We start from the raw sequence: 230686 nt of genomic DNA, 5'->3' as shown, positions 1-230686 counted from the left end.
CAAATTTATTGTTCGATGCCCAGCCACCGATCATGATACCATAAACGCCAAGAGAAACAATACCAAAAACCCACAAAATACCGATGTTTACATCTATACCTTGTAAATCAAAAGTAGCTCCACCAATGGTTACTGTATCTCCAAAAGGTACTACTGCTGAGGTCATTAAAGCGGTTAACATGGACAAACATGGTCCGGCGATAAACAACCATTTATTCGAATTAGCCGGGATAAAATCTTCTTTCATGAACATTTTAACCGCATCTGCCAAAGGCTGTAAAATACCAAATGGACCAGCACGGTCTGGACCAATTCGGTCCTGCATGAACGCAGCAATCTTCCGTTCAAAATAAGTTGAATAAGCAGCAACCCCTAGAGTAATCGCGAATACGATTCCTACGATGATGGCTTTTGCGATAAAAACGGTATTAATTAATTCCATGATTATTTCTTTTCTGAACTAGGAAGACTCTTTTTAGCAGGTAAAAAACTACGATCTCGATCATCGTCAATTGGCTTATAAGCCAAGGCCGCTTGTTTGATTGGGAAGGATGGTTTAATCAAATTAGCTCCGTATTTATTCGCTGAAATTACTGAATGCCGAGCTATTTTGGTTGGCCCCTCAATTACCCAATCCGAAGTTTTCTTACGTTCAAAACGACAAGTATTACAAATAAATTCTTTCACCTCACCCCACTCATTCTTACGTCCTGTCACACGAATAACTTCATCTCCACGATACCATAAGGTCACATTGCCCGAGCATTTGTCGCAATCACAATGTGCATCTTCAGGCTTAGAGAACCAAACACGACTTTTGAAACGGTATGTTTTATCGGTTAATGCTCCAACAGGACACACGTCAATCACGTTTCCAGAAAAATCATTGTCAATGGCCTTTTCTATGTAGGTACTAATCTCCGCATGATCACCACGGTGCATCACTCCATGAACACGACCCTCAGTCAGCTGATCTGCGGCATATACGCAACGGTAACATAGAATACAACGATTCATGTTAAGCTTGATGTAAGGACCTAAATCAACAGGCTCAAACGTATTTCTTTCCTCAACCGTACGAGTAGAAGAAACTCCATGCTCAAAGGAGAAGTCTTGTAAATGACATTCTCCAGCTTGATCACAAACAGGGCAATCTAAAGGATGGTTTAACAACAAAAACTCTACAATACCTTTTCTTGTTTCTAATACCTGCTCATTGATGGTATTTTCTACAATCATACCATCTTGTACCGTAGTGATGCAAGAGGGTACCAATTTTGGCATAGGACGAGGATCTTTTTCTGAACCGGCAGTAACTTTAACCAAGCAACCCCGACATTTACCTCCCGTACCTTTCAAAGGTTCATAGTAACACATAGCAGGAGGCGCAATCTCTGGACCAATCATCCTTGCCGCCTGCATGATGGTAGTACCTGGTTCTACCTCTAATGTGATGTTATCAATTGTTACTTTCATTTTCTATTTTTAAGGGTTTAAGCCCTTGATCAATGTTCAATTAAAGATCTTTTTCTAATGCAGCCCATCGTTCCATAAACGCTTTCACGGTATATTGGGTGGATCTAGCTTTTAATTCTTCACCTAAAAGTACTTTTTCAGAATTGGGAGCCTCTAACCAACGAATAATTAAATTCGTCATTTGCCCTTCATCCATATAATCTACTAATAATCCCTCTATCCCCTGGGTGAAATCAGCAATTCCGCCACTTTCCTTAAACCCGACCAATGGCTTGGCTTGATAGCCTGCTTCTAGCATTACCAGTGGAAAAGGGTCCTCTCTAGACGACAAGAAAAACAGGTCCATGGCCTCAAAATAGGCTTTAGTATCTGCTCTGGCAGGGATTAAATGCACTTGTGCGCCTACATCCCATTTTTCTTTCTCTTCTATGAGCTCCGCAGAATAGAGGTTATCACCCATGCCTAACCAAACGAAATGAACTTCCGGTTTTAATCGAATCACCTGTCTAGCTACGCGAATAAAAACATCTGTTCCTTTCCTCCATTCAGCTAATCCACAACCCAAGACCAATGGACTTGTTGCTGGGATATTCAATTGTTCTCTTACTTGCTCAGACGTTCCAGATTTGGTTTTAGCCAACTCGGCAACGGGTGGAAGTAAAGCCAATTTTTCTTGGGGAATACCATATTTCTCCTTCAATAATATTCTCACTTGTTCTGAAACCGCAAAAACATGCTTTACTTTTTGTGCTAAAAACTGCATGTCCTTTTCCGAAGCATAAGTCTCGCAAGAAAACTTCAATTCATGCACATAAGCACCAAAAGCAATTTTCAAGGAAGTCAACTGCTGCATCAAGGATAAAGATGCTACCGTATTTCCTAGAATTAAATCAAATTTTTGTTGACGAAATTCGCCCAACATCTTTTGAATTTCTGCTTTATTAGGTTCCCGATCTGGTGAACTTTCCTCTCTTTTGAGAAAAGGTATTTTTTTAAATATATTTCTGGCCTTGTTATGCTCTCTCCTCCAAATCCAAACTTCCGCATATTTACGGTAAGTGGCTAATAAATCTCCGCCTTTCTCTAATAACAAATATCCTTTTTGACCCTTTGCCGCATTTTCTTTCAACCAATGCAATAATACAAGTTGTGCTCCTGCACGGTTAGCATCATGCCCTACAAAAAGAATTTTGGCTCCCATCATTAATTAGACCAGCTGGCACCCGGACGCATGTAAACCGCACCAGGTTGAGTCGCTAATTCAGGATGTTCAATATGCCATTCAAATTCATCTCTAAAATGACGAATTGCCGCAGCTACAGGCCATGCGGCTGCATCACCTAATGGACAAATCGTATTTCCTTCGATTTTCTTAGCCACATCCACTAACAAATCAATATCTTCTTTTCGGCCATGGCCTAATTCAATACGCTTGATAACCTTATCCATCCAGCCAGTACCTTCTCGACATGGAGAACACTGACCGCAAGATTCATGGTGATAAAAACGAGCAAAAGTTAAGGTATTATGTACGATACATGTTGTCTCATCCATCACAATAAATCCTCCTGAACCTAACATCGTACCTGTAGCAAAACCTCCGTCAGACAAAGACTCATAAGTCATCAATCTTTTCTCACCTGATGCCGTCGTTAAGATCATTTCTGCAGGTAAAATAGGTACAGATGAACCACCAGCTACTACAGCCTTTAATTTATGCCCTTCCCGTATACCTCCACACCATTCATCTGAGTAGATAAAATCCTCTACCGTTATCCCCAATGGAATTTCGTACACACCTGGCTTACGTATATGCCCTGATGCAGAAATTAATTTAGTACCTGTACTTCTTCCTATTCCAATCTGCGCATACGCATCACCACCATTATTCACAATCCATGAAGTAGCAGCGATAGACTCCACATTATTGACTACCGTTGGACATTGCCAAAGACCTTTTACGGCTGGGAATGGTGGCTTATTACGTGGGTTACCACGTTTACCTTCCAAAGATTCCAACAAAGCTGTTTCTTCTCCGCAGATATAAGCACCGCCGCCCGACTGAACATATAAGTCCAAATCATAGCCAGAACCTAGTATATTTTTACCCAACAAACCCTTATCATAGGCTTCTTGGATGGCTTTTTCTAAAATATGAATCACATACATCAACTCTCCACGAACGTAGATATAAGATGTATTGGCGCCTAAGGCAAAACTGGAAACAATCATACCCTCAATTAAGGTATGAGGAGATTTCCACATCAAATAGTGGTCTTTGAAAGTACCAGGCTCAGACTCATCTGCATTACAAACTAAATAACGGGGTACTCCTTCTGGTTTTGCCAAAAATGACCACTTCATCCCAACTGGGAATCCTGCACCACCACGACCACGCAACCCTGATTTCTTCACCTCTTCGGTTACTTCATCAGGAGTCATTTTTTTTAACGCTTTTTCTACCGCTTGGTACCCACCATGCTTACGATATACGTCAATCGTCTCAATTCCAGGTACCTCAATATGTTCGGTTAATATCTTCATCCTCGCTTATTTTCCTAATTCATCAATGATTTGATCTACCTTCTCCTTCGTCAAGTGCATGTAAAACTTCTCACGAATCTGAAATACAGGTCCCCATCCACATGCAGCTAAACATTCTACTTCTTTGACGGTGAATTTACCATCTGCTGACGTTCCTCCAGTCTCAACTCCTAAGCGCTTTTTCAAATGGTCATACACCTCAACTCCTCCCATCAAGCAACAAGGACCGGTTCGACAGTACTCAATGACATGTTCTCCCACCGGTTCCAAATGGAACATGGTATAAAAACTAGCCACTTCATACACCTCCACCGCCTTAATAGACAATAAAGAAGCTACATAATCCATCACCTCTGGACTGCACCATTTCCATTCGGCTTGAGCCAAATGTAAAATGGGCAAAAGTGCCGACTTCTGTTTCCCCTGAGGGTAACGAGCAATGATTTTCTTCACTAATTCCAGCGTTTCTGCTGGGAAAACGATGTTATTCTTACCTTCCATGTATTATGTATCTAACTCACCTGCAATCACATTCATCGATGACATTGTTACAATGGCATCCGATAAAGTCGAACCTTTGATCATTTCTGGGAATGCTTGATAATATATATATCCTGGTCTACGGAATTTCAAACGATAAGGTGTACGTCCACCATCCGAAACCAAATAAAATCCTAACTCTCCATTACCCCCTTCTACCGAATGATATACTTCACCCACTGGAGCGTCTATTTCTCCCATTACAATTTTGAAATGGTAAATTAAGGCCTCCATGTTTCGGTAAACCTCTTGCTTAGGAGGTAAATAATAATGTGGGGCATCTGCATGGTATGGTCCTTCTGGCAAGTTATCCATGGCTTGTTGAATGATGCGTAAACTCTGCCACATTTCCTCTTCACGTACCAAGAAACGGTCATAGGTATCTCCTTTGGTACCTACTGGAATTTCAAAATCAAAATCTTCATACGATGAGTATGGATTCAAGGAACGCACATCATAATCTACTCCAGCAGCACGTAAATTAGGACCAGTAAAACCGTAGTTTAAAGCACGCTCAGCCGAAATGGCGCCCACATTCTGTGTACGATCCATGAAAATTCGGTTACGTACCACCATGCTTTCAAATTCCTTCAAAGCAGCCGGTAACTCGGCCAATAATTTCTTAATTTTCTCTATGGCAACCGGGCTTAAATCCCTTTCCATGCCACCAAAACGACCCATGTTGGTCGTTAAACGAGCTCCGCAAAGCTCCTCGTAAATTTCATAGATAAACTCCCTCCATTGGTAAACATACAGGAAGCCGGTAAGGGCTCCGGTATCAACCGCCAAAATGGAGTTACAAATAATATGATCTGCCAAACGAGCCAATTCCATCATGATAACTCGGATATATTGTGCACGTTTTGGAACTTCTATTCCCAATAATTTTTCTACCGTCATGTGCCAACCCATATTATTAATAGGAGCTGAACAATAATTCATGCGGTCAGTTAATGTGGTAATTTGATAGAATGGACGACGCTCCGCAATTTTTTCAAATGCACGGTGGATATATCCCACGGTTTGCTCTGCATCCACAATCGTTTCTCCATCCATGGTCAAGATATTTTGAAAAATACCATGGGTGGCTGGGTGGGTAGGACCTAAATTTAGGGTAGTCAACTCGTTCACATAAGGGCCGCTTTTCGGCGTCTTATCTAGACCTACGTTGGGGTTATTTACTAATGCTACTTCAGACATGTTTCGCTCGTTGAAGGTAGTTTATCTACCAAATAATTCATCTATTTTATCGTGACGGGTGGCGTCCTCTAAAGGATATTCCTTACGCATTGGATGGTAATCCATGTCCTCAACGTTCAAAATACGAATCAAATTCGGGTGACCTTCAAAAATGATACCGTAAAAATCGAAAGCTTCACGCTCCATCCAGTTGGCGGTGGCAAACAAACCAGTCACCGTAGGAACCTCAGGCTTTTCAATCGGTACATAAATTTTGATCCACAATCGCACATTATTTTCTAAACTGTGCAAATGGTATATAACCCCCAACTCTTGCCCTTTAGCCTCAGGAAAATGTATCCCTGCTAAATCAGTTAAAAATTGAAATTTCAATACCGGATGTTGGTACAGAAAATGAAGCATCGGAACGATGTGTTCTACTTCAGTGGTTACTTGTAAGATCCCATGGGATTCAGCGATTCCATAAATAGCCTCTTCGCCGAATTGCCCTTGTAAGGCATCTATAATTTGTTGATTACTCACGTTTTCCATGCTCGATTTACTTATTCAATACCATAAGATTCCAACAAAGCCTTATACTCGGGTTGGTTTCTACGACGAATAGATTCATTTTTTGCTAGTTCTTGGATTTGCATAAAGCCATCCAAAATCTGCTCTGGACGAGGAGGGCAACCTGGCACGTATACATCCACTGGGATAACACGATCAATACCCTGCAATACAGAATAAGTATCAAAAATACCTCCAGAACAAGCGCATGCACCTACGGATAAAACCCAACGAGGTTCAGCCATCTGCAAATACACTTGCTTAACAACCGGTGCCATTTTCTTGGCTATCGTCCCCATTACCATCAACACGTCGGCTTGGCGAGCAGAAAAACTCAAACGCTCTGCACCAAATCGGCCAATGTCATAATGAGAGGCCATAGTAGACATGAACTCAATACCGCAGCAAGATGTAGCAAAAGGCAATGGCCAGAGCGAATTTGCCCTAGCCATCCCTACTAATGAATCTAAACTGGTAGCAAAAAATCCTTGACCCTCTAAACCTGCCGGCGCTTCTACGATATTAATTTTTGCATCACTCATATATAATCTTCTTTTCTATTAAAAATAAACCCAGCAAAAAGCTAATTGTTTATTTTTCCCAGGTTAAAATACCTTTTTTAATTACGTAGATAAATCCAGCTAATAACAAGCCCATGAATACGATCATTTCATAAAAACCGTTCCATGCCAATTGCTTAAAATTAACCGCCCAAGGGTACATAAATACAATCTCCAAATCAAACAAAACGAATAATATCGCTACCAAGAAATACTTCACCGAAATCGGTGTACGAGCATCTCCAATAGATTCAATTCCACACTCAAAAGAATCGTCTTTTTTCTGCGAATGACGTTTAGGGCCTAGGGCATGGGTTAACACCATGACCAGAACGATAAATGCCAAGGCCGCCCCTAATTGAACGAAAATGGGTAAAAAATCTTGAGGTTGATAGTTCATCTTGTACTTCGCTAAATTTGAAGCGGCAATTTACTCACTAAAATCTAATTTTGAAGATTATTTTATTAAAAATACTTGGTTTTTCCTGGCACTGCTACTGGGTACAATCCATTCGCATCTGGCTTCAATGGCATATCTGCATCCCAAGCAAATCGACTTGGTGCTATATTGATCCCTGAATTAATCGCTTTTTCCCATTCAATGATCTGTCCTGAATAGGTAGCCATTCTTCCTAAGATGGATGTCATGGTAGAATATGCCCCATTTTCTGCATCAGCAAATTTGTACTCTCCCGCTGCTACACTGGCCCATAACTCATCATGCTCGGTTTGATATGGATTATTCTCTTTTGTCTTTTTATCAAAAGCATAACTCACATTTCCTTTCAAATCCAACATTTTGGCTGAATCAAATAACACCTTTCCTTTAGTACCAATTAAATGCTCATCTACCTTTGTCCAGGTTCCAGGAATATGCCGACATTGACTATTTAGGATAGTACCATCTGCATATTCAAATTCTACAATATGGTGATCAAAAATTTCACCGTAATCCTTCCCTTTTCTTACTTCTCTTCCTCCTGTACCTCTAGCTCTAACTGGATATCCGTTTTTCGCCCAGTTGATCACGTCAATATTATGAATGTGTTGTTCTGTAATATGATCCCCGCAAATCCAGTTGAAATAATACCAGTTTCTCATTTGGTATTCCATTTCCGATTGCCCCTCCTTGCGTGGTTTTACCCATACGCCATCGTTATTCCACCAACAAGATGCCGATACAATATCACCAATCTGGCCATCTTGCACACGCTTCATCAAATCACGGTAAGAATTTTGGTAGTGACGCTGCAATCCCACCACCACATTCAATTTCTTTTCTTTGGCTATTTTAGCCGCTGCCAAAACACGTTGTATACCCGCTGGATCAGTTGCCACCGGTTTTTCCATGAAAATTTGCTTTCCTAAACGTACCGCCTCTTCAAAATGATAGGGACGAAATCCTGGAGGAGTTGTCAAAATCACCACATCAGCCAAAGCCATAGCTTGCTTATAAGCATCAAAACCTACGAATTTATGGTCCTCAGGAACATTGACTTTCTGATTCACTGGTACTGCTTGAGCCGATTTATCTTTAGCACGAGAATTCATGACGCTCTTGTAGCAATCATCCAATCGATCTTTAAAGGCATCAGCCATAGCCACCAATTGAATATTTTCTTTCGTACTTAAAGCCTGAATGATGGCTCCTGTTCCTCTACCACCGCAACCAATCAAGGCTACTTTCAAGGTATCTCCCACCAAACTTTGGCTAAAACTTACTCCTGGACTGGCCTGTGTGACTAGTGGAGCTGCTAGCAGTGCTCCGGCTCCCAGGCTCGACTGCACGATGAATTCTCTACGTGAATTTTTCATGTTATTTAGGTATCTATTTTGAAGGTTAAAAATCTTTTAAATATTGATCAAAAAATGCCCGAACTTCCTCCGGACTTGGTTGTTTGGCAGGGCGCATGATACGAAATCCTACAAAAGGAGCATCTGCATTCCACCATTTACTTTTAGGCTCCTGCGGATCTCTTCGGTTCCAAACTGGATCAGCGGCTAATCGGCTGGCACTTCGAGCCATGTTGGCCTCATCCCGGAAACTACCTCCACGGACAATGGCATCCGCATATTTATCTTTAAAAATCGCTTGATGTGCCTTTTTATTAGCTGAGTAAGTTGGCTCATAATGATCCAATACCCATTCATGTACATTTCCTAACATATCATATAATCCCCAAGCATTGGGCTTTTTCTGACCAACCAAATGGTATTTATCCCCTGAATTACTAGCTATCCAAGCGTAATCTTCTAATTTCTCATTGGCTGATAAGGAAGAATAAGCTCCTTTACCACCAGCCCGACACGCATATTCCCATTCGGCCTCGGTAGGTAATCGGTAAAATATCTGGGTTTTGGCATATAACCACTTACAATACATCAGCGCAGCAAAATGCTGCATGGAATTGGCTGGGTAGCCCCCTACTTTTCCCATTCCAAGGGTAAAATCAATGTAGGGTGGACTAGGACGAGAAATAGCATCGGGTCCTTCTTTAGCTGGTTTGGGAGCAGGATCACGATCTTCTTCAAAAAACAATTGATACTCGTCATAGGTCACTTCGGTTTTCCCCATCCAAAATGCCTCCATGGTCAATTTTTGTTGAGGACCCTCATCTGCATTTCTCCCCGCCTCAGTATTCGGACTTCCCAATAACAAATTACCCGCAGGAATGGCCTGCATATCAAATGCTACCGTAGAATTAGGAATGGTTTGTCGGTATGATTTTAATTGCTGCCCCATTCCAAGCTGACTTATCCCTACACTCAAGGCCAGTACTAATACACGTAATTTTCTATTCATTCTTTAATTAATTCTAATCGACTTTCAAGATACCATGATTCAATAATATTTCCAATTCCCCATTTTGGTATTCCCATACAAGCACCTGTACCTTGGGAATGCTTTTTAGTAATTCTTTGATCTTGTCCAATTCCATCATCGTAGCAGCTGTGGCTATCCAATCTGCCCTTGCTCCATCAGGTGCTATGGCAGTAGCCGATCGAGCATGCTCCAATCCTAGGCCTGTCTTGGGATTAATGACATGAGAATAATTTTTTCCAGCAATTTCAACTTGCTGATAGGTTTTACCTGAACTTGCTATCGATTGGTTTTTAATTTCAATAAAATCAACTGCTACTTTTTTTGAATTGGGCAATTCTAGACCGACTTTCCATGCATCTCCGTTGGGATTTACTTGGCTGGCGCAAATTTTCCCTCCTGCATCTACTAAGGCATAAGGATACCCTGATTTCCTTAAAAAATCCAAAACTCGTTGGGCTACAAAACCTTTCCCAATAGAACCCAAGTCTATTTGACAAGCTGAATTAGTTAATCGAATAGCACTACTATCCGCATTAAATTCTAAACAAGCTATTTCCGTGGCCTTTAGTCCAAATTGTAATACATCTTCCGCTGGTAAAACATGCGTCTTTCTTGCTATTCTCCACGCAGCAACTAATTTCCCAATAAAAATATTCAGGTTTCCGCCACTCTGCTCATATGCCAACATCGATTCCTTCAAGATAGCTTTAAATGGTTCCTTAATTGGGAAAAATTGCTCGGTTCCAGCTTTTTGGTTCACCTGACTAACATCAGAATTAAGCTGATAATCACTTAATTGCGATTCCAAATTCGCTGCTAAGGCTTGGGCATTTTTAATGGTTTGAGACAATCCTGTCGAATCTTGAGTAGAGACAATGATTCGAAATGGAGAGCCCATTCTGGCTGTTTCAAATCGATATTTGGTCCATTGAGCTTGCGTCAAAAAGCCGCTCAACATCAGTAAGGCAGCGACTAGCAGGGATTTTTTATTCATCTGTCAAATATTACAAAAAAAATTGTAACTTTGTCTCGCAAATAAGGGTATGGTTCGCCTTCATCCGATTAATCCAATTCCCGTTCAAACTATTTGCCATGCTTGATTCATCCAAATTTCTTTTTGAAGCTCTCACCTACGACGACGTACTGTTGCTTCCTGCCTATTCCGAAGTCTTACCACGTGATGTAAAGACTCAAACTCGACTGACCAAAAATATCAGTTTGAATATCCCTATTGTTTCTGCAGCTATGGATACGGTGACTGAGGCTGACTTGGCCATTGCTTTAGCGCAAGAGGGAGGCATTGGAATCATTCATAAAAATATGACGATTGCTCAGCAAGCGGCACAAGTTCGCAAAGTAAAGCGTTCAGAATCCGGTATGATCATCGATCCCATTACCTTACATGATACGCAAACTTTGGGAGATGCTCAGCGCATCATGAAGGAATTTAAAATTGGGGGTATTCCTGTCATTGATACCCAAGGAATTTTGGTTGGTATTCTAACAAACCGTGATTTACGTTTCCAAAAGGAAACGGCTAGACCTGTACATGAAATCATGACCAAGGTTAATTTAATCACAGCGAATGAAGGAATTAGCATGGAAGCGGCGGAGAGTATTTTGCAAGAGCATAAAATTGAGAAATTACCCATCATCGACAAGAATGGTCGATTGATTGGATTAATTACCTACAAAGATATTTTAAAGCGTAAAAGCCACCCTTTAGCTTCGAAAGATTCGTTGGGTCGTTTACGAGTGGGAGCTGCTGTTGGAGTTACCCCCGACTTATTGGATCGTGTACAAGCATTGGTCCAAGTAGGTGTAGACGTAATTAGTATAGATACAGCACATGGCCATTCCAAAGGTGTCATAGATGCTTTGAAATCCGTTAAAACGTCCTACCCAAGTTTGGATGTGATTGTGGGCAATATCGCTACGGGAGAAGCGGCCAAAGCATTAGCTGAAGCAGGAGCAGATGCCGTAAAAGTGGGGGTGGGTCCAGGCAGTATTTGTACTACCCGTATCATTGCGGGAGTGGGAATGCCCCAGTTAACTGCGGTATATGAGGCTGCTAAGGCCCTAGAACCTTATAATATTCCATTAATTGCTGATGGAGGTATTCGTTTTTCAGGGGATATTGCCAAAGCCATCGCAGGAGGTGCAAGTACCGTTATGATTGGATCCCTTTTAGCAGGTACTGACGAAGCACCGGGTGAAATGATCATTCTAGAAGGTCGTAAATTTAAATCGTATCGTGGCATGGGCTCTTTAGAGGCCATGGAAGATGGATCTAAGGATCGATATTTTCAAGATGCGGAAGATGATATTAAAAAATTGGTTCCTGAGGGTATCGTAGGTCGTGTACCATTTAAGGGTTCAGTGACGGAAATTCTATACCAAATGGTAGGTGGATTAAAAGCTGGTATGGGTTATTGCGGAGCGGGTACTATTGCGGATATGCAACAGGCCAAATTTGTTAAAATCACTTCGGCAGGCGTGAAAGAAAGCCATCCGCATGATGTCAGCATTTCCAAAGAAGCACCGAATTATAGTGCTAAATAAAAAACAGTTTTTTCCCTTAACGCTGTCAAGGTTTGAAACCTTGCCAGCGTTGCAAAAACGAATAAGTTTTTAAAGATATTGTCCAAGATATTGATAATCAAAAAAGCTCAGGGTTTAAACCCTGAGCTTTTTCATTTTTACCAACTATTCAATAAATTATACTGGATAATTATGAACGGTATCAACAAAACATTTCACCTTATCTGGGTGGATGTCAGGATAAACGCCGTGGCCTAAATTGGCTATATAGCGCTGGGTCCCAAATTGATCGATCATCTTTTTGGTTTCACTCTCTACCGTTTTAAAATCGCCATAAAGTGCACATGGATCTAAATTACCTTGAAGTGTTCTATTCGGACCTACCAGTTTTCTTGATTCCTGAATATCCATGTTCCAATCCAATCCAATGGTAGCGCAATTCAATTGAGCCATTTCTTCTCGAGCAAAAAACGCACCCTTTGCGAATAAGGTCACCGGAACCTCAGTTAAAGCATCGCAAATTTGCTTGAGGTAAGGAGTGGAAAAAATACTGTATTGGGCAGGAGACAAAATACCTGCCCAAGAATCAAATACTTGAATCAAGTTGGCACCTGCCGCCACTTGGGCTTTCAGGTAGGCAATAGTAGAATCCGTAATTTTTTGCAATAGCGCATGTGCTAAAGCGGGTTCAGCATAAAGCATTTTTTTTGCCTGAGAAAAAGTTTTAGACCCTTTCCCTTCCACCATATAACAAAATATAGTAAATGGTGCTCCTGCAAAACCTATTAAAGGTATTTTACCCGACAAATCCCGCTTAACAATTTTTATGGCATCCAACACATAGGCCAAATCCTCTTCGGGAACGGCTGTTTTCAAGGCATTTAGATCCGCTTGGGAACGAATGACCTGAGGAAATACAGGGCCCTTTTGCTCCTCCATCACATAGGGCAAGCCCATGGCTTCGGGAACGACCAAAATATCTGAAAAAATAATAGCAGCATCTACATCAAATCGATCTACCGGCTGAATGGTTACTTCGGCTGCCCACTCCGGATGGGTGGCCAATCCTATAAAAGAACCAGCCTTGGCCCTAACTTCTCTATACTCTGGCAAGATTCTTCCAGCTTGACGCATCACCCAGACAGGTATTCTATCTACTGGCAACCCTTTCGCAGCCCTAATCAGGCGATCATTTTGTAGTACTTCCATATTGTAAATCAAGCCACAAAGGTAGTTAAGAAATGGCAAATGATTAGTTAATAGTGATTAGTTATTAGTGATTAGAGATACCTGCCATGCCGAAATCACTAAAAACTCATCCCTAATAACTAATAACTAAACCCTAATAAATAATATCCTTGTATCTTTACCATCTTAACCTGTTACCCCTATGCAAGTAATTAGTGCGCAATTCATCACCAGTAATACCGATTACTTAAAATGTCCGCCTGACAAATTCCCAGAATTTGCCTTCATCGGTCGTTCGAATGTGGGTAAATCTTCTTTAATCAACTCCATTACCTTTCATAAAAAATTAGCCAAAACATCTCAAACACCAGGTAAAACGCAATTAATCAATCACTTTTTGATTAACGACAACTGGTATTTAGTGGATTTACCTGGCTATGGTTATGCCCAAGTAAGCAAAGAAAAGAGAAAGGAATTTGAAAAGATGATTTTAGATTACTTGATCAATCGTAAAAGTTTAACCTGTTTGTTTTTATTGGTAGACCTACGTTTGAAGCCTCAACCCGTGGATATTGCTTTCATGGAAAGAATGGCGGAAGAACAAATTCCTTTTTACATTGTCTTCACCAAAGCGGATAAATTATCTCAAAAACAGGTGGATGACAATTTCAAACATTACCAAGAATACTTATTACAATCTTGGGAAGCTTTACCGAAAATGTTCATCACTTCCGCTGAAAAACATCAAGGAAGAGAAGAAATCTTAGCCAGTATTCAGGAATTAATTGACTCATCTCCCTATAAATCAAGGAAATCTTAATATTTTTGCGACCGAATTAAACATCACACATGGAATTATTAAATGAAATTGCCCACATCTCAGGCAAAAGCGGATTATTTAGAGTATTGAAACCCACTCGTACGGGGGTTATTGTAGAAACATTAGATGCTCTTAAGCAAAAGTCTGTTGTTAGCGGTCAAACACGTATTTCTGTATTAAAAGATATCTCCCTATACTTAGATGATCACCAAGATAGCACCTTGCCATTAGGTGATTTATTCCAAAAGATTCATACTGTATGTCAGGGAAGCTTACAAATCGAGCCAAAAAAGGCAAGTGATTCAGAGTTATTTGGCTTATTAGCCAGCATTGTTCCAAACTACGATTCGGATCGTGTATATGCCTCAGACATCAAAAAAATCCTTTCTTGGTATTTAATTTTAGTGAATAATACTCCTGATATGTTCCAAACTGCTCCTGCCGAGCCTAAGGTGGAAAAGGCGGCAAAAGCGCCAAAAGCAGCAAAGGAAGTAAAAGAAGTGACAGAAGAAAAAACGGAGAAAGCTCCTAAAAAAGCAAAAGCGACTAAATAAGCCGCTCCATACTAAATAAAAAAATCCCGATTTATTCGGGATTTTTTTTATGCTTATTTCAAAGAATTGATCCAAGAAGCAATTTTCATGGCATCCGCCTTTGGTACATTTTTCAATGCCATCATTGGTGGGTAACCTGGCCAGTTCTCTGGTTTTGGATTCGCAATTAATTCAACAATTTTCGCATTGCTATACTTTTTCTTAGCAACCTCGGTGTAGGCAGGTCCAACTAAACGAGCGTCTACCTTGTGACAAGCAAAGCAAGTATATTTTTGCATTAATGGCTTGATATCAGCAGGAAAATCTTCTGCATGGGCTTGAAATCCAAATGCAAAGGTTCCTAAGGTAACAGCCAAAATAAATTTTGATATTTTTTTCATTTTGATTGAATGTTTAATTGTTCACAAAATAAGGGATTTAAACGTTATTTTCTATATGCTTTTACGCATATTTCTCCCTTTTTATTAAATAGAGGCATGAAAAGCATCCACAGCAGCTCTAACACTTCCATGTTGATCCAATAATTCCGAAGCTTTATCTTCTGTCACACCCGTGGCCTCCTTAACCATACGAATGGCTCGTAAAACTAATTTGTGGTTACTTAAGGCCATATCCACCATTTTATTTCCTCGAACCCGACCTAATCGAATCATTACCGCAGTCGAAATCATATTCAAAACCAATTTCTGTGCTGTACCTGATTTCATGCGAGTACTACCCGTCACATACTCAGGCCCCACTACCACTTCGATCGGATATTGAGCCACCTGGGCAATCAAACTTCCCTCATTACAAACAATGCAAGCGGTTAAAACGCCGTGGGCATTGGCATCTCGTAGACCTCCAATAACATAAGGCGTCCTTCCTGAGGCGGCAATACCTATCACCACATCATGTTCATCAATGTCGTAAGCTTTCATATCGAGCCATGCCTGCTTTTCATCATCTTCGGCATTTTCCACAGCCCTTCGAATGGCGCCATCACCCCCTGCAATTAAACCTATAACCCAATCATGAGGGACTCCGTAAGTTGGAGGACATTCCGAAGCATCTACCACTCCTAATCTACCACTTGTACCAGCTCCTATATAAAATAATCTGCCACCCTTTTGCATTCTAGCAACTATCTGTAAGACCAATTTCTCAATTTGAGGTATCACCTTTTCTACCGAATAAGGCACTGTTTTATCTTCGGCATTGATTTGTCGTAAAATGGTATCTACCGACTGTTTATCCAAATCCAAATAATTAGAGTCAGACTCGGTGGCTAGCTTGCTTAAATTCTCGGTCATTATTTTGAAGAAAGTGTGTAAAAATGCTTAAAAAAATGAGGAATTGTTTCTATTCCTTTATAAAAATTAAACAAGCCAAAATGCTCATTAGGCGAATGAATGGCATCTGAATCCAATCCAAAACCCATTAAAACCGACTTAATTCCTAATTCTTTTTCAAAAACAGTAGGTACCGGTATACTTCCTCCGCCACGAGTAGGAACGGGCTCTTTTCCAAATGTCTCGGCTAAGGCCTTGGAAGCAGCTTGATAAGCAATGGAATCCGTTGGCATCACATAAGCCTCCCCACCATGATGGGGTGTGACAGTCACTTTCACTCCTTTAGGTGCTATGGACTTAAAATGATCTATAAACAACTGGGTGATTTTTTCTGAACTTTGATTTGGAACTAATCGCATGGAAATTTTAGCATGCGCTACCGAAGGGAGAACTGTTTTAGCCCCTTCACCAATGTATCCACCCCATATTCCGTTAACATCCAGTGTCGGACGGATGGACGCTCTTTCAAGGGTAGAATAGCCTTTTTCCCCATGTACGGAAGCAATACCTAAATCTTTTTGATAAGCATCCAAATCAAATGGTGTTTGAGCCATAGCCGCTCGGTCGGAAGCACTTAATTCTTGAACAGCATCATAAAAACCTGGAATGGTAATCCGATTAAATTCATCATGCATGGAGGCAATCATTTCACATAAAATATTGATCGGATTTGCTACCGCACCTCCATAAACCCCTGAATGTAAGTCGCGGTTTGGTCCCTGAACTTTTACTTCCAAATAGCTTAAACCTCGTAAACCTACATCAATGGATGGAATGTCATTGGCAATGATGGCAGTATCAGAAATCAAAATAACATCTGCCTTCAATAATTCTTTATGATTCGCCACAAAAATGGCTAAATTATTGGAGCCAATTTCCTCTTCCCCTTCAATCATAAACTTGATGTTACAAGGTAAATTATCCGTAGCTAACATCGCTTCAAAGGCTTTCACATGCATGAAAACCTGTCCTTTGTCGTCACAAGACCCACGGGCATAAATGATATCATCTTTGATAACTGGTTCAAAGGGCGGGCTCTCCCATAATTCCAAAGGGTCTGCAGGTTGAACATCATAATGTCCATATACCAAAACAGTAGGAGCTTGTGGATCAATGATTTTCTCACCATAAACCACTGGAAAGCCAGCAGTTTCTTCTAAACGAACGTGATCTGCACCAGATTGACGTAAATTTTGGGCAATATATTCTGCCGCTCTACGAACATCTCCAGCATAGGCAGGATCCGCCGAGATAGAGGGGATTCGTAATAAATCCAATAATTCATCTAAAAATCGTTGTTGATTTGCTTGAATATAAGCTTGCGTTTTTTTCATATCGAAAGGCGAATGGGATTACAACATCCACGCACAAAGATAAATAAAAACGACTTAGGATTGTTTCTTTCGAGGGATTAGATACATGCGATTCTCCTTTCCTTGAAGGATACGCGCAATATTTTTGCGGTGCATGAAAATGACCAAAGATGCCACGATAAATCCAAAATATATCAGAATCGGAAATTCCTCTCCAAAGACCTTGAAAACCATCAAAAAGGGAAATACCAAGGAGGCCACCATAGAACCTAAAGAGACGTAATTGGATACATAAAATACAAGTAAAAATACAGCTATGCTCACCAAAGCTGCTTCGGGATGCAAGGCCAAAACCATACCCATCAAGGTGGCCACTCCTTTTCCTCCTTTAAAATCACAAAATATGGGCAGCAAGTGACCTAATACTGCCAAAAATCCAAAGACAATTTTTAAGGATACGCAGGTCTGCCAATCAATCAAATGAAGGTAAAATAAAAAAGTAGACAAAGAAGTAGCTAAAAATCCTTTAAATGCATCCACAAACAAGACAATACTACCTGCTTTTTTTCCTAATACCCGAAAGGTATTGGTAGCTCCTGCATTCCCACTTCCCAAGGTACGGATATCTACTCCATGGTAGGCTTCACCATACCAAATAGCCGTAGGTATAGAGCCCAATATGTAGCTTAATAAACAAAGCCCAATGAGAATTAAAATCATTATAATATTAAATGTCACCATAATTTAATGAGGCGCAGAACCCAAATATAGGGTGGCTTAAACCTAAAATCAAGAACATTAAAAACATTCTTGAAATGTTTAAATTTTCGTCTTAATAATATACCAAAATTGCTTAGAATGAGAAATTAACCGATGCCATCAGGCGAAAAGCCTTAGGTGAACCGTGATCCATATACGACAAACGGTGGAAGGCCTGGATCCTAAATAATTTGAAAATATTATCGATTCCATAACCCACCTCAGCATAAGGTACATTTGGATTCAAGGAGTCAAAAGAATACATGTCGAGAAACTTCGATTTCAATGGATTATTGACATCTTTCATGATGTCTTTATTTGCCTTTCTTTGACTGCCCCACAATAAATTTCCGCTAGCAATAAATCGCCATTTCAATTTCTTGATCAAGGGAATACGATTGAATAATAAACCTTCGAAATTATGGTTGTATTGCAAAGAAACGAATTGATCACTCACAAATTCAAAATAATTCATGGTGGAGAAGGCACTACGTACAAAAAACAAAGTCTCATTTCCTAGATGAGGAAATAATAAGGGAGCTGGTAAGTTGGATGGGGTATAACCCATGGATAAGGTATAATCAGATCTACCTAAAGTGCCTAATCTAAATGTTTGATAAGCTTTTAGCGTAAATCGCTCGTAATCAAAATCACCTCCTAAAAAGCCTTTTAACCCCCTTTGATATCGAAAAGTCACCACGGGTATGCGCTTGGTAGCTAAAGTGATGCGTTCATTACCATTCATGATAAAGGTTTCCCCCTTGGCAAATCTAGCTTCTAGGGTAAAAAAGGACTCTTGGTAATAATCTTGTACAGGCGAAGCATTCCCTAACTCAGGTTTTAAACGGTATTGAAATCTAAACAGTGGATCAAATGAACGCGTATTCATTTGAGCTGTAAAACTCAAACCTTTAGTAAGCTCAGTACTAAAAAATGCCTCACTTTCCCTTCTAAAAAATGCTCCAGAAAAAGCTCCCCATCGGGTAAAAGCATAAAATAAGCGGTTATCACCAATTAATTCGGGAGTTAAACCAACCCGTTCGATGTCATAGGAATGTCGTAATCCAGCAATTGTCCACTTCGCTTTGGAGAAAAGATAATTGACTTCAATGGAATATTTGGGCACTAAATCTTTTGTACCAAATCCCACATTACCTCGCAAAATCCAATGTTTATCAAAATTAGAATTGGTTCTGAATCCCAATCTAAATCGTGCTCCCTCCAAGCGATTGACGGCGAAACTACTCAAATAAGGCCCCACCTCAATATCATTGAACTTCTTATAACCACTCAATGCTATTTCCGCTATTTCCACATAGGTACGCACAACGGGCAAATTCTTTACCGAATCAATCAAGGCAAAGGCCGTTAAATCTTGTCGACTTAAAGGTTCATACCGTGCATGTTTCCAAAACTCAGGGTCAGGTTCTTTGGCATCCTCGGCTACTTCTGAAGTCAAATCATAAAACTCTAATGGCTTAGGCTGGTTAACAATAAAACCTTTATTGGAGATATACATCTTTAATAACATCCCAGCTGAGCCTTTGGTCAGTTCTTCAATATCAATTAAAAAACGAGTGCGCGAGGGTAACCAAGCTCCATCAGCCACTTGCTCTAACTCTTGAGAGATTTTAATCTTATCAATGAAATTTAAATTGGCTTGCTTGTCGATTACCGCATCAATCTGCACTAAAGCAAAACTGGTAGTATCAATCCACATTTGACCCGTAAAGACTAGGTCTTGTGGATTTTTAGGATCAAAATCCAATTGATAGCAGATATGACCATCTACATTGACGGTATCGCCCAAGAAATATTTATAATTTCCTTTCCAGTTGTCTCCAATAGGGCTGGCAAAATCCTTTCCGAAGAAGGGCACATAATTTTGGTAAAAATTATAATTTGCTACCAGATTACCACCTACCAACTGGGAGATAAAACCTCCGTCTTGTACCCCGACACCTTTGATATTGGTCTTTAAGATTTTTTCCTTCTTTCTTTTGGGGGACTCACGGTAATAAAATTTACCTATTGACTCTGAGATGTAAGTTGGAATAACAGGCTTTCCATCTTCTCCTGCTTCTTTTTCAAACTTTTTAATGGAGGATTCAATCTCCCGCATGATTTTTGTATTCCTTAATTTCTCTGAAATGTTGTCTACATCCAGCTCCATTTTGGTATAAGAATCATACTCATAAGCCGTCAACTTATTGCGGTCATGGATGTCGCGCTGCTTTAATACTTGACGTAAAATTTTGAAGGCTGGATTTTCCCCAGAATACACCACGACTTCTTGCAAAGATCTCTGGGCTGGTTCCAATTGAAAATCAACTACTTGAGTCGTTTTCTTCTTATCAATGAATTTGACCTTTTTTTTGTACCCGACAAAAGATACAAATAAAGAATCCGTTAAGACTTTGGAATTAAACGTGTATTCCCCTTGAAAATTAGTTGTTGTACCTAGATTTATACCCACTAAACCCACCGAAGCAAAGGGCACAGGATCTCCATTGGAAGCATCCGTTACTCTTCCCTTGATCACATATTGAGCTTCAGCCCAATGCACACCTACCAAAAGAATTAGCAGAGCCAAAAAAACACGACTTCTCCAATTCATTTATCTACTGTTGAACAAAGTTAAAAGCTTAAAAGATACCTAAGCAAAAATACAGATTGATTGCAACAATCCCACTATATGTCGTGAGATTTTCGATTTTCGTCGACAAATCTTTTGAATTTCTGTAAAGCACGCGCTCGATGAGCCATTTGATTTTTTTCTTGAAGGCTCATTTCGGCAAAGGTCCGACTTTCACCCTCGGGCTGAAATACGGGATCGTATCCAAAACCAACTGAACCTTGGGCTTGTAAAGTAATATTTCCTAGTATTTCTCCTTCAAATTGAAAATACTCACCTTGAACATGGTAGGTTAAAACGGTCACGAATCTTGCTTGGCGTTGATTGATGTGTTCTAAATTTTTCAATAATAATTCAAGATTCTTACGATCGTTTTTGGGCTCCCCGGCATACCTAGCGGAATAAACACCAGGTGCTCCACCCAAGGCTTCCACTTCTAAACCTGAATCATCCGACAAACAAGTAACTTGATAGCGTTGAGCAATGAATTGTGCTTTCAACAAGGAATTTTCCTGCAAGGTTTTTCCAGTTTCTGGTATTTCTTCCTCCAGACCCAAGTCTTGGACGGTTCTAAGCTCAAACTGCCCTTGTAAAAGCGTTGCAAGCTCTTCTACCTTATGAGGATTTTGGGTCGCCAGATATAAGATGGGTAACATGGAATTATTGAACTGGAACCTCTATTTCAAAGCATAAAGGTGAGTTGGCTGGAATAGATCCTTGGTTATTGGCGCCATATCCAAGTTTGGATGGTATGATGACGATGGCTTTTTCTCCCATTTTCAACTTCATGATACCTTCATCAAAACCGGCAATAAGTTGACCTGCTCCTACCAACATAGATGCTCCATTACGAGAATCAAAAATTGGATCATAAACGACCTTTCCGGCAGCATCCAGTTTTAAATAACTAAAACCTAAACGTCCTGTATAGTTGACCAGATACGTTTGAGCTGGTATTAGGGCTTTACCATTGGGATTAGAAATGGTTTTTTGGAATATCAAACCACTACTTGTCACCTCAGGATTGTTGACATTGTAGGTCTTTTTCATCTCATCAATTACCTGAGTTTCTGATTGGATAGAAATCAACTCTATATCGATTTTAATGACAGAAAAAGCAGGAATAAGGCCATTTCCATAAGAGCTACCACCAAAGGCTAAACTAGCTGGTAGTATAAAGACGCCTTTGTCGCCTTCTTTCATGTATCGCAAAGGCAATGAGAAAATACTCTCAAAACTTCCCGTTACATAGGCCCTAGGCTGCTTAAGAATACGGGAGGTAGAATCTACTTTGGAACCGTTTAATAAAGTCATGACATAATGGAACTTCACTAAATCGGTGTAATTAGCTTGTTTACCCGAAGTCCCTGCAGATAAGATGGAATAATACATCCCTTCTGGAGATTTTTGGGCATTTAACTTGTTATCCTTAATGTATTTTTGAATATCACTTTCGTTGTTTTCAACCTGTTGATCGATGGCATTAAAATTACAACTAGCGAATGTGAAAAGCGTAAAAATTAGTGTAATAATTAGGTAAAGTGTACTTCTATTCATGATAACTACTCATTAATTTTGGCTAAATATACTTCAAACATCAAGGGGGTATAACCCGGAATACTTCCTGATCCTGCTTGACCGTACCCCAAGGTAGAAGGGAAAACCAAGATAGCCTTCTCCCCCAATCGCATTTTCTCGATACCTTTTTGAAAACCTTTTACGGTTTGTGATCCTCCAATGGTTACTGAAAGACTGTCTGTTTTCAACATATTACCGTCAAAAGCTACACCATTTAAAAAACGGCCTGTATATTTCACTTTGACGACTTTACCGCTGGCAGCTAATTCCCCAGTACCTTTAACTAATTGTATAAATCGTAAACCATCCTCGGTGGTTTCAGTGACATTATAACCACGAGCAGCTATAAATTCATTGATATTATCAGCTTGTGAACGTACTTTATAGGATTTAATCGTCACTCTCATAGGTGTGTAGGCAGGTAAACCCGGAAACTCCTGGGCCGTTCCTGGCAATGCCAATACCGCCTGTTCTCCTTCACGAAGAAATGCCATCAAGCGGCTAAATACTGGATTCGTAAATCCATAAAGATAGACAAATGGAGCATTGTTTTTACGATCAGTACTGTCTAGGACCTGACCTGTAACCAAGTTAGCAAATTCAAAGTGTACGGATAAGGTGTCCCCTTTAGTGGCTAATTCGCCGCTTGGATTTGTTTTAGTGAGCACATAATAGGCTCCGTTTTCCATGGCGGTTGGACTTTGGCCCAATTTAGTAAAATAGGCAGTAATCTGAGCTTGATTTTCTTTGGCTCTAATTTCATCCACTAATTCCACATTGCTTAAACAAGCCCCCAAACCCAAAGTCAAAGCCAAAAAAGCACTAATTCTAACAAACATTCGATTGACCATCATCATATAGATTCACTAATTCACTCAATTTTATTCCATTTTAAACGAATATGATATCCGATTCGTATGGAACAAAGAAGTAAGGGGACCGAAATCCCCTTAAAATTTATTTTTTGTTCAATAACTCTACTTCAAATACCAATACTGAATTGGCTGGAATAGGACCACGCTCTTGATCTCCATAACCTAAAGCTGAAGGAATAACGAAGATACCTTTTCCACCTTTTTTCAATAAAGTTAATGCCTCGTTGAAACCAGGAATCATTTGACCTAATGGCATTTCAGCAGCACTTCCTTTATCAAATTCTTTACCATCAACGAAAGATCCACGGTAGTTTACAGACCAAGTCTCTCCCATTTTAGCTGAAGCTCCAGCACCTGGATTAAGTATAGCATAATACAAACCGGAAGCTGATTTCTGGAAATTCTTACCTGATTTAGCCACATAGTCAGCTATCACCTTTGGCTCTTGAGCCAATTTTCCAGCCGCCGCTTGCTTGTTAGCAGCCGCTTCTTTTTCCATTTCTTTTTCAAACTCTGCACGTGATTGTACTTTTAATACCTTAACTGTGTATTTCAAATCTGAACCAGGCTTCAAGAATGGAGGAAGTGGCGCTTGAATGTTTTTAGTCAAACTATCGATCGGAACTAAGATAGTAGCACTATCTCCTAAGGCCAATAAACGTAATCCGTTTTCGAAAGTACCTTTGAATGAACCAGGAGCGTTATTCGGAGCTTGAATCATTCCTTTACCTGGCTTACCTTCTTTGTAAGTATCCTGTAAAACAGAATCTGTTGAATTTTTAATCACTAAACCAAAAGTAATGATGTCTCCATCCTTCAGTTTTTTGGCTTTGTCGTCATGACTGTGAAATTGAATTTTTACGCCATCGATAATCTCGACTTTGTTTTGATTACATGCAGACAAAAATACGACTGCGGATAAAAGACCAATGAGTTGTTTACGCATGATTGTTTTGTTGAGACCTGAGTCTGTTATAGATTGTTTTAGATTGTTTCGTTTATAAATTTTTAACTCGATTTATTTCAGAAAGATACAAAGGTAACACTTCTTGCAATTTTTCCTTCGCCCCTTCGATGGAGCTAGAAGAAAATCGACCACCTGAGGCATTTTTGTGACCACCTCCTTCAAAATATGTAGAGGCAAATTCATTGACAGCAAATGGTTCGATGGACCGAAAAGATAATTTAATACCATCAGGACGCTGTATTAATAAAATAGCCCAAATTGCCCCAGCTATTTGTAAGCCATAGTTTACGATACCTTCCGTATCTCCGGCTTGGGAATTAAATTGCTTTTGATCCTCCTCTGTGATCCAAAGTAAGGCCAAATGGTATTCAGGTAGATAATCCAAGCGGTTGGCTAACACATGGCCTAAAAATCGCAAGCGGTCCAAACTAGCCGAATCAAATATTTTTCGATGAACGGCATTGGTATTAACCCCTTTCTGAATCAATTGAGCTACCACCTCATGTACATGGGCTGTCGTGTTGGGATGGCGAAAAGAACCTGTATCCGTCATGATACCAGAATACAAGCAGGCACCCATGGATTCATTTATGTAGGCATCATGTCCCCATTCTTGAATCAAATCAAAAATTAATTCACATGTGGAAGCGGCGCTTGTCCGGTGATAATAATAATCACCAAAATCCTCTGGATTGAGGTGATGATCAATCACTACTTTTTTCCCACGAGCCGCTTTAATTAAATGACTCAGACCATGCAAACGTTGCATACCTGAAAAATCCAAACAAAAAACGAAAGCCGCTTCTTGAATGATTGCTTCAATTTGTACTCGATGTACCGTATCTTCAAAATTAAGTATGTCCTCCGATCCTGCCATCCACTTTAAGTTGGCAGAAACCGCTGAAGGAACGATAACACGGACATCAACACCCAGCTGAAGCAAATAATTTTGCCAAGCTAATGAAGAGCCAATGGCATCAGAATCAGGATTAAAGTGCGTCGTGATGACTGCCTTAGTACCAGGAAGTAATTGTGCTTGAAGCGCCGAAATGGAAGACATAAATTTGATAATGCGCCATAATAAATTTGGGCGTTCGCAAAGTTAAAGATAAATTTGATTAAAAATTTTACTATGCCTACAAATCGCACCTTTACTATGATCAAGCCTGATGCTGTGGCAGATGGCTTTACAGGACCCATCATTCAGCAAATTGAAGCAGCTGGTTTTAAAATCTTGGCTCTTAAAAAAGTACAATTAAATAGTGAAGAAGCTGGTAAATTTTATGCTGTTCATGCAGAAAGACCTTTCTACCAAAGCTTGTGTGATTATATGAGTTCAGGAGCCATTATCCCGATGATTCTTGAAAAAGAAAACGCCGTTGAGGATTTTCGCAAACTGATTGGCTCTACTAATCCAGCGCAAGCAGCCGAAGGAACTATTCGCAAACAGTTCGCCAGATCCCTGGAATCCAATGCCATTCATGGTTCTGATTCCAATGAAAACGCCGCCATAGAAGGTTCATTTTTCTTTTCTGAAAAAGAACTTATCTAATTATTTGTGCTTAAAGAATAAAAAACCATTCTCTTCTTTCATGAAGGTAAGATGTGGGTGATATCGCATGGCATCATCCACATCATTTTTCATGACAAAGTAAGTAGGTCTATCCACACGGTCATTCTTAATCAGTGTTTCTCCATCTGGAGAGCCTTCTGGCTTTTGGAAATACAGGAGGTGAGCGAATGACTTAAAACCAACGGTTTCTATGTACACCTTTTGACCTACTTTAGATTCATAAAAATCTATCACAGTAGCCTGCGTATATCCTTCAATTTTTGGAACCACTACCGCCATGTAAACCATGATGATGGCAATTCCCGATATCATTAAACCATAAATACGCTTAGGAATTAGGGCCCCTTTCTTGGTTATCCAATACAAAATAGCCAAGGCAAATGCCAATCCTATGCCTATTTCAAATCCCGACCAATAAACAGGAGCTTGTAAATTTCCTTGAACAAATTTATCCTCAATGTAAGGAATGAATTCAAAGGCATGAGATCCAATGTAGGGCACTAAGGATAAAATTAATGAAAACAACAAACCTATGACAAGCAGCCCGATGCTGTGAATTCTTTTCCAAGAACTGAAGCCCGATTCCCAATCGCATAAAACTCGGGCAGAAAAAAAGCTCAATGGAATCCAACACATGGAAGAATAATGAACAATTTTAGTCTTAACTAAACTAAATAGAATTAACACGACCCAAAATAATATTCGAAACCAAAGGCTCAAATCTCGCTCATGCTCCGTAGCTAAATTAATTTCAGATTTTCGGGAAATCAATGGACTTATCGCCCAAATGGAATTAGGAAAACAGCCTAATATTAATACGATGGCATGGTAATAAAAAGGCTGGCCATGTCCTGCATCGCCGGTAGTTAAAAGCCGAACTTGGTAAGCAAAAAAATCAGCAATAATGCCAGTTCCAAATTTTAAGGCAATGATTCCGTACCAAGAGATAAAGAAAATAATAGCAATGATACTAACCCAGGTTAGCGCTTTCAACCAAGCAAAAAGTCGGCTCCATTCTTTTCGATTCAAAACGAGATAAACCACAGCGGTTAATCCCCAAATCAACAAGGCAACCGGACCTTTAGTTAATAAAGCTAGACCGATAAAGCAGGCAGAAATAACTAATTCCTTTGTGGCAAAGTCTTTCCAAAAAGATTGAATTAAAAAATATACACCCAAGAAAATCAACAAATTAAATAATGGATCAATGATGCCGGAACTAGCATACACATGAGGAGTAATGGCCGCTAAATACGAAAATGCCCATAAATGACCCATTTTAGGTGAAAAATGCTTCACTCCTATTCGATATAAAGTCAATAAAGTGGCAATTCCAATCAATGCATTAGGAAAGCGGGCGGCAAACTCCATGCTAGTCCAAGCCTGGTCTGTAAATATCCCAAAGAATTGAAAACTTAAGGCTTGCAACCAGATAAACAAAGGTGGTTTTTCCCAAAATGGCTTAAAATTAATTTGAACACTGAGGTAGTCCCCCGTTTTAATCATTTCTCTGGCCGACTCCGCAAAATTGATTTCATCCCAATCAAATAAATGGCTCGCCCCAAGAAAAGGAATATACACCAAGGCCCCGATAAAGAACCAAAAAAGGTAAGGTCTACGCAGCAGGATTGGACTCATGAGGCATTTTTTTATAGATGGTCAAATAATATAGGATAGCTGAACTCATTACCCCAATGATGGCCCCAACCGCGGTATCTATGGGAAAGTGTTGAAAAAGATACACGCGCGACAAAGCGACACCTGCGGCCATGCAAGCCATGAGAATACCCCAGCGAGAAGATTTGATTATCAAGGCCATCCAAAAAAACATAAACCAGGCAGCTGCGGTATGTCCGGAAGGCATACTATTAAATTCATTGATAAATACCCCGGGTACGGTATACCATGTATAGCTTTCATCTCTAAAATAAGCGAATGGCCTTAAACTACCTTCAAAAACAAAATGCTTAAGTCCCTGAGTGATGAGCGTGGATAATAGATAAGATGCTAAATAGGGTAAAACCCATTTTCGCTGTTTAATGTATAGAAATATGGCAAAAAGCAAAGGCAGGAATACCTCTGCTAAACTGGTGAAAAACCGAAATACTAGGTCTAAAATGGGTTGATGCCACTCATTAATCCAGCGCACTTGATCAAATCGCTGAAAGGCTAAGGAATAAATCCAAACAATGACTTCGAAGAACAGCCAAGTCCGTATAAAAGATCGAATGGAGGCGGGTAGTTGATTCATGAATTCAAAGGTCGTAAGATTTTATCAAATTGTTCCAGCTTAACCTTGCTGTTTCCAAAAAAATGACTAATTTTGCAATCCTTTTTACCCGAGAGAACATGAAAGTATTGGATGCCTATCAGATACCCATCATTTCCTTAGAAGATAAATCGTACCGATATAGCTTTGAGGGCGGAGATGAATTTTTTAAGGCTTTTGAGCAGGAATGGGTACAAAAAGGCAAGTTTCAGGCAGAGATAGAGTTAAATAAATCTGCTACCATGATCCAGGTTTTGATGAAGATCAAAGGCCATTTGAATTTAATTTGTGATCGATCCAATGAGGAATTTGAGTTCCCCATGGATATTCAGGAAAAGTTAATTTACAAATACGGGGATCATTTTGAGGACTTGGGGGATAATCTGTTTTTAATTGACAGAAAAGAACCAAAACTTGATTTATCGCAGGATTTATATGATTTCATAGCCTTACAGGTGCCTATGAAAAAATTACATCCTAGGTTTGTTAAACCAGAAGATGAATCAGCTGAAAACGAATTTTTATATACCACAGCCAAGGAAACCGATATTCCTAAAACAGAGGAAGAAAGCATGGATCCACGCTGGGCAGCATTAAAAAAATTAACAGACAATAATTAGAAATTAATTCAATTTACATACAATGGCACATCCTAAAAGAAAGATTTCAACCACACGCCGTGACAAAAGACGTTCTCACGATTTTAGCACTCCAAGACAATTAGCTGTGGATAGCCAAACAGGAGAAACTCATTTATTCCACCGTGCCCACGTTCACGAAGGAAACTTATTCTATAAAGGAAAGATGATCGTAGAAGGTTATTCTTCTTAGTCTTATTTCTCTTTATCAAGGAAAACAACTTATTTTTGCCTCAAGCGAAAATATCCCGTTAAAATGCTATTTTTTGACTAAATTTAATACTATTTTTGCCTCAAGCTTTAGTAATTAAACATAATTAGATGAAAATAGCGGTCGACGTGATGGGTGGAGATTTTGCTCCGAAAGCAGTAATAGAGGGTATACTTTTAGCGCTTCCAAGTCTTTCCAATAATGAAATAATTCTAGCTGTAGGTCCTCGTGATACCATCCAAGCTATTTTGGATGAACATCAATATACTGGAACGCAAATCCAAATCATTCACGCAGATCAGGTGATTGAAATGGGTGAACACCCTACCCGAGCTTTATCCCAAAAACCCAATTCCTCTATCGGAATTGGGTTTGGTCTTTTAAAGGAGGCCAAAGCCGATGTCTTTGCTTCGGCAGGAAATACAGGAGCCATGATGGTGGGATCCTTATTCTCCGTAAAAACCATTGAGGGTATACAAAGGCCAGCCATTGCTGGTTTTGTTCCTCAGACCAATGGAAAATACGCCGTGATGCTGGACATTGGTGCCAACGCGGACTGTAAGCCAGAAATGCTTGAGCAGTTTGCCTTGTTAGGTTCCGTGTATTTTGAAGCTACTACTGGCATTAAATCCCCTCGCGTAGGCCTCATCAATATTGGTGAAGAAGAACAAAAAGGTTCTATTTTGGCCCAGGCGACTCATGCTTTATTAAAAGCGAATACAAACATTAATTTTATCGGTAATATTGAAGGAAAAGATTTCTTCAAGGGAAAAGCAGACGTTATTGTAACGGACGGCTTTACGGGAAACATCATGTTAAAAATGGGGGAATCCATTTATAACATCATGAAGGACCAAGGGATGACCAATGAATTTGTTGAAAATACCAATTACGAAAAATACGGAGGTAGTCCCATCATTGGAATCAATGGCAACGTGATCATCGCACATGGTGCATCGAGTCCGCTAGCTATTAAAAATATGATTGGACTATGTAAGTCCGTGGTGGAATCGAAAGTCTACGAGAAAATCAAGGGCATCATCGAGAACAAATAAAAAAGTTTAGGTTAAAGAAACATGACCCATAAAATAAACGCAGCCATTACCGGAGTAGCAGGATATGTACCGGACTATGTGTTGACCAACGAAGAATTAGAAAAGTTAGTCGAAACTAACGACGAATGGATTACCACTCGTACCGGAATCAAAGAACGTAGAATTCTCAAAGGCGAAGGCTTAGGAACTTCTTTCATGGGAGCCAAAGCTGTCACTGAATTATTGAAGAAAACGAATACGAAACCAGAAGAGGTTGATTTATTAATTTGTGCTACGGTTACCCCAGACTATTTTTTCCCGTCTTGTTCCAACTTGATTTGTAAATCAGTGGGTATTCGCGAAACGGCGTCTTTTGATTTAGCTGCTGCTTGCTCGGGCTTTTTAAATGCTTTAGGAACTGGTACTGCCTTCATCGAATCAGGCCGTTACAAAAAAGTTGTGATAGTGGGTGCAGATAAAATGTCGGCCATTGTAGACTACACAGACCGCACTACTTGCATTCTTTTTGGAGATGGAGCCGGTGCCGTGATGTTGGAACCTACAGAAGATGGTATGGGGGTTCAAGATTTTATTTTAAAATCAGACGGAGAAGGTTGTGAAAGTTTGATGCAAAAAGGAGGTGGAAGTGCTTATCCTCCAAGTCATGAAACCATCGACCAAAAACTACATTATATCCGCCAAGAAGGTCAATCTGTTTTCAAATTCGCGGTGACGCGCATGGCAGATATTTCTGCAGAAATCATGGAAAGAAATCAATTGACAGGAGATGATATTGCCTTTTTGGTACCTCATCAGGCCAATAAGCGCATTATTGATGCTACGGCGAACCGCATGAACATTGGGGAAGATAAAGTGATGTTGAATATCCATCGATATGGAAATACCACAGCAGCCACCATCCCATTATGTCTTTGGGATTATGAAAACCAATTGAAAAAAGGAGATAATTTAATTTTAGCAGCTTTCGGTGGAGGCTTTACCTGGGCGTCTGCTTATGTGAAGTGGGCTTATAATCCGAAATAATTTTACATTACATACATGGCAACTACAGCAGACATTAAAAATGGAATGGTTATCAAATACAATGATGACCTATTTTCCATCGTCGAATTTTTACACGTTAAACCAGGAAAAGGACCAGCTTTCGTTCGCACGAAATTGAGATCCTTAACTTCTGGTAAAGTGATTGATAATACTTTCAACTCAGGGGTAAACATTTATCCAGTTCGTGTGGAGAGAAGAAAATTCCAATTCATTTATAAAGATGAATATGGATATAACTTCATGGACAATGAATCATTTGAGCAAATCTTGTTAAATGACAACCTCGTGGTGATGGCAGATTTAATGAAAGAAGGTCAAGAAGTAGAAATCTTAATTAATACCGAGAATGATGAGGCTATTTCTTGCGAATTACCTCCATTCGTGGAATTAAAAGTAACTTACACAGAACCTGGTGTTCGTGGAGATACAGCTAACTCGCCCAAAAAACCCGCTACCGTAGAGACAGGTGCCACCATTACCGTACCTATCTTTATTGAACAAGACGAAGTTATCAAAGTAGATACGCGTACTTACGCCTATGCGGAAAGAGTAAAATAAACAGCTTATCTCATTTTTATTACATTTGTACCATAAGCACAAGCAGGTAAACCTAATACTATCAAGAATGGACACCAAAGAAATACAGCGATTACTAGATTATATCGCAAAATCACCTCTAGCAGAGGTTAGTATTGAAACTGAAGGATTAAAAGTTTCTGTTAAAAAACATGGAGAAGCTGCACCAAGTGTACAAGTAGTTCACAGCCCAGCTCCTGCAGCTACGCCTGCACCGGCAGTTGCCGCGGCTGCACCAGCCGCTCCAGTGGCAGCAGCACCGGCTCCAGTAGCAGACAATTTATATACAGTAAAATCACCTATGATTGGAACCATTTATTTAGCTCCAGGGCCAGATAAAGGTAATTATGTAGAAGTTGGATCGAGCATCGAACCTGGTAAAACGGTTTGTATGATTGAGGCAATGAAATTATTCAACGAGATCGATGCGGAAGTATCGGGTAAAATCGTGAAAATTTTAGTGGATAATGCCACACCTGTTGAATTTGACCAACCCCTTTTCCTAGTAGAAAAAGCATAATATAAGCTCCGCCTGCAAAAGGCTTTAGAGCGCCAAAAAAGAATTACTATGTTTAAAAAAATACTCATTGCGAATCGTGGGGAGATAGCCCTTCGAATCATTCGTACCTGCAAGGAAATGGGCATCAAAACGGTGGCTGTTTTTTCCACAGCAGATCGCGACAGTTTGCATGTTCGTTTTGCGGATGAGGCGGTTTGTATTGGCCCCCCTCCCAGTAAACAATCTTATTTAAGTATCCCTGCCATTATTTCAGCCGCTGAAGTTACCGGTGCTGATGCCATTCACCCAGGTTATGGCTTTTTATCTGAGAATGCAGAATTTTCTCGCATTTGTGAAGAACATGGAATCAAATTTATTGGAGCTTCGGCTGAGATGATTAATTCCATGGGAGATAAAGCCACGGCAAAAGATACCATGAAAAAAGCTGGGGTACCCGTGATTCCTGGTTCAGATGGTCTCTTAGATACCGTCGAGGAAGCCATAGAATTAGCCAAAAAAATTAAATACCCTGTTATCATCAAAGCCACTGCTGGTGGTGGTGGACGCGGTATGCGTATCATCCGTGAAGAGTCTGAATTTGCTAAACTTTGGGATGATGCTAAAATGGAAGCTGCTGCAGCCTTTGGAAACGATGGAATGTACATGGAGAAATTCGTGGAAGAACCTCGTCATATTGAGATTCAGGTAGTGGGCGATAAATTTGGTACTGTATGTCACTTATCAGAACGTGATTGCTCCATTCAAAGACGTCACCAAAAATTGTGTGAAGAGACACCATCTCCTGCCTTAACAGACGACCTGCGTACTCGTATGGGTGCAGCGGCAGTGGCGGGTGCTGCGGCTATCAAATATGAAGGAGCTGGAACCATTGAGTTTTTAGTAGACAAAAATGGAGACTTCTATTTCATGGAAATGAATACACGTATTCAGGTAGAGCATCCTATCACGGAAGAAGTAACCGATTTTGACTTAATAAAGGAGCAAATTAAAGTAGCAGCTGGTATTGCTATTTCAGGGCAGAATTACTTCCCTAAATTATATGCTTTAGAATGTCGTATAAACGCGGAAGATCCTTCCAATGGTTTCCGACCATCTCCTGGTAAAATCACCAACTTACATTTACCCGGTGGACATGGAGTACGTATTGACTCCCACGTTTACTCTGGCTATACCATCCCTCCTAATTATGATTCCATGATTGCGAAGGTGATTGTAAGCGGACAAAGCAGAGAGGAAGTTTTACTACGAATGAAACGAGCGCTTCAGGAATTTGTGATTGAGGGAATTAAAACGACCATTCCTTTCCACATTAAATTAATGGATGACCCAGGTTTTCAATCGGGTAAATTCACCACAGCCTTTATGGACAGCTTTGATTTAAGCAATTTATAGGCCCTGATGGAGACATTCAAAGAAGGAGGCGAAGGCCTCCTTTTTTGTTTTCAGGCATATATTTTTATTTTTTGATATCTCGCTTGGATATTAGTCTTTGAATTTCTAAATTTGCACTCCCATTTTTCGATTGAATGCCCGTTTAGTTGCAAAATAGGTCATAATCAAATCCTTAAGACAAATTCCGTGGTCTTTATGGTGCGATTCAACAGTTAAACAATACTATAGTGGATACTTTAAGTTACAAAACCATCTCCGCCAATAAGGCTACAGTACAGAAAGACTGGGTGGTGGTAGATGCTGAAAATCAAGTTTTAGGACGTTTATGTTCTGAAATCGCAAAAATTATTCGTGGCAAGCACAAGCCTTCATTCACTCCACACGTAGATTGTGGTGATAATGTCATTGTGATCAATGCGGAGAAAGTTCGCTTGACAGGAAAGAAAATGACTGACAAGGTGTACATCCGTCACACAGGATATCCAGGTGGACAGCGTTTTGCTACTCCACGTGAGGTGTTAGTTAAGAACCCACGCGGTGTGATAGAATCTGCGGTGAAAGGTATGTTACCAAAAAATCGTTTAGGACGTGAATTATTCACTAACCTATTTGTATATGCTGGTACTGAGCACCCTCATGCAGCTCAACAACCAAAAGAAATAAAGTTTTAACGGACAATATGACCCAAAAATAGGTCAATCCTCAATCAAATGGCAGAATTAACAAGCAAAATCGGTAGAAGAAAGACGGCAATTGCCCGTATTTCAATGACCCCTGGTAAAGGCCAGATTAAAATCAACGGCCGTACGATGACTGATTACTTCCCATCTGAAATTCTTCAGATTGTCGTTAATCAGCCTTTCGCATTAACCAACACATTAGGTTCTTTTGATGTAACCGCCAACGTAGATGGTGGTGGAATCAAAGGACAAGCTGAAGCTTTACGCTTAGCTATTTCTCGTGCATTGCAAACGCAAGACTCGGAATTACGTTCACCTTTGAAAAAAGAAGGTTTCCTAACGCGTGACCCACGCATGGTAGAACGTAAGAAACCAGGTAGAAGAAAGGCGCGTAAGAGATTCCAATTCTCTAAGCGTTAATCCCAAATTGCGTGGAAAGGGCTTGTCTGTTGCCGATGCCTTTTCCACATTTTTATTTTTCCTCATTCTTAAACTCAAAAAATGGCACAATTAAGCTACAATGAATTATTAGATGCAGGTGTACACTTTGGACACCTTACCCGTAAGTGGGACCCGAAAATGGCTCCTTACATCTTCATGGAGAAGAACGGGATTCACATCATCGATCTTAATAAAACTCTTTCTTGTTTAGACGAAGCTACTGCAGCTATGCGTGCTATCGTTCGTTCTGGTCGTAAGATCATGTTCGTTGCTACTAAAAAGCAAGCACAAGAAGTGGTATCTGCTGAAGCAGAAAAATTAAAGATGCCTTACGTAACCGATCGTTGGTTAGGTGGTATGTTGACTAACTTCGCGACTGTACGCAAGTCTATCAAGAAGATGTCAAGCATCGACAAAATGTTAAAAGACGAAGTAATCGTAAAAACTCTTGCTAAGCGTGAGCGTTTAATGATGACGCGTGAAGAAGAGAAATTGAAGCGTGTATTAGGTGGTATCACTGAATTAACTCGCCTTCCAGCAGCTCTTTTTGTGGTTGACGTTAAGCGTGAGCACATTGCAGTAGAAGAAGCTAAAAAATTAGGTATCCCAGTTTTTGCTATGTGCGATACTAACTCTAACCCAGATTTAGTTGATTTCCCTATCCCTGCAAATGATGATGCTTACAAATCAATTGCTGTTATTACAGCTGCTATTGGTAAAGCTATCGAAGAAGGTTTAGCTGAAAGAAAACAAGATAAAGACGATGCTCGTTTAGCTGAAGAAGAGGAATCAAAGCGTATTGCAGATGAGGAATCACAAGAAGCAGCTAAAGTAGCCGCTAAGTACGAAAAAGAAGCAGAACAAGAATAAACATATTCATAAAATGTCAATTACAGCCGCAGACGTTAATAAATTACGCCAAATGACTGGCGCCGGAATGATGGATTGCAAAAAAGCTTTGACGGAAGCCGATGGTGATTTCGAAGCAGCAATCGATATTCTTCGTAAAGCAGGTCAGAAGGTAGCAGCAAAACGTGCTGAAAACGCAACCAACGAGGGAGTAGTACTCGTAGCTCTTTCAGCCGATCATTCAAATGGTAAATTAATCGCTCTTGCTTGCGAAACTGAACCAGTTTCAAAAGTAGCCGATTTCAATAACTTAGCTCAAAGCATTCTAGAAGCTGCTGTGAAATCACACGCTCCTAGTGCTTCTGCTCTTTTAGCTGAACCACTTTCAGACGGTCGTTCAGTAGAAGGTCACATCATTGAATTAACAGGTAAAATTGGTGAGAAAATCACTTTAGCTGCCTACGAAAACATTGATGCAGAGAAAGTTGTATCTTATATCCACTCCAACAACAAAATCGGTGTTTTAGTAGCATTCGAAGGTGTTGAGGGAACAGATGTGACAGAAGTAGGTAAAGATATCGCGATGCAAATCACTGCGATGAAGCCAGTAGCTTTAGATAAAGATGGTGTTGATGCGGAAACGATTCAACGTGAAATCGAAATCGGAAAAGATCAAGCTCGTCAAGAAGGTAAGCCTGAAGCGATGTTAGAGAAAATTGCAGTTGGTAAATTAGAGAAGTTCTACAAAGAATCTACTTTATTGAACCAACAATTCGTGAAAGATTCATCGATCAATATTCGTCAGTTGTTAGAGCAAACTCAGAAAGGTTTGACGATCTCAACTTTCAAACGTGTGGCTTTGGCTTAATTTCCAATCCACCGAAAGTAAAAAAGACCAGCTGAAAAGTTGGTCTTTTTTTTGCCCATTAGATTTTTTAACTCTGTGTAAATGAACATCTTCAATTCCTCGAAGTGTGTAAACACGCTTTCGCATCATCCCAGTTTCAATTAAGCGAAAATATCGTTCATTAGCCGCATTGAATTTACGGAATGATTCTACCCGTTGCCTTTTGGCATCATGCTTTTCATTTAATATTTCAAATTGAAATACAATACTTCCTTCAAATCTCATAGCGGTTATATTGATTATCGGTTTGGACAAAAAAATGAAAATTATTTAACGGAATATAGTCTGTCAATAAATCATAATAATCGCGAATTAAATTTCTTAATTGAACGTCGAAAGCAAAATCTACCATTTTACCTAAAATTCCCTTCATTTGAAATCAACTTTAGCATTTCAGTACTTAATATCAACTACTTGATATTTGGTAATCTTATTTCCGAAAAAACATAATCTCTAATTTTTATAAAAGTGGTGATTTCTCATTTTCATTAGTCCAAGACATTTTCTAACTTGTATTAGTTTATATCTTTTGTTTTCCATTTTTTTAAGCAAATGTCAAAAATTGTAGTCCTAGGCGGGGGTGAAAGTGGCGTTGGGGCTGCCTTGTTGGCCAAACATCAAGGCTTCGAGGTCTTTTTATCCGATCAAGGACAATTAAAACCCGAATACCAACAAAACCTATTGGACGCGCAAATTCCTTTTGAACAAGGAAGCCATACCATGGAAAAAGTGCTGGAAGCTGATGAAATAATCATCAGCCCAGGAATACCCGAAAAAAGCCCTATCGTCAAAGAAATTAAGCAAAAAAACATTTCTCTTATTTCAGAAATAGAATTTGCATCACGGTATACACAGGCCAAAATCATTGCTATTACCGGTAGCAATGGAAAGACAACCACCACCCTATTAACCTACCATTTATTAAAAGAAGCAGGATATCGAGTAGGTCTGGCTGGTAATATCGGCCATAGTTTTGCTAAACAAGTCATGGAAAATCAACATGACTATTATGTATTAGAAATTTCTTCTTTTCAACTTGATCGCTGCTTCCATTTTGCTCCTGATGTAGCCGTATTATTAAACATCACCCCCGATCATTTAGATAGGTACGATTACCAATTCGAAAATTATATTCAATCGAAATTTCGCATTTTTCAAAATGCTACCTCCCATAATACGTGCATCTTTTGGTCAGGTGATCCCGTACTTTTGTCGCACGCTAGCTCTTTACCCCATCAAGCAAAGCTAAGAACCATTAGTTTTGATGATTCTAAGGCCGACATGCTGATCCAAAATAATCAATTGAAGGGTTCTTCCCAATTCCACTTAAACCTGGAGGATGCCCCTTTGAATGGCCCACATAATGCCATCAATATGTCAGCAGCAATTTTGGCAGCAGAAGCTGTTGGAATTAGTGCAGAGTCTATTCATAGGGCACTTAAAACCTTTGAAAACGCCCCGCACCGACTAGAACCCTGTGGTACTTGGAATGGAGTACAATTCATTAATGATTCCAAAGCCACGAATGTGGACGCCGTTTTTTATGCCTTAAATAGTTTCAAACAACCCATCATTCTACTCATTGGAGGTGTTGATAAAGGCAATGAATATGAAGTCTTGGATGATTTAGTTAAAGAGAAGGTAAAAGGTATTATCTGCCTAGGTACAGATAACAAAAAACTAGAATCCCATTTTGGGCCTATTTGTTCTTCCATCTTTTCAACAGACAATTTAGAGATAGCTGTCAAAAAAAGTATGGAGTGGGGACAAGCTGGAGATGTAGTATTGCTCTCTCCTGCCTGCGCTAGTTTTGACTTATTTAAAAACTACGAGGATCGTGGAAATCATTTTAAAGCCATGGTAAAAATGCTCAACGATGGAAAATAGAATCTCTGAATTCATCAAGTCTAAATTAGCTGGAGATTACCAAATATGGTTCATCGTATTTGTCCTAAATGCCTTTGGCTTGCTCATACAGTTTTCTGCCAAAGGCCGTATGGTGATGATGAATCCGATGGACCCTATCATGAGCTTTATTAAGTCTTTCGTGATCTTAATATTCTCATTCATCATGATGTCGTGGTTCTCTCGGCAAAACTATTTGAAATTTGCGCAATACAGTCATTTAGCACTTATCTTTTCCTGGATGCTCATCCTAGTTGCCTTTATTTTTGGAGAAAGTAAAGGAGGAGCAAGTCGCTGGTTGGAGATTGGACCTATTTCTTTTATGCCCTCAGACATGGCTAAATTATGTTTGATAGGTAGTTTAGCAAAAGACTTTTCAACCCGACAATCTAATCCTGAGGCATATAATTGGCAGTTTTTCCTTTGGTTATTAATTAAAATTGGAATCACCTGCTTCTTGATCATGTTATCAAACTTTTCAACAAGCATTTTGATATTCCTGACTAGTATCATCCTAATGATTTTTGGTCGGGTTCCATGGAAACAAATTGGTTACATCATTGCCTCCGTCGCTATTTTGGCTAGCTTGGTCGTTACCCTTGAAATAGGCCAAAGAGCAAAAACCGTAAAAGCAAGGATTACAAATTTTAGAAATCGAGTAGGAAAACAGGATAGTAAATCCATTGACAAAAAAGACGAAGATTACCAGCTATACCGAAGTTATTATGCCATTGCCACGGGAGCATTAAGCCCCAAAGGACCTGGTAGAAGTCAGCAACGTTACTTCCTTTCACAGGCAGAATCCGATTTTGTCTATGCCATTATAGTAGAGGAATATGGTATCGTCGTGGCCATTTTAATCCCAATCTTTTTCCTCTGGCTCATGTACCGAGGGGCGAATGCCGTCCGGCATAGTGGTAAACCATTTGGTGGATTACTATCGGCAGGACTCACTTTTTCCATCGTTTTTCAAGCCTTTATCAATATGCTGGTTGCTGTAGGTGCAGGTCCTGTAACAGGACAGCCTATGCCCATGGTGTCAGCAGGTGGTACTTCACTGATATTTACAGCCATTAGTATTGGTCTCATTCTTTCAGTAAGTAGAGATAAAGAGCAAGAAACCAAAGATCTTAAAACTATTATTTAGTGAAACCAAAAAGAATCATCATTTCAGGGGGTGGCACTGGTGGACATATCTATCCAGCCATAGCCATAGCTTCAGCCATCCAAGAAATGGCACCCAATAGTGAATTTCTATTTGTAGGTGCCGAGGGAAAAATGGAAATGGAGAAAGTGCCTAAAGCTGGTTTTAACATTGTTGGGCTTCCTATCGTTGGCATCAACCGTCAGCACATGATGAAAAACCTGCTTTTCCCCTTTAAATTAATCAAAAGTCTATCCAAAGCATTTTCTATATTAAATGAGTTCAAGCCTGATTTGGCTGTGGGAGTTGGTGGATACGCATCGGGCCCCATGTTACTAGCTGCTTGGGTTAAAGGTGTCCCATTTGTCATCCAAGAACAAAACTCTTTTGCAGGAATTACCAATAAATTTTTGAGTTCCAAAGCCCAACAAATCTTTGTGGCCTACCCCAATATGGAAAAATTCTTCCCCAAAGAGAAAATTCAATATTTAGGTAATCCTGTTCGAAAAGACTTGATCGATCAAGCCGGTAAAAAAGAAAAAGCCATCAAGCATTTTGGCCTAAACCCAAAAATGCCTTGCATTTTAATCATTGGAGGAAGCCAAGGAGCTAGAAGCATCAATTTAGCTATCCAAGCCGGATTAGAAAAATTAGCCCAATCTCAGGTGCAAATTATTTGGCAAACCGGTATACCTTTTGAAAAAGAAGCCATAGCCTCCGTAGAAAAGGAAAAAGACCTAAGCGCTTTTGTGTCGGCATTTATCTATGAAATGGATTTGGCTTATGCTGCTGCCGACTTAGTGATTTCCCGAGCAGGCGCTCTTTCCGTGTCAGAAATTTGCTTGGTAGGAAAAGCCAGTATCTTAGTTCCGTTACCGAGTGCCGCTGAAGATCATCAAACCCAAAATGCCCATAGCCTAGTATCCGAGGGTGCTGCCATATTAGTCAAAGATGGAGATGCCCAACAGACATTAATCGATGAGGCCATTAAAAGCTTACAAAACAAAGAGCTCATCGCTCAAATTGAAAAACAAAGTAAATCCATGGCTAAACCGATGGCCGCACAAGATATAGCTACGAACATTTTAGCCTTGCTTACCCTACATGAAAAGTAATATTCAACTGAAAGATTTAACTTATGTCTATTTCCTAGGTATAGGGGGTATCGGTATGTCGGCCATTGCCCGCTGGTTTTTACATAATGGATTTCCAGTGGCAGGATACGATAAAACAGAAAGCCCATTGACCAAAACCCTTAGTCAGGAAGGCATGAATATCCATTATACGGATGATGTTAACTGTATTCCCGCTGAAATTCTGGCGGATACAGCACATAGTCTTTTCATTTATACACCAGCAATTCCGGCTGATCATGTTGAAAAAAACTATTTGCTTAGCTTAGGCATTCCGCTATTTAAAAGATCTGAAATATTAGGCTGGATTACACAACAAATTCCAACCTTAGCTGTGGCAGGGACACATGGTAAAACCACGACTTCTTCCCTATTGACACATTTACTTATTCATGCCAATAAAAATGTGACCGCCTTTTTAGGTGGAATTACACAAAATTATGGGACGAACTTTATTCCCAATAAAGACAAAGAAAATATCATTTGTGTGGTAGAGGCCGATGAGTACGATCGTTCATTTTTAACCTTACACCCTTATGCGGCCGTAGTTACCTCCACCGATGCTGACCATTTGGATATTTATGGAGCCTCAGAACAAGTGGTAGAATCTTTTCAATTATTTGTTAGCCAAATTCAGGACCAAGGTTTTTTTATTCAAAAAGTAGGCTTAGGTTTAGTATCCCAACAAAAAAATGCCACTTTTGGAATAGATTCAGGTGATTTCCAGGCAATTAATATACGTATTCAAGCACATCGCATGGTGTTTGATATGCTATATCCTGGGGGTGAAATTAAAGATATTCCGATGCGTATTCCAGGTTTTCATAACATTGAAAATGCTTTAGCAGCGGCTGCCCTTGCCATGCAAGTGGGATTGACAGGGGAAGAAATTAAAGCAGGTATTGCTAGCTTCAAAGGTGTAAAAAGAAGGTTTGAATACCATGTTGAATCCGAGGATCATGTCATGATTGATGACTATGCACACCATCCAACTGAAATAGCCGCTTGCTTGAATTCCGTACGGGCTTTATATCCCAATGAGAAAATAGTGGCTGTTTTTCAACCACATTTATTTTCCAGAACTAGGGATTTTTTAGATGATTTTGCACAAAGTCTTTCCTTAGCAGATGAATTATATTTATTGGACATTTATCCAGCCAGAGAACTTCCCATTCCGGGAGTCACTTCTGAAAAATTATTGGAAATTGTCCAGTTAGAACATAAACAATGCATTAGCAAAGAAGCTTTAAAACAAGTCATTAAAGTCAAAAAGCCCCGACTATTAGTCACCATGGGTGCAGGAGATATTGATTTACTTTTGGCCGATTTAAAAGACTCATTACAATAAAATTAAAAAAAAACTCATTACATGGCTCTATTAAACACAAGTAAGTGGGCACTAATCAAACGATTAATCAGCTTAATCATCTTGTTGAGCATGGGCGTAGCAGCCGTTATCTATTCTGATTTATCTTACAACGATATCAAATGCACGGGCATCGTGGTTAAGTTAGATTCTGAAAATGAAAGACCGCTTCTAGCTAAAAAAGATATCAATAATGTTGTCACTGAGCAAGGTACTAGGTACTATGTAGGCAAGTATCTTCAAAATATTTCCTTACATCAAATGGAAGAGCGAGTCAAACGCATTCCTTTGGTAAAATCCTGTGAAGCGCACTATGACTTTTCGGGCAAAATCATCATTTCTGTCAAAGAATATAGCCCCATTGCACGTATCCTAAGAAGCACCGTCAGTGAATCTGAATTGAGCGACCAATATGTCACCCAAGATGGTAAATTCATTGGTACTAGTCCACTTTTCACCCCCCGAATCCTCGTCGTTTCAGGTCCTTTTTTCAAAAAGAATCGAAAAAACCTAAGTGACGCGAAAGGAAAACATTTGGTAGCACTATTTGAATTCATCAATAACAATGAATTTTGGAGAGCCCAAATTTCACAATTGGAAGTTGCGGAAGATGGTGGTGTTGTGATGATTCCTACCTTAGGTATCACGCGGGTCGACTTTGGTTTGCCTATCAATGTGGAGACAAAATTCAAAAAACTAGCCCTGTTTTATAAGAAGATAATTCCAAACAAAGGCTGGAATACTTATCGCTGGGTACGCTTAAAATATAAGAATCAGGTTATTTGCGATTATTAGTCAAAATAGCTATTTTTAAACCTTTATGGCTTCCTGTTAAGCTAGAGTAATCTTCAATAACAAATTATGCGGAACGATTTAATCATCGGATTAGACATTGGTAGCTCCTTCGTAAGAGCTGTAGCTGGCAGACAAAATGCCACTGGTAAATTAGAGATCATTGCATCAGGTAAAGCCAGTACGGTTGGAAACATTTTACGAGGAGAGATTGTCAATATTCATAAAACTACTGCAGCTATTGCAGAGGCGCTTAAAAAAATCTCTGGTGCCTTGGAAGGCAAGAATACCGATTATTATTTTGCATCGAATTTGTCAGGAAGTCATATTGGTGTTCAGCCCTATTCTAGCACGAAAATCCGGAAGAATCCGCGCGAGGCTGTATCACTTCAGGAGGTTTATGCCTTGATTGAAGAGGCTAAAAAACCCATCACAGAGAAAAATCCTTGTATTTTACATACGCTACCCATCGGTTTTAAAGTAGATAATTTACCTACTACCCTAGACCCTGTTGGACAAATTGGTCAGAAAATCCAAGCCGACTTCATGGTAGTTACGGCGAATCCTGATAAATATGGTTTATTGGTACAATGCTTAGAAGCAGCTGAATCTGACCACCTCAAAAAGGGAAATGTTTATTTTAGTCCAATAGCTGCATCGACAGCCGTATTAAGTCCAGAAGAAAAAGAAGAAGGAGTTATCTTGGTAGATATCGGAAGTGGCACCACTGAAATCAGTGTATACCAAAACAAAAGATTGGTACAAGCCAGCATTCTAAATTGGGGTGGAGATAGGTTGACCGAAGACATTAGAATTGGATTGAATGTATCATTGGAAAATGCAGAAGCATTAAAAACTACCTTTGGCTCAGCTGTAAGTAAATTAATTGATATCAATGAAGTAGTAATGATTCCAGGTATTGCGGGGCGTAAACCTAGCCCGGTATCAGTTAAAAACTTAGCCATCATTTTAGAAGAGCGCCTAAAAGAATTGGCCGCTAAAATTGTAGCTGAAATCAGTAAAGTTGGCGATCCTCAGGCCTTCAAAAGTGGCATTGTGCTTTGCGGTGGTGGAGCTCAATTACCCGACATTGCTGAGTTATTCCAAAAATTGACCGATTTAGAATGCCGCATTGGTGTTCCTATGGTGGTACAAAACTCACAGGCATCGGAAGAAATACTTGATCCATCCTTTGCTACCGCCATTGGTTTAGTACAAGTTTATTACGAACAATTAGACCAAGCTATTCCAACAAAAGAGCAAGAACCTGCTATCATTGGTGGAGATGGTCCAAAAGACCCCGGTAAAGTTGGAGACAAACCAGGTATAAAAACTATATTCTCCCGTGTAGTAGATGTACTCATGGGTAGCAATGAAGCAGAAGGAGAATACTAATTACTTTAAAATAAATATAAAAAGGCCCCAATGAATTTGGGGCCTTTTTTTTGATTAAACCCTACATGGGCATAACGTAAAAGCCCTAGCTTACATCCTAAGGCTGCTAACTAGGTAAAGGGTTATTGTCTTCCAAACAGGTGATATTCCACCAATTGAATCATAATATGAATGACCTTGATGTGAATTTCTTGAATACGGTCAGCAAAACCTTCGTGCTCAACACGAATTTCTACATCTCCTAAACCTGCCAATTTCCCACCATCTTTTCCAGTGAGTAATATCACCTTCATTCCTTTTTGTTTAGCAGCTGTTACTGCTTCTATGATACTGGCTGAGTTTCCACTTGTGGATATTCCTACTAATACATCCCCTGCTTGTCCTAAACCTTCTATAAATCGGGAAAAAACAAAATTGTAACCAAAATCATTACTCACACAAGTTATATGAGATGGATCTGAAATTGCCATGGCTGCTAAAGCAGGGCGGTTTTCCCGATAACGCCCAGATAATTCTTCGGCAAAATGCATGGCATCACAGTGGCTACCCCCATTTCCACAGGAAATGATTTTATGACCCTCTTTAAGGGCCTCCACTAAAACCTGAGCCACAGCCTCAATGGCCTGTATTTGTTTTGGATTATTTACAAATCGCTCTAAAACCGACTGAGATTCCTTTAATGAATTCTGTATTAATTGTTGTACCATGCTCATAACTTCTGTTAAAAATCTCCGCCTGCGCCACCGCCACCAAAATCTCCACCTCCGAATCCCCCAAAATCGAATCCACCGCCTCCGCTGTTTCCACCGAATCCGCCTCCCGAATGACCTCCTCCTAAGAAGATGGGTGGAAAAAACATTCCTCCACCGTGGGAACCAGGACCGGACCCTCCTCCTCTATTTTTGATGGCCCGAATGATGGTGATGATGATAAAGAATATGACAATAATAAAGACTAATGGGATTCCTTTTTCACCTTCTCCATTCCCATCAGATTGAAAGGTACCACTAGCCCTTTGCATCATTTCTGTGGTAGCAGCATCAATACCGCCAAAATAATTCCCCTGCTTTAAGGCAGGTTTTAAAATCCGATTGATAATCCTTTTACATATAGCATCAGGCAAGACCGATTCTAAACCTCGGCCTGTAACAATCCTAATTTTCCTAGTTTCTGAGGCAATCAGTAAGACTAGACCATTATTTTTACCCTTTTGACCAACTCCCCATGCCTTGCCTATTTCCATGGCATAATCATAAGGATCGGTATTGCCGGTGGTAGGAACAATCACTATCTCCAATTGAGTGGATGTGCTATCCGCATAGCCCCTCAATTTTTGTTCTAAGTTTTGCTTTTCTTCTGGACTTAATTTATTGGACAAATCCAGCACATAACCATTTGGCTTTTCTGGAATGCCAGTTTGTGCCAAAAGTAAAGGCATAGACAGGCCTAGGAAAGCCATGCCCAAGATAAAAACTCGTATTATATTAAGCCCCAAAGGACAACTCATCCGTGAGCTCATTGATATCGTCTTTTTGGTAAGGGAAATACATGGTCAGAACTTCGCCAATTCGACGAATCCCCCAAGCTAATCCTGCTCCTATTTCATTTTTGGCCAAATAAGGCCTCATTTCATCGCGTATGGTTTCCCAAAACTCAGGGTTTACATGGGCATCAATCCCTTTATCCCCAATGATGGCATATTTACGATCTTTGATGGCTAAGTAAACCAAAACCCCATTTTGTAAATCGGTTTGGTTCATGCCTAATTGATAGAAGAGCACCTTGGATCGTTCGATCGGGCGCCCTTCACAATGACTCTCTATGTGCACACGTATTTCACCAGAAGTTCCTAATTCAGCTTCTTTAATTGCTTTTAAAATCTCCGCTTGCTGTTCCTGGCTTATGTGCATCCTTATTTCTTCTCGTCAAAATTTACTTCTGGAGCTTTGTCAGAACCGGCCTCTGCTTGGAAATATCCTTTCTCAGTAAATCCAGAGAAAGATGCAATCAAATTATTCGGAAACGTAACCACCTTACTGTTATAAGACTTAACCGATTCATTAAAACGATCTCTTTCTTCCTTAATGCGGTTTTCTGTTCCTTCCAATTGAGCCTGTAATTCAGAGAAATTCTCAGTAGCTTTCAATTGAGGATAATTCTCAGCAACAACCATTAAACGAGATAATGCTCCCCCTAAGGATGATTGTGCTGCTTGGTATTTCTGCAAATTTTCAGGACTTAAATCCTTGGCATCCAATTTCATTTGTGTGGCACTAGCACGTGCTTGAATGACATCCGTCAATGTTGATTTCTCAAAATTGGCAACTCCCTGTACTGTTTTAACTAAGTTTGGAATCAAATCAGCACGACGCTGATATGCCGATTGTACATTGGCCCATGACCCTTTTACTTCTTGGTCACTGGTAGCTAATCCATTACGCACTCCGACCCCCCAAAAAATCACAAGAGCAATGACGCCCAAAGCAATCCAAAGTTTTCTGTTCATTGTTGATATTGTTTTAAAATTTTTGCTCTGCAAAGGTATACAAATTACTATCTGTCCTTTGCAAATTTCCATTAAAATGCTTTTTAAAGGATAAATGTTCCATTTCCCTGACAAATGTAAGATTACTTATTTAAATGTCCTTCTGAGCTATAACAAAACGATCTTTTCCATGAAAATCTTGTTTCAATTCCACTTGCTTCCAGTTTTTATTTTCAAAAAGCGCTTTAGTTTCCTTACCCAAGGCCTGGTTAATCTCCAATAGAATCCAACCATCCTTTCGCAGATGTTTACAAGCCATGCTTTCCAATACTTCATAAAAAATCAATGGATTGGAATCAAGCACAAAAAGAGCTAAGCCGGGTTCATAGTCCTTTACATGCTTTTCCATGTGCTCGGCCTCCTGAAACATGACATAAGGAGGATTGGAAACAATCATATCCCAAATTTCAGCATCGTTTCGCGTGGACCATTGAAACACATCTTGTAAGTCTATTTGTACTTGCGCACCAAGCGATTGGGCATTAAGCTGTGCCTGTTGCTGTGCTTCTTGAGATATTTCCCACGCAGACACTTGAGCATGAGGAGCTTCTAATGCAATAGAAATAGCCACGCAGCCCGAGCCAGTACCCACATCTAAGACTTTAAAATCGGTTTTTTGTTGGGGTATTTTTTCCAAGGCATTATCCACCAATTCCTCCGTTTCTGGCCTTGGAATTAGTGTATGAGGATTTAATCCAAATAATCGATCTCGAAACCAAGCTTTACCCAAGACATATTGAAAAGGTTCATGCTGAGTTAATCTAGCCAAGGATTCTTCCCAATGCGGGACCTCTTCCACTTCTTTTCCCATCAAGCAATCCAAGCGAGACGCACCCGTACTCATTTCTACCATCAAATAGGCAATAGCGTCTACTTCTTGGGCTGAATATAAAGGCTGTATGGCTGACTGAACTTGACGAACTAAATCAGCGGCTAAAATGGGCATATACAAGTTTTATGGCCACAATTTACGCAATATTTTTTTTAGAAATGACCTCCAATACCCACTAGTAATTTTGCTATAATTGTATATATTTGAAATCAGTATGGAAAAAATTGAATTATTTCAATGCAATAACCTTGAATCCTTATAAATTAATCTGAATATGAACATTAACCGTAGAGAAGCTGTACAGCGTGTGGTCATGTTAATGGGTGGTGTTGTTTCTGCCCCTGCCATGGCTGGACTGCGAGGAGAAAAGTTAAACCATGGGGCATTTGTTAGTGTAAGCGCTGATCAAGAGTCTTTATTGGCGGAAGTGGCCGATGTAATCATTCCTAACACTGGAACCCCAGGAGCCAAAGCGGCAGGTGTGGAGAAATTCATTGTTCGTGTGGTACGTGATTGTTATCCTAAAGAAGATCAAGAGCATTTTTATGCTGGATTAGCCAAATTAGATGCCAATTGTCAAGCTAAAACGGGAAAATCATTCACACAAGCTAGTGCCGTAGAAAAGAAAGAAGCCTTGACAAGTATCATGCTAGAATCTGATGCTGAAAGAACAGCCAATAAAGGTAAAAAAGCACCTATTCCTTTCTTTTTTATGATGAAAGAATTAACCACTACAGGTTATTTTACATCAGAAATCGGTGCTACTAAGGCTTTGGAATACCTACCAATCCCAGGTAAATTCGATGGATGTATGCCATTAGCTCCAGGACAAAAAACTTGGGCACTTTAATTTTCATGTCAAGACTAGAATAAAATGAACTTAAATATAGATTCAATCAAAAATCAAACTTACGATGCCATCATCGTAGGATCGGGTGTTTCTGGTGGATATGCTGCCAAAGAATTAACGGAAAAAGGTTTGCGCGTCTTGGTACTAGATCGTGGTAAGCAAATGGAGCACATAACAGGATATACCCCTAGCTATAAAGATCCTTGGGATTTTAAATACAATGGTTTGTTAACCAATGAACAAAAAGCCTCTCACCCCAAATTAGCTCGTGATTATCCTTACAATGAGATGACGGAAACCTATTGGTTCAATGATTCCGACTCCATGTACAAGGAAGAAAAACGTTTTGACTGGTTCCGTCCCAATATCGTCGGAGGAAAATCCATCATGTGGGGACGCCAAACCTATCGTTTAAGTGATATCGATTTCGAGGCAAATTTAAAAGATGGCATTGCCGTGGATTGGCCTATTCGTTACAAAGACATTGCGCCTTGGTATTCTTATGTGGAGAAGCACGTGGGAATTTCTGGGGAAGCATTAGGATTACCTCAATTGCCCGATTCGGAATTTTTAAAACCGATGGACATGTATTGCGTGGAAAAAGAGGTAAGAAAACGTATTGAGAAAAACTTTCCTGGAAGACACATGACGATAGGTCGTGTGGCAAACTTATCTGAAGCCAAGCAAGCTCAGTTAGGCATTGGACGTAGTGCATGTCAATACCGCAATAAGTGCCGCTTAGGATGCCCTTATGGAGCTTACTTCAGTTCTCAATCTTGTACCCTACCTCCTGCTGCCAAAACAGGCTTAATGACGCTTCGTCCAGATTCTCTAGTTTCTGAGATCTTATATGATGAACAAAAACAAAAAGCCAAAGGGGTTCGAGTAATTGACACGGTTACCAAAGATGTACGTGAATATTATGCTAAAATCATTTTTGTTTGCGGTTCTACGGTTAGTACGACTGCCCTATTATTGAACTCCAAATCTCGTCGTTTCCCGAATGGTTTCGGAAATGATTCTGGAGAATTAGGACATAACTTAATGGATCACCACTTCAAAATTGGTGCTAGCGGTGTTTGGGAAGGAGATGAAGACAAATATTACATCGGTCGTCGTGCTAATGGTATCTACATTCCTCGTTACCGAAATATTGGAAACGATAAGCGTGATTACTTACGTGGATTCGGATACCAAGGAAGTGGTTCACGTCAAGGATGGAACCGTGGCGTGGGTGATCTAAACTTTGGTATTGATTACAAAGAATCCATGACAAAACCAGGTCCATGGATGATGGGATTAAGTGGTTTTGGTGAGACTTTACCATACCATGAAAACAAAATGTACTTAGATCCGAATACAAAGGATAAATGGGGATTACCGGTAGTGGTATTTGATGCAGAATTCAAGGAAAACGAGAAGAAAATGCGTAAAGATATCATGGAAGATGCCCGTGAAATGTTAGAAAGTGCTGGTTTGAAAAACGTCAGAGCATTTGATAATGGTTCTTATCCGGGTATGGCTATTCACGAAATGGGAACTGCCCGCATGGGTCGTGATCCAAAAACTTCCGTTTTGAATGGCAATAATCAAGTACATGCTGTTAAAAATGTCTTTGTCACTGATGGTGCTTCGATGACTTCGGCATCTTGTGTGAATCCTTCCTTAACCTATATGGCATTAACAGCCCGTGCGGCCGATTTTGCAGTGAAAGAATTGAAAAAACGTAATTTATAAGTTGAGTTTTTCTTTGAAATGTGGACTTACAGAGTCCACATTTTTTTTCTCAAGACCATGAAAAAAAATATCTTTTACCTCTTTTGCTGTTTAACAAGCGGCCTTTTTAGCATGAATGCACAGGAAAAAAGCTATCCTACCATTGGAAAGATTCATCGATTGGATCCTGCTTTGGATAAATTACTGGATATTAATTCACCCATCGAAATTTTAGGGACAGGCTATACTTGGTCTGAAGGTCCTGTTTGGGTCAAAAAAGGAAATTATTTGTTGTTTTCAGATGTTCCTGAGAATGTAATCCATAAATGGGCGCCAGGAAAGGATGTCGAAGTATTTTTAAAACCATCGGGCTATACGGGAAGCGTACCCTATTCGGAAGAACCGGGAGCCAATGGATTAATCATCAACAAAAAAGGAAATTTAGTTTCTTGTGAGCATGGCGATCGTAGAATTGCCGAGATGCCTTTGGACAATCCTGCCAAAAAGAAAACCTTGGCGCATTTGTTTGAGGGGAAAAAACTGAATAGCCCCAATGATTTAGTACAACATAGTTCGGGAGATTATTATTTTACCGATCCCCCTTATGGATTACCTGGAAGAGGAAAAGATGAACCAGCGAAGGAACTCCCATTTCAAGGTGTTTATCGCTTGAATAAAAAGGGTGAATTGAGCTTGCAAGTTAAAGACATGACGCGTCCAAATGGATTGGCATTTAGTCCGGATGAGAAAATATTGTATGTAGGACAATCGGACCCGAAGGGTTTAATTTGGAAGGCATTCCCCGTTGACAAAGACGGTAATTTAGGAGAGGGAAAAATCTTTTTTGATGGAGCAGAACTAGCTAAAAATGGCTGGAGAGGTGCACCCGATGGATTTAAGGTCGACAAAGAAGGCAATTTATGGGCCACAGGTCCCGGAGGTGTATTGATTATTAGTCCTGCAGGTAAATTATTAGGAAGAATAGAGGCGGGCAGTGCCACCGCCAATGTCGCCTTTGGAGAAGATGGCTCTACCCTATTTATCACGGCCGACATGAACTTGTTACGCGTCAGAACGAAGACCAAAGGAATGGGCTGGTAGGAAATTATAAATGATACAATTAATAATAAAGGCTTGGGAGAATTCTCAAGCCTTTATTATTACCCATTTATTGCACCGTCAAACGTATCATGGGATTCAAAAATTTACTTTTATCAGGTAACTGGTATCTGGGAAGATAATCTCCATTAAAATGCCAGTTACTAAAATCATCCTTCACAAAACCCAAATATTGGTTCCCAAAATCCCCCATTCCAAGAACTTGACCCGGGTATTTACCTTTTGTGAGAATTAATTCAGCGGATACAACATATTCAAAATTTAGCCACTCCATCGCTAAAAGGCATCCTCCTTCTGGAACGTAAATATCATATTGGCTAATATCAAATTCGTTCCAGCCCTGCTGGGTGGCTCGAACAATGATACTTTCATGGCTTAACTCTTGATCTGGCTTACCCTGTTTGATGGAATATATCCTGATCCGAAATGGATATCTTGGATTTCCCCCAAGTGCCAAATAAAAATGAGCCTTGAGCATTTTACGACCTATCAATTTCTCATCATTCAAAAGTAATCCATATTGAGACCCTACCCCTCCCCATTGTTGTAACGACCCTGTTTTTTTAGGTTTCTTGCTTGTATAAGGTTTATTAATAGACAAAACTCGAAACTCTGGTAAAATGATAGATTTAACTGGTAAATAAATCAATAATTCCCCCTTGACTTTCGATTTATCTACAATTACCAAAGTATCCTGAAAACCAATAGACCGAATCTTGATGGTATCTACAGCTTGTTGTATGGGTAAGGTAAACCTTCCCTGCTCATCGCTATGAAAACCTTGCTTCCTACTTTCAAATAATATAGAGGCAAAAGAAACAACAGAACTATCGGCCTGACTAAGTATTTGGATTGGATGATTCTGTGCATGAGACCTTAGGCTGGTCAAGAGTAAAACAACAAACATCAGGTATGTTCTTAAGTTGTATATCTTCATCCCAAATGGATCATTTTTGAATTCCTAAAATTGAAGAAATTAAGGAGAAGAAAACTTGCGATAGAGCAAGAAAACTCCGCTGTTCGACATGTTCTGCAGGGTCATGTCGAACGACAAATACAAGGGATTTATCATCCCATCCTATAATAATTTAAACTCCGCTGTTCGACATGTTCTGCAGGGTCATGTCGAACGACAAATACAAGGGATTTATAATCCCATCCTATAGCCTCCACGTGGATAATAGCAAATCGAGAATTCTTTTCATCAACAATTCGAAATGCCTTTCTGAACATGTCGAATAGCTGCTTGGCGGTTAATCAATAAAACTCCATAGCTTTTAAAATTCAATCAACTGATTATCCATAAAAAAAGGCCTGAGATTACTCTCAGGCCTTTACCATCCATCAATATTAACTACAATTTCTTAATCTTGATATTTCTATACCAAACTGGGTTACCATGATCTTGCAAACAAATGCGACCTTTCATGTTCACACCAAAACCTGGCATATTTTTAAACTTAGATCCTGCAATCATCTTTTTCCAGTTCTCATCGTCATAACGCGTTTCTACCACTTTCGCTCCATTAAGGTATAATTGCAATAAACCGCGGTTATTCACAATGCGTGCTGTATTCCATTCACCTACTGGTTTAGCGGTTTCAACCGAAGAATGAATTAAATCATATAAATCCCCTGCACGGTGATTGAATATCTTCCCATCTGGATGGCCGTCGCTATCCAAAACCTGCATTTCAGGACCTGTATTATAGGAACTACGGTATTTTGGATCTTCTGTGACATTGAAAATAATACCACTATTACCCTTGGGCGAAATCTTCCAATCGACCGAAAAATCATAATTTTCAAATTCCTCATCCGTTGTTAAATCCCCTCCATCTTTTTTACTTACATCAAATCCTATCTCGCCATTACTAACTGTCCATGAAGCACCTACGGTACCTGGTTTATTGTAGCCATGCCATCCTTTTAACGTTGTACCATCAAATAATAACTGATAACCTTCTTTCTTCTCTTTGTTAGTCAATGTATTAGCCTTCTGTGCGAATGCGGCTATCCCCATCGCTACTAAAGAGCAGGTTAAGATAAATTTTTTCATAATTAACATTTAGATTTTGTGAACTGCAATACTATAAAAAGAATCTAAAATTTGTATCCCGAAAAGAAAAAATTACACAAAAAAGGTAAAAATCGAGGTTTCGTTCTTTCTTCGTAAATTGCATGTTCATTTAATCATGCTTCATGAAAACTAAAGTTGTCGCCAAACCTTCCATCAATATCATTACCCTAGGTTGTTCCAAAAACCTGGTCGACTCGGAAGTGCTATTTACCCAACTAAAAGGAAATGGTTTGGAAGTGACCCATGAAGCCAAAAAAGATAAAGCCAATATCGTTGTCATCAATACCTGCGGCTTCATTGATAATGCCAAACAAGAATCCATTGACACTATTTTACGCTATGCAGATGCTAAAGAAGCAGGTAAAATAGATAAATTATATGTCACAGGTTGTCTTTCTCATCGCTACAAGGATGATTTAGAAAGAGAAATTCCATTGGTGGACTCCTTCTTTGGAACCAATGAATTACCTCGTTTATTGAAAGCACTAAAAGCAGATTATAAGCATGAATTAGTAGGCGAACGTCTTTTAACCACACCAGCTCATTATGCTTATTTAAAAATTGCAGAAGGATGCGACCGCCCTTGCTCTTTCTGTGCCATTCCTTTGATGCGTGGTAACCACGTTTCAAGGCCTATGGAAGAACTGGTCAAAGAAGCTAATTCATTGGCTAAGAAGGGAACCAAAGAGCTTATCTTGATTGCTCAAGACCTAACTTTTTATGGCTTAGATTTCAAAGAAGCAGGTAGCTCAAGTGGACGAAAACTAAAGGAATTATTGGAACGGCTTTCCGATGTCAATGGCATTGAATGGATACGCTTACAATATGCCTACCCTGCTGGATTCCCGGTAGAAATTTTACAAACGATGGCTGAAAGGGACAACATTTGTAAATATTTAGATATGCCACTTCAAAGTGGTTCTGATGCCGTTTTAAAACGTATGCGCCGTGGTATTACCCGCGAAAAAACAGAAGCTTTGATTGAAACCATCCGAGAAACGGTTCCAGGTATAGCCCTAAGAACCACGCTAATTTCGGGTTATCCGGGAGAAACAGATGCTGATTTTGAAGAAAGCTATTCCTTCGTAGAACGCATGCGTTTCGATCGTTTGGGAATTTTCAATTACAGTCATGAAGAAAATACACACGCATTTTCTGTTCAAGATGATGTCCCAGAAGAAGTAAAGCAAGAGCGTTCGGATGAAATCATGGCATTGCAACAAGGTATTTCAGAGGAATTAAATCAAGCACGTGTTGGCAATACCTACAAGGTGATGATTGACCGTAAAGAAAGCGGCTATTTCGTAGGACGTACTGAATTTGATTCTCCAGAAGTAGACAATGAGGTTTTGATTCCTGCTGAGCAATATGCTCGTTTAGGGGATTTTGTTCAGGTTAAAATAGACCGTGCTGAGGAATTTGATTTATACGGGACTATCGTTTCTTAATATCGAGGAATATCAGGATCAATTCTTCTAGACCAAGCATCGATTCCTCCTGCTAAATTATAGAGCTGCTTGAAACCTGCCTCTTGTTGTAAGTATACAATGACGCTGGCTGATCGCATCCCGTGGTGGCAAAGTACCAATCCCTTTGATGCTTTAGGTAAATCAGCCAATTTACCTGGAATTTCATTCATGGGGATATGAATCGCTCCTTCTATTCGCGCAAAATCCCATTCATCTTCTTCACGTACGTCCAATAAATAATCAATCTGACCTGATTGCCATAGGGAAAATGCCTCCTCAGGACTTAATTCACGGACGGTTCGACTATCCTCGGTGATTGGAAAAATCTTTTCTTCAGCCAATGGATCTCTTTCCAAGGCAAAAAAATGACTGCGCATTTCTTGTGCATCCCAAGTCATCAAGGCCCCTTGGGCGGGAGATTCCATACCCGCTAAACAAAAAATGGCCTCCTTGGCTTGCATGATTCCCAAAATTCCCGGTAAAAAACCTAAAACACCCGCTTCATCACAAGTCGGAATTTCATTAGGCCCAGGTTCCTGGGGAAAGAAACAACGGTAGGTGGGACTCATTTTTCCCGATGACAAGCGCATATTACAAACACTTAAATGTCCCTCCCAGGTATGAATGGCAGCGTAAATAAAGGGTTTTCCTAAGGCCACACAGTAATCATTGATTAAATACCGAGTCTTAAAATTATCGGTACAATCAATCACCAAATCCACAGATTGGATAAGCAACTCGGCATTATCTTCGTGTAATTGCTGGGCAATAGCCTGAACTTGAATGCTCGGATTTAGCCCTTTCACATAGGCCTCCGCTCGAATTGCTTTGAACTCCCCGATGTCGGCCTGCTGATAAATGACCTGTCGACCTAGATTGGACAAATCAACAGTATCGCCATCAATGATGGTTATTTTTCCTATGCCAGCCGCTGCCAAATAGGGTAAAGCCCCACTGGCTAAGCCACCAGCACCCACCACCAATACCTTAGCCTTGGCTAAAGCGAGCTGCTGTGCTTCTCCCCAATCAGCCATTTTAAGCTGTTTTTGATAACGAATGAAGTCCTCTGATGTAAGCATAGGCAACAAAAAAAGCCTCTTTGATTTTCAAAGAGGCTCTAATTTCGTAAAAAATTTACAATCTATACAGTTAAAGTTCCTTTACGTGCAGAAGCAATTAAAGTCTTTTCGAAACCATTCTTATTGATGGTACGAATTGCCTTAGCGCTTACTTTCATACGTACCCAAACACCTTCAGATTCTAAAAAGAATTTCTTTGTCTGTAAATTTGGGAAAAACTTACGCTTGGTCTTATTGTTAGCGTGAGAAACATTGTTTCCTACTCTTGTTCTCTTTCCAGTTAGTTGACAAACCTTTGCCATAATATTTGCTTTTTATTTGAGACTCGCTCTTGAATTATATTTGTTATCAAATCGGATGGCAAAAGTACTCATAATTTTATAAAATTGCAATCCCCTTTCTAAAATTTATAAAATATCTCTCCCATTATTATTCAATTGCTATCTTTGAGTATGGGTAAGCGTAAAACCACCGAATCTCTTCCTAAGAAAATAATATCCTCCATCATCTGGTTAGGCACTTTACCCTTGTGTTTATACACCTTATTAACCTATTTACTTAGTTATTCATTAATTGTTGATCATTGGCTTGCTGGATTCATCATGATGAGCATGCCCGTGGCCCAAATTCTTTGTTTTGTATCGCTTATATATTGGATATTTCAACGTGCCAAAAGAGCGCTATTACCTTTAACTGTTTTGGTATTAGGCTATAGTTTCATTCAAAGGAGTATTGCCATCAATAACCCTAAGGAAAGTTTAGAAAAGCCAATCAAGGTTTTAAATTATAATGTCTACGGGATGTATTCCAATGCCTATGAGGCCAATGAAGAAAATGTAGAAAAATTAAAAAAATTCATGCTCGACTGCGAAGCTGATATCAAGTGTTTTCAGGAATTCTATTCCAATGCCGACCGGCCAGCTTATAAAAGTATCAGTATGATGAAGCAACAATACCCTCATTATGCCATACAAGCTTTAAAGAAAGAAATTTTTGATGCCAATGAAAAAATGGGTTTAGCCATATTCTCTAAGTACCCCATCATTCACCAAGAGGGCCAACAGTTTAAAAACTCGGCCAATGGTTTTCTTTTTGTAGATTTAGTTAAGGGGAAAGACACCATTCGCGTCATTAATTTACAATTATGGTCCATGGGAATTCGCGTTGGAAAAGTCACGGGAAAAATCCGAGACCAAGATTATGAAGATGCTAAAAAAGAAGGAAGGGGTATCATAGCTTCACTAAAAAAAGGATTCATCCGTCATAAAGAGGAAATTAGCCAAATCAACCGCATCATTCAGCAAAGCCCTTATCCCGTTTTAGTTACTGGCGACTTAAACGAAACTCCTTATGGCTGGGCATATGGTACTCTCAGGGAAAGAATGGATAATGCTTTTGAAAGTGCTGGAAGGGGATTTGGTTTTACACTGAATCGGAGTCCTTACATGGTCCGTATTGATAACCAATTTTTCTCTAAGGAATTTGAGATTCTTCAATTTACCACTTTAAGAAAAATCACCTATTCAGACCACTTTCCTATCGTAGCCAGCTACGTCATTAAGAAAAACTAAAATAATCTTTTGAGGGTAATTTCCTTCAAGTGAACCTCGGTTCCTCGCTTGATTAAAAATATTACCTTATCTCCGACCTTGGTTTGAAGAATTCGATTTAATTCATCTAACCTATACTCAGTAGCTCGGCGATTATTCACCATCCAAATTTCATCTCCTGCCCTAAAATCTACATCATCCGCTGGTGACCCTTCTTGGACAGATTCTACTTTAAAGCGTTTAAATTCTGGAGATATGGCTACTATGGTTAGGCCTGATAGTCCTTCCTCAAATGGACGGTTCAACCGAGAAGCAATCGGTTTGAAAACCACATAATTATTTAAATAATGAAAAGTCAATTTAAACCTTCGCAAAAATTCCCCTCCGATACTTCCCGATACCGTAGATTTTCCCTGCATTTGTTTGACTTGATACGATAGGGAATCTGGAAAAGAACTAACCACATCCTTCCATTTCCAAGGACCTAAACCCACTTGATTGATTCTTCCCAAATGGCCCAGAATGATACCATTCAATCCCTTCCCTAGTTGAAATTGATGTTTCGACAAATGAAATTTCGTTGTATCTCCTGTTTGACCTTCTATGGAAAAAGCATGTCCTGCACCGGAGTCTATTAACAATAAATCAGACGTGGTATTTCGATTATTCGTCAAATTAACCCCTTGGATATAGGGTTTATTATCTAAAATGGTGATGGGAAATTTCAAGCCTTTTCCTGGCCGGTATGTATAATTACCCACATGACGTAGCTCTACCTTCCTATTTAAATAATCGATGGTTACTACCAAATTATTAAATACATCGGCCCCTATTATTCCGTGAATTTTGGTTCCAACAAAACTGGACAAATCCAAAACATCCGAATCTAAAAATATGATGCTTTGTCGGTTCGCTTGCGCCTCTCCCAATCCTATCTTCACATCTATAACGATATTGGCAGAAATAGACTCCCCCATCCCTACCCCATTCACTCGAATTTTACGAACAGATTTTAAACCCAATTTTTTGGCGACCTCCGGATCAGATAAAATAGTAGTCCCTACTCCTGTATCTAAAATAAACTTTAAGGTATCAGAACCATTGATGACAAGGGGTACAATGACCAAATTAGAATATAGGTCAAAGGGTATATAAACGGTTTTTTTTGATTTTTTCCAATGGAAACTAATATACTCTTCCTTCACTACTTTGGGCTTTTGAGCGAAAAGAGCAGTAGATATGAGTAATAGAACACACAGCTTTATAAAAAGCAGCTTTTTCATTCAATGTAAGGTAAGCCTTGCAATAACCTAAATTTATTTATTTTTGTTCAATTATGTCGAAAAAAAAGGCAACAAATCAACTTTGGAAGGTTTTAGGTACGGGCTTTGGTGTGGCGGTAACCTTAGGTGGCACCGTTGGAACAGGGATACTCCGTAAACCAGGCCCCATTGCTGACCAATTGGCCCATCCATATTTAATCATTGGCTTATGGCTCTTAGTAGCTCTATATGCCTTATTAGGAATCAGTACCGTCTTGGAGTTAAGTTTATCTATTCCTAAAGCAGGTGCTTGGTATGGCTATGCTGAAAGAGCCTTTGGCCGATACATTGGTTTTCTAGTGGGAATTAGCTCTTGGCTTGGGACTGTCACTGCCCTTGCCTTTGGATCATATACCTTCAGTGAATATGTCGGCATATTATTTCCATTTTTTCAACATCAAGAAAATTTTGTGGCCGTAGGCACTTTGCTGTTACTTTGGTTTTTCCATCAATTAGGCGTAGTTATGGCTGGAAAATCCCAAGAATGGTTATCTGGCATCAAAGCGGTTGCACTGGTGGGCTTCATACTTCTTTGTTTTATTTATGGTTCTGGAGGCATGTGGCATCAGGATCAGGCAGCAGCTAAACCTAGTTTACCTATTTGGTCGGGTATCATGACGGCCTTACTTTCCATTTTTTATGCTTTTGATGGTTGGCACACCGCCGCATATTTCACTGAAGAAAATGCCGACCCCGTGAAAAGCATGCCCAAATCCATGTATATCGGCGTCATTTCTGTTGCAAGTATCTATTTGCTCATCAACGTAGCCATCTTGTATGTACTTCCACTAGAAGATGTTCGACACTCCAAATTGGCCGCGGCAGATGCCATCACCCTGCTTTTTGGGGCTCATACAGGTCAATGGATAACCGCATTTTTGGCTTTAAGTATATTTGGAATTCTGAATACCCAGGTGATGTTTGCCCCTCGTGTACTTTTTTCCATGAGTCGGGACGGACTTTTCTGGAAAAAGGCAAGTGAAGTAAACGCAGTCGGTAGTCCCAGTTTTGCTACTCATTTAACCGTAGCCATGTCCTGTTTACTTTTATTGGCTGGAAAAAATTTAAATGAAAGACTTTCTGACATCGCCACATTTTTCTTTGTAGCCAGTTATTTGTCAGGCTTTTCATCACTGATTCAATTAAGAAAAAAGGAACCACAATTGCATCGTCCCTACCGTGCATGGGCATATCCCCTAGTGCCGGGAATGTTATTAATTATTTCAGCTTTATTTTTACTTGGGACGCTTGCTCAAAATCCAAGTAGTGGAATATATGTGGCTCTGTTTATTCTGGCCACCTACCTGATTTATCGAAATTTATTCCAGGAAAAAAGCCCTTAGCGGAGCACATTCAAAAATTCTAAAATTTGTTTTTTATTGACTGTCACCGACTGATTGGCCAAATTAGTCATGATGGTAAACAAATACAGCTTTCCTTTGGCATTTTGATAGTAGCCAGACAGGTTGTAGGTATTTCCAAAAGAGCCTGACTTGGCCCAAGCATGGGATTGAGGATTATCCAATTTCATGGATTTTAAGGTGCCTGATTTTCCTAATTCAGGTAAAAGGATTTGCCATTGGGCCGCTGGCAATTTATTTTTCAAATGCTCCAAAACGAGCATCATATCTTTGGGCCGAAATAAATTATAGCGCGATAGTCCAGAACCATCCACCCATTTCACTTCCTTCAAAAACTCAAATCCAGGCTCTTGAACTAATTTACCTAGGATGTTAGCCGTAGGGCCATTCCATCCTCTTTGAGCCCCCATCAGGTAAATCAATTGCTCTCCAATCATGTTATCACTATAATGCAATAAGGGTAGCAATAAACTATCCAACTTTCCTGCATAATGAATTTTTGAGTTTGCTGCATCTGGTTTCGCTATGCGATATGTAATAGGTTTATGTAAGGTGTCGGATAACAACCGGGCAGTTAAAACAGGTGAAGTCAAATAAGGTATGGTCACTTGTTTGGGGGAAGATTGGGCAGTGGGGATAGGTAATCGAAATTGATTGGTATTTCTATCCCTTGAGGCGTTCTTTTCTGTAGTTAGGCTAATACTAGACTGAAAAAACGAAGGATGGACTTTCCAGGTATTTCCCAAATTGGTGAAATGAGCTAAGTTTTCATAAAGTGGTAAACTAGAAATTTCTGCAGCATAATAATCTTGATAATCATCCCAAGCCCAGCCTGCCCCTTGCGGCAATAAGAATGAAGGATCATCAGCATAGACTAAATTTTTGTTTGAATGTTGTAAAAAATTAAATAAAGCTGTCCCCTTTAATCTAGCATGAAGCGTTGAGGGGTCTCCAGTGCCCCAAAAATATAAGCTGTCTCCTTTTTCTTGAAAACGAAAAGCCGGAACAGAATCAGGCAAAATAGTTTTGGCCATCAATAAGGTCAACAATTTGACATTAGAGGCTGGCATAAAATATTGTTCAGCTCGTTGAGAAAAAACTACCTTACCCGATGATTCCTGAATTAGGATTCCTGTATGAAATTTAGCTAAGCCAGATTTCACAAATGCTTGTTTCATCTTAGCGGTTTGACAAGCACTAAAGAATAAGCTTGCCAGTAAAAACATCAAATAGTAAGGGAATTTAATCAACATACAAGAGGGTAAAGGCTAATGGGGTTAGAAATGGGTAAAGAAAATTACGTATTTTTAGGCTCATTCTATTAAATATGTTAATCGCATTTGTACTTTTTTATTTGGCATTGAACCTAGCCGTTGGCTGGTGGGCGAGTAAAAAAGTGCATACCACACAAGATTTTGTTTTGGCAGGTAGAAACCTGCCCTTTGCCTTAGCTACCATGGTCACCTTTGCTACCTGGTTTGGATCTGAGACCATTTTGGGTGCTCCCAGGGAATTTGTCCATGGTGGTGTTTTATCCATCATAGAGGAGCCCTTTGGTGCGGCTTTGGGTTTGATGATAGTGGGAACTATCTATGCCCGTAAATTATATGCTTTAAAAGTTCTAACGTTTAGTGATTACTTCCGACAAAGGTTTGGTAATTTCTCCGAAAAGTTATCTGCAATCGTGATGGTACCCTCCTATTTTGGGTGGATTTCAGCACAGCTGGTTGCCCTAGGTTTAACCTTACACCTACTTTTGCCAATCAGTACCGAATGGGGTATTGTTTTCGGGGCATTGCTCGTGATGACCTATACCCTATTAGGTGGTATGTGGTCAATTTCGATCACCGACTTTTTTCATAACATCATTCTCATAGTAGGATTAGCATTTTTAGCCTTTTTGCTTTACCAGGAAACACCCAATTTGGGAGCAATATTAGCTAAGCAAGAATCCAACTTTTTTAAATTCACTCCTCAAAAACATGATTTAAACTCTTGGCTAACCTATTTGGCCGCCTGGATTACCATAGGATTAGGGTCTATTCCTCAGCAAGACATATTTCAACGGGTCATGTCAGCTAAATCATCTCACATCGCGGGTATAGCTAGTTTTTCTGCTGGCATGATGTACTTAAGTGTAGCCATGTTACCCTTACTTATAGCATTTTTAGGAGTGAATTTATACCCAAGTTTACTCGCTGACGATATGTTATTAATCCCTCATTTGGTCATGAAATTTACCCCTACGGGAATTCAAATACTATTTTTAGGCGCCTTGCTATCAGCCTTGTTGAGTACTACCAGTGGTGCTATTTTGGCTCCTGCATCGGTTTTGGGAGAAAACTTAATCAAACCTTTACTAAAAAATCCATTGGATAAAAAAGTTTTGAGCGTCATTCGTTTGTCTGTGGTGATAGTCACCCTGTCATGTATTTACATGGCTGTCAAGAGACAAAATATTTTTGAATTGGTGGGTGAATCCTCTGCCTTTGGGTTGGTGTCACTTTTCATCCCACTAAATGCCGGATTATGGTGGAAAAAGGCTAGCTCCCTTGGTAGCCACCTTAGTATGACATTGGGATTAGGCGTTTGGGCCTATTTTCAGTTTATTTCACCTTCTGAAATCCCCTCGATTTGGCCAGGATTGGCTGCTAGTTTATTTGGGTTGGTGGCAGGAACCTACCTTTGGCCTAATCCACCCAAGGTTGCTGGATAGCCCCTAGGTATTCCCCCTTCTTTTGTAAGAAAACTAAATCTTGTAAAGCCTCCCCTACGTTCGGGTATAAATGAAGACTGGCTAACTGAGAAATGGGAACCCAGCATAGCTCTTGTGCAGTGGTTTCATGTGCCTGAAGGATGGGTATACCAGAAACAATTTTACCTTCAAACAGAATATGCAAAGCACTTTTTTTGTCTTCTTTGGAAGGGATTTCTCCCATAAGAAGAAGTTTTCCCACTTCTACCTCTACCGCCAATTCCTCTTGACATTCACGAATAATGGTTTCTGGAAAAATTTCTCCTGGGTCAGGATTACCCCCAGGAAAATTATACACCATTCCACTGCCAAATTGATAGCGCATTAATAAAACGTGATCATTTTCCATAATCACAATGGCCGGTCTACATCGCATATTCTTAATTCAATTAGATAGGTATTATCTGCTTAAATATAGCCATTTTTTTCAAAGCTCCCGAAAGAATTTTACCTTTGACATACTAAAAAAAGAATATGAAGCTTGCAGACGTTTGCCGGAGTATGGAAGAATGGGCGCCTTTGGCCTGGCAGGAATCCTATGATAATGCAGGATTGATTATCGGAGATCCCACGATGGAGGTAACAGGGGTTTTAATCAGCCTTGATTGTACCGAGGCTGTGGTCGAAGAAGCTATTCAAAAAGGCTGCAATGTCATTATTTCGCATCACCCTATCGTGTTCAAAGGGTTAAAATCCTTAACGGGAAAAAATTATGTAGAAAGAACGGTCATTAAAGCAATCCAACATTCCGTCGCATTGTATGCATCCCATACCAATTTAGACCATGCCCCGAAAGGTGTTTCCTTTCATTTGGCTCAAAAATTAGGAATCAAGGGAAAGGTCCTATTACCAGCAGAAAATGCCCTAAAACAAATCACTTATTTTGTCCCGCTAGCACAACAAGAAGCTGTGAGAAATGCTTTACATATGGCTGGAGCTGGCAACATCGGTGAGTACGCGGGATGCAGTTTCTCCTCAGAAGGTATGGGACGGTTTACTCCGTCTGATGAAGCCCAACCTTTTATGGGTCAAGCGGGGCAATCTACGGAAATTCCAGAAGTAAAAGTGGATATGATTTTCCCAAGTTATTTAGAGGCTACCATACTTAGAACCTTGAAAAATGCCCATCCTTACGAGGAGGTAGCTTATTTCATTCATTCGTTGTCAAACCGTTGGCAAGAGGTAGGAGCTGGGTTTATTGGTGAATTGGAGAAGGCCATGACCCAAGAAGAATTCCTACACTTTGTAAAAAAATCACTCGGTTTGTCAGCCATTAGGTATACGAATATTCCATCCAAAGAAATTAAAAAAGTAGCCCTTTGTGGGGGAGCAGGAAGTTTTTTGATTGGGGAGGCAAAGCGACAAGGCGCTGATGCGTTTTTGACCGGTGATTTAAAATATCATGAATTCTTTGATGGCGAAAATAGCTGTATGCTTTGTGATATAGGCCATTATGAATCCGAAGTCATGATAAAGGATGCTATCCATGCTTATTTATCAAATATTTTTAGTAATTTTGCCGTTCTGAAAAGCGAGACCTTGACCAATCCGGTCAAGTATGCATAAGAATAAAGAGAGTTAAACACTTTCAAACGTAACAATAATAATGGCTACAGCTACCGAAACTACGATTGCCCAAAAGTTAGAAGCATTATTAAAGCTTCAGACCATTGATTCAGCCTTAGATAATATCAAGAAAGTTAGAGGTGATTTACCCGAAGAAGTACGTGATTTAGAGGATGAGATCATGGGTTTAGAGACTCGTTTGGCTAAATTCCAACAAGAAATCGCGTCTTTTGAAGAGCAAATTTCTAACTACAAAAATTCTAAAAAGGATTCTGATAAGTTAATTGTGAAGTACAAAGAGCAACAAATGAACGTGCGTAATAACCGTGAATTTGAAGCTATTTCAAAAGAAATTGAACTTCAGGGATTAGAAATGGAGATCGCTGATAAGCGCATCAAAGAAATTGATTTCAAAGTTTTGAACAAAAATGACGAAATCGCTTCTGTTGAATCTACTTTGTTTGAACGCAAAAAAGATTTAGAACAAAAGCAGAAAGAATTAGAGGTTATCATCAATGAGAGCGAAGAAGATGAGCAAAAAGCGATGAAAGATCGTGAGAAGGCTTTGAAATTAGTGGACCCTCGTTTATTTAAGTCTTACGAAAAATTGCGTGATAATGCCCGCAACGGTTTAGCCGTGGTGATGGTGAAGCGTGGTGCTTGTGGCGGATGTTTTAGTTCTGTTCCTCCACAAAGACAAACAGATATCAAGGACAAGAAGAAAATCATTGTATGCGAGCACTGTGGTCGAGTTTTTGCCGGTGTGGAAGATGTTATTCCTCCTCCAGAGAAAGAAAAGAAAAGCCGTAGCAAGGCAGCGGTTGCCGCTCCTGCTGCTCCAGCTGCTGAGTAATAAAAAAGGCTCCCGAAAATTTCGGGAGCCTTTTTTATTATATTTCTATTTGGGGTTATTTCTGCAACATTCCCAATAAAGAAGTCAATTTATCTTTTAGATCTTTACGATCTACAATGAAATCCAAGAATCCGTGTTCCAACACAAAATCGGCACTTTGGAATCCCTTTGGTAAATCCTTACCTATCGTTTCACGAATAACACGTGGTCCGGCAAAACCAATCAAAGCACCTGGTTCTGCAATATTGAAATCACCCAACATGGCAAAAGATGCCGTAACACCTCCAGTAGTAGGATCTGTCAACAAGGAAATATAAGGAATCTTAGCTTCATCCAATAAGGCTAAACGAGAAGAAGTCTTTGCCATTTGCATTAATGAAAAACCTGCTTCCATCATACGGGCACCACCGGAACGAGAAATCATTATAAAAGGCTGTTTATGCTCCAAAGAATAATCAATGGCTCTAGAAATCTTTTCGCCCACCACAGATCCCATGGAACCTCCAATGAAACTGAAATCCATGGCCGAAATGGTAATGGGCATGCCATTCATTTCACCATAAGCTGAACGAACAGCGTCTTTTAAACCTGTTTTTAATTCCGTTGCTTTAACTCGATCTGGATAGTTCTTGGTATCCACAAATTTCAATGGATCACCTGAACTCATTAAAGCATCTAATTCGGTATATTTTGTTTGATCAAATAGTAATTCAAAATATTCTTGAGAACCTATCTTCTCATGGTAATTACAATTGGAACAAGTATAAGCAAATAAACGATGCTCTCTAGTATGGATGGCCTTCTTGCAAGAAGGGCACTGATACCATAAACCATCTGGGGCTTCTCTTTTGAATTCGGTAGGAGTTTGAATTCCCTTATCTTTTCTGGTAAACCAAGACATAATTTCTTTTTTATAAAGGACTGCAAAGATAATTAAAAAGAGGTGGCATGGAAAACTAATTCCCTATTAGATGATTATTTCAATAAAAATACTCTCTTTATCCACTGTTGCTTTTCCGTTTTAACAATACAGAAATACGTACCTGTTGGCCAATTCCCCGCTTCTATTTCCTTGTCTAATAGGGAACCTCCTACGCGTATATTTTCTTGATAAACCACTCTTCCTTGCAAATCAACCACGTTTAATTCCACTACTTGGCCCATTTGCTCTAAAGGTAATTGCAAGCGAAATAGCCCTTGGCTAGGATTCGGTCGAATCAGTAAGCCTCTGTCTTCTGTTCCATTTTCTACCGCCAATACTAATTTAGGAGGAGTAACAGCTTGAGCACCTTGAATATTTAAATTATCGATGGCCCAGCCCCAACCATAGGCGCCTACATCCGCATGTAAACGGAAACGTAGCAATACTTTATCTCCCGGACTAAATTTACCCGACCCTAAAATATCAATCTCTCTTTTTTGGAATAAGGCGGCAGTACCTTTCAGGGTAGAGTTTCCATTTTTGTCGACATTGGTTCCAGTCCATGCTTTTTGCCATTCGGAATAATCATTGGAATCCCAGCCATCCCGTAAATTTTGCCAGGTAAGACCTCCATCCTTAGAACCTTGCACAATCACATAATCATAAAATGAGCGATTGACCGTTCCATCTGCATTTAAAAAAGAGGTTCCTGTTGTCTCGGCTGTTTCTACCAAAACCACCTCATCAAAGGAAATTCGGGCCGTATCTGCGCGAATGATAATGGGCTTTAAGAGAATGGCATCGTAATTGGTAAATTTATCGGAACCACCTGAATTATCATAAGACTCTTCTGCTCCATTGGCATAAGGATGATCAGTATGTAAGCCCAAGGAAGTAAAATTGGCTGGCTGGTTGATAGCAAAGCCTTTCAAATAAAAATCGGCACTAGGTTTATTTTCAAAATCTGTTTTGTAGTTATTGACAGCATCCATGGAGGTCAAGACCACAAATTCGTAATTACCCGTGGCAGGAAAATAAACATAATTGGAAATTTTAGCTTTGTCTTTTACCACCACACGGTACTTAATAATATCCCCTGCTTTGATTTGTCCTAAGGCAAAATTGAATGCTCCATTATAACTAAATGCATCTTTGGTAGAGCGTACAAATCCCGATCTAATTACAGAACCAGTACCTATACTGTATTCCATATAAACTGTATCAATTCCTATATTATCATTTGCCAATAAGGTAGGAAGCGGGATTTTTGTCTGATTTGAGAAAACATATTTAAGCGGGTTGGAGAAAATCGCAACGGGCTTAACGGTGTCTTGACCAATGGTGAATTTATATATGCTCGTGGTAGTGGTTCCCGAAATGATGGGTGCTTGGGCGGGACTCGTAAATTTCTTTCCACTTGCCTCTTCGGCAACCCAATAATAGGCAATGGTTCTTAATTTATTTTCTTTAGGTAAAGTATAGGAATAACTTGTTCCTGATAAGCTTAGTGGTCTGGATGTTGCATTCTGGATGTTACCATCGGTAGAAAGCATCAATTTCACGGAATTTTCTTTGAGCAAGGTATCTGAATATACTTTAGCTGTAAAGACATAATCCTTGGTTACATCTTCTGAATCAGTAAATAAATCTCCTGAAGGAATAACACTTGATGAATACCAACCAAAATCATTGAAAGCGGCCGGCACGATAGTCCCTAACTCTCTGGTAATTTCTCCTTTGGCAATGCTGGGTGTCATTAGGGCATTAGGGTCCTTAGGCCTGTATTTAGAGGCATCTACGTGGTAGATGGAAGACCCTTGGGTGTAAGTTGTAGGAGCATATAACTTAGCTGCCTCTTTTTTATTGGCTGCGAGTACTTTGGTTGTATTTAGAAATAAATTAGCTGAAGTCAGTTGGGTTTTTAATTCAGGAGAATCATTTTTAAAATTGAGGGTATCAGTTAAACTAATCCCTGAAGCATTGACCATAAATTGATCAAAGATACCTGGATAGATATAATAGGCCGTTGAATTATCTACTGTTACTTGACCAATAAAACCCAGTCCATGACCAAATTCATGTAAAACCACAGAATATAAGTCAATTTGATTGATCGTTGGTACATCATCAAGTCCCTTGTACCAATTGGCATAATCCGAATTAAAGTTAGCTACGATATCAAAATCCGTACCATTCAAATTCTTATGGGCCATCTTTTCGGCCAAAGCAATGGGATAAAAAGTATTCACTTTAGCTGCTCCTGGGAAATTGCGCACATTGGCTGTTGCCCCGGCACTTCCCAATACATTACTAGCTAAGGTACGCCACCTACAAAGGATTTTAATTTCAACATCGGAATTTAACACTGAAGCCCAAGTCTCAGCCGCCTTCTCAAAAATAGCTCTTACATCGGCAGGAGGAGGTGTTTCAAAGCTCAGGGTAAACTTAGCCGCACTAGCTGAGGTTCTATTTTGGGTACCCTTGGTCTCCAAATTCATTCGTCTTACCCACTCCCTCATTTCCTGGGTATAGCCCTCTGGGAGTTCGCGTTTTATCTTGGTGAATTCAGGAGTGTATTCTTCAACCATCTTACCTGGAATCATATCCATCGTATGATGTTGAGAATATCCGATGTGCCCTAAACCAAGCACTGCAAGAATGATGTATAGAAATTTCTTCATAAGTGGTAATTATCCCTAAATATAAAGATGTTTGGCTAATATATAAATCGAAAAAGTCCCTCAAATGGGGACTTTTTCGATTAACACACAAAATACGTCGATTAATAATTCGGATTTTGTTGAATATTAGGGTTTACACGCAATTCATTGGTTGGAATTGGCAATTGTAAACGATAATCTGTAGCTGCTAAAGTCAAGAAACGTGCTGGAGTACCAGTTCCATCGGCTCTATCACCACGCGAAGAACGAGAAACTCCTGTTCCTTTACGCTTCAAATCGAATAAACGATGTCCTTCAAAAGCAAACTCCAAACGACGCTCTAAATCGATAGCTGCTTTCAAAGCATCTCCTGATTCTGTAAAATTGCCTGCATCAAAACCATTATAACGGTTTCTACGAAGGTTATTTAAAGCAGTTAAGGCTTCAGCATTCTTGCCTAAATTAGCTAATGATTCAGCTAAATTTAACCAAACTTCTGCTACACGTAATACCTTAGAATCCGTAACGTTAGCATTACCAGTAGCTCTACCAAACCACTTAGCTATGGAATTATAAGGCTGACCATTGAATGTTGTCAATCGTACAGAAGCTGCTGTTCTTACATCGTTGGCTTTGAAAGACTGTAAGAATTGGTAGTCTATTACATATTCATTACGAACTCCCGAAGCTGAGCTTTGGCTATATTCCACACCTGGAGTAATACGGTCTTTGTCTACAATCTGCAATTTTAACAATACACCTGTATTTACTGCATCTGTCCAAATTCTAGCATAATCCGCTAAACCCCCTGGGTTAGAACTTAAAGCTAATGAACGAGTCGCTGCATCAGCTGATTCTTGCCATTTTCCTTCGTATAAATAAACACGAGATAATAAAGCGGCTACAGCTGCTTTGTTGAATCGATAAATTCCATTGGCAGTACCAATTCCAGTTTCAGCTGCTTTTAAATCTGCTTCAATCTTACTGAAATTAGTTTTTACAGATTCACGACTTGGTTTCAAGGTAGCATCCGTAGATGTTACATATGGAACTCCTAAGTCTGTATCAGAAGCTTGGGTATAGGCTTTTCCATATATCCGTACCAAATCAAAATGTGCCATAGCGCGGAAAGCCAAAGCTTCAGCCTTAAAATTTTCCTTAGCTGCACCTGCTGGTAAACGATCCAAGTTTTCTAAAATGGCATTAGCTCTGCGAATACCAGTATAAGCTGTTGCAAATAATCCCCAAGTTCCATCCGAAGTATAACGCCACTCATGGAAAGAAAGATTAGATAAACGACCTGTACGTGCCACCAAAACATTATCCGATAAAATATCGGGTAAACTGATCATAGAACCTCCATAATAAGAGCCTCCTAAAGCTGATCCATACATACCTCTGACAGCATTAGCAAAATCAGATTCCGATTCAAAAGCTTGTGCGATGGTAGCTGAGTTATATGGTCCCAGTTCCAATCCTTTTTCACAAGAACCTAGTCCTACTAGGCAAACACTGCATATCGCTAGAATGAATTTTTTCATTTTCATGTCTCTACTAATTAAAATGTGATATCTAATCCTACATTGACTGTTCTAGTTTGCGGATAAGAATATGCCGCATATAAACCTTGAACAGTTCCACCAGCACTTTCCGCCTGGCCAAATCCAACTTCTGGATCTCCTTTAAATTCTGGAGTCCAGTAGAACCAGTTTTGCGCTTGAGCATACACTCGTACTGACTGCATTTTAGCCTTCTTCACCAAGTTGCTAGGCAAATTATAAGCTAAAGTCACGTTACGTAAACGGATATAATCTCCTTTTTGTAAGAAGCGATCAGTAGAGAATGATTGATATAAATTACGTGGATCAGGCAAAACATTCACATCTCCTGCTTTTTTCCAATAATTCAACGCATCTACTGCCTGATTTTGATATACATTCTCTCCATCTGAATTCAAGTCTTGCCATCTGTAGTTTAATATGTAATGACCTCCTTGATAAACAGCGTCTGCTGACAATGTCACACCTTTATAAGTCACTGTAGTTCCTAAACCACCGAAATACTTAATTTGACGAGATTTTCCACTTAAGATTACAGCATCTCCTGCGCTCCAAGTCTCGGTATTGGCACCAGATTTATCCAAATATATTGGCTTACCTGTTTCCTTATTTACGCCAACATAGCGATTTAAATAATAAACATCGATTGGCTCACCAATTTTCAATCTAGAAACACCACCTGTACGGTTAAGATTATCTTCTGTCAACTCAACCACTTTATTGTTGTTGTTTGTAAAGTTAGCTGAGATATCCCAGTAGAAATCTTTTGTTTGCATGATCTTGTAATTCAAGGTTAATTCAATACCTGAATTCTCTACAGCTCCTACGTTCTCTGTACGACTTGAAAAACCAGTAGTAGATGAAACCGGACGATCAAATAACAAATTAGTTGTCTTCTTTTGGTAGTAGTCTACCGAACCCGTCAACTTGCTCTTCAAAATGGCAAAATCAATACCTACGTTTGTTGAAGCTGATTTTTCCCAGGTTAAACTTGAGTTAGGTAATTGAGAAGGGAAAGTTGCTGAAGTAGTACCATAACTTGAATAACGATACAAACCTAAGGAAGTATAGTTACCAATACGGTCATTACCAGTAGTACCATAACTAGCACGCAATTTCAACTGATTGATGAAAGTTAAATCTTCCATGAAAGCCTCTTTGCTGATTTCCCATCCTGCACTGACAGAACCAAATAAACCATAACGGTTATCTACTCCGAAGCGAGAAGATCCGTCACGACGAATGGACGCATCCAAGAAATAACGCTGGTTGAAGTCATAACCCACACGACCGAATAATGAGAATAACGACCAATCTGTTTTAAATGAAGTGGCAGAAACTGGCGTTGAAGCATTATCCTGTGTACTAACTTTTCCATTCGGGAAACCTTTTGTTCCAAATGAGAAAGAACGATAGTTATCATTTGTATACTCTACCCCTACTAAGGCACGGATATTGTGCTTATCAGCAATGGTATTTGTATAGTTCAATGTATTGGAGAATACATAGTTGAATGACTGATATCCATTATCTGTTTTGGATCCACGAGCTGCAGGGTCACCTACATATTGGTCTAATACGGAATTAGGCTTGATGTATGACTCTCTGTAATAATCTACCCAAGTTACACCTGCCTGAGATCTAAACTCAAAGTTTTTGATTGGAGTTAAAGACACATAAGCACTAGAAATACCTGTATTGGTAGTCAAGGTCTCTGGATTATTTTCCAATGCCTCAGATATTGGGAAACCTTGGTGAGTTAAATTAAAGTTTCCATTTTCTAAACGCTCTGGCTCATATGGGTTGTAGGCATAAATAGCAAAAGCTGGATTCTGCGCATTGTAACGGTCACGAACCTCATTAGTCTTGTTATTGGAGAAGTTTACGTTGGTTCCTATTTTAACCCAATTATTTGGTTTAAACTCCACATTCACACGACCTTGCTTTCTCCACAAATCAGAAGCTAACTTAAAGATACCTTCGTTGATTTGATTTTCTAATGACAAATTATAAGTAAATGTATCACTTGCACCACTTACTCCCACGCGAGTAACTTGGTTCATACCACGACGTAAAAGGGTATTAAACCAATCTGTTTTTTTAGATTCTAAAGTAGCCCAAACTTTGTCTAAGTCAGCCTGAGTTGCGCTAGCAGGACTAGTGATTCCAGCAGCATCTACGTATTCATTAGCATAATCTAAGTCTCTTTCATATTCCAACTTTTGACGAAGATTCATCATTTGGAAATTGTCTGGTGTTTTCTCGTTGATACCATAAGAAGTAGAAACCGTTACTTTGGCATTTCCTTTCTTACCTTTTTTGGTAGTTACTAAAATAACACCATTAGCTCCACGAGATCCATAAATAGCCGCTGAAGAAGCATCTTTTAAGATGGAAATATCTTCAATGTCATTAGGGTTCAATGAACTTAATACGTTAACACTTCCGATAGCTCCTTCACTGTTAGCGGTTGGAACACCGTCAATAACCACCAATGGCTGTGCACCTGCTGTTAAAGTACCTTCACCACGGATACGAATAAAGGCTGGAGCCCCTGGACGTCCGTTTTGAGCGGTAACTTGAACACCCGCAGCTTTACCTTGCAATAAATTTTCAAAGCTGGCCACCGGTTTGTTTTCCAAGGCTTTGGAAGACACGTTCACCTGAGCACCGGTTAAATTTTGCTTTTTGGCTGTACCATAACCAATAACAACCACTTCGTCCAAACTTGATGATTCTGGAACTAAAGAAACATTAATGACCGATTTGTTACCAACAGCTACTTCTTGTTTGGCAAAACCAACAAAACTGAAGGATAAAACGGCATTTTTTCCGGGAACGGAAAGGCGATAACTACCATCACTACCAGTAGTAATACCTCGAGAGCTCCCCTTGATGGAAACACTCACACCTGGCAAACCAGACCCATCTTCTGATGAGCTAACTTTTCCAGAAATTACTTGGTCCTGAGCGAGTACTGGAACTATCCAGAACAGCATCAATCCAAGGCTGAACAATAATTTTCTTTTCATAAGGAAAGTTTTTGATGAAATAAAAGATTAAAACAAAGAACAGTAATGTAAAACCACTTACCTGGGTAAAAGGTTTTAAAAATTAGGAAAATCCCAAAATTTGCCAAAGATAATTTAGGTAAATTTAAAAAACAAGATGAATTATTTGGCTTGAATCAAGCTAAGAAGTCCCTCAAAGTTAGGTACTTGAATCTGAGTATGTGCTAATTCAGTAGCTGTGTGGGAGCTTGTCATACCCACAACTTTCATTCCTGCGGATAGGCCTGCCTGTATCCCTTGGAGGGAATCTTCCACTACCCAGCAGTTTTCATATTTTGCCCCCAGGATATCAGCGGCTTTCAAATAAATTTCTGGATCGGGCTTGCCCTTTTTCACCTCTGCACCTCCCACTATGGCCTGAAAAAAATGCCGAATTGCCAGTCCATCCACGATAAAATCAATGTTCCCTTGTCCGGCAGAAGTAGCCAAAGCACAAGGAATACCTTGCTCTTTTAATCCTTCCAAAAAGCTGATTAAACCGGGAGCTGCCACTCGATGGGCCGCATAAAATCCTCGGTAAATGGCTTCTTTCTTTTCTTCAAGATGTTCAATTTCTTCACGAGACATGCTCCTCCCATAAAACCATTCAAATGTGTCTTTGGAATTCATTCCGTTTAAATCCCGATAAAACACTTCTCGAGTCAATGGAATGCCATGTTGCTCACAAAATAATAACCAGGCATCTACATGGTAGGGTAAATTATCCACCACCACTCCGTCCATATCTAATAAAACAGCTTCTACAGGCATTATGATACGCTTAATTGAAGGCCGTCATAGGCCAAAAAAACATGGGGTGGCAATTCTTTTTGAACCTCGGCATGCAATCCCATTTGATGACTAATGTGCGTGATGTAGGCTCTTTCTGGCTTCACCTTGTCGATGACTTCTAAAGCTTCATCCAAGGTAAAGTGCGATATATGAGCTGTCTTTTTTAAGGCATTAATGACCAAGACCTTAGAACCTTTCACTTTTTCTAATTCCTCATCGGAAATAAAATTCGCATCGGTGATGTAGGTAAAATTGCCAAATCGAAAACCCAAAACATCCAAAAGATAATGCCGAACTAAAATAGGTTGAATTTTTACTCCTTGGATTTCAAAGGCTTGATGGGTGATGGGTATGGTTTCAATCTCAGGTACTCCAGGATATTTATTTTCCCCAAAAGCATAGGCAAACTCCCTTTTCAGTTGATCGATTACATTCACTTGAGCATACAAAGGTATACTTGATTTTTGCGCATAATTAAAGCCTCGCAAATCATCCATCCCCGCGGTATGGTCCTTGTGCTCATGTGTATATATGACAGCATCTACCTGCTTAATACCAGCACGAAGCATTTGTTGGCGAAAATCAGGGCCAGTATCTATAATGAAACTTTTACCTTGGGTTTGAATGTGCATGGAAACCCTCAAACGCTGGTCATGATAATCAGAGGAAGTACAAACTTCACATGAACAGGCTATCATGGGTATCCCTTGTGAGGTACCTGTACCCAGAAATTCTACCGAGATCGGCGACATGCCGTTATTCTGTTAATGCTTTAACTTGAGATACAAGGGCATCAAAATTCAAAGGTTTAGCTAAAAAATCATTAAATCCAGCTTCTTTGAAATCTTCCATGCTGTAGTTTCTTGCATTCCCTGTAATCGCTATCATAGGAATGTTGGATTTCGTTGAATCTGCTAAAGCACGAACCGCTCTGGCACATTCCATTCCATCCATGACAGGCATGTTAATATCCAAAAGAATGATATCAAAATCAGCTTTGGCTAATTCGTCTAAAACTTGTTGTCCATTCTTAACCGCATGAATTTCAAAGTTTTGAAACTCTAAAATTTTTCTGGCTAAATTTTGAATGACCGAACTATCCTCTGCAATCAATACTTTTTTCATAACACAATCTTGTTAAAATGGCTCAGGGGCACATGCCCATAATGAGGTAAAAATAACCAAAGCATCGAGGAATTCAAATGAATTTCTGACATAAAAAAAGCGAACCTTGATGGTTCGCTTTAATTTTAGATTATTTCTCCTATTTAACGTAGAAAGAAACGGAAGTTTTATCCCAATCTAAAGTAACTTGACCTGTCTCTGAAACAGCTATAGTAAATTGCTCGGTCATGGCATGCTCACTTGGTTTAGCTGTCACGCGTAAAGCATCTTGAGCGGCTTTGTAAGTATAAGCACCCCACATTTTTGATTCTTTATTGAATATGATGGTCCATTCTGTCGGACCAGGGATAGATAACAAAGAATAAACACCTTTTGCCAAAGGTTTACCTTGAACTAACACATCGTTAGAGAATTCAATGGTCGTGGCTTCATTCGCACCTGTTCTCCAAACTTCTCCATAAGGAACTAAAGCTTTTTGCTCTTTGGTACCAAATACCAAACGTCCTTTGACAGATGGCTTAGCATATTTAATCAAAACTTGGGTTTTACCCACTTTCTGAGAGGCTACTGCTGGTGGCGAAGCTGGACTTTGTGCCAATGCTCCAAAACTTAAAATACAGGAAAGAATAACAAGAAGTTTTTTCATGGTAGTGTTTGTTAATTTTTAGACCTACAAATTAAGCCAATAATTCAATTTTAGCACTATGGAACGATTTCTAATATGAAAATTCTCTGGTAAATAATTATCTGTGTAAACCAAAAACAAGTCAGAAGCCGGTTTATATCTCCACTGTAAACGGGCATTGAGGTTCATATTCTTGGTTTGCTGATTCAACTGAAAGAAGGTAGTAAAAAACAGTTTATTGGTAAAAGTTATGTCCACTTTTGGACGGACAATCCAAAATTCTGAAGCCGAAATGATTTTTTTGCTAGTCCCATCGGCTTGCGTGATGGGCACCTCCACTCCCCAAATATCGTTGTAATCCAAGGCCACAGAAATACCGACATGGGGCTGAAAACGATAGCCCAATTCTCCAGTCATTCCTGTTCTATATCCATTCCCATAATATCCTCCAAAACGTGAAGTCACCGAATATGTGAACAATTTAATGGGTGAAGAGATATACCCAAATCCTACGGATCTCCAGGTATGTTCTGAACCTTTTCTGACTGGCGCATTTCCCATACGGGTAGGATCGAAATCATATAATAATCGAACATAATCATAGCCATGGAAGGCTGAAAAGCTTGACTGATCCTTCATTTTACCTTCCAAAGCTACGTAGGTGGTATTATCTGTCAAACCACCTGAATTATTCCAAAAGCTCAAACTATTTAATCGAACTTGCGCATAGAATAAGCGACTGGTTTTACTTTTGGGATATAAGATCTTGCCTACCTCTGGGTTGATATTGGTGTAATTGACACGAGGCACATAACCCACTTCTGGATTATAACTATCCCCTACCCACTGATGCTTCCAACTCATGATCCAATGGTTGTCTTTGTAGGCCAAAGAAGCCGCATGGGCAAAATTATTTGTTTTAGCATCTGGACTAATGGACTGATAATAGAAGATTTTACCGGTCCAGAAATTATTGGATGAGGCTAAATTGTATTCCACCCCAATATTTCTATTGAATTCAGCAAATCCATTTTGTCGCTGAAATTCGGTATCTATAAAGGACTGCTTGTTGATCATAAATATTCCGATGTTTGAACGAGCAAATAATTTCCTTTGCAAGGCAACCATGGAATAGTTTTGGGTAGGAACTCCCTTATCATCAATTCTTTGCGATTGAACATTCAACAAACCTATCCTCCAGTCATTGGTCAATTTACCACTCACACGAGCACCATAGGTTATGGGTGTTTGCTCATAAATACCAGTACGAGCATTCAAAGCTAAACCAATGCGACGAGAGAAAAATGGACGAATATTTTCGGTCCCAAACCCATCAAATAAATCGGAATTTTCAATGAAGAATTGCCTTTTTTCTGGATAAAACAACTCAAATCGATCAAGATTGGTTTGTTGCCGGTCCACATCCACTTGCGAAAAATCAGGATTGATGGTCAAGTCCATGTTCATACTAGAACTTAATGCCACTTTGATATCTCCACCAATTTGCTTTCTAAAACTGGTTGGACTTTGGGTTTCATAATTACTCGTCACTCCAGATAATACATAAGGAATCACTGAAATATTTTGTTTGGGAGCTGGAGGAGGAGTTTCCCACAACAAAACACCTGAATAAGCTAAAGAGGCCGTAGGGAATTGTCGTGGCACTGGTGCCCAAGCAGATTTTTCTTTGGCTTGCAGGTCCAATCTACTGAAATTAATTCCCCAACGAGTACTATTGTTTTTATATCGAATGGATTTAAATGGAATAGCTGCCTCCCAAATCCAAGATTCCTTGTTATAAGAAGTGGATGACTCCCATTTGTTATCCCAATTTAGGTTTACTTTCGCCCCTTCGGACATCTGGCCGTCCCACTGTGCCCCTGCGGCATTGGCTCCAAAAGAAAATCCTGTGGTTTTATCATCGAAAGTATCAATAAAAACAAGGAAGTTATCATTAATACCAAAGCTAAAATCACGTTTAAGTGATTCTACCACATAGCGAGATTGATCTTTCAAAAAACACTCCGCAGAAATATATAAAAACTTATCATCATAGGTCATTCGAACATCCGTACGTACATTAGAACATAGTGTATCGGTTGGATTACACATCATAAAATCACTCACCTTAGCCGCTTCGAACCAGGCGGCTTCATCCAACTTTCCATCCATCTTAAGTGGACTTTTAGCCGGCTTGATGAGCATTTGGAAGTTTTCGTTTCGTTTGGCTGTTTGAGCTAGAGAAAAAAAAGTGGTAAGCGTAAAAATTAAAAGGAAAATTCGCTTCATAAAAAAGGTTGTCGTAAATCAGTCTCGGCAATTTAACCAAATTAAACGGAAGCGTAGGTAGGTATTGTAGGGCAGCTTGGAACTTAGATGGAAATAATTCTTTAGTTTTTTTATTTCTATCGACAAAAATCCTTTTGCTTGTTTTATTTTTGTAGCTAGTACTAATTATCGCAAAGAATTATGGGAAGAGCTTTTGAATTTAGAAAGGCAAGAAAGTTTAAACGCTGGGGTCAAATGGCCAAAACGTTTACAAAAATCGGTAAAGACATTGTTATTGCTGTGAAAGCAGGTGGAGCAGATCCAACAGGTAACTCGCGTCTAAGGGCCATCATTCAGAATGCCAAGGCAGTTAATATGCCGAAAGATAATGTGGAACGTGCCATAAAAAGAGCCGTATCCAAAGACCAAGAGGATTATAAAGAAATTGTATACGAAGGATATGCCCAGCATGGTATCGCTATTTTAGTAGAAACCACCACGGATAATATCAACCGTACTGTGGCGAATATTCGCTCATCTTTCACCAAATGTGGGGGAAGCCTAGGTACGCAAGGGATGTTGGACTTTATTTTTACGCGTAAATCAGCTTTTAAAATTGCGGCTAAACCAGAAATCGATTTAGAAGAATTAGAATTTGAATTAATTGATTTAGGTGGTGATGAAGTTTTTTTAGATACTGAAACGAATCAAATCAATATTTATGGAGAGTTTACGGCTTTCGGAGCTATTCAGAAATACTTAGAGGAGAAAGGATATGAATTATTAGGGGCTGACTTTGAGCGAATTCCTAATGAGACGAAAGAACTTAGCGATGAACAAGCCGCAGATGTGGAAAAACTAATTGAACGTTTGGAAGAAGATGATGATGTTCAAAATGTTTACCACAACATGGGATAAAGTAATAAGTAAAAAGCACCTAAAATTAGGTGCTTTTTACTTATTTACCTCCTTCACCTTATTCGGACAAATACCTAGCTATCAATTCAAATCCATTCATGGAATAAGCAATTCCTCCAAAGCCTTATTTCAACCCTACCTATTCAGGTCAAAAGAAACGTCTGATTTTCACTTGCAAGTACATATCAAAGAATTTGATTTACAAACCAAGGAAATAGTCAAATTTCATGCTGAAGTTTATGTAGATCGAGATTCTATCTTGGGACCACAATTGCTCTACAGCTACCGAAGCAGTTTTAAAACCCAAGGACTCAAAAAGAATTCAGCCCATTGGGAAGAAATGGCCAAATTAAGTTCTCAAAGCCTAATTAAGCAATTTGCCATTTGGTGGAAAAACAATTGGGATAAAGACCCTAAATTAATTCAGCAAGTTAAGGTAGAATTTTTACCTGATTACTTACCCAGTTCCCAAGATGCCGACAGCCTTTTTTACGGGCAAAAAAAACTGGAATGGAGTGATTTTAAATCTAAACCTACGCCCGGTTCACGATTTGCTGCTCAAATATTTAGCAATTTTGAATACCATGCAAGCCCAAGAATTGAGCAAGGAATCCTATACCTTCCCATCCAAGTAAAGGTGTATATGTTACGTTCCTATTCCTGGAAAAAAGAAAATCTCCCAGACAGAGCCTTGGACCATGAAGCCACCCATTTTGCTATTACCCAAAGAGCTGCCAAGCAATTTAAAGAACTCATCACCCAAAGAACATTGCGCCCACTTTGGTATGAAAGCGAGCTGCAATGGTGGTTTTTAGATGCCTACCGCTGGATGAATAGCACACAAAAAGCCTATGATGAAGAAACTCAACACGGCATCAACTTATTGGAACAAGAAAAATGGAATGAAAAATTTAAATAGTTAGATAAGTGTCTAAATTATAAATCTACTTGAGCCAAATAGGCTTGAGCCTTCTTAGCGTCAAAGCGATATAAATAAGGTGCTTTGTGGGCCCCTCCTAAAAAACGCTTTTCTAAGCGCACCAGAATATCCATACTTAATATCTTTCGTTGGAAATTCGTCCTCACTAATTTTTTACCTAAAATGGTTTCGTAGACTTGCTGTAATTCAGACATGGTGAATGTTTCAGCCAAGAGGTTAAAAGCCAGTAATTTTTGATCCAAAGACCATCTCAAGCGCTCCAGGGCTTTTTCTAAAATAGCTCGGTGATCTAAAAACATTTCAGGGATATCATGTATATCATTCCAAGAAAATTGGTCTGACATGTGGTCCAAATTGACGTTCACTTTAGAAAAATCAACCAAGGCATAGTAACCTACGGAAATATACCGCTCTGACAAAAAGGAAGTATCTATTCTAGATTCACCTATCTGCTCTTGAATTTTGGCATGCTGTTGGATGGCGTTTTGGTTTCGCTTGACATCTCCAAAAGTATAAAATTGCTCCAGGTACAAATCTTTTAGGCCAGTACGCTCAAAAAGTACCCGACTTGCTGCTTGATCAACATCTTCATTGGACTTAACAAATCCACCGGAAAGCGACCAGACATCCGTATTTTTAAATTTCAAAAGAAGTACTTTCAATTGGTTTTCATGAAATCCAAAGATGACACAATCCACTGAAATATTGGCTAACCAATCTGTTGCTGAATAATCTCTCACCATAAACGTAAAATTTAGGGATGCTTTTGAATAAATTCATGAATTTGCTTCACAAAAATCTGGTATCCCTTTTCATTCAAATGTAATTTGTCTGCAACAAAAATATCATCCATCAATGTACCATCTGCACGGAAAAAGGGGCTTTGCATATCCACATAAAACCTATCCTTTTCCTTGGAGATAATCTGTTGAATTCGATTGTTTAAATCTTTTTGTTTATCTAACATGGTCAATCGAGCTAAACTAGGTCTAGCAGCAATAAACACCAATTTGGTAGTAGGCAATTTAGCACGTAGTCGCTTGGAAAACTCGACGAACTCCTGAGCGATGAATTCAGGACTTTGACCCTTTGCTAAATCATTATCACCTTCATACATAAATACCCATGATGGCTGGTATTTAATGACCATTCGATCAAAATAATACAATGCCTCCTCTAGGGTAGAACCACCAAATCCGCGGTTAATGGAGGGATAGGCAGCCATATCTTGACTAAAAGTCTTCCAAAGGCGAAAGCTGGAACTTCCAATAAACAAACGTAGGTTTTTGGCAGGCATGGAAAGTGAGTCCTGCTTTTCATACGCCCTAATTTCCTTTTCAAATTTGTCGATTTGTGCCCATAGGCTAGTTCTCACCAAGAGCAAAATGCCTAGTAATAATTGTTTCTTCATCTTTATTCGTTAGGATAGACTAAACCTATTTGTTTTCTAATTTCATCTAAAAGTCCCATCAATTCTTGACTAAACTGATGCGTCATCCATTTGTTTTCCAATCGGCCAGCGCGTAAATCAGCTTGCACTGCTTCCGCCTCATAAGAATATCCCCATCCCTTTCGTTCGCATGCATACTCCTCCACTTCCCCAGATTCCAAAGTCAGGGTAATACCAAAGGTTTCATGAAAACGAGAATGCATCAAAATTTTTCCTTGGCTACCATATATCGTACATGTGGTATCTGTTTGAGCCGCCAAAGTAGAAAATAATGTGGCAGTAGCTCCATTTTCATAACTAGTTACGATGGAGCAATTCATGTCCACTCCTGTAGGGGCCATGGTACCTGTAGCCAACAAAGTTTTGGGTTGGCCTAGTAACAATTTAGAAATAAAAAGAGGATATATCCCAATGTCCATCAAAGATCCACCGGTTAACACGGGGTTGAATAAACGACTCTCTACATCATACTCCGCTTTAAACCCGAAGTCAGCCGCCACATGCCTGATTTGACCTATCTTACCCGATTCAATAATCGCCAATACTTGTGCCACAGAAGGATGAAACCTCGTCCATAAAGCTTCCATTAAAAACAAATTCTTTTCTTTGGCTTTTTGAATCATTTCAGATACTTGCCTACCATTTACGGCAAAAGCTTTTTCACATAAAACAGGTATTCCTGCCTCTAAACACAATAAAGTATGAGCATGATGAAGACCGTGAGGGGAAGCCACATAGACAACATCAATCAGGCCGCTGGATAGCATTTCTTCATAAGAACCGAAGGCCTTTGAACCTGGATAATGGGAAGCAAATTCTTCTGCTCGATTGATATCCCTAGAAGCCACAGCTGTTAGCTGGGCATCTGAAACAAAAGCTAAATCATCGGCAAATTTGCGCGCGATTTTACCGCAGGCGAGTATTCCCCAACGGATGGAATTTCCTGGATTAATCATTTTTTTCTAATTAAATAGCGTTCAAAGTTTGTATCAATGCCTCCACCTGTTCCAATGAAACGGCAGGGAAATTAGCAATTCTTATTTGAGTTTCTTTCATTTTGCCATATCCTGATCCCACAATCATACCCGACGTATCTTTCACTTTCTGAATGATGGTCCCCGCTGCCTCCTGACAATTTAAAACAACTACCGTTTGAGAACGATGCGACTCATGCTCTACAAAAGCTTCAAATCGATCTGATTTCTTGGCAAAATCATATAGTGCCTTCGCCTTGCGATCCGTCTCTTTGCGGATTTGATCCACACCTATTCGGTTAAAATCTTCCGCCACTTTACCTAAAACATATATCCCCATCACATTGGGTGTCTCTGGCGTTTCAAACTTCTTGTAATTTTCCCAAAGGCTCGGTAATGAATGATAAGTTCCAATCACCCCTTCATGCTTTTTCATCCTTTCTGCCTTCTCCAGCATAGCCTCATTGGCAATCCAAACACCCAAACCAGCTGGCATACCAAAAGCCTTTTGAACAGAGAAAAAAGCCGTATCTACGATATTAAAGTCTAAGTTGGTATAAGGAGCCGAAGAAACCATATCTACCGCTAAAAACTTGTCTTTGTTGGCTTTCTTTAATTTATGAATTTCCTGTGAACGCATTTGTACACCGGAACTTGTTTCATTGGCAGTAGCACAAATCAATTCAGCATAAGCTGGCACTTGTACATCTGCCGCATCAAAACCCTCACCAAATGGTTTGTGAGCAGCATGCGCATATTTGTGGAGTTCTTGTGCAAAGTCGAAAAACTTTTTTGAAAATGAACCATTCACTAAGTGAAAGCACTCATGCTCCACCGTATTCATGATGATTCTTTCCCAAATTTCTGTAGCAGAACCCGTAAATAAAATTGCATTATTCTGTTTAGGCAAATTAAACAATTGCCTTAATTGCTCATCGGCATGTTGGTATATTTTTCTAAACTGAGCAGAACGATGCGAGATGGAACCGATGGACAGACGAAATGCCTCCTCATAATGTCCTTGAACAGTAGGATAAAGTGCCGCTGGGCCAGGGGTAAAAAATACGGGTTGCATCATATAATTAGTAAAGCATTCTAAACTTAATGGTATTATCAATCAATTTCAATTCATTGACGATTTCTTCTGAATATTCCTTGGCCACATCGGTGATGACATATCCTGTTTTCTCGGTCGTTTTCAAGTATTGACCAATGATATTCACATGATACTTGGCAAAAACATTATTGATTTGTGCCAATATACCCGGAACATTGTGGTGGATATGCAATAAGCGGTGTGCATTTTCCAATGGCGGCAATTGTAATTCTGGGAAATTCACGGACCCATACGTACTTCCATTGTTCATGAACTGCAATAATTTGGCAGGAACAAACTCCCCTATATTCGCCTGAGCCTCTTCGGTAGAGCCTCCGATGTGCGGCGTTAATATCACATTGGGTAAACCTCTCAGCTCATTGATGAATTCCTCATCGTTGGTTTTAGGTTCATAAGGAAATACGTCTACCGCAGCTCCCCAAACTTTGCCTGATTTAATCGCCTCTACCAAAGCAGGGATTTCCACCACATGACCTCTGGAAAGATTCAAGAAAATCACATTGTCTTTCATCCAAGAAAACTCTTGTTTTCCAATGATATTGGTATTGACCTTTCTGCCGTCAACGTGCAAACTCACAAAATCGGCTAAGTTCAATAATTCTTTCAAGCTGGAACATTTCTTGGCATTACCTAAGGCCAATTTATCGACCGTATCAAAGAAGTAAACTTCCATGCCTAATGCTTCAGCAATCACGGATATTTGTGTTCCAATATTTCCGTATCCAACCAAACCTAATTTCTTCCCACGAATCTCATAAGAATTGGTAGCCGATTTATCCCAAACACCCGCATGCATGCGCGTGGATTTCTCAAAAATATTACGCGTAAGCATCACCATTAAACCAATGGATAATTCCACCACCGAACGGGTATTAGAATAAGGCGCATTAAATACAGCAATCCCCCTATTTTCACACTCCGACAAATCGATTTGATTAGTCCCAATACAGAATGCGCCTACGCACATTAAACGAGCAGCATTGGGATGCTCCAATACTTTCTTGGTCAAATTGGTTTTTGAACGTAAACCTAAAATAGAAACATCTTTGATTTTCTCCATCAACTCGGCTTCATCCAAGGCTCCTTTCAATAATTCTACTTGGAAACCCTCCTTTTTAAATGCTTGTACTGCATGTGGATGAACGTTTTCCAACAATAACACTTTAATCCTAGATTTAGGATAAGACTGAGCACGACTCAATCCATTGATGTATAAAAACTCGTCTAAGGAAGGCACCACATGATCAGCTTTCTCTACCACCACTTTACGAGAAACATTTTCTGTAAATGCAAAAAACTTATTGGCTAAACCCGCCTCACGTAATTCGTAATCAGTATAACCATCACCAATCACATAAACCTCGCCTTCTAAGTGTAGGGACTGCAGTAGGCTAACTTTACCTCGATCCTTCGACAATAAATTATCATGATCGTAACCTGTTATATTTCCTTCCGCGTCATAATGAAACGTATTAGCAAATACATTTTCTGCTGGGATACCTAATTCCTGAACTACAGGAACAATGAAATCTTTAAACCCACTGGAAACAATTAAGATTTGCTCGGCATGCTCTTGGATAAACTCCTTGTTCCTTTTAAATGAATCGGAAATTTTACCTTTTAAAAAAGTAATTAATTGATCTACATGACTGCGGTTGGCAGACAAAAGTGCCACTCGATCACGCAAAGAATCTGCAAAAGAATAGGAACCCGCCATCCCTTTTTCCGTAATTTCCCGAATTTTAGAGACAATCTCACCCTGCTTCGGGTTTCCCTGTAAGGCGATATTCGCCAACTCATCTAGCCCTTCTACTTTGGTAAAAGTGCTATCAAAATCAATCACAATGTGCAATGGTTCCAACTGTTTATTAGACATAATTAATCGTTTCTTTATTCAAAAACCAATTCATTGCCCGTTGTTCCGACCACAAGGTTCCTCGATAACCTGAAGGATAAAATCCACAATGCCCGCCTTGAGCTGGCAATTCCAAAAATACCTGTTCCCAGTTTGAAGCCTGAGATGCGGGAAGGCATTCGGGCGATAAAAATGGATCATTTTGGGCATTCACTACCAAGGTAGGAATCTGAATTTTATCTAAAAAATACAGTGAGCTATTCTGTTCATAATAGTCTTCTGCATCTTTAAAACCATGTAATGGACCCGTAATCACATCATCAAACTCCTTCAATGTTTTAATTCTTTGTAGAATAGCCACATCGACAGCCGTGGGAAATAACACAGCTTTTTCTTTTGCTTTAGATAGAAGAGTTTGTAAAAATCGATGAGTGTAGAGTCCATTTTCTCGTCGTGCCAACTTTCGGCTACTACTTGAAAGGTGCAAAGGTACAGAAAATGCCACAGCTTTTCGAATCAAATTTGGATGATTTTGCCCTTGCTCACCCAACCATTTCAAGGTTAGATTTCCCCCCAAACTAAATCCAGCCAAATAAATGCTATTCGCCCCACGTTGAATACAGGTTTGAATCACTTCTTCTAAATCATCCGTAGCCCCACTATGATAAAACCTGAGTTGCCGATTCATCTCACCTGAGCAGGACCTAAAGTTCCACGCCAGCACATTGAATCCTTGGGCCAACATGGTTTTGGCCAAACCTCTTACATATTGGGCCTGACTACTTCCCTCCAAGCCATGGGAAATAATGAGTAATGGTTTTTCGGATAAAGGCGTATCAGCATACCAATCAAAATCCACAAAATCCTGATCGCTTAAAATGAACCTTTCCCGCTGCGGTTTCAGGTCATTTATTTTACGAAATAAAGCAGTAAACATACTTTGTGTATGTCCTTCAGGTAACCAAATTGGGGCTTGATAATCGGGTTTTGATTGAATTAATGGCACGGTATTAAATAAAAAAGTCTGGTATTAGTTCGTGATCACCTAAGCTTGGATTTACTTTATACACCTCAAAATCCGTATAATTTGCTGCACGCAAAACCTCTTCGTCGATGAAAAACTGTCCCGTGGTGCTCACATGATCTTGCTTGAATATTTCATAGGCGGCATCTGCCATGATACTTGGTTTTCTAGCTCGATCTAACATCTCCGAATTGCCCACGGCAAATTCAATGGCTGCGGTAGCTATGATGGTTTTCGGCCAAAGGGAATTAAAAGCTACTTTATTCTTAAACTCCGCTGCCATACCTAGGGTACAGAGTGACATGCTAAATTTTGCCATGGAATAGGCCACATGGTTTTCAAACCAGCGCGCTTCGATGTTCAATGGAGGAGATAGTGTTAGGACATGGGGGTTTGAGGATTTTAATAAATGAGGCAAACAAGCCTTGGATGTCAAAAAAGTTCCTCGAGCATTGACCTGATGCATCAAATCATATTTTTTCATGTCGGTCCATAAGGTACCCGTCAATGAAATAGCCGAAGCATTATTTACCAAGATATCAATCCCCCCAAATGTCTCTACGGCTTTTTCCACCGCTTCAAAAACATGATTTTCATCACGAATATCTAAGACTAATGGTAAGGCTCGGCCGCCTAAACGCTCAATTTCCTCGGCAGCAGAAAAAACCGTACCAGGTAATTTGGGATGTGGTGTGGCTGTTTTGGCAGCAATAACTACGTTTGCGCCCACTGAAGCCATTTTTTTAGCAATTTCAAATCCGATACCCCTGGAGGCACCGGTGATAAAAACTGTCTTGTTGCTGAAGTCCATCGTGTGTTATTTAAACTTTGTCTAATTTACTATTTTCTTGTCAAGACAGTACATAAAATAAATTTTGGTTTGTACTTTTGTTAATTATTTTTCAAAACCACCTAATGTCAATTCCGTTTAAGTCTATCAGTATATCTCATCGCTCTGCTCCTCTCACGATTCGTGAGCAAGTAGCCTTAAATGAGGAAGAAAGTAGAGCCTTTGCTATCAAATGCAAAGACCTTTTTGGATTACAAGAAATGCTGATTGTATCAACCTGCAATCGCACAGAGGTGTATTACAATACCCCGGAAGATATTTCCCAGGACTTAGTTAAAAGTTTATTGATTGAAAAAGGCTTGCATCAAACGCAAGAATACACGCCTTATTTCCATCTTGAATCTGACGCAGAGGCTTCTTTAAGGCATTTATTTGAAGTTGCTACGGGGTTACAGTCTAAAGTGGTAGGGGATTTACAAATCCCTAATCAAATTAAAAAAGCCTACCAACAGTCTGCCGATTTAAATTTAGCAGGACCATATTTGCATCGTTTGATGCATACTATTTTCTATGCTAACAAAAGAGTTGCCCAAGAAACTTCTTTCCGTGATGGAGCGGCTTCTGTTTCTTATGCGACCGTAGCCTTGGCAGAAGAATTGTCTCAGGCCATTGCTCAACCTAAGGTATTGATTTTAGGTTTGGGGGAAATAGGCTTAGACGTATGTAAAAACATGGAGGACAAAGATTTCGCTGAAATCACCATCATGAACCGTACCTTGGAAAAGGCTGAAAAAATAGCACACGATAAACCTTTCCGGGTGGCACCCATCGAGGATTTATGGAAGGAAATTGCACAAGCAGATATTATTATTTCTTCTGTCCGTAACCAAGACCCGATTATCACCCAAGCTGAATTAAAGAAATTATCGATTTTAACTTTCAAATATTTCATTGACCTATCAGTTCCTAGAAGTATTGAGGAAGGCATCGAAAAAATATCAGGTGTTTTATTATACAATATTGACTCATTAAAAGAACGTGCCGACGAAGCCTTGCGCATTCGAATGGCCTCTGTTCCTGATGTACGTAGAATCATCGATGAATCTGTAATTAGTTTCAATGATTGGTCAAAAGAAATGGAAGTTTCTCCTACCATTCACAAACTAAAAAATGCCTTGGAGCAAATCCGTAAAGAAGAAATTAATCGTCATTTGAAAGGATTAAATCCTCAAGAGGCAGAGAAATTAGAAAAGATCACGGCAAGTTTGGTTCAGAAAATCATCAAACAACCTATTATCCATTTAAAAGCTGCTTGTAAGCGAGGAGAATCGGATAGCATGGTGGATGCCTTGAATGATTTATTTAATTTAGAGGCATACGAGGAGGTTGATTCCAACTCACCCATCCAATAATTCCCCATGAAATCGGAGGTTTTACAGAAATTGGCTCGCTACTGCGCCTACCAAGAACGCTGTGTTTGGGAAATCAAAGTGAAATTGGACTCATTTTCTATTTTACCGGAGGATCAACAAGCCTACCTAGATTGGTTAGAAGACAATAATTACCTACATCAAGAGCGCTTTGCTCGCTTATTTGTTCGGTCAAAATTCAATCAAAAATCTTGGGGTAGAAATAAAATAAAATTTGAGTTAAAAAGACTTCAAGTTTCAGATGCTTTGGTACAAGCTGCCTTAGGGGAATTACACGAACTTCCCTATGATTCCACTCTGGAATCCATGATAGTCGAAAAATTTAAACAGCTAAAAGATTCCAATGATTGGGCAAGAAAACAAAAGTGCTACCAATATGCCCTGAGAAAAGGATTTGAGCCTGATTTAATTTCCATGTACATTCAACGACTTTCTTAAGGGCTAAAGGAGAGCAATTTCGGCATGCACCCTATCGAACAGAAAGTTTATGGTTTGCATAAAAACATTTTTTTTATACCTTTGGAACATGATTAAACAATCCACTACCTATTATTACGCTTATTATTACGCAGGATTCACATCTTGCCAATAGGCTATTGTAGGTATTGATTAATTTTAAACTTATTATGAGCCGGCCAGAAGTCGGTTTTTTTGTTTTATGAGCTTCACCATTTCTCCAGCTTCAAGATTACAAGTAGTGCAAGAATACTACTTTTCTACCAAGCTAAAACAGATTGCAGCCTTAAAAGCCTCAGGTATCCCAGTGCTGAACTTGGGAATAGGTAGTCCGGACTTAGCTCCTTCTGATGCGACTATAGAGGCGCTGATAGCTAGCGCCCAGAAAAAAGAAAACCATGCCTATCAAGGATATCAAGGAATTCCCGCACTCCGTGAAGCCTTTTCCCAATTTTATAAAACTCAATATCAAGTAGATATTGACCCCAATACAGAAATCTTACCCCTGATGGGTTCCAAAGAAGGAATCATGCACATAGCTATGGCCTATTTGGAAAAAGGAGATGTCACCTTAATTCCCAACCCTGGATATCCCACCTACCAAGCGGCCTGTGCGCTCACTGGTGCAGAGGTACAAAGCTATGAACTATCTGAGGCAAATGGTTGGCTACCCGACTTAGATGAATTAGCAAAACGAGACCTATCCAAAGTTAAAATCATGTGGGTGAATTACCCCCACATGCCTACTGGTGCTAAAGCCGATTGGGCATTTTTTGAAAAATTACGTGATTTTGCCTTGAAACACGCTATCTTATTGGTCAATGACAACCCCTACAGCTTCATTTTAAATGATCAACCTATCAGCATGTTGAGCATTCCCGGTATGAAGGAAGTAGCGATTGAATTAAACTCTTTGTCTAAATCACATAATATGGCGGGCTGGAGAATTGGAGCTGTCTTGGGAAAACAGAGTTTTTTAGCGCCCATTTTGACTTTTAAATCCAACATGGATTCAGGCATGTTTTTACCTTTGCAAGAGGCAGCCGTAGAAGCTTTAAAAGCAGATGCCTATTGGTTCAAACAACAGAACAAGATTTATTCTGAGCGTCAGCAAGTGGTATTTCAATTAATGGACTTATTAAATTGCTCCTATGATCCTCAACAAAGCGGTATGTTCGTTTGGGCGAAAATCCCCAATACCTACGGAAGCGGATATGAGCTTTCAGATAAAATATTAGAAGAAAATGCCGTGTTCATCACTCCAGGTGGCATATTTGGAAGCCAAGGGAATGGCTATATTCGCGTATCTCTATGTGCCCCCATTTCCCTTTTTGAATCAGCCATTCACCGCATAAAAACACATTCAAATGGAATCAAATAAAGTTGTAGGAATTTTAGGGATCGGTTTAATTGGTGGTTCCATGGCCCTGGGTTTACGTAAAACTGGCTGGGCAAAAGAGTGCATTGGCATTGATACCAATCGTCCAAACCAAAAAAGAGCCTTGGAACTAGGCCTTATAGATCGCTTGCTCCCATTGGATCAAGCCTTACAAGTCATAGACGTGCTGATTATAGCTACTCCCGTAGATAATTTGGTTGAACAATTACCCAAAATTTTGGACCAATTCAATGAAAAACAGATTGTGATTGAAGTGGGATCGACCAAAAGTCCTATTTATGAAGCCTTAAAAAACCACCCAAGAAGAAAACAATTTGTCTCAACTCACCCCATGGCAGGTACTGAATTTTCTGGACCAGAGGCCGCAATCGATGGACTATTTGAAGGCAAACGTTGCGTCATTTGCGACCAGGAATTAAGTGATCCTGATGCCGAAAAAACCATCGAAAGTTTATACCAAGATGGCTTACATATGAATTTGATTTATATGGATTCCATCAGCCATGATGTCCATACAGCCTATATTTCACATATATCGCATATTTGTTCTTTTGCCTTAGCCAATACGGTTTTAGAGAAAGAAAAAGATGAAAAACGAATATTTGAGTTAGCATCCACTGGATTTGAATCTACGGTTCGTTTGGCTAAATCATCCCCAGAAACCTGGATTCAGATATTTCATCAAAACCAAGAAAACTTAATGGATGTCCTGGATGAATACATTAATACGCTATTGAAATACAAAGGATTGATGTTATCAGGTAGTTATGAAAAACTCAAAGAGGAATTAGCGAAAGCCAATGACATTGGGCGAATTCTTAACCGCAAATAAAAGATAAGCTCCAGACTTCTTGCGAGGTCTGGAGCATGTTAGTTGTATTGATGAAAGTATAGTAATAACGAATTAGAACACCAGGTTCAAATGAAATAAATTTCAGCTAGTTTGACTTAGGTGCCCGGTAAGAATAAGGCTTCCAAGTATTATTTTGAGGATTCAAATCAGGAAATACATGATCTGGATCTATAGTAACTGATTTGATTGGCAAAGTAGTATTAGTCTTAAATTCCCAGCTTCCTCCTCGCTGCCAAATTTCCACAGGGAAATTGTATCTTTCTTTTTTACCGTCTGATAATTCGACCTCTACAATGCCCGGCATAATCATTTTATCCAAATTCTTAATGGTTACAATGGCGCCACTGGCTGGATTTTGATCAATGTACACCACATCACTTACACTTTGATCTAACTTCCAAAGTTCAAAAAACCATTGTCTCCAAAACCAGGTTAAATCTTCTCCCGCACCATCTTCCATGGCATGGAAAAAGTCATAAGGAGTAGGGTGCTTAAAGGCCCATTGCTTTATGTAATTCTTGAAAGCATAGTCAAATCGGTCGGGACCTAAAATTTGCTCTCTTAATATTTTTAATCCAAAACCGGGTTTATTGTATGCTTCCCATCCTAAATTTCTAGGTTGAACCACGTCAGGGATCGACATGATTGGATCAGCATTTTCTCTAAACATGGGTTTAGCTATTTGATGCATATCAAACTTACGATTCTTATATTCTCCGTCGTTAAAGGCATCGGTAGAATAAAAGTTGATAAAGGTATTGAAGCCTTCATCCATCCAAGGAAATTTACGCTCATTGCTTCCGACAATCATAGGGAACCAGTTATGACCAAATTCATGATCTGTCACTCCCCATAGTGCGGCCGTTTGGTCACGGAAACCACAGAATATAATTCCTGGATATTCCATGCCTGAAACGATTCCAGCCACATTGGTAGCAGTTGGATACGTATATTCATACAACCACTTAGAATAATATTCAATGGAAGCTTTTACATATTCAGTTGACCTGCCCCAAGAATTTTTACCATTGGATTCCTCTGGATAAACCGAAATAGCCATGCATTTCTTTCCACTAGGTAGGTTAATTCTTGCCGCATCCATGATGAATGATTTCGAGCTAGCAAATGCTACATCACGGGCATTTTGACATTTAAACCTCCAAGTCAAACGATCTTTAGCCGGTTTGGAAGCTGGATTTTTTACTTCATCTTCGCCACGAATAATCACCGTAGTTTCAGAATTAGCTGCAGCATTCCAACGCTTCAATTGTTCTGCTGTGAAAACTTCGGCAGGGTTTTGTAATTCGCCAGAACCGACTACGATATGCGATGCAGGTACATTGATTGAGTATTCAAAATTTCCATATTCTAAATAAAACTCTCCTGCACCTAAATAAGGTAATACGTTCCAACCCTCGATATCATCATAAACGCACATACGCGGGAACCATTGAGCTACTTGGAATATCATTCCATTTTTCGTCTCTTGTAATCCCATGCGATCAGATCCGTTTTGAGGAGAAGTGAAAGAATAAACAATCTTAATTTTTACTTGACCCAATTTTTCAGCCATTGGTTGTGCCAAACGAATCTGCATACGCGTATCCTCCACGATAAAAGGAGTTGCTTTGCCATCTACTAAAACACTCTCAATTTTATATCCACCATCAAAACCAACATTACCAAAACGTCCTCCTGAAATTGGTGTCGTTTTACCTCCTCTGGATTGAGTATTAAAGGAGTTTTGATCTAATTGCAACCAAAGAAAACTTAATTTATCGGGGGAATTATTTTTGTAGGTAATTTCCACATCCCCTGAAATTTTTCTAGCCTCTTCATCCAAACTTACTTGAATTTTATAATCAGCAGCGTTTTGCCAGTAAGATGGGCCCGGAATCCCTGAACCTGATCGATAGGGCGAGTTCGATTGATAATTCCATAAAGGATGAAATAATTCATAGGCACTGTATGCCGACTTCGTTTGAGCCATTCCTGACCAAGTACAAGTCAACAGTAAGCAAGTGAATATTAATACTCTTTTCATATATTTTTCCAATGTTAAGATTCAAACACGGTTAAATTCTCCGTATCCATTAATCGTTTATTTAATCCCAAAGCTTTAGGTACTTCATAGTGATAGAAGAATTTCATGGTATGTAATTTATCCTGATAAAATTCTTTGTCTGCCGCTGAAACGCCACTTTCCAAGGATTTACTAGCTATGGTTCCTTGTTTTATCCATTGCCAAGCCACTACGATTAAACCAAATAACTCCATGTATAGGGTAGAGTCCGCTAAAAACAATTCAGGTTTTCCTTCGCCCGCAATCTTCAATTTGTGCATGGTTACCTGACCCAATTTGCCTACTTCTTGCTCTAATTCGTCTGCATATCGCTTGATTGAGGCTTGTTTTTTTGCCTCCTCAATATCCTTTTGAATTAAGTTCAACAATAATTTTAAGGCCTTACTTTGGTTAGCTGGTATTTCTCTTCCTAACAAAGTCAATCCGTGAATACCGGTAGTTCCTTCATAAATAGACATGATCCGCACATCGCGGGCCATTTGTTCTAAAGGAAAATCTTCCGTATAACCATAACCTCCCAAAACTTGCAATCCCTGATTAACCGCTTGCAAGCCCATCTCCGCAGGATAAGTCTTTGCCACAGGTGTCATCAAATTCAATAAGGTATGGTAGTTTTCAGCCTCCTCTCCACTCAAACATTTGGAATAATCCTCCCACATAAAACATTGGAACAATAATCCCATAGCCCCTTCAACTATGGCCTTTTGGAAATATAACATCCGTTGAACATCTGGATGATTTTTAATCAAAGTAGGAGGCGTTTCTGGGTCTTTATTACTCAATTTACGCCCCTGCGAACGCTCATTGGCATATTGTTTTGAGAAATGATAAGCCGCCGAAGCAATATAAGCCCCTCCCATTCCTACGCCCAAACGCGCTTCGTTCATCATTTGAAACATGTAGGATAAACCTTTGTTAGGCTCACCTACTAAATAGCCGATGGAATCCCCTTTATCTCCAAATGAAAGGTGCAAGGCTGGTGTCCCCTTCTGACCCATTTTATGGTATAAACCCAAGGAAATCACTTCATTGGAAACCCATTGACCATTTTCTTTTCTACGTTTAGGTACCACAAAAAGCGAAATACCTTTCGTTCCTTTCGGAGCACCTTCCAAACGAGCTAAAACCAAGTGAATGATATTTTCAGAAAATTGATTATCACCGCCCGAAATAAAAATCTTTTGTCCTTTTATGGAATAAGTCCCATTGCCTAGATCCTTGGCCTGGGTAGAAACATCATTTAAGGAGCTTCCTGCCTGGGGTTCTGTCAAACACATGGTTCCTGTCCAACGACCATTCAGCATATTGGGCACATAGGCTGCTTTCAACTCTTCAGAGCCAAAAGAGGCAATTAAATGAGCTGCACCATTCGTCAATCCTGTAAACATTACAATGGAATTACTTGCCGCTCCACGAATAAATTCATGAGCTCCACCTACCGTACTTGGTAATTGCTGCCCTCCTTTCTCATAAGAAAATGTTGCACCAACCATGCCAGACTCTCCCATTTCTTTGACATAGGCCTCTGTTGATGGATGCACATGCACCGTTCCATCAATTAATTCAGCCGGATGTCTATCCGTATCAACAAAATGAGGACGTAAGTATTTCTCAGCAATAGATTCTGCTGAGTCCAATACCATGTCAAACATATCGGGAGTATAATCCGCAAAATAAGGGTGTGAACACAAGGAACCGTAGTCCAACACTTCTTTTAAAATAAAGTCGAGATTCCGACGATCGTATTCTTTTGCCATATTGTTATACATTAGGAATCCAAAAATGCAGAAAAAAAATATATTATGCAAGCATACTATATTTCTAGTAAAAGTTCAAAACCAAAGAGCTATTTAAACAGCCCTCAACTGCATTTACCAAAGCAGCTTATCCTATGTATTATTTTTGATGGACCTTAAAGAGTTGCGCCGCTCCGGCATTTTTGGCAAGTAGGATCGAAAAACCATTTGCCCGCGTACGGATTTTAGACATTTTGCGCACTTGTCCAGAATAGTGAAATCCAGTTTCCTTAGATTTTTTAGGTGTATAGATTCTATTGGCATTACCTAATAATAACAAACCGTAATCCGCATCAAATCTCCCCCATTCAGGTAAAACATCAAAGAAATTCCCGGCTAGAAGAATATCCAAATTCCCATCCCGATTAAAATCAGCGGTTTCAATGGCTTTAATTGGAGAAAACTGAGCCTCTTTGGGTAAGTTGGACCAGGTAAAATTTCCTTTTCCATCATTGATTAACAAACTTGATTCGGTCCGTACAATTTGCCTTTGAATACTACCCTTTCTTTCATCAGCTGTGAATAAATCTTGGATGGTCTTATTGGCGAAGTCCAGGTAAGTGGTAAACCTCTTTTTAATTAATGGAATGGCCTTTTGCAATTCACCTTTTAATACCATGGGATAAATATTTCCGTCTTCAGATTTGCTGGAAATAATTTGTTCCAATGTGCCATTTTTATCAAAATCATTCACGTCTAAAATGGCCGGTTTTTCTACTGAGGCGTGAATTTTAGTATTCAAGCCCATGTTTCCTAAAACAAAATCCACATCCCCATCTTGATCTAGATCTGCCGCATGTATCGTATTCCACAATCCACTGGAATTGGGTAGGTTCCCTTCTGAAAGCAATTGCTTCCCTTTTGAATTTTTAAAGATAAAAATACCTCCCCAATCCTGTGAGACTATTAAATCAAGATAGCCATCTCCCTGTATATCTGCCCATACAGCATCGGTTACCATTCCTAAGTCGGAGATACCGGGCATAAATCGCCTACTTTGTTCCGTAAACTGCCCATGTCCGTCATTGACTAAAAAACTGCTCGAAGGACTTAAACCATATTTGGAGGAGATTAGCCTAGATCCAATAAATAAGTCTAGGTCCCCATCCTTATCAAAATCAGCGGCAGCAGCAACAGATCCATTTTCTAGAATTTGAGGAAAACCTGTACTTATTTTAAAATTTCCTTTGCCGTCATTGATATATAATTTATCTCCTAACTCTGGTGATTTAGGGATAAATTCATTACTACCGGTTAACACCAAAAGATCCAGGTCTGTATCCTTATCGGCATCAAAAAAAAGAGCATAAGAGCACTCCAAAGTTGCATCGGAAGCAAAAGCTGGGCTACTTCTTTCGACAAATTTACCTGAGGATTGTTGCAGAAATAATTTCTTTTCTTGCCCCTTTCCTCCCCCTAAATACAAATCATCTAAACCATCTCCATTGACATCGCCTACTGCCAAGCCTGGCCCAAGGGTGGAAAACTTTTGTTTCAATAAAACGTCTCGATCAAAATCATTGAATAAACTTTCTTGGTGTTGATAGTTCAAATTGCCTTGGCTTATATCAGCTATCAAAACTTCCGCTTTAAAGACCTTATTTGCGCTTTGCTTTTGGGCATTTTTATAGTCCAAAACTAGCTGCTGATCCGACTTTGGATTAAGAATCCATTGAACGGCATCGTCTGGCCAAACTACTTTCATGGAATCTATGATCGCGGATTGGCCTAGTCCAAAAACTAATTGATGATCACTTGAAGATTGATAACCTCGATTAGGCATCTGTTGGAGCACCTTCAATGCCCCTTTTTGATATAGGGTAACGGTTGTACCTATACCATTGACATTTTTTGCTGTCCCTTTAAGTTTAATCCTTAAGTAATGGTTTTTTAGCTGCTCAGTACTTTTATTTTTAAAAACTGAAATAGGAGCATTGACATTATTAACCACTAAATCCAAATCACCATCATTATCTAAATCCCCATAGGCTGAACCATTGGAGAAACCCGGCCCACCAAGTCCCCAAGCATCAGCTTGATTGACAAAATTCCAATCTCCTAGATTCTTGAAGGCATAATTTTGAATAGGCACAGAAGGGATTTTATCTGTCAAATCCTTGTAATCAAACTTGACTCCCTTTAATATCTGCTGAACGGTTCTTCTATCCCCTAAAAAATCAACAAAATCCTGATCAGTTAAATCTTTGGCGATACCATTGGCTACGAAAATATCTTTTTTGCCATCATTATCCATATCGAAAATCAAGGCTCCCCAACTCCAATCGGTGGCATGAACTCCGGCTAATTGTCCAATTTCACTAAAGGTCCCGTCGCCATTGTTCAGATGTAAATTATTTCGCATGTATTGATGCCAAAAACCTTGTTTCAACTTCAATTCCATCAAATTATACCCTTCAAATGTACTCGTAGTTTTAAGGCGTTGATCATTTCCGGGCAACATATCGGTCACATAAATATCCAAAAAACCATCATCATTGATGTCAGCAATATCCGCCCCCATGGAACTTGAACTTGTATGAGGCATTTCGTTGACAATATCCTCTTTAAATGTTCCATTTTTCTGATTGATGTACAGATAATCGTGCTCATAAAAGTCATTGGAAATGTAGATATCTGGCCAATTATCATTGTTGACATCGCCAATGGTTATTCCAAGGCCAAACCCAATTAAACTTCCAAAAATCCCTGCTGATTCAGAAACATCCGTGAATTTTATCGAATTACTTAATTCCGAATCATTTCTAAACAATTTATCTCCCCCCAATTTATCCCGTTGATTTCGGGAGTTGGTGTATCCTAACTTACCAAAGGGCGTCAGGCTATTATTCAACAAATACATGTCCAAATCCCCATCTCGGTCATAGTCAAAAAAGGCTGCATGGGTAGAAAAACCACCATCTTCCAATCCTACCTCTTTGGCCACTTCCTTGAAGCGAGGAATTCCGGCTTTAATCCCTTGATTTAGATACAACTGATTACCCCTCAAATCGAGAGAACCTGAATTACAAACATATATGTCCATCAGACCATCGCCATTGATATCAGCAAATGTGACTCCGGTAGACCAAAATTTCTTCCCAACTATTCCTGCCTGTTTAGAAATATCCTCAAAACGCATATTGCCTTTGTTGAGGTATAATTTATTGTCTTCTAAATTAGAGCTTACAAACAAATCAGATAATCCGTCATTGTTCACATCACCGATGGCAACTCCCCCTCCATTGTAAAAATTTCGATAATTGAAAATATTAAAATCTTTACTATCATTGATATTATTGGCAAAATCTATCCCTGTTTCAGATGCAGGCAATTCTTCAAAAAGCGTTTCTTCTTTGTTCGAACATGAAAACAGTAAACAAGAAATTACACTACAATATAAAAGTAAGCGCATAACATTACATTTTCTTAATCATTCCCCCTTAAGGAACTGGGTCATAACCACTGCCTCCCCATGGATGACAACGCGCGATACGTTTCGCAGCTAATTTAGTTCCTTTCCAAATACCATGTTTAAGTAAAGCCTGTTTGGCATATTCAGAACAGGTGGGGGAATACCTACAAGCATTGGGTAAAAATGGAGAAATCATTCCTTGGTAAAGCCGAAGAAGCAATAGCATGAAATGCCTTAATAGAGTTGAAATAAATCCCATTTTTGATGACTGATTTTCAAAAATAAGTCTTTTTCACTCAAATTTATTGGTTTTTACCGCTTTTGAGTTGAAAAAACTATACATTTCTACTATATTGTGTAGCATAAAAAGACTTACCTGTTCATGAAATTGAATCTCCCAAAATCCATCTTTTTATTCTCCCTAAGTGCATTTATCGGGATTCTATCTTGTTCTCATCAACCAGGACACCTTTTTGAATTCAGTTCTGCCACAGAAAAAAGAAATGATAGCATTGCTTCCCTATACAATCCAACGGTTGCAAAGCAGAAAGCTGTCAAATTGGATACTTTTTTTCAAAAATTACATAGCAAAACAGGGTTCAATGGAGTGGTGCTTGTTTCCCAATATGGTAAAATCATTTATAAAAAAGCCTTTGGCTTTGCTAATTACTTCACGAAGAACCCCTTAACCACGCAAACCCATTTTCAGTTGGCCTCTGTTTCCAAACAGTTTACTGCTGTTGCCATCATGCAATTGAAGGAAAAAAATCAGCTTAATTATGATGATCCCATCTATCAGCATATCCCAGGCTTTCCATACGATTCCAGTTTAACCATCCGTAGTTTATTAACACATCGTTCGGGTTTGCCTAACTATGCCTATTGTTTGGATAAATTCTACAATAAGAAAAGCCCACTGACTAATAAAATGGTTGTTGATATGATGATTCGTTTAAAACCTCGAATCGATTATCGTCCTAATGCCAAGTTCAGTTATAACAATACGAATTACCTACTACTAGCCTACATCGTAGAACGTTTAAGTGGGGAAGATTTCCGTGGATATTTGAAAAAGCACATTTTCGAACCAGCAGGAATGCACAACACCTTTGTTTATGACCCCATGCATCCGGAAATGCTAAAAACGGCTGCTACGGGATATTCTCCTAGAAGAGGTCAGCCGGCGGTGGTAGGTTTTGATCATTTAGATGGCGTAGTGGGTGATAAAGGAATTTACTCCACCGTAGATGACATGCACCATTGGGATATGGCCTTGAATAATGAATCCATTGTCAAATTAAGCACTTTGGAAGAAGCTTTTTCACCGCAACATCGCACGCCTAACGTTTTGCCTAAAAACTATGGTTTTGGTTGGAGATTGACTCAGTTAGATAATGGTGAATGGCTTACCTACCATACCGGTTGGTGGCATGGTTTTAAAAACTATTATTTACACAACGCCAAAGATAATTCAGCCATTATTATCCTAGGAAATATGGCCAACCATTCTTTGGGCAGAGTTAATATCGTTCAATCGATTCTATATCCAGAAAAAACAGCTTTATTTATGAAAGGCGAAGCCCTACCGATGGAATTTACCGGTGGGATATAATTTAATTCGACAAAATCATGAAAATTAAAACTACTTTACTCACTTGCCTAGCTTGCCTGTGTTTTAGCACGATGGCTTGGGCACAAGACGACGAGGCCATCAAAAATACGGTCAATGCCTATTTAGATGGAATAACTAAAGGCGATACCGCTTTATTAGGCAAGGCTTTTCATTCAACGGCCATTTTACGAACATTTAATGCAAGCACGGGTAAAATCCAAGATTTCCCGGTTAGAAACTTTATCCGCAATACTCCTGCCGGTGGAGCCAAAGCCACGACCAAATTAGTGGCCTATTCCTATGCTGGAATTTCAGCTACGGCTACGGTAGAACTTGAATTTCAAGATTTCAAATACATTGATTTGTTGAGCTTATTGAAGGTGAATGACGAATGGAAAATTGTTTGTCGGGTTTTTAGTCGGGTTGACAATGACGTTCAAATAAAAGGATCAGCGGGGATAACTGCAGCGAAAACTCCAGCAAATACGAGTAAGAAAGTAGTTAAACCGAAAAAAGATGATGGTTGGTAAAATAGATTTTACTCCATAACAAAAGGTAAAAAGAAAAGCCCAGGCAATGCTTGGGCTTTTCTTTTTACCTTTAATTATTTGTAGCGAATAGGAACTACCAATAGATAGGGCCTTTACCTAAATACTTCTCAACGATTGGCTCATAATAAGGCTTCAACTCGTTGTAATCAGGTACTTTAGGCGATTTGGTATACAAATCGTATTTATTAAAATCTTTGATCCAAGCTAAGTACTGCTCATCCTCAGCATTCATGAATTGCTTGTAAGCACCACCAGTGTGCCAAGGGTAGAAAGAATGGTAACGAATCATGACCATTCCAGCATGAGGAATTTTGTTATCCTTATGATTTTTCAATACCTGATATAGGTACTCATCATGCCCCCAAGCCAATTCTAAATTATCTAAACCACAACCTGGAGCATAAACACCTAAGTCAGTATTGTATAAATCCACCAATGAATCTGGGTTCAAGGCATTGAATTCTGGATATACGCAAGAATCTGGGAATTTACATCCAACGGCAAACACATCGCCTACTAATCCCCATTGTTCTGCTTGAGAGGTTCCATCTTCATCACTTCCAAATAAATACATGGCTTTACCTAAGTCATGAATTAATCCTACTAATTGCATCCAATCCGGACGACCTTCAGCACGAAGACCTTCTGCTGTTTGCAATAAATGGATTACATTGGGAAGATTTAAATCTGGATCACTGACGTCTACCAAAGCATTCAAACGCTCCATCATTTCCCATAAATCCATCGGACGTTCAAAAGTCAAATACTTTTTCTTCATCTTTTGAACATAATCATAGGTTTGACGCGAACGCATCTTTCTATAATGCTCTTTTACTGCAGCTGTAATATCTCCTTGCTCGTAATTTCTGAATTCACTCTTTTCCTTGGCAATAGTAGTTTCCATGGTTCTTTAAATAATTTGAGTTACAAATTACAAACTAAGATTTTAAAAATAAAAATTAGGGATGTATTACTGACAAAATAATCGCGCTAAGCAGCATCAGTAAACCAAGAATAAAAAATACGTTAGGGCTCAAAACGGGTACAGATTGGTCGTTTAATGAGGCCTCATACGGTTTTTCAGATAAATATCGAACTGGTATTTCCTGACCAATCTCATAATTTTTCATCAGACCTCTTTCCGCCTCCCGACGAAATTCAAGTCCATTTACTTGATATGAAACGATTGGAAAATAAATTGGGAAACGACCGGCATGGTCTCCGCGGGCATATCGACGAGAAATCTCTACGACTCTCCCGTAGGTTAATTTACTGTGTTCAATCCATGCTTTCCGTTTTTGGTATAATCTTCCGCCAACACCCAAAAGTACTAGGGCAATGACCGCGAACAGAGCCATAAACAAAAAGGTTGATCCTTGAAAATTACCCGTTGGCCTAGCCGAAATCAAAAAAATAAAATTCAATTCCATGTAACACAAATCCATGAGCGCTTTAATTTCCCTGAATTTTGGCCAAACTAACAACAAATATCACTGAAAATCAAATACTTAAGATTTTGAGTTAAATAGTTACTTAATGACTATTTTAGCTGTTTTTTGAAATATTTTTGTCATTTTTCTGTTTTAGTGTTTAAAATTTTAGCCTTTAAATAAAAAAAATGGGAAAAAGCTATTAGAAGAGTTCAAAATAATCATCAATAGAGGCTAAAAATTATTTTCTAAAAGAAGTAAAATTCATTCAAATTTGTATTTTTGGCTCACTCAAAACACGCTAAAATGAAAAACAGCACTCGAATTCAATTAATGACCATGATGTTTCTCATGTTCTTTTCTTGGGGATCATGGTATGGTCAAATGAGTAAATACCTATTAACCACCTTACATGCCACGGGAGATCAAGTAGGAAATGCCTATACTACTTTTTCAATTGCCTGTATTAGCGCTCCGTTTTTTGTTGGATTAATTGCCGATCGTTTTTTTTCTGCCCAAAAAGTAATGGGGGTTTTAAATATATTGGGGGGTATAATCTTGTATTTCTTGAGTCAAAATAAAGACCCAGAAACGTTCTTTTGGTATATCCTAGCTTACACGCTATGTTTTGCTCCAAACCTAGCGCTCTCTAATTCCATCGCGATGAATCAAATGAATAATCCAGAAAAAGAGTTTCCTAGTATTCGAGTAACGGGAACAGTGGCCTGGATTGTTGTGACCAATATCATCGGTTTTTTGGCCTTAGGAGATCAGGTAGCTATATTTCAGATATCCATGATAAGTTCTTTTATTTTGGGAATTTATGCGTTCTTTCTACCAGACACTCCTCCCAAGGCAGACAAAAATTCATCCATTGGACAAATCATAGGAATCGATGCCTTACAACTTTTCAAGGATCGATCCTTCCTCATTTTCTTTGTTTCCTCTATTTTAATTTGCATTCCGCTATCCTTTTATTATGCCTTAGCCAATCCTTCATTAACAGATTCTCACATGCAAAATGTAGAGAACAAAATGTCGTTTGGTCAAGCATCTGAGGTCATTTTCATGTTATTAATTCCTGTAGCCTTTACACGTTTAGGTGTTAAAAAGATGTTGATTGTAGGTTTGATAGCTTGGGTTATCCGATTCCTGTGCTTCGGTTATGGAGATGGAATAAGTTCTGAATGGATTTTATTCTTGGGCATTATTCTACATGGAGTTTGTTACGATTTTTTCTTTGTGACAGGTCAAATCTATACCGATCAAAAAGCGGGGGAAAAAGTAAAAAATTCAGCCCAAGGTTTGATTACACTTGCCACGTACGGGGTTGGAATGGGCATTGGCTCCAAACTATCAGGAATAATTTTGGACCATTATACGGTTAATGGAGTACATAACTGGCAGGCAGTCTGGATGGTTCCTGCAGCCATAGCTGGCTTGGTACTGGTTTTATTTATTCTTTTCTTCAGTGAAAAAAAAGAAGTTGTAGCTTAGGTATTTTTGATTTTACGGATCATCCAAAATAATAAAGATGGACTGAGGCGCTTGACAAACAAACCAAGCGCTTCCAGTTTTCCTCCGATGAAATATTCATTTTTTTGTAGAAAAACGGCCTGCACTATCCCTTTCGCTGTAATATTTGGGTCTAGACCTTTCGCTTGGTTAGGGTCCATTTTTCCATAAGCTTGGCCATGTTCATTCATGGCATGTAAGGATATATTGGTCTTGATGTATCCGGGTAAAATTGTACAAACCTTGATCCCAAGATCATGAACTTCTGCACGAACAGCGTCAAAAAAACCAATTAGGGCATGTTTGGAAGCTCCATAAGCCCCCCTTCTTGGAGTGGATATTCGGCCCGCAACCGATGCAATAGGTACGAAGGTACCTGAACCCTGCTTTTTAAAAACGGGTAATAGTTTTTGAGTCAGAGACACAATCGAGAAAAAATTGATTTCAAATAATTTCCTGTAGACATCGAATTGGGTGTCCTCTACAAAAGATCGCTGACTAATTCCTGCATTAAGTACCATGATGTCTACTCGCCCAAAAGTAGATAAGACCTGTTCTAGCATGGCATCATGCAGCTCCAATTGAACCATATCAAAAGGCAAGACCAAAACACTATGTCCATACGTTTGACATTGGTTAGCTACTCTTTGTAATTCTGACTCCCTGCGAGCGGACAGTACGAGATGAGCACCTTCTTGAGCAAAGGCATGCGCTAAGGCCTCTCCAATGCCTGAGGAAGCACCGGTGATCCAAACAACTTGGTTGTTAAATTTCATGATTACGAAGCGTAAGAAATATGTCTAATTTCTAATTCCTTGAAAAAGTCGGCCATGGGATTCACTTCCAAACGAAGCAGTTTTTGCCATAAACGAATGGCTTTAGTCATCAAACCGCTCTCAATTAAAAAACCATCGTGGCCATAAAGAGAGTCGATTACTTGGAAAGATGCTCCAGGAATATGTTTGGCTAAATATTCTTGCTCCACAATAGGAAATAAAGCATCTGATTTAATACCAATGACTAAGGTCTTTGACTTTACCGACTTCAATGCTTTGATAACTCCCCCTCTATTTCTCCCCACATCTTGGGAGTCCATCATTTTTGACAAAATATAATAGGAATAGGCATTAAATCTGCCAGCTAGTTTTTCACCTTGGTAACGCTGGTAAGATATGGCACGAAGCGATTCTCCCGTCGAGTTTTCTTGTCGGGCCTGTGTGATTTGATAGGTTTCGTAATTACGGTAAGAAATTAAAGCGGTTGCTCTGGCGGCTTTCATTCCTTCAATTCCAGCTCTTGGTTGAGATTCTTTCCAGGTAGGATCCACCTCAATGGACATTCTTTGGGATTCATTGAAAGCGATTCCCCAAGGAGAATGCACGGCATTAGTGGCAATTAATATAAGGTTCTCGATTAAATCAGGCTGAATGATGGCCCATTCTAGGGCTTGTTGACCACCCAAAGAACCACCGATACACGTTTTAATCCGATCAATGCCTAAATCCTTTCTGAGCAGGTCAAAACTATGGACAACATCTCGAATGGTGACTGTGGGGAAACTATGGTAATAAGGTTCATTGCTTAATGGATTGGTAGAAAGCGGCCCAGTAGAACCGTAATGTGAACCTAATATATTGCAACAAACGATAAAATGATTTTCCGGGTTAAATAATTTACCTGAACCAACCAAGCCTTGCCACCAATCAGAGACTTCATGACTACCGGTAAAGGCATGACATACCCAGACCACATTATCTTTTGCGGCATTTAATTTACCCATGGTTTCATAGGCTAATTGAATGGAAGGAAGAACGCCACCCATTTCTAGCGCAAAAGAAGAGGAAGAATGAAATTGATGAAACTCAGCTTGCATGTACAATTCGTTTATATTTCCCTAAACAGGCATTTGCCTGGGGTAGGAGTTAGCACCTTAGTCGATTAAAACTGGTTGCCAGAAGTTCGTTGAGCCTAGTCTCTCCCTTCTTCTTTATAAATCAATGCTGCTTTTGCGATTGACTTGGAAATACAAAGTAAAGGATGAAATGGAAGAATTCCAAAATTATCGCTTTTTCGGAGAGATTTGTCAACTTTTGAAAAGTTGACAAATCTAAAGTTGACAAATTTAAAGGGTAGCAAAGCTAAATTCAGCCTAGCGAATTCGCCAATTTATTCTTGATAATTTTTATCTGTAAATTGATAATAGTACAAATTAGTAGTCAATGAAACCACTTTTTAAGACTTAATTCGGATATTTGCAGCATGCTAAAATTACTTAGTTTTTACGGCGGCTTGGGATTAGTGCTGTGGGGTGTCCATCATAGTAGCTTGGCCGAATGGTTGCATCCCGATGTTAAATTCATCTGGGCCTTCTTTTTCTTTTTGGCCTATTTAAGTCATGCCCTTCATCAAATCGGTTGGAAAAATGACCGAGAGAAATTCATCCCCTTCCACATGGCTTCACTAGCCATTCGGTTCATAGCAAGTCTCATTTTCATCGGAGTTTTTGGATATGTAGGAACTCCAGAAATGATCTTATTTGTGGGGAATTTTTTTGTACTCTATTTATGTAGTACAAATTTTGAAATAATTGGTTTGCTTCGTAACTTGCGACGTTTTTAGAAAAGGCCTAGGCCAAAAGTCACAAAAATCCTTTTCTACATCCAGCTAATCAACGAATTAGCTTTATTATTCAAAGAAATTCAAGTAAAAGCGAGCATTAAGATGTCGGGTAAGTCCATTTTCAAAAAAGTGTATTTTTCAAATATAATCCTCGGATTATTCATTTCCCTTTTCAGTTTCTCTGCTTGGGCCAATGAGCCAGTAGCAGCCGAGGCGGCCGAGCATGCTCCAAAGCAAGAAGAGAAGTTCGATGCAGGTAAAATGATCTTACATCACATTGCTGATGAGCATGAGTGGCATTTCTTCACCATAGGACATTTCCATGCAACTGTTCCGCTTCCTTGTATTGTATATACTCAATCAGCTGGTTTACAGATTTTTTCTTCTTCCAATTTCAAAAACGAACATCATGAAGAAGTTCCTTACCAAGGCTTAAAACTAGAACATGGTAAGATACATGCGGAAAATGGAGAACAAGTTTATGATATTTCCATCACCAAAAATGTGGCTTCCTTGTTAATCTCCGCTGTTTTATTGCTAAGTATTTTCATCGGAATTGGCAAAACATACAAAGAAAATCCTCACCGTGCACCTAAAGGCGTTCAATCATTATTTGAGCCCATCATCATATTTGTCCGTGACGAAATTGCCAAAAACAATATCGGCGAAAAACATTATCGTCGCTTTATGCCCTATTTATTGACTGTTTTCTTCTTCATTTGGTTCAACAATATGTTGGGCTTAATTCCAGGAGGAGCCAACGTAACTGGAAATATTGCGGTAACTGCGGTATTAGCCATCATTGCATTTTTTGTGACTAACCTAAATGGTAAAGCTACCTATTGGACTCACGTATTTGCCATGCCAGGTGTGCCGAAGTGGATGTTGTTGATTATGACTCCGGTTGAAATAGTGGGTGTTTTCATGAAGCCATTCTCCTTAATGGTGCGTTTGTTCGCAAACATGACCGCGGGTCACATCATTTTATTGAGTTTAGTTTCCCTAATCTTTATTTTTGAAAATTCAGCATTAGGAATTGCCGTAGTACCGTTCTCCTTATTTATGAACGTGATTGAATTGATTGTGGCCTTCATTCAAGCCTTTATTTTCACCATGTTGGTTTCAACCTACATTGGTGCAGCTATTGAAGAGCACCATCACTAGAATTTGTATTTTAATTTTTATTCATAAACCCAATTAGTATGTCTCTTTTATCAATTTTATTGGAAGTTTCTGTAGGAACTGGTCTTGCAGGTGTTGGAGCTGGTTTAGCTGCAGTTGGTGCTGGTTTAGGTATCGGTAACATCGGTGGTTCTGCTATGGAATCTATCGCTCGTCAGCCAGAAGCATCAGGAAAAATCCAAGGTGCGATGTTGATCGTAGCTGCTTTCGTTGAGGCGGTTGCTCTTTTCGCAGCAGTAATTTGTTTGTTGGTTACTTTAAAGTAATTCAACCCAAAGTTATGCCTCGGGTTAGCCTTGGCAAATGACTTAACTTATTTCAAACGCAATTTGGTCGCACTAGGCGCCAAATTGCGTTTTTAAGAAGATTCTAACATCTTAATTATACACAAGTATGGAGTTAATTACCCCAGATTTTGGACTTATCTTTTGGCAAATTCTAGTATTCGGAATTTTGTTCTTTCTCCTAGCAAAATTTGCTTGGAAACCCATCATTCAATCATTACATGAGCGCGAAGAGTCCATTGACCAAGCGATCAAACTTTCTGAGGAAACAAAGAAAGAAATGGCCGAACTTAAAGCAGGTAATGAGCAATTGTTAGTTTCTGCCCGCGCTGAGCGTGATGCTTTAATCAAGCAGGCTAAAGAAGCAGCTGATGCCATGATTTCTCAAGCTAAATTGGATGCCCAAACGGCTGCTAATCAAGAAATTGAAAAAGCCCGTGTAGCTTTTGAACAAGAAAAAGTAGCTGCTGTAGCTTCAATTCGCAAAGAGGCAGCCAGCTTATCGCTTGACTTAGCTGAAAAAGTATTAAAAAGCCAATTGAAAGACAAAGCTGCACAAGAGAAATTAGTTTCTGAGTGGATTGCTGATGTCACATTAAAATAAGAAGCAACACCTTAAATTTGATCAAATGTCTGAGTTAATTGTTGCCCACCGTTATGCCAAATCTTTGCTAGATTTAGCCATTGAAAAAAAGGTGGTGGAAGATGTTTACCAAGATATGGTGAGCTTCCAAGAAACCTGCCAAAACAGTAAGGAATTGGTGCTAGCATTTAAAAGCCCAATCATCAAGCACGGCACTAAAATGACTATCTTGAGTAAATTATTCAAAGATAAATTTCACGCTGTGTCTTATTCTATCTTTGAAATTATTACACGTAAAAACAGAGAAGAATTCTTACCTGCAATTGCGAAACAATTCATTGAATTATATACTTCGTACAAAGGAATTCAAAAAGCCGATGTCGTTACCTCTTCTGCCTTAACAGAAGAACAGCGTAATAAAGTGATTGCCATCGTTAAAGAATATTCTGGAAAAGATGTTCAATTACATGAATCCATTGACGAATCCTTAATCGGTGGGTTTATCCTACGTGTTGGAGACAAACAAGTCGATGATTCTATCCGACGGAAACTAAATGATTTAAAAGTTTCTTTCGCCTCATAAATTAAAAGCCTTGTTCATCAAGGCTTTTTTTATCCCTTTCTCATGAAACGTTTTTGCTTACTTGCTGGATCTATATTAGCCGCCCTTTCAGTTGCCATAGGCGCCTTTGGTGCTCATGCCTGGAAAGCTTATTTGTTGTCGACTCAAAGACTAGACACCTTTGAAACCGCTTCTAAATACCAAATGTATGGTGCTTTAGCCCTATTACTATTAGGTATCTGGCAAATTAACTCTGGAAACCGTTTTTTGAAATTAGCCTCCTACTTTACCTTGGCCGGTTGTTTTATTTTCCCTGGTGCCCTGTATTTAATCTGCATTACCCAACAAAATATTTGGGGAGCCGTGGCTCCTATTGGAGGACTATCCTTCATCCTAGGATTTTCCTGTATGGCGCTAGCCGCCTACCAAAAAGCCTAATGCCGCATGACCAATTCTAAACTGCTCCAAACAATTTCACCCATGGTTTTGCAGTTTAAAAAACGATCATCATTGTAATGCCTGGCTAATTCCAAGCGCAACTGTTCCATGTTTTCCACCGGAGCAATTTCATCTTTTGCCATGACTGTCATTAAATCATAGACGCGTTGGCTTTCCGATTTTAGTCGGCTTGCAATCATCGACCTTTCCTCAATTTGGTATTGCCAAACGGATTCAGGTGTCATAAATTTCATTCCCAGCTCTACCAAACGGTTGTTTTGTTTGAAATATTGAGGTAAATAAACAGACCGCTTACCCTCATAACATTGCTGATCGAAGTCGATTGGGCGAATTCGATAATAAATATCATCAAAATCGGGCGTTGTAATAACCACATAATTTGTGCTATGCATATCGCCTAAAAGTTGTACCAAACAACGCTCGTTGAACTTAACAAACTCCTTGGCCAGTCTGATAGGCGACTCTAAATCGTTTTCTAAATCTTGCTTTAGAAAAACATCCCCGGGGACCCCAGCAATATGCTCCTCCACCAAGGTATTATCATAAGTCACATAATTGATTCGGTTGGGAGACAGAATATGCTCCAATTCTAAACCATACACCCTGGAAGCATCCGCCACTTTGATGTAGAAATAATCAAAAATATCATTGACCTTATTAACGATTCGAATTCGAAATGGATGCGTATTTCCATAGGTACAATAGTCCACTCGATCAATGACCAAGTGCTTAATTACCCCCTCATTTCCATCCGTCTTTAAATCTGCATAAATATTTTTCAGGGATTCGTGCACTTCCTCCTGATCCGCAGGAGAATAAAAAACAGTTTCCCACAAGGTGTCATGCCCATTTTTATCATATAGGGTGATGGCATTGTCATATCGAAGCAAATCCTGATAACTAATATTCATAGAATACTCTCGACCATACTTATGTAGGTAGCGCCGCAACTGATTATTAATCCGATAAAGGTTTTTCTTCCGAGAGATTAAAGCCATTATTCTTCTATAAAATCCAATGATTTACCAAAAGTTTCCTTAAGCTGACTTACCGACCAAATCGATAAGGAAAAACATAAAACGCCAACGATGGTTGCGGCATGTACCATGCCAACACTTGGTATCAAAAATTTAAACAATAGACTTATCGGAATCAAGGCTCCACGCACAAAATTAGGCACCGTGGTCGTCACCGTCATGCGTAAGTTAGTCCCAAACTGCTCGGATGAACTAGTCAAGAATACCGCCCAATAGCCTCCAAAAAAGCCTAATAAGGTGATCATGATATTTCCATAAACCACCGATATGTCTGACATACCATACAAGAAGTAAATCGTTAATACCCAAGCAATGATCAAATAGGTCATGACAGCCTTATTTCTGCTCTTTAAAAATTGGCTCAAATATCCACTGGCAAAATCCCCAACTGAAAGACCCAAATAACAATACATGATAGCATCGCCCCCTGTTATTACCCCTTTTAGTCCCATTGTTTGCAAGAGCTCTGGGGAGGAAAAAACCAAGATACCAATGATATACCAAATGGGAAGTCCCATTAAAATACAGTAGATGTATTTCTTGAAAATCGTAGTATGCGAAAATAATTGAAAGAAGTTCCCCCTTTTTACATCTTTTTCTAATTCTAAAAACATCCCTGACTCAAAAGTTCCTAAACGCAATAGCAACAATGCCAATCCCATTCCTCCTCCTATGTAATAGCAAGTTCTCCACCATTCTGGATCAGTACTAAAATTAGAAACGATAGGGGCAAAAATAGCTCCAGAAGCCCCTACGCCAGCAATAATCAATGTACCTATCCCACGCTTTGAAGCCGGTAATGTTTCATTGACCAAGGTTATACCCGCGCCTAACTCCCCTGCTAATCCAATCCCAGCCAAAAATCGTAACCAAGCATAGGTATCCAAATCATGTACCATACCATTTAAAGCATTGGCCAAGGAATACAATAAAATAGAACCAAATAAGACCGATTTTCTGCCTTTTTTGTCCCCATAAATTCCCCATAAAATTCCGCCCAACAACATTCCACCCATTTGAATATTCATCAGGTTTAATCCTTGATTTAATAATTCTGGACCTACGAGTCCTAAGCTTTTAAGACTAGGATTTCGAACGACCGAAAAAAGGATTAAATCATAAACGTCCACAAAATAGCCTAGGGCAGCTACGGCAATTAAAAGTTTGGCTTTAGAACTAAGTTTTTCTTCTATCATAGGTTTAGGTTATTAACGCGAAAGCATGTCTGAACGATGAGAATCTAATTTCAGAAATATAAACAATAGTATGGTAAATGACCAAAGGGAAGAACCACCATAACTAAAAAAAGGCAATGGGATTCCCATGATGGGCATTAAACCAATGGTCATTCCAATATTCACTAGAAAATGAAAGAACAAAATCCCAACCACCCCATATCCATAGGCCCTAGCAAAACGAGAACGTTGCTGATCGGCCAAATACATGAGTCGCCATAAAAAGACCACAAACAAGATTATCACCACCATAACCCCAAAAAAACCATGCTCTTCACCAATCGTACAAAAAATAAAGTCGGTACTCTGCTCTGGTACAAAATCAAATTTAGTTTGTGTTCCTTGAAGATAGCCCTTTCCCCAAAAGCCTCCTGATCCGATAGCTATTTTGGATTGAGTTACTTGATAACCTAAACCCCTTGGATCAAAAGATGGATCTATCAATACTTTGATGCGATTACGCTGATGCTCTTTTAAAACTTTATTAACAGCTAAGTCTACCAAAAACACCATGAACATTATACCCACAATAAATAAGGCTGCCTTGACATAAGTTTGTTTTAAACGCTGAATATAAATGGGAGAAAGTGCTATGATACAGCCTGCTATGACAATTAAAGTGGCTAAAATGGTCCATGGACTCAAAAGCAAGGCTGAGACAAATATGGTTACAGAGCCAATGAATAATCCAGGGTATTCACCGGGTAAGCCTTCTCGATAAAGTAAGATTAAAAAGGAAGCAAATACCAAAGCAGAACCAGTTTCATTGGAAGCAATGATCAACAACATTGGTAGGCCAATAATGGCAGCCGAAAACCATTGGTTTTTCCATTTGGATAAATTCACCTGAGGTTCATTGATGTATTTTGCTAATAGTAAAGCCGTAGCCGTTTTGGCAAATTCCGCTGGTTGAATGGTAATTGACCCAAATTTAAACCATGAATGAGAACCATTGATGGTGACACCTAAAAAGGGCACTAATATCAATAATCCAATAAAACCAGCATATATAATGGGGGCAAAGGCTTCGAAAAAGCGAAAATCAATGGCAAATATACAGATGATGAGAATAAGACTAGTCGCTATCCAAATCAATTGTTTTCCTGCGTTGGAATCATAAAATTTAGCGTCAAAAATCCATAAATGGGTCTCTGGATTATATACGGCAGAATAAATATTCATCCAGCCTGCCAATACAAAAAGGGCATACAGAGATACGGTAATCCAATCAACCTTACTCACTAATTGATTTTGGTTACTCATTTTAGGGTATCTTTTTTAGGTTTTTGAGGTTTAGGGCCTGTGACGGATAACACATTGGGAAGATAACTTTTATTCATAAATTTCTCCTCCACAGCCTTTCTATCTACCTTTCCTTTTAAATATTTCTCAATAATAAGGGATGCGATTGGTGCCGCTGCAAAACCTCCAAAACCAGCATTTTCAACAAAAACAGCGATGGCAATTTTCGGATTCTCTTTGGGAGCAAAAGCTATAAAAACGGAGTGATCTTCTCCTTTAGCATTTTGAGATGTACCTGTTTTACCGCACATCACAATATCAGGAATTCGACCATCACTACCTACCGTACCATGCAAAACAGCATCCTTCATACCTTCAATAACCACACCAAAATGTTTGGCATCTATCCCAACAGAAACAGGGGTTTTATAAAATGGATCCACTACTTTATTGTCTCCAATGGCCTTAACTAAATGAGGAGGAATATACCATCCCCGATTAGCAATTATAGCAGCTACATTGGCCATTTTTAAGGGATTGACCACTAACTCTCCCTCCCCAATGCTCAAGGAATAGATATTGGAAAACTTCCAAGTATTTTCCCCTTTGTACACTTTATTATAATACTCTACATTGGGCAAGATTCCTTTTTTCTCATTACCTAAATCAACCCCTAATTTTCTTCCAAAACCAAAATTGGCCACTAGTTCAGACCACCGCTGCAATCCTTGAGCCGAGCGCTCAAAGGTATTACCTTGGGTATTCTCGTACAAGATTTTTCGAAAAGCATGATAAAAATAAGGATTACAAGACCATTGAATGGCATTATGTAAATCATTATGCGAAGTATTATGGGCATGGCATTTCACCGGGGCTCCTGCATGTGTAAAAACACTTCCAGGTGTGATGATTCCTAATTGTAAACCCACCAAAGCTTGAATCAATTTAAAGGTTGATCCAGGCCGATAATAGGCTGAAGGTGGTCGGTTCAACAAAGGCTTCATGGGATCCAAGGCCAAATCCCGATAATATTTGGAGAAATTACGTCCAGCTAATAAACTAGGGTCATAGGATGGCGCCGAAACCATGGTTAAAATCTCTCCCGAAGAAGGCTCAATGGCAACCACAGAACCTACCTTATGTTGCATAAGGCTATCCGCATATTCTTGTAAGCGAATATCCACACCCGTAAATAAATTCTTTCCTGCTATTGGTTGAATATCCAATCGCCCTTCTTTAAAATCTCCCTTTTCTACACCATTACTATTAACCATTCGGTATTTAACCCCCCTTTGCCCTCGTAAATCTTCTTCATAAAAACTTTCAATGCCGGAAACTCCTACATAATCGCCTTGGCGGTAATAGTCGTCTTTTTGATTCTGCAAGGAATTGGAATTAATCTCGGCTACATAGCCTAAGGCATTTGAGAAAGCCTTAGATTGGTAAGTTCTAAATGCCGTAGTGGTAAAGGTAAATCCAGGAAAATCGACCATGGCATCCTGAACCCGAGCAAAATCCTCTTTCGATAAATGTTTCAAAAATAAAAATGGCTTCACCCGAGAATAAGCTTTGGCTTGCTTACAAGTAGAATCAAAGTAAGCCCTAGTGATACCAAAAAGCTGGCAAAATTGTAAGGTATCACGCACATGCGCCTTTCTAGGAGTAATGTACAAATCATAGACAGGGGTATTGTAGACGATCAACTTATTATGGCGGTCATATACCTCACCTCGAAAGGGTATTTGAATGATTTTTCGAATGGCATTATTATCAGCCGCCTTTTCATAACTATCATCAATCACTTGAAGGAAAAATAACTTCCCTAAAAACACCAATCCAATGATGATAAAGAACAACAAAAGAATTTGTCTACGACCCTCGAACACGGAAAAATGGAGTTAATATGAAAAATCTCAGCAATTTACAGAAATATCTCGGCTTATAAATCGAGCTAAATCGCAATTATTTTGGCAAACTGCGAATCAAACCAAGCATGGAAAAAATGATGGAACCCAAGGAAAAAACGATGGTCAGCCAGGGTTTATCCAATTCAAAATACCCATCCAAATATCGACCTAACCAAACCCCTAATAGGATGGTAACCAACATTTGAAAGGCCGCTCCAATGAATTTTTGGTAAGAGTTCATGTATTTGAATTAAATTAATCGTAAAGCCATGCTAAATTTATCCCTTTTTCGTTGAGATAAATTGTAAATTTGAACAATTTTGGTTTCCCACATGATAAGACGTTATTGGCTTCTTGCTTTATTAGCCCTAGTGAGTGCTTGTTCTCAACAAAGCACGAAACCAGCTGCCGTCGCTTTTCATAACCTAAATGCCAAATATAATGCGATTTGGCAGGCGGATCGACTAAAAAAAACCATACAAAAGAAATTTTGGGAGGAGCGCAAAGAAGATTACAAATCCATATTACCCATTATTCCTAAGGTAGACTCAACCTTTGGCCAACAACATGCTTCGGACATTGATCAGGTAATCAAAAAGGCCTCTTTAGTCATCGACCGCCACCAAAATTCCAATTATATCGATGATGCCTATACCTTAATCGGTTGGGGTAGGTACATCAAAAAAGATTATAAAAATGCTTTAGAGACTTTCAAATTTGTCAACTCAATCGACAATGACCCGCGTTCCCAAAGTACCTCTCTGATTCATTTATACCAAATTTACATCCATCAGCATGATTTTGTTTCGGCCGAAAAGGTCGGTGAATTCATTCAAAGTTTAGACTTAAACCAAAGTCAAAAAAATAATTATTTACTTTCAAGGGCCTTTTACCATCAAAGTAAAAATGAAATAATCCCCACGATTGCCTTACTGGAGGAAACACTTCCTTCCCTTTCTTCTGGGGAAGAAAAAGCCCGCTTGTATTTTATTCTTGGTCAGTTATTTGAATCCCAAGGTAAAAACAAACTAGCTTTGGAAAATTATGCTGCTTGTAAAAAATCAAAAGCCAGTTATGAATTACAATTCAATGCTACCCTGGCAGTTCATAAACTGAACAATGCCCCAGAAGAATTAGAAAAAATGATTCGGGAGCCGAAAAATCAAGATCATGTACCCGCTTTATATTCGGCTTTAGGTGAAATCTATTTTAAAAATAAGGATTTTGAGAAAGCTAAAGATTATTGGACAAAAGGAGGAAAAAGTGCTGGCGATCGCGGGGAACTTTATCTACAATTGGCTAATCTATTTGCCCAGCAATTAAAACGTTTTGATGAGGCGGCAAAATATTATGACAGTGCAGCCACCTATTTATCGCCTAATCATCCGTCCTACAGCGCTACGCAAAAATTAAAAAGTACTTGGTCAACTTATTTGCAACTAAGTAAAACCGTAGGTCAGCAAGACTCCTTACTAAATTTAAGCCAAATGTCGCTGGCTGACTTAAGCGAACTTTACCAAAAGAAACAAAAAAGGCAACAAAGGAAAGCAGATTCCTTACAAAGCAAAACCATGGCTGCAGTAAGTAATGTAGTCTATACACGAAGAGCTCCTAGCCCAGAACAACAAAGTTTCTATTTCCATAATGACCAAGCAAGAATGCAAGGTCAACAGGAATTTACCAATAAATGGGGACCAAGAACTTTAGAAGATTTTTGGAATCGAAAAAATAAAAATAATAACCTGACGAATCGGATTGTGGACTTAACCCAAAACACAACGAATACTTCGACAGAGAATACCAAAGTAAATAGCAATAATCCAGCCCAAATTGATTCCTTACAAATTTGGTTGAATACCATACCAAAAAGTGTAGAACAAATCGCCCAAGTAAAAAAACGACAAGAAGATGCCTTGTTTGAGCTAGGCAAATTTGTCCGATTGGAATTGGGTGAAAAAGAAGAGGCTAGCAAATTATTAAAAAAGCTTTTGACCAATTTCCCCACCACGAGCCATGAGGCGGAAGCCCTGTATCTTTTATATCTAAGTACTGTCAAAGATTCTCCAGAGCAAAAAAACTACCGCAGTGTTTTATTTGATCGATTCCCAACTGCCTATTTCAAACAATTAATATTGAAAATTGAAAATGGTAGTTTAACAGAAAGCAATGAATTAGCGGCACAAAAAGCCTATGAATTAGCTTTTGCTCAATTTAAGGCTACTAATTATTCTGAAGCCTCGCGGCAATGTCAGCAAATCTTACAACAATTTCCGGGTAGTAACTTAGAAGATAAAGTCGTATTTTTAAAAGCGCTTTGCTATGGTGGCCTAAAGGAATATACCAGCTACCAAGATAATTTAAAAAACTTCATTCAGGCTTTCCCAAAAAGCCCATTAACAACCGAGGCAGAAGCTTTGTTAAAAGCCTATACCAAAAATAAAAACTAACATGTTCGAATTTGAAGAGGGAAAATATCTAAAACTGATTCGATTTACGTATAAATTTCTTGTAGGCTCTACCCTATTTGTGGTCCTGTTTATTACTGCCGTCAATTTCAATTTTCTATGGCTGTTTGGCGGTATGCCCAGCCTTTATGAATTGGAAAATCCAAAAAGCCAAGAGGCTTCTCTATTGATTTCTGAGGATGGACAAGAAATTGGCAAATACTTTAGAGAAAACCGAAATCCCGTTGAGTTCGAAGATCTATCTCCGACCATCATCAATACCCTAATGGCCACGGAAGATGCCCGATTCACTACTCATTCGGGTATTGATATGCGCTCGATGATGCGTGTCGTTTTAAGCTTAGGAACTTCTGGTGGGGGTAGTACCATATCTCAACAATTAGCCAAAAACTTGTTTCATACCCGTTCGGTGGAATTTGGGGAAGACGACCCCTTGTATATGGGTTTACTCATGAAAATTGGAGGTTTGAAAACGGCTATTGCTAAGGTAAAAGAATGGATACTAGCCATCAAATTAGAAAGACGCTATACCAAACAGGAAATTATGGCCATGTACCTCAATGAGGTAAGTTTTGGTAATAATGCCTACGGGATTCAAGTGGCTTGTAGGACCTATTTTCAAAAAGATGTCAAAACAGTCACCTTACCCGAAGCCGCTACTTTAATTGGATTATTGCAAAATCCATCTTTGTACGACCCAAGGATTAGACCTGAAAAAACCTTAGAAAGAAGGAATGTCGTATTAGGCCAATTAGCCAAATATGATTATGTGTTGGAGGAGGAAGCTCGTGCCATGATGGAAAGCCCTTTGAACCTAAAGTTTAAGGTTGAAAATCAAAATACCGGTGCAGCACCCTATTTCAGAGAAAGTATCCGTAAACAAATAGTATCCATCATCAAAGAAATCAATGCTGATCGACCGGAAGACCAGCAGATTAACTTGTATACTTCTGGCTTACGCATTTATACCAGTATCGATTCCCGCATGCAAAAATATGCGGAAGAGTCCATTCAGGAACACATGAAAGCGGAGCAAAGTCTATTCTATTCACATTGGAAAGGTAGAAATCCATGGGTAAACGAAGAAATGAAGGAAATCAAGGGATTCTTGAAAGATGCCATGAAACGCACTGACAGATACCGTGAATTGATGTCAGCTTACAATAACGATGAATTTAAGGTGTGGGAAGAATTAAATCGGAAAGTAAAAATGACCGTATTTTCTTACCAAGGAGATATCGATACGACCATGAGCTCCATGGATTCATTAAATTATTATAAAAGAATATTGAATTGTGGCTTTATGGCCATGGATCCAACCAATGGCCACGTAAAAGCATGGATTGGGGGTATTAACTACAAATACTTTAAGTTTGACCACATTACCCAAAGTAAAAGACAGCCTGGTTCAACCTTTAAGCCTTTTGTTTACGGGGCAGCCATAGAAAATGAAATTGCCACTCCTTGTGATGAGCTGATTGATGAACCCGTGACTTTTGGGGAAGAAGATGGCCTCACCAATGGAACATGGACACCTTCCAATTCTGATGGGAAATATAGCTATGAAAAACTCAAATTAAGAAGAGCCATGGCCTTATCCATCAATACCATTTCAGCTAAATTAATGAAAGAAATGGGACCTCAAAAAATTGCAGAATTTGCCCACAAGGCCGGCATCTCCAGTCCCTTATATGAGGGCCCATCCCTTTGCTTAGGAGCCTCTGAAGTATCTGTATTCGAGCAAGTATCTGCCTACAGTACTTTTGCCAATGGAGGAGAAAGAATTGAGCCTATTTTGATTTTAAAAATTACCGATAAAGTAGGCAATGTACTTCGTGAATTTTCCCCAACAGCTAAAGCCGTTATTAAACCTGAAACAGCTTATCTGATGACGTATATGTTACAGGGTGCAGTACAGGAACCAGGAGGTACTGCGGAGGGCTTAAGAAGAACATCCATTGTAGCAGGGAATGAAATAGGAGCTAAAACAGGTACTACCTCCAACTTCTCTGATGGGTGGTTCATGGGAGTAACCCAGAAATTAGTAGCAGGGGTTTGGGTAGGTGGAGATGACCGAAGCATTCACTTCAGATCTCTTGCCTTAGGTCAAGGGGCTAAAATGGCCATGCCTGCTTATGCCAAATTCATGGAAAAAGTTTATTCAGATCAATCATTAGCCATTGAAGGGTACAGAAAAATGCCTTTCTTAAAACCAGAAAAATTTGTGTTCGATTTTACTTGCAGTGGTAAAGTGGGCATAGATTCAACCGCCGTTCAAAATACCAATGTTCAATAACATGCGATTCATTACCTTCCTATTTATTTTCTCTGCTGTTTTTACAGCTTGTAAACAAAGTGCGGATGAAAAAAGTGAAGCTCTTGCCAAGGAGACCTGTTCTTCTTGCCATAAATTCCCAGATCCTTCCTTATTAGATAAAAAAACTTGGAAAGAAGGTGTTTTACCCGAAATGGGTTATCGCTTGGGTATTGGAGATCGTTTTCAATTGATGACGCGTATATCAGAGGAGCAATATCAAAGTGCCATGGCTATGGATATCTATCCCCTAGATCCAAAAATAAGTGAGGAAGATTGGCAGTTGATCGTGGATTATTACGTCAAAAATGCCCCAGAAAAACCTATTCCACAAAAACAAAGAAGTCCAATTAGCACTTCAACCTTACATTTTAAAGAAGAATCCTATATTTCAAAAACGGACCAACTAGGTGTCGTAATATCCTTGCGAATCCATCCAGACAAACCCGAAATTTGGGCAGGAACACGCAATCGGACCTTGTGGGTGATGGACGCCAACAAAAAAGTTAAAAATACGATTGAAACTCAAAGCCCTGTAGCCTTAACTCAAATTTTAGCAGGAAAGCCCTACCTATTGGCCATTGGCAAAATGTATCCCAATGATGAGAAAATCGGGACGATGTATGGAATTAATCCTAAAGGCAAAATGGAAGCCCTGGTGGATTCCCTTAAACGTCCAGTAGATATTCAAATCAGTGACTTCAATGGTGATGGTGTCCAGGATTTTGTGATTTGTGAATATGGGTTTGAACGTGGTCAGTTAACGTGGATTGATGGAAAAAACAAAAATCGGCATCTTTTAAAAGCCCAAGCAGGAGCTCGAAATGTGGTCATAAAAGATTACACGGGTGATGGAAAGCCTGACTTATTGGTCTTAATGGCTCAATCTAGGGAAGGTGTTTCTTTATTCATCAATAAAGGACAAGGTATTTTCGTAGAGAAGCCATTACTTCAATTTGACTCCGTCTTTGGAAGTAGTTATATGGAAGTGGCTGATATGAACAAAGATGGACATGATGACATCATTGTTTCCAATGGAGACAATGCCGATTATTCTCGCTCCAAAAAAGCTTTTCATGGTGTTCATGTATACCTCAATGACGGCAGAAATAATTTCAAAGAAGGTTATTTTTATCCATCTTATGGAGCCTCAAAAACCGTGGCGAGGGACTTTGACCAAGATGGAGATTTAGATTTAGCCATGATTGCATTTTTTGCAGAAAACGATAAAGGTCGCAATGAAAACTTTTTATATTTTCAGAATCAAGGCAATATGACCTTTCAGGTCAGTAATTTAAATATTGGCAATGGCGGTCATTATATCTGCATGGATGCAGGAGATGTAGATAAAGATGGAGATATCGACATTGTTTTGGGAAATTATCAATTTGGTGCAGTGAAACCAGGAACCAAATTGACTCCTGGTCTCCAACTGACCTATTTTAAAAACTTAATTCGCTAAGGTCGCCCCCTTGGGAACAAAGCTTTGAGCTAAGGAACTTTGACTCAAATAAGATGAGCCATAATTCCAATTTATTTTTTGTTTCTTCCCTAAATATTGGTAGGTGAAATCCTTTCCAGCTTGAGCCAAAGAAACAAAGTTCTTTACAGGTTTAAACACATGCATCGCTCCTCTATTTTGAAGGGCAATGAAAGCTAATTGATCCTTGGCTAAACGAATACTCACAAATGCTTTCGCGTCACTTGGAACAAATAAGCCTGAGTTAGCTTGGTAGGTGAATTTACCTTTTCCATTTCCCAACAGTACTCCTCCATTAGAGGCATCATACCTTCCTGTGGAGACTTCATTCCCAAAATTATTCCCTACAAACAGCACGTCTAAATAACCATCTTGGTTAATATCAATAACCTGCATGCCGTTCAGGGCCGAAACTTGTGCCATCGCAGGAAGTTCGTGTACCGCAAATTTACCTTTCCCTAAATTCTCGATATAAACCGATGCATTCTCCGTGAAAGACAATTTTGAGGATTTCTGCTTTTCAGCATCGGTAAATAAATTCTCTTGTTTGGCTTTTCCAAAGTCTTTATAATAGACATAGCGAGCTCGTGTAGCATTTAATTGCTTATGCGTATCGTCCTTTCCAAACAATGGATAAGATTCATACAATCCTTTCGGTCCTTGAAAGTACACAAAAGGGAAAATATCGTATAAGCCATTACCATCTAGATCTCCGTGAACAATTTCAACAGGCTGCTTGCTATTAGCACGTAAAATGGTGTTTTTACCCATATTTCCTGCGATAAAGTCCATATCTCCATCTTGATCAAAATCAGCACTGGTAATAGAAGCCCATAATCCCGTATATTTCTCCAATCCCGTTTCACTTAATTTTTTCAATTTGGCCTTTTGGTTTTCAAAAACCTGAATCGGTAAATATTCACCAGCCAATACCAAATCCACCCAACCATCTTGATTGACATCTGACCAAATAGCGTCACAGATTAAGGATTCATTCAATAATTCCGGTGCCCATTGAGCTGTTTGATCACTAAATTTTATTTGCCCTTGTTTAGAATCATTACGCAATAACCTAGAAACGGTTCCTTTCGGATATTCAAAAGGCACATTTCTTCCACTCACAAATAAATCCAAATCCCCATCTCGATCAAAATCAACGGACCTTACTGCCGAATTACTTTCCAAGAAACTAGGCAAGGCTTGCGTATCCAAGGTAAAATTCCCCTTTCCATCATTCTTGTACAGCACGTCTTGAAAACTTGGAGAGTTGGCTTTATCCTCGGTACCACCACGTGTTATATACAAATCTAAATCCCCATCTCGATCAAAATCAGCTAATAAAGAACCTAAATCTTCACCCATTTTTTTGGGTTGCTCTTGTACTCCATCCAATGGCTTTGCAATAAAGTGTCCATTAGCTTGCTGTAGGTACAATAATCCAGAATAAAACTTAGCTCCTCCTACAAATAAGTCCTCTAACCCATCTCCATTAATATCGCCGACAGAACAGCCTGGACCTAATTGAGAAAGTTTATAAGGAATTAAACTCTGAAAATTGAAATCGACAAAATCATATTCTTTGTGCACATCTGTCAATTGTAGGCTTTCACTGATATCCTCCAAAAGTGGCTTTACTTGATCAAACATACTTTGAACAGGTAATTTGGCATCACTAATCTTCACTTGAATGACTTTATTCTTACCCGGATTTTTAATCACTTGCATGGAGTCATTAGGCCAAAAAATGCGCATTTCTTTGATCGCCAATTTGGACCCTAAACCAATATGGGCGACAGTCTCTACACTCGACAAATAACCACGATATGGAGTATTCTCATAATAAAAACGAGACCCATCAGCAAAAACGCCCTCGATTTTAGCTCCAATTCCCAATACATTTTTACCTTTCCCTTCAAACTTCACACGTAAAAACTGTGATTTTTCCTTATCCTGCTCGATGGTATTGTTACGGTAAACAAAAGCCTCATCATTGATATTATTAACTACATAATCTAAATCCCCATCATTGTCTAAATCACCATAAACAGCACCATTAGAGAATGAAGCTACATTAATACCCCAGTTGGCACTCACATCATCAAACTTCAAGCCCCCCATATTTTTAAAGGCATAGTTATTGATTTTGATCACAGGTAATTTTTCCAACATGATAGCCTCCGATGTTAACCTTCTTGATTCAGCCTGATATGACATAAAATCTCGATCGGTTACATCTTTTGGAAATCCGTTGGTGATCAGTAAATCACGATAACCATCATTATCAAAATCAGCTAATGAAGGACACCAGCTCCATTCTGTTTCAGCGACACCGGCCATCAAACCAATTTCCTGAAAAGGATACGGCTTACCGTTAGCTTGCTTCCCTGCATTTAATTGCAGGGTATTTCGCATGTATTGATAAGTATAGCCATAAGTATCACTATTCAAATAGGTTTGATAATGGTTTCCTGGAGCTAATTGTTTTTTACGGTCATTACTTTTGGGAAGCATGTCCAATGCCACTATATCCGCCAATCCATCATTATTGATGTCAGCAACGTCATTTCCCATGGCACTTAAACTGGTATGTTTGAAGTAAACTTTGGACTGATCCGTAAATGTGCCATTCTGATTGTTGATGTATAAAATATCATCTGATACGTAGTCATTGGTCACATAAATATCTGGCCAATTATCTTGATTGATATCACAAATATTAATTCCCAAACCAAAGCCCTCTAAGGTGATTCCTGCTTCTTTTGAGACATTGGTAAAAACAGGATGTTTTAGCGCATCAGACCAATCATTTCGGTACAAGCGATCCGTATTCGGATAGGATCCATCATTGACCTTAGGTCTAAAAAGGGATGGAAACTCGGTTATTTTATCGGTTAAAACATATAAATCTAAATCCCCATCTTTATCATAATCAAAAAAAGCGGCATGCTGACTATGGCCATTATCATTGATTCCATATTCAACCGCCATTTCTTTAAAGGTAGGAATACCTTCTTTGATTCCTTGGTTGACAAAGAGCAAATTTTCACGGTCTTTATCAGCATTTTTTAAGGTCACGGAAACATAGACATCCAAGAGACCATCGGCATTAATATCCACCACACTAACGCCCGCACACCAGCGGTTTTTAGTATCGATTCCTGCTTTTTTGGATACATCCTCAAACTTCATTTCCCCTCTATTAAGATAAAGAGTACCGTTGGCTTGATTACCCGAAAAAAACAAATCCAATAAACCGTCATTATTAAAATCTCCCATTCCCACCCCACTACCGTTGTATAGGTATTCATACTTCAAAATACTCAGTGTATCATTCTCGACAATCTGATTAGAAAAATGAATGCCTGTTTCATCACTAGGCAATAGTTCAAAGGTAGTTTTGCTTTTACAGGAAATGATTCCAAAAAAGACGAAGCTAAAATAAAGTAGTTGGCGTAAGCTCATATAATTAAAATTACTAGGCTAAAATTAAAAAAGGTGGGAACAAGTTCCCACCTTTTCAAGGATAATATTCAAACGATTAATAACTAGGGTTTTGCTTCAATACTGAAGAACCTTGGATATCAATTTGAGCTTGAGGAATTGGTAAATATTCTTTACCTGTTGTGAATTTAGCACCACCGAACATCGTTACTAAAATCTTACCTTCATAATCTAAGTAAGGTTGTAACACTTTGGCAGCATCACCCCAACGAACTAAATCGAAGAAACGGTGACCTTCAGTTGCTAATTCTAACATACGCTCCATTTTAACTGCTTTCAAAGCATCATCTGCATTAGCAAATGCTGCGTAAGGAGCAATTGAATAGTTGGCTTCTAATTCACCAGTCTTAGCATTTTTTACAAAACTTGATGGATTAGCCGCACGGTTACGTACTTGGTTGACATATCCTAAAGCAGTAGCTAAACTTCCACCACCTCTGATTTCAGCCTCAGCAGCCATTAACAATACATCAGCGAAACGGATGATGTTGTAGTTAAGCGTTGCATAACCACGAGTCCAACCAGAACCGTCAGTCAAGGTATTTTCCTGAGATTTGTAGTAAACATATTTCTTAGGAGAATATGGACCTGCATAAGTTTGGTCACGAATCCAGTTTTTACCAGGGTGCTCGATCCAGTCTAAGTACTGAATACCACGACGACCGATAGTGTGGTCAATACGTGGATCCAAAGGATCCTTATCTTCTGTAAATGGATCACTAGAAGCTAATTTATAGTCATGCTTAACTGCATTTTCAGGTGCGTTATAAGCAGGCTGACCATCTTTTGTATCCAATAATGGTAAACCATCTTTGGTACGGTAAGCATTAGCTAAAGAGAATGAAGGCTGGAAGAATCCACAGCAGTTACCTGGACCATCAGTTCCTGTGTTATATGGGTAGTTCAATACGTCGAATGCATTCGAGTTATTAACGTTACCTGTATTCATAGAAGACTGAATAGCGAATACTGCCTCTTCATTGTTGTCATTAGCAGCGTTGAATACATCTTGGAACCTTGGAACCAAGCCGTATTTCTTACCATTAGTAGTTTTACCATTTGCAATAACTGTAGTGAAGATAGCTCTAGCTTCAGCAAATTTTCCTTGGTATAACAAAGACTTTGCTAAGTAAGCACCAGCAGCCCATTTGTTAGCACGACCAGCTGAAGACTGAGTCTCAGGCAAGTTATCGTACGCAAATTTGAAATCTGCATCAATTTTCCCCCAGATATCTGGTGAATTTGGCACCTTTTCGATACCCTTACCATAATCCATCGTCTCATCTACGTATGGAACTGAATTAAATAAACGCTTCAATTCAAAGTAGAAATGAGCACGCAAGAAACGAGCTTCAGCGATGATACGAGTTTTATCTGCAGCAGAAAGTGCTTTAGACTCATTCGCTAAATTAATGGTTGCATTAGCACGCGCAATACCTTCGTATTTTGCCTGCCATGTACCATTAACCTCTCCTTGTACAGGAGAAGTCTCATAACGCTGCATCGGGTTAATTGCTGAAAAGTCACCAGCATCCGTTCCTTTGTTGTTTTCACCACCTAGGATTGAACCCCATAACCAGTTGTTAGAAGCGGCTACCTGAGTAAAGTTCTTAGCTGCTAAAGCAGAATAAGCTCCAATCAAAGTACCCTCAACACCAGCCTTAGAAGTTAATTGTGCCTGGGCTAATGAACCCGTAGGTAAAACCTCTAAAAACTGATCCTTACAAGCGAATGTCAAGGTAAATGCAGATGCACTTACTAAGGCTAATCGTTTTAAAATATGATATTTTTTCATTTTATTTTAATTTAAATTGGCTTTCGCGGATTAAAATGACAAGTTGATAGCTGCGTTGAATGAACGAGTAACAGGGTAGTTACCTACGTCAATACCGAAACTAGTATCAGCTGCTCCACCAACACCTGGGTCTAAACCTTTGTATTTAGTGAACGTCAACAAGTTATTAGCAGAAAGAGTCAACTTCGCACGCTTGATACCAAGTTTAGAAGAGAAACTTGTAGGAATGTTATATCCGAAAGAGATATTTTGGAAACGGATATAATCACCATCTTCTACGTACCAAGAGTTCTCAGCACCGTTAGTTGAGATGTTAGATGCTGACTCCCAGATTGGAGCTAATGCATTGTTTCCTAAAGCTGGAGTCCAAGACTGCTTAGCACGCTCTCCTTTTCCTGAACCTTCGAATGATCCGTGGAAATCAGTAAACCACTTAGACTGGTTCCAGATTTTGTTACCAGCAGAAGCATAAACATACATGTTTAATTCAAATGCTCTGTAAGTTAAACCTAAGTTAACACCACCTGTATAAGTTGGCACTGGAGAACCTAAATAAGTACGGTCATCTGGAGTGATTTTACCATCACCATTCATATCAGCATAACGGAAACGACCTACGCCAGCACCTGATTGAGCTGGTGCGCTAGTAACCTCAGCAGCTGTATTGAAGTATCCAAGTACTTTGTAACCATAGAAAGAAGACAATGAACGTCCAATTTCCATACGTACTGGAGTAATACCACGGAAACCACCACCTGTTAAGTTAGTGATACCTGGAGCGAATGCTACGATTTCGTTTTTCAAGAATGAGTTATTGAAAGTCAATTCGTATTTCAACTCGTTAGTGATGTTACCACGGTTAATGATTTGGAAGTCGATACCTTCGTTACGCATTTTAGCTACGTTAACTGATGGAGCTGATGCGTTTGGACCAACAACCGCTGGAAGTGGTACGTTGAATAACAAATCACGTGTATCTTTTCTCCATAAATCAAACACGATTTCCCACTTACCATTTAATAAAGTAGCGTCAAAACCGATGTTGGTTGTTTCAGAAGTCTCCCACTTAGCAGCAGGGTTACCAATACGAGAACGGATATAACCTTCGTTAGCTCCTGAGCTCTGACCATCGATTGGATAGAAAGAAACATCACGTCTAGCAGCATATAATGAATACTGGTTAGCTGGATCTACGTTGTTTGAGTTACCCATTTCTCCCCAACCTCCACGGATTTTCAAATCCGAGATAGCAGGAAGATCTTTCATGAATTCCTCTGAAGTTACACGCCAAGCTGCAGAGAATGCAGGGAAGATACCATAACGGTTTTGAGAACCGAAACGAGATGAACCGTCACGACGAACAACAGCTGTTAAATAATACTTCTCATTGAAGTTATAGTCAGCCTTACCAAACAATGAATAGAAGTTTACACCGCTAAACAAGTTAGATTGTACAACTGGTGATTGAACTGCGTTCAAAGTAACGAAGTCTAAGTCCATAGAGAATGGGTTGATACCCGATCCTGAAATGCTACGACCACGACCTGTATTCAATGACTCTAAACCAGCTAAAGCTTTGATACCGTGCTTTCTCCACTGGTACTTGTAAGCAACTGTATTAGAGAATACCCATGCAAAAGAATAACCTGAACCTTCAGAGAAACTGTCAGAAGCTTCTGGCTCTGAGTCTCCTAAGTATCTGTAGTTATAGTTTACGAAATATGAGTTGTTGTATTGACCTCCGATACTAGATTTGATGATCAAATCTTTGATTGGCTCAACTTCAACGTACACATTACCTACTGCATTTGCATTATAGTTTTGGTCATTGATTTGGTTTGTCATCAATGAACGAACTGGGTTACGAGGGTTGTTGAAACCAGCAGCTCTTGTTGAAGCGAAACTACCGAAATCATCACGTACAGGAATAACTGTTGGCATACGATAAGCAGATAAGATTACTGACTCATCACCAGCAATACCTAAACCACCGTTACCACCTGATTGACCTCTAACTGAACGGTAAGTGAACTGTAAGTTCTCACCAATTCTAACATGCTTTCCTAAATCAAATTCTGAGTTGAAACGTGCAGAATAACGACGGAAATCATTTTCTAACAAAATACCTTGTTGCTCTTGTGCAGATAAACCAATGTAGAAACGACCATTGTCAGTTCCACCACTGAATCCTAAAGAGTGACGTTGTGTATTACCAAAACGAGTAATCTCATCGTACCAGTTAGTTCCAGCTAAATTTGGACGAATCGCAAAAGTAGTTAATGGGCTAGCAGCATAAGCAGCTTGCGCAGCAGCCATGTCTACAGCTCCTCTTACACCATTTGCGCCATTAAAGTGCAAATAAGTAGGTAAAGAAGCTTGTGCTGATGTACCGTATTGTGGGTGAGAGTAAGAAACCGCAGTTCCGTTAGCTGCCGCGTTGTTACGGTATGCTACGTGAGTCCAATCTGCTTGCTCTTGTGGAGTTAACATCTTAGGAGCTCCTCCTACGTTAGGGTCTGTACCACCGTACAATCCATCATAAGTAATTTGTAAAGGTTTTTTTCCTTTAGCACCACGCTTAGTAGTGTAAACAATTACACCGTTAGCAGCACGAGCTCCATAGATAGAAGCTGCAGCCGCATCTTTCAATACCGTAGTACTTTCAATATCATCTGGTGATAAGAAATCAGTAGAACCTACTGGTACTCCGTCAACAATGTACAATGGCTCGTTACCACCAAAAGCACCAAAACCACGTACACGAATGATACTGTTAGTTCCTGGCTGACCGTTAGTGATCAATGTAACACCGGCTACACGACCTTGCAATTGCTGCTCAACGTTTCCTGAAGGGGCAATTTGTAAATCTTTTGCTTTAACAATAGATGCTGCAGCAGTGGATTCTTTCTTGTTGGTTACTGAGTAACCTGTTACGATTACTTCGCTCAATTGACTTACATCTTCTTCCAATGTAACCGAAATAGAGGACTGTGAACCTACAGTAACATCCTTTGTTTTGTAACCTACGGCAGAAATAGACAATACTGCGTTTCCAGATTTTACTGAAACAGAGAATGCACCATTAATGTCAGTAGTAGTTCCTGTATTGGTTCCTTTTACCAATATACTCACGCCTGGGATACCTTGTGAATCAGTACCCACCACTTTACCCGAAACCTTGCGGTCCTGAGCAAATGACGCAAAGCTTCCTAGGACCATGATGGCCAGCAATAAGAAGCTTTTGAAAATTTGATAATAATTGTGTTTCATAAGTAATAGTTGATTAATTATTTATTTAAAGTTATGCGTTTCGATAATCGCCATTTTTAAATCATCAGACCTCCTTTCGTTTTAAAGTATTTAAACAATATTAGAACTCGGATAAATTCTTTAAAAAATACCAGAAGCAAGAATGCAAACGATTGCCATTTGCCTATACTTAAGATATAATTCTTCTAAGAACTTAACTATCCTACACTATCCTAGGGCGTAGGGAACTCTCAAATATGTGTAATTCAAGACTAATCTGCAAATAATAAATGCAAATTTTTAGCGGTATTTTATCATTTGTCAATTTAGGCCTCATTTGCGCTATATAATATATTATAATGATACAATAGGACTGTGTTAAGCATGCATTATTTTATTGTTATTAGGTCATTACCCAAAGTCCTCAACTTTTGTAGCAAAAAAATAAACTAAAAAAGCAAATATAAGTTTGCTTAAAAATAGATATTCTTAGAAAAATACAATTATGGCAATATTCGGAATGAATTTATTAAATTTGAGTCATGAATAGTTTCGACCCTAAGAGCATTTTACCTACCCTTCCAGAGGAACCTGGCGTGTACCGGTATTTTGATATTCAGGATACCATCATTTATATAGGGAAGGCCAAAAATCTTAAAAATAGGATAAGTAGCTATTTCGTCAATCCCAAAAATCACGATACCAAAACCAGAAGGTTAGTCCAACAAATCTGCCGCCTGGAATTCACCATCGTACATTCTGAATTTGATGCCTTGTTGTTGGAAAATACGCTCATCAAACAATTTCAGCCTAAATACAATATTCTACTTAGGGACGACAAAACCTATCCCTTCATTTGCCTCAGCCATGAACGTTTTCCTCGTTTATTAACCGCCCGGAGAATAGACCATAAGCTAGGAACGTATTATGGACCGTTTGCCAATCCCAAATCCATGAATGCTCTATTGGAAATGTTGCACCAACTATTTCCTTTAAGAACCTGCTCCTTGGCCTTAAAACAAAGCTCGATTGATGAAGGAAAATTTAAGGTTTGCTTAGAATACCATATTGGCAACTGCAAAGGTCCATGTGAAAACCTTCAAAGTGAAGAGGATTATTTACAATACATCGAGCAAATCGCCCAAATCCTGAAAGGGCATTTCCAAAAACCCAAACAGTTTTTCGTAGAAAAGATGCAAGTGGCTGCAGAAAAACTAGCCTTTGAACAAGCCCAAGAATGGAAAGAAAAATGGCAATTGCTTGAAAATTTTCAAGCAAAATCTACGGTGGTTAATCCCGCCATTCATGATGTTGATGTGTTTTCCATCGTTTCTGATGATCAACTTTCCTATATCAATTTCATGAAAGTGATCAATGGAACCATCACGCAATCACAAACTTGGGAGGTAAAGAAAAAATTAAATGAGGAGGAGTCTGATGTATTAACCATGTTGATTTGGGAAAAACGGGATGAATTCCATAGCAGTGCCAAAGAAATTATTTCCAATATTCCCATGGCCATTGAATTCCAAGGGGTAAAAAATACACTCCCTCAAATGGGTGATAAAAAAAAGTTACTAGACATGTCTTTAAAAAATGTCTTGTACTTTAGAAAAGAAAAGGCCGATAGGAAAGCCGCAGAGGAAAGTGGTGGAGACCGAAAAATGAGGATACTTTTAACCCTAAAAAATGATCTTCATCTAAACAAATTACCGCAACGGATTGAGTGTTTTGATAACTCAAATTTACAAGGCACCAATCCTGTATCCGCCATGGTTTGTTTTCTACAAGGAGTTCCTGCTAAAAAAGAATATCGGTTATTTACCCCCAAGACTGTTGAGGGGCCCAATGACTTTGCCACCATGACGGAAGTGGTGGGAAGAAGGTATACTCGATTATTGGAGGAAGAAGCTGAGCTTCCCGACTTAATTATCATCGATGGAGGGAAAGGCCAGTTAAGCGCTGCTTGCGACGCACTGAAGGCCATCGGTATCTACGGGCAAGTCCCCATCATTGGAATTGCTAAAAGATTGGAAGAAATCTATTTCCCAGAGGATAGCCTACCGCTCTACATTGATAAAAAATCAGAATCGCTTAAACTGATACAGCAATTGCGAGATGAAGCTCACCGCTTTGGTATCACCGCCCATCGAAATAAACGAAGCAAGAATTTTATTGTTAGTCAATTGGAAGAACTGGAGGGAATAGGAAAACTGACTGCTCAGAAACTATTGAAAAAGTTTGGCACGATAAAAAATATCAATGAGGCTCCTATGGAAGAATTAGAAAAGGTTTTAGGCAAAATGAAAGCCTTGAGCTTAAAGAAGCAAATTAAAAATTGGGTAGATTAAAATCTGGATTTTTCTGCTCCCAAATCAATGTGCTTGAACTGGCGATAAATTTGTAAAATAATGGCTAAGGCAATAGTCATTTCACATACGCCAATCACTAATACAAATACCGAAAAGGCTAGGCCTTGCATCTGATCATCTTGTCTAGAAAAAGCAATCAAATTTAAATTGGCGGCATTAAGCATCAATTCTATCCCCATCAATATAAATATCATGTTGCGCTTGAGCAGCATAATACTCAAACCTACTGAAAACAATAGGGCACTTACGATTAAAAAGTAGCTTAATGGAATATCATTCATGGTGTTTAGCGATATAAGTTGCCCCCACTAATGCAATTAAAAGAAATACACCCGCTAATTCAAAAGCAAAAGAATATTCTGTCAATAAGGCTAAGCCAAGATGTGTCAATTTTGAAGAACGCTGTATGTCATCAGATGCCAAACTAAAGGAATCCATGGAACGATTTAGAATCCAAAGCAAACCTAAGAAGATGGAAAGGCTGATCGACAAAGACCAAAATCTTCCAGATTGCCTAGTCCATAAATCATTCGGTGCTTCATAGTCTTGGGATCTCGGATTTTGGGTAAGCATTATTCCAAAGAGAATCAAGATTAAAACTCCACCCACATAAATGAGTAAATGAGCAACTGCCATGACATCGGCATAGGCCATAACATATAAACCTGCCAATCCCAACATGCACATGAACATGGCCAAAGCAGCATGCAATAGATTTTTCGTCCAAGCCATAGCCAATGCGCTAGCGCTGGTTAATCCTGCCAAAACCAAAAAAGAGGCGATCATTGGATTCATGATTCGGTGCTAGGTGGCTTAGGTTTAAAACTCGGTTTAAATGCGGGCTTGGCCACAGGTTTTACTTCCTCTGGCTTTGCTTCCTCGGTACCAGCCTCCGCTTTAGGTTTAAAACTCGGTTTGAATGCAGGCTTGGCCACAGGTTTTACTTCCTCTGGCTTAGCTTCCTCAGAAGCAGCCTCCGCTTTAGGTTTAAAACTCGGTTTGAATGCAGGCTTGGCCTCAGGTTTTACTTCCTCAGGCTTAGCTTCCTCGGTATCAGCATCTGCTTTGGGTTTAAAACTCGGTTTAAATGCGGGCTTGGCCACAGGTTTTACTTCCTCTGGCTTTGCTTCCTCAGAAGCAGCCTCCGCTTTAGGTTTAAAACTCGGTTTGAATGCAGGCTTAGCCGCAGGTTTTACTTCCTCTGGCTTTGCTTCTTCAGAAGCAGCCTCCGCTTTAGGTTTAAAACTCGGTCTAAATGCAGGCTTGGCCGCAGGTTTTACTTCCTCTGGCTTAGTTTCCACTTGGCTGGCAGCTTGTTTCATTGCTTCCTTTTCAGCCACAAACTGCTCATACAATTGCTTCTTTTCAGCCGCTTGCTCTGGACTTAAATTAGCAAATGAGAAATTATGCTCTTTTACATCAAATACAGAAAAGTCATATTCCGATGTCATGGTTAAACATTCCGTAGGACAAACCGTGGTACATAAACCACAAAAACAGCATTTCGACATATCTATGTCGAATTTAGCAGCATAAAGCCTTATCGGGGAACCATCCGAGGTATAACCCACCAATCCCGTGGCTTTGATGGGTTCTATTTCTATACAATCCACAGGACATACCTTCACACATTTATCACAGACAATGCAATCGTCCATTTCATTGTGTAATTGATAGCGCCCATTTACAGGTGTAGGAATTTCTTGATGCGGGTATTGTAAGGTAAAAACACCCTCATTGGAGGTAAAATACTCAGGATTTTGAATGTTTTGAATGGTTCTTTGTTTCCTCGCATTCCAAGCATGCTTCCATGTTAAAGCCAATCCCTTCCGCGTACTTGTGATAGCGGATTTTATACTTTTGAAATATAGGGCTATAGCTGACATGATTAGAAATATATAGCGGGGAAAAGTCCGGGGTCAGACTCTCTCATCATTTCATAAATGGTATCCACCACATTCTCTACATTAGGCTTAGAGAAATAATCACCATCTGAGCTATAAGCTGGTCGATGTGGAGGTGCGGCTAAACAACGAGCTGGGGTATCTAACCAAGCAAAAGCCCCTTGTTTATCTAAAACCTCTTGCATCATATATGCAGTAGTTCCTCCAGGCATATCTTCATCCGCAAAAAGCACTCGATGTGTTTTCTGAATCGATGCCGCAATAATTTGGGTGCGGTCAAAAGGCAATAAAGTTTGAACATCTATTACCTCAACAGAAATACCCATCGTAGATAAGGTTTCTGAAGCTTCCATCACCAAACGGCACATAGAACCGTAAGTAACTATCGTAATATCGGTACCCTCACGCAAAACTTCAGGAATCCCTAATGGAACCGAAATTTCATCTAAATTTTCAGGTAAAGCTTCTTTCAGGCGATAACCGTTTAGGCATTCAACCACAATTCCTGGATCATCACCTTTCAACAAGGTTCGGTACATTCCGGCTGCTTGTGTCATATTCCTTGGCACACAGAAATGAATCCCCCGTAAACCATTTATTAATACAGCCATAGGACTCCCTGAATGCCAAATCCCCTCTAAACGATGTCCACGGGTACGTAATATCATAGGTGCTTTTTGTCCACCGGCAGTTCTATAATGCAAACAAGCTAAATCATCTGAAAGAACCGGGAATGGATAAAAGATATAATCCAAATATTGAATCTCAACGATAGGCCTCAAACCCCGCATGGAAGCACCAATTCCTTGACCTACAATACTTATTTCTCGTATGCCGGTATCGGTAATTTTCAAATCTCCGAATACTTCTTGTAAACCGGCAAGCGTTTGATTTACATCCCCGATTTTACCTACATCCTCCCCTAAAATAAACACACGTGGATCCTCTAAAAAATGAGCAAAACTCTTGTTTAAAATTTCACGTCCATCCACGAAAGTGGGATCTTTGGCATAAATGGGTTTTACCGGATTAACCAACAATGGTGAATGCTGAGATTCACTGATTTGATGAGAGCTAAAACGACGATGATTTCTTTCTTCTAATTCACTCAACCATTTTCTCAACAACTTAACTGCAGGGCCTTGATAGACTCGAAATGCTCGTAAAGTCTTTCGTCCTGCACGGACTAAGTCTGAGAAAATAGGATAGGGCAATTGCTTTAATTCATCCAAAATTGGGGATAATAAACTCCCTTCATTGGTTGATTCCATTAAATTTTGGGCTACCCTTAAAAATGCTTTTTTATCAGGCTCAATGGAAGCCATGTAAGCAGCAAAAGCTTCCTTTTGGTACTTCCTAGCTTCAAGTACCGCCGCATCATCGATGGCCTTCAATTGATCTTCTGAAGCAAATCCATGCTCCAAAACCCAATTTCTGAATAATACATTACAATCTGCCTCATGCTCCCAAGCTAGGCGCTCTGCTGTTTTATAGCGCTCATGCGAACCAGAAGCCGAGTGACCTTGAGGTTGGGTACATTCAATTACATGAACCAAACAAGGTACAAATTCTTCTCTAGCTAATTTGGAGGCCTTTTGGTAGGCTTGAATTAAACCTGGGTAATCCCAGGCTTTCACTTGAATGATCTCTAATCCTTTTTCTCCTTCATTTCGTTGGAAGCCCGCTAAGACCTTGGAAATGGAAGACTTTGTTGTCTGATATTCAATTGGTACAGAAATGCCATATCCATCATCCCAAACAGAAAAAATAATTGGAATTTGTAAGACACCCGCGGCATTAATGCATTCAAAAAACATCCCCTCCGAAGTAGAGGCATCCCCGATGGTGGTATAACACACCTCTTTACCATCCTTGGAAAAAAGCTCCTTCCATGGAGATAAATCCGCTCGATGCTGATACATTTTTGAGGCATAAGCAATGCCTAAAGACCGAGGAATTTGCATGGCAGTGGACGAAACTCCTGCCACTGAATTGTATTGATTTGTTTGATCTAACCATTCTCCTTGATCATCCAACCAGCGTGTGGCATGGTGATTATTCATCTGCCTACCCGCCGAATGAGGGTCGAACTGACGATCCGGATGTCCATAAAGCTGAGCAAAATATTGCGGCCAAGTTAAGTCGCCAATAGCCACTCCAATGGTTTGATCTCGATAATATCCTGAAACATAATCCCCCAACCTCATGGAACGGGCAAGGGCTATTTGGCACAATTCTTTACCATCACCATAGATACCAAATTTAGCTCGGCCAGAAAAAACTTCTTTACGAACTAGCAGGCTACATTGCCTACTGAGGACTGCCAAACGGTAATCTTCCAATACTTTGTCTGAATTGAAATCAATCTCAACACGTGAAAATTGGGATGGCTTGGGTTGAATCAAAGGAGAATTGTTAAAATTTACGAGGTAAAAATACGATAAAATAATCGTGAGCCAAATACTGTGTCAAGCAATTCTTCGATAAAAAATAAGTGAATTCTTTTGCTGAATCTTTGCTTTGTTATAGCTTTGCTATCCATACATTGAAAAATTTCAAACGAAAAAGCATGAAAAAATTAATTGGTATTTTGGCTTTGTTAGTAGGTTTTGCATTTCAATCCAACGCCCAAGGAACTTTAAAATTCAAAAAAGAAAAGCACGATTTCGGCACCATTGCTGAAGGAGTTCAAGCAACCTACAGCTTTGAATTCACGAATACAGGTAATGCACCTGTAGTTATTTCAAATGTTCAGCCTTCTTGTGGTTGTACCACCCCAGATTGGACAAGAGAACCGATAATGCCAGGTAAAACTGGAAAGGTTACTGCGTCATACAACTCAACAGGTAGACCAGGTAACTTTAGTAAAACAATAACGGTGATAAACAATGGTTCTACTTCCCAAATTATTTTAATGATTTCGGGATCTGTAAAACCAAAAGCTTAATCCTTTTCTACTTAAATAAAAAAGTCTCCTTTTTCAAGGAGACTTTTTTTATGCTTTAATCGCGATTTATCAAGGCGTCATTAGCTCTTTTCTGCGTTAGGCCATTAATCCAGGAAGCAATTTTTAAAACATCTTTAGCTGGAACGTGTGACATAGGCGCCATTTCAGTGGCAAAGTCTGGCCAGTTTTTAGGATTAGGCTTGTAAACCAATGCTAAAATTTGTTTGTCACTGTATTTCCTTTTAGAAATATCGGTAAACGAAGGGCCTATTAATTTCTCTTCACGCGCATGGCAAGCGACGCAGGTATGTTTCTTCAATAATGCCATGGCTTCATTATCTGAAATTATTGTTGAGCTTTTCGCGTTTTCCACTTTAGAAACCTTTTTCTCAACCACCACTTTTTCCACAACTGGGCTATTGGATGCATTCAAAACGACTTTATCACCAGAAGGAATTTGATTCAAAGTATAATATGCCGTTTCGTGTAGTAAAGGTTCTCCTGCCTCATTTTTTACCCCTGTCAATTTAAATTCATGTATGAAATATTGACGAACATTATCCAAAACGAATCGAACTTTCTTTTTATCTGGGGACACCACAATGCCTTTTATCGTCAGGTCTTTTACATCAATAATGGGGCTACCATATTGATGGTGGTATTTGTAGATATAGGACCTTAGGGCATAAGAAGCTGCTTTTTTTACTGAGTTCACATCCACTGCTTGCGTAAAGCTAATTTCAAATCCATCCGATCTGGCTTCAATCATATTAATTTCGAAAGGGGTTATTCCATTCCAAATCAAGCGTTGTAAACCAAAATTATCTTTACCCGTAGACCCCCACCCGCGGGAGGTCATACCTACAAACATACTTCCATCTAAACCAAAACGTTCCCGTAAAATACCGGATTGAAAACCCTCTCGGTAATTAATGCAAAAACCTTGATAGACACCATTCACTTTCTCCAAACCCATACGCATCACTTTGGATTGCCCTTGGTCTGCCACGAAGTACTGACCTGGGAATGGACTAAACTTGCCACCTGTGGTATCTTGCAAAATATCCGAAGTGGAAATACCCATGATAGCATGCGGGAACCAAACGGCAGGAAGCTTCAAGTTTTTCACTTTTTTGGCCGCCTCAAACATCGGAGCGCCATTATCTGGAATTTCTTCCAAAGTCAACTTAAAAGGACTATTCGGTTCTTTGGCCCATTTTAATCCTCCTGGATTGCCCGCAAAATCACCTTTTGCTAAATGCGTCACTCGACCAGACCCAACCCAGTCACCTTGGTTTTCACCGTAAAAAATATCTCCTTCTTGGTTAATGCTATAACCTGCTGGCGAGCGTAAACCTGCGGCAAAAGGTTCTAATTTCCCATCAGGACTAATCTTCACTAACCAGCCTCTCCATTTTGAAAACTTACCTTCTCCAAAGCCTACCCATGCTAAATTAAGGGTAACCCACATATCTCCATTTTTATCGAATACCGGCCCATAGGTGTATTCATGGTAATTTCCAGAAAGCTGAAATTGGTAGATTGGTTCATAGCGATCTGCCCCTCCATCTCGGTCGGTATCTGACACTTTGGTTAATTCGCCCCGTTGTGAGCAATAAAAAGCACCATCCTTATAGGCTAAACCTAATATTTCGTGCATACCACTGGCAAATCGACGGTAGTATGTTTGGTGGCTATCTTTTTGGTAGGGATTCTCGATAATCCAAATTTCTCCCCTTCGCGTACTTACACCCAAACGACCATCAGGCATGGTGGCAATTCCTCCGATTTCTAAATAAATATCTTGGGGAATGGGTAAGGTTTTTATTTCATAAAAATCCTTTTCTGTTTTTGCAGCTGGATTTTGGGCCAGTGCAAAAGTCGATATGCATATTAATAAGATGCTTATTGTATGTTTCATGTTAAAATAAGGTTTACCAAATCACTTGATATGAAATACTGTTTCCTTGGGCGGGAATTCGAACTTGTTGTTTGCCATTGCTTAAACTTTGGACCGTCTCAGACCCTCCATTCCATTGGACAAAATATTGATTCCCATCCAATGAAATCAAACCCGGTTGAACCTTCACCACGGAGGTACTTGTACCTAGAATTAAATCAAAAGATGGATTTGATCCTTGTTTCGCCTTCCAAGAAAGAGTCCTAGTCCAACCTGTACCATTCGAATTGGGCACCAAATTATCCTCTAAAAGTACATTATCCCATTGGTACATAAAAACAGGTCTACCTTGGTGTATTCGATATCCTTTATACATCCATTGAGCATTATTAACGGAATCGGGTTGCGCTTGTCCACTGATAACCAAAGGAAACTTAGCATCCAAAACTTGATTTAAGCCCAAGGGTTCTGCGGTCTGCGGCTCTCCCCTATTTTCCCACATTTGTGTAGCATTCAAGAATTTACCACGCCAAACTTGCATCAAGCCTCCTTGATTTAAATCATAAGAAAAATGTACTCCAGCAGGATCACCTACATGAATGACATGTGTCTTTTTGACCCCTTGATGAAAGGCAAAGGAACGCTGATAAACAGGTTCCGACTCAGCTTTCACTTCAATTAATCCCACTGCTTCAGGATCCGGTAAAGAAGTTCTAGCATGCAAGGCCACGGTATGTGAACCAATCCTTTTTACAAATAGGCCCAGGGCTCTATTACCCCAAGAAAAATCCTTACTAAAGCTTAATTTAAAAGTATGTTTTCCTGCGCTTAATGCTTTGGATTGACTCACACGGTCAGTATACCAATAATCTCCTTGATTCAATACTTGACCATCCACTTCCAAGCGACCCTTTCCGGTCCAGTTTGTAATAAATTCATAGGTATCTGCCTCAGGAACGTTTAATTCTCCTTCGTAAACCAACAAAAAGTCCTTCTGCACTTTAATGGTCTTACCCGTAATTTCTGTTGCCTTAGCTTTCAACAAAGGAATGGCATTATTGGCTTGAAGATTAGTGAAGGCCCCTTCATAATATGAATAATTCAAATCGCCTAGACTTACAGTAGGCTTTTCGTATGTTTCATAACGTAAGTTTTTGAAGGCAATAGGTCCATGGTCTCCTTGAATGATAATTGGCCCCATGGCTGCTTCCTTTTCAAACAAAGCTCCACGAGTCATACCGGAAACTTCGATGTTTTCCTGAACTAAAATTCCATTAAGAATCACCTTTTTAATTACAGCATTTTTGATCTTTTTTCCAGCGGCATCAAATCTAGGAGCTTGAAAATCTATTTCAATGCTTTGCCATAATCCAGGAGCTTTGCAGGCATTTTGACGAGGGGCATACCCTTCGTAACCTTCATTTCCTTTACCTCTGGCATCATCCCATCTTTCGTAGATTCCTCCACAATCGCCAAACTTCATCCTTTGTTTTTTAGCGAAGGAATCAAAAAGTTGAACTTCATATCGACCTTGTAAATAGATGCCTGAATTAGCCCCCTTCGGAAGCATGAAATCAAGCATTAAACGAATATCTCCGTGATTTAATTTAAATTTTAAATCATCGGAACGCTTGTATTTTCCATTTCTTAAGGTGTTGACTAAGATTCCTTTCCCAGCACTAACTTGAAAGGAGGTGTCTGTGAAATTGGCCTTTACAGCTTGTTCAATGGTCCAATTACTACTGGGTTGATCAAATGCACGAAGGTCATTGAGAGGTATCTCCTGTTGGGCCCATGATACACAAGGCATTAACAGAAGGAGGAAAAGTTTTTTCATTTTTTTAAATGTAGGTTTGGGTAATCGTTGGTTTAAATTTCATTTCTACCGAAAAATCAATTGGCTACTTCATCGGCACAATTGGGAATATGGTAGAAAATTTATGAGAAATATAAGAATTATTAAGTTAATTTGAGTTCGATGTACCCTAAAAACGATGCCAAATAAAATTTTTAGATTCAAACCCATTTTACTTCATGTCATATTCTGGGCATGTTTCTTAGCCTTACCCTATTGGATGCGGCCAAGTCCTAACACAACTGATCCTCAGGCATTACAACGTTATAATTCTTGGACTACTTTCTTTATTGCCTTCGCTTTCAGTAATATTCCTTTCTTCTATTTAAATACGGAAATACTTATACCCAAGATTTTAAAGAAAAAAGGGATCATTCTATATTTGATAATATTGTCGATTGCTATCCCTGGAATGATTTGGTTGTATTATCAATTGCAAGAATTGATTATTATTACAGAACATGTCAAGGGGCGTGGGAGTGGGTTTAGAAGAGGGCCTTTTATGGGTACCATTTTCCAATTATTATTTATTGTAGCTATTGGCGTATCTTATCGTTTCTTATCAGATAATTTAAAAGAGAAGGAAATTCAAAAAGAGGAGGAAAACGAGCGATTGAAATCAGAATTATCTTTTTTAAGGTCGCAAATTAGCCCCCATTTCATGTTCAATGTCTTGAACAGCATTGTTTCCTTGTCTAGAAGAAAGCCAGAAATGGTGGAATCGGTGGTCATCAAATTATCTGAATTAATGCGCTACATGATTTATGAAACGACGGATGCGAAAGTAGCGATTAGTAAAGAAATGGTGTATTTAGAAAACTACATTGAATTACAAAAAATCCGTTTTGGGAATGATATCGAGATTACATTCAACCATAAATTAGCAGATACCCCTAATTCCATTGAACCTATGTTATTGATTCCATTTGTAGAAAATGCTTTCAAACATGGGGTAGGTATGGTGATGAATCCTATCATTGAAATCACCTTGTTGGATGACAATGAAAAATTATACTTTGGAGTTAAAAATAAAGTAAGTTCACAAAAGAGTGAGAAAAAAGATGATAGCTCGGGTATTGGATTGACCAATGTAAAGCGTAGATTAGAATTACTTTATCCCGATAAGCATCAATTGAAGATTAGCGAAGAGGGTGAATACTACCAGATTGAACTAGAAATACAACACATGTAATTATGTCAGAAGAGGTCTCAAACGAAAAATTTACAGAAGTTTCTTCCACCATTTTACGTTGTATTGCGGTGGACGATGAGAGTTTGGCTTTAGATTTATTGGAAGATAATATTGCCAAAATACCTTTTCTGAAATTAGAAGCCCGTTGTCGGAATGCCTTTGAGGCCATGGAGTTTTTACAAAAAACACCGGTAGATTTAATTTTCTTAGACATTCAAATGCCTGGTTTAACGGGAGTTCAATTCCTAGAAGGGCTGACTCAAAAACCCATGGTCATTTTTGTAACCGCTTATCAGCAGTATGCGATAGAGGGTTTTAACTTGGATGTGGTGGATTATGTGTTAAAACCTATCTCTTTTGAGCGCTTCCTGAAGGCCACCAATAAGGCCCTAGATTTCTACAAAAGTAAAAAATCGATTGGTCTGCAAGTTGCAGACACCAATAAATTGGAATACATCTTTATACATGCTGATTACTCTTTGATGAAAATCATGTTGGATGATATTTTATACATAGAAGGATTAAAGGACTATATCAAAATTCATTTAAAGACGCAGAAATTCCCGGTGGTTTGTCGGATGACAATGAAGTCCATAGAGGAAAAACTGCCTTCTTCAGATTTTCTTCGAATTCATAAATCTTTCATTGTTTCATTGAAAAAGGTAGAGTCTATCCGCAATCAAAAAATCAAGATTGGGGAAAATCATATTCCATTGAGTGAAAATTATGCCGAGCATTTCTATCAAACAATTGGATATCAAAAACAATAATAAAAGGTCTTGACCCTACTTAAATCTATTCAAGCACCCTTCATTCCTGATTAAAAAATGTAACTTTGGTTTTTGGTAACATCAACCTATGTCCATACTCAAAAAATTAGCAGGCGAGACCCTTTCCTACGGATTCAGTACCATCTTAGGTCGTTCGCTCAATTTTTTACTGGTATTTGTACATACATGGGCATTTTTACCTGCTGAATTAGGCATCAATGTCAAGCTGTATGGATATATGGCCATCGCCAACATTGTCTACATGTACGGCATGGAAACCGCTTATTTCCGCTTTGCGAAAGAGGCTCCTCAGAAATATTACAACCTGATTTTATCGGCTATCATCATCACCTCAGGCTTGTTTACCCTTATTTTATTTCTATTTTCTGAGCCATTAATGGCACAGCTAGGTTATGCAGGGAAAGGTATTTTTCTCAAATGGCTGGCTCTCATTTTGGCCATTGACGCAATAACGGCCATCCCCTTTGCAAGATTAAGGTTGGAACAAAAGATTAAGAAATTCGTACTAGCCAAAATCATATCTATTTTAATCAATGTAGGTTTAAACTTATTTTTCTTAGTCGGTTTAAAACCTTTACATGATGGCATTTGGGGAGGTACTTGGCCACATTTTTTACGAGATTTATATGACCCTTCCATTGGAGCAGGATATATTTTTATGGCCAATTTAATTGCCAATGCAAGTTTATTTTATTGGTTAGGTACAGAATTCAAATCATATCGTTGGGAATGGGATTGGAAAGAATTTAAATCGCTTTGGATTTACTCCTATCCGATCATGTTCATGAGTTTAGCCGCTATGTTCAATGTGATGTTTGACAGGTTATTATTGGAGGAATATCTGCCTGAAGATTTTTATCCAGGTCAAAGTTCCCAGGATGCCTTGGGAATTTATGGCAATTGCTATAAGCTTTCGGTATTCATGAGCTTAGCGATTCAAGCATTCAAATATTCTGCAGAACCCTTTTTTCTTGGAAAGAAAAACAATGCGAACAACAAAGAAAATTTAGCCTTGGTGACGCATTGGTTTGTGATCGTTTGCACCATTTTATGGGTAGGTGTTTCTTCCAATTTATTTTGGATTCAAAAGTTATTTCTTAAAAAAGCCATTTATTGGGAAGGTATAGATGTTGTCCCTATTTTATTGCTGGCGAATTTATTTTTGGGTATCTATTACACGCAATCCGTATGGTTCAAACAAACGAATAAGACCTATATGGGAACCATTATTACCTTGGTTGGATTAGCGGTTACCATCTTGGGGAATATCTATTGGATACCTAGCTATGGATATATGGCCTGTGCCTATTCGTTTCTATTGTCTAGTATCACCATGACCCTGTTATGCTATGCGGGAGGACAATACTATGATCCAGCACCCTATCGTTGGAAGGGGGCATTGGTCTATTTAAGCTTGGGAGCCCTAGCCATCTATTCAGGTTCATACCTAAGTCAGATTCCACTACCTAAGTTCTTTACCCAAAATACTGGATTATTTGTACTTTTAGTTTTTCTATGTGTGAAAGAGTTCCAGTGGAGAGGCTTGAAACCTAGACTAAGAAATTGATAATTTTCTTCCGTTCATGAAGCAGGACATTAAAATGCAATACTTGAGCCTCCGACTAAAAATCAGTCAGATGGTTACTCGTTTGCAGGAAAATGAAGGAACGATTCGTGAATTGGCTCAACAATTACGCTTGGTACAAGATAAGCTAGATATCAAAACTGAGGAGCTTAATCGGTCGCAGAGGCGTTTAAAAGAATTGGAGAAAAACTTTAAAAAATCAGATAAAATTGTTAAAATTGTAGTTAATACAGATAACACAGCGGTGCCGACTGCTGAACTGAAGGAAAAGTTAGACGAATATATCGTAAAAATAGATCAGTGTATTGAGCAATTGCGTCAACCATGAGCCAAAACCTACCATGTAATCTAATTTTGGGCATTCAAACCATCGCAATGAAGGTTGATCCACAAGAAGAGGCCTGCGTAAGGAATGCCGCCAATTTGGTGAACAGATTAGTCAAATACTATGAACAACAGACAAATAGTTCAGATCCAAGTGCCGTAATGGCTTTGGTAGCCTTGGATTTAGCCATGTGTGGCATAAAATTTGATGAACAGCATCGTTCATTAGAGTCCAACATACTGAATGAAAACAAGCAATTGTTAGAATTGACTGAAATTTACGCCTTATAATCCCCTTTTTCTTGATTCAGTAAGTACGGAACCAAAGTACATAAACCCATAGGTTCCATGATAATAGAAATAGTTATAGCCATCGTTTTTTTAGCGGGTGGTGTATTTACTGGAAAAGTATTCTTTTCTAAGGTGAATAAAAACATAGAGGACGATGCCAAAAGAAAGGCGGAGGACATCCTCAAAAATGCAGAAATCTCTGCCGAAAATCTTAAGAAAGACCGTATGTTAGAAGCAAAGGAAAATTTCCTTCGCTTGAGAGCTGAATTTGAGGAAGAGACTCAAAACAAAAAGGGTATTTTGCTAGAAAATGAGCAAAAATTACGGGAGAAGGAGCGTCAATTGGCTCAACAACAAGAGCAACAAAGACAGGCTGATCAAGACTTACAATCTCAAAAGCAAAGTTTACAATCCAAAGAGGAAAATTACCGCAAGAAATTAGAGGACGTTGAGAAAAAGCGATTAGATGCTGAGGCAATGTTGGCTAATCAAATTAGTCAATTGGAAAAAATTGCGGGTTTATCAGCTGATGAGGCGCGCCAACAAATCATGGATGCATTAAAAGCAGAAGCAGAAAGTAAGGCAAGTTCATTGGTAAAACAAGCTATTGAAGAGGCTAAATTAACAGCTACCAAAGAGGCTAAAAAAGTCGTTATCGAAACCATTCAACGTACAGCAGCTGAAAATGCGATTGAAAACTGCGTATCAGTTTTCAACATTGAATCGGATGATGTTAAAGGAAAAATCATTGGAAGGGAAGGTAGAAATATTCGTGCCTTAGAGGCCGCTACTGGAGTTGAGTTTATTGTTGATGATACACCTGAAGCCATTATCATCTCAGGCTTCGATCCAGTTCGTAGAGAGATTGCCCGATTGTCGCTTCACCGCTTAGTTCAAGATGGTCGTATCCATCCGGCTCGTATCGAAGAGGTTGTCAATAAGACGAAGAAGAATATTGAAGATGAAATCATTGAGATTGGAGAAAAAACAGTGATTGATTTGGGTATTCATGGATTGCATCCAGAATTAATTAAAATGATTGGCCGAATGAGGTTCAGATCTTCTTATGGTCAAAACCTATTGCAACACTCCCGTGAAGTGGCCAAGTTATGCGCTACCATGGCGGCTGAATTAGGATTAAATGCTAAGTTGGCCAAGCGAGCTGGTTTATTGCATGATATTGGAAAGGTTTGGCATGAAGAGCCTGAATTACCTCACGCATTATTAGGTATGGAATTGGCTCAAAAATACAAGGAGCATCCTGAGGTTTGTAATGCTATTGGCGCTCACCACGATGAAATTGAAATGACATCAATGATATCACCCATCATTCAAGTATGTGATGCGATATCAGGTTCAAGACCTGGGGCCCGTCGTGAAATGATGGAGTCATATATGAAGCGGTTACGTGATTTAGAAGCATTAGCGACCTCCTTTGATGGAGTACAGAAGTGCTATGCTATTCAAGCTGGCCGCGAGCTAAGAATCATGGTTGATTCGGAAAACGTGAGTGATGAGAAGGCTTCTAATCTATCCTTTGATATTTCTCAAAAAATTGAGAAGGAAATGCAATATCCTGGTCAAATCAAGGTGACAGTTATTCGAGAAATGCGAGCTGTCAATTTTGCTAAATAATCTAGTAGTAGATTATTGAACTAAATAATCAATATATTGATTGGTTGATAGGCCAAATTCGGATATTTTCGGTTTAAATTTTCAACGCTGTCAAGGTTTAAAACCTTGACAGCGTTACATTTTTCACCCTATTTTTATGGAAATACGCAGTCCACAAAATCCTGAAGAATGGGAAGCTTATTTTTTGCTTCGATATAAGATTTTGCGTGAACCTTGGAATCAAGCTGCAGGATCTGAGCATCTACCAGATGATCAGGATGCCATTCATGTATTTGCCACAGAAAACAAACAAGTTTTAGGAGTTGCAAGGATGCATGAATCAAGTCCTCTTCAAGGGCAAGTTCGATGTGTGGCAGTGGATAGTTCTCAACAAGGCAAGGGCATTGGTAAGCAAATTATGAAATACCTTGAACATAAGGCTATCGAGAATCATTGGAAGGAAATTATTCTTGAGGCTCGAGAAAACGCTGTCCCATTTTATCAAAGTATAGGTTATCAAATAGTAAAAGAATCCTATCTCCTTTTTGAAGAAATACAACATTATACTATGTCGAAAGTTTTGCTAGAAGATTAATTTCTAAGCAATTATTTGATTCATGGAATTTATCAAATAGTAGATTGTGAACTTTTTTTGTATTCATGATATTGCGCTGATAAAATTTCATGAAGATGCCGGGGTCTTTGGTAAAAATTTATGTACATGCGGTATGGGCTACAAAAAACAGGGAGCCGCTTATCTTTCCTGACTTGAAAGATGCCCTATTGAAGCATATTCATTTGGAGTTGGAAAAGATGAATTGTCAACCCATCATCACCAATTCCATGCCTGATCACATTCATTGTTTATTTTCTATTTGCTCAACTAAATCCATTTCATCCATTATCAAACAGATAAAAGGAAGTAGTTCTAGGTACATTAATTTAGAATATTACTTACAAGCAAAACTTGAATGGCAGGCAGGATATGCTGCATTTTCAGTTTCAAAATGGGGTTTGAAAAAGGTTTATGATTATATTAAAAATCAGCATATACATCATAGATTGAAATCTCCCCAACAAGATGAAATGGATATAGTCATGGATGCAGTCATGGATGCAGCCATGGATTAAAATCCATGGCTAGGAAATGAATATTGATTAATACAAACCCAGCTGGAGAGATCTTTGATGCCATGGATTGAAATCTTCCCAACGAAATGAATTCGATCGAGTCATGGATGCAGCTATGGATGCTGCCATGGACGTAGCCATGGATTAAAATCCATGGCTAGGTAATGAAAATTGATTAATACAAAACCAGATAGAGAGATCTTTGATGCCATGGTTTGAAATCTCTCCAACAAGATGATTTGGATAGAGTACTGGCTGCAGCCATGGATGTAGCCATGGATGTAGCCATGGATTTAAATCCATGGCTAGGAAATGAAAATTGATTAATACAAACCCAGCTAGAGACATCTTTGATGCCATGGATTGAAATCTCCCCAACAAAATGAATTCGATCGAGTCATGGATGTAGCCATGGATTAAAATCCATGGCTGGGAAATGAAAATTGATTAATACAAACCCAGATAGAGACATCTTTGATGCCATGGATTGAAATCTCCCCAACAAAATGAATTCGATCGAGTCATGGATGCAGCCATGGATGTAGCCATGGATTTAAATCCATGGCTAGGTAATGAAAATTGATTAATACAAACCCAACTAGAGAGATCTTTAATGCCATAGATTGAAATCTCCCCAACAAAATGAAATGGATAGAGTCATGGATGCAGCCATGGATTTAAATCCATGGCTAGGTAATGAAAATTGATTAATACAAACTCAGCTAGAGAGATCTTTGATGCCATGGATTAAAATCCATGGCTATAAAATAAAAAAGGCCGGGATTAAAATCCCGGCCCTACACAAATTACCTTAATCTTAATGAGAATGTTCTAATCCCTGTGCACTAGGGATTTGATTAAACTCTATTCCTTGTTTCTTCGCATCTTTGAAGGCCTCCTTCGGCTTAATATTTAAAATCTGAAACAATTCAGCATCAGATTTAGCATCCGGATTAGGTGTTGTCAATAATACATCGCCAGAAAAAATCGAATTAGCCCCTGCCATAAAACAGAATGCTTGTCCTTCATAATTCAATTCCAATCTTCCCGCAGATAGACGAACTGCCGATTTAGGCATCATAATCCTAGCCGTAGCAATCACTCGCACCAATTCCCAAACGGAAGCTGTCTTTTGATTTTCGAATGGTGTTCCTTCCACGGGCACCAAATTATTCACAGGAACAGATTCTGGATGCTCTGGCAAATTTGCTAATGTCAATAGCATACCTATGCGATCATCCACGCTTTCACCCATGCCAATAATACCACCCGAACATACAGAAATTTTTGCCTTACGAACATTGCCTAATGTCTCCAAACGATCGTCATAGGTACGTGTGGAAATAACATCATCATAATATTCTTCACTTGTATCAATATTATGATTATAAGCATACAATCCCGCTTCTTTCAAACGTTCTGCCTGCTGTTCACTCAACATACCTAGGGTACAACAAACCTCCATGCCCAGGGTATTTACCCCCTTCACCATGTCGATAACTTTATCAAAATCTGAATTATCTCTTACCTCTCGCCAAGCAGCGCCCATGCAAAACCGTGAACTTCCATTTTCTTTAGCGCGTAAAGCTGCGGCAATTACCTCATTATAAGACAATAACTTATGGACTTTCACATTGGTATGATATCGTGCCGCTTGAGAACAATAGGAGCAATCCTCTGGACAACCTCCTGTTTTAATGGAAAGTAGCGTACTTATCTGAACTTCATTGGGATCATGAAATTGACGATGAACGGTGGCAGCCTGATAAACCAAGTCTAAAAATGGTTGATTAAAAATGGCCTCCACCTCGGCACGGGTCCAATTATTACGAATCATAAGTCAAATTTTACTCAAAGATACTTTTAAAATCTTTTAACACGAAACTCTATTCCAATTCCATCATGTAAGGCATCATAGCTAAAAAGCCTTCCCTCTTTTTCAATCGATCTAATTCAATAACTGATTTTGCCCAAGGCAAATTCGATTTTGCCCAACGAAGCTCCATGGCCTCGGAAGAGGTGGCTGATTCTAATACTGATTCAAAAAATGATTTAGCCTTAGGGTAAACAGCTACTTTATATTCCCCCTCTTTCAATTTCGACTTTTGCGCAGCTATGGCAATGGCTTTGTCTAAACCGCCTAATTCATCTACCAATCCGATTTTTTTAGCTTGTTCACCCGTCCAGACACGACCACCAGCTAACGATTTCAATTTTTCTATGGACATCTTTCTTCCCGAGGCAGCTTTACTTGTAAAACTTTCATATCCCTCATTAACCATATTTTGAATGATGGATTTTTCAAAATCTGTTAATTGACCTGCTGAATTTAGGAAGTGGGAATGGTCATGGGTATTGACATGGTCTTGAGTAATACCCAACTTATTTTTAAAGAAATTATCCAAATTCAACCATTGTGCAAATATACCAATAGACCCAGTTATGGTTGTTGGTTGTGCCACAATAGCATCAGCTCCCATAGCCATATAATATCCTCCTGATGCAGCATAATTCGACATCGATGCAATGACAGGTTTCACTTTCTTTGCCAATAATATTTCTCTCCACATGATATCTGAGGCCAATGATGAGCCTCCCGGTGAATCTATACGTAAAATAATGGCCTTCACCGAAGTGTTATCTCGCAATTTGCGAAGCTCCTTGACAAAATCATCTGAACCGATCGAACCTTCACCCCCTCGGGTTCCGACAATCTCCCCTTCGGCCACTAAAACCGCTATTTTTTTAGTTCCCTCTACCTCAGGTATTGGGTTCTTGGCATGAAGATATTCTGAAAGTTTAACCATGGTCAACTTCTCTTTTTCTCCAATTTTAACAGCCTTTTTTAAGACCGATTCAAATTGATCCCAATAACTCAATTTCAACATCCCTAATTTCTCTGCCTTATTAGGATTCATGGCTTGTAAACTATCGGCAATTCGATCCAATCGAGGAACTGAAATACCTTTACTTTGAGATATTTTATTGAAAATTACTTGATTGATGGATCGGATAAAAGATAAGCTTTGCTCCTTGCTTTCTGGACTCATATCCTCACGAATAAATGGCTCAACTGCCGACTTATACGTTCCTACCCGAAATACCATCGGTTCGATTTCTAACTTATCAAAAGCCTTTTTATAGAACATATATTGAACTGAAATTCCATTAAAGTCCAATAAACCAGCCGGATTTAGGTATAATTGATTGGAAACAGAAGCTAAATAATAGGCCTTTTCGGAATATGAATTTGAATAAGCATAGACGAACTTTCCAGATTTCTTGAATTTTTCTAAAGCATCACGAATTTCCGAAAGTTGAGCATATCCGGCCATCGGAAAACTGACATCTAAATAAACCCCCTTGATTTTATCATCTACTCGAGCTCTTTCTAAGGCGGAAAGAATTTGAATTAAACCTACTTTTTCTGTACTTGAAAAAAATGGATTAGGGAAATCCGAGAAAGGATTATCCTCATTAGAAGCATTTTCGGCCATAGGTCGATTCAAATCCAATTTTAAAATTGAATTTTCCTTTACTTCATATTCAGAGTCTGAAGAACTCATGGCTGAACCAATACCTACCAATAAAATGATACTAACTAGTAGAAATAAAAACATTCCTACTATGGTCGCCAGGGTGTATTTAACAAATTGCCACATATCTATTTAAATTTATTTGCGAATTTGAAGTCAATAGATAACAATCCATCACAAAATATGTTCAAAGGAAAATTCATACAAACAACGGATAAATGACTATCCGAAGTTTTTACGGTAATCCTCCCTTGATTGACGAATTACTTCATGAGCCACTTCTCTTCCATATACATCATCAATATCTACTGCCAACGAACTTGTCTCACCTGGTAGCATTTTATATGTCCAGAAATAATGTCTTAGTCGCTGGACAATATCCTTAGGTGCATCAGAGATATCTCTCCATTTACCATAAATAGGATCATCTTTCAACACCGCAATAATCTTATCATCTGCCTCACCTTTGTCAATCATACGTATACCTCCGATAGGAATGGCTTGACATAAAATATCTCCATGGGTAATGGCACGCTCAGATAAGACACAAATATCTAATGGATCGCCGTCTCCTTGTAAAATCTCCTTTCCAGAATATTTTCTAGCCAATTCAGCAATTCCTTCTGCACAATATGTTTGAGGTAAAAAGCCATATAAGGCGGGTACTATATTAGAAAACTTTTGAGGACGATCGATCTTCAAATAGCCTGTCTGCTTGTCAATTTCATATTTAACGGTGTCAGTCGGCACAATTTCAATAAAAGCCGTTACCAATTCTGGCATTTGATCACCAATTTGAATTCCATGCCATGGATGCGCCTTAAAGAAGTTTCTATTCATATTATTTTTTCTAGGTTAAATTGCTACTCAGGATTTAATCCCACAAAATTACAAAAAATATGCTGAAATCAGTCCTATTTAGACATTCCAAAGCATAAAGGTTTAGCGGGCTTTCCATTTAATTTAGTTAAATTCGTAGTTTGAATTCCTTTGACCATGATATACCCAATCATACCCTACGGTGACCCTGTTCTTAGAAAGGTAGCTAAAGACATAGAGCCAGACAGTATTGACTTAATCACACTTGCTGATGACATGTTTGAAACCATGTATGCTGCAAGTGGAGTAGGTTTGGCCGCTCCTCAAATTGGTAAGGACATCCGTTTATTTGTGGTGGATGGACGCCCTATGAATGAAGGGGAAGAGGAAGAGGATATTGATACTTCTTTGATAGATTTCAAAAAGGTTTTTGTCAACCCAACGATCATTGATGAAACAGGGGAAGAATGGGGATTTGAAGAAGGCTGCTTATCCATTCCGGGTATAAGAGGTGAAGTATGGCGACCAGAATATGTCAAAATTCACTATTATACCGAGCATTGGGAAGAAAAAGAAGAAGTTTTTGAAGGATTAGCCGCTCGAATCATCCAACATGAATACGACCATATTGAAGGCATTCTTTTCACCGATCATTTGAATGTGGTTAAAAAACGCCTAATCAAAAATAAATTAATGGATATCACCCGCGGAAAAGTTTCTGTGGATTATAAAATGAAATTCCCTAGGTAATCGAATATGAAGATTTCAACAACTTGGCTTAACGATTTTATCGATTTATCACAACTTCCACACCAAGGTAGTCCTGAAGAATTGGATGTTCTTTTAACTAATACAGGGCTGGAGGTAGAAGGCATAGAAGCACATGATCAAATTCCTGGTGGATTGAAAGGTTTTGTGGTGGGTGAAGTGATTAGCTGTGAAAAATTCCAAGTCAAAGAAAAAACCTTGAGTGCCACTATGGTGGACGTAGGACAAGATGAATTACTTCAAATCGTTTGTGGAGCGGCCAATGTAGCCCAAGGTCAAAAAGTAATTGTAGCTACCCCAGGGACTACGTTGTACGACAAAGAGGGTAAACCCGTGTTTACCATTGAAAAAAGAAAAGTTTACGGACAAGTTTCTGAAGGCATGATTTGTGCTGAAGATGAAATAGGTATTGGAGATTCACATGACGGCATATTGGTTTTAGAAACAGATTTGGCGAATGGCACACCAGCTACCACATATTTCAAAATTCAATCGGATTTAGTATTAGAAATTGGTCTTACTCCCAACCGTGCAGATGCCGCTTCTCATTGGGGTGTCGCTCGAGATATTCGTGCGGTGAGTGGTTTAGCCATTCAATTACCTGATGTTTCTGCTTTCCAAGAAGGTCCCAACAACTTTCCTGTACAGGTTAAAATTGAAGATGAGGGCTGTACCCGTTTTTGCGGTATTAGCCTCGATCATGTTCAAGTTGGCCCTTCACCCGAATGGTTGAAGGACCGTTTACAAGCTATTGGCTTACGTCCGATCAATAATATTGTAGATATAACTAATTTCATTTGCCATGGATTGGGTCAACCGATGCATGCCTATGATGCAGAACAAATAAAAGGGCAACAACTAATTGTTAAGACCTTAGCGGCTGGAACTTCCTTTACTACTTTGGACGGAGTAGAACGTAAACTTGACGGAGAAGAAATCATGATTTGTGATGCTGCTGGTCCGATAGGATTAGCCGGAATCATGGGGGGAGCCAATTCGAGCATTCAAGAAAGCACTACGCGTGTATTTTTAGAGGTAGCCCATTTCAAACCGGAGCGTATTCGTAAATCGTCTCAAGTGCATGGCTTAAAAACAGATGCTTCTTTCCGTTTTGAACGAGGAACCGATGTGGAAGCTAAATTATTAGCCTTACAATATGCGACCATCTTAATTCAGGAATTAGCAGGAGGAAAAGTAGCTTCTACTTTATTGGATTATTACCCTAACCAACCTGAATTAGCCAAAATTGAGATGACCTTTGAACGCATTCAATCCATCATGGGAATTGAATTAGCGCCAGCTCGTATTCAAGAAATACTTCAAGCATTAGATTTCACTTTAGTAAATATCAATGCTCAAGGATTCACTGCCATTGCCCCAGCCTATCGAGTAGATGTAACGAGAGAAGCGGATGTGATTGAAGAAATTTTGAGAATACATGGCTTGGATAACATTCCATTGTCAGAACATTTAAGTGCTCATTTCATTTCCGAGTTTCCTGCCTTGGATAAGGAAAAAGTCCAACAAACGGTTTCATATCAATTAGCAGCCAAAGGGTTTCAGGAAATTATCAGTAACTCCTTGACAAAGGCGGAGTTTCATACCTGGATTCAACAGGATCTAAGTTTTGAATCTGTAGAGATTTTGAATAAACTTTCGGAAGATTTAGGCGTTATGCGCCAGCACATGGTATTCCATGGTTTAGAAGCTTTGGCCCATAACATCAACCGTCGTCAGAAGGATTTGAAATTATTTGAATTTGGTAAAACCTATCATAAAAAAGGAGCTAAATACCTAGAAAAACGTCATCTTGCCTTATATTCGACCGGGCTTTGGCAGGGAGAAACGTGGGATCAAACCCCTCAAAAATCGAAATTATATCATTTATTTCAAGTGAGTAAGGCCTTAATGCAACATTTAGGCAATAAGCCATTTGATACCGAAGTCATAGAAGGATCCTCTGTTTTTGCCTATGGTTTGCGTATTTCTGTTCAAAAGAAAACTTGCCTTGAATTAGGCATGATTCACCCAAATTTGGCGGATAAATTTGATGTCAAGCAGGATGTCTTTATAGCGGATTTCGATTGGGATTATTGGGTAAAACAAGAGAAAAGTGATTTTGTCTACCAAGAAATTTCGAAGTTCCCAGAGGTAAGACGTGATTTATCTTTGGTTATCAATAAAGAAGTAAGTTTTCAAGCGATCCAACGGGTAGCGGAGCAAACCGAAAAAAATATCTTGAAGCAAGTGGCTATTTTTGATGTTTATGAAGGCAAAAACTTAGGCGAAGGCAAGAAATCATATTCCATTAGTTTCATCTTGCAAGATGAAAATCAAACCTTGACCGACAAGGTGATTGACTCCACCATGGAGCGATTCATTCAACGTTTTGAGAAAGAATTAGGAGCGATTATTCGGAAGTAATTTCCAATTCAGCTTTAGGCAGATTATAAGTTTATTGATAATAATTTATCAGTAAACTTATAATTTATCCTAGCTTAAAGGCTTGATTTCAAATATTACCTACTTTTATTAGACAATTTTCAAAGGCTTTAAGCTTATTTGATGCTTGTTTATACATATACCAAAACCACTAAATCCCATGAATACAACTTTGTATTTCGATCAAACTCCGATATACTTCACCCTATTTATTCCTTGTAAATTAGAAATTGATGGTGTCCTTTTCCCTTTACAAAATGAAATTCAATTAGGGGAATTATCTAAAAATTATGGACATTTCAGATTAAGGCTTATTTTCTTCGGAATAGTTAAGTCAAAACCCACTATCGTTTCGGCTAATAATAAATTTATTCACTTGAAGATTGCCTTGATTAGACATAAGCTACCCACATTTACATTGGCCATGATGGCTGCCAATTTTCCAATCGTGTATCACTTGAACACTCGGATTATGGCTTATGCATTTTTAATCTTTATACCAATCACATACATGTTGGAAGCCTTGGTGAAATTGGTTGAAATCCGAGAAACAAAACCTAGCCAATAAAACTAAAAAGGGAGCCTAAGCTCCCTTTTTCTATGCTTTTTCTTGAATGAAACTTAGCGCTTCATCATATTCGCCATGTTAGGCATTTTCATCTTGCCATCCTGCACTTTGTTCATCATGCGCATCATTTTACGCATATCTTCAAACTGCTTCAATAAGTTATTAACCTGCTGAATCGAGGTACCCGACCCAACAGCAATACGATTTTTGCGCGAAGGGTTCAATATATCAGGATTTTGACGCTCTTTCAAAGTCATCGATTGAATGATTGCCTCAATTGGCTTGAATGAATCATTCGAAATATCTACATCCTTAACTGCTTGACCCATACCTGGCACCATCCCCATCAAATCCTTGATATTTCCCATTTTTTTGATTTGCTGCAACTGCGCATAAAAATCCTCAAATGAGAAATTATTCTGACGTATCTTCTTATTTAAACGGGCTGCTTCATCTTCATCAAAGGCTTGCTGTGCTCTTTCTACCAATGAAAGGACGTCGCCCATACCCAAAATACGGTTCGCCATACGATCAGGATAAAACTGATCCAAGGCTTCCATCTTCTCTCCTGTAGAAATAAACTTGATCGGTTTTTCAACTACCTGACGGATAGATAAAGCCGCACCACCACGAGAATCACCATCCAATTTAGTCAACACCACCCCATCAAAATCCAAACGATCGTTGAAGGTCTTGGCCGTATTTACCGCATCTTGACCCGTCATGGAATCCACTACGAACAAAATCTCGGTAGGCTTAATGGCAGCTTTCACCGCTGCAATCTCATTCATCATCGCCTCGTCCACCGCCAAACGACCTGCGGTATCGACAATCACGACTTTCTTACCCATTTTACGAGCATATGATAAAGCATTTTCTGCAATGCTTACCGCATTCTTATTTTCTGGTTCAGCATATACCTCTACCCCTACTTGCTCTCCCAACACTTTCAATTGGTCAATCGCAGCAGGACGGTAAATATCACAAGCCACCAATAAAACTTGACGGCCTCCTTTTTTGATGTATTGCGCTAATTTTCCAGAAAAAGTAGTTTTACCAGAACCCTGTAGACCTGCAATTAAAACCACAGAAGGGTCTCCTTTCAAATTGATTTCTTGCTTTTGGCCTCCCATCAATTGAGTCAATTCTTCGTGAACAATCTTCACCAATAATTGACCAGGTTCTACTGAAATCAAAATCTTTTGACCCAAAGCCTGCTCCTTAATTCGATCAGTAATTTCCTTGGCTACTTTATAGTTCACGTCGGCATCCATTAAGGCTCTTCTAATTTCCTTAACCGTTGCCGCTACATTGACATCCGTAATTCGGCCATTCCCCTTTAGGGTACGCATGGCAGAGTTTAACTTCGAACTTAAATTCTCAAACATAATTTTGAATCAATTAAAAAAGGGACTGCAATTTACGCTTTTTCAAGCAAAAATTATTCAAATAAGATGGTCTTGTTTTGATGAATAAAAACCCGATCCTCTAAAACCAAGCGCAAAGCCTTGGCTAATACAATTTTCTCCACATCCTTACCTGCCTTGGACATATCCTTAGCCGAATAGGTATGATTCACAGGTACAATCTCTTGACAAATGATTGGTCCTTCATCTAAATCATCGGTAACAAAATGAGCCGTGGCACCGATGATCTTAACACCCCGATTGAAGGCTTGTTGGTATGGCCTAGCCCCAATAAATGCTGGCAAGAAGGAATGATGGATATTTATGAGACGACCCAGGTATTTTTTGGAAAATTGAGGTGTCAATATTCGCATGTATTTGGCCAGGACAATTAAATCAGGTTGATAGAAATCAATCTGCTGATTAAGTAAATCCTCGTGGGCCTCCCGAGATAAACCATCGGCAGAAATATAATGAAAGGGCACCTGGAACTGCTGACACAGAGGAGCTAGGTCCTCATGGTTAGCAAGGACACCTTCCAATTTAAAATTCAAGTCTTGATATTGGTGCTTAATCAATAATTCACCTAAACAATGATGCTCTTTAGTGACTAAAATTAGAACACGTTTTTGCTTAGGAGGTATAATCTCAACCTCTGATTTTTCTGGAAGTAGGTCAATCAATTGACTTTGTACCAAGGCCAAATCATATGACCCTGTAAAAGATATCCGCATAAAGAAACGATCAGACCCCTCATCCACAAACTCATTGGTTTGAGTCACGTTGACTAATTGTTCCAACAAGATGCCTGTAATTTTATGAACCAAGCCCTTCTCATCCTTACATGCAATTTTAATAATTGTCTCCATGAAAAATTTATTGGTAAATTCTTCAAATTTAGGCGGAAATAATGGAGTAAAAAAGATTTAGTCTTTACCTTTGCAGGATTATCATGACGAGGTCTGGTAATTTTCTAAACGTAACATCATTTACTTGTATTAAACAATGGAAAAAATTAAAGTAGCTAACCCTGTCGTAGAACTGGACGGCGATGAAATGACCCGAATCATTTGGAAATTCATCAAGGATAAATTGATCTTACCTTATTTAGATCTAGATATTAAATACTATGACTTAGGGGTAGAGTATCGTGATGAAACCAATGACCAAGTAACGATTGAGGCTGCTGAGGCAATCAAGAAATATGGTGTAGGTATCAAATGCGCAACCATCACTCCAGATGAGGCTCGTGTAACCGAATTTGATTTGAAACAAATGTGGAAGTCGCCAAACGGCACTATCCGTAATATCCTAGATGGAACCGTATTTAGAGAGCCAATCGTATGTGCCAACGTACCCCGTTTAGTTCCTAACTGGACTGCTCCTATCATGATTGGTCGTCACGCTTTTGGAGACCAATACCGTGCTACGGATTTTGTAACTAAAGGAAAAGGTAAATTAACGGTTACTTTCACTCCAGAAGATGGCGGTGATGCTCAAACTTTTGAGGTATACAACTTTAAAGGTGACGGTGTGGCATTAACGATGTACAATACAGATGAGTCAATCCGTGGTTTTGCTCACTCATGCTTTAACATGGCTTTGAGCAAAGGATGGCCTTTATACTTATCTACTAAAAACACCATCTTAAAGAAATACGATGGCCGTTTCAAAGATATCTTTGAAGAAATCTATCAAGCTGACTACAAGGCGCAATTTGATGCAAAAGGCATTGTTTATGAGCACCGTTTAATTGATGACATGGTAGCTTCTGCCTTGAAATGGAATGGTAATTTTGTTTGGGCTTGTAAAAACTACGATGGAGACGTTCAGTCTGACACCGTAGCTCAAGGTTTTGGTTCATTAGGTTTGATGACTTCCGTATTAATTACTCCAGATGGAAAAGTAATGGAAGCAGAAGCTGCTCACGGAACGGTGACTCGTCACTACCGTGATCACCAAGCTGGAAAGCCTACTTCTACCAACCCAATCGCATCTATCTTTGCTTGGACTCGTGGTTTAGAGTTCCGCGGTAAATTAGATAACAACCAGGCTTTGATTAATTTCTGCCAAACCTTAGAAAAAGTTTGTGTGGAAACCGTGGAGTCAGGAAAAATGACGAAAGATTTAGCAGTATGTATCCATGGAAATAAAGTACAACATGGAGAGCATTACTTATATACTGAAGAATTCTTAACGGCTTTAGATGAAAATTTAAAAGCGGCTTTAGGGAAATAATTCTTTCCTTCAATAAATTAAAATCCCCTTGATTTCTCAAGGGGATTTTTTTTGCTTTAGAAAAAATAAATAAAGCTTTATTCATTCGACTAATAACTTCCCTGTCCAGGTTAAGGTTTTAGGCAAGCCATATTTCAGTATGACACATAGCCTATAAAACAAGAAAGTCGTACCAGAATAGCTCCGATACGACTTCCTATATATTCTGTATTATTCCTTATTCAGAAACAACCGAGAAAGTTACTTTGTGCTTCACTTCTTTGTGTAAATCCAAAGTAGCAGCGTAATCACCAATGGTTTTTACTTCGCTATCGAATGAGATTTTCTTACGATCTACATCGAATCCTTTTTCTTTCAACATTTCAGAGATTTGAAGGCTAGTAACGCGACCAAAGATTTTACCACTGTCGCCAGTTTTAGCAACAATCGTTAAATTCATGTCACCAATAGCAGCAGCTAAATCAGCAGCATCTTGACGAATTTTCTCCACCTTGTGAGCCGCTTGCTTGATATTTTCAGCCAAGACTTTGCGGTTGGACGGTGTTGCCATCATAGCAAAACCTTGTGGAATTAGGTAGTTACGACCGTAACCTGGTTTCACAACCACGACATCGTTCTTGTAGCCTAATCCAGCAATATCCGTTTTTAATATTATTTCCATTTTTGTATAAAATCAAATGTTATTAGGATGTACCTGGTCTATTTTAAACCGTCAGCTACATATGGCATTAAGGCCAAGTGACGAGATCTCTTTACTGCTTGCGCAACTTTACGTTGAAATTTCAACGAAGTACCAGTAATACGACGAGGCAAGATTTTTCCTTGCTCGTTCACTAACTTTAATAAGTAATCTGGATTTTTGAAATCAATGTATTTAATACCCGACTTCTTAAATCGGCAATATTTTTTACGATTACTATTTTTATCTACAGGTTCGTTTACAAGTGTCATCTTATGCTTCTGTTTTTTCTGGTTTTCTACCTACTAAACCTTTTCTCTTTTTCTCATTATACGCAACTGCGTGCTTGTCAAGGGCTAATGTCAAGAAGCGAATAACCTTCTCATCACGCTTGTACTCAAGTTCAAGCTTAGCAATTAATGCTGGTGCCGCTAAAAATTCAAAAATCTGGTAATAACCTGTGTGCTTGTTCTGGATAGGATAAGCTAACTTACGTAAGCCCCATGCATCTTCGTGAACAATTTGTGCACCGTTATCTACCAACACTTTCTTGAATTTTTCAACGGCGTCCTTTGTCTGTTGCTCAGACAAAACGGGAGTTAAAATGAACACCGTCTCATAGTTTTTTAAGTCCATAAAAAATTGTTGTTAGTAAAAAATTAAAATTGGACTGCAAAAGTATCAAAAATACTTCACAATCAAAAACTTGTAAGAAATAATTGCTTATTTAACTTCGAAAGAACCAAGCCCGATTAGGAATCCCTCCGCATATAACTCTATTTCATGCTTTCCTTCTCGATAAGGAACCGATCTGGCGTAAATGAATTCGACCGACTGGTGATTATTTTCATAAAATATTCGCTGCTTGGCTGTATAAGAGAGCTCTTTGGATTTAAATGTAAAAGTTCCAGAGCCCAAAGAATAATCAGACAGGGTATGACCTGTTGGCTCAATAATACGCAAATAAATAGTTTTTACTTCTTTGGATGCCAAAGGGTTTTCTTGAAGGTGAAAGATTACTCGAATCTTATCAATTTTCTTTGACTTTTGAATCCCCACTTCTTTACCACGAGAAGAAATGGCATATACATTAACTCCCTCCGCGCGTAAAGCTGCGGCCACGGATACCTTTTCTACTAATTCTTGATTCCTTACTTCTAAAATCCTGGAGCGCTCATTTAGCTCCCTTTGTTTTAAGCCGAAAGTTTCTGAAGAATCTTTTAAGGCCTTTTGAACATTCGATAAACCATCTTGTAATAATTTTGCTTCTCGGCTCAATGAATCGTTTCTGGCTAATAAGAAGGTGTTTTCTTTTCGTAATTTCTTGATTTCCTGATCTTTCAAGCCCAACAAGCGCAAATAATACGCTAATTTCTGCTTAAAATCGGCTTCATCCATTTGTGGATTTTCCGCAAGTTCCTTTTTATCTCCCAAAATTTGCTCTCGAGCAATTTCCAATTCACTTACTCGGCCACCTAGTTTCTTGATTTGAATCATGCGCAATTGCAATTGCTTGGAGATAGAATCTAGCTGCTCACTAGCATTCTCCGCGAATTTCTCCTCTGTATTTCCCAGAGAAAATAGCTGAATTTGATAACGCTCAAACACCCAAAGCCCGCTCATTATCAGAAGAAGCAAAGAAAGCACTCCAATAATCCGCTGCTGACTTTTCTCTTTGGAACTCATAGTATCTGACTCCATGTTCAAATTTTTCTGGTAGAAGCTGATGCATATCAAACTCCTAGAATCAAAAATAATAAATTAATTTTACTTTTATTTTTTTCTTCTTTCAATCTTTTACAAATTTCAACCATGTCCATCGCTCAACAAATTTCAACCATTCAATCACAATTGAAATCTAGTTCTGCGAAACTCATTGCAGTGACTAAAACTCGAAGCATTGAGGAACTAAAAGCCACCTATGATGCTGGCATTCTTGACTTTGGTGAAAACCGAGTACAGGAAATGGTGGACAAACAAAGTCAACTTCCAAACGACATCAGGTGGCATCAAATCGGTCATTTACAAACGAATAAAGTAAAATATATTGCCCCCTTTGTTCATTTAATTCATTCCGTAGATTCTTTTCGTCTATTAAAAGAAATTGATGCCCAAGGGAAAAAAGTAGGCCGGATTATTCCATGTCTTTTTCAAATGTACATTGCCCAAGAGGAAAGCAAATTTGGCCTTGATGAAAATGAATTATTGAGCATCTTATCAAGCCCTGAATTCGCTGAATTACAGCACATTAGGATCATAGGATTAATGGGAATGGCTAGTTTTACCGAGAATGAGGCACAGGTCACTCGTGAATTTAATTCCTTGCGTGAGCTATTTATCAAACTTCAATCCAAGGAAATAGGATATGTTACTGGCCTGGTTAAGTGGAAAGAATTATCCATGGGTATGTCTGGCGATTTCTTGTTAGCGGCACAATTGGGTTCAACCATGGTACGGGTTGGATCAGCGATTTATGGTGCTCGTTCATGAGGAATAGCTATTCCACATCACTAGCGCCATTTCTACTAAAAAGAAAAATAAAGCTAAACCGAAACAATACATAGCCCAACTCATGCTAGGATTGCTTTCCCCAAAATTCTGAGGTAGTTGCTGCTGGATACTTACCTGGCTTTGGCCTTGATAATGATCTTTCAGTTCATCCAAGGAGTAGCTTGCTAATTGACTAAACTCTTTGGGATAATTGAATGCCAAAGTCGCCATGGTTTTTGAACCAATTTTAGCCTCGACAAAACCGCTTGCCCCAGACCTTAGGTCTTGCATCATGCTAAGAGGAATTTGACACAACCAAGACTTTCCCTTCCAATTTTGCTCAGGAATAAAACGTTGGCCTTGTTTATGCCAAGTCAATAAACTTTTTTCGGGTGATTCAAACACAAAATCTGGACTGGCCTTTATGTCAACTCCATTGGGCGAGATTCGCTGATGCAATACCGGGTTGGAGGCACTTGACAATACGATTTCATGCCAAACAGGCAAAAACAAGCCATGTTTATTAAATCCATCCTGAGGTGTTAAAATGGATGAGGCAAACAAAAAAACTGATCCTTGTCCTAAGCTAATTTTTTCTAAATAGGGTTTTCCATTCATCCATGAAATCAACACTTCTGGGCCTGGATTCCATTCCCATAATGGCTTAGAAGTCCAAAGTTTAGCTCCTTGATTCCCCGATCTTTTAGCTAATATTTCTTGAAAAAAACTAGGGCGTGAGGAAACTTGTTGGACTGGAAGTTCAGATTGTGCCGTTTGAGACAGCTGTTTCCCTGATCCCATTAAAAAACGGTTGATATCTTGTAAGGTAGCCGTATTGGGGCCCTGATTAGGAATAATAGCTATACTATGCCCCTGGGCCACCCATGAATTCAAGGCTTTCCAATCGGAAGCAGATATGTCTTCTACTCCTACCAAGCAAATAAATGCATCATCAGGCAAATGAGAAGGCAATATTTCCGATGCAGAAATAGGTTTAAATTCAAAGAATTCCTCCTGCTCAAATACTTTGGCTAAATTTTGAGGGTTTCCAACCACAAAGATCTTACGAGGAGCGGAACTTTGAAGCAGGAAATAAAAACTATTATCAAAAGCAACCGGATCATCCGACATGAATTTTGCTTTGTAAACACCCGATTTATTCAGTGAAAATGGAAAACGCAATTCAGTCAACTCATCAGGTTTTAAATTTACCGACTGGCTTGCCATCTTGAAATCATTCAAATAAAGTGAAAACTGCCTATTTTTCGCTGCTTTTGTTCCACCATTCTTCACCCGAACAATTAATTCATAACTGGTATTGGGACGAATGAATTTATGCGACAAGCGAAGACTATCCACATAGATATTATCGGCTTCAATCCCTTTCATTGCCTGTAAAACATATTGACCCTTTTTAGAAAATTCAGGTAAGGCTTTATTCTTGGGGAAATCTGAAAACCAATACAATAATGGTTTCGAGTTCGTTTCTTCGGCTATCTGCTGGGCATTGGCCAACACTTGAGAGGCCTTCACTATACTCAATCCTGGGCCTTGCTGGTTCCATTGTTCCTTGATTTGAGGCCAGGATTTGGATTCAAAATCTTGGCTTTCTACATCATTAAAAAACACATGGGCTTGACCATTAGGGCTAGCAGGAAGTGCTTCGGACTTCTCCAAATAGGCCTTTCTATTTCCCAAAACTTGAGTTGGGCTGTTATCCACATAAAGAATGACTGGAGATGAGGTTCCTTGGCTCAAGGATAATGGCCCCAAAGGATTGGCAAATCCTAGTATCAAAAAAAAGAGGCTAAGTAGTCGCGCCAACAAAAGCCATATTTTCTGTACTTGCTTAAGGCCTTTTCCTTCTTGATGAATCTTTTCAAGCCAACTTAAATCCGAATAATATAGGACCTTGGCTGCCTTTTTTGAGTAAAAATGCATCCAAAGTGGTATGATTAATCCCAATAAGGCCCATAAATACATGGGATGGGCAAAATGAATATTCATATCCCCTAAAATACAAAAAATCCCAATCGAATGATTGGGATTTCAAGATTTGAAACGATTATCTTAACGAGTAATTGAAATAATTTCAAATTCCAATTTCCCTGCTGGTGCTTGAATTTCTGCCAAATCTCCTACTTTCTTTCCTAATAAACCTTTGCCGAATGGAGAGGATGCTGAAATTTTTCCAGCCCGCAAATCAGCTTCTTCTTCCGAAACGATGGTATAAGTTACCACGGCTCCAGATTTGGTATTTTTAATCTGAACGATGGAATAAATAGAAACCTTGGATAAGTCAATGGTTGACTCATCTAATACTCGAGCGTTGGCCACAATTTCTTCCATTTTTGAAATTTTTAGTTCCAAAAGTCCTTGAGCATCTTTGGCGGCATCGTATTCGGCATTTTCACTTAAATCACCTTTATCACGCGCTTCTGCAATTTGCTTAGCCATATCTGATCTACCTTGAATCTTTAGGTGATGCAATTCCGCCTTTAACTTATCTAGGGCCTCTGCGGTGTAATATTGTAACTTTGCCATATGCTTTGTTAATTATATAGGGTGATAAAAACAAAATAGAACGGCCTCCGACCGTTCTACTTAATTTATTCGTAGTTTTGTTTCGGATTCGTTCCTAAAATAAATATTTTATAAATAACACGTAATTCGGTTTATTTTGCCATGCAAAGGTAATTAAAAAGCTGAGAGATTCCCAAATCATTTCGAATATCCGAATTATTGATCCATTATATATGCGTATTGTCTTTTTTGGTACTCCGGAATTTGCTGTTGCTAGCCTAGAAGCTTTAATTGAAGCTAATTTCACTGTTGTGGCCGTGGTTACAGCCCCTGATAAACCAGCAGGCAGAGGCCAACAAATTCAAGCATCCCCAGTTAAAATTTTTGCTGAAAGTAAAAATTTACCAGTTCTGCAACCACTTAAATTAAAAGACCCTGCTTTTTTAGAAGAATTAAAATCATATCAAGCTGACTTACAAGTAATTGTTGCCTTCCGCATGTTACCTGAAGCTGTTTGGAACATGCCTCCCCTTGGCACCTTTAATCTGCATGCTTCCTTATTACCTAATTATCGCGGTGCAGCACCTATTCATTGGGCGGTGATCAATGGGGAAACGGAAACCGGTGTTACGACCTTTTTCCTACAGCATGAAATCGATACAGGAGATTTATTATTTCAAGAAAAAGAAGTTATTTCTTCCACAGATACTACGGGGGAACTTTACGAGCGTCTTATGAATAAAGGGGCTAAATTGGTCGTTAAAACAGCTCAAGCCATCCAAGAAAACAATATACATCCCACTCCCCAAATCCTAACAGGTGACATGAAGCCAGCACCTAAATTACATCGGTCAACGGGTGAGGTACATTGGTCCAAAACGGGACGAGAAATTATCAATTTAGTGCGTGGTATGCATCCATTCCCTGGCTCCCACACCCAATTTCAAGGGAAAAACTGCAAATTGATTCAAGTAGCATTTCACCCAGAAATCATTCCTGACTTAGGTATTGGAGTTTGGGATTCAGACCAAAAAACCTATTTACGTGTAGGATGCGCAGATGGGTACATCCAGATTTTGGAATGGCAAATGGAGGGAAAAAAACGCATGAAAATAGCCGAATTTTTAAGAGGATATTCTTTTACTTTTTAGCCTGCCGCTGCCACAATCCTAAGCTAAAAAAATATCCCGTGTTACCTCTTTGAACATAGGCCCATTGATCTTTTAAATTAACATGAATTCTCGGTTTGGGATTTAGCTGGTAACTGGCTATCCAGGCATGGGCACTTGCCGGAATGGGTTGTGCCTTTTCACAAAGACAAGCTTGATTCAAGCGAAATTCATTCATAGCTTCCAAAAGGTCTTGGGTATCTTGAACTAAATCTTCTCGACCCACACTGGCCTTTTGAGTATAAACCTGTTCATAATTAGCCTTAAAATGTTCAAATTCAAAGGCTAAATTAGGATGTTGGCGAAGCAGTTCTGCTGAATTTTTAAAGGCTTGAATATGGCCCAAATCTGGGAAACCCACAAAATCTCCTCCCCAAAAAAGCCCAAGGTCTTTGGCGATTGTACCCATTTTCTCATAGATCAACCCGTGTTTCAAATAACGTTTTTTCCGATAAATTGCGACGTCTGCGGCAAGGCTAAAATTATGCATGGATAAAGCAATTTTAGATTTACCTCGTCGCTGTAAAGCTAATTGCTGTTTTAATGAGCGCGTCTCCGAAGAATAGCGCATGGTAAAATATTTGAACTTAAATTTCGCTTGTAAACTATCTTTAAGGGATTTAAACAAACTAATATCATCTTCTAATTCCAATGCCCAAAAAGCGGTTAAATCGGGCTTTTCAATCATAATTCGTTGAGCCAAATATTCATCTACCGACTCATTCATCCGAAAGGTACTATCTGATTGAAAAGTTTTTTCCAAACGTTTTCCTTGACGGTCTTCTAAGATCAAGGTCAATTGAGTATAGGGATTTAAGTCTAGCAAGCTGTCTTGCTGGGCAAACATCCAGACCAAATCTTTAAACTGAAGACTATCTACTTGAAAAGGTTGACAGGTTCTTACTATGGATTGCGAAAAGGCCGTGCAGGAAATAATGCTCAAAAAAAAGAGAATTAGGGCTTTCCGCATGGAATATAATTTAATGTAAAGGGATGATGAGTTGTTCTCCTCGCAGGGTTATATCTTGATCTTTGTGATTAACTTCCATCAAGGATTTTTTAGAAACGCCATATTTAGCGGCTACTACCCGAAGGACATCGCCTGGCCCAACCGTATGTATGGTTTGAATTTTCACATTCAATTTGGTTACTCCTACTTTTATCCCATTGGGATCAACACCCGGATTGAGGGCTTTTAATTGGTCAGGTTTAAGTCCAAATCGATTGGCTATGCCAAAAAATGTCTCTCCTTTTTCGACAGTATAACTATGATTTTTACCAGCCACATTTTTTAAGCTTTCTGCTTCAGGTACTTTTTCGGCTTCCGCTTCTTTTTTCTGGGCTTCTAAGGCTTCTTGCGCTGAAGCAATAGAATCAGTGGAACTATTCACAGAGGAGTTCGGCTCCAAATCTTCTGTTGAATCAATGATGATGGGTGTAGGATCGTCCAACAAAGTTTCATCCTCTTCCATTTTTAGCTTTTCAGCCTTTACTAATTCCTCCGACTTAGGACTCAAAAAATGCTCATATCCCACCATCATTAAGCCTAATAAAGTCGCCAATAAAATCACTAAAGTGATTAATGGAAGTTTGGCAGTAGAACTATCTTTGATGAATGAAAATGGATTTTTCATGAATTATGACAAATTTGATTTAGTTTTTTGGCTCATTTCAGCCACCTTTTCAATTAAATCTTGCTTGTAGGTCACTAATTTTTGAGATAAAGTAGCATCCGAAATGGCTAACATTTGTACCGCTAAAATACCAGCATTTTTAGAGGCATTCAATGCGACCGTGGCTACTGGAACCCCATTGGGCATTTGAAGAATTGATAAGACAGAATCCCAACCATCAATGGAATTAGACGATTTTACAGGAACTCCAATTACTGGTAAAATGGTAGCGGACGCTACCATACCCGGTAAATGGGCTGCACCACCTGCACCGGCAATGATTACCTGTACGCCCCGCTCTTTGGCAGTTTGTGCATACTGAAGCATTTTTACCGGAGTACGATGAGCTGATACAATATCTACCTCATAAGCGACTCCAAATTCCTTGCAGACTTCGATTGCATCTTGCATAACCGAAAGATCTGAACTACTTCCCATGATGATTCCTACCATATCCTTTGATGCTTAACTAATGACACGAATGATTTTTTTTACTTGCTTGGCTTTCTCCTCTACTTCTTCCCTACTGGATCCAATGATACTTACATGACCCATTTTTCTATAGGGCTTGGTGATTTTTTTTCCGTATAAAAATGGATAAACTCCTGGAATAGCTAATGCGTCAGCCAATCCTTCATATTTTACTTTTCCTGCGTAACCTGGCTCTCCCAATAGATTTAACATACCAGCAAAAACATTGGTCGAGGTATCTCCAAGGGGCAAACCAGCGATGGCTCTCAAATGCTGCTCATATTGAGAAGTAGCATTTGCCCGAATGGTCTGGTGTCCAGAATTATGCGGACGTGGGGCTATTTCATTGATTAAGACTTGTCCGTCTTTGGTCAAAAACATTTCCACTGCTAATATTCCCACCATTTTCATTTCTTCAATTAGGCGGGTAGCTATTTCAACTGCCTGAGCCTCAATTTCATTAGAAATAGCTGCTGGCGAAATCAGAAATTCTACTAAATTTTGGATTGGGTGAAAAACCATTTCAACAGTCGGAAAGGCTTTTACTTCCCCATGAATATTTCTTGCTACGATGACTGCCAGTTCTTTTTCAAAATCTACCGCCTTCTCCAATAAACCAGGTGCATCAAAACCTTCGGCAATTTGAGATGCGTCAGCAATCAATTGAACTCCTTTCCCGTCATATCCTCCTTTACCTAACTTTTGATAAGCCGGTAAAAAATCCAGATGTTGATTTATTTCTTCCCGTGATTCAATTAATCGAAAATCGGCTGTAGGAAAACCATATTGTTGGAAAAACTGCTTTTGAGTTCTTTTATCTTGAATCATCCGAAGCAAATGAGGCTGAGGAAAAACTTGTTTGCCTTCTGATGCCAATTTTTCTAGCGCATCAATATTCACATGTTCAATCTCGATACTAATCAAATCTTGCCCTTGACCGAACTGATAGACCTTGTCAAAGTCTTGAAAAGACCCTTGGGTGAATTCATAAGCTAGCCGATGGCAAGGCGCCTCAGGATCTGGATCAAGGCAGGAAATTTGAAAATCCAAATCAATACCTGCTTGCAAAAGCATGCGGCCTAACTGTCCTCCCCCTAATAATCCAATTTTTGGCAAGTCTTGATACATAAATTCCATTCGAATAGATAAAATTACTGCTTTTGTTTTACCTTTGGAAATTATTTTCCCAGTCCAAAATAGATTCTTTCAAATTTTAAGATAATGTCGAAAAGAACGCTTACCCTCATTTGCATTTTATTGCTAGCTGTTGTTAGCCGACTTTTAATATTGGCTGGACCGGCTTGGGCTAATTTTTCTCCCATTACATCCATGGCCTTATTCGCTGGGGCCTATTTTAGCAGTAAATCACAATCCATCTCTTGGACTATATTAAGTATTTGGTTGGCTAACTTGGTATTAAACAATTTGGTTTACCCCCAATATTACCAGGGCTTCTCATGGGGCTTTGCACCTATCCATATGACATTATTCGTAGGTATCTCATTAATCGGAACCTATATGTTGAAAAATAAAATGACAGCGCTGAACTTCTTAACATCCAATTTAGCGGTAGTTATTGGTTTCTTTCTACTTTCTAACTTCGCTGTTTGGTTAAACATTCCGAGCATGGGTGCTGCTATTGTAGGAGATGAACTGGTGTATTCGAAAGATTGGAATGGATTAATGCAGTGTTATGCCATGGGATTACCCTTTTTGAAAAATAGTTTGATTAGCCAATTCTTATTCTCTGGTATATTATTTGGAGGCTTCGAATTGTTAAAAAAACAAGTCCCTGCGTTAAGGTAATTTCTGCTCAATCTGATCAATCTGCTCAATTCGAGTAGATTTGACAACCTTCCAAAGGTTGTCAAATCTAAGTGAAATTCAACAAATATTGATATCCCTAGGAATTAATACCAAGATACTTATACCTCGGAATCTAAGATTTTGTCGACATGCGACCAAAAGCTTGGGTAAGATTTAGCTACTACCCCAGGTTCATGAATAACAATTTCTGTTATTAAACCCAGCGGTGCAAAAGCCATAGCCATACGGTGGTCATCGTAGGTATCAAACTCAGGTACTTGGCTGCTAGCAAGGTTGTTTGGCCCTGATAATTCATATTTTACCCCTTTTTCTACCTCCACTAATTGGCCACCAATCTTCTTTAATTCTTGCTGAAGTGCCAATACGCGGTCTGTTTCTTTAACTTTTAATGACTCAATTCCCGTCAAGGTTAAATGAATATTTTTGGCGGCAGCTACTACACAAATAGTTTGGGCCAAATCAGGACAATCCGTGAAATCCCAAGCTAAACTTGGCTTGGCTTTACTTTTGGTCAACAAAAACCCTCTTCCTGTATAAGTGCTTTTAACTCCCATTTCTGCCATGATGTGCTGTATGGCGGAATCTCCTTGGAGGGAGTTCTCTTTCAAGCCCAATAACTCCAAAGAAGCATCATCAAAGGGAGATAGGGCTACCATGGAATACCAATAACTAGCACCCGACCAGTCTGACTCCACAGCAAATGGATTTACTAGATATTTCTGAGCAGGTATCGAAATAACAGCTCTATTCCAATCTGCCTCGGCTTGTATTCCAAAATGACGCATTTGAGCCAGTGTCATTTCTACATAGGGCTTTGAGCCCAATGAACCTGTAATCGTTAATTCTAAACCCTCTGGCAAGAGAGGTGCAAGCATTAAAATGGCAGAAATAAATTGTGAACTCACATCTCCACGAATGGATAAATGTCTATTTCCTGCATAGGTAAATCCATTGAGTTGCATGGGAGGGTAACCTTCCTGATTCAGGTAGGTAATATCTGCTCCAAGCGTTCTTAATGCATCAACCAAAATCCCGATAGGACGTTCGCACATTCTTGGAGTGCCCGTCATTTTTTTCTTTTGACCTTTGATGGCATAATAAGCCGTCAAAAAACGCATGGTGGTCCCGGCATCTAACACATCCGCCACGTCACCATTCTCTGCCAATAAGCGAATCATGGTTTGAGTATCTCTTGCTTCCGCCAAATTAGATACATTAGACAAGGCTCCTCCCGCTAAAGCATTGATAACCAATGCTCGGTTACTTTCCGATTTAGAAGCCGGCAAAGGAATAATTTCTTGAAAGGATTTGTTTCGTGGGAATAGGCAAATTTGACTCAAAACTAGCTAGCGCTTAGCGCAATTTTAATGTGACAAGTGATATAACAGCTAAAATAATACCCACAATTAGGAAGCGGATAACAATTTTAGCCTCATGGTAATTTTTCTTTTGAAAATGGTGGTGCAAAGGAGACATCAAAAAGACGCGCCTACCTTCACCATATTTTCGTTTGGTATACTTGAAATAAGCCACCTGTATGATGACTGATAGATTTTCCACCAAAAAGATTCCGCATAAAACGGGAATCAACATTTCTTTGCGAATCACAATAGCCAAGGTGGCAATGACTCCACCCAACATCAAACTTCCCGTATCTCCCATAAACACTTGGGCAGGATAGGCATTATACCACAAAAATCCGATGCATGCTCCAACAAAGGCCGCACAAAAGATAGCGAGCTCCCCTGAATTGGGAATAAACATCACATTTAAATACTGGGAGAAAACCTTATTACCAGATACATATGCCAAAATAGCCAAAGTCAAACCGATAATCACGGAAGTACCTGCTGCTAAACCATCCAATCCATCGGTGATGTTTGCGCCGTTTGAAACAGCCGTGATGATAAAAATAACAACCAAAACATAGACCACCCATACATAATGATCAGGGATAAAATCTGGCAAAAGCATGTTATAATCGAACTGATTATTCTTCAAAAATGGCACCGTAGTCATCAAGGATTTATGATCCGTATAGGACTGCAAAGTGGATCCATCAGCTAACACACTTACTTTAGAAAAAAGCCTAACTTTAATATGCTCATTGAAATACATGGTCAAACCCACGATAATCCCTAGACCGATTTGACCTACAATTTTAAAGCGACCAGATAATCCGTCTTTATTCTTTTTAAAGACCTTGATGTAATCATCTGCAAAACCAACTGCACCTAACCAAATAGCAGAGGTTAGTAACAGTACAATATATACGTTGGTAATTTTAGCAAAAAGTAAGGTGGGGATAATTAATGACAAAAGGATAATAAATCCTCCCATGGTGGGCGTGCCCTTCTTTTGCATTTGCCCTTCCAAACCTAAATCCCGTATTTCTTCTCCAATTTGAAGTCTTTGCAAGCGATAAATAACGGCTTTGCCCCAAATAGCTGCTATCCCCAAAGAGGTTATGATAGCCATAAACACGCGAAATGAAATATATTGAAATACCCCTGCTCCCGGAATGTTCCATTGCTTATCTAGGTAATCAAAAAGGTAATACAACATATTTCTGAAATTTGGATTAGATATTAAAAGCAAAAATGCAAAATTTTACAGCGATGTACAAATTAATTCGAGGCTTCAAAAGCTTCTCCAATGACTTGTTTATCGTCGAAATCATATTTTACACCTTGTATTTCTTGGTAGGTTTCATGTCCTTTACCTGCTACTAAAATGATATCTCCTGCTCCCGCTAAATGCTGAATTGCATAAAAAATACCCTCTTTTCGATCAACCAAGCGAGTCATTTTCCCCTTTTCTTCCTCCGTCAATCCAGCTTCCATTTGATCTAAAATATATTCAGGATCTTCCTTTCTAGGATTATCTGATGTCAATACCAATGAATCCGAATATTTAGCAGCCAAAGCCGCCATGATTGGCCTTTTGCCCGCATCACGGTTACCTCCACAACCTACTACGGTGATGATTTTTTGATTTTTTGTACGAATTGCTTGAATGGTTTTTAAAACATTTTCCAAGGCATCAGGTGTATGGGCATAATCCACAATGGCCATTTTTTGTTGACTCCCTGCCATTTGTTCAAATCTTCCCGGAGCTGTTTTTAGGCTGGACAATTGAATCAATACCTCTAAAGGATCCTCTCCCAAAATAATAGCTGTGGAATAAATAGCTAGTAAATTATAGGCATTAAAGGTGCCAATCAATTGAGCATGTAAATGCTGCCCATTGATTTCCAATTGCAATCCCGACAGTCCATTACTAATAATCTTGGCTTTAAAGTCAGCTGCATTCAACAAGCCATAGGTATATTTCTTGGCTTTGGTATTTTGTATCATGACCATCCCGCGCTTATCATCAACGTTGGTCAAAGCAAAGGCCGAAGTACCTAAGGCGTCAAAAAAACCTTTTTTAGCGGCAATATAGGCATCAAAAGTCTCATGAAAATCGAGGTGATCACGAGTAATATTGGAGAATATGGCTCCACAAAACTGAACCCCAAAAATACGTTTTTGTACGACGGCATGAGAACTCACCTCCATGAAAACGTGACTACAACCTTCTTCTTTCATTTCCCTTAGCAAGGCTTGTAAGCTCAAGGCATCGGGTGTCGTATGTGTAGCAGGAATTACTCGATCTTCAATCTTGTTTTGAACCGTAGATATCAAACCACAACGATGTCCTAGTTTTCTAAAAAGCTCAAATAATAAAGTAACAGAAGTCGTTTTTCCATTGGTTCCTGTAATTCCAATTAATTTCAACTCCTTTGAAGGATTGCCATAGAACTCTGCCGAAGCTAAAGCCAAGGCTTCATTGGAATCCTTTACTTGAATACAAATAACATCAGCAGGAATAGCATCGGGTAATTGCTCGACCACCCAAGCGGTACAACCTTGGGCATATACTTGTGGTAAAAACTGGTGACCATCTACTTGTGTGCCTCGCATGGCAAAAAACAAAGATCCTTTCTGTGCCTTTCTTGAATCAAAACACAACATTTCAACCGATTGATCTTCGCCAGCTATTTGTAATGTGGGAATCGATTGAAATAAGGTCTTAACTAATGCCATATTATTGAAGTTGAATTTGTAATAAAAGATTTTTTCGGGTAGGACTTCCCGGGGCTAAAGACTGACTTACTACGGTTCCTAAACCATTGGCTTTAACTTTCAGTCCTCTGTTTTCCAGGGTAAATAAGGCATCTCTTAAATTCATACCTACCACATTAGGTACCGTCTTAGCAGGAAAACTCAATGGAGTATTTTGTACCAATTGCTTATCCATTTTAAACTGTAACCAACTGCCATCTTCCTCTACCTTCGGTAAACCAAAATTGGAATACAATATGGACTGATCCATGGGATGAACCGTATGGCTCAAAGATGCTTTGTTTAAAGAATCTGGTAAGGTCCCGGCCAGTTTGCGCTGAAGTTTCATATCCCGCAAGTAAATATTATCCGAAATTTCCTTGAAAACCGGCGCTGTTACCTGCCGAGCATAGGTTGCTTCTGCATGCCCTTGTGGATTGTCAATGGAAACTAAAATCGTGTATTTAGGCTTTTTCACAGGGAAATAACCAATAAAAGAGGTATAGTATTTACCCGGAATATATCGACCATTGATGATACGCTGGGCGGTTCCAGTTTTTCCTGCAATCCCATAGGTGGTCCCTTTGATATTATTGGCGGTACCTTTAGTCACCACCCCTTCCAACATACTTTTAATTTTTTCTAAAGTCTTGGGAGAGCATAAAGGCTCCTGATCCTTAACCTGACTAGCTCGATAATCAATCACAACTTCATCCGCACGGGTGGCTTTAGTAACAATGATAGGTTGAATCCAATACCCGTTGTTTGCAATAGCATTATAAAAAGAGATCAACTGTAGCGGGGAATATTGAGTGGAATATCCCACGGATGACCAAAGTAATTGAAAGGCATCCCACTTGGCAGGAACAGGAAAATTAGGCCTTGGATTTGGTTGGATTTGAAAATTTAGGGATTCTATTAAATGATACTTTTTTAAATAATCATAAAACTTGGCTGGCTTAGAAGCAAATACCTTTTTCATAAGTACCATAGTGCCCACATTAGAAGAACTTTCTATCACTTGAGCCACCGAAATCGTTCCCATCGGGTGAGAGTCAGACATGGTCCCATTATAATGATGGTATTTTCCATTTCCAGTAGATACAGGCATGTCCAATGGCAAATCGGCCTCCTCTAGCATGGCCATCATGGAAGGTAATTTAAATACCGATCCCGGGTCCCTTGCTTCTCGAATCGCATAATTAAAGCTCTCTGAATAACCTGTGGGTGAATTCGCGTTCTTTGACAAATTTGAAATCGCCTTGATTTCGCCCGTGGCTGTTTCCATCACAATAACCACCCCATAATCACCTTCATAAGTGGTCATGGCTTTCATCAAAGCCGATTCGACAATATCTTGAATATTGATATCCAAGGTAGTATAAATATCTAATCCGGGTTTAGGGACAGATTCTTCTCCTCCTTCCACAGGTCGCCAAGTGTTTTTATCCATTTTCTCAAACAGACCTTTACCTGGTATTCCTTTTAATTCCTTGTTAAAACTACCTTCGATACCTACAGCTACTTTATCTTTTAAATAACCAACGGTACGATAGGCCATTTGACCAAAAGGAGCATAACGAACATTTACTTTATCGAATACAATCCCCGTTTTGGTGGCTTCTCCTAAATTAAATAAAGGGAATTTAGCCACCTTTTTACGTTCTTGAAAATCCAATAATCGGTTATTCAACAAGAGGTAATTTTTACCATTCTTTTTCGCTGACACAATCTTATTCTTGTATTCATCAGCAGTATGATCCTGAAAAAAATTGGCTAAGGCAATGGACAGTTCGTCAATATGTTCTTTGAATTTTTTTTCCGACGCGGCATTTCTATTGTAAACGGAAGGGTCTAAACCTAACCTGTATTTAGGCAAAGAAGTCGCCAATAAACTTCCATCATCCGAGTAAATATTTCCTCGCGTGGCTTCCACACTTCGCTCCTTGATATAGGTATTAAATACATCATTCCGCAAAGTCTCGCCGTTGATGAATACAATTTTGTACAAGTTGATAACTAAGACCAAAAACAACATAACCACCACGATAAAAAAGGCGATGAATCGTTTGGTAATAATTTCTCGAATATTTTGTCTTTTTACTTTTGCCATGAGCTAGTCGTTGTTTTTAGCTTCTTTTGATTGATCATAAACGACTTTAGTAGGCGGTGTCAAGCTTAATTCCAAGGCATATTTCTTCATAGCAATGGCCAAATAACTCTGTTTCCCAATCTTCATGAATTCGGCTTTCTGAGTAGTATAATCAGCCCGAATCTCTTCTAATTCCGCTTTAGTTTTGGCTATTTGATGGATTTTCCCATCTGCTAACATAGAATAATAGATATAAGTCAAAATCAGCAAGGCCACATAAGCAATCCGCAGAACCAGCTTAAAAGGTAATTCTCCACCTGTAAGTGGATCCATGTTAAACAATAAATCCAATATCCCTTCTTTGGGAACGGAAGCTTTAGGAGCTTGCTCAGTATCAGAAACTTGTTTTGCCATGTTACAATTTAGCTGCGATTCTTAATTTAGCACTACGTGAACGCGGGTTTCTTTTCAACTCTTCTTCTGAGGCCGTAATGGGCTTACTGATGACAGATTCCAAGGGTTTATGAACCACGCCGAACAAATCTTTATCTTCTTTACCCTGACAATCACCTGTTCGAATAAAATTTTTCACCAATCGGTCTTCCAATGAATGAAAGGATAAAACAACCAATCTCCCTTCTGGAGCCAATAAATTAGCTGCTTGTTCTAAAAACTCTTCAATAACCGCGAGTTCTTGATTCACCTCAATACGCACTGCCTGAAAAGCTTGCGCAAAGTACTTGAACTCCCGTGATCTTGGAGCTAATTTAGCCAATATTTCTTTGAATTCCGACGTCGTTTTTAAGGCTTTTTGCGTCCTAGCTTGAACTACTGCTTGAGCTAAAGTTCGAGCATTTTTAATCTCCCCATACATGCCAAAAATCTTTTGCAAGCTGTCTGCCGAATAGGAATTCAACACCTCAGCTGCATCGGTGGAAGCAGATGGTCCCATCCGCATATCCAAGGGCCCGTCAAAACGTGTAGAAAAACCGCGCTCTGCAGCATCTAACTGAAAGGATGAGACGCCAAAGTCTGCCAATATTCCATCGACTTGTTTAATCCCATGTATGCGTAGGTACTTTTGAATATGCCTGAAATTGGCTGTAATCAATTCCAATCGACCATCATCAATTTTCTCAGCTTGTCGCCAAGCATCCGGATCCTGGTCAAAGGCAAATAATCGTCCATCTGGCCCTAATTCTTGTAGAATGGCTCGGGAGTGACCTCCACCTCCAAATGTCACATCGACATAAATACCCTCTGGTTTAATGGCTAAGCCATCAATGCATTCATGCAATAAAACAGAGGTATGGTAAGGGTTCTCGATCATAGGTTGTAGTCAAAACAAATTTACAAATTATCCTGCGGTCATTTCATCAATTTTCGAAATTGTCACCATTTTTTTTAATGCCGCCTAGCTTTCTCCTATCTTTGCGGACATGCATCTAAATATCATGAAGAAACGATATCTATTTTGGGTAATGATTACCCTCTTTTTGGCAACTCATGGTTTAGCCCAATCTAACAAAAAACCTCAAATGGGACCTTGGAGAGCGGAACTCAGTTCTCAGGGAGGCGGCTTACCCTTTAATTTACATGTAGCCCCAGGAAAAAAGAAAAATACCTTTTTAATCAAGGTCATCAATGGTTCGGAAAGCTTTCATTTAGGTGAATCCTTTTTTCGGGGAGATTCTTTAGTCATTCCCTTTGATCTATATGATTCTGAGCTGGTAGCCTATCTAGAAAGCCCTCAAAAGATGTCAGGCTTCTGGATTAAGAAAAGGAATGGAAAATTTGTCAACAAACTTCCATTTCAAGCCAAGTTTGGATCCAAAGAAAGATTCACCCAGTTAAAGGCTCCAACGGTTAATATTAGCGGTACCTGGAATGTCGATATTTCCGTGGACGACAAGCACACTCCTAGCGTGGGAGTATTTAAGCAAGTAGGCAATAAAGTAACTGGGTCTATTTTACAGACCTCGGGCGATTACCGCTTTTTACAGGGAAATGTATCAGGCGACAGCCTATTGGTGAGTTATTTTGATGGAAGTTTTGTTTTACTTTTCAAAACCAAAGTCATTGGCAAAGAAATCAAGGGAACATTATTCTCTGGTTTTGCCACGAAAAAGGATGTCAAAGGTACCCTTGACCCCAAGGCAAGCCTACCTGATTTGAAAAAATTAACCTTTTTAAAGCCAGGCTATGATCGTTTAAATTTCAGCTTACCAACTCCCAAAGGGGAAACAATCAGCCTACAAGATGAGCGTTTCAAAAATAAAGTAGTCATTGTCGAAATCATGGGGTCTTGGTGCCCGAATTGCATTGATGAAGCGCGATTTTTAGCCCCTTTTTATACTAAAAACAAAGCAAAAGGTGTGGAGGTCATTGGCGTATCTTTTGAATACTCTCCTGATATGGCCGTCTCTGGACCTAAAATTGAGAATTTCAAAAAGAAAATTGGTATCGATTACCCCCTTGTTTTTGGTGGTGTACCCAATGATGAAACCATCGCACAGGTTTTCCCGATGCTAAATAAATTTTATGGCTACCCGACCACATTTGTCATTGATAAAAAAGGTAAGGTTAGAGAAATTCATACCGGATTCTCGGGACCAGGAACAGGCTTATACTACACGGATTGGGTGCAAGAATTTGAAAAAACCATCCAAAACCTTTTAAAAGAGAAATAATGCCAACTTTAAAATATTGGGCTCTAGTTTGCTTACTGATACTTGGAATAAACGTTTCCTACGGACAAGAGAAAAAAAGCAATAAACTGAAGCCCTGGATAGCCCCCGTGGGTTTAAGTTTGGGTGGATTAGCTTTTTATAACCAAGCAGCCCACGATAGGCAAGTTAGTTGGCATCATGAAAACTACCACGGTTTTCAATCCTCCGCTGATGATTTCTTGCAATATAGCCCCACACTGATTCAAATTGGAGCCCGAATTTTAGGGGCTAATGCAAAGCATAAAGGAAAAGAACAATTAGGAATATTTATGTTGGGAACAGGTATCTATGTGGTCTCTACCCAGGGTTTAAAACGGATAATCAACGAAACGCGGCCCAATGGTGGCGAACATTCCTTCCCATCAGGGCATACAGCCACTGCCTTTTTTGGTGCCACGGTATTAGCCAAAGAACTAGGGAAAGAATATCCTTGGTTAGCCGTAACAGGCTATACTTTAGCCACGGGAACCGCCTATTTACGACTTGCCAATCATGAACATTGGCTAAGTGACGTGCTCGTTGGAGCGGGTATTGGTATCGCATCAGCTGAATTAGCCTATTGTATTTACCCAAAACTAAAACAACATTTCTCTTCCAAACAGGCCTTTCAATGGGAGCCAAAAATTGCTCCGAATTATTATGCCGCTAGCTTTAGCTATCATTTCTAAATAACCTCAAACCATTCTATGAAGGCTAGTAAATTATTTAAAGAATTCTTTGAAAGCGAAAAGTCGAGTGGTATCATATTGATTTTTTGTACCCTATTTTCTCTGTACATTAGCAATTCTGCCTGGGGAGATGCCTACCACCATTTATGGAAAACTGAAATTTTAGGCCACGCTCTTGAGCATTGGATCAATGATGGATTGATGACCATCTTTTTCTTATTAGTTGGGTTAGAATTAGAAAGAGAAATTTACATTGGGGAGCTCTCAAAAATCAAGGAAGCTTCTTTCCCCATCATAGGTGCCTTAGGTGGTATGATAGTACCTGTCCTCATTTATACTCTTTTCAATTTTGGCACCCCCACCATTTCTGGAAGTGCCATTCCTATGTCCACGGATATTGCTTTTGCCTTGGGAGTTTTATCACTTTTAGGTAGTAAAGTACCTCTGTCTTTAAAAATATTTTTGACGGCTTTGGCGGTAATTGATGATTTAGGAGCCATTGTTATCATTGGTACATTTTACTCTAGTGGCTTAGATTGGACTAATTTATGTCTATCATTGGGCACCTTTGCCCTATTGGGAGGATTAAACTTTGCCAAAGTACGTTCCATACCTTTATATTTAATCGGAGGATTAGCCATGTGGTATTTCATGGGGCAATCCGGTGTACATCCAACCATCACGGGAGTATTATTAGCCTTTGCTATACCCTTTGACAAGGGCGACCAGCATTCCATTTCTACTAAAATTCAGCACTTTTTACATAAGCCCGTCAGCTTTGGCATATTACCCATCTTTGCTTTAGCCAATACCGCCATTATCCTAAACACAGATACAACTAGTAAACTCTTAGAATCTTATAGTTTAGGTATTTTTACAGGCCTAAGTTTAGGCAAGCCAATAGGAATATTCCTTTTTTGTTTTCTTGCTTCCAGCCTTGGATTGAGCAAAATACCCAAAGATTTAACATGGGGATCCATCGTGGGTGTAGGATTTTTGGGAGGAATTGGATTTACCATGTCCATATTCATCACCAACTTATCCTTCCATCAAGAATCCATTGTGGATGTATCCAAGTTTAGCATTTTATTGGCCTCCTTGGTATCTGCCATCATAGGATTCAGCATGTTAAGTAAAACGTTAAAGCAGAAATAGTCTAGCAAGGTGACCCTGCAAGAAAAGGCATAAAAAAAGGTTAGCCGTTGAGCTAACCTTTTATCTATATCTTGAAATTTGTTTATTTCAATTTAGCAACGGCATTTTTGATGCGCTCACAAGCTTCTTCCAATTGCTCATCAGCTGCAGCCGTAGAAATACGCATACAATTAGGCGCTCCAAAACCTGATCCAGCTACTGTAGCCACGAAAGCTTCTTGCAATAACCAGTTACAGAAATCATCAGAATCGTTGATGGTTGTTTTACCATCAGATTTTCCGTAGAAAGAAGAAATGTCTGGGAATGCATAAAATGCACCATCTGGCATATTTACCTTAAATCCTTCTATCTCACGTAATTTTCCAACCACTAATTTACGGCGACGGTCATAGGCTGCTTTCATTTCATAAGCATGATCTAAAGTGCCATTGAATGCAGCTACTGCTGCTTTTTGTGCGATAGAATTCGTTCCTGAGGTTACTTGACCTTGTAATTTTTCTACACCATCAGCAATCCATTTAGCTGCTGCAATAAATCCTATTCTCCAACCCGTCATGGCATGACCTTTGGCTACACCATTTACCGTGATGACACGGTCTTTAATTTCAGGAATAGAACCAATAGAGAAATGTCCACCTTGGGTGAAGTTGATGTACTCATATATTTCATCTGCCAATACAAAAATACGCTCATGACGAGCAACGACATTGGCGATGTCACGTAACTCAGATTCTGTATAAACTGACCCTGTAGGGTTGTTTGGAGATGCGAACATCACCATTTTAGTCTTAGGAGTAATAGCTGCCTCAAACTGCTCTGCTGTCACTTTGAAATTATTCTCAAAAGAACCCTGAACAATGACAGATGTTCCCTCGGCTAATTTCACCATTTCTGAATAGGAAACCCAGTATGGAGAGAATATGATTACCTCATCACCTGGATCAATTAATGCAGCAATAGCATTAGCTAATGAATGCTTAGCTCCGGTAGAAACAACGATGTTTTCAGAAGCCCATTCTAAACCATTATCACGCTTAAGTTTGTTGGCAATGGCCATACGCAAATCAGGATAACCTGCTACCGGTGAATATCCGTGGAAACCATCATCAATGGCTTTCTTGGCTGCTTCACAGATATGCGCTGGAGTTTTAAAATCAGGCTCTCCAACCGATAAACTTATAACTTTATGACCTTGGGCGGCTAATTCACGTGCTTTTTTAGTCATTCCCAAGGTGGAAGACTCTTCTAAAGCTTGAATTCGTTGTGCTAATAATGATGATGACATAGTAGATAATCAATGCTAATTTTTACAATTCGAACGCAAAATTACCCTTTTCTAAATGGAATAACTAATCATTTCTTGATAAATCGATTAAGGAATTTATCAAAGGGTAAGATTATTTGGAATGACTTAATTTGGCATAAACGCCCTTAGGATCACGCATTAATTCATCATGAGTTCCTCTTTCCACAATCTTACCTTTTTGAACCACCAAAATTTGGTCTGCATGCTGAATAGTGCTTAAACGGTGTGCAATCACCAATACTGTTCTGTTTTTCATCAGGTTGGTCAAAGCCGCTTGAACCAATTTTTCCGATTCATTATCCAAGGCGCTCGTAGCCTCATCCAAGATTAAAATTGGTGGATTTTTCAAGACTGCTCTGGCAATGGATATCCGCTGCCGCTGCCCACCTGATAATTTAGATCCTCTATCGCCAATATACGCCTGATAGCCTTCGGCTTGGGCCATAATGAAATCATGTGCATTCGCTATTTTGGCGGCTTCCTCAACTTCTTCCTGACTTGCTTCCGTACCAAATGCTATGTTATTGAAAATAGTGTCGTTAAATAAAACGGACTCCTGGGTCACAATACCCATCAGCGATCGTAAATCTTCTAAAGGCACCTGCTTGATAGGCACCTCATCAATCAAAATTTGACCTGAGCTAGGATCGTAAAAACGGGGCAATAAATCTGCCAAAGTAGATTTACCGCCTCCTGAGGGTCCCACCAAGGCAATCGTCTTTCCTTTGGGTATTTCAAAACTAACTTGATCCAATACCCATTTATCCTTTTGATAGGCAAAATTCACTTGATCAAAAACAATTCGATTTTTCAATTCCTTTTTTGGAATAATAGGCTCTTCTGCTACAATGCTTGGTTGGGTATCTAATATTTCAATGATACGGTCTGCACTGGCCACTCCTCGCTGAATTCCACTAAATGCATCAGCTATGGCCTTAGCTGGTCGCATGACTTGTGAAAAAGTCGCAATAAAAGCAATGAACGTAGAAGCACTTAACTCCCCATCACCAGAAATCACGAGTGTTCCTCCATACAGCAATATCCCCGTAACAACCAATACCCCCAAACTCTCCGATACCGGGGAAGTAAGCTCTTGTCGGAACACCATCTTCAATAATGAATGTCGGTATTTACCATTTTCTTGTTGAAAACGCTGATCCATCATGGGCTCTGCCCGAAATGCTTTTACCACGCGCATTGCCCCAAAGGTCTCATCCAACAAGCTAATCAAGCCACTTAAATGTTGCTGTACCTCTCCAGCGGCCCGGCGCAATCTCCTGGTTATCGTGGCTATAACCCCTCCTGAGAGTGGTAAAATCATGAGTGAAAACAAGGTCAATTTTCCAGACATACTGGCCAAAAAGACAAAAAACAACACCAATGAAAAGATTTCTTTGAAGGTGGCAGTAAATGCCCGACCAATGCTGTTTTCTACCTCTTGTACATCTGTAGTTAATCTTGACATTAAGTTTCCCTTCTTCCGCTCGCTGAAATAACTCAAGTCCAATCGTATGGCTTGCTCAAAAACAGCCTGACGCAAGGAAGCAATGGTGTCCGCCTCCACTGTTTTTAAAACCCTTTGTGAAAAATAGCGAAAGATATTCGACAAAATCACGGAAATCATAATAGCCCCACAAGCATATTGCAAAGCGCCTATTCGGCCATATTGCTCCAAGGCCCCATAGAAATAATGATTGAAAGCAAAGGAGAAATAATTGGGTGAGAAAGAAAATTCAGGTAATTGACGGTATAATTCAATATTAGAGGCTGCAGCCTGATTGAATAGCACATTCAAAAGGGGAATCAGCAAGGTGAAATTTAAGATTCCAAATAAGCTAGCCAATAATGAAAAACCAAAATAAGGAAATATATACTTCCGAATGGAAACGGCATAGCTAAGAAGTCGGAGGTAGGTTTTCAATGAGAATCTTTCTTAAATTTAGGCCAAATTACTACAATTTTAATAAACTACTTTAGAATTTATAGCCTTTCAATGCCCTCTATTCAGATTAACAACTTGAATTTTCCATTGATTTCTATCGTCATGGCTTGTTACCAGGGTGAGAAATTTGTGGAAGAACAGATTCAAAGTCACTTGGATCAAGACTATCCTCATCTCGAATTCATATATTTAGATGATGCCTCCACAGACCAAACTTGGGCTATTCTTCAAAAAATGGCTCAAGAAGATACCCGAATAAAGATTTATCAAAATGAAAAAAACCTGGGTTATGTCGGGAGTTTTGAGAAAGTGCTACAACTAGCCCAAGGGGAATGGATAGCCTTATCTGACCAAGACGACCTGTGGGATAAACATAAAATAAGTCGCTTATTCCAAGCAATAGGCACTTTTTCCTTAATCTATTCGGATTCTCAACTCATAGATGACCGAGGAAATAGCCTTTCCAAAAAAATGTCTGATCTAAAAAATCAGATTCCTTATAGCTCTCCACTCATGTACACTTTTGGTGCATGGGCACCTGGTCACAGTATGTTATTCCAAAGGTCTATTTTAGCTCAAGCCTTTCCTTTTCCACGTTTTGTATCACATGACTATTACATTGGTTTTTTAGCTACCTGTTTTCAAGGTATCACCTACCTACCGGAAACCTTAGTTAAATACCGTCAACACGATCAAAATGCTATTGGGGCTAATTTAAAAAAAGCCCCTAAACTTTATCAATCAGGTGAAGAGCGAGATAAACGGATTCAACAGCGGGTGCGACTATTGGCTGAGTTTTGTCCCAATGAAAAGGCCATAGAAAAAAAAGTACTAATGCAACTTGCCCTAGATTTTAGTTCATCCCAGCTGATTTCACGAATTAGGAGAGTCAGCCTAGTCATGAAGTTCCGAGATCTCATGCTGGCCTATAAGAAAAAAGGAGCCTTGGCTAAATGGCTTTACCCTTTTAAACTATTTTTCCGTATCTATTGATTTTTAAAAGCTACACTTATACGGTAATACCAATTTTTGAGATGTACCCAGAATGGTATCCGTCGCTTGCTCAATGGTCCTGTGAATGGTTTACCTCTTTGTAAGTAATAGGTGGAAAAGGTTCCTGAACTCATTCCCCACGTGCGAATAAACTGGTAATAACCTTTGTTTTGTTTAACTCTTTTTACTGAAATGGAGCCAAAATGATATACCCTACTGCGACTTACCCCTTTAAATAATCGAACACCAGCTTGCCATAATTTCATCGAAAAATCAGGGTCAGAATACATCCCTGGAGAAAACTCGACACTATAACCACCTACTAGATCCCATAAATCTTTGTGTACCACATTCGGCGGCCAAGTACTTCCTTGCCAATCGTTTTTCTGCAAATTTTGCCATTCCTTTAAAAGTCTATCCTCCTCAAAAGTCTCCAGAGTAAGTCCAAAATTCTGTTCAATCGAACAATTACTTTGTGCCCTAGGCTCTATCATGGTGGCAGAAATAAAGAAATAGTGATTGGGACAAGCCAATACCTCCTCTTTTAAAATCCCATCCCAATTGGGTAACACATACATGTCGTCGTTCAGGTATAAAAAATAATCCGCTCTGGCCAATGTTCGCATGGCGTTCATGGCATAACAGACTCCAACATTTTCCTCACTGTGAGAATAGGCTATATCGCCCTGCTCTCTAATCCATTCCAAAGACCCATCACTTCCTTCATTAAGGTGAACCACTAATTGATAACTAGTTGTAGAATGTTTTCGAATACTTTGAATACACTGCTGAAGAAAAGCCAAATTGTTCCAGGTGGGGATCAAAATGGAGAAAAAGGGCTTGTCTGATGAAGCCGATTGGGGAAAATAAGATATCTTTTTTTCCATCATCAGATTATTCGATAATTTTTGTATTCTCCAATCCGTTTTCCAGTCCAATCTTCAATCTGCTGCAATATCTTTCTTCTCAAACTCATGCGTTTTCTCAAGGCCTCATTGTCCACATGAAATGGCCAATTTTGTTGAGCTACACGGGCTTGCATGACCTGAGGATGGGTCCCTTCAAAAAGACTTAAACGCTCTGCATTTCCATAATCAAATTGATAATCTGCCGGAACATTCATTTCGAGCCAAGCATCATCGTGATAAAACTGTGTAAAGTTTCTCACTTTATTATTTAGACCTTGCGGAGGCTTAACCCAGCCATAGTGAAAAATATGGGCAGGAATCAACTTTACTTGTAACTTTTTACCTGCTTTTCTAAAGCCTTGAGCATCCTTGTAAGAATGTACATCAGGATGAAATTTCACGACCCGTATTTCACGTCGATACCACCTTCGAGAAACCGCGACATGCTGATAGGACCCATAAAAATGTCGGTAATGAAACAATAACCCCTCAACAGCTGCATCATGTAAATACTGTTCCATGGATTGCTTGATGACAGGCAAATCACTTTCATGCACACATTCATCCCCTTGAATATAAAAGGCCCAATCCGTGTCAGGTGAAATAGCGGCATAGGCTTTGTCTGTTTCCAAAGCAAAAGTCCTTCCACCCTCTCGCTGGGTATCATCCCAAACCGTTTCTATGATTTTAATTTTATGAGAGGGTATAGCCTGAATCAAGGCCAAAGTATCATCTTCTGATTTACCTATGGCCACCACCACCTCATCACAAATGGGAAGAATGGAAGTAATGGCTTCCACGATGGCATAATCATTCTTTATGGCATTCCGAATGAAAGTAAAGCCTGCTATCTTCATTCGATCAATATTTTACTTGAATACCGTGATAGGTATCAGGTTCTTCATAATCTTTTCTCAAAGGATGGCCTTTCCAATCCTCAGGCAGCAAGATTCTTCGTAAATCAGGATGGCCCTTAAATTTCACACCCACCAAATCATAGGCTTCTCTTTCATGCCAATCTGCCGTTTTCCAAATATGCGAAACCGTAGGCACTTCAGGCAAGCTACCATCTTCTAGGAACCGGGGAAGAATAATTTGTATATGAAATGTCAAGTGATTGGGAATGGAATACAAGGTATAAATCAATTCCATCGTACCCTTTTCTGGACCATGATCAATGGCCGTTAAACAGGAAAGAGAATCAAAATAAGCCTCTGGACTCCGCCATAATAAGTCGCAAACAGCTACTAAATCGGCTGCTTCTAAGGTGATTCGATGATTCGCCTCGTCCCAGTGTACACTTTTGCCCACACTTTTTTCCACCAAATCTTTAATATGCAGCACCGAATTCATATATCTATTTTTATGCGATAGCTTCCAAAATACGAGCGGGAACCACCAAACTTTCCTTTTGTATTTTCTCCTGTAATTTAATGATTCCTCCCAACAAAGCTTCTGGTCTTGGAGGGCAACCCGGTACATAAACATCCACGGGAATAATCCGGTCTACTCCTTTCACTACATGGTATCCATGATCCCAATATGGCCCTCCACAATTGGAACAAGAACCCATGGAAATCACATACCTAGGTTCAGGCATTTGCTCATACAAACGGCGGATACGATCCGCCATTTTGAAAGTTACGGTACCAGCCACGATCATCACATCTGATTGACGTGGGGAAGGTCGAGGAAAAACACCAAATCGATCTAAATCATATCCTGAAGCAAAAGCCTGCATCATTTCAATCGCACAACATGCTAAGCCAAAGCTCATAGGCCACAAGGAACTAGCCCTAGCCCAATTAAGTAAATCTTCGACTTGGCTAATGACAAATCCCTCTGACTGAAACTGCTGGTCTAATAAGCTCTTCATATTTTATCTTACAATGGTCAAATTACCATAAATGGTCCCATATTCTTCACTCGGCGTAATGCGGTACATATAGGTTCCTGAGGGCAAATCCTTGCCATTAAATTTCCCTTTAAACGGTTTTTCCTCATATTCGTACCCTGTACTTTCAAAAACAGGCTGCCCCCATCGATCAAAAATCACAATTTGGGCATCTGGGTAATTGTATAAATAATCGATAAACCATTCATCGTTTGTATCATCTGAATTCGGCGTGATGGCATTGTAGGGGTGAATTTTCACTAAAATAACCACATCAATGGTAGCGAAACTTTGACAAGCTAGACCAGTACTGGCATCCTTCCCTACTCCCGTTATAAAATAGGTCAAGGTAAAACTAGTCCCCTCTAAATCTTGATGACTTTGAATGATTTTCTGGATGTCAAAGGTGGTATTTAATTTGGTAGAATCCGTTATACCAATTTCCTGACCTCGGTTTGTGCCTGCTAATGTCCAAGTCCATTTAATATCCGCATTTTGCGCCCCATTCACAGGAATTGGAACTGGATCTGGATAAGGTTCTCCTTTCAAACGATTGGGAGAGAATACCACTACTTTTTTTTCTGTGGCTACCCAAACTGGACATTGTGCCCAAGAAGCGTAGTAGGACCCCATTAAAAATATGAAAAACAATAGAGACTTTACCCGCGTTAAAGAATGGTATTTTAATCTAGAAATTAATAAAGTGTTTGTTAAAAACATAAAGCTTAAAAAATTCTCCCTAAGGTTTTGTAAATATACCTAAATTCACAAAATTTTTATGGAATGCCCATGACCCATTTTTTTGAAACAGATTTAGCCTTATTGCGTGGTATTACACCAGCAAGGCTTAGCTTGCTTCAAACTGAACTAGGTCTTTTTACCTATGGCGACCTAATTCAATATTTCCCCTTTCGTTACGAAGACCGAACCGCCATCTATCCCATTGATCAAATTACCGAACAATTGGAGCATGCACAATTCGTTGGGCGCATCCGTTACAAAGAAAAAATAGGTCAGGGACCCAAGCAGCGACTCGTTGCTCAATGCTGCGATGAATCAGGCTGCATAGAACTCGTCTGGTTTCAAGGCATCAAATGGCTTGAAAAAACCTTAACGCCCGGGATTGATTATTTATTTTATGGCAAGCCTACCAGTTTTAATGGGCAAATTCAAATAACACATCCTGAAATGGAGGTGTATAATGGGAAAGCCAATAATGACACCTTCTTTCATCCGGTTTATTCCCTCACTGAAAAATTAAGAAAAAAATACATCGATAGTAAGGTGATTGCCCAATTGCAAAAAAATGTCTTGCAAGTAGCATTCCCCTACATTCGGGAGACGCTTCCTTCGGAAATCATCCAACAATTTAAACTTATTTCCAAGCAAGAGGCACTTTATCATATTCATCTTCCCCAATCTGAAAATTGGTTACATCAAGCTAAAAGACGCCTAAAATTTGAGGAACTTTTCTACAACCAACTTCGATTAATCAAACAAAATTTAATCAGAAAGACGGCTTTCCCCGGACAAGTCTTCTCTTCAGCCGCCTTGTTAACCAATTTCTATCAAAATCACATGCCCTTTGAATTGACCAATGCCCAGAAAAAGGTGATTCGGGAGATTTTTCAGGATATGAAATCAGGCCAACAAATGAACCGACTTCTTCAAGGGGATGTAGGCTCAGGTAAAACCATTGTGGCCTTTATTGCTATGCTTTTGGCCATAGATAATGGTACCCAAGCCTGCCTGATGGCACCCACAGAAATTTTAGCGGATCAGCATTTTCAGGGTTTAAAGAAATTTGCTGATTTATTGGGTATTCAAATTGCTAAACTAACAGGCTCCACCAAAAAGAAAGATAGAGTGCTCTTGCATGAAGATTTAGCCTCGGGCAAACTACAGATTTTGGTAGGTACCCATGCCATTTTTGAGGATGTCGTACAATTTCACAATTTGGGTTTATGCATCATTGATGAGCAACACCGTTTTGGGGTAGCTCAAAGGGCTAAACTTTGGGATAAAAACAAACAGACCCATCCACATGTGATGGTCATGACTGCCACGCCTATTCCTCGCACTCTTGCCATGACCTTGTATGGCGACTTAGATATATCCATCATTGATGAAATGCCCGCAGGTAGAAAAGCCATACAGACCATACATCGCTATGACAGTCACCGCCTTCAAGTCTTTGGTTTTATTCAAAATGAGTTAAACAAAGGCAGGCAGGTATACATTGTTTATCCCTTGATTGAAGAGTCCGAAAAGATGGATTTTAAAGATTTGATGGATGGATTTGAAAGTATTTCCAGAGCTTTCCCGGACGTACCTTTGGGAATTTTACATGGCAAAATGAAATCGGCCGATAAAGATTTTGAAATGGCCCGCTTTGTTAAAAATGAAACTAAAATCATGGTAGCTACAACGGTGATTGAAGTGGGAGTGAATGTCCCCAATGCCAGTATCATGATTATTGAGAGTGCTGAGAGATTTGGCTTGGCCCAATTACACCAGCTGAGAGGCCGGGTAGGTCGGGGTGCAGAGCAGAGTTATTGTATTTTAATGACGGATTACAAATTAAGTGCGGATACCAAAAAACGCATTGAAACCATGGTCAGAACCAATAATGGTTTTGAAATTGCGGAGGTGGACTTACAATTAAGAGGACCAGGAGATTTGGGGGGAACGCGTCAAAGCGGCGCCATTGATCTCATGATTGCAGACTTGGCCAAGGATGGCGAAATTTTAAAAGTTGCCAGAGAGACTGCCCAAAAAATATTGGATGAAGACCCTCAATTAAACCATCCAAAACATCAAATGATTCGAGAACAGGTCGCACATCAACGTAGAGACACGACCAACTGGGCTAAAATAAGTTAGCCCCAATTTCTCTTTAATTTAAATTCGGATCATCTGGATAGGTAGATAACACACGATAATCCCCTCCTTTATCAAATAATACTTTCCTCCATAAATTCATGGAGGGTTCATCAAATACATATTCCGCATTGGCCGGATGAAGCATCCAGGCATTTGATTTCACTTCGCGTTCTAATTGACCTGCCCCCCAACCGGAGTAACCGATAAAAAATTTAATTTCATCAAAAGCAATTTCTCCTCCAACAACCAATTCAATGGCTTTTTCAAAATCCCCTGACCAAAATATCCCTTCTCCTATCTCTATGCCGTCCGGAATTAAATCAGGCCTGCGATGAATAAATTGCATGATTGTAGGGTCAACGGGTCCACCAGAATAAAGCGGCACATCTTCCATCACCTTTTCATCCATGTAAGAATCCAATACTATTTCTTGTCGTTGATTTAACACCAATCCAAATGAATGAGAGGACGAGTGTTCACATAATAACACGACAGAACGATGAAAAGAGGGATCCTCCAAAAATGGTTCCGAAACCAATAACATACCTGGTTTTAATTTCAATGGAGCATTTTTCTTAGGCATAAAAAAGAAATTTGTAAGTTTGTTAGAAATGAAATTGACCATGGCCACCAACATTTACCTCTCTTTAGGAGGCAATCTAGGAAATACCCTCGAAATTTTTAAAAATGTCTATCCAATTCTTGAAAAAAAAATAGGGCCCATTCTTCAATTTTCTTCCATATATCAAACCAAAGCCTGGGGAAATACCCAGCAAGCTGATTTTCTAAACCAAGTGTTGGAATTACGTACTGACCTTGAACCTCAAGCCTTACTCTTAGAAATATTAAGTATTGAATCCGATTTTGGTCGAATTAGAAAGCAACAGTGGGAAGCGAGGATACTGGATCTGGATATCTTATTTTATGGTCAACAAGTGATACAAGAAAGTAATTTGCAAGTCCCTCATCCGTTCTTAGCTCAAAGAAAATTTGTACTTATTCCCTTGGTTGAAATCGCCCCTGACTGGACTCATCCCATCCTAAAGAAAAGCATTCAAAACCTAGTGCAGGAATGCTCCGATGTGTCAGAAGTAAGGAAATTAAATCTATAAATTTTCTTGAACCTTAGACTTATCCATGGTATCCATGGTGCCAAAAACATAGTCCCAAATAGGAGAAGAAACACCAAAAACAGCATTTCCATCCTTGTAATGATGAACGGCATGATTGACCCAAAGCATCTTAAAATAATTCTTTGGAGGTGGATAGGCATGCACGCAATAATGTACTAATAAATAAGAGGCATATCCCCAGATAAAACCTGGGAAAAAGGCAAAAGCATAATGATGCAAGGCAAAATAAGAAATCGTAAAAAGTAAGGCTACTACTAGCACCGCAATCACCGGAGGCATGGCTAAGCGAGATTTATCTTTAGGATATTCATGGTGAACCCCGTGAGCAATGTATTGGAATTTGGCTCTAGCTTCTGTGCTAGGCTCAATGTGGTAAATACTACGGTGAACCCAATATTCAATGAAGGTAAATCCAAAGAATCCTATTGAAAACAAAGTCAGAATGATTAGATTGTCCAAGATAGCATAGGTAAATGCTATGTACAAAAGGACCATACCCGTCAGAAAAAATAATGTTACAGGAATAGCAATGTGAGTTCTGGACAATCTCTCCAATATTGGATTTTCAAACAATTGCTTAGAACCCGAGTGCTTCGGACGTAGATTTTGTTTTTCCATATTTCGAATTTTTAGAAAAAAATCGGAATTGAACGGTTTTAAACTTAGGCATTTACAAAATTAAAAGAATCTATTCGCTATCCAAAAGATTCTGAGTCGGGAATTTCCAACTTTGACTGATGATTCTTTTGTAATAGTTTTCATAGAGAGGCAATATTTTCTCTATATCAAATAATTGAGCTCTTGCCAATGAATTTTCTTTCATTTGTGTCAACAAAGCTTCATCTGAAAGTAGTTTAATGGTATTTTTTGCCATGTCCTCGATATCCCCAATCTCGCTCACAAAGCCAGTTTCTCCATGTATATTCACCTCTGTAATACCGCCTGCATTGGATGAAATGACTGGGACTTCACAAGCCATAGCTTCTAAGGCCGCCAAACCAAAGCTCTCCTTTTCGGAAGTTAAAAAGAATACGTCGGCTAAAGAAAGGGCTTCTTCTATCGTATCCAATTTGCCCAAAAAGCGAACATCTCCTTGTACTCCTAAATCACGGCATAAAGCTTCAATCGCCGAACGCTCTGGCCCGTCTCCTACCAATAATAATTTGGAAGGAATGACTTTACGTACTCTTTCAAAAACATGTATAATGTCTTCGATGCGTTTTACTTTACGGAAGTTTGAGGTATGCATCAATAGCTTTTCTCCATGCGGACAAATGGCTATTTTGAAATGCTCCTTAGCCTGTTTTTTGAATCTTTTTAGATCAATGAAATTGGGAATAACTTCTATGGCACTAAGAATTTCAAATTCTGCATAGGTGTCATTTCGTAAACTTTCAGACACAGCTGTCACCCCATCTGACTCATTGATGGAAAAAGTAACTACCGGCTCAAAGGAAGGATCACGACCCACCAAGGTAATGTCAGTTCCGTGTAATGTAGTAATCACGGGAACGTGAATGCCCTTATATTTCAATATTTGCTTGGCTAAATAGGCCGCTGATGCATGAGGTATAGCATAGTGCACATGCAACAAATCCAACTTTTCATTGATGGTCACATCCACCATTTTACTAGCCAATGCAGACTCATAAGGAAGATATTGAAAGAGTGGATAAGATGCCACACTCACCTCATGATAGAAGATATTTTCGGAAAAGAAATCCAAACGCGGGGGCTGGGTATATGTAATAAAGTGTACCTCATGACCTGCCGAAGCTAGGGCTTTACCTAACTCAGTAGCCACAACCCCACTTCCACCATAAGTTGGATAACAAATGATTCCTATTTTCATGTTCCGATTTTAACCTGAAGAAACAAAACTTCCATTTTTGCCTAAAGGTTCCGCAATATGGCCTAAATTTGTAAGAAAATAATCGTTCAGGCTTGAAAAACATCGTCATTTTTGCTTCCGGATCAGGTTCCAATGCGGAAAAAATCATTCAACATTTACAAGGGTCGACCTTGGCAAAGGTTAGCCATATATTTTGTAATAATCCTGAGGCGGGAGTTATTGAACGTGCCAAACGCTTGCAAATACCTTGCCGAGTTTTCTCTCGAGAAGAATATAAAAACGGCTTAATTTTAAGCGAATTACAAGCCTTAGATACCGATTGGATCGTTTTGGCTGGGTTTTTATGGCTTATCCCAAGTAGCTTTGTACAAGCTTATCCTCAACGGATTATTAATTTACATCCAGCCCTTTTACCGAAGTTTGGAGGTAAAGGAATGTATGGTCATTTCGTGCATGAGGCAGTAATTGAAGCAGGTGAGAAAGAATCTGGCATCACCATTCATTATGTGAATGAACATTATGATGAAGGGGCTATTATTCATCAAAGTTCATTCATCATTGAACATGGCGACAGCCCAGAGGATGTCGCCAGAAAAGGTCAAATACTAGAACACCGCGATTTTCCGGTGGTCATTGAAAACCTAATTAAACAATCCAACTGATTACCAGCCACCTCCCAAAACGCGGTATAGTTGAATCGCGTGAATCCAGCGTTTTCTCGAAAGTTCTAATAATTCCAATTCCGAACGAAGGGCATTTTGTTGGGCTGTAAGCACCTCCAAATAGTTAGCTTTTGCGGTGGTAAATAAAGTCCCTACCGTACCTATCGCTCCTTTGGTTAACATCACTTCTCGTTCTTTCAACTGACTTTGACGTTGTAAAAAACTGAGCGACTTAACCTGTGTATCCCATTCCAAATACCCCTGAACCAAAGCATTTTGATACGCTAAATCCTGTACCTTCCATTGAGCATCTGAACGTAATATGTCAGAGGTAATAGCCGAACGATTTAACCAGGGTGTCGTAATTCCCCCTATTAATTGATATGCCATAGATGCCGGCAATTGAAACAAATAGGCCGGTTGAAAACCTTGAACACCTAAAATTCCGGATAGAACGACCGATGGCTTCAAGGCCAACTTAGCGCTTTCTTTTGTTTCAAATGCAGCAGATAAAGCTAACTTGGCTGCACGGATATCTGGACGTCGCTCCAATTGGTCAATCCGTATTTGGGCAAATAGACTACTATCCAAAGCACAGTTAAATGGATAGGTGGTACGTTTAATTTTCGAACCTGGCTTATTCAAGTAGTATCGAATCTGATTTTCTAATTCTGTAATTTTTTGTAAAACATCACCTTCCTGCGAGCGAGAATTTAATAATTGAGCCTCAAGTTGTTGAACCGCTGTTTCATTCACCATTCCAGCTTCTTTCTGTACCTGTACTAGTTCAAATGCCTTACGCTGAATGGCAATATTTGTTTTTAAAATATCCAATTCCTGATCTAAGGCAACTAATTGGCCATAAGCACTAGCCACTTCTGCCACCAAGGTAGTAATTAACCATTGCTGACCTGACTCAGTAGCCAAATAACGTAGCGCGCTAGCCTTTTTTCTTTTAGCTAATTTTCCCCATATATCCCATTCCCAACTCGACTGGACTCCCATTTGCAAATCAGGCAAGTTCTCGGGTATAATTTGCTCTTTTGTTATATTGGTTGAAAATTGGGTATCAAAATTACCTACTCCATCCATGGTGTACTTACCAAAACGCCTTAAACTAGGCTGAATCACTCCAGCTACTGTTGGTTTACGCAAGCCGCGTTGATACGCAAATTCCGAGCGAGAAATGGCCATCTGTAGAAAACCAATTTTTATATCATTGCTCCGCACTAAGACCGAATCAATTAACTCAACTAGGAGACTGTCCTTCTTCCAACACGCCTGTACATCTGAAACTGAGGTCAGATCCTTTGCCTGACGATAAGCCTCCAAATCAGCATCCACGCTTTTTTGATCGCGAAATATGGCTTGCTGGCAACCACCCAATCCTAACCCTAAAATTACTATCCAAAACTTATTTTTCATTTTTTGACCATTTAGCCGAAAGCGTTGCGAACACCACATACAATCCCGGAATCACTAATAAACCACCCACTGTTCCTAAAATCATGCCCCCAGCAGATGCCGTACCAATCGTTTGATTTCCGATGGCACCCGCACCAGAAGCAAGCATTAGCGGAATCAAACCTGCAACAAAAGCAAATGAAGTCATCAAAATAGGACGTAAACGAGAAAAAGCTCCTTCTTTAGCCGCCTCAATGATTGACGCTCCTTCCTTCTGTTTAGCAATGGCAAACTCAACAATTAAGATGGCATTCTTGCCTAATAATCCGATCAACATGACCAAGGCCACTTGGGCATATATATTGTTTTGCAATCCAAATAAATACAAGAAGGCATAGGTTCCCATCGCCCCCATTGGTAAAAATAGCAATACAGGAAATGGTAATAAGAAAGATTCATATTGAGCAGCAAGTAATAAGTATACAAAAAGCAAACAAATGGCAAAGATGAAAATCGCTTGATTACCAGCGAGATCCTCCTCTCGCGTCATTCCCGACCACTCAAGTGTATATCCACGGGGAAGACTTTTCAAGGCTTGAGCCCGTATAATATCCAATACCGCACCAGAACTAAAACCTGGTGCAGGTTCCCCGTTTACCATCGCCGATGTAAACATATTATATCGTGTAAATTGCTCTGGTCCATATACCCGTTTCATCTTAACAAAGGAAGAATAGGGCACCATTTCGCCAGATTTATTTTTAGCATAAAACTTCAAGACGTCATCTGGATGTGCTCGATATCGGGGATCAACTTGAACCATGACTTTATACATTTGACCAAATCGAATAAAATTTGTCGCATAAAAACTACCTAATAACGTTTGTAAGTTATCCATGGCAGGTAAGACATTCACTCCTTTTTGAGCCGCAGCTTCTTGATCCACCTCCAACATGTATTGGGGAAAGCTTGGGTCGAAACTCGAAAAGGTATTTTGAATCTCGGGTGATTCATTTAGCTTCTTAGCGAAGTCATTTGAAACAGCAGCCAATTTTTGTAAATCCCCCGAACCACTTCGATCCTGAATACGAAATTCAAAACCTGACGCATTTCCAAAGCCAGGAACAGCTGGAGGTGGAAAGAATTGAATACTAGCATCTTTGATACCATTCGTTTTAGCCCGAATAATTTCTGTTAATTCATTGACAGTTTCTTTTCGTTCCTCCCAAGGCTTAAGTGTTATAATACCTGTTCCATACGAAGCCCCTGATCCGTCCGTTAATAAACTAAATCCTGCTAGCGTGGAAAATGACTCAATCGCATCAATACCCTTGATTGACTTAAATACCTGATCCATTACACTTTCCGTTCTTTCTAAAGTTGCGCCGGCTGGAGTGGTAGCATTTACGTATAAAGTTCCTTGATCCTCTGAGGGAATAAAACCACTAGGGACAATGCCAGATAAGATCACAGTACCGACGACAGAACCGAGTAAAATCATCCACATCAGCAAGCGCTTTTTAATTAAAGAGCCTACTAAAATCAAATATTTTTGGGCGATTTGATCGTATCGATGGTTAAAAGCATGAAAGAATTTGCCCAGCCAATTTTTTTGATTGTGTTCTGGTTTTTTTAAGAGTAATACGCAAAGTGCAGGAGTTAAGGTTAGAGCAGTTAATCCCGACAATGCAATCGAAATAGCCATCGTCACAGAGAACTGCCTAAAAAATACGCCGATAGGTCCCGAAAGAAATGCCACTGGCACAAATACAGCACCCATAACAAGCGTAATCGCCAAAATAGCACCCGAAATTTCATGCATCGCCTCTTGCGTTGCGGCTAGAACAGGCATATCCTTCTCTTCCATTTTGGCATGTACAGCTTCTACGACCACGATCGCATTATCAACTACAATACCAATGGCCAATACCAAAGAAAATAAAGTCAACAGGTTTATAGAAAATCCAAATGCTAGCATAAAAGTAAAAGTCCCCACCAATGATACGGGAACCGCTATAATGGGTACTAGCGTGGCACGCCAATCTTGTAAGAAAATAAACACCACCAGGGCTACCAATAAAAAAGCCTCTAATAATGTTTTAATTACTTCATGAATAGAGGCATCCAAAAAACGAGAAACGTCATACGAAATCGTAAAACCCATACCCGGAGGAAAAGTGCTCGTTTTCAATTCGGCCAATCGTTTTTTGACATTATCAATTACTTCAGCTGCATTGGAACCCGGACGTTGTTTTAACAAAATTGCAGCAGATGGCCTGCCATTTTCTTTCGAAAGCACATCGTAATCCAACGATCCAAATTCCACATCTGCCAAATCTTTCAATCGCAAAATCTGACCTGTTTCAGTTGCCTTAATTACCAAATTTTCATACTCGGTCACTTGAGTAAATTTCCCCGTATACCGCATTACATATTGTAAAGCTTGCGGATTTTTTCCAGAGCTCTCCCCAATTTTACCAGGTGCGGCCTCTACATTTTGATTGCGCAAGGCCTGAATAACATCTTCCGCTGACAATTTATATGCAAACAAGCGATCTGGATGCAACCATATTCGCATCGCATATTCGCGTTGTCCCATGATATCAGCGAATCCAACACCATCAATTCGCTTTAATTCAGGTAGTACATTGATATCGGCAAAATTAAATATAAACTTCTCATCGATATCAGTGTCTTCACTCAAAAGATTAACGTACAATAGCATACTATTCACTTCTTTCTCCGTGATTACCCCTGCTTTAATAACCTCTTCAGGCAATTCATCCAAAACAGTTTGCACGCGTGTTTGTACATTGACTGCTGCAACATCAGGATCTGTACCCACTTGAAAATAAACTTGAATGATACTGGTGCCATCATTTCCAGAAACAGATGTCATATAAGTCATCCCGGCCACCCCATTAATTGCTCTTTCGAGAGGGGTTACCACGGCCTTGGCGCATACTTCCGCATTTGCCCCTGTATACTTGGTAGTCACGGTAACGGCAGGGGGAACAATATCTGGAAATTGTGTAATAGGCAATTGCTTCATAGCAATAACCCCTAAAATCACAATAAAGATCGATACAACGATCGATAATACTGGTCGTGTTATGAATTGTTGAACCATCTTATAGTGCTTTATAATCGGTTAATAATTGGCGCATCGGCTTATAAATCGACTTAATTCTTTGACCTTGCTTCACCAATTGGATTCCCTCGATTAAGACAGTATCCTTGCTTGAAAATCCACTTTTCACTAAGTAAAAATGGGGGATCCGAAGATCTGAAATAATACTTTTCATTTTTACAATTCCAGATGCATCTTTGACAAATACATAACTCTTCTCTTGAATTTCAAATACGGCTTTTTGCGGGATAAACCAATAGCCACTCACCTTTTTCGGCATTTGAACTCGTCCAGATGAACCATGTTTCAATAGTTTTTCTGGATTATCAAATCTTGCACGAAAGGCAATATTACCGGTGTTCTTATCAAACTCACCTTCAATGGTTTCAACCTTGCCAGCATGTGGATACAAATCTCCATTAGCCAATAATAAACTAACGGAGGTATTATGCTTAAAGCCTTCTCCCAATTCAGCAAAAGCCAAATATTCCTTTTCAGAGACATTGAAATAAGCAAATACATTTTTGGTATCCGATAAGGTGGTTAATAAAGTACCTTCGTCCACTAAGCTACCCGACTTGAATGGCAATCGATCAACGACACCATCAAAAGGAGCCCGAATAGAAGAATATTCAACGCGTAATTGAGCAGCCTTCACATGAGCTTCTGCCTCCTCTTTTTTCGCCTTTAAGCCTTCTATTTTAGCTAGTGCTATGGCTAATTGGTTTTTCGCAATTACATTTTTTTCTACCAATAATCGGGTATTGATTAATTCCAATTCCTCAGCTTTGATATCAGCCATGGTTTGGTTCAATACAGATTTGGCACGCATCACTTCAGCCAAATATTCCAAATTATTGATGGTAAATAAAACTTGCCCTTTACGAACAGCTTTTCCTTCATCTACATGTATTTTATCTAGATACCCTTTTACCCTCGCACGTATTTCTACGTTGTTGATGGCATTAATATCTGCCACAAACTCTTGAGAAATGGTGGTATCCATTTTGATGGGTACACTGACTTCTAGACTGGATATTTCCTGACTATTGATTTCATTTTTTGTACCACATGCCTGCAGAAGGAGAATCCCCATACATAACACTAGCTTAGACGCTCGATTCATTTTAATTTATTTAGGTTGGGCTATTGCCTGTTGTTTATAAGAACTACGCTCTAATCCTTTGCTTACATCTACGTTTTGTTCGATTAAGGTTTCTCTCTTTTGATATTTAGGTGTCTCTTTACTCACTTGATTCGAATATCCTTTTTCGATTACTTGAATAACTTTAGCTTCAGATTTAACATTTTTATTTAACTGGGCTTTATAGTTAGCCGGTATTTGGCTAACTCCAAGGTGCGCGCAGCAAACACCAAGGAATAACATGAAATATTTCATATAATTCAAATCCATGGATACATAAAAGCTTTAACAGCCCCTAGGCATCCGGTACAAGAAATGTTTTTGAAAAGTTTTGTTTCTACTTAATTGTGCGGGTTTAAACCGACAATTGGGGAGGGGGAGAAATCATGTCCAAAGAAACATCCTGGTATGGATTTTCTTCTAATGGAACAACTAATTCATGTTTAGTACCTTGGAATAAGATGAATTGGGCAGTAGGCTGTGAAAGAAATACAAAGCCTTCTTCTTCCATATCTTGAACTTCATCGGAAGATGATTGACCTGCCATATTGATGTCAGAGAACTGCTCTACGCTATTTTTAGAAACCTCCTTAGTATGCTGAATGGTGCTTAATATCAAACTGTCATTGATTATCAAGACAGCTAGCAAGAAAAAACACCACGTTAATAAATTCCTCATTTAGGCAAAAAATTCAGCTAATTTTATTCAGGTTTATATGGGGTTAACCAAAAAACTACAAAATCGTTTAAAAATCCTGGGCAATTTACTCTTTAATTTCTTCAAATGGTACATAATCTCCGTCATCTACTTTCGTGGAACGGGGTTTAGACTTAGCTTGAGGCGGGACATAATCAACATCTATGCTTCCTTCCCTCTTTGCCTCCTTTTGTCGATAAGCCTGTTCAGATTGCTGTCTGTGAACTTGAGTGATGATATAACTCTTAAACAGCAATTTGAACAATGGCCTAATAACGTAAATAAACAAGAAAATAAGACCGAGAATCTTTAACATATTTTTATTTTTTGTCTATTAACGACTTAAATATAAATTTCGTTCCCCATACACCTTTCTAAAAAACTCATCTTTCAAATCATCAATGAAATAAATGGCTTCTCCGGTAGACTTCATCTCGGGACCTAATTCCATGTTGACATTTGGGAATTTATTGAAAGAAAATACAGGAATTTTGATAGCGTATCCTTTTTTAACGGGTTTGAAGTCAAAATCCTTTACTTTTTTATCTCCCAACATCACCTTAGTCGCATAATTGACATAAGGCTCTTGGTATGCTTTACAAATGAAAGGTACAGTTCTGGAGGCCCTTGGATTGGCTTCAATGATGTAGACTATTTCATTTTTTACAGCAAATTGAATATTTAACAAGCCTTTCGTTTTTAAAGCCACGGCTATTTTCTTCGTATGATCCTCTATTTGCTTGAGAACATGCTCCGATAAATCAAATGGAGGTAATACAGAGTGGGAGTCTCCCGAGTGAATTCCTGCTGGCTCAATATGTTCCATAACACCAATGATGTATACATCTTCACCATCACAAATAGCATCCGCCTCCGCTTCAATCGCATTCTCAAGGAAGTGATCTAATAAAATTTTATTGCCTGGAATATCGCGTAAAATATCCACCACATGTTGTTCCAACTCTTGCTCGTTGATGACAATCTTCATGGATTGACCTCCCAAAACATAACTTGGACGAACCAACAAGGGGTATCCTAACTCACGACCTAAAAGCACAGCATTATCAGCATCTTCACATACCCCAAACTTAGGATAAGGAATATCCAAGTCTTTCAAAAGACTAGAGAATGCACCACGATCCTCAGCCAAATCCAAGGCTTCAAATGAGGTACCTAAGATTTTAATTCCGTATTTCGATAATTTCTCTGCTAATTTCAAAGCCGTTTGTCCACCCAATTGCACAATCACCCCTTCTGGCTTTTCGTGCTGAATGATGTCATAAACATGCTCCCAGAATACAGGTTCAAAGTATAATTTATCCGCAATATCAAAATCCGTAGAAACTGTTTCCGGATTAGAATTGATCATGATCGTTTCATAACCCGCTTCTTTAGCTGCTAAAACACCGTGCACACAAGAATAATCAAACTCGATACCCTGTCCAATACGGTTAGGGCCTGATCCTAAGACAACGACTTTCTTACGGTCAGATGACTTAGACTCATTATCCATGGATTCCGTACTTTGTCCAAAAGTAGAATAGTAATATGGCGTTTTCGCTTCAAACTCCGCTGCGCAGGTATCCACACACTTGTATAGTCGCTTGATGCCAAGGTTATTACGCTTATCATACACTTCTGATTCTAGGCAACGCATCGCATGGGCAATCTGACGGTCAGCAAAACCCTTATGCTTCGCTTCTTCCAATAAATCCGTTGGAATGGTCGCCAAAGTATATCGTTCAATTTCCTTTTCTACACGAACTAAATCTTCGATTTGGTATAAGAACCATTTATCAATTTTGGTCAATTGCTGAATGGTTTTGAAAGAAATACCCATTTTAAAGGCATCATACACATGGAACAAACGGTTCCAAGATGGATTGGCCAATGAATGCATGATGGCATCCTGATCTCTCAATTCTTTTCCATCCGCACCTAAACCATTACGCTTAATTTCAAGTGATTGACAAGCTTTTTGTAAGGCTTCCTGGAAATTACGACCAATTCCCATGGTCTCACCTACTGACTTCATTTGAAGGCCCAATGAACGATCTGCGCCCTTAAATTTATCAAAATTCCAACGAGGAACTTTCACAATTACATAGTCTAAAGCAGGCTCAAAATAAGCCGAGGTAGTACCAGTAATGGCGTTGGTCAACTCATCTAAGTTATAACCGATTGCCATTTTAGCGGCAATTTTTGCAATAGGATAACCCGTTGCTTTAGATGCTAGAGCAGAAGAACGAGAAACACGTGGATTGATTTCAATAGCGATGATTTCATCCGTCTCTGGGTTCAATGCAAACTGTACGTTGCAACCTCCTGCAAATTTACCAATGGCGTTCATCATCATGATGGCCATATCACGCATGCGCTGGTATATGGTATCTGGTAAAGTCATGGCAGGAGCCACCGTGATGGAGTCTCCCGTATGAATACCCATAGGGTCAAAATTCTCAATCGAGCAAATGATGATAACGTTTCCTAAATTGTCACGTAATAGCTCCAATTCATATTCCTTCCAGCCCATGATGGACTGTTCTACTAAAACCTCGTGCGTAGGAGACGCATGCAAACCTTTATTCAAAGCAGCATCAAAATCTTTGGGATCATTCACGAAACCACCCCCTGTTCCACCTAAGGTGAAAGAAGGACGAATAACTAATGGAAAACCTGTTTCTTGAGCAATCTCTTTACCCTCCAGGAAAGAACGGGCTGTTCTACCTTTACACACTCCCACACCCAATTCCAACATTTTCAAACGGAATTTCTCGCGATCTTCTGTTGTCTCAATGGCCTTGATGTCAACCCCAATAATTTTTACTCCATATTTTTGCCAAACTCCTGCTTCTTCACAGTCTATCGCCAAGTTCAAAGCAGTTTGTCCACCCATGGTAGGTAATACAGCATCTATTTGATGCCTCTCCAAAATGTGAATGATGGAAGCTCTATCTAATGGCTTCAAATACACATGATCGGCATTCATAGGATCCGTCATGATGGTAGCAGGGTTGGAATTGATCAGAATCACTTCGATTCCTTCTTCTCGTAATGAACGAGCTGCTTGAGAACCAGAATAATCAAACTCACAGGCTTGACCAATTACAATAGGACCAGAACCGATAATCAGGACGGAACGGATAGATAAATCTTTTGGCACGGGATGAATTTATTTTGTATCAATAGAAAACAAATTTTTTGACCTTTACACTTAGGCTCAAAAATTGTACAAAGTTAGCAGTTGAAGCCCGAATTGGGAAACGTTCTTGAAAATAAAAATCAGGAATTTTAAGCTTATAGAGCTTTTCACTCATTTGATTTCATTTCGTCCCATTATTTCCCGTAATTTTGATAAAAATTCAAATCCCGTGATCAAGATAATCGTGGCTTGTGATGAAAAAAACGTCATCGGCAAAAATAATCAACTCATTTGGCACCTTCCGGCCGACTTGAAACATTTCAAAAATTTGACCTCGGGACATTCCATCATCATGGGAAGAAAAACGTTTGATTCGATTGGAAAAGCCTTACCCAACCGAAATAATTTGGTGGTTAGTCGGCAAAGTAAATTAAATGCCGAAGGGATTATTCTATGTCAGTCCTTGGATGAAGCTATCTTGAAAGCCCAGAGTTTATCCAGAAGTGATGTTTTCATTATTGGAGGAGCCGAAATATACAAGCAAGCCATGGAAAGGGCAGACCAAATCATCCTCACTCGATTACATGATTATTTTGACGGAGACACCTATTTTCCTGAAATTACAAGCCAAGATTGGGAAATCATTCAAACAGAAAGAGGAATAACAGATGAAAAAAATCCCTATCAGTATAGTTTTTTAACATACCAACGAAAAGTTTAAGATGGAAAGAAAAGTGGCATTATTGGATCAAGCTATCCGATTGGATGAATTTTATCCTTTTCTACAAGACGATGTAGCTGGAGGAATTTGCTTATTCATTGGTACCATTCGAAATAAAAATCAAAATAAAGAAGTGAAATCATTGGATATGGAGGCTTATCCTCCCATGGCAGTGAAACAAATCAACCTGCTGATTGATCAAGCAGGAAGCCAGTGGCCCATCCAAAAAGTAGTTATGGCTCACCGAACGGGTCCTTTGCAAATTGGTGACATAGCCGTTTTGATTGGAGTTACTTGTGTGCACCGAGCAGAAGCCTTTCAAGCTTGCCAGTGGTTGATTGACCGCCTAAAAGAAGAAGTTCCTATTTGGAAAAATGAGTTTTATGAGGATGGTTCCTCTTGGCTTGTTCCCCATCCTTGAGCCAACATAAGGTTACAACCCCTTTGTTCCGAATTATCAAAACGGCCCAGCACTTTAAACCTTACACCATCAGGCTCCAACGAACCTAGATCTTTTGTTTCAATAAAAGAACAAGAATCAATATTAGCCAAATCAATTACTTTAATACCTCCCACTCTACCCGCCTGAGTTACTTGTCCAAAGGGGTCATTTACTTCCCTCAATAATACACGCATACTAATTCCGGGAGTAAACACGCCAGCTTTATCGGCATAGGCTTGAGAGAACAATTCTGTCATTCCGTATTCAGAAGCTACCTGTGTCAAATGCATTTTCTCTTGAAGAAAAGCATGGACCTCTTCGCGTAACCATTCTGTTCTACGACCTTTCATACCTCCAGTTTCCATGACCATGATTCTTCCTGAGGCAACGGCTTCCTTCCAAAATGAAAAATCTTGACCTGAATCCACCCAATCCAATAAGCCAAAAGTAACGCCCATCAACCATATCTTCCTGTGAGTTTTTAAAGCAGCCTTAACATTCTCCACCAAAGCATCGTATTGGTTAAGATAAAAACCAGCTACGTTAGATTGAGACTCTTTAATGAAATAGTCCATCATGAACACCAAGGAAGATGTACTTCTTTCTAAATAGGAAGGCAAAAGCGCAAAAATATGGTAGTCTTTTAATGACCCATAATTTGCTTCAAATATCTTTTTAGCTTGATTTTGATAAAATGATGGATCACAAACAATGTGTTTAGAGGGAATTTGACCTGTGGTACCTGAACTTTCAAACTGAAATAAAATGGGGGCAAAACCTGTTTGAACAAGGTGGTTTTTAAATAATTCAATGGGTAAAAAAGGAATATCCCTGATTGAGGTGATACCTTCAGCATCTACCCCCAATAAACTCAAGTATAATTGGTAAAGGGGATTGTGCGTAGATTGATAGCGAAAAACGTCCAAAGCGAGTGTGTCAAAATCAGCATTCTCCATCTGACTTACTCGTTTTTTTAAGCTCAAAGAAAGGCTTTCCCAATCTTCGTTTCCTCGCTGCATAGCTTTTTTTGAAATTATGCACAAAATTAATGCAAATCATTAACTTTACGCTTCTAATTACCACCGAATCTTCATGATTAAACTAGGTAGTCTCATCACACTCTTTGTATTATGCGCTTGGGCGTTCATTGCCTGCGTACAAGAACCGGATTATAGCACTACGCCTAGCATTGAATTTGAATCCATCAAGAAGATTACTAAAATCAGCAATGACGGTTTTGGAGGTAAAGCCAAAATAGATTCGGTCGTGATGACCATCAAGTTTCAAGATGGAGATGGGGATTTAGGCATTACTACGGCGGAGAAAAATTCAGATCCTAAATACAAAGATTACCGCAACTTTGAGGTAGATGTGCTATTAAGGAAAAATGGACGTTTTATTCCCGTAACATTTAGCCCCAAATTAGGAGGTCTGATGAATTTCCCATTCAAACCTGATCAAAAACCAGGACCCATCGAGGGATCTATTTCCTATTCCACCCAATTTGTGTATGCATTTTACAAGGGTTATTCCCCTGAATTCACCGAGAAAAACGACACATTGGCTTTCCGTATTTCCATTAAAGACAAAGCATTTCATCAAAGTAACACGATTGAGACAAGTCCGATCGTGATTTTTCAAGACTAAACATACCTATGATTCTACGTTATTACCGCACCTTCAGCTTGGCTGTTCTATTTCTATTGGCTCATGTGAGCTTAGCTCAAAAAAGTGTTAGTTTAGAAGATGTTTGGCAAAATTATACCTTCCGCCAAAGAAGCATTCAGAACTTAAATTGGACCAAAGATGGGCAACATTATACCGAATTAAAAGAAGGCAAAATCATTAAATACTCGGTGGTAGATCCTAAAAACTCAGAAGTGCTTTTTGATGAAGAAATACATCGAGTGGGAGGTAAAAAAATCAATGTCCAATCATTTAGTCTTTCTTCCGATGAACTAAAAATCTTAATTTCTACCGAGTCGGAACAAATCTATCGACGCAGTTCAAAAGAGAATAATTTCATTTTTGATCGCCAAAATAAATCGATTGTTCCTTTATCTAAATCGGGTAAACAGATGCATGCTAGTTTTTCCCCCGATGGAAAAAAAGTAGCTTTTGTCAGAGACAATAACCTTTTCTTAGTGGATTTAACTACCGGCAAAGAGAAGGCAATTACCACATCTGGGAAATTTAATCACATCATTCATGGTGCTTGTGATTGGGTGTATGAAGAGGAATTTTCTTTTGCTAAAGCCTTCCAATGGTCTCCAGATAGCAAAAAAATAGCCTATTATACCTTTGACGAAACAAAGGTTCCGGAATACAATATGCAAATGTGGGGCGAATTATACCCGAAAGATTATCGCTTTAAATACCCTAAAGCAGGGGAAGCTAATTCCATAGTTAGCCTTAGTGTATATTCGTTGACAAGTCAAAAAAACATCGCCATCCAAGTTGGAAAAGATAAGGACCAATACATTCCTAGAATGAAGTGGACAGCTAGTTCCGATTGGGTTTCTTTCATTCGTTTAAATCGCTTACAAAATCACATGGAAATCCTACATGCCTCCGCCAAGGATGGTAGCTCCCAATTGATTTATGAAGAAAGAAGTAACACTTCTTTAGAAATTGAGGCCATTGGAAACGATATCACCTATTTATCTGACCAAAAGCGGTTTATTTTATCCTCAGAAAAATCGGGTTTCAAACATTTGTACATTGCCGATATCGCGACCAGAAAAGTGGAACCCATCACCAAAGGGAATTGGGACGTAGATGATTTTTATGGATTTGATGAAAAAAGTCAAACACTTTATTTCAACGCCGCTGCTAAATCAGCCATTCAAAGAGAAGTGTATAAAATTCAATTGGATGGTTCTAACTTCCAAATGATTTCTCAGCATGCGGGTACCAATACGGCCAACTTTAGCCCTGATTTTTCCTTTTACATGCTGTATTTTAGTTCCGCGAAAGAACCTTTACAAATCAGCTTAAAGAGTAGTCAAGGAACCTTGATTCGTGTATTGGAAGAAAATAATAAGTTAAAGCAACAGTTAAAAGACTATGGCATAGCTACCCGTGAGTTTTTCCAAGTTCCTTTAGCTAATGGGGAAAATTTAAACGCCTATACCATCAAGCCTAAAAACTTTGACCCCAACAAAAAATACCCGGTGTTAATGCATGTCTATGGTGGCCCAGGAAGCCAACAAGTATTGGATGCTTATCCGGTTAGTAATGATTTTTATTGGTATCAAACATTATTAGACAAGGGATATTTAATCTATTGTGTGGATAATCGTGGTACGGGTGCGCGAGGAGTAGATTTCAAAAAAATCACTTACCAGAATTTGGGAAAAATCGAAGTGCAAGATCAAATTTACTCAGCCCAATATTTAGCAAAATCACCTTATGTAGATGCCTCGCGTATCGGAATATGGGGATGGAGCTATGGCGGATTTATGTCGTCCAACTGCTTAATGCAAGGAGCCGACGTGTTTAAAGCAGCTATTTCGGTAGCCCCGGTGACTAACTGGCGTTTTTATGATAGCATTTATACGGAGCGATACCAAAGAACTCCTCAAGAAAATGCGAAGGGCTATGATGATAATTCACCAGTAAATCATGTCAATAAATTGAAAGGAAATCTCCTACTGGTTCATGGAACTGGCGATGATAATGTGCATTTTCAAAATGCCGTGGCTTTGCAAGAGGCTTTAATCAAGGCAAATAAACAATTCCAAAGTTTCTATTATCCCAATAGGAACCACAGCATTGCAGGAGGAAACACCCGTTATCATTTATATCAAATGATGACCAATTTTCTTTTGAAGAATTTATAATGATTTGAGAATTTGATAAACATCTGAATTTAACCGGTAGGTATACATACGTTGATCTTTCTCATCGGTATGTACATCTAAGATCTGGTCCTTCCCTAGTAGAAGACGCAGTGTTTTTGTCAAATTCTCAAACATTTTGGCTCTAAATTGACGTTGCGACTCAGGCGAACTTTTATGTTTGCCGAAAAACGCGATGATTTGATGACCAGAAACAAATCCGGTGGAATAATTCAAAAGCAGAAAATCCAAAAGCATTTTTTCATTTTCTCCCAACATGATTTTTAAGTGCTTAGCCAATTTTCTTTTTTTCCATTTTTGGAATAAAAAGATAACTAGAACGATAAAACCGAGGGCTAATAATATATAAGACCCCTCGATAATGGACTGATACCAAGGAACTTGATTTAGTTTACCTAAATATTCCGATTCCCGAAGTACCTCATTCACCATCATCCGATAATTTTTAATATTATTTGGAGAGGATTGGTAAGATAAATTGGTCCAAATCAAAGTATCTCCATTAATATGCAATGCCTTGTCAAAATTTCCGCTATTGGGGCCTTCTATAACCAAGCGTTTACTATTTTTCCAACTATAGGTTTTAAAGTCATCTAGGACATCAATGATGTAGATGGCATCATAGTTCTTATCTCCACCAGCTTTATCTAATAAAATGAAATAACGACCATTGAATAAATAATGTCGAGTTATATCCTTTTCCAGAAAGGATTTAATTTCCTCCAATTCAATGCTCCCCTTGATGACAAATTCACTATTTTCAAAATTGTACTCATAGATGTCCCAATCAACCAAATCATTGTGCTTGGTGTCCGTATCATTGATTAAGTGGTTTGCCATGGTTATAAACCTGTCCCGACTTGGAACATAAGCCGTCAAGCCCATGGTGATGGCAGCAGGGACGTCCCCCTTGGCTTGAATGCTCAACCATTCTTTTCCATCCGCGTTATATTTGGTCAGTATATTGGTGGAGGTCCAAAATCCATATCCTCCAAAAGAATATAGAATTCCGTTTCGGTAAAATGAATGGCTTAAGCAATTAGCTCCTCGATAATAGGTATTGTCTATTCGCTTAAGTATTAGTTGTTTTTTATTAATTTGATATACTTGGTTGGTACAATAAATTAATAAATATGCCCAGTCAGAATTTTCAATTTTAAATTCTTTAACCGCATAATTCGCCGAAATCAAATCTGCTCTTTCAACATTTTCAAGGGATATTACTCCTAGATTCGACCAAGGAAGCCCATTTTTAATTCTTAATAAGTGATTACTTTCAAAATCAATTTTATAAAAATATCCTGTACTTGGACTAAACCATTCCAATGCTTGAGCTAAAACATTTACTTGTATCAATAAAAAAAGAGCTAAAATGTAATAGCGTATTCGCATGTTTAAGTTAATATGGATGATAAAAATGCAATTTTTTCAAGCAAAATTGTCACATTCTTAGGAATAGATTGAATGGCAATGCCCAATTTTTCAACAAAAATGGCTAATTTTACGCATTAAAGTTTAGTCCATCCATTGGATTAAACCATATAAATCGCTTATGACCCTACACAGAGAAGGAAAAACTATCTTATTGACAGCCATCATTATCGTTTTAGCTATAAATGCTTTAGTGGCTTATTTTCTACCAGAACAAGTTTACATAAGGGAAGCGGTGGTTGTCATAACTGCCATCTTTTACTTGCTTTTGCTACAATTTTTCCGAGTTCCCAAACGTGTTACTAACATCAACCCTCAAGATATTATTGCCCCAGCTGATGGTAAAGTGGTAGTTATAGAAGAGGCTGTTGAGACCGAATATTTCAAAGATAAACGCAGACAGGTGTCCATTTTCATGTCACCAATTAACGTACATATCAACTTTAATCCGATTTCTGGTATCGTTTCTTATTTCAAATACCATCCAGGTAAATACCTGGTTGCTTGGCATCCTAAATCCAGTACTGAAAATGAGCGTACTACCTATGTGGTTAAGCATGAAAACGGAACAGAGGTATTATTCAGACAAATTGCAGGGGCATTAGCCAAAAGAATTTGTTGGTATGCCAAAGAAGGAGATGCAGTTATCCAAGGCACCGAATTCGGCTTCATTAAATTCGGAAGTCGAATTGACATCTACCTTCCGCTAGATGCGGAAATCTGTGTCAAATTAGACGATAAGCCTGTAGGAGGTGAAACCGTCATTGCTAGATTAAAATAACCCCATTCATCATCTTTAGTTAATTCTACCTAGGAAGATTCCTTCCCTTGGCTTAATTTAGTAAAAATCGACAGCCATGTTTAGAAAATTAACGGATTTTTATCGTGCTTGGACCTATGAATCTGAAAGCACCATTAAGATGTTTCAAGCCATGAAGGCAGGGGAATTCTTAGATAATCCTAGTGAAAACTTCAGAAGTATAGCCCGTTTATCCTGGCATATTACAGAATCCATTGCTGAGTTATTACATCAGGCAGGATTAAAAGAAGTAGATGGGATCGTGGATGCGACTAAGGAAAAGAATGATTTAAACCAATTAATTACTGAATACCAAAAATCATCTGATTCTTTACTCCTAGCATTAAAAAATCACTGGACCGATGAAATGCTTAGCGAGCAAGTTCCTATGTATGGAGAGCAGTGGACAAGAGGTGCGGTATTGAGTATTTTGATTCGTCATCAAACTCACCATCGTGGACAATTAAGTGTATTGATAAGACAAGAAGGTCTCAGTGTACCAGGCATGTATGGCCCATCAAAAGAAGAATGGATTGCCATGGGAATGAAACCGCTAAGCTAAGGGTTTACACCCAGGTCGAATAATTTTTTTCGATTAGATCAATAATGGCTTGTAAACCTTCTCGGTCTATTTCACTAAAATCATCCAATAGGTCTGAATCCACATCTAGAACCATCAGCACTTCCCCTGCTGAATCCATGACCGGCAATACAATTTCCGATTTAGATGCAGAGGCACAAGCAATATGGCCTGGAAATTCATCCACATTGGGAACGATAATACTTTCTTGAGTACGATAGGCATGCCCACAAACGCCTTTGTGATAGGGAATTCGGGTACAAGCCACAGGCCCCTGAAAAGGTCCTAAAACCAATTGATCCTGCTTATTCAAATAAAAGCCTACCCAGAAAAAACCAAAATACGCATGGATTGCTGCCGCAATATTGGCGAGGTTGGCATATAAATCCGTTTCCCCTTGGATAAGCGCTTCCACTTGAGGAATTAGCGCCTGATATTTATCCGCTCGGCTACCTTCAACTATGTGTAAATCTTCCGCCATAGCACTAAACGAATTTCTCTACAAAATACTTTTTAAGCCAAGAATCCTTTGCACTAACTGGCCATTGGGTTCGATATTCGCCTAAATCTTTAACTTGAGGAACAGCAATTAATGAATCGGGAGTGATTTGACCCTCAGCTACGGCTTGTTTAATTCCCAATAATGGAAATAACCTGAGCGTCTCTCCTTGGACCAATGCCACTGATCGATCGAAGAAATCAATACCTAACTGAAAGGCCAAATCTTTAAACCAGCCAGTAGAAGCATCAATAGAACAGCCCGAAGCCGCATGGTGCTGCTCATCTACGGCAATCACGATGATTTGATGATAACGAATTTGAAAGGAGCCCGACAAGGGTACTCCATGTGCATTCCAATCAAGTACAGCTTGCTTCAAATAGGATTGAACAAAAGCATATTCATGTTCATTGAAAGCTCTATTTGCTTGGTAAATCCAAACTCGTGCATGGTTGGGTAATTCTTGAAATTCTATGTTCATATTTTTATATCATGGTTTGCTGAACCAATTCAGCCAAATCAACTACTTGTATTTCTTTATCTTTTCCGTGTTTGTTCAATCCATCTTGAATCATGACCATACAAAAAGGACAAGCTAGCGCTACCTTTTGCACACCCGAATCAATGATTTCTTGAGAACGCTTAGTTTGAATGTCGATACTCCCCTCCTCTGGCTCCTTAAATAATTGTGCTCCCCCAGCGCCACAACATAAACCTTTAGTTCTACAACTTTTCAGTTCTTTTAGTTCCTTTTTTAAGCCTTGAATTATTTCCCGAGGTGCTTCATAAATTCCATTTCCTCGTCCAAGGTAACAGGAATCATGGAAGGCTACCGCTTCTTTCTCTTCCTCTTTCAATTGGATTTTACCTGCAGCTAATAATTCCGCCAATAATTGGCTATGATGTATCACCTCATAAGTACCACCTAATTCAGGATATTCATTTTTTAAGGTATTGAAGCAATGAGGGCATGCTGTGACAATTTTTTTTACCCCATACATATTCAGCACCTCAATGTTGGACATAGCCTGCATTTGGAATAAAAATTCATTGCCACTTCTACGAGCAGGGTCTCCAGTGCAAGACTCTTCGGTTCCCAGCACCGCAAAGGAGATTTCTAGGCTTTGTAATATTTCACAAAATGCTCTAGTTACTTTTTTATGACGATCATCAAATGAACCTGCACAACCCACCCAAAATAAAAATTCTGGGCTTTCTCCTTTAGCGGCCCATTCAGCCATTGTACTAATCTTCAGTTCCTTGCTCATCTTTTTTTAACTTATTTTGTTGACGCATTTGTTCTACGGTTAATCTAGAACCGTCCGGACTCCATCCTGGAGGACCTACCACATAATTCCAAGCAGTTTTAAGGTTATTTGCATGAAAAATATCTTTGATTATTTGTACCCATTCAAAAAACGCAATCTTAGCCGGATTATAACTTTCAATCTGTTTCGTTAAGCCATAATGCGGCCTTTGATTTTCTGCTTGAAAAGAGCCAAACATTCGGTCCCAAATTATTAAAACACCAGCATAATTAGTATCTAGGTAGTCCAAATCAGTTCCATGATGCACCCGGTGGTGCGATGGGGTGTTAAAAATATATTCATACCATGCTGGCATTTTTTTGATCAATTCGGTATGTATCCAATATTGATATAATAAACTGATTTGTTGAAAAAAGAATACGATAAAAGGATGAACCCCAACTAAAAGTATCCAGGTATAAAATAAAAATGCCCCAGATAAATTCCCCGTCCAGGTTTGTCGAAGTGCAGCCGCTAAATTATACTTTGGAGAGGAATGATGCACCATGTGAGATGCCCAAAAATAGCGTACCTCATGGGATATTCGATGGAACCAATAATAAGTAAAATCATCTGCAAAAAAAGCAAAGACCCAAACCCACCACCAAGAAATGGAAAGGTCAAATAGCCTCCAATGATCGTATACATAAAAATAACAAACATAGATGACCGACTTCGTCAGTAAACCTATGAAAAGATTACCCAGACCGAGTCCTATGGAGGTCAATGAATCTTTAGTTTCTACAAAATCCCGATGTTGTTTAAACACCACATAGGATTCCAAGATGACCGTAATCAAAAAGAATGGGACCGCATAGAGAATTAAATTGGGTGTCATAAATTAAGGTAAGTGAACTATTTCTTTCAAAAATTGAATACTAGCATTCAAAGGCAAATCTGTTCTTTTCGCTAAAATATCAGAAGTAATTACGTGATTTTCAGATAAAGGAAATGCCATTTCTTTTTTCTGGTTTGGTGTTGTCCCTAAAAAAGGAAACATGTGGCGCATAGCTTTTACCGAAACAACGGGATCTTGATGGGCCTCATCTTGGTAATAGTATCCCATGAAGACAGGACATTTGACCTTTTCAAATACCTCATCCGTCATTTGATTTGTCAAAAAGTTTTGCAATTCCACCGCACCTTCTAAACGGTAATGTAGGTTCCAATATTGATCATGGGCTGGATTTTGTGCAGGAATATCCCGGTAATCACTACCCACAACCTTTCTTGCCAATTGGAGTCCCCATGGGTTATCAATCAAAATAGCCGCTGGGTCGGCAATGGCAATGCAAGGACTATAAAGCAATAATGCCTTGATCTCAGGATGTCGAGAGGCCAATGAAAGCGATAAAGACCCTCCAAATGAAGTCCCCAATACAATTACATGGTCCCCCATTTTCTTGGCTATGGCCAATTGATTTTCCACACTTTCATAAAAATCATCTGCAGTCACCTGCTTAAAAACACTATCAGATGTCGCAAAACCATGACCTGCCACTCGAGTCAAAAGTAAATTAGCCCCAAAAGTTTTAGCAATTTGACGATGTACGGGATTTCCTTCCATGTGCGAGGCAGAAAAACCATGCACGTACATAAACACCCATTTCGTTTTTTTAGGACGAAGCGAATCAGCCCAAACAATTTTGGCCTCATTGTTCTTTTTTATTTGAGGAAAAGCCGACTCCTTATCATGTAAATATTGAGATAAGGCAGTAAGGGAATCTGGGATATTTTTCCAGGTTACGCCCCTAGATAAAGTAGGTTCCTGCGGACTGGGGCCAAGTGTAAAAAATAAGATTAGGCCAAGTACGATGGGTATAAAAACTTTCTTCATAAGATTAGGATTTAGCCCAGTTTAAACGGTCCCCTGGATTAAATTTCCACGGTGCTTGATTGGTTTCTATATTAGAAAACATACTATTCCAAGCGGCAGGAGCGTCAGACTGTTCCATGATTTGATAACCGCGAAGTGCCAAGATGATATTCAAGGGTGATAATTCCATAGGGCAAGCTTCAACGCAGGCCTGACAGGTAGTACAAGCTCTTAGTTCCTCCGCTGAAATATAGTCCCCTAATAAGGACTTCCCATCATCCACCCATTGACCCTTATTTTTGGCCAAAACACTGCCTACCTCCTCTAAACGATCACGAGTATCCATCATGATCTTCCTTGGCGACAGCGCCCTTCCCGTTTGATTGGCAGGGCATTGTTCGGTACAACGGCCACATTCGGTACAAGAATAGGCATCCAAAGCATTTTTCCAATTCAAATCCATGACATCCTTCGCACCAAAACGCAATTGATCAGGGCTTGTGGTATTTTCCTCAACAGGTTGACCTAGCATCAATTTTACCTCATGGGTAACTGAAGGCATAGGACTCATTTTGCTATGGGGTTCTAAGCTTGAAAAATAAGCAGCAGGAAATGCAAAGAAAATATGCAAGTGCTTGGAATAGGTCACGTATAAAGCAAAACTCAAAATCCCTACAATGTGAAACCACCAGGCCACACGTTCAATAACCAATAAAGTTGGGGTAGAAAATTGAGTGAATAGAGGAATGAAATGCTCAGACACCACAAATGCTCCCACGGGCTCAAAATGCTCAATTTGCCTAGCTTGTAAGACTGCATCACTGGCATTCATGGTCCAAAGGGCTAACATAAGTATACATTCAATGGCCAAAATGATGTAGGCATCCTTGATGGGAAATCCTCTTAATTCCCGATGGGAATCCGATCGAAGACGCTGCACTTGACCTAATCCACGACGAAGGAAAAAAACGACACAAGCGATAAACACCCCGAATGAAAGAAGTTCGAAAAAATTCAATAAAATGGGATAAAAAGAACCTAAATAAGGGGCAAATACCCGGTGAGTTCCTAGAATTCCATCGATGACAATTTCCAATATTTCAATATTTATCAAAACAAACCCGATGTATATTAAAAAGTGAAATATTCCCACCAAGGGTTTTTGAAACATTTTCTTTTGACCAAAAGCTAAGAGAAATACGCGTTTCCATCGATCAGCAGGACGATCTTGCAACTCAATGGATTTAGCCAACCGTACCGTGGCTATAATAAGCTTAAAGCGTTGCGCTACCAAATAACCTAAGCCAGATAGCACTAAAATAAAAAGAACTTGGAGAAAAATATGCATGATTGATGAGTGTTTTGCTGAATCTTTTTCCCTTAACGCTGTCAAGGTTTCAAACCTTGACAGCGTTGTTGAAATGCCAATAAAGCTAAGTTTTTTTACTCAAAGTTTTCATCACATTTCTGATATTTTTTACCAATTATTTTAGATTAACATTCTAGCTAATTCATGACATTTGTCTCCTCACCTTAAACCACTTACATCATGAAGAAAAACACAGAAGCTATGGTACCAGATCAATTGTACCATGTATTTAACCGGGGAATCAACAAAACTAAAATTTTCAAAGAATATAGAAACTACCGATTCTTTAAGAGAAAATATCAAAAATACATTTCACCCATCGCTGATACGTATGCCTATTGTTTATTGGGCAACCACTTTCATTTCCTTCTACGAATAAAATCCGCACAAGAAATTTTTGAGTTCAAAAAAATTAAAACTGAACAAAGAAATCAAATTGATATTTCTAGACTTATTTCCCTTCAATTTGCCACTTTATTTAATTGTTATGCCCAAGCATTTAATAAAACCAATGAACGAACTGGAGGACTATTTGAAAACCCATTTAGAAGAATTGCGGTAGAGGATGAAATTTATTTTAACCAACTTATTAAATACCTCCATTTTAATCCAGAGAATCATGGCATTGTACATGATTTCAAACAATATAAAAACTCTTCATTTTATGATATTGCTACCATGAAAAAGAGCTTTATTGACAAGGAATCTGTTCTAGAATATTTTGGTGGAATAGATGAATTCCTTCAATTTCATGAAACTAAATTGGATGAAAAAAACATTATCAGTTTACTGTTAGAATAATTCTAAAATTAATTCGTTTTCGCAACGCTGTCAAGGTTTCGAACCTTGACAGCGTTAGGAAAAAAATCATCCTAAGTTCAGCTCTTTCAAGAGAAATCTTCCCGTATGGCTTCCCTTAACTTTGGCCACTTCTTCCGGTGTACCAAAGGCCACAATTTGCCCTCCAGCAAGTCCACCTTCGGGACCTAAATCAATCACATGATCAGAAACTTTGATGACGTCTAAATTATGCTCAATTATCAAAACAGTGTTTCCCCTATCCACCAATTTCTGAAGAACTTCCAATAATAATTTCACATCTTGAAAATGTAAACCCGTAGTGGGCTCATCCAATACATATAAAGTTTTACCTGTATCTTTTTTAGACAATTCCTCAGCCAGTTTCACTCGCTGGGCCTCACCCCCAGATAAGGTAGTGGCATGCTGACCTAAGGTAATATAGCCCAAACCTACCTCTAATAAGGTTTTAACCTTCCTGTAAATTTTGGGTTGATGTTCAAAAAACTCCAGTGCCTGCTCCACTGTCATATCCAATACATCCGAAATGGATTTGCCCTTGAAACGAACTTCCAGTGTCTCCCGATTAAATCGTTTGCCTTTGCAGGACTCACATTCCACCAAAACATCTGGCAAAAATTCCATTTCAATTTTCTTTCTACCAGCTCCTTCGCAGCTTTCACAGCGCCCACCTTTGACATTAAAACTAAAACGCCCTGCTTTATATCCTCGAATTTTAGATTCAGGTAATTCACAATATAAGGTGCGAATATCACTGTACATATTGGTATAGGTAGCAGGGTTGGAACGAGGTGTTCTTCCAATGGGCGACTGATCTACTTCAATCACTTTATCAATCAATTCCAAACCTTCAATACCCTTAAAATCCTTTGGATCCCGCTTTGTTCTATCAAAATGCTGCTTCAATTTCAATACCAAAGTATCATGAATTAAGGTCGATTTACCCGACCCCGATACACCCGTTACAGAAATCATTTTTCCTAAAGGAATACTGACTGTCACGTGCTTCAAATTATTCCCGGAAGCACCTATTAATTTAATCTCCTTTTCTGAGCCTTTTCTGCGTTTTTTAGGTATTTCAATAGCCAGTTGACCGTTTAAGTATTGAGCTGTAGGTGTCTGTAATTTCAAAAATTCAGCCGGGGTTCCTTGACCAACAATATGACCACCATGCCTGCCTGCGCCTGGTCCAATATCCAATAAATAATCCGACTCCAGCATCATGTCCTTGTCATGCTCCACCACTAATACACTATTCCCCAAATCACGCAAATCCTTCAATGCTTGGATTAATTTTTCATTATCCCTTTGATGCAGACCGATACTTGGCTCATCCATGATGTATAAAACTCCTACCAGTTGAGTACCAATCTGGGTTGCTAAACGAATGCGCTGTGCCTCTCCTCCTGATAAACTTTTCATAGGTCTATCCAAGGTCAAATAGTTTAATCCTATTTGAGTCAAAAATCCAATCCGTTTTTGAATCTCTTTCAACACTTCCACACCAATATGTTGCTGCCTTTCAGAAAGCCTTAAAAATAATCCTTCAAACCAATGCTCCAAATCTGAAATATCCATTTGGGCTAACTCCCCAATATGTTTATCGTCTATTTTAAAACAAAGTGCCTCTTTCTTTAAACGGTAACCTTGACAATCTGGGCAGGTTTTCACTTCTAAAAAGTCCTTTAACCAATCTTGCGTTTTCTCCGACCCACTCTCTTGTTGTCTTTTCAAGAAATGAATAATCCCATCGTATTTGGTCGTCCATTCTGTCCCTACATATTTTTTAGATGGCACAGGAACAGGCTCATCCGTTCCATACAACATCATTTCAACAGCTTTTCTTGGGAACTTAGCAATGGGCGTAGATAAGCCTACCTGATAGGGCTTCAGTAATACCTCCAACTGTTTGAATATCCACAAATCGCGGTATTCGCCTATGGGAGCAATGGCCCCGCGTATAATACTCAATTCTGGATCTGGGATAACAGACTCTTCCGTGATTTCTTCGATTTGCCCCAAACCATTACAGGTAGGACAGGCCCCATATGGACTGTTGAAAGAAAAGGTATTAGGGGCAGGTTCATCATAGGATAAACCTGTTTTAGGGTCCATTAAGGTTTGAGAAAAATAATGCAGCTTCCCTTTTTCATCCAGAATAAAAACCTGGCCTTTACCCAAGTTCATGGCTGTTTGTAAACTTTGGGATATTCTAAATCGATCATCCTCTTTCACCACCAATCGATCTACGACAATCTCGATGTCATGTACCTTGAATCGATCAACTTGCATTTTAGGCTCTACCTCCACAATTTCGCCATCTACCCGAACTTTAGTATAACCCCATTTGGCAATTTGAACGAATAATTCGCGGTAATGACCCTTGCGACCTTTAACCACAGGAGCTAATAACTGAACTTTCCCCCCTTGAAATTGCTGTAAAAGAGTACTGATAATTTGATCAACCGACTGCTTGACCATTTTTTCTCCCGACAAATAGCTGAATGCTTCGGAGGCACGCGCATAAAGCAAACGCAAGAAATCGTAAATTTCTGTGGTAGTACCAACCGTCGAACGTGGATTTTTGGAAGTGGTTTTTTGTTCAATCGAAATAACTGGTGAAAGTCCTTCAATTTTATCCACATCCGGCCTTTCCATATTACCTAAAAAGCTTCTCGCATAAGCTGAAAAACTTTCCATGTAGCGTCTTTGACCCTCGGCATAAATCGTATCAAAAGCTAGACTGGACTTACCTGAACCGGAAATTCCGGTGATAACGACTAATTGATTCCTAGGAATTTGAACGTCGATGTTCTTTAAATTATGCTCACGAGCACCTAAAACTTCAATGTGAGAAAACCCTGTTAAATCTTTAGGTGGCTGCATATTTAGCTTACAAATCAATCACCAAAGGTACAAAAAAAAGAGGCTGCCCTGGTAGGACAGCCTCAATAAAAATTATGAATCTTATTTATTCAATAACTCATCAAAAGTAATGCTAACATAATAGATACTACCTACTGTAGGATTACCCCATCCTGTCGTATAAGCTTCTCCTAATAAGTTAGATGCTCCTACCTTGACAATAGATTTGATACTTGCTACTTTCTTGCTTATTTGGGCATCTAATGTACTGAATGAAGGGATAATACTTTGCTGAGTTTGGTTTAAGATTTGGTTAACAAAACTTGACTGCCAAACATATTCATCTTGGTATCTCCAAACAGTACTGAAGCCCCAACCTGAACCACCAATATTGCGGTTAGCCAAAGTGATGTTGGTACGATAAGCCGGTGTATTATAGGCTAATTGATAATTGCTCAAACCACCGTTGTCATTAACCGTATTGTACGAAACATTTCCTCCTAAGGTCCAATTTGATGGAAGTCTATAATCTAAACTTAATCCCCAACCACTTGTTTTAACCAAATTGTCTACGTTAGAAGGGAATGAGAATACTTTATTTCCAACCACCGTATTATCTCTATGTTGTTGAGGTAGTTGAACTACAACTTGACCAGCCGAGAAGTTGGTAAATGTACTTTGATAATAATAGAAATCAGCTAATAAATTATTACCTAAGTTTCCTTTGTAACCAACCTCAAAGGTACGAACCTGCTCAGGCTTCCAAGCTTTGGCAGTGTACACCTCTGGCTTACCTGATAATACAGATTGTAGAGTAAATGAATTACCAGACAACTTATAACGATCTTGTACCACCGGAAGACCTCCTAATAAACGAGCAGAAGGAGTATTTAAATCAATGTATTGATCTTGCGTGGTAGGAATACGGAAACCTGTTTGGTACGACGCTCTAAAATTAGATTGACCTACGGTATAAACCCCTGATAATCTTGGGCTATACTGACCTTCGAAATTCTCGTTCTTATCATAACGCATCGAACCTGTCAACTTAAATTTATCCTGGAACATTTTCTTAGCTAGCTGTAAGTAACCACCGTACTCATTGATCGAGAATTCTTGACCATTATCCTGACGCGCAAACAATGTACCTTCTGAATTCAAGGCATAAATTCGGTAATTAGCCCCAACAATCATTTCCAATTTATTATTTAAAGCCTCAGTGAAGTTGTACATACCTTCATAATGGTATAAGGCTGATTTGTCTAAGAAACGGGCTCCTTGAGGAAGAGGTCTACCTTTGATAGTCTCCACAGCTGAATTAAATGCTGCGGTTCCTGGAATCAAACGGTTGGCATCTGCTACCGCACGGGCATTGTTATGATAGGTATTAAATGCGGCTTGCGTAGTAGCAATCGCGTTACCAACCGCCAAGGTTGGATTTCCTGTTTGTGCTAACGTAGTTCCTAACACGGTACCAAAGTTGGTCAATGCTTGGGTAGCAAATGCACCAAAGTATTGTGGATACCAAGTAGTACTTGGCTTAGCAGCCTCATTCACTATTTGACCTAAAGTTCCAGTAGCATAAGCATCACCTGAGTTTTCTTGTGTAGTATAAGCTCTTAAGAAGAAATTAGAACCCTTTAACTCAGCTTTGTACTGACCCATGCTAAAGTTTTTGATCGAATAACGATCCGCTCCAGTATATACGGTGGTACCCTGACCATAAGAACCTTGTAAAACTAACTCCACTTTATCATTGAAACGATAATGTAAGGCTGCATTAAATTTCATGTTGCGGTTGGCATACGAAGCTAAATCACGCTCCGCATATCCTTCACGTGAAATGTTTACATTAGGTACAATATATCCCAAAATAGCCGAAGGAGATAATAAACCACCTGTTGCTCTTGAAATCTGATTAATACCAGCAGTCAAAGGATTCGTAGGGTCACCCAAAACTGGAGTCAAAGAACTCAACATATTCACATTGGTCTCATCTCCATAAATATTAACACCATTGTAGGCTAAGTTCGTAGAACGACCACCTAGACCTAATGTTCTTCCATTTAATAAACTTTGATCACGGTAATCAGAGGCCTGCCAATCTTCTGCACTTAAAGTATTGAAATTCAATTTGAAAGCTACCTTATTATTGAAAGCCTTCGCATAGCGAATAGAAATATCACTGTAAGGTGTATTTTGAACAGTACGATTAGGAGCATCCATGAATCCTCCCTTGATTTGGGCACTTAAACCTTGATATAAAAATGGACTCTTTGAGTTCATTAACACAATTCCATTCATGGCATTAGGGCCATATAAAGCAGAAGATGCCCCTGGCAATACTTCCACATTTTCTAAGTCTAATTCAGAAATACCGACAATATTACCCACAGAGAAGTTCAAACCTGGAGCTTGGTTATCCATGCCGTCAATCATTTGAACCACACGTACGTTACCATTACTACCAAATCCTCTCATGTTGATAGAAGAAAAAGAAACCGACTGAGTGACCATTTCAACCCCCTTCATGTTACGAAGCGCATCATAAAACGATGCAGCTGGAGTTTCTCTAATACTTCTGATGTCCATTTTCTCAACCGAAACTGGCGACTTCATGACACTTTCTTCTACCCTACTGGCAGAAACAACCACATCTTGACCAAGCACTGATTGCTCTTTAAGATTTATTTTAAGGTCCGTTTTATTTCCGGTAATACTAATTTCTTGTCTTTCATAACCCACCATTGAAACAACAATGGTAAAAGGAGTTGGAGTAGATGTACTCAAAGAGAAATTACCCTTAGCATCCGTTATTGTTCCAATAACTTTGCCTTTAACAGCGATACTCACACCGATTAAAGCTTCTTTAGAGGATGCATCTGATACTTGACCTCCCACTTTCGTTTGAGCAAGCACAGAAAAACTCATCAAAAACATCACTAAAATAGCGGGTAGGAATTTGGTAGATAGTCTTTTCATGTTGATAAATTTAGATAACAATTTAAATATGGCACTTGACCACAAACAAATCTAAGGAAGAAAATAGAATTGCGCACTCATTTTATCAAAAAATTACCAATTTTTCAATAAATACTTAAATATTAGCCTTTGGCTTAGATTCCAAAAAATAGGCCAAGGCCAAAGAACTTTAAATCCAAGGAAATTCTTGTTAGCTTTGAAATGAAATTCAGAAAAATCAATACAAATTTGTTGATTTTGAATGAATACGAATATGCCAATTAGGAATGAGGGGCTTATATTGAGGTAAATTCCTAGGAAGATTCGTTCATTTGATTGAACGTTTATACGTATGAAAGACAATTTCCTTATCATCATGGCTGGCGGAATAGGCACTCGCTTTTGGCCAATTAGCAGAAGTGCAAATCCAAAGCAGTTTCACGATGTTTTAGGAGTTGGTAAAACCATGCTTCAGCAAACCGCTGAACGTTTTCAAGGTATCATTCCGCAAGAAAACATCTATGTGGTCACGAGTGAAGAATTTGCGAACCTAGTAGAAGAGCAATTACCTTTTTTAAGTAAAGAGCAAATTTTAAAGGAACCTCAACGGAAGAATACGGCGCCTTGTATCGCCTATGCTACCTATAAAATCTCTAAAAAGAATAAAAAGGCAAAATTCATTGTAGCGCCTGCGGATCATGTTATTCTAAAAGAACAAATTTTTCAGGAAAACATTCGAACAGCCTTAGCAGTAGCCGATGAAAATGTATTTGTAACCTTGGGCATCATTCCCACCAGGCCTGATACAGGATATGGCTACATTCAATATGTACCCAACGAACATAAAGCCCAAAAAGTAAAAACTTTTACCGAAAAGCCTAACCTGGAATTAGCCCAAGCTTTTTTAGAAAGTGGCGATTACGTATGGAATGCAGGGATTTTTGTCTTCAAATTAGCCACCTTCAAAAAAGAGCTAGAAAAGCATCAATCTCGAATGGCTGAGCAATTTGAGGAAGGTTTAAGTCATTATTATACCCAAGAAGAAGAGAGCTTTATTAAAAAGGTTTACGGGGTATGTAAAAATATCTCCATGGATGTAGGCATCATGGAAAAGGCACAAGAGGTAAAAGTCATACTTTCTGATATTGGTTGGTCAGATTTAGGTACCTGGCAATCATTGTATGAAATCAATGAAAAAGATGCCGATCAAAATGTAATTGAAGGTAATGTGATGACTTACGATACACAAAATTGCATCATTAAAACGCCAGTAGAAAAGTTAGTGGTCATTCAAGGATTAAAAGGCTTCATCGTGGCCGAACATGGAAATGCCCTAATGATTTGCCCCAAAGATCAAGAACAAGAGGTAAAGAAATTTGTGGAAGATGCCACAGCCAAAGATCCTCAGTTTAGTTAGCGTTCGCTAAATCAATTAAATCTTGAAAACTCGTTAAGACTTGAATTTTATCAGGGATTTCATGACCAAACATTAATAATTGATAACCTGTCAATAGAATATTGGTATTGGGTATTTTTTCTACCAATTGCTCTAAATAAGTCGGCATGTCATCCGGATTAGGCTGAGAAGTGAATACACTCAAGATATAATCGGGTTGATGAATCTCATGTGCGATGATCAATTCTTCGAATGGTAGCGATTGTCCTAGGTAAACGACTTGATGTTTTCTAGAACGTAAAATATAATTAGCAAAAAGTAAACCTATTTCATGCAATTCACTTTCTGGCAAATACAATAGAAACTTTTTGGCATTAGGTTTGATGCTTAAATCCAATTGGTCAATGGCCGCAATCACTTTTTGACGAATCAAATGGCTGATAAAATGTTCTTGAGCAGGACCTACCGAGCCAGACAACCAAAGGGTTCCCAGGCGCAGCATGAAAGGATGAATAATTTGGATGAGGTAATCCTCAAATCCATGCTTTTGAACAATGTTCTTAGTCAGCTGCTGAAACATCGCCTCATTCAACTCCAGCATGGAGATGGTTAAAGCTTGTATCTGATCAGGAAAATGAAGTGTTTCTTCGGATAAGCGAAGTAAATTGGCAGAGCGCTCGCTATCGCTCATTTTAGCTATTTCAGAGATTTTAAAATCCCCCCTACTTTGCAAAATGGCAATATTCAAGACCAACTTTAATTCTTCATCTCCATAGGTACGAATGTTGGTATCCGTCCTCTCAGGATTAAGAATACCATACCTTTGCTCCCAAATCCGTAAAGTATGAGCTTTTATGCCACTAAGATGTTCTAAATCTTTAATTGAATAAATACTCATGAGCTAGTTTATCTATACAGTGACTAACCTGATATGTCTAAAAATTGTTTTCAAGTTTTAAATTAAGCTTGTAAAATTATCCAATGGCCTAAGAAAAACATAAACTGTAAGAGCATTATCCACCGAAATAAGGAGGATTTACTGGTAAATTCCCCAGATTGAAAAACCCAATGAAAAAAGAAACTAGCAATCCACCAGGCACCAAAGTTTTGAACTGGAATTTGTCCACCGGACCATTGCCAAAAATCAAAGTGAATAGCTACGGGCTCAATCAATAAATCCAAAGCTGTCATTAAGCCCGCTCCTAAAGCTGCTCTTCCTATTTTTCCTCCTACGTTCCACTCTTCTACAACCGCACTAGACCCTAATACTAATATCAACCAGTTGATACCTATGGTAATGGGAACTTCCATTACCTTAAAACCCAAGGTTTCTCCATAATGGTAAACCCCAAATATTTTCCCAGTTCTTACCCCAACCACTTCCAAAAACCATGCAGCTACAACAATTCCACCCATGGTCAGGTAGGCCGACATGCTTGGTTTAGGAAAGTAAAACAAACAGATAAAGCCCGTAAACCACAAGGTTAATGGAACTAAAGAGATAAATAATTCCCGCGTAGCAGGAAGGTTCATGCCCACTAAACCTGCGGCATATAAAACAATAAGAAACCTTTTTAAAAAAACGCCAGACATATTACCTAAACCAAATTTAAATTTAAGCCCATTCTTCAGGCTTTTCTAAAACATAACCATCTTCCTTCCGTACATGCAAAGGAAACTGATTTTCTACTAATTTCTTTCTTCCTATCATTTGAAATGCTCTTGCTACAGCCACCACTGACTCATTTCTTCTCAAAGGAGGAAAAAAGACCACTACTGATTTATCTAAAAAATGTTCATTAACACTTTGAATACAAGGTACAAAATCACTATCTCCAGAAACGACAATGGCTATATCATATTGATCTTGAAAAGCATCCATCAATAAATGAGTAGCTAAATTAACGTCTGTCATTTTTTCATTGGGGATAATCCAACTATTACCACATTTTCTACAATCGGTAAATTTCGCTTGATAAGAGCCATAAATAATATTTACACCTGTGGATTCTAAGGCTTCCAAATACGTGGTTTGCCTTTTTTGCTTCGGGGGATTATGGGTAATCCGACTCGTAAAATATTTAATCTCCACCAGTTCTTGATTTGAACGTAAAAAACTTCGAATAAGCTTCTCGACATTCAGCCACTTGCAATTTCTAAAACCAGCATCCATCATCCCAAAATATAAATTGGAACCATCGATGTAGGCCTTAACCCGATATTTTTTATCCTTCATGAACTTTTTTCTACAATGAATTGTATCTTTGTGCAAGAACTTCTCCAAAGATAGCATCTTTGGAATGATGCCCCACCTAGGTGGGGCATTTACTTTTTATGGACATCCCTATTCTTGGTATTTAAATCAAATAATTGCTTAATATCGTTGAATGAATCATTCCACGATGAAACGCTATCCCTACTTTTATCTTCTCATCAGTACCTTACTTTCATTCAGTTGCCTAGCCCAAATAGCCAGAACAGCTGAGCAGGATAGTATTTTAGCTGACCGACAAAGAAAAACACAAGCCGATTATGAGCAAATGTTACAACAATTAAGCATTACTCACATAAGACCTGGAGTCAATGGAAGTAATCCTAAGGCAGCTAATGCGGCCAATTATGACGAATCCAAAGCCACCATTTATCCAGTCCTGCCTGCCGTTTTACAGATGAAAGATGGGAAAAGCGTGGATACCAAAAGAGCGTGGTACTACCATAGAAAACCTGAAATTATAGAAGATTTTGAAAGGGAAATTTATGGCCGTGTACCCGATAATATCCCCCCTATTTCTTGGAAAATTATAGCTAAGGAAAACAAAATCATGGCGGGCTTTCCAGTTGAAATCCAGAAATTGATTGGAACTGTCGACAACAAACGCTTCCCTTCTATTTCTGTTCAAATGGAAGTAACCATAGGATTTAGAAAAGATATCAAAAAGGCCATGCCTGCCATGATGGAGTTGGCCTGGGTATTTCCTCCTGGGATGAACCGACCAGCACCTACCAACAACGAAATCCCTTGGACAGAACAAGTCATTGCCAAGGGTTGGGCTTTTGTTCAGTTAAATCCTTTGACGGTTCAAGCCGACCATGGGGCTGGACTAAAATCAGGGATCATAGGTTTAATGAATCGAGCTGAATATAGAAAGCCGGATGATTGGGGCTCCCTGAGAGCTTGGGCTTGGGGAGCTAGCAAGGTATTGGATTATTTGGAAACCATGCCAAATATAAAATATACCTCAGTGGGCATAACAGGGCACTCTCGATATGGGAAAGCAGCTGCAGTGGCTATGGCATTTGACTCCCGCTTTGCCATCGGGTATATCTGTTCTTCAGGGGCGGGTGGACTAAAAATTTACCGAAGAAATTATGGAGAATTAATTGAAAATGTAGCCGCTAAAAATGAATACCATTGGATGGCAGGTAATTTCTTAAAATATGCCGGTCCGCTTTCATGGAATGATTTACCCATTGATGCGCATGAATTGATAGCACTTTGTGCACCTAGACCCATGTACATTGGCGTAGGAGGAAATGGCGACAGCTGGGCAGATCCCTATGGCATGTACTTAGCAGGGAAAGAGGCTAGCCCTGTCTATGAATTGCTAGGCAAAAAAGGATTAATTTCTGATAGCGCACCCATCATCAATGAAGCCAAGACTCAGGGTGAAATTGGCTTTCGGATGCATGATAAAGGACATGTTACAGGTCCCAATTGGCCCAACTTCATTGAATTTGCTTCAAAATACTTGAAGTAATTGGTAAATGATAAATTGTGAATGAGCAATAGTCATTGGATTGGGTGCCATTCTACATTCCCAATTCTACATTCCTAATTCTACATTCATAATTCTACATTCTACATTCCCAATTCTACATTCTTCATGAAGAAAAGGGTCTAAAACAAAAAAAGTCCCAGTATGAATACTGAGACTTTTTGGGCGGATGATGGGATTCGAACCCACTACCCCTGGTACCACAAACCAGTGCTCTAACCGAGTGAGCTACAACCGCCATTTGGGATTGCAAAAATACACAAATCAAGGTACATCGCAAATCCGAAGTGAAAAAAAATGGGGATAAAACCGAAATTTTATCCCCTTCTTTTATTTCTGAGCTGCCAAATATCTTTTTTCAGCTGCATTCCAATCAATTACATTCCAAAATGCATCCACATAATCAGGGCGCTTATTTTGGAATTTCAAATAATATGCGTGCTCCCAAACGTCTAAACCAATTACCGGGAAGCCTTTAACCTCAGCCACATCCATCAATGGATTGTCTTGGTTTGGTGTAGATGAAACAGCGATAGATCCGTCTTTTTGAGCTACTAACCAAGCCCAACCTGAACCAAAACGCGTAATACCCGCTTTTTTAAATTCTTCTTTGAAGGCATCAAAAGAACCAAATTTAGCATCAATGGCTTTAGCCAAAGTACCTACTGGAGCACCACCACCATTGGGTGATAAAATATTCCAGAACAAATCGTGGTTATAATGTCCACCGCCATTATTACGGATAGCCGGGCTCAAGCTTGAAATATGACTGAATAATTCCTCTAAAGATTTTCCTTCAGACGGACTACCAGCTACAGCTGCATTCAAATTAGTCACATAAGCATTGTGGTGACGATCATGGTGGATTTCCATGGTTAATGCATCAAAATGCGGTTCTAAAGCATTGTTTGCATAAGGTAGGGGTGCTAGTTCAAAAGCCATAATATAGGTTTTATTAATATGTAAATGTTATCTTAAATTTAATCCTATTTCTAGGATGCATAGGTCTTAAACAAGTAAACCAAGGTTTCGGTTCAACGACGCATCGAAAAAAATTCTTTTAACAAGGATTCAGATTCTTCTGCTCTTACTCCTCCCAGAATTTCAGTTTTTGGATGCAAGACCGATTGCCCTACTCGCTCAAAACCTCGTTTTTCTTCTTTGGCACCAAATACCAATCTTCCCAATTGCGACCAATATAAAGCTCCGGCACACATGAGGCAGGGCTCCAACGTCACGTACATGGTACAATCTTTCAAATATTTAGCCCCAATGGTTTGAGCTGCAGAGGTAATCGCAATCATTTCTGCATGAGCCGTCACGTCGGTTAATACTTCTGTTTGATTGTATGCCTTAGCTACAATTCTGCCTTGACATACCACTACGGCTCCAACGGGAATCTCCTCTTCCTCCAAGGCTTTTTGAGCTTGCATTAATGCCAAACCCATGTAGTATTCATCTTCCTGACTAAACATTAAGCGGGCATTTGAATTACTCGATTTCTCATGTAAAAATCCAAGATCACGATGGCTGCCATGGCCTCCACAATAGGAACAGCTCTAGGAACTACACAAGGATCATGACGCCCTTTACCCGAAACGGTTATCTTGTCGCCTTTTTCATTGATACTATCCTGATCCTGCATGATGGTCGCAACGGGCTTGAAAGCCACGCGAAAATAGATCGGCTCTCCATTGGAAATACCTCCCTGAATACCACCTGAATGGTTGGTCAGGGTACGCACCGTTCCATCCGCTTCCTTGACAATCACATCATTATGTTCGGAACCTTTCTTCTCCACACCATCAAAACCACTACCATATTCAAAGCCTTTAACGGCATTGATACTTAACATGGCTTTACCTAATTCAGCATGTAATTTATCAAAAACGGGTTCTCCTAGACCTACTGGACAGCCTGTAATATAGG

At 39.2% G+C, this 230686-nt stretch carries 211 protein-coding genes, 1 tRNA gene and 1 riboswitch (2 of these 213 only partly in view); of the genes, 81 read left to right on the top strand and 131 right to left on the bottom strand.

Features of this window, described 5'->3' with window-relative positions; all coding sequences use genetic code 11:
- The 12 genes from nuoH to ACST15_RS08860 all read right to left on the bottom strand — a co-directional run.
- A protein-coding gene (gene nuoH / locus ACST15_RS08915) for an NADH-quinone oxidoreductase subunit NuoH (protein ID WP_459454301.1) crosses the window boundary here: on the bottom strand, positions 1 to 442 show its 5' portion. Its footprint begins 683 nt before the window's first position; only the first 442 of its 1125 coding nucleotides appear in the window; it begins with the start codon at positions 440 to 442; the stop codon falls past the left edge of the window.
- Positions 443 to 444: 2 nt separating this feature from the next.
- Positions 445 to 1476 (bottom strand): NADH-quinone oxidoreductase subunit G, encoded by a 1032-nt coding sequence (locus ACST15_RS08910; protein WP_459454300.1) that lies wholly within the window; start codon positions 1474 to 1476, stop codon positions 445 to 447.
- Positions 1477 to 1516: 40 nt separating this feature from the next.
- On the bottom strand, positions 1517 to 2680 hold the full coding sequence (locus tag ACST15_RS08905) for a glycosyltransferase family 4 protein (protein WP_459454299.1): 1164 nt from the start codon (positions 2678 to 2680) through the stop codon (positions 1517 to 1519).
- Positions 2680 to 4020, bottom strand: coding sequence for an NADH-quinone oxidoreductase subunit NuoF (gene nuoF / locus ACST15_RS08900; RefSeq protein ID WP_459454298.1), 1341 nt, complete (start codon positions 4018 to 4020; stop codon positions 2680 to 2682). Before nuoF ends, ACST15_RS08905 begins: the two co-directional genes overlap by 1 nt.
- A gap of 6 nt (positions 4021 to 4026) precedes the next feature.
- Entirely contained in the window at positions 4027 to 4521 is a 495-nt protein-coding gene (locus tag ACST15_RS08895; protein ID WP_459454297.1) for an NADH-quinone oxidoreductase subunit NuoE family protein, read from the bottom strand.
- A 3-nt stretch (positions 4522 to 4524) separates the two neighbouring features.
- Positions 4525 to 5760, bottom strand: a complete 1236-nt coding sequence (locus ACST15_RS08890) for an NADH-quinone oxidoreductase subunit D (protein ID WP_166232623.1) — start codon at positions 5758 to 5760, stop codon at positions 4525 to 4527.
- A gap of 21 nt (positions 5761 to 5781) precedes the next feature.
- Positions 5782 to 6291 (bottom strand): NADH-quinone oxidoreductase subunit C, encoded by a 510-nt coding sequence (locus ACST15_RS08885; protein ID WP_109322265.1) that lies wholly within the window; start codon positions 6289 to 6291, stop codon positions 5782 to 5784.
- Between the two features lie 11 nt (positions 6292 to 6302).
- On the bottom strand, positions 6303 to 6851 hold the full coding sequence (locus ACST15_RS08880; protein WP_129026350.1) for an NADH-quinone oxidoreductase subunit B: 549 nt from the start codon (positions 6849 to 6851) through the stop codon (positions 6303 to 6305).
- Positions 6852 to 6900: 49 nt separating this feature from the next.
- On the bottom strand, positions 6901 to 7269 hold the full coding sequence (locus ACST15_RS08875) for an NADH-quinone oxidoreductase subunit A (RefSeq protein ID WP_459454296.1): 369 nt from the start codon (positions 7267 to 7269) through the stop codon (positions 6901 to 6903).
- A gap of 65 nt (positions 7270 to 7334) precedes the next feature.
- The gene (locus ACST15_RS08870) at positions 7335 to 8684 is read right to left on the bottom strand and encodes a Gfo/Idh/MocA family protein (protein ID WP_459454295.1); all 1350 of its coding nucleotides are present in this window, start codon (positions 8682 to 8684) and stop codon (positions 7335 to 7337) included.
- Positions 8685 to 8709: 25 nt separating this feature from the next.
- Positions 8710 to 9672, bottom strand: coding sequence for a formylglycine-generating enzyme family protein (locus tag ACST15_RS08865; RefSeq protein ID WP_459454294.1), 963 nt, complete (start codon positions 9670 to 9672; stop codon positions 8710 to 8712).
- A 13-nt stretch (positions 9673 to 9685) separates the two neighbouring features.
- Positions 9686 to 10687, bottom strand: a complete 1002-nt coding sequence (locus ACST15_RS08860) for an FAD:protein FMN transferase (RefSeq protein ID WP_459454293.1) — start codon at positions 10685 to 10687, stop codon at positions 9686 to 9688.
- A gap of 98 nt (positions 10688 to 10785) precedes the next feature.
- On the opposite strand from ACST15_RS08860, the gene guaB reads away from it, so the two are divergent.
- Positions 10786 to 12255, top strand: coding sequence for an IMP dehydrogenase (guaB, locus tag ACST15_RS08855; RefSeq protein ID WP_459454292.1), 1470 nt, complete (start codon positions 10786 to 10788; stop codon positions 12253 to 12255).
- A 156-nt stretch (positions 12256 to 12411) separates the two neighbouring features.
- Here guaB and hemE read toward each other — a convergent pair whose 3' ends face one another.
- On the bottom strand, positions 12412 to 13443 hold the full coding sequence (hemE, locus tag ACST15_RS08850; protein WP_459454291.1) for a uroporphyrinogen decarboxylase: 1032 nt from the start codon (positions 13441 to 13443) through the stop codon (positions 12412 to 12414).
- A 181-nt stretch (positions 13444 to 13624) separates the two neighbouring features.
- On the opposite strand from hemE, the gene yihA reads away from it, so the two are divergent.
- Positions 13625 to 14242 (top strand): ribosome biogenesis GTP-binding protein YihA/YsxC, encoded by a 618-nt coding sequence (gene yihA / locus ACST15_RS08845; protein WP_459454290.1) that lies wholly within the window; start codon positions 13625 to 13627, stop codon positions 14240 to 14242.
- 29 nt (positions 14243 to 14271) lie between these two features.
- The gene (locus ACST15_RS08840) at positions 14272 to 14796 is read left to right on the top strand and encodes a DUF5606 family protein (RefSeq protein WP_459454289.1); all 525 of its coding nucleotides are present in this window, start codon (positions 14272 to 14274) and stop codon (positions 14794 to 14796) included.
- Between the two features lie 53 nt (positions 14797 to 14849).
- Here the strand turns inward: ACST15_RS08840 and ACST15_RS08835 are convergent, their stop codons facing one another.
- From ACST15_RS08835 to ACST15_RS08790, 10 genes are all read right to left on the bottom strand, one after another.
- Positions 14850 to 15176, bottom strand: a complete 327-nt coding sequence (locus ACST15_RS08835; protein ID WP_459454288.1) for a c-type cytochrome — start codon at positions 15174 to 15176, stop codon at positions 14850 to 14852.
- Positions 15177 to 15260: 84 nt separating this feature from the next.
- Positions 15261 to 16088, bottom strand: a complete 828-nt coding sequence (gene murQ / locus ACST15_RS08830) for an N-acetylmuramic acid 6-phosphate etherase (RefSeq protein ID WP_459454287.1) — start codon at positions 16086 to 16088, stop codon at positions 15261 to 15263.
- Positions 16088 to 17461, bottom strand: a complete 1374-nt coding sequence (locus ACST15_RS08825) for a dipeptidase (RefSeq protein ID WP_459454286.1) — start codon at positions 17459 to 17461, stop codon at positions 16088 to 16090. The genes murQ and ACST15_RS08825 overlap by 1 nt, the downstream gene beginning before the upstream one ends.
- A gap of 54 nt (positions 17462 to 17515) precedes the next feature.
- Positions 17516 to 18160 (bottom strand): glycerol-3-phosphate 1-O-acyltransferase PlsY, encoded by a 645-nt coding sequence (gene plsY, locus ACST15_RS08820; protein ID WP_459454285.1) that lies wholly within the window; start codon positions 18158 to 18160, stop codon positions 17516 to 17518.
- 133 nt (positions 18161 to 18293) lie between these two features.
- Positions 18294 to 20816 (bottom strand): DUF5686 and carboxypeptidase-like regulatory domain-containing protein, encoded by a 2523-nt coding sequence (locus tag ACST15_RS08815; RefSeq protein WP_459454284.1) that lies wholly within the window; start codon positions 20814 to 20816, stop codon positions 18294 to 18296.
- A 74-nt stretch (positions 20817 to 20890) separates the two neighbouring features.
- The gene (gene rdgB / locus ACST15_RS08810) at positions 20891 to 21490 is read right to left on the bottom strand and encodes an RdgB/HAM1 family non-canonical purine NTP pyrophosphatase (RefSeq protein WP_459454283.1); all 600 of its coding nucleotides are present in this window, start codon (positions 21488 to 21490) and stop codon (positions 20891 to 20893) included.
- Positions 21491 to 21494: 4 nt separating this feature from the next.
- Positions 21495 to 22391, bottom strand: coding sequence for an FKBP-type peptidyl-prolyl cis-trans isomerase (locus tag ACST15_RS08805; protein ID WP_459454282.1), 897 nt, complete (start codon positions 22389 to 22391; stop codon positions 21495 to 21497).
- A 5-nt stretch (positions 22392 to 22396) separates the two neighbouring features.
- Entirely contained in the window at positions 22397 to 23251 is an 855-nt protein-coding gene (locus tag ACST15_RS08800) for an FKBP-type peptidyl-prolyl cis-trans isomerase (protein WP_459454281.1), read from the bottom strand.
- Between the two features lie 118 nt (positions 23252 to 23369).
- The gene (locus ACST15_RS08795; RefSeq protein WP_459454280.1) at positions 23370 to 24233 is read right to left on the bottom strand and encodes an FKBP-type peptidyl-prolyl cis-trans isomerase; all 864 of its coding nucleotides are present in this window, start codon (positions 24231 to 24233) and stop codon (positions 23370 to 23372) included.
- A 52-nt stretch (positions 24234 to 24285) separates the two neighbouring features.
- Complete coding sequence (locus ACST15_RS08790; protein WP_459454279.1) at positions 24286 to 25314, bottom strand: DHH family phosphoesterase; 1029 nt, start codon at positions 25312 to 25314, stop codon at positions 24286 to 24288.
- A gap of 72 nt (positions 25315 to 25386) precedes the next feature.
- Between ACST15_RS08790 and ACST15_RS08785 the strand changes: the two genes are divergently transcribed.
- On the top strand, positions 25387 to 25806 hold the full coding sequence (locus ACST15_RS08785; protein ID WP_459454278.1) for a nucleoside-diphosphate kinase: 420 nt from the start codon (positions 25387 to 25389) through the stop codon (positions 25804 to 25806).
- On the opposite strand, the gene ACST15_RS08780 is transcribed toward ACST15_RS08785, so the two are convergent.
- Together ACST15_RS08780 and ACST15_RS08775 are read right to left on the bottom strand one after the other, a co-directional pair.
- Positions 25807 to 27465, bottom strand: a complete 1659-nt coding sequence (locus ACST15_RS08780) for an ArnT family glycosyltransferase (protein ID WP_459454277.1) — start codon at positions 27463 to 27465, stop codon at positions 25807 to 25809.
- The gene (locus ACST15_RS08775; RefSeq protein ID WP_459454276.1) at positions 27443 to 28078 is read right to left on the bottom strand and encodes a phosphatase PAP2 family protein; all 636 of its coding nucleotides are present in this window, start codon (positions 28076 to 28078) and stop codon (positions 27443 to 27445) included. Before ACST15_RS08775 ends, ACST15_RS08780 begins: the two co-directional genes overlap by 23 nt.
- A 62-nt stretch (positions 28079 to 28140) precedes the next feature.
- Here ACST15_RS08775 and ACST15_RS08770 point away from each other — a divergent pair, with 62 nt between their 5' ends.
- From ACST15_RS08770 to tsf, 11 genes are all read left to right on the top strand, one after another.
- Positions 28141 to 28716, top strand: coding sequence for a YceD family protein (locus ACST15_RS08770; RefSeq protein WP_459454275.1), 576 nt, complete (start codon positions 28141 to 28143; stop codon positions 28714 to 28716).
- 22 nt (positions 28717 to 28738) lie between these two features.
- The gene (gene rpmF, locus ACST15_RS08765; protein ID WP_459454274.1) at positions 28739 to 28927 is read left to right on the top strand and encodes a 50S ribosomal protein L32; all 189 of its coding nucleotides are present in this window, start codon (positions 28739 to 28741) and stop codon (positions 28925 to 28927) included.
- Positions 28928 to 29055: 128 nt separating this feature from the next.
- Complete coding sequence (plsX, locus tag ACST15_RS08760) at positions 29056 to 30000, top strand: phosphate acyltransferase PlsX (RefSeq protein WP_459454273.1); 945 nt, start codon at positions 29056 to 29058, stop codon at positions 29998 to 30000.
- Between the two features lie 21 nt (positions 30001 to 30021).
- Positions 30022 to 31023: a beta-ketoacyl-ACP synthase III gene (locus ACST15_RS08755; RefSeq protein WP_459454272.1), complete on the top strand. Its 1002-nt coding sequence runs from the start codon at positions 30022 to 30024 to the stop codon at positions 31021 to 31023.
- Positions 31024 to 31038: 15 nt separating this feature from the next.
- The gene (efp, locus tag ACST15_RS08750) at positions 31039 to 31602 is read left to right on the top strand and encodes an elongation factor P (protein WP_459454271.1); all 564 of its coding nucleotides are present in this window, start codon (positions 31039 to 31041) and stop codon (positions 31600 to 31602) included.
- A 67-nt stretch (positions 31603 to 31669) separates the two neighbouring features.
- Entirely contained in the window at positions 31670 to 32140 is a 471-nt protein-coding gene (accB, locus tag ACST15_RS08745; RefSeq protein WP_459454270.1) for an acetyl-CoA carboxylase biotin carboxyl carrier protein, read from the top strand.
- 48 nt (positions 32141 to 32188) lie between these two features.
- Complete coding sequence (gene accC, locus ACST15_RS08740) at positions 32189 to 33532, top strand: acetyl-CoA carboxylase biotin carboxylase subunit (protein WP_459454269.1); 1344 nt, start codon at positions 32189 to 32191, stop codon at positions 33530 to 33532.
- Between the two features lie 227 nt (positions 33533 to 33759).
- Positions 33760 to 34203 (top strand): 50S ribosomal protein L13, encoded by a 444-nt coding sequence (rplM, locus tag ACST15_RS08735; protein ID WP_109322237.1) that lies wholly within the window; start codon positions 33760 to 33762, stop codon positions 34201 to 34203.
- Positions 34204 to 34242: 39 nt separating this feature from the next.
- On the top strand, positions 34243 to 34632 hold the full coding sequence (gene rpsI / locus ACST15_RS08730; protein ID WP_109322236.1) for a 30S ribosomal protein S9: 390 nt from the start codon (positions 34243 to 34245) through the stop codon (positions 34630 to 34632).
- Between the two features lie 81 nt (positions 34633 to 34713).
- Positions 34714 to 35523, top strand: coding sequence for a 30S ribosomal protein S2 (gene rpsB, locus ACST15_RS08725; protein ID WP_459454268.1), 810 nt, complete (start codon positions 34714 to 34716; stop codon positions 35521 to 35523).
- 13 nt (positions 35524 to 35536) lie between these two features.
- Positions 35537 to 36370: a translation elongation factor Ts gene (tsf, locus tag ACST15_RS08720; RefSeq protein WP_109322234.1), complete on the top strand. Its 834-nt coding sequence runs from the start codon at positions 35537 to 35539 to the stop codon at positions 36368 to 36370.
- Here tsf and ACST15_RS08715 read toward each other — a convergent pair.
- Positions 36341 to 36634 (bottom strand): hypothetical protein, encoded by a 294-nt coding sequence (locus ACST15_RS08715; RefSeq protein WP_459454267.1) that lies wholly within the window; start codon positions 36632 to 36634, stop codon positions 36341 to 36343. The two genes, tsf and ACST15_RS08715, sit on opposite strands and share 30 nt — an antisense overlap.
- 327 nt (positions 36635 to 36961) lie before the next feature.
- On the opposite strand from ACST15_RS08715, the gene murD reads away from it, so the two are divergent.
- The 6 genes from murD to ftsA all read left to right on the top strand — a co-directional run bounded on the left by murD (position 36962) and on the right by ftsA (position 44144).
- Entirely contained in the window at positions 36962 to 38296 is a 1335-nt protein-coding gene (gene murD / locus ACST15_RS08710) for a UDP-N-acetylmuramoyl-L-alanine--D-glutamate ligase (protein WP_459454266.1), read from the top strand.
- Entirely contained in the window at positions 38286 to 39461 is a 1176-nt protein-coding gene (locus ACST15_RS08705; protein WP_459454265.1) for an FtsW/RodA/SpoVE family cell cycle protein, read from the top strand. Before murD ends, ACST15_RS08705 begins: the two co-directional genes overlap by 11 nt.
- Entirely contained in the window at positions 39461 to 40573 is a 1113-nt protein-coding gene (gene murG / locus ACST15_RS08700) for an undecaprenyldiphospho-muramoylpentapeptide beta-N-acetylglucosaminyltransferase (RefSeq protein WP_459454264.1), read from the top strand. Before ACST15_RS08705 ends, murG begins: the two co-directional genes overlap by 1 nt.
- Positions 40563 to 41939, top strand: coding sequence for a UDP-N-acetylmuramate--L-alanine ligase (gene murC / locus ACST15_RS08695; protein ID WP_459454263.1), 1377 nt, complete (start codon positions 40563 to 40565; stop codon positions 41937 to 41939). Before murG ends, murC begins: the two co-directional genes overlap by 11 nt.
- A gap of 21 nt (positions 41940 to 41960) precedes the next feature.
- Positions 41961 to 42752, top strand: coding sequence for a cell division protein FtsQ/DivIB (locus ACST15_RS08690; protein WP_459454262.1), 792 nt, complete (start codon positions 41961 to 41963; stop codon positions 42750 to 42752).
- A gap of 66 nt (positions 42753 to 42818) precedes the next feature.
- The gene (gene ftsA / locus ACST15_RS08685) at positions 42819 to 44144 is read left to right on the top strand and encodes a cell division protein FtsA (RefSeq protein WP_459454261.1); all 1326 of its coding nucleotides are present in this window, start codon (positions 42819 to 42821) and stop codon (positions 44142 to 44144) included.
- 122 nt (positions 44145 to 44266) lie between these two features.
- Here ftsA and lpcA read toward each other — a convergent pair whose 3' ends face one another.
- The 5 genes from lpcA to prmC all read right to left on the bottom strand — a co-directional run bounded on the left by lpcA (position 44267) and on the right by prmC (position 47635).
- Entirely contained in the window at positions 44267 to 44857 is a 591-nt protein-coding gene (gene lpcA, locus ACST15_RS08680; RefSeq protein ID WP_459454260.1) for a D-sedoheptulose 7-phosphate isomerase, read from the bottom strand.
- Positions 44858 to 44865: 8 nt separating this feature from the next.
- Positions 44866 to 45603, bottom strand: a complete 738-nt coding sequence (locus tag ACST15_RS08675) for a TPM domain-containing protein (protein WP_459454259.1) — start codon at positions 45601 to 45603, stop codon at positions 44866 to 44868.
- 25 nt (positions 45604 to 45628) lie between these two features.
- Entirely contained in the window at positions 45629 to 46054 is a 426-nt protein-coding gene (locus ACST15_RS08670) for a TPM domain-containing protein (protein WP_459454258.1), read from the bottom strand.
- Positions 46055 to 46056: 2 nt separating this feature from the next.
- Positions 46057 to 46650 (bottom strand): LemA family protein, encoded by a 594-nt coding sequence (locus tag ACST15_RS08665; RefSeq protein WP_459454257.1) that lies wholly within the window; start codon positions 46648 to 46650, stop codon positions 46057 to 46059.
- 130 nt (positions 46651 to 46780) lie between these two features.
- Positions 46781 to 47635, bottom strand: a complete 855-nt coding sequence (prmC, locus tag ACST15_RS08660) for a peptide chain release factor N(5)-glutamine methyltransferase (protein ID WP_459454256.1) — start codon at positions 47633 to 47635, stop codon at positions 46781 to 46783.
- A 166-nt stretch (positions 47636 to 47801) separates the two neighbouring features.
- Between prmC and ACST15_RS08655 the strand changes: the two genes are divergently transcribed.
- From ACST15_RS08655 to ACST15_RS08645, 3 genes are read left to right on the top strand one after another with little or no spacing between them, the layout of a single operon-like run.
- Positions 47802 to 48371 (top strand): gluconate 2-dehydrogenase subunit 3 family protein, encoded by a 570-nt coding sequence (locus tag ACST15_RS08655; protein WP_459454357.1) that lies wholly within the window; start codon positions 47802 to 47804, stop codon positions 48369 to 48371.
- A gap of 24 nt (positions 48372 to 48395) precedes the next feature.
- Positions 48396 to 50108 (top strand): GMC oxidoreductase, encoded by a 1713-nt coding sequence (locus ACST15_RS08650; protein ID WP_459454255.1) that lies wholly within the window; start codon positions 48396 to 48398, stop codon positions 50106 to 50108.
- A gap of 57 nt (positions 50109 to 50165) precedes the next feature.
- On the top strand, positions 50166 to 51188 hold the full coding sequence (locus ACST15_RS08645) for an SMP-30/gluconolactonase/LRE family protein (RefSeq protein WP_459454254.1): 1023 nt from the start codon (positions 50166 to 50168) through the stop codon (positions 51186 to 51188).
- 67 nt (positions 51189 to 51255) lie between these two features.
- On the opposite strand, the gene ACST15_RS08640 is transcribed toward ACST15_RS08645, so the two are convergent.
- Both ACST15_RS08640 and ACST15_RS08635 read right to left on the bottom strand, forming a co-directional pair.
- Complete coding sequence (locus ACST15_RS08640) at positions 51256 to 52143, bottom strand: peptidase associated/transthyretin-like domain-containing protein (protein WP_459454253.1); 888 nt, start codon at positions 52141 to 52143, stop codon at positions 51256 to 51258.
- Between the two features lie 417 nt (positions 52144 to 52560).
- Positions 52561 to 53265, bottom strand: a complete 705-nt coding sequence (locus ACST15_RS08635; RefSeq protein WP_459454252.1) for a 3-keto-disaccharide hydrolase — start codon at positions 53263 to 53265, stop codon at positions 52561 to 52563.
- 143 nt (positions 53266 to 53408) lie between these two features.
- On the opposite strand from ACST15_RS08635, the gene rimO reads away from it, so the two are divergent.
- A complete protein-coding gene (gene rimO / locus ACST15_RS08630; protein WP_459454251.1) occupies positions 53409 to 54734 on the top strand; it encodes a 30S ribosomal protein S12 methylthiotransferase RimO in 1326 nt (441 codons plus the stop codon).
- Here the strand turns inward: rimO and ACST15_RS08625 are convergent.
- Both ACST15_RS08625 and rpmB read right to left on the bottom strand, forming a co-directional pair.
- On the bottom strand, positions 54731 to 55834 hold the full coding sequence (locus ACST15_RS08625; RefSeq protein WP_459454250.1) for a ThiF family adenylyltransferase: 1104 nt from the start codon (positions 55832 to 55834) through the stop codon (positions 54731 to 54733). The two genes, rimO and ACST15_RS08625, sit on opposite strands and share 4 nt — an antisense overlap.
- A 62-nt stretch (positions 55835 to 55896) precedes the next feature.
- A complete protein-coding gene (rpmB, locus tag ACST15_RS08620; RefSeq protein WP_459454249.1) occupies positions 55897 to 56136 on the bottom strand; it encodes a 50S ribosomal protein L28 in 240 nt (79 codons plus the stop codon).
- A gap of 150 nt (positions 56137 to 56286) precedes the next feature.
- Here rpmB and ACST15_RS08615 point away from each other — a divergent pair, with 150 nt between their 5' ends.
- Positions 56287 to 57405 (top strand): endonuclease/exonuclease/phosphatase family protein, encoded by a 1119-nt coding sequence (locus ACST15_RS08615; RefSeq protein WP_459454248.1) that lies wholly within the window; start codon positions 56287 to 56289, stop codon positions 57403 to 57405.
- On the opposite strand, the gene ACST15_RS08610 is transcribed toward ACST15_RS08615, so the two are convergent.
- Complete coding sequence (locus ACST15_RS08610) at positions 57402 to 58667, bottom strand: retropepsin-like aspartic protease (RefSeq protein ID WP_459454247.1); 1266 nt, start codon at positions 58665 to 58667, stop codon at positions 57402 to 57404. The genes ACST15_RS08615 and ACST15_RS08610 overlap by 4 nt on opposite strands.
- Positions 58668 to 58720: 53 nt before the next feature.
- On the opposite strand from ACST15_RS08610, the gene ACST15_RS08605 reads away from it, so the two are divergent.
- The gene (locus ACST15_RS08605) at positions 58721 to 60049 is read left to right on the top strand and encodes an APC family permease (protein WP_459454246.1); all 1329 of its coding nucleotides are present in this window, start codon (positions 58721 to 58723) and stop codon (positions 60047 to 60049) included.
- Here the strand turns inward: ACST15_RS08605 and ACST15_RS08600 are convergent.
- On the bottom strand, positions 60046 to 61245 hold the full coding sequence (locus ACST15_RS08600; protein WP_459454245.1) for a D-alanyl-D-alanine carboxypeptidase: 1200 nt from the start codon (positions 61243 to 61245) through the stop codon (positions 60046 to 60048). The genes ACST15_RS08605 and ACST15_RS08600 overlap by 4 nt on opposite strands.
- A gap of 149 nt (positions 61246 to 61394) precedes the next feature.
- On the opposite strand from ACST15_RS08600, the gene ACST15_RS08595 reads away from it, so the two are divergent.
- Positions 61395 to 62783, top strand: coding sequence for a high affinity choline transporter 1 (locus tag ACST15_RS08595; protein ID WP_459454244.1), 1389 nt, complete (start codon positions 61395 to 61397; stop codon positions 62781 to 62783).
- Here the strand turns inward: ACST15_RS08595 and ACST15_RS08590 are convergent.
- Positions 62758 to 63198, bottom strand: a complete 441-nt coding sequence (locus ACST15_RS08590; protein ID WP_459454243.1) for an NUDIX domain-containing protein — start codon at positions 63196 to 63198, stop codon at positions 62758 to 62760. The genes ACST15_RS08595 and ACST15_RS08590 overlap by 26 nt on opposite strands.
- A gap of 98 nt (positions 63199 to 63296) precedes the next feature.
- Here ACST15_RS08590 and ACST15_RS08585 point away from each other — a divergent pair, with 98 nt between their 5' ends.
- Both ACST15_RS08585 and ACST15_RS08580 read left to right on the top strand, forming a co-directional pair.
- Complete coding sequence (locus tag ACST15_RS08585; RefSeq protein WP_459454242.1) at positions 63297 to 64388, top strand: Nif3-like dinuclear metal center hexameric protein; 1092 nt, start codon at positions 63297 to 63299, stop codon at positions 64386 to 64388.
- Between the two features lie 40 nt (positions 64389 to 64428).
- Positions 64429 to 65241 (top strand): zinc ribbon domain-containing protein, encoded by an 813-nt coding sequence (locus ACST15_RS08580; protein ID WP_459454241.1) that lies wholly within the window; start codon positions 64429 to 64431, stop codon positions 65239 to 65241.
- Between the two features lie 55 nt (positions 65242 to 65296).
- Here ACST15_RS08580 and accD read toward each other — a convergent pair whose 3' ends face one another.
- From accD to ACST15_RS08535, 9 genes are all read right to left on the bottom strand, one after another.
- On the bottom strand, positions 65297 to 66142 hold the full coding sequence (gene accD / locus ACST15_RS08575) for an acetyl-CoA carboxylase, carboxyltransferase subunit beta (protein ID WP_459454240.1): 846 nt from the start codon (positions 66140 to 66142) through the stop codon (positions 65297 to 65299).
- A 74-nt stretch (positions 66143 to 66216) separates the two neighbouring features.
- A complete protein-coding gene (locus ACST15_RS08570) occupies positions 66217 to 68844 on the bottom strand; it encodes a T9SS type A sorting domain-containing protein (RefSeq protein WP_459454239.1) in 2628 nt (875 codons plus the stop codon).
- Positions 68845 to 68945: 101 nt separating this feature from the next.
- Complete coding sequence (locus ACST15_RS08565) at positions 68946 to 70370, bottom strand: RagB/SusD family nutrient uptake outer membrane protein (RefSeq protein WP_459454238.1); 1425 nt, start codon at positions 70368 to 70370, stop codon at positions 68946 to 68948.
- 11 nt (positions 70371 to 70381) lie between these two features.
- Entirely contained in the window at positions 70382 to 73414 is a 3033-nt protein-coding gene (locus ACST15_RS08560) for a SusC/RagA family TonB-linked outer membrane protein (protein WP_459454237.1), read from the bottom strand.
- Between the two features lie 141 nt (positions 73415 to 73555).
- On the bottom strand, positions 73556 to 74203 hold the full coding sequence (locus ACST15_RS08555) for an HAD family hydrolase (RefSeq protein WP_459454236.1): 648 nt from the start codon (positions 74201 to 74203) through the stop codon (positions 73556 to 73558).
- Entirely contained in the window at positions 74203 to 74967 is a 765-nt protein-coding gene (locus ACST15_RS08550) for an MBL fold metallo-hydrolase (protein ID WP_459454356.1), read from the bottom strand. Before ACST15_RS08550 ends, ACST15_RS08555 begins: the two co-directional genes overlap by 1 nt.
- A gap of 13 nt (positions 74968 to 74980) precedes the next feature.
- Positions 74981 to 75349 carry a response regulator gene (locus ACST15_RS08545; protein ID WP_459454235.1) on the bottom strand — a complete coding sequence of 123 codons (369 nt, stop codon included), beginning with the start codon at positions 75347 to 75349 and terminating at the stop codon, positions 74981 to 74983.
- 139 nt (positions 75350 to 75488) lie between these two features.
- Positions 75489 to 75995, bottom strand: a complete 507-nt coding sequence (locus ACST15_RS08540; RefSeq protein ID WP_459454234.1) for a DUF2911 domain-containing protein — start codon at positions 75993 to 75995, stop codon at positions 75489 to 75491.
- Positions 75996 to 76019: 24 nt separating this feature from the next.
- Positions 76020 to 78263 carry a DUF5916 domain-containing protein gene (locus ACST15_RS08535; protein WP_459454233.1) on the bottom strand — a complete coding sequence of 748 codons (2244 nt, stop codon included), beginning with the start codon at positions 78261 to 78263 and terminating at the stop codon, positions 76020 to 76022.
- 180 nt (positions 78264 to 78443) lie between these two features.
- On the opposite strand from ACST15_RS08535, the gene ACST15_RS08530 reads away from it, so the two are divergent.
- Together ACST15_RS08530 and ACST15_RS08525 are read left to right on the top strand one after the other, a co-directional pair.
- Positions 78444 to 79160, top strand: a complete 717-nt coding sequence (locus ACST15_RS08530; RefSeq protein ID WP_459454232.1) for a YebC/PmpR family DNA-binding transcriptional regulator — start codon at positions 78444 to 78446, stop codon at positions 79158 to 79160.
- Positions 79123 to 80079, top strand: coding sequence for a hypothetical protein (locus tag ACST15_RS08525; RefSeq protein ID WP_459454231.1), 957 nt, complete (start codon positions 79123 to 79125; stop codon positions 80077 to 80079). Before ACST15_RS08530 ends, ACST15_RS08525 begins: the two co-directional genes overlap by 38 nt.
- A gap of 17 nt (positions 80080 to 80096) precedes the next feature.
- On the opposite strand, the gene ACST15_RS08520 is transcribed toward ACST15_RS08525, so the two are convergent.
- Genes ACST15_RS08520 through ACST15_RS08490 form a run of 7 tightly spaced genes read right to left on the bottom strand, consistent with a single transcriptional unit; the run spans position 80097 to position 87331 of the window.
- Positions 80097 to 80843 (bottom strand): NUDIX hydrolase, encoded by a 747-nt coding sequence (locus tag ACST15_RS08520; RefSeq protein ID WP_459454230.1) that lies wholly within the window; start codon positions 80841 to 80843, stop codon positions 80097 to 80099.
- A gap of 11 nt (positions 80844 to 80854) precedes the next feature.
- On the bottom strand, positions 80855 to 81511 hold the full coding sequence (locus ACST15_RS08515) for a GDSL-type esterase/lipase family protein (protein ID WP_459454229.1): 657 nt from the start codon (positions 81509 to 81511) through the stop codon (positions 80855 to 80857).
- Positions 81512 to 81513: 2 nt separating this feature from the next.
- Positions 81514 to 82506, bottom strand: a complete 993-nt coding sequence (locus ACST15_RS08510; protein ID WP_459454228.1) for a Gfo/Idh/MocA family protein — start codon at positions 82504 to 82506, stop codon at positions 81514 to 81516.
- Between the two features lie 10 nt (positions 82507 to 82516).
- A complete protein-coding gene (locus ACST15_RS08505) occupies positions 82517 to 83599 on the bottom strand; it encodes an aminotransferase class V-fold PLP-dependent enzyme (RefSeq protein ID WP_459454355.1) in 1083 nt (360 codons plus the stop codon).
- A gap of 7 nt (positions 83600 to 83606) precedes the next feature.
- Positions 83607 to 85517 carry a phosphoglycerate dehydrogenase gene (gene serA, locus ACST15_RS08500; protein WP_459454227.1) on the bottom strand — a complete coding sequence of 637 codons (1911 nt, stop codon included), beginning with the start codon at positions 85515 to 85517 and terminating at the stop codon, positions 83607 to 83609.
- Positions 85510 to 86502 carry a YheT family hydrolase gene (locus tag ACST15_RS08495; RefSeq protein ID WP_459454226.1) on the bottom strand — a complete coding sequence of 331 codons (993 nt, stop codon included), beginning with the start codon at positions 86500 to 86502 and terminating at the stop codon, positions 85510 to 85512. Before ACST15_RS08495 ends, serA begins: the two co-directional genes overlap by 8 nt.
- A gap of 4 nt (positions 86503 to 86506) precedes the next feature.
- A complete protein-coding gene (locus ACST15_RS08490; RefSeq protein ID WP_459454225.1) occupies positions 86507 to 87331 on the bottom strand; it encodes an SDR family oxidoreductase in 825 nt (274 codons plus the stop codon).
- A gap of 104 nt (positions 87332 to 87435) precedes the next feature.
- On the opposite strand from ACST15_RS08490, the gene hemA reads away from it, so the two are divergent.
- From hemA to ACST15_RS08470, 4 genes are all read left to right on the top strand, one after another.
- Positions 87436 to 88722, top strand: coding sequence for a glutamyl-tRNA reductase (gene hemA / locus ACST15_RS08485; protein ID WP_459454224.1), 1287 nt, complete (start codon positions 87436 to 87438; stop codon positions 88720 to 88722).
- A gap of 6 nt (positions 88723 to 88728) precedes the next feature.
- Positions 88729 to 89178 (top strand): regulatory protein RecX, encoded by a 450-nt coding sequence (locus ACST15_RS08480; RefSeq protein ID WP_459454223.1) that lies wholly within the window; start codon positions 88729 to 88731, stop codon positions 89176 to 89178.
- 220 nt (positions 89179 to 89398) lie between these two features.
- A complete protein-coding gene (locus ACST15_RS08475; protein WP_459454222.1) occupies positions 89399 to 90577 on the top strand; it encodes a pyridoxal phosphate-dependent aminotransferase in 1179 nt (392 codons plus the stop codon).
- Positions 90564 to 91427: a prephenate dehydrogenase gene (locus tag ACST15_RS08470; protein WP_459454221.1), complete on the top strand. Its 864-nt coding sequence runs from the start codon at positions 90564 to 90566 to the stop codon at positions 91425 to 91427. The genes ACST15_RS08475 and ACST15_RS08470 overlap by 14 nt, the downstream gene beginning before the upstream one ends.
- A 106-nt stretch (positions 91428 to 91533) precedes the next feature.
- On the opposite strand, the gene ACST15_RS08465 is transcribed toward ACST15_RS08470, so the two are convergent.
- From ACST15_RS08465 to yidD, 4 genes are all read right to left on the bottom strand, one after another.
- Positions 91534 to 93492, bottom strand: a complete 1959-nt coding sequence (locus ACST15_RS08465; protein ID WP_459454220.1) for a M1 family metallopeptidase — start codon at positions 93490 to 93492, stop codon at positions 91534 to 91536.
- Between the two features lie 14 nt (positions 93493 to 93506).
- Positions 93507 to 95288: an acyl-CoA dehydrogenase gene (locus ACST15_RS08460; RefSeq protein ID WP_459454219.1), complete on the bottom strand. Its 1782-nt coding sequence runs from the start codon at positions 95286 to 95288 to the stop codon at positions 93507 to 93509.
- A gap of 139 nt (positions 95289 to 95427) precedes the next feature.
- Complete coding sequence (locus ACST15_RS08455; RefSeq protein ID WP_459454218.1) at positions 95428 to 98739, bottom strand: VCBS repeat-containing protein; 3312 nt, start codon at positions 98737 to 98739, stop codon at positions 95428 to 95430.
- A gap of 28 nt (positions 98740 to 98767) precedes the next feature.
- A complete protein-coding gene (gene yidD, locus ACST15_RS08450) occupies positions 98768 to 98965 on the bottom strand; it encodes a membrane protein insertion efficiency factor YidD (RefSeq protein ID WP_459454217.1) in 198 nt (65 codons plus the stop codon).
- Positions 98966 to 99121: 156 nt separating this feature from the next.
- On the opposite strand from yidD, the gene ACST15_RS08445 reads away from it, so the two are divergent.
- Together ACST15_RS08445 and ACST15_RS08440 are read left to right on the top strand one after the other, a co-directional pair.
- A complete protein-coding gene (locus ACST15_RS08445; RefSeq protein WP_459454216.1) occupies positions 99122 to 100351 on the top strand; it encodes a serine hydrolase domain-containing protein in 1230 nt (409 codons plus the stop codon).
- Between the two features lie 17 nt (positions 100352 to 100368).
- Positions 100369 to 100881, top strand: coding sequence for a nuclear transport factor 2 family protein (locus tag ACST15_RS08440; RefSeq protein ID WP_459454215.1), 513 nt, complete (start codon positions 100369 to 100371; stop codon positions 100879 to 100881).
- A 94-nt stretch (positions 100882 to 100975) separates the two neighbouring features.
- On the opposite strand, the gene ACST15_RS08435 is transcribed toward ACST15_RS08440, so the two are convergent.
- Together ACST15_RS08435 and ACST15_RS08430 are read right to left on the bottom strand one after the other, a co-directional pair.
- Positions 100976 to 101806 (bottom strand): inositol oxygenase family protein, encoded by an 831-nt coding sequence (locus tag ACST15_RS08435; protein WP_459454214.1) that lies wholly within the window; start codon positions 101804 to 101806, stop codon positions 100976 to 100978.
- A 55-nt stretch (positions 101807 to 101861) separates the two neighbouring features.
- Positions 101862 to 102260, bottom strand: a complete 399-nt coding sequence (locus ACST15_RS08430; RefSeq protein WP_459454213.1) for a DUF3592 domain-containing protein — start codon at positions 102258 to 102260, stop codon at positions 101862 to 101864.
- A 378-nt stretch (positions 102261 to 102638) separates the two neighbouring features.
- On the opposite strand from ACST15_RS08430, the gene ACST15_RS08425 reads away from it, so the two are divergent.
- Entirely contained in the window at positions 102639 to 103829 is a 1191-nt protein-coding gene (locus ACST15_RS08425) for a nucleoside permease (RefSeq protein ID WP_459454212.1), read from the top strand.
- On the opposite strand, the gene ACST15_RS08420 is transcribed toward ACST15_RS08425, so the two are convergent.
- Both ACST15_RS08420 and ACST15_RS08415 read right to left on the bottom strand, forming a co-directional pair.
- Positions 103826 to 104623: an SDR family oxidoreductase gene (locus ACST15_RS08420; RefSeq protein ID WP_459454211.1), complete on the bottom strand. Its 798-nt coding sequence runs from the start codon at positions 104621 to 104623 to the stop codon at positions 103826 to 103828. The two genes, ACST15_RS08425 and ACST15_RS08420, sit on opposite strands and share 4 nt — an antisense overlap.
- Before the next feature lie 2 nt (positions 104624 to 104625).
- Complete coding sequence (locus ACST15_RS08415) at positions 104626 to 105720, bottom strand: homoserine O-acetyltransferase family protein (protein WP_459454210.1); 1095 nt, start codon at positions 105718 to 105720, stop codon at positions 104626 to 104628.
- An 8-nt stretch (positions 105721 to 105728) separates the two neighbouring features.
- Positions 105729 to 105843, bottom strand: a riboswitch (SAM riboswitch).
- A 263-nt stretch (positions 105844 to 106106) separates the two neighbouring features.
- Between ACST15_RS08415 and ACST15_RS08410 the strand changes: the two genes are divergently transcribed.
- The 6 genes from ACST15_RS08410 to ACST15_RS08385 all read left to right on the top strand — a co-directional run bounded on the left by ACST15_RS08410 (position 106107) and on the right by ACST15_RS08385 (position 109515).
- Positions 106107 to 106466, top strand: a complete 360-nt coding sequence (locus tag ACST15_RS08410) for a hypothetical protein (RefSeq protein ID WP_459454209.1) — start codon at positions 106107 to 106109, stop codon at positions 106464 to 106466.
- Between the two features lie 102 nt (positions 106467 to 106568).
- Positions 106569 to 107630, top strand: a complete 1062-nt coding sequence (gene atpB, locus ACST15_RS08405) for a F0F1 ATP synthase subunit A (RefSeq protein ID WP_459454208.1) — start codon at positions 106569 to 106571, stop codon at positions 107628 to 107630.
- Between the two features lie 38 nt (positions 107631 to 107668).
- Positions 107669 to 107914 carry an ATP synthase F0 subunit C gene (atpE, locus tag ACST15_RS08400; RefSeq protein WP_109322163.1) on the top strand — a complete coding sequence of 82 codons (246 nt, stop codon included), beginning with the start codon at positions 107669 to 107671 and terminating at the stop codon, positions 107912 to 107914.
- A 127-nt stretch (positions 107915 to 108041) separates the two neighbouring features.
- On the top strand, positions 108042 to 108536 hold the full coding sequence (gene atpF / locus ACST15_RS08395; protein ID WP_109322162.1) for a F0F1 ATP synthase subunit B: 495 nt from the start codon (positions 108042 to 108044) through the stop codon (positions 108534 to 108536).
- A 25-nt stretch (positions 108537 to 108561) separates the two neighbouring features.
- The gene (gene atpH, locus ACST15_RS08390; RefSeq protein ID WP_459454207.1) at positions 108562 to 109098 is read left to right on the top strand and encodes an ATP synthase F1 subunit delta; all 537 of its coding nucleotides are present in this window, start codon (positions 108562 to 108564) and stop codon (positions 109096 to 109098) included.
- Between the two features lie 42 nt (positions 109099 to 109140).
- Positions 109141 to 109515: a DUF423 domain-containing protein gene (locus ACST15_RS08385; RefSeq protein WP_459454206.1), complete on the top strand. Its 375-nt coding sequence runs from the start codon at positions 109141 to 109143 to the stop codon at positions 109513 to 109515.
- Here the strand turns inward: ACST15_RS08385 and ACST15_RS08380 are convergent.
- From ACST15_RS08380 to ACST15_RS08360, 5 genes are all read right to left on the bottom strand, one after another.
- Positions 109512 to 110534 carry a hypothetical protein gene (locus ACST15_RS08380; RefSeq protein WP_459454205.1) on the bottom strand — a complete coding sequence of 341 codons (1023 nt, stop codon included), beginning with the start codon at positions 110532 to 110534 and terminating at the stop codon, positions 109512 to 109514. The genes ACST15_RS08385 and ACST15_RS08380 overlap by 4 nt on opposite strands.
- The gene (locus ACST15_RS08375) at positions 110534 to 111769 is read right to left on the bottom strand and encodes an MFS transporter (RefSeq protein ID WP_459454204.1); all 1236 of its coding nucleotides are present in this window, start codon (positions 111767 to 111769) and stop codon (positions 110534 to 110536) included. The genes ACST15_RS08380 and ACST15_RS08375 overlap by 1 nt, the downstream gene beginning before the upstream one ends.
- Before the next feature lie 12 nt (positions 111770 to 111781).
- The gene (gene rodA / locus ACST15_RS08370; protein WP_459454203.1) at positions 111782 to 113071 is read right to left on the bottom strand and encodes a rod shape-determining protein RodA; all 1290 of its coding nucleotides are present in this window, start codon (positions 113069 to 113071) and stop codon (positions 111782 to 111784) included.
- The gene (locus ACST15_RS08365) at positions 113068 to 114936 is read right to left on the bottom strand and encodes a penicillin-binding transpeptidase domain-containing protein (RefSeq protein WP_459454202.1); all 1869 of its coding nucleotides are present in this window, start codon (positions 114934 to 114936) and stop codon (positions 113068 to 113070) included. Before ACST15_RS08365 ends, rodA begins: the two co-directional genes overlap by 4 nt.
- Before the next feature lie 76 nt (positions 114937 to 115012).
- Positions 115013 to 115198 carry an AtpZ/AtpI family protein gene (locus ACST15_RS08360; RefSeq protein ID WP_459454201.1) on the bottom strand — a complete coding sequence of 62 codons (186 nt, stop codon included), beginning with the start codon at positions 115196 to 115198 and terminating at the stop codon, positions 115013 to 115015.
- A 91-nt stretch (positions 115199 to 115289) separates the two neighbouring features.
- On the opposite strand from ACST15_RS08360, the gene porW reads away from it, so the two are divergent.
- From porW to ACST15_RS08345, 3 genes are read left to right on the top strand one after another with little or no spacing between them, the layout of a single operon-like run.
- Complete coding sequence (gene porW / locus ACST15_RS08355) at positions 115290 to 117404, top strand: type IX secretion system periplasmic lipoprotein PorW/SprE (protein WP_459454200.1); 2115 nt, start codon at positions 115290 to 115292, stop codon at positions 117402 to 117404.
- 1 nt (position 117405) lies between these two features.
- Complete coding sequence (locus ACST15_RS08350) at positions 117406 to 119718, top strand: penicillin-binding protein 1A (RefSeq protein WP_459454199.1); 2313 nt, start codon at positions 117406 to 117408, stop codon at positions 119716 to 119718.
- A gap of 1 nt (position 119719) precedes the next feature.
- Positions 119720 to 121198, top strand: a complete 1479-nt coding sequence (locus ACST15_RS08345; protein ID WP_459454198.1) for an FG-GAP repeat domain-containing protein — start codon at positions 119720 to 119722, stop codon at positions 121196 to 121198.
- Here ACST15_RS08345 and ACST15_RS08340 read toward each other — a convergent pair.
- From ACST15_RS08340 to ACST15_RS08330, 3 genes are all read right to left on the bottom strand, one after another.
- Complete coding sequence (locus tag ACST15_RS08340; protein ID WP_459454197.1) at positions 121187 to 124678, bottom strand: VCBS repeat-containing protein; 3492 nt, start codon at positions 124676 to 124678, stop codon at positions 121187 to 121189. The genes ACST15_RS08345 and ACST15_RS08340 overlap by 12 nt on opposite strands.
- 76 nt (positions 124679 to 124754) lie before the next feature.
- Positions 124755 to 126512: a RagB/SusD family nutrient uptake outer membrane protein gene (locus tag ACST15_RS08335; RefSeq protein WP_459454196.1), complete on the bottom strand. Its 1758-nt coding sequence runs from the start codon at positions 126510 to 126512 to the stop codon at positions 124755 to 124757.
- A gap of 30 nt (positions 126513 to 126542) precedes the next feature.
- The gene (locus tag ACST15_RS08330; RefSeq protein WP_459454195.1) at positions 126543 to 129782 is read right to left on the bottom strand and encodes a SusC/RagA family TonB-linked outer membrane protein; all 3240 of its coding nucleotides are present in this window, start codon (positions 129780 to 129782) and stop codon (positions 126543 to 126545) included.
- A 521-nt stretch (positions 129783 to 130303) separates the two neighbouring features.
- Here ACST15_RS08330 and uvrC point away from each other — a divergent pair.
- Entirely contained in the window at positions 130304 to 132112 is a 1809-nt protein-coding gene (uvrC, locus tag ACST15_RS08325; protein WP_459454194.1) for an excinuclease ABC subunit UvrC, read from the top strand.
- Here the strand turns inward: uvrC and nuoK are convergent.
- The 4 genes from nuoK to ACST15_RS08305 are packed head-to-tail and all read right to left on the bottom strand — an operon-like array spanning position 132109 to position 136442.
- A complete protein-coding gene (nuoK, locus tag ACST15_RS08320) occupies positions 132109 to 132414 on the bottom strand; it encodes an NADH-quinone oxidoreductase subunit NuoK (protein ID WP_459454193.1) in 306 nt (101 codons plus the stop codon). The genes uvrC and nuoK overlap by 4 nt on opposite strands.
- Positions 132407 to 132928 carry an NADH-quinone oxidoreductase subunit J family protein gene (locus tag ACST15_RS08315; protein ID WP_459454192.1) on the bottom strand — a complete coding sequence of 174 codons (522 nt, stop codon included), beginning with the start codon at positions 132926 to 132928 and terminating at the stop codon, positions 132407 to 132409. Before ACST15_RS08315 ends, nuoK begins: the two co-directional genes overlap by 8 nt.
- The gene (locus tag ACST15_RS08310) at positions 132925 to 134019 is read right to left on the bottom strand and encodes a 4Fe-4S binding protein (protein WP_459454191.1); all 1095 of its coding nucleotides are present in this window, start codon (positions 134017 to 134019) and stop codon (positions 132925 to 132927) included. Before ACST15_RS08310 ends, ACST15_RS08315 begins: the two co-directional genes overlap by 4 nt.
- A gap of 2 nt (positions 134020 to 134021) precedes the next feature.
- Positions 134022 to 136442 (bottom strand): alpha-ketoacid dehydrogenase subunit alpha/beta, encoded by a 2421-nt coding sequence (locus ACST15_RS08305; protein WP_459454190.1) that lies wholly within the window; start codon positions 136440 to 136442, stop codon positions 134022 to 134024.
- 164 nt (positions 136443 to 136606) lie between these two features.
- Between ACST15_RS08305 and ACST15_RS08300 the strand changes: the two genes are divergently transcribed.
- A complete protein-coding gene (locus tag ACST15_RS08300; protein WP_129026463.1) occupies positions 136607 to 136984 on the top strand; it encodes a DUF1573 domain-containing protein in 378 nt (125 codons plus the stop codon).
- A gap of 55 nt (positions 136985 to 137039) precedes the next feature.
- On the opposite strand, the gene ACST15_RS08295 is transcribed toward ACST15_RS08300, so the two are convergent.
- Together ACST15_RS08295 and ACST15_RS08290 are read right to left on the bottom strand one after the other, a co-directional pair.
- Entirely contained in the window at positions 137040 to 138905 is a 1866-nt protein-coding gene (locus ACST15_RS08295; protein ID WP_459454189.1) for a hypothetical protein, read from the bottom strand.
- Positions 138906 to 138918: 13 nt separating this feature from the next.
- Positions 138919 to 140721 (bottom strand): family 16 glycoside hydrolase, encoded by a 1803-nt coding sequence (locus tag ACST15_RS08290; RefSeq protein WP_459454188.1) that lies wholly within the window; start codon positions 140719 to 140721, stop codon positions 138919 to 138921.
- A 157-nt stretch (positions 140722 to 140878) separates the two neighbouring features.
- Here ACST15_RS08290 and ACST15_RS08285 point away from each other — a divergent pair, with 157 nt between their 5' ends.
- The 8 genes from ACST15_RS08285 (at position 140879) to tnpA (ending at position 147667) form a co-directional block, all read left to right on the top strand.
- The gene (locus ACST15_RS08285; protein ID WP_459454187.1) at positions 140879 to 141931 is read left to right on the top strand and encodes a sensor histidine kinase; all 1053 of its coding nucleotides are present in this window, start codon (positions 140879 to 140881) and stop codon (positions 141929 to 141931) included.
- Between the two features lie 2 nt (positions 141932 to 141933).
- Complete coding sequence (locus tag ACST15_RS08280; RefSeq protein WP_459454186.1) at positions 141934 to 142701, top strand: LytR/AlgR family response regulator transcription factor; 768 nt, start codon at positions 141934 to 141936, stop codon at positions 142699 to 142701.
- Between the two features lie 88 nt (positions 142702 to 142789).
- Positions 142790 to 144289 carry a lipopolysaccharide biosynthesis protein gene (locus ACST15_RS08275; RefSeq protein ID WP_459454185.1) on the top strand — a complete coding sequence of 500 codons (1500 nt, stop codon included), beginning with the start codon at positions 142790 to 142792 and terminating at the stop codon, positions 144287 to 144289.
- Positions 144290 to 144305: 16 nt separating this feature from the next.
- Positions 144306 to 144635 (top strand): hypothetical protein, encoded by a 330-nt coding sequence (locus tag ACST15_RS08270; RefSeq protein ID WP_459454184.1) that lies wholly within the window; start codon positions 144306 to 144308, stop codon positions 144633 to 144635.
- Complete coding sequence (locus tag ACST15_RS08265) at positions 144632 to 144922, top strand: cell division protein ZapA (protein WP_459454183.1); 291 nt, start codon at positions 144632 to 144634, stop codon at positions 144920 to 144922. Before ACST15_RS08270 ends, ACST15_RS08265 begins: the two co-directional genes overlap by 4 nt.
- 57 nt (positions 144923 to 144979) lie before the next feature.
- Positions 144980 to 146557 carry a ribonuclease Y gene (gene rny / locus ACST15_RS08260; protein WP_459454182.1) on the top strand — a complete coding sequence of 526 codons (1578 nt, stop codon included), beginning with the start codon at positions 144980 to 144982 and terminating at the stop codon, positions 146555 to 146557.
- 136 nt (positions 146558 to 146693) lie between these two features.
- Positions 146694 to 147131, top strand: coding sequence for a GNAT family N-acetyltransferase (locus tag ACST15_RS08255; protein ID WP_459454181.1), 438 nt, complete (start codon positions 146694 to 146696; stop codon positions 147129 to 147131).
- Positions 147132 to 147220: 89 nt separating this feature from the next.
- The gene (gene tnpA, locus ACST15_RS08250) at positions 147221 to 147667 is read left to right on the top strand and encodes an IS200/IS605 family transposase (RefSeq protein WP_459454180.1); all 447 of its coding nucleotides are present in this window, start codon (positions 147221 to 147223) and stop codon (positions 147665 to 147667) included.
- An 817-nt stretch (positions 147668 to 148484) separates the two neighbouring features.
- Here tnpA and bioB read toward each other — a convergent pair.
- From bioB to ACST15_RS08235, 3 genes are all read right to left on the bottom strand, one after another.
- On the bottom strand, positions 148485 to 149504 hold the full coding sequence (bioB, locus tag ACST15_RS08245; RefSeq protein ID WP_459454179.1) for a biotin synthase BioB: 1020 nt from the start codon (positions 149502 to 149504) through the stop codon (positions 148485 to 148487).
- Between the two features lie 49 nt (positions 149505 to 149553).
- The gene (gene sppA, locus ACST15_RS08240) at positions 149554 to 151329 is read right to left on the bottom strand and encodes a signal peptide peptidase SppA (protein WP_459454178.1); all 1776 of its coding nucleotides are present in this window, start codon (positions 151327 to 151329) and stop codon (positions 149554 to 149556) included.
- A 96-nt stretch (positions 151330 to 151425) separates the two neighbouring features.
- Positions 151426 to 152043, bottom strand: coding sequence for an inorganic pyrophosphatase (locus ACST15_RS08235; RefSeq protein ID WP_223142879.1), 618 nt, complete (start codon positions 152041 to 152043; stop codon positions 151426 to 151428).
- 156 nt (positions 152044 to 152199) lie between these two features.
- Here ACST15_RS08235 and def point away from each other — a divergent pair, with 156 nt between their 5' ends.
- The 3 genes from def to ACST15_RS08220 all read left to right on the top strand — a co-directional run bounded on the left by def (position 152200) and on the right by ACST15_RS08220 (position 155800).
- Entirely contained in the window at positions 152200 to 152772 is a 573-nt protein-coding gene (gene def, locus ACST15_RS08230; protein ID WP_459454177.1) for a peptide deformylase, read from the top strand.
- Positions 152773 to 152778: 6 nt separating this feature from the next.
- A complete protein-coding gene (gene pheT, locus ACST15_RS08225) occupies positions 152779 to 155214 on the top strand; it encodes a phenylalanine--tRNA ligase subunit beta (RefSeq protein WP_459454176.1) in 2436 nt (811 codons plus the stop codon).
- 178 nt (positions 155215 to 155392) lie between these two features.
- Positions 155393 to 155800 (top strand): hypothetical protein, encoded by a 408-nt coding sequence (locus tag ACST15_RS08220; protein ID WP_459454175.1) that lies wholly within the window; start codon positions 155393 to 155395, stop codon positions 155798 to 155800.
- A gap of 53 nt (positions 155801 to 155853) precedes the next feature.
- Here ACST15_RS08220 and ffh read toward each other — a convergent pair whose 3' ends face one another.
- Positions 155854 to 157188, bottom strand: a complete 1335-nt coding sequence (ffh, locus tag ACST15_RS08215) for a signal recognition particle protein (RefSeq protein ID WP_109322127.1) — start codon at positions 157186 to 157188, stop codon at positions 155854 to 155856.
- A gap of 53 nt (positions 157189 to 157241) precedes the next feature.
- The gene (gene purU / locus ACST15_RS08210) at positions 157242 to 158075 is read right to left on the bottom strand and encodes a formyltetrahydrofolate deformylase (RefSeq protein WP_459454174.1); all 834 of its coding nucleotides are present in this window, start codon (positions 158073 to 158075) and stop codon (positions 157242 to 157244) included.
- Between the two features lie 136 nt (positions 158076 to 158211).
- Between purU and ACST15_RS08205 the strand changes: the two genes are divergently transcribed.
- Positions 158212 to 159444 carry an isocitrate dehydrogenase (NADP(+)) gene (locus ACST15_RS08205; protein WP_459454173.1) on the top strand — a complete coding sequence of 411 codons (1233 nt, stop codon included), beginning with the start codon at positions 158212 to 158214 and terminating at the stop codon, positions 159442 to 159444.
- A 217-nt stretch (positions 159445 to 159661) separates the two neighbouring features.
- Here the strand turns inward: ACST15_RS08205 and rplI are convergent, their stop codons facing one another.
- From rplI to ACST15_RS08185, 4 genes are all read right to left on the bottom strand, one after another.
- Positions 159662 to 160105: a 50S ribosomal protein L9 gene (gene rplI, locus ACST15_RS08200; RefSeq protein ID WP_223142885.1), complete on the bottom strand. Its 444-nt coding sequence runs from the start codon at positions 160103 to 160105 to the stop codon at positions 159662 to 159664.
- A gap of 38 nt (positions 160106 to 160143) precedes the next feature.
- Positions 160144 to 160395: a 30S ribosomal protein S18 gene (gene rpsR, locus ACST15_RS08195; protein ID WP_109322123.1), complete on the bottom strand. Its 252-nt coding sequence runs from the start codon at positions 160393 to 160395 to the stop codon at positions 160144 to 160146.
- A gap of 1 nt (position 160396) precedes the next feature.
- Positions 160397 to 160759, bottom strand: a complete 363-nt coding sequence (gene rpsF, locus ACST15_RS08190) for a 30S ribosomal protein S6 (RefSeq protein ID WP_459454172.1) — start codon at positions 160757 to 160759, stop codon at positions 160397 to 160399.
- Between the two features lie 87 nt (positions 160760 to 160846).
- Positions 160847 to 161824: a hypothetical protein gene (locus ACST15_RS08185; RefSeq protein WP_459454171.1), complete on the bottom strand. Its 978-nt coding sequence runs from the start codon at positions 161822 to 161824 to the stop codon at positions 160847 to 160849.
- A 111-nt stretch (positions 161825 to 161935) separates the two neighbouring features.
- Between ACST15_RS08185 and ACST15_RS08180 the strand changes: the two genes are divergently transcribed.
- On the top strand, positions 161936 to 162613 hold the full coding sequence (locus ACST15_RS08180; protein WP_459454170.1) for a YggS family pyridoxal phosphate-dependent enzyme: 678 nt from the start codon (positions 161936 to 161938) through the stop codon (positions 162611 to 162613).
- Here the strand turns inward: ACST15_RS08180 and ACST15_RS08175 are convergent.
- Together ACST15_RS08175 and greA are read right to left on the bottom strand one after the other, a co-directional pair.
- A complete protein-coding gene (locus ACST15_RS08175; RefSeq protein WP_459454169.1) occupies positions 162608 to 164620 on the bottom strand; it encodes a BatA domain-containing protein in 2013 nt (670 codons plus the stop codon). The genes ACST15_RS08180 and ACST15_RS08175 overlap by 6 nt on opposite strands.
- 63 nt (positions 164621 to 164683) lie before the next feature.
- Complete coding sequence (greA, locus tag ACST15_RS08170; RefSeq protein ID WP_223142889.1) at positions 164684 to 165157, bottom strand: transcription elongation factor GreA; 474 nt, start codon at positions 165155 to 165157, stop codon at positions 164684 to 164686.
- Between the two features lie 212 nt (positions 165158 to 165369).
- On the opposite strand from greA, the gene fmt reads away from it, so the two are divergent.
- Positions 165370 to 166287, top strand: a complete 918-nt coding sequence (gene fmt, locus ACST15_RS08165; RefSeq protein WP_459454168.1) for a methionyl-tRNA formyltransferase — start codon at positions 165370 to 165372, stop codon at positions 166285 to 166287.
- On the opposite strand, the gene ACST15_RS08160 is transcribed toward fmt, so the two are convergent.
- Genes ACST15_RS08160 through ACST15_RS08145 form a run of 4 tightly spaced genes read right to left on the bottom strand, consistent with a single transcriptional unit; the run spans position 166277 to position 169577 of the window.
- Positions 166277 to 167275: a M15 family metallopeptidase gene (locus tag ACST15_RS08160; RefSeq protein WP_459454167.1), complete on the bottom strand. Its 999-nt coding sequence runs from the start codon at positions 167273 to 167275 to the stop codon at positions 166277 to 166279. The two genes, fmt and ACST15_RS08160, sit on opposite strands and share 11 nt — an antisense overlap.
- A 10-nt stretch (positions 167276 to 167285) precedes the next feature.
- Entirely contained in the window at positions 167286 to 167939 is a 654-nt protein-coding gene (locus ACST15_RS08155) for a LysM peptidoglycan-binding domain-containing protein (RefSeq protein ID WP_459454166.1), read from the bottom strand.
- A 3-nt stretch (positions 167940 to 167942) separates the two neighbouring features.
- The gene (purE, locus tag ACST15_RS08150) at positions 167943 to 168431 is read right to left on the bottom strand and encodes a 5-(carboxyamino)imidazole ribonucleotide mutase (protein WP_459454165.1); all 489 of its coding nucleotides are present in this window, start codon (positions 168429 to 168431) and stop codon (positions 167943 to 167945) included.
- A 12-nt stretch (positions 168432 to 168443) separates the two neighbouring features.
- Positions 168444 to 169577 (bottom strand): 5-(carboxyamino)imidazole ribonucleotide synthase, encoded by a 1134-nt coding sequence (locus tag ACST15_RS08145; RefSeq protein ID WP_459454164.1) that lies wholly within the window; start codon positions 169575 to 169577, stop codon positions 168444 to 168446.
- Positions 169578 to 169670: 93 nt separating this feature from the next.
- On the opposite strand from ACST15_RS08145, the gene ACST15_RS08140 reads away from it, so the two are divergent.
- A complete protein-coding gene (locus tag ACST15_RS08140) occupies positions 169671 to 170255 on the top strand; it encodes a DUF6580 family putative transport protein (RefSeq protein ID WP_459454163.1) in 585 nt (194 codons plus the stop codon).
- A 119-nt stretch (positions 170256 to 170374) separates the two neighbouring features.
- Here the strand turns inward: ACST15_RS08140 and ACST15_RS08135 are convergent, their stop codons facing one another.
- The 6 genes from ACST15_RS08135 to rsmH all read right to left on the bottom strand — a co-directional run bounded on the left by ACST15_RS08135 (position 170375) and on the right by rsmH (position 177804).
- Positions 170375 to 171616 carry a 3-phosphoshikimate 1-carboxyvinyltransferase gene (locus ACST15_RS08135; RefSeq protein WP_459454162.1) on the bottom strand — a complete coding sequence of 414 codons (1242 nt, stop codon included), beginning with the start codon at positions 171614 to 171616 and terminating at the stop codon, positions 170375 to 170377.
- Between the two features lie 13 nt (positions 171617 to 171629).
- Positions 171630 to 172841 carry a phospho-N-acetylmuramoyl-pentapeptide-transferase gene (mraY, locus tag ACST15_RS08130; RefSeq protein WP_459454161.1) on the bottom strand — a complete coding sequence of 404 codons (1212 nt, stop codon included), beginning with the start codon at positions 172839 to 172841 and terminating at the stop codon, positions 171630 to 171632.
- A 62-nt stretch (positions 172842 to 172903) separates the two neighbouring features.
- Positions 172904 to 174364, bottom strand: coding sequence for a UDP-N-acetylmuramoyl-L-alanyl-D-glutamate--2,6-diaminopimelate ligase (locus ACST15_RS08125; protein WP_459454160.1), 1461 nt, complete (start codon positions 174362 to 174364; stop codon positions 172904 to 172906).
- 1 nt (position 174365) lies between these two features.
- On the bottom strand, positions 174366 to 176495 hold the full coding sequence (locus ACST15_RS08120) for a penicillin-binding protein (protein WP_459454159.1): 2130 nt from the start codon (positions 176493 to 176495) through the stop codon (positions 174366 to 174368).
- A gap of 3 nt (positions 176496 to 176498) precedes the next feature.
- A complete protein-coding gene (locus ACST15_RS08115) occupies positions 176499 to 176888 on the bottom strand; it encodes an FtsL-like putative cell division protein (RefSeq protein ID WP_459454158.1) in 390 nt (129 codons plus the stop codon).
- 1 nt (position 176889) lies between these two features.
- Positions 176890 to 177804, bottom strand: coding sequence for a 16S rRNA (cytosine(1402)-N(4))-methyltransferase RsmH (gene rsmH / locus ACST15_RS08110; protein WP_459454157.1), 915 nt, complete (start codon positions 177802 to 177804; stop codon positions 176890 to 176892).
- Positions 177805 to 177928: 124 nt separating this feature from the next.
- Here rsmH and ACST15_RS08105 point away from each other — a divergent pair, with 124 nt between their 5' ends.
- Genes ACST15_RS08105 through nhaA form a run of 3 tightly spaced genes read left to right on the top strand, consistent with a single transcriptional unit; the run spans position 177929 to position 181026 of the window.
- Positions 177929 to 179164 (top strand): peroxiredoxin family protein, encoded by a 1236-nt coding sequence (locus ACST15_RS08105; protein WP_459454156.1) that lies wholly within the window; start codon positions 177929 to 177931, stop codon positions 179162 to 179164.
- Positions 179164 to 179871 (top strand): phosphatase PAP2 family protein, encoded by a 708-nt coding sequence (locus ACST15_RS08100; RefSeq protein WP_459454155.1) that lies wholly within the window; start codon positions 179164 to 179166, stop codon positions 179869 to 179871. The genes ACST15_RS08105 and ACST15_RS08100 overlap by 1 nt, the downstream gene beginning before the upstream one ends.
- 18 nt (positions 179872 to 179889) lie before the next feature.
- A complete protein-coding gene (gene nhaA, locus ACST15_RS08095) occupies positions 179890 to 181026 on the top strand; it encodes a Na+/H+ antiporter NhaA (RefSeq protein ID WP_459454154.1) in 1137 nt (378 codons plus the stop codon).
- Between the two features lie 82 nt (positions 181027 to 181108).
- Here nhaA and ACST15_RS08090 read toward each other — a convergent pair whose 3' ends face one another.
- Together ACST15_RS08090 and ACST15_RS08085 are read right to left on the bottom strand one after the other, a co-directional pair.
- Positions 181109 to 182311, bottom strand: a complete 1203-nt coding sequence (locus tag ACST15_RS08090) for a pyridoxal phosphate-dependent aminotransferase (RefSeq protein ID WP_459454153.1) — start codon at positions 182309 to 182311, stop codon at positions 181109 to 181111.
- A gap of 112 nt (positions 182312 to 182423) precedes the next feature.
- Complete coding sequence (locus ACST15_RS08085; protein ID WP_459454152.1) at positions 182424 to 184253, bottom strand: ABC transporter ATP-binding protein; 1830 nt, start codon at positions 184251 to 184253, stop codon at positions 182424 to 182426.
- Between the two features lie 123 nt (positions 184254 to 184376).
- On the opposite strand from ACST15_RS08085, the gene ACST15_RS08080 reads away from it, so the two are divergent.
- Entirely contained in the window at positions 184377 to 185267 is an 891-nt protein-coding gene (locus tag ACST15_RS08080) for a glycosyltransferase (RefSeq protein ID WP_459454151.1), read from the top strand.
- Here the strand turns inward: ACST15_RS08080 and ACST15_RS08075 are convergent.
- Genes ACST15_RS08075 through ACST15_RS08055 form a run of 5 tightly spaced genes read right to left on the bottom strand, consistent with a single transcriptional unit; the run spans position 185261 to position 188702 of the window.
- The gene (locus ACST15_RS08075) at positions 185261 to 186154 is read right to left on the bottom strand and encodes a glycosyltransferase family 2 protein (protein WP_459454150.1); all 894 of its coding nucleotides are present in this window, start codon (positions 186152 to 186154) and stop codon (positions 185261 to 185263) included. The genes ACST15_RS08080 and ACST15_RS08075 overlap by 7 nt on opposite strands.
- Before the next feature lie 2 nt (positions 186155 to 186156).
- On the bottom strand, positions 186157 to 187032 hold the full coding sequence (locus tag ACST15_RS08070) for a glycosyltransferase family protein (RefSeq protein WP_459454149.1): 876 nt from the start codon (positions 187030 to 187032) through the stop codon (positions 186157 to 186159).
- Between the two features lie 4 nt (positions 187033 to 187036).
- Complete coding sequence (locus ACST15_RS08065) at positions 187037 to 187528, bottom strand: NADH-quinone oxidoreductase subunit C (RefSeq protein ID WP_459454148.1); 492 nt, start codon at positions 187526 to 187528, stop codon at positions 187037 to 187039.
- A 10-nt stretch (positions 187529 to 187538) separates the two neighbouring features.
- The gene (locus tag ACST15_RS08060) at positions 187539 to 188051 is read right to left on the bottom strand and encodes an NADH-quinone oxidoreductase subunit B (RefSeq protein WP_130924535.1); all 513 of its coding nucleotides are present in this window, start codon (positions 188049 to 188051) and stop codon (positions 187539 to 187541) included.
- A 3-nt stretch (positions 188052 to 188054) separates the two neighbouring features.
- Positions 188055 to 188702 (bottom strand): gliding motility-associated C-terminal domain-containing protein, encoded by a 648-nt coding sequence (locus ACST15_RS08055; protein WP_459454147.1) that lies wholly within the window; start codon positions 188700 to 188702, stop codon positions 188055 to 188057.
- Positions 188703 to 188858: 156 nt separating this feature from the next.
- Between ACST15_RS08055 and recG the strand changes: the two genes are divergently transcribed.
- A complete protein-coding gene (gene recG / locus ACST15_RS08050) occupies positions 188859 to 190952 on the top strand; it encodes an ATP-dependent DNA helicase RecG (RefSeq protein ID WP_459454354.1) in 2094 nt (697 codons plus the stop codon).
- 13 nt (positions 190953 to 190965) lie between these two features.
- Here recG and ACST15_RS08045 read toward each other — a convergent pair whose 3' ends face one another.
- Complete coding sequence (locus ACST15_RS08045) at positions 190966 to 191535, bottom strand: YqgE/AlgH family protein (protein ID WP_459454146.1); 570 nt, start codon at positions 191533 to 191535, stop codon at positions 190966 to 190968.
- 40 nt (positions 191536 to 191575) lie between these two features.
- Between ACST15_RS08045 and folK the strand changes: the two genes are divergently transcribed.
- The gene (gene folK / locus ACST15_RS08040) at positions 191576 to 192064 is read left to right on the top strand and encodes a 2-amino-4-hydroxy-6-hydroxymethyldihydropteridine diphosphokinase (RefSeq protein WP_459454145.1); all 489 of its coding nucleotides are present in this window, start codon (positions 191576 to 191578) and stop codon (positions 192062 to 192064) included.
- Here folK and ACST15_RS08035 read toward each other — a convergent pair.
- Entirely contained in the window at positions 192059 to 192703 is a 645-nt protein-coding gene (locus tag ACST15_RS08035) for a sterol desaturase family protein (RefSeq protein ID WP_459454144.1), read from the bottom strand. The genes folK and ACST15_RS08035 overlap by 6 nt on opposite strands.
- A 70-nt stretch (positions 192704 to 192773) precedes the next feature.
- The gene (bshA, locus tag ACST15_RS08030; protein WP_459454143.1) at positions 192774 to 193937 is read right to left on the bottom strand and encodes an N-acetyl-alpha-D-glucosaminyl L-malate synthase BshA; all 1164 of its coding nucleotides are present in this window, start codon (positions 193935 to 193937) and stop codon (positions 192774 to 192776) included.
- 92 nt (positions 193938 to 194029) lie between these two features.
- On the opposite strand from bshA, the gene purN reads away from it, so the two are divergent.
- Positions 194030 to 194599 carry a phosphoribosylglycinamide formyltransferase gene (purN, locus tag ACST15_RS08025; RefSeq protein WP_459454142.1) on the top strand — a complete coding sequence of 190 codons (570 nt, stop codon included), beginning with the start codon at positions 194030 to 194032 and terminating at the stop codon, positions 194597 to 194599.
- Here the strand turns inward: purN and ACST15_RS08020 are convergent, their stop codons facing one another.
- The 7 genes from ACST15_RS08020 to carB form a co-directional block, all read right to left on the bottom strand.
- Positions 194600 to 196024 carry a TolC family protein gene (locus ACST15_RS08020; protein WP_459454141.1) on the bottom strand — a complete coding sequence of 475 codons (1425 nt, stop codon included), beginning with the start codon at positions 196022 to 196024 and terminating at the stop codon, positions 194600 to 194602. It abuts the gene before it with no gap.
- On the bottom strand, positions 196014 to 199133 hold the full coding sequence (locus tag ACST15_RS08015; protein ID WP_459454140.1) for an efflux RND transporter permease subunit: 3120 nt from the start codon (positions 199131 to 199133) through the stop codon (positions 196014 to 196016). Before ACST15_RS08015 ends, ACST15_RS08020 begins: the two co-directional genes overlap by 11 nt.
- A 1-nt stretch (position 199134) precedes the next feature.
- Positions 199135 to 200229: an efflux RND transporter periplasmic adaptor subunit gene (locus ACST15_RS08010; protein WP_459454139.1), complete on the bottom strand. Its 1095-nt coding sequence runs from the start codon at positions 200227 to 200229 to the stop codon at positions 199135 to 199137.
- A 36-nt stretch (positions 200230 to 200265) separates the two neighbouring features.
- Positions 200266 to 200547: a hypothetical protein gene (locus ACST15_RS08005; protein WP_459454138.1), complete on the bottom strand. Its 282-nt coding sequence runs from the start codon at positions 200545 to 200547 to the stop codon at positions 200266 to 200268.
- A gap of 85 nt (positions 200548 to 200632) precedes the next feature.
- A complete protein-coding gene (locus ACST15_RS08000; RefSeq protein WP_459454137.1) occupies positions 200633 to 200956 on the bottom strand; it encodes a hypothetical protein in 324 nt (107 codons plus the stop codon).
- An 85-nt stretch (positions 200957 to 201041) separates the two neighbouring features.
- Positions 201042 to 201290: a hypothetical protein gene (locus ACST15_RS07995; protein ID WP_459454136.1), complete on the bottom strand. Its 249-nt coding sequence runs from the start codon at positions 201288 to 201290 to the stop codon at positions 201042 to 201044.
- An 18-nt stretch (positions 201291 to 201308) separates the two neighbouring features.
- Entirely contained in the window at positions 201309 to 204137 is a 2829-nt protein-coding gene (gene carB / locus ACST15_RS07990) for a carbamoyl-phosphate synthase large subunit (RefSeq protein ID WP_459454135.1), read from the bottom strand.
- A 208-nt stretch (positions 204138 to 204345) separates the two neighbouring features.
- Here carB and ACST15_RS07985 point away from each other — a divergent pair, with 208 nt between their 5' ends.
- Both ACST15_RS07985 and ACST15_RS07980 read left to right on the top strand, forming a co-directional pair.
- Complete coding sequence (locus tag ACST15_RS07985) at positions 204346 to 204837, top strand: dihydrofolate reductase (RefSeq protein ID WP_459454134.1); 492 nt, start codon at positions 204346 to 204348, stop codon at positions 204835 to 204837.
- A gap of 1 nt (position 204838) precedes the next feature.
- Entirely contained in the window at positions 204839 to 205258 is a 420-nt protein-coding gene (locus tag ACST15_RS07980) for a molybdenum cofactor biosynthesis protein MoaE (protein WP_459454133.1), read from the top strand.
- Here ACST15_RS07980 and ACST15_RS07975 read toward each other — a convergent pair.
- The gene (locus ACST15_RS07975) at positions 205219 to 206298 is read right to left on the bottom strand and encodes a LuxE/PaaK family acyltransferase (protein ID WP_459454132.1); all 1080 of its coding nucleotides are present in this window, start codon (positions 206296 to 206298) and stop codon (positions 205219 to 205221) included. The genes ACST15_RS07980 and ACST15_RS07975 overlap by 40 nt on opposite strands.
- A gap of 73 nt (positions 206299 to 206371) precedes the next feature.
- On the opposite strand from ACST15_RS07975, the gene ACST15_RS07970 reads away from it, so the two are divergent.
- Both ACST15_RS07970 and ACST15_RS07965 read left to right on the top strand, forming a co-directional pair.
- Complete coding sequence (locus tag ACST15_RS07970) at positions 206372 to 206926, top strand: hypothetical protein (protein WP_459454131.1); 555 nt, start codon at positions 206372 to 206374, stop codon at positions 206924 to 206926.
- Between the two features lie 8 nt (positions 206927 to 206934).
- On the top strand, positions 206935 to 209121 hold the full coding sequence (locus ACST15_RS07965) for a S9 family peptidase (RefSeq protein WP_459454130.1): 2187 nt from the start codon (positions 206935 to 206937) through the stop codon (positions 209119 to 209121).
- On the opposite strand, the gene ACST15_RS07960 is transcribed toward ACST15_RS07965, so the two are convergent.
- On the bottom strand, positions 209116 to 210531 hold the full coding sequence (locus ACST15_RS07960; protein WP_459454129.1) for a hypothetical protein: 1416 nt from the start codon (positions 210529 to 210531) through the stop codon (positions 209116 to 209118). The genes ACST15_RS07965 and ACST15_RS07960 overlap by 6 nt on opposite strands.
- Positions 210532 to 210691: 160 nt before the next feature.
- Between ACST15_RS07960 and ACST15_RS07955 the strand changes: the two genes are divergently transcribed.
- Positions 210692 to 211351 carry a phosphatidylserine decarboxylase family protein gene (locus tag ACST15_RS07955; protein WP_459454128.1) on the top strand — a complete coding sequence of 220 codons (660 nt, stop codon included), beginning with the start codon at positions 210692 to 210694 and terminating at the stop codon, positions 211349 to 211351.
- A gap of 76 nt (positions 211352 to 211427) precedes the next feature.
- Positions 211428 to 211931: a DinB family protein gene (locus ACST15_RS07950; RefSeq protein ID WP_459454127.1), complete on the top strand. Its 504-nt coding sequence runs from the start codon at positions 211428 to 211430 to the stop codon at positions 211929 to 211931.
- A 4-nt stretch (positions 211932 to 211935) separates the two neighbouring features.
- Here the strand turns inward: ACST15_RS07950 and ACST15_RS07945 are convergent, their stop codons facing one another.
- Genes ACST15_RS07945 through ACST15_RS07920 form a run of 6 tightly spaced genes read right to left on the bottom strand, consistent with a single transcriptional unit; the run spans position 211936 to position 216919 of the window.
- Complete coding sequence (locus ACST15_RS07945) at positions 211936 to 212430, bottom strand: GAF domain-containing protein (protein WP_459454126.1); 495 nt, start codon at positions 212428 to 212430, stop codon at positions 211936 to 211938.
- A 4-nt stretch (positions 212431 to 212434) separates the two neighbouring features.
- A complete protein-coding gene (locus ACST15_RS07940) occupies positions 212435 to 212929 on the bottom strand; it encodes a hypothetical protein (RefSeq protein WP_459454125.1) in 495 nt (164 codons plus the stop codon).
- A 4-nt stretch (positions 212930 to 212933) separates the two neighbouring features.
- The gene (locus tag ACST15_RS07935; RefSeq protein WP_459454124.1) at positions 212934 to 213716 is read right to left on the bottom strand and encodes a (Fe-S)-binding protein; all 783 of its coding nucleotides are present in this window, start codon (positions 213714 to 213716) and stop codon (positions 212934 to 212936) included.
- Entirely contained in the window at positions 213694 to 214593 is a 900-nt protein-coding gene (locus ACST15_RS07930; RefSeq protein WP_459454123.1) for a sterol desaturase family protein, read from the bottom strand. Before ACST15_RS07930 ends, ACST15_RS07935 begins: the two co-directional genes overlap by 23 nt.
- Before the next feature lie 3 nt (positions 214594 to 214596).
- Positions 214597 to 215592 carry an alpha/beta hydrolase gene (locus tag ACST15_RS07925; RefSeq protein ID WP_459454122.1) on the bottom strand — a complete coding sequence of 332 codons (996 nt, stop codon included), beginning with the start codon at positions 215590 to 215592 and terminating at the stop codon, positions 214597 to 214599.
- Between the two features lie 4 nt (positions 215593 to 215596).
- Positions 215597 to 216919, bottom strand: a complete 1323-nt coding sequence (locus tag ACST15_RS07920) for a 4Fe-4S dicluster domain-containing protein (protein ID WP_459454121.1) — start codon at positions 216917 to 216919, stop codon at positions 215597 to 215599.
- 201 nt (positions 216920 to 217120) lie between these two features.
- Here ACST15_RS07920 and ACST15_RS07915 point away from each other — a divergent pair, with 201 nt between their 5' ends.
- Positions 217121 to 217741 (top strand): transposase, encoded by a 621-nt coding sequence (locus ACST15_RS07915; protein ID WP_459454120.1) that lies wholly within the window; start codon positions 217121 to 217123, stop codon positions 217739 to 217741.
- Between the two features lie 66 nt (positions 217742 to 217807).
- On the opposite strand, the gene uvrA is transcribed toward ACST15_RS07915, so the two are convergent.
- Together uvrA and ACST15_RS07905 are read right to left on the bottom strand one after the other, a co-directional pair.
- Entirely contained in the window at positions 217808 to 220645 is a 2838-nt protein-coding gene (uvrA, locus tag ACST15_RS07910) for an excinuclease ABC subunit UvrA (RefSeq protein WP_459454119.1), read from the bottom strand.
- Positions 220646 to 220726: 81 nt separating this feature from the next.
- Complete coding sequence (locus tag ACST15_RS07905; RefSeq protein ID WP_459454118.1) at positions 220727 to 223606, bottom strand: TonB-dependent receptor; 2880 nt, start codon at positions 223604 to 223606, stop codon at positions 220727 to 220729.
- A gap of 331 nt (positions 223607 to 223937) precedes the next feature.
- On the opposite strand from ACST15_RS07905, the gene ACST15_RS07900 reads away from it, so the two are divergent.
- A complete protein-coding gene (locus tag ACST15_RS07900; protein WP_459454117.1) occupies positions 223938 to 225002 on the top strand; it encodes a mannose-1-phosphate guanylyltransferase in 1065 nt (354 codons plus the stop codon).
- Here the strand turns inward: ACST15_RS07900 and ACST15_RS07895 are convergent.
- From ACST15_RS07895 to ACST15_RS07885, 3 genes are all read right to left on the bottom strand, one after another.
- On the bottom strand, positions 224995 to 225879 hold the full coding sequence (locus ACST15_RS07895; RefSeq protein ID WP_459454116.1) for a MerR family transcriptional regulator: 885 nt from the start codon (positions 225877 to 225879) through the stop codon (positions 224995 to 224997). The genes ACST15_RS07900 and ACST15_RS07895 overlap by 8 nt on opposite strands.
- Positions 225880 to 225941: 62 nt before the next feature.
- Positions 225942 to 226574 (bottom strand): carotenoid biosynthesis protein, encoded by a 633-nt coding sequence (locus tag ACST15_RS07890; RefSeq protein WP_459454115.1) that lies wholly within the window; start codon positions 226572 to 226574, stop codon positions 225942 to 225944.
- Between the two features lie 22 nt (positions 226575 to 226596).
- Positions 226597 to 227217 carry an NYN domain-containing protein gene (locus ACST15_RS07885; protein WP_459454114.1) on the bottom strand — a complete coding sequence of 207 codons (621 nt, stop codon included), beginning with the start codon at positions 227215 to 227217 and terminating at the stop codon, positions 226597 to 226599.
- 151 nt (positions 227218 to 227368) lie between these two features.
- Here ACST15_RS07885 and ACST15_RS07880 point away from each other — a divergent pair, with 151 nt between their 5' ends.
- A complete protein-coding gene (locus ACST15_RS07880; protein ID WP_459454113.1) occupies positions 227369 to 228739 on the top strand; it encodes a glucuronyl esterase domain-containing protein in 1371 nt (456 codons plus the stop codon).
- Positions 228740 to 228921: 182 nt separating this feature from the next.
- Here the strand turns inward: ACST15_RS07880 and ACST15_RS07875 are convergent.
- The 4 genes from ACST15_RS07875 to aroC form a co-directional block, all read right to left on the bottom strand.
- A tRNA-His gene (locus ACST15_RS07875) sits at positions 228922 to 228995 on the bottom strand.
- A gap of 92 nt (positions 228996 to 229087) precedes the next feature.
- Entirely contained in the window at positions 229088 to 229699 is a 612-nt protein-coding gene (locus tag ACST15_RS07870; RefSeq protein ID WP_459454112.1) for a superoxide dismutase, read from the bottom strand.
- A gap of 92 nt (positions 229700 to 229791) precedes the next feature.
- Positions 229792 to 230232 (bottom strand): nucleoside deaminase, encoded by a 441-nt coding sequence (locus tag ACST15_RS07865; RefSeq protein WP_459454111.1) that lies wholly within the window; start codon positions 230230 to 230232, stop codon positions 229792 to 229794.
- Positions 230232 to 230686, bottom strand: partial view of a chorismate synthase gene (aroC, locus tag ACST15_RS07860; RefSeq protein ID WP_459454110.1) — the 3' portion only. It continues 631 nt past the right edge of the window; 455 of the gene's 1086 nt are visible here — the last part of the coding sequence; the start codon falls outside the window, past its right edge; its stop codon occupies positions 230232 to 230234. Before aroC ends, ACST15_RS07865 begins: the two co-directional genes overlap by 1 nt.

It is taken from the genome of Aquirufa sp. Wall-65K1, assembly GCF_054558475.1.
Note: the sequence above shows the minus strand (reverse complement) of the source record. Positions and strands in the feature narration are given on the sequence as shown.

Excerpts from the sequence above, each read along its gene's own strand:
- ACST15_RS08910 (WP_459454300.1), bottom strand. The coding sequence starts at position 1,476 with ATGAAAGTAACAATTGATAACATCACATTAGAGGTAGAACCAGGTACT.
- ACST15_RS08905 (WP_459454299.1), bottom strand. The coding sequence starts at position 2,680 with ATGATGGGAGCCAAAATTCTTTTTGTAGGGCATGATGCTAACCGTGCA.
- nuoF (WP_459454298.1), bottom strand. The coding sequence starts at position 4,020 with ATGAAGATATTAACCGAACATATTGAGGTACCTGGAATTGAGACGATT.
- ACST15_RS08895 (WP_459454297.1), bottom strand. The coding sequence starts at position 4,521 with ATGGAAGGTAAGAATAACATCGTTTTCCCAGCAGAAACGCTGGAATTA.
- ACST15_RS08890 (WP_166232623.1), bottom strand. The coding sequence starts at position 5,760 with ATGTCTGAAGTAGCATTAGTAAATAACCCCAACGTAGGTCTAGATAAG.
- ACST15_RS08885 (WP_109322265.1), bottom strand. The coding sequence starts at position 6,291 with ATGGAAAACGTGAGTAATCAACAAATTATAGATGCCTTACAAGGGCAA.
- ACST15_RS08880 (WP_129026350.1), bottom strand. The coding sequence starts at position 6,851 with ATGAGTGATGCAAAAATTAATATCGTAGAAGCGCCGGCAGGTTTAGAG.
- ACST15_RS08875 (WP_459454296.1), bottom strand. The coding sequence starts at position 7,269 with ATGAACTATCAACCTCAAGATTTTTTACCCATTTTCGTTCAATTAGGG.
- ACST15_RS08870 (WP_459454295.1), bottom strand. The coding sequence starts at position 8,684 with ATGAAAAATTCACGTAGAGAATTCATCGTGCAGTCGAGCCTGGGAGCC.
- ACST15_RS08865 (WP_459454294.1), bottom strand. The coding sequence starts at position 9,672 with ATGAATAGAAAATTACGTGTATTAGTACTGGCCTTGAGTGTAGGGATA.
- ACST15_RS08860 (WP_459454293.1), bottom strand. The coding sequence starts at position 10,687 with ATGAATAAAAAATCCCTGCTAGTCGCTGCCTTACTGATGTTGAGCGGC.
- guaB (WP_459454292.1), top strand. The coding sequence starts at position 10,786 with ATGCTTGATTCATCCAAATTTCTTTTTGAAGCTCTCACCTACGACGAC.
- hemE (WP_459454291.1), bottom strand. The coding sequence starts at position 13,443 with ATGGAAGTACTACAAAATGATCGCCTGATTAGGGCTGCGAAAGGGTTG.
- yihA (WP_459454290.1), top strand. The coding sequence starts at position 13,625 with ATGCAAGTAATTAGTGCGCAATTCATCACCAGTAATACCGATTACTTA.
- ACST15_RS08840 (WP_459454289.1), top strand. The coding sequence starts at position 14,272 with ATGGAATTATTAAATGAAATTGCCCACATCTCAGGCAAAAGCGGATTA.
- ACST15_RS08835 (WP_459454288.1), bottom strand. The coding sequence starts at position 15,176 with ATGAAAAAAATATCAAAATTTATTTTGGCTGTTACCTTAGGAACCTTT.
- murQ (WP_459454287.1), bottom strand. The coding sequence starts at position 16,088 with ATGACCGAGAATTTAAGCAAGCTAGCCACCGAGTCTGACTCTAATTAT.
- ACST15_RS08825 (WP_459454286.1), bottom strand. The coding sequence starts at position 17,461 with ATGAAAAAAACGCAAGCTTATATTCAAGCAAATCAACAACGATTTTTA.
- plsY (WP_459454285.1), bottom strand. The coding sequence starts at position 18,160 with ATGATTTTAATTCTCATTGGGCTTTGTTTATTAAGCTACATATTGGGC.
- ACST15_RS08815 (WP_459454284.1), bottom strand. The coding sequence starts at position 20,816 with ATGAATTGGAGAAGTCGTGTTTTTTTGGCTCTGCTAATTCTTTTGGTA.
- rdgB (WP_459454283.1), bottom strand. The coding sequence starts at position 21,490 with ATGTTACCCATCTTATATCTGGCGACCCAAAATCCTCATAAGGTAGAA.
- ACST15_RS08805 (WP_459454282.1), bottom strand. The coding sequence starts at position 22,391 with ATGAATAGAAGTACACTTTACCTAATTATTACACTAATTTTTACGCTT.
- ACST15_RS08800 (WP_459454281.1), bottom strand. The coding sequence starts at position 23,251 with ATGTTTGTTAGAATTAGTGCTTTTTTGGCTTTGACTTTGGGTTTGGGG.
- ACST15_RS08795 (WP_459454280.1), bottom strand. The coding sequence starts at position 24,233 with ATGCGTAAACAACTCATTGGTCTTTTATCCGCAGTCGTATTTTTGTCT.
- ACST15_RS08790 (WP_459454279.1), bottom strand. The coding sequence starts at position 25,314 with ATGTCTTCCATTTCGGCGCTTCAAGCACAATTACTTCCTGGTACTAAG.
- ACST15_RS08785 (WP_459454278.1), top strand. The coding sequence starts at position 25,387 with ATGCCTACAAATCGCACCTTTACTATGATCAAGCCTGATGCTGTGGCA.
- ACST15_RS08780 (WP_459454277.1), bottom strand. The coding sequence starts at position 27,465 with ATGAGTCCAATCCTGCTGCGTAGACCTTACCTTTTTTGGTTCTTTATC.
- ACST15_RS08775 (WP_459454276.1), bottom strand. The coding sequence starts at position 28,078 with ATGAATCAACTACCCGCCTCCATTCGATCTTTTATACGGACTTGGCTG.
- ACST15_RS08770 (WP_459454275.1), top strand. The coding sequence starts at position 28,141 with ATGACTAATTTTGCAATCCTTTTTACCCGAGAGAACATGAAAGTATTG.
- rpmF (WP_459454274.1), top strand. The coding sequence starts at position 28,739 with ATGGCACATCCTAAAAGAAAGATTTCAACCACACGCCGTGACAAAAGA.
- plsX (WP_459454273.1), top strand. The coding sequence starts at position 29,056 with ATGAAAATAGCGGTCGACGTGATGGGTGGAGATTTTGCTCCGAAAGCA.
- ACST15_RS08755 (WP_459454272.1), top strand. The coding sequence starts at position 30,022 with ATGACCCATAAAATAAACGCAGCCATTACCGGAGTAGCAGGATATGTA.
- efp (WP_459454271.1), top strand. The coding sequence starts at position 31,039 with ATGGCAACTACAGCAGACATTAAAAATGGAATGGTTATCAAATACAAT.
- accB (WP_459454270.1), top strand. The coding sequence starts at position 31,670 with ATGGACACCAAAGAAATACAGCGATTACTAGATTATATCGCAAAATCA.
- accC (WP_459454269.1), top strand. The coding sequence starts at position 32,189 with ATGTTTAAAAAAATACTCATTGCGAATCGTGGGGAGATAGCCCTTCGA.
- rpsI (WP_109322236.1), top strand. The coding sequence starts at position 34,243 with ATGGCAGAATTAACAAGCAAAATCGGTAGAAGAAAGACGGCAATTGCC.
- rpsB (WP_459454268.1), top strand. The coding sequence starts at position 34,714 with ATGGCACAATTAAGCTACAATGAATTATTAGATGCAGGTGTACACTTT.
- tsf (WP_109322234.1), top strand. The coding sequence starts at position 35,537 with ATGTCAATTACAGCCGCAGACGTTAATAAATTACGCCAAATGACTGGC.
- ACST15_RS08715 (WP_459454267.1), bottom strand. The coding sequence starts at position 36,634 with ATGAGATTTGAAGGAAGTATTGTATTTCAATTTGAAATATTAAATGAA.
- murD (WP_459454266.1), top strand. The coding sequence starts at position 36,962 with ATGTCAAAAATTGTAGTCCTAGGCGGGGGTGAAAGTGGCGTTGGGGCT.
- ACST15_RS08705 (WP_459454265.1), top strand. The coding sequence starts at position 38,286 with ATGGAAAATAGAATCTCTGAATTCATCAAGTCTAAATTAGCTGGAGAT.
- murC (WP_459454263.1), top strand. The coding sequence starts at position 40,563 with ATGAAAAGTAATATTCAACTGAAAGATTTAACTTATGTCTATTTCCTA.
- ACST15_RS08690 (WP_459454262.1), top strand. The coding sequence starts at position 41,961 with ATGGCTCTATTAAACACAAGTAAGTGGGCACTAATCAAACGATTAATC.
- ftsA (WP_459454261.1), top strand. The coding sequence starts at position 42,819 with ATGCGGAACGATTTAATCATCGGATTAGACATTGGTAGCTCCTTCGTA.
- lpcA (WP_459454260.1), bottom strand. The coding sequence starts at position 44,857 with ATGAGCATGGTACAACAATTAATACAGAATTCATTAAAGGAATCTCAG.
- ACST15_RS08675 (WP_459454259.1), bottom strand. The coding sequence starts at position 45,603 with ATGGCTTTCCTAGGCCTGTCTATGCCTTTACTTTTGGCACAAACTGGC.
- ACST15_RS08670 (WP_459454258.1), bottom strand. The coding sequence starts at position 46,054 with ATGCACATAAGCCAGGAACAGCAAGCGGAGATTTTAAAAGCAATTAAA.
- ACST15_RS08665 (WP_459454257.1), bottom strand. The coding sequence starts at position 46,650 with ATGAACAGAAAACTTTGGATTGCTTTGGGCGTCATTGCTCTTGTGATT.
- prmC (WP_459454256.1), bottom strand. The coding sequence starts at position 47,635 with ATGCCCATTTTAGCCGCTGATTTAGTTCGTCAAGTTCAGTCAGCCATA.
- ACST15_RS08650 (WP_459454255.1), top strand. The coding sequence starts at position 48,396 with ATGAACTTAAATATAGATTCAATCAAAAATCAAACTTACGATGCCATC.
- ACST15_RS08645 (WP_459454254.1), top strand. The coding sequence starts at position 50,166 with ATGAAAAAAAATATCTTTTACCTCTTTTGCTGTTTAACAAGCGGCCTT.
- ACST15_RS08640 (WP_459454253.1), bottom strand. The coding sequence starts at position 52,143 with ATGAAGATATACAACTTAAGAACATACCTGATGTTTGTTGTTTTACTC.
- ACST15_RS08635 (WP_459454252.1), bottom strand. The coding sequence starts at position 53,265 with ATGAAAAAATTTATCTTAACCTGCTCTTTAGTAGCGATGGGGATAGCC.
- rimO (WP_459454251.1), top strand. The coding sequence starts at position 53,409 with ATGAAAACTAAAGTTGTCGCCAAACCTTCCATCAATATCATTACCCTA.
- ACST15_RS08625 (WP_459454250.1), bottom strand. The coding sequence starts at position 55,834 with ATGCTTACATCAGAGGACTTCATTCGTTATCAAAAACAGCTTAAAATG.
- rpmB (WP_459454249.1), bottom strand. The coding sequence starts at position 56,136 with ATGGCAAAGGTTTGTCAACTAACTGGAAAGAGAACAAGAGTAGGAAAC.
- ACST15_RS08615 (WP_459454248.1), top strand. The coding sequence starts at position 56,287 with ATGGGTAAGCGTAAAACCACCGAATCTCTTCCTAAGAAAATAATATCC.
- ACST15_RS08610 (WP_459454247.1), bottom strand. The coding sequence starts at position 58,667 with ATGAAAAAGCTGCTTTTTATAAAGCTGTGTGTTCTATTACTCATATCT.
- ACST15_RS08605 (WP_459454246.1), top strand. The coding sequence starts at position 58,721 with ATGTCGAAAAAAAAGGCAACAAATCAACTTTGGAAGGTTTTAGGTACG.
- ACST15_RS08600 (WP_459454245.1), bottom strand. The coding sequence starts at position 61,245 with ATGAAACAAGCATTTGTGAAATCTGGCTTAGCTAAATTTCATACAGGA.
- ACST15_RS08595 (WP_459454244.1), top strand. The coding sequence starts at position 61,395 with ATGTTAATCGCATTTGTACTTTTTTATTTGGCATTGAACCTAGCCGTT.
- ACST15_RS08590 (WP_459454243.1), bottom strand. The coding sequence starts at position 63,198 with ATGCGATGTAGACCGGCCATTGTGATTATGGAAAATGATCACGTTTTA.
- ACST15_RS08585 (WP_459454242.1), top strand. The coding sequence starts at position 63,297 with ATGAAGCTTGCAGACGTTTGCCGGAGTATGGAAGAATGGGCGCCTTTG.
- ACST15_RS08580 (WP_459454241.1), top strand. The coding sequence starts at position 64,429 with ATGGCTACAGCTACCGAAACTACGATTGCCCAAAAGTTAGAAGCATTA.
- accD (WP_459454240.1), bottom strand. The coding sequence starts at position 66,142 with ATGTCTTGGTTTACCAGAAAAGATAAGGGAATTCAAACTCCTACCGAA.
- ACST15_RS08570 (WP_459454239.1), bottom strand. The coding sequence starts at position 68,844 with ATGAAGAAATTTCTATACATCATTCTTGCAGTGCTTGGTTTAGGGCAC.
- ACST15_RS08565 (WP_459454238.1), bottom strand. The coding sequence starts at position 70,370 with ATGAAAATGAAAAAATTCATTCTAGCGATATGCAGTGTTTGCCTAGTA.
- ACST15_RS08560 (WP_459454237.1), bottom strand. The coding sequence starts at position 73,414 with ATGAAAAGAAAATTATTGTTCAGCCTTGGATTGATGCTGTTCTGGATA.
- ACST15_RS08555 (WP_459454236.1), bottom strand. The coding sequence starts at position 74,203 with ATGCCTGTAGAAGCTGTTTTATTAGATATGGACGGAGTGGTGGTGGAT.
- ACST15_RS08545 (WP_459454235.1), bottom strand. The coding sequence starts at position 75,349 with ATGAAAAAAGTATTGATTGCAGAGGATAGTTCGGTCATTCAAAATTTA.
- ACST15_RS08540 (WP_459454234.1), bottom strand. The coding sequence starts at position 75,995 with ATGAAAAAACTTCTTGTTATTCTTTCCTGTATTTTAAGTTTTGGAGCA.
- ACST15_RS08535 (WP_459454233.1), bottom strand. The coding sequence starts at position 78,263 with ATGAAGCGAATTTTCCTTTTAATTTTTACGCTTACCACTTTTTTTTCT.
- ACST15_RS08530 (WP_459454232.1), top strand. The coding sequence starts at position 78,444 with ATGGGAAGAGCTTTTGAATTTAGAAAGGCAAGAAAGTTTAAACGCTGG.
- ACST15_RS08525 (WP_459454231.1), top strand. The coding sequence starts at position 79,123 with ATGATGATGTTCAAAATGTTTACCACAACATGGGATAAAGTAATAAGT.
- ACST15_RS08520 (WP_459454230.1), bottom strand. The coding sequence starts at position 80,843 with ATGGTGAGAGATTATTCAGCAACAGATTGGTTAGCCAATATTTCAGTG.
- ACST15_RS08515 (WP_459454229.1), bottom strand. The coding sequence starts at position 81,511 with ATGAAGAAACAATTATTACTAGGCATTTTGCTCTTGGTGAGAACTAGC.
- ACST15_RS08510 (WP_459454228.1), bottom strand. The coding sequence starts at position 82,506 with ATGATTAATCCAGGAAATTCCATCCGTTGGGGAATACTCGCCTGCGGT.
- ACST15_RS08505 (WP_459454355.1), bottom strand. The coding sequence starts at position 83,599 with ATGCAACCCGTATTTTTTACCCCTGGCCCAGCGGCACTTTATCCTACT.
- serA (WP_459454227.1), bottom strand. The coding sequence starts at position 85,517 with ATGTCTAATAAACAGTTGGAACCATTGCACATTGTGATTGATTTTGAT.
- ACST15_RS08490 (WP_459454225.1), bottom strand. The coding sequence starts at position 87,331 with ATGGACTTCAGCAACAAGACAGTTTTTATCACCGGTGCCTCCAGGGGT.
- hemA (WP_459454224.1), top strand. The coding sequence starts at position 87,436 with ATGTCAATTCCGTTTAAGTCTATCAGTATATCTCATCGCTCTGCTCCT.
- ACST15_RS08480 (WP_459454223.1), top strand. The coding sequence starts at position 88,729 with ATGAAATCGGAGGTTTTACAGAAATTGGCTCGCTACTGCGCCTACCAA.
- ACST15_RS08475 (WP_459454222.1), top strand. The coding sequence starts at position 89,399 with ATGAGCTTCACCATTTCTCCAGCTTCAAGATTACAAGTAGTGCAAGAA.
- ACST15_RS08470 (WP_459454221.1), top strand. The coding sequence starts at position 90,564 with ATGGAATCAAATAAAGTTGTAGGAATTTTAGGGATCGGTTTAATTGGT.
- ACST15_RS08465 (WP_459454220.1), bottom strand. The coding sequence starts at position 93,492 with ATGAAAAGAGTATTAATATTCACTTGCTTACTGTTGACTTGTACTTGG.
- ACST15_RS08460 (WP_459454219.1), bottom strand. The coding sequence starts at position 95,288 with ATGGCAAAAGAATACGATCGTCGGAATCTCGACTTTATTTTAAAAGAA.
- ACST15_RS08455 (WP_459454218.1), bottom strand. The coding sequence starts at position 98,739 with ATGCGCTTACTTTTATATTGTAGTGTAATTTCTTGTTTACTGTTTTCA.
- yidD (WP_459454217.1), bottom strand. The coding sequence starts at position 98,965 with ATGCTATTGCTTCTTCGGCTTTACCAAGGAATGATTTCTCCATTTTTA.
- ACST15_RS08445 (WP_459454216.1), top strand. The coding sequence starts at position 99,122 with ATGAAATTGAATCTCCCAAAATCCATCTTTTTATTCTCCCTAAGTGCA.
- ACST15_RS08440 (WP_459454215.1), top strand. The coding sequence starts at position 100,369 with ATGAAAATTAAAACTACTTTACTCACTTGCCTAGCTTGCCTGTGTTTT.
- ACST15_RS08435 (WP_459454214.1), bottom strand. The coding sequence starts at position 101,806 with ATGGAAACTACTATTGCCAAGGAAAAGAGTGAATTCAGAAATTACGAG.
- ACST15_RS08430 (WP_459454213.1), bottom strand. The coding sequence starts at position 102,260 with ATGGCTCTGTTCGCGGTCATTGCCCTAGTACTTTTGGGTGTTGGCGGA.
- ACST15_RS08425 (WP_459454212.1), top strand. The coding sequence starts at position 102,639 with ATGAAAAACAGCACTCGAATTCAATTAATGACCATGATGTTTCTCATG.
- ACST15_RS08420 (WP_459454211.1), bottom strand. The coding sequence starts at position 104,623 with ATGAAATTTAACAACCAAGTTGTTTGGATCACCGGTGCTTCCTCAGGC.
- ACST15_RS08415 (WP_459454210.1), bottom strand. The coding sequence starts at position 105,720 with ATGCAAGCTGAGTTTCATCAATTTCATTCTTCCTCTTCTTTTGCGCTA.
- ACST15_RS08410 (WP_459454209.1), top strand. The coding sequence starts at position 106,107 with ATGCTAAAATTACTTAGTTTTTACGGCGGCTTGGGATTAGTGCTGTGG.
- atpB (WP_459454208.1), top strand. The coding sequence starts at position 106,569 with ATGTCGGGTAAGTCCATTTTCAAAAAAGTGTATTTTTCAAATATAATC.
- atpE (WP_109322163.1), top strand. The coding sequence starts at position 107,669 with ATGTCTCTTTTATCAATTTTATTGGAAGTTTCTGTAGGAACTGGTCTT.
- atpF (WP_109322162.1), top strand. The coding sequence starts at position 108,042 with ATGGAGTTAATTACCCCAGATTTTGGACTTATCTTTTGGCAAATTCTA.
- atpH (WP_459454207.1), top strand. The coding sequence starts at position 108,562 with ATGTCTGAGTTAATTGTTGCCCACCGTTATGCCAAATCTTTGCTAGAT.
- ACST15_RS08385 (WP_459454206.1), top strand. The coding sequence starts at position 109,141 with ATGAAACGTTTTTGCTTACTTGCTGGATCTATATTAGCCGCCCTTTCA.
- ACST15_RS08380 (WP_459454205.1), bottom strand. The coding sequence starts at position 110,534 with ATGGCTTTAATCTCTCGGAAGAAAAACCTTTATCGGATTAATAATCAG.
- ACST15_RS08375 (WP_459454204.1), bottom strand. The coding sequence starts at position 111,769 with ATGATAGAAGAAAAACTTAGTTCTAAAGCCAAACTTTTAATTGCCGTA.
- rodA (WP_459454203.1), bottom strand. The coding sequence starts at position 113,071 with ATGAGTAACCAAAATCAATTAGTGAGTAAGGTTGATTGGATTACCGTA.
- ACST15_RS08360 (WP_459454201.1), bottom strand. The coding sequence starts at position 115,198 with ATGAACTCTTACCAAAAATTCATTGGAGCGGCCTTTCAAATGTTGGTT.
- porW (WP_459454200.1), top strand. The coding sequence starts at position 115,290 with ATGATAAGACGTTATTGGCTTCTTGCTTTATTAGCCCTAGTGAGTGCT.
- ACST15_RS08350 (WP_459454199.1), top strand. The coding sequence starts at position 117,406 with ATGTTCGAATTTGAAGAGGGAAAATATCTAAAACTGATTCGATTTACG.
- ACST15_RS08345 (WP_459454198.1), top strand. The coding sequence starts at position 119,720 with ATGCGATTCATTACCTTCCTATTTATTTTCTCTGCTGTTTTTACAGCT.
- ACST15_RS08340 (WP_459454197.1), bottom strand. The coding sequence starts at position 124,678 with ATGAGCTTACGCCAACTACTTTATTTTAGCTTCGTCTTTTTTGGAATC.
- ACST15_RS08335 (WP_459454196.1), bottom strand. The coding sequence starts at position 126,512 with ATGAAAAAATATCATATTTTAAAACGATTAGCCTTAGTAAGTGCATCT.
- ACST15_RS08330 (WP_459454195.1), bottom strand. The coding sequence starts at position 129,782 with ATGAAACACAATTATTATCAAATTTTCAAAAGCTTCTTATTGCTGGCC.
- uvrC (WP_459454194.1), top strand. The coding sequence starts at position 130,304 with ATGAATAGTTTCGACCCTAAGAGCATTTTACCTACCCTTCCAGAGGAA.
- nuoK (WP_459454193.1), bottom strand. The coding sequence starts at position 132,414 with ATGAATGATATTCCATTAAGCTACTTTTTAATCGTAAGTGCCCTATTG.
- ACST15_RS08315 (WP_459454192.1), bottom strand. The coding sequence starts at position 132,928 with ATGAATCCAATGATCGCCTCTTTTTTGGTTTTGGCAGGATTAACCAGC.
- ACST15_RS08310 (WP_459454191.1), bottom strand. The coding sequence starts at position 134,019 with ATGTCAGCTATAGCCCTATATTTCAAAAGTATAAAATCCGCTATCACA.
- ACST15_RS08300 (WP_129026463.1), top strand. The coding sequence starts at position 136,607 with ATGAAAAAATTAATTGGTATTTTGGCTTTGTTAGTAGGTTTTGCATTT.
- ACST15_RS08295 (WP_459454189.1), bottom strand. The coding sequence starts at position 138,905 with ATGAAACATACAATAAGCATCTTATTAATATGCATATCGACTTTTGCA.
- ACST15_RS08290 (WP_459454188.1), bottom strand. The coding sequence starts at position 140,721 with ATGAAAAAACTTTTCCTCCTTCTGTTAATGCCTTGTGTATCATGGGCC.
- ACST15_RS08285 (WP_459454187.1), top strand. The coding sequence starts at position 140,879 with ATGCCAAATAAAATTTTTAGATTCAAACCCATTTTACTTCATGTCATA.
- ACST15_RS08280 (WP_459454186.1), top strand. The coding sequence starts at position 141,934 with ATGTCAGAAGAGGTCTCAAACGAAAAATTTACAGAAGTTTCTTCCACC.
- ACST15_RS08275 (WP_459454185.1), top strand. The coding sequence starts at position 142,790 with ATGTCCATACTCAAAAAATTAGCAGGCGAGACCCTTTCCTACGGATTC.
- ACST15_RS08270 (WP_459454184.1), top strand. The coding sequence starts at position 144,306 with ATGAAGCAGGACATTAAAATGCAATACTTGAGCCTCCGACTAAAAATC.
- ACST15_RS08265 (WP_459454183.1), top strand. The coding sequence starts at position 144,632 with ATGAGCCAAAACCTACCATGTAATCTAATTTTGGGCATTCAAACCATC.
- rny (WP_459454182.1), top strand. The coding sequence starts at position 144,980 with ATGATAATAGAAATAGTTATAGCCATCGTTTTTTTAGCGGGTGGTGTA.
- ACST15_RS08255 (WP_459454181.1), top strand. The coding sequence starts at position 146,694 with ATGGAAATACGCAGTCCACAAAATCCTGAAGAATGGGAAGCTTATTTT.
- tnpA (WP_459454180.1), top strand. The coding sequence starts at position 147,221 with ATGAAGATGCCGGGGTCTTTGGTAAAAATTTATGTACATGCGGTATGG.
- bioB (WP_459454179.1), bottom strand. The coding sequence starts at position 149,504 with ATGATTCGTAATAATTGGACCCGTGCCGAGGTGGAGGCCATTTTTAAT.
- sppA (WP_459454178.1), bottom strand. The coding sequence starts at position 151,329 with ATGTGGCAATTTGTTAAATACACCCTGGCGACCATAGTAGGAATGTTT.
- ACST15_RS08235 (WP_223142879.1), bottom strand. The coding sequence starts at position 152,043 with ATGAATAGAAACTTCTTTAAGGCGCATCCATGGCATGGAATTCAAATT.
- def (WP_459454177.1), top strand. The coding sequence starts at position 152,200 with ATGATATACCCAATCATACCCTACGGTGACCCTGTTCTTAGAAAGGTA.
- pheT (WP_459454176.1), top strand. The coding sequence starts at position 152,779 with ATGAAGATTTCAACAACTTGGCTTAACGATTTTATCGATTTATCACAA.
- ACST15_RS08220 (WP_459454175.1), top strand. The coding sequence starts at position 155,393 with ATGAATACAACTTTGTATTTCGATCAAACTCCGATATACTTCACCCTA.
- ffh (WP_109322127.1), bottom strand. The coding sequence starts at position 157,188 with ATGTTTGAGAATTTAAGTTCGAAGTTAAACTCTGCCATGCGTACCCTA.
- purU (WP_459454174.1), bottom strand. The coding sequence starts at position 158,075 with ATGGAGACAATTATTAAAATTGCATGTAAGGATGAGAAGGGCTTGGTT.
- ACST15_RS08205 (WP_459454173.1), top strand. The coding sequence starts at position 158,212 with ATGGAAAAAATTAAAGTAGCTAACCCTGTCGTAGAACTGGACGGCGAT.
- rplI (WP_223142885.1), bottom strand. The coding sequence starts at position 160,105 with ATGGAAATAATATTAAAAACGGATATTGCTGGATTAGGCTACAAGAAC.
- rpsR (WP_109322123.1), bottom strand. The coding sequence starts at position 160,395 with ATGACACTTGTAAACGAACCTGTAGATAAAAATAGTAATCGTAAAAAA.
- rpsF (WP_459454172.1), bottom strand. The coding sequence starts at position 160,759 with ATGGACTTAAAAAACTATGAGACGGTGTTCATTTTAACTCCCGTTTTG.
- ACST15_RS08185 (WP_459454171.1), bottom strand. The coding sequence starts at position 161,824 with ATGGAGTCAGATACTATGAGTTCCAAAGAGAAAAGTCAGCAGCGGATT.
- ACST15_RS08180 (WP_459454170.1), top strand. The coding sequence starts at position 161,936 with ATGTCCATCGCTCAACAAATTTCAACCATTCAATCACAATTGAAATCT.
- ACST15_RS08175 (WP_459454169.1), bottom strand. The coding sequence starts at position 164,620 with ATGAATATTCATTTTGCCCATCCCATGTATTTATGGGCCTTATTGGGA.
- greA (WP_223142889.1), bottom strand. The coding sequence starts at position 165,157 with ATGGCAAAGTTACAATATTACACCGCAGAGGCCCTAGATAAGTTAAAG.
- fmt (WP_459454168.1), top strand. The coding sequence starts at position 165,370 with ATGCGTATTGTCTTTTTTGGTACTCCGGAATTTGCTGTTGCTAGCCTA.
- ACST15_RS08160 (WP_459454167.1), bottom strand. The coding sequence starts at position 167,275 with ATGCGGAAAGCCCTAATTCTCTTTTTTTTGAGCATTATTTCCTGCACG.
- ACST15_RS08155 (WP_459454166.1), bottom strand. The coding sequence starts at position 167,939 with ATGAAAAATCCATTTTCATTCATCAAAGATAGTTCTACTGCCAAACTT.
- purE (WP_459454165.1), bottom strand. The coding sequence starts at position 168,431 with ATGGTAGGAATCATCATGGGAAGTAGTTCAGATCTTTCGGTTATGCAA.
- ACST15_RS08145 (WP_459454164.1), bottom strand. The coding sequence starts at position 169,577 with ATGTATCAAGACTTGCCAAAAATTGGATTATTAGGGGGAGGACAGTTA.
- ACST15_RS08140 (WP_459454163.1), top strand. The coding sequence starts at position 169,671 with ATGTCGAAAAGAACGCTTACCCTCATTTGCATTTTATTGCTAGCTGTT.
- mraY (WP_459454161.1), bottom strand. The coding sequence starts at position 172,841 with ATGTTGTATTACCTTTTTGATTACCTAGATAAGCAATGGAACATTCCG.
- ACST15_RS08125 (WP_459454160.1), bottom strand. The coding sequence starts at position 174,364 with ATGGCATTAGTTAAGACCTTATTTCAATCGATTCCCACATTACAAATA.
- ACST15_RS08120 (WP_459454159.1), bottom strand. The coding sequence starts at position 176,495 with ATGGCAAAAGTAAAAAGACAAAATATTCGAGAAATTATTACCAAACGA.
- ACST15_RS08115 (WP_459454158.1), bottom strand. The coding sequence starts at position 176,888 with ATGGCAAAACAAGTTTCTGATACTGAGCAAGCTCCTAAAGCTTCCGTT.
- rsmH (WP_459454157.1), bottom strand. The coding sequence starts at position 177,804 with ATGATCGAGAACCCTTACCATACCTCTGTTTTATTGCATGAATGCATT.
- ACST15_RS08105 (WP_459454156.1), top strand. The coding sequence starts at position 177,929 with ATGAAGAAACGATATCTATTTTGGGTAATGATTACCCTCTTTTTGGCA.
- ACST15_RS08100 (WP_459454155.1), top strand. The coding sequence starts at position 179,164 with ATGCCAACTTTAAAATATTGGGCTCTAGTTTGCTTACTGATACTTGGA.
- nhaA (WP_459454154.1), top strand. The coding sequence starts at position 179,890 with ATGAAGGCTAGTAAATTATTTAAAGAATTCTTTGAAAGCGAAAAGTCG.
- ACST15_RS08090 (WP_459454153.1), bottom strand. The coding sequence starts at position 182,311 with ATGTCATCATCATTATTAGCACAACGAATTCAAGCTTTAGAAGAGTCT.
- ACST15_RS08080 (WP_459454151.1), top strand. The coding sequence starts at position 184,377 with ATGGCTTGTTACCAGGGTGAGAAATTTGTGGAAGAACAGATTCAAAGT.
- ACST15_RS08075 (WP_459454150.1), bottom strand. The coding sequence starts at position 186,154 with ATGGAAAAAAAGATATCTTATTTTCCCCAATCGGCTTCATCAGACAAG.
- ACST15_RS08070 (WP_459454149.1), bottom strand. The coding sequence starts at position 187,032 with ATGAAGATAGCAGGCTTTACTTTCATTCGGAATGCCATAAAGAATGAT.
- ACST15_RS08065 (WP_459454148.1), bottom strand. The coding sequence starts at position 187,528 with ATGAATTCGGTGCTGCATATTAAAGATTTGGTGGAAAAAAGTGTGGGC.
- ACST15_RS08060 (WP_130924535.1), bottom strand. The coding sequence starts at position 188,051 with ATGAAGAGCTTATTAGACCAGCAGTTTCAGTCAGAGGGATTTGTCATT.
- ACST15_RS08055 (WP_459454147.1), bottom strand. The coding sequence starts at position 188,702 with ATGGGGTCCTACTACGCTTCTTGGGCACAATGTCCAGTTTGGGTAGCC.
- recG (WP_459454354.1), top strand. The coding sequence starts at position 188,859 with ATGACCCATTTTTTTGAAACAGATTTAGCCTTATTGCGTGGTATTACA.
- ACST15_RS08045 (WP_459454146.1), bottom strand. The coding sequence starts at position 191,535 with ATGCCTAAGAAAAATGCTCCATTGAAATTAAAACCAGGTATGTTATTG.
- folK (WP_459454145.1), top strand. The coding sequence starts at position 191,576 with ATGGCCACCAACATTTACCTCTCTTTAGGAGGCAATCTAGGAAATACC.
- ACST15_RS08035 (WP_459454144.1), bottom strand. The coding sequence starts at position 192,703 with ATGGAAAAACAAAATCTACGTCCGAAGCACTCGGGTTCTAAGCAATTG.
- bshA (WP_459454143.1), bottom strand. The coding sequence starts at position 193,937 with ATGAAAATAGGAATCATTTGTTATCCAACTTATGGTGGAAGTGGGGTT.
- ACST15_RS08020 (WP_459454141.1), bottom strand. The coding sequence starts at position 196,024 with ATGAAAAATAAGTTTTGGATAGTAATTTTAGGGTTAGGATTGGGTGGT.
- ACST15_RS08015 (WP_459454140.1), bottom strand. The coding sequence starts at position 199,133 with ATGGTTCAACAATTCATAACACGACCAGTATTATCGATCGTTGTATCG.
- ACST15_RS08010 (WP_459454139.1), bottom strand. The coding sequence starts at position 200,229 with ATGGGGATTCTCCTTCTGCAGGCATGTGGTACAAAAAATGAAATCAAT.
- ACST15_RS08005 (WP_459454138.1), bottom strand. The coding sequence starts at position 200,547 with ATGGATTTGAATTATATGAAATATTTCATGTTATTCCTTGGTGTTTGC.
- ACST15_RS08000 (WP_459454137.1), bottom strand. The coding sequence starts at position 200,956 with ATGAGGAATTTATTAACGTGGTGTTTTTTCTTGCTAGCTGTCTTGATA.
- ACST15_RS07995 (WP_459454136.1), bottom strand. The coding sequence starts at position 201,290 with ATGTTAAAGATTCTCGGTCTTATTTTCTTGTTTATTTACGTTATTAGG.
- ACST15_RS07980 (WP_459454133.1), top strand. The coding sequence starts at position 204,839 with ATGGAAAGAAAAGTGGCATTATTGGATCAAGCTATCCGATTGGATGAA.
- ACST15_RS07975 (WP_459454132.1), bottom strand. The coding sequence starts at position 206,298 with ATGCAGCGAGGAAACGAAGATTGGGAAAGCCTTTCTTTGAGCTTAAAA.
- ACST15_RS07970 (WP_459454131.1), top strand. The coding sequence starts at position 206,372 with ATGATTAAACTAGGTAGTCTCATCACACTCTTTGTATTATGCGCTTGG.
- ACST15_RS07965 (WP_459454130.1), top strand. The coding sequence starts at position 206,935 with ATGATTCTACGTTATTACCGCACCTTCAGCTTGGCTGTTCTATTTCTA.
- ACST15_RS07960 (WP_459454129.1), bottom strand. The coding sequence starts at position 210,531 with ATGCGAATACGCTATTACATTTTAGCTCTTTTTTTATTGATACAAGTA.
- ACST15_RS07955 (WP_459454128.1), top strand. The coding sequence starts at position 210,692 with ATGACCCTACACAGAGAAGGAAAAACTATCTTATTGACAGCCATCATT.
- ACST15_RS07950 (WP_459454127.1), top strand. The coding sequence starts at position 211,428 with ATGTTTAGAAAATTAACGGATTTTTATCGTGCTTGGACCTATGAATCT.
- ACST15_RS07945 (WP_459454126.1), bottom strand. The coding sequence starts at position 212,430 with ATGGCGGAAGATTTACACATAGTTGAAGGTAGCCGAGCGGATAAATAT.
- ACST15_RS07940 (WP_459454125.1), bottom strand. The coding sequence starts at position 212,929 with ATGAACATAGAATTTCAAGAATTACCCAACCATGCACGAGTTTGGATT.
- ACST15_RS07935 (WP_459454124.1), bottom strand. The coding sequence starts at position 213,716 with ATGAGCAAGGAACTGAAGATTAGTACAATGGCTGAATGGGCCGCTAAA.
- ACST15_RS07930 (WP_459454123.1), bottom strand. The coding sequence starts at position 214,593 with ATGACACCCAATTTAATTCTCTATGCGGTCCCATTCTTTTTGATTACG.
- ACST15_RS07925 (WP_459454122.1), bottom strand. The coding sequence starts at position 215,592 with ATGAAGAAAGTTTTTATACCCATCGTACTTGGCCTAATCTTATTTTTT.
- ACST15_RS07920 (WP_459454121.1), bottom strand. The coding sequence starts at position 216,919 with ATGCATATTTTTCTCCAAGTTCTTTTTATTTTAGTGCTATCTGGCTTA.
- ACST15_RS07915 (WP_459454120.1), top strand. The coding sequence starts at position 217,121 with ATGAAGAAAAACACAGAAGCTATGGTACCAGATCAATTGTACCATGTA.
- uvrA (WP_459454119.1), bottom strand. The coding sequence starts at position 220,645 with ATGCAGCCACCTAAAGATTTAACAGGGTTTTCTCACATTGAAGTTTTA.
- ACST15_RS07905 (WP_459454118.1), bottom strand. The coding sequence starts at position 223,606 with ATGAAAAGACTATCTACCAAATTCCTACCCGCTATTTTAGTGATGTTT.
- ACST15_RS07900 (WP_459454117.1), top strand. The coding sequence starts at position 223,938 with ATGAAAGACAATTTCCTTATCATCATGGCTGGCGGAATAGGCACTCGC.
- ACST15_RS07895 (WP_459454116.1), bottom strand. The coding sequence starts at position 225,879 with ATGAGTATTTATTCAATTAAAGATTTAGAACATCTTAGTGGCATAAAA.
- ACST15_RS07890 (WP_459454115.1), bottom strand. The coding sequence starts at position 226,574 with ATGTCTGGCGTTTTTTTAAAAAGGTTTCTTATTGTTTTATATGCCGCA.
- ACST15_RS07885 (WP_459454114.1), bottom strand. The coding sequence starts at position 227,217 with ATGAAGGATAAAAAATATCGGGTTAAGGCCTACATCGATGGTTCCAAT.
- ACST15_RS07880 (WP_459454113.1), top strand. The coding sequence starts at position 227,369 with ATGAATCATTCCACGATGAAACGCTATCCCTACTTTTATCTTCTCATC.
- ACST15_RS07870 (WP_459454112.1), bottom strand. The coding sequence starts at position 229,699 with ATGGCTTTTGAACTAGCACCCCTACCTTATGCAAACAATGCTTTAGAA.
- ACST15_RS07865 (WP_459454111.1), bottom strand. The coding sequence starts at position 230,232 with ATGTTTAGTCAGGAAGATGAATACTACATGGGTTTGGCATTAATGCAA.